This is a genomic window from Leifsonia stereocauli, from assembly GCF_038432415.1.
Taxonomy (GTDB): domain Bacteria; phylum Actinomycetota; class Actinomycetes; order Actinomycetales; family Microbacteriaceae; genus Orlajensenia; species Orlajensenia stereocauli.
Map to the genome: position 1 here is coordinate 227,629 of NZ_JBCAUN010000003.1, position 227,581 is coordinate 455,209.

A 227,581-nucleotide genomic window follows, 5' to 3' on the forward strand; every position below is an offset into this window, starting at 1 on the left:
CACCTGCCCACGCGGGCTCGGCGCCTGCCGGATGCCGTGTGGCGGGCGATCGACACCGCCGACGTGGTGATCCACGCCGGTGACTGGGTCGACGTCGCCACCCTCGATGCCATCGAGGGGCGGGCGGCACGGTTCATCGGCGTCTACGGCAACAACGACGGGGCAGAGCTGCGGATGCGCCTGCCCGAGGTCGCACGCGCCGAGATCGACGGGCTCAGCTTCGGCGTCGTGCACGAGACCGGTGCGGCCACCGGCCGGGAGGCTCGGATGGATGCCACGTACGGCGGCGGGGACGCGGGCGGTGTCGGCGGCGCCGGGCCCGACGCGCTCGACGTTCTCGTCTTCGGGCACAGCCACATCCCGTGGGACTCGACGACGCCCGGCGGCGTCAGGCTGTTGAATCCGGGGTCCCCGACCGATCGCCGTCGTCAGCCCGTGTGCACGATGATGACGGCCGTGGCCGATGCCGGCACGCTGCGCGCCGTGGAGCTGGTGCCGGTCGCGCGCTGAGCGGCTCGCCCGGTGGATCAGCGCACGCTCGCTACAGCGGCGCCTGCACACCCACGAAGGTGATGGTGCGGCGAATGCTGAAGCCCAGCTTCTCGTAGAGCCGCACGGCACCGAGGTTGTCGCCGGCGACGTGCAGGATCGGCACCTCGCCGCGGGCGACGATGCCGGCGGCGACGGCCTCGACGAGGCGTCCGGCGTAGCCGCGACCTCGGTAGGCGTCGTCGGTGCAGACGGCGCTGATCTCGGTGAAGCCCGGCGGATGCATCCGCTCGCCGGCCATCGCCACGAGGGCGTCGCCGTCGCGGATGCCGAGGTAGCGTCCGAGCTCGCCCGTGCGGGGGCCGAAGGGACCCGGGCGCGTACGCGTCGCGAGGTCGAGCATGGCCGCGGAGTCGGCCGGGGTGAGCGTGACGATCTCGGGATCGACGGTGACGGATGCCGCACGCAGCCGTTCGGCCAGCTCGCGCCCGATCATCTGGAAGCCCTCGATGCGGAAGGTCTCGGTCCAGTCGGAGGGCATCGGGAGCGGCGTTCCCGCGACGGCGCCGGTGCCGGCCGGGCCGAGCAGTGTGGCGAGATCGGCGTAGGCGTCTGCTCCTGGCAGTGCCGAGCCGACGAACGGCGAGATCTCGCGGTCGAACGCGACGGCGCTGCCCGAGCGGATCGCGAGATGGGCCTGATGCCCCGTGAGGGCCGCGAACACGGGGTGATCGAGCACCGCTTCGTCGGGCGCTGTCGTGGTGGTCTCGGATGCGGCAGACATAGGTCGAGAGTCTATCGACGCTGCCGCCGCGCAGCGTCGCCAGGTGGGGAGAGGAGCGCCCCGAGGGCATGCTCTCCGACCCTCCGCACGGGCGGAGGAGGAGTGCATGCCCGTCGGGGCATGTGGCCGGTCATCAGAACTGGCCGCGGGAGAGCAGCACCAGCAACTGGGTGTCGCGGGTGCTGTCCACGCGCAGGGCGTCAGCCTCGCGTCGAGCCTGAACGCCGTCGTGGGACAGCTGCAGGCTCTGGGCATTCCGTGTGCTCGAGCGCGAGCTCCAGCGAACGAGGGCCAGGCCCGCACGTCGTGCGAGGCGATCGAGGCCGGTCGTCGAGTACTGCTGCGCCCGCGATTGCGTATCTCGAGCGGTGAGGAGTTGCGTGTTCATGGTGTTCCTTCGTGTGGTGATGGTGATGGTGATGGGTGTTTCAGGGGCAGCGTGCGTCGCCGGCGGCATCCGTCGTTCGGGAAAACGGCAGCACGGCGCGTCGGCGATGGGGTCGCTGATGGAGAGGACGCAGGCGCGGACGCGCACTGCGGAGGGCGGGCGGTCGCCTGTCGGATCCGACATCGACCGGAGTCGATCAGCGGGAGGACGGGGCGGCCGTCGGCGATGGCTCAGCCATCGGTGCCACCTGAGGGGTAGCGGGGCGCGACGCTCGGAAGCGTCGTACGGCCAGGGGTCAGCCGGCGATCCGAGGGAAGGAGGCCGCAGAGGTGAACGGCGTGATCGGAGCGATCGGCGTCATCTGAGTTGTAAAGAACATGGGGTCTTCTCCTTCCTGTCGGGGGCTGGGCCTGCCGGGATCGAGCAGCACCAAGAGATGAACCTAGCGGGGTTCCGCGACGGGCCGCAATAGGGGCGTGCCCGGAGTCCGCGATCGTTACCTGGCGGTTATCTGTCGTTCAGGTCGATGCACCGCGAGGGCGACTTCGTCGCTTCCTTCGCCGAGCGAAGGGCGTCAGCGCGCGTGGATCGCCCGCACGACGGCCTGCACCGGATCATGGTCGGATGCAGCAGCACCGTCGAACCGCACCACGTTGATGCCCGTGCGCTCGACCTCGACGTTCGTTCCCACGAGGATCAGGTCGATGCGCTTGCCGCCGGCCTTGAGCGGCAGGTAGTTCGAGAACGTTCCCCACTGCGGCGTGAGCCTGTGCTCGGCCGCGTGCCAGCTGTCGCGTAGCACGCCGTCCTCGGTCAGGTGCCTGTAGACGGCGGAGTTCACGTCGGCGTTGACGTCGCCGGTGACGACGACGACGGCATCTGGATTCGCCGCCTGAGCCTCGGCCACGAGCTTCACGATCATCTGCGCCGAGCGCCAGCGCGCCCTGGGGGACTTGTGGTCGAAGTGGGTCGTGAAGGCGATCACGCGTCCGCCGGTGGCGAGGTCGTCGAACTCCGCCGAGACGACGACCCGCGGCACGCTGTTGCCCCAGCTGCGCGACCCGGGCTTGTCGGGGGTGTCGGAGAGCGCGAGCTGGTTCGTGGCGGTGAGGCGCAGCCGGCGCCGGTCGAAGAAGATGATGCTGCGCTCGCCGCGTCCGTTGGCGTTGCGGCCGCGGCCGACGCCGCCGAAGTCCGGCCCGAGGCTCTCGGCGACGAACGCCGCCTGGTCCGCCAGCGCCTCCTGCACGCCGAGGATGGTCGGCTGCTCGGACTCGAGAATGCGCCGCAGCAGCGGCTTGCGAGTGGCCCAGCGGTCGGGGTGCGTGCGCATGACGTGCGCGATGCGGCGGCGGATGTTGTAGGTCATGACGTGCAGGTCAGGTGCGGAGACGGGGCCGATCATCGGGGCTGTCGAGGCTGCATCCGTCATTCGTTCAGCGTAGGTGCACCGAGTGTCGGCACCGGGAGCGTGTCGCGGCTCGGCGCCCCGCTACCGTGGGCGAGGATGACGCGAGCGGCGTCGCGTGACCCGCTCACCGGGTGGGAGGCTCGTATGGGTTCTGCACTGGTTCTCGGCGGCGGAGGAGTCACCGGCATCGCGTGGGAGACCGGACTGCTGTTCGGCCTCGAGCAGGCCGGCGTGCGGTTGCGCACGGCCGACCGGCTGATCGGCACCTCGGCCGGATCGACGGTGGCCGCGCAACTCGCTAGCGGAACCGCGCTGGAGAGCCTGTTCGAGGCGCAGCGACGCGGCACTGTCGGTGAGCGCGCGGCGAAGCTCTCGGCGGCGAACATCCTGCGACTGGTGGGCGGTCTCGCCTTCGCCCGAGATCGCCCGAAGGCCATCCGCAGCCTCGGCCAGGCGACCCTGGAGCGCACTGACCCCGCCGATGCCCAGGCGCGCCGCGCCATCATCGCCGAACGGGTTCCCGTTCACGAGTGGCCCGATCGCGACCTGCGCATCGCCGCGAACGACGTGCTGACGGGCGAACTGCGCGTCTTCACCGCCGCAGACGGCGTGCCTTTGATCGACGCCGTGGGAGCCAGCTGCGCGGTGCCGCTGGTCTGGCCGCCCGTCGAGATCGACGGCAGGTACTACATCGACGGCGGGCTGCCGTACTCGGCCAACGTGCAGTTGGCTGCGGGATGCGACAGCGTCGTCGTGATCGCACCCCTCACGAGCGGCATCGGTGCGGGCACCTCGGTGCGGGCCCAGCTGAAGGCGCTCGGCTCCGGTGTGCAGAGCCTGGTGCTCCCGCCCGACCGCGAGGCGAAGCGCGCCCTGGGTCGCAACTCCCTCGATCCCGCGGCTCGCGAGGCCTCGGCCGTCGCCGGTCACCTGCAGGCCGAGAGGGTCGCTGCCGAGGCCGCGGCGTTCTGGGGGACGGCGTAGAGCGTGCAGTGGCGCAGCGCCCTCTGGGCTGTCAGGCCGTCGGGCGTCGGCCGAGCTCGGCCTCGATGCGTGCGATCAGGTCATCGAGACTCTCGGCCGGATCGACGGCCACCGCGAAGCCAGGCTCATCGGCCCCGAGCGACTCGAGCGTCGCCAGCTGCGAGTCGAGCAGCGATGACGGCATGAACTCGTGCGACCGCACACGCACCCGACGCTCGAGCTCTGCCCGGGGCACGTCGAGTTCGACGAAGAGGGCGTCAGGGGCCGCGACCAGCAGCCGTTCCCGATAACTCCGCCGCAGGGCGGAGCATGCGATGACGGTGCCGGGAGCGGCGATGGCGGCGGCTCCGACGGCATCGAGCCACGGCCAGCGGTCGTCGTCGTCGAGCGGATGCCCCTGCGCCATCTTGGCGACATTGGTCTGGGGGTGCAGGTCGTCGGCGTCGACGAACGGCCGCCCCAGGCGCACGGCCAGCGCCGAGCCGACGGCGGACTTGCCCGCCCCGGAGACGCCCATCACGATGACTGTGGTCTCGGCGGGCATCGGTCCTCCTGGGGATGAGATCTCAGATGCCGACGCTACAGGGCGAGCGGAGCGCTGACCGGTCGGCACGCCTCACCAGGCGCTGAGCCTCTCCGGAGTGAACACGATCACCGAGCTGAACTGCGCCATGATCGGCTCGATGTCCATGCCGTAATCCCCCATCGCCTCGGCGTACTTGGCGCTGTAGGCATCGCGGATGCGGGGAAGCCAGCCTGCGGCATCCGTTTCGGAGACCTCAGCGCTGCCACTGAGGATGACGACGTCGGAGCCGAAGGGTCCGGTCTCGAGATGCAGTTGCACGGGGGAGCCGCGCCGGATCGCGTGCACCTTGGCCGTGGTCGGCTCGCTCATGACCAGCACGGTTCCCTCGTGCCAGAGGAACCAGACCGGAACGCTGCGGGGAGCGCCGTCGGAGCGCACAGTCGTGATCCACGCGATGATCTCGGAGTCGAGTTTCTGGAGCGCCTTCACGTGCGCCGGATTCGCCTGGTCGAAGAGGGCGGGTGCAGCGGCTCCGGTGCTGCTGGTCTCAGTGCTGCTGGTCTCAGTGCTGCTGGTCTCAGGGCTCATGCCTCGACGCTACGCCCGACGTGCGACATGGCAGACGTCTAGCGTTGAGTCATGAACCAGGACCAGGTGCGGAACCTCTCGGCGGCCTTCGGCACGATCACCGAGCACTGGCAGCCACGGCGTCTGACCAGCGTGAACGACTACGACGTGAAGATCGCGAAGGTCGCGGGCGAGTTCGTCTGGCACGCCCACCCCGACACCGACGAGCTGTTCCTCGTGCATGCCGGCGAGCTGACGATCCAGCTGCGCGATGGCGACGTGCGGCTCGGCCCCGGCGACATCTACGTCGTGCCGCGCGGTGTCGAGCACTGCCCGTTCGCCGCCGACGAGGCATCCATCGTCATGGTCGAGCTGCAGGGAACCGTGAACACCGGCGATGTCGGCGGGGAGCGCACGGCACCCCTGCAGGAGCTCTGAGCCGAGGACTGACAGCCGACGCCTGACGCCCCCTGCCTCGCGCGGCCCGGCGTCTCTGCATTGTTGCATGATGCAACCTGTGGGCGTACTGTTGCACTAAGCAACAGAAGGCGAGGCGCCCCCATGGCACGTCAACGCGACGAACACGCAGCCAGCGTGCTACGCGCCCTCATCCGGATCTCCCGTCGCGGCGTCGCGGACGCCCGGACTGCCGGCATCCGGCTCTCCCTCACCGACCAGTCGATCGTCGCGTTCATCGTCGACAACCCGGGCAGCCGCTCGACCGACATCGCGAGCGAGTTCCTGTTGAACCGCTCCACGGTCTCGCGCCAGCTGACCAACCTCGTGAAGCTCGGTGTCGTTCGCGAAGCGACGGATGCCGCGGGGCGCGGCCGCCCGCTCGAGCTCACCGAAGCCGGCTGGGACGCCTACCGCGAGAGCCTCGGCATCCTGCAGAACGTCGTCGACGCGCAGCTGGACGACTGGACCGACGACGAGGTGGCCGCCTTCGCCGAGTCGCTCGCGCGGTTCAACGCTGCGCGGCCCGCGGATGCCGCATCCGCCTCACAGACTCCACAAGAGAACTCAGAGAAGTAAGCAGCAAGAAGGAAGTCATGTCAGAACCAACCAAGATCACAGTGCTCGGAACCGGCGTGCTCGGGTCGCAGATCGCGTACCAGACCGCGTTCTCCGGATTCGAGGTGGTCGCGTACGACATCAGCAACGACGTGCTCGAGCAGGCCCAGGTGCGATTCGCCGGCCTCGCCGAGACGTACAAGCGAGAGGTCGCCGGAGCAGCGGACGGCACGGCCGATGCCGCGCTCGGTCGCATCCGTCTCTCGGCTGATCTCGCCGATGCCGTGACGGATGCCGACCTCGTGATCGAGGCGATCCCCGAGAACCTCGCCCTCAAGCGCGACACCTACACGAAGCTCGCCGCCCTCGCCCCGGAGCACACGATCTTCGCGACGAACTCATCGACGCTCCTGCCCAGCGACCTGTCGGGCTTCACCGGACGCCCCGATCGCTTCCTGGCGCTGCACTTCGCGAACCACGTGTGGGTGCAGAACACCGCCGAGATCATGGGAACTCCGGCGACCGACCCCGCCGTGTTCCAGACCGTCGTCGACTTCGCCTCGGCCATCGGCATGGTGCCGATCGAGATCAGGAAGGAGAAGGCGGGCTACCTGCTGAACTCCCTGCTCGTTCCGTTCCTCGACGCTGCCGGAGAGCTCGTGGTGGGCGGCTACGCCGACCCCGAGACGATCGACAAGACCTGGCGCATCGGAACCGGCGCCCCCCTCGGCCCGTTCCAGATCTACGACATCGTGGGACTCACGACGGCCTACAACATCTCCTCGCACGGCGGTGAGAAGCAGCAGGCCTTCGCCGCGTACCTCAAGGAGAACTACATCGACCAGGGCAAGCTCGGCACGTCGACGGGCGAGGGGTTCTACTCGTACAGGTAGGTGCCGCTCAGCGGAGGTGCTCGCTGAACCACTCCACGGCGAGGGCGTCGTAGCTCGCGGCAGCATCGGTCTGCGGAGCCGGCTCGAGGCCGGGCTCCTCGGCCAGCGCGTGCGCGACGCCCTCCATGAGCTGCAGGTCGGCTCCGGTGGCGACGGCGAACAGGCGCGCGGGACCTACGAAGGCGGGCTCGTCGTCGAGGCCGACGATGACGCGAACAGCGGCATCCGTCGCCGTGATCTCCTCGGCGCGGGCGACGAAGTCCATGTCGGCGGCGACGCGCCTGGACTCCGGATGCCACGAGTAGGCGTCGCCGCCCAGGAAGTCGGCCATCGCGTCGATGTTGGGAGCGAGCTGCAGCATGGGGCTCACGAAGACCGCTGCCAAGGCGCCCGAGCTGCCGCCGGCGAGCAAGCCGGCGGCGACGGCCGAGCCCGCCGATCCGCCGAGGAGGCCGAGGGCGGCATCGGGTGCCACGTCGAACCGCTCGCTCAATTCGGCGAACGCAGCGGGGAACTCGGCGATCGCGCCCTCGAGGATCGGCGCGAACAACTGCATCACCGCGTCTTCCCCGGCGCGACGCATGATCTCCTCGAAGCCGCCCTCGGGCATGCGCTCACCGCTGAGGGGGAGGCCCAGGTAGAGGACAGTGGCGTCGAGGCCGGTGAGAGGGATGGCCGCCGCGAAGGCTGCCGGGGTGCGCGGCGGATCGAGCAGGTGCCAGGCGACGATCACGGGGGCGGATGCCGATTCCGCCGGTCGGGCGACGAACGGGACTCCGGCTGAGGTCGTGCCGGCTGCGAGTGCTGACTCGGTCATGACTTCACGCTAGCCCGAGGGTCCGACACTCACGGCGGCGATTTCCTGCACCGCGGCACCTCGATGCGCGCGAAGCCTCCGCTCCAGTCAGCAACACTGCGCGCCGCATCCGTTTCACTGGTCTGAGCCCAGCTGTACTCCCGGAGACGGCGGCTGAACGGAAAGATGTACCCATGAACGCAGCACGCGGAACGACACCAGCAGCCGGAACCCAGACCACCCGCATGCATGAGGTCTCCAAAGAGACCAGCGACATCGTCGACGTCGTTCTCGAGTACTCGCGGCGGCGCATCCTGAGCTCGGACACCCCGCTCGACAAGCCGCTGAGCGCCGCTGAACTCGAGCGACTCGCCGGTCGCTCGATCGACGAGAAAGGTATCGGAGCCACCCGCGCGCTGGCGCTGTTCGAGCACGTGCTCGCTCCGGCCTGCATCACCACGGATCACCCGCAGTACCTCTCCTTCATCCCGTCGGCTCCGACGAAGGCCGCGATCTCGTTCGACCTCGTCGTGTCGGCGAGTGCCCTCTACGGCGGATCCTGGCTCGAGGGGGCAGGCGCCGTCTTCGCCGAGAACGAGGCCCTCGGCTGGCTCGCCCGCGAGTTCGGCCTGCCCCCGACCTCGGGCGGTGTCTTCGTTCAGGGCGGAACCCTCGGCAACCTGTCGGCCCTCGTCGCCGCCCGCGAGCGCGCCCGCCTGCGCGTGACGGAGCGCCGCGAGGAGCAGCCGCGCCGCTGGGTGATCGTGTGCAGCGCCGAGGCGCACTCGTCGATCGCCTCGGCCGCCCGCGTGATGGACGTCGAGGTCGTGCCGGTCGCGCCGCGCTCCGACGGCATGCTCACGGGCGAGGCCGTGCGGGGTGCTCTCGTCGAGCACGGGGCATCCGTCCTCGCCGTCGTGGCCACGGGTGGATCGACGAACTTCGGCGTCGTCGACGACATCGCCTCGATCGCGGCCCTGAAGGACGAGTTCGAGTTCTGGCTGCACGTCGACGGCGCCTACGGCCTCGCGGCCATGCTGTCGCCGCTCGCCCGACACCGCTTCGCCGGGGTCGAGCGCGCCGACTCGGTGATCGTCGACCCGCACAAGTGGCTGTTCGCCCCGTTCGACGCCTGCGCGCTCATCTATCGCGACCCGGAGTCGGGCAGGCGCGCGCACACGCAGCACGCCGAGTACCTCGACACCCTCACCGAGACCAGCGACTGGAGCCCGTCAGACTACGCCGCCCACCTCACCCGCCGCGCGCGCGGACTCCCACTGTGGTTCTCGCTCGCGACATACGGCGGACAGGCCTACCGCGATGCCGTGACGCACTCCATCCAGCTGGCGCTCGACATCGCCGCCGAGATCGAGAGGCGCCCGGGGCTGTCGCTGGTGCGCGACCCGCAGCTCTCGGTCGTGGTCTTCGAGCGCGACGGATGGGCCAAGGCCGACTACGACGCCTGGTCGGCGCGCCTGCTCGAGTCGCAGCACGCCTTCGTGACGCCGTCGTCGCACGCGGGTCGCCCGAACGCGCGCTTCGCGATCATCAACCCGCTGACGACGTTCGAGCAGCTGGTGGGCATCCTCGACACGATGTGACCTCTAGTCGGCCGGCGATCCGACCCGGAGGAGACGGAACTCCTCGCGGTGCAGCAGCCGGAGGATCGCCGCGCGTGGGCCGCCGAACGCCTGCAGGCCGGCATCCGTCGCATAGGGCTCGATCGCGACGATGCTGTACTCGCGCCCTCCGGCGACGATGACGCAGGAGCCGGCGGCCATGATGTTGCGGTACCAGTTGACGCCGTCACCGTAGGTGAGTTCGGCGACGAAGCCTGCGGGCACGCGCGCGAGGATGAGCGGGGTCTCGAAGGTGCGCCCACTCGAACGACCGACGTGGCGCACGAGTGAGAACGGACCGTGACCCCAGCGGGCGAGGCGCAGGGTGAGCCTGTTGAGGGTGTTCTTCAGCACCCAGAGGAATCCGCGCTTCACCCGCCCCGTCGCCATGGAGCCAGCCTCGCATTCCGCCGGCGTGTACGTCGAGAGGGCGTCGGGCGTCGGGCGTCGGTGGGTGAGTTTGCAGGATGAGACCGAGTCTGAGTGCTGTGGAGCACCCATGGTGGCTGTGGTCCTGCATACGTGAAGCGCGGCAGTGCGGCGGCGGGGAGATGGCGCGGCGCAGGAGCGTGTCAGGTGGCAGCGCGATCGGCGGCCGGAGTCAGCCGAACATCAGCGCGAGCGTCGGCATCAGCTGCGTCACGGCGACGGCACTGACGGCGACCACGGCACCGCCCACCCAGATCGCGCGCACGTCGCGGGCGGTGCGCACCTCCTGTTGCAGCGAGGAGAACTGCTCGAGGTTCGCTTCGGCGAGGGCCTCGGCCGCGTTCGAGTGCCAGGTCGACGGATGCTCCGCAGCAGTGACGACCGGCGTCGTCGCGAGCGCCGGCGTGCGCCGCCGTCGTCGGAGCCATCGAACGAGCTGGGTGTCCGCGAGGACCATGACGTCGCTCGGCTGCTGCTTGACGGTGATGGACTTGGCGCCGACGACGGCGATGACCGGGCGCACCACGATGTCGGTTCCGGCGGCGGCACTCAGCAGGCGGGTGGCGCGCTCAGCCTCGTGGCGGGAGTTGCGCAGGTAGTCCGTCGGCTGACCGTTCACGAGCAGCTTGCGGGCGCCCACCCACACGCGGGCGTCGTCGTGATGCTTGGTGTTGATCGTGTAGACGCCTGACGGGCCGATGACGACGTGGTCGATGTCGCTCTCCCCGTGGCCGACGGGCACGGAGTGCAGCACGGTCCAGTCGGGTCCGAGCTGCTTCAGGCGTGCCGCCACCGCCAGCTCGCCGAGGGCTCCGAGGTACCAGCTGCGCGACTCATCCGAGAGCGGGCTGCGCCCCAACATCCGGGCCATCCGGCCGCGATCGGGGACCTGGGACTGCTCGGCCAGGCACCGGGTGATGACGGATGCGCCCGCAGCCCGGGTGCGGAGGGAGGCCGCTGCGTTACGTGCAGGACCGACCTCGGGGGAGAGAGCCGTCATCGGAGCCTTTCAGAGGGTCAGGCACTCGACGTTACGGATGCGAGCGGGCTCGCGAGAAGTCCCCGTTCGCGGGCGGCTGGGCCGACTCCTAGAAGACGATGCTGAGGTGCGGGGTGCGCTCGGCGGCGAAGAGGCGGTCGGCCAGCGCCAGCGTCTCGGGGCTGTCGGCCGCGATCAGGCCGGCTGCCGCGAGCACCGTGGGGCGGATGCCGCCCAGGAAGACGGCGCCGAGCTGGTTGACCGTGAGGGTGAGCGTGGCCGGGTCGGCGGCCGCGGCGTCGGTGCCGGCATCTCGAGCGGCATCCGGAACCGACGGCGCTCGCGTCACCGAGGCAGTCCCGTCAGCCGCGACGTCGAGCCTGAAGCGTCCGGAGGCGAAGCCCAGCGCATCGCTGACCTCGAGGTCGAGGCGACCGGCGGCTCCGTAGCGGCGACTCTCGAGGGTCGCGATGGGATCGAGCACCCGCACCCAGAGGAAGTCCTCGACCTCGCTCCAGCGCACGGCTCGGCGATCGGCGAGCAGGAGCGGCAGAGGCTCGTCGATCGACCTGTGCCGGGCACGGATGCTGGTCACGAGGTCGTGCTCGACCAGGAACTTCCAGAGGCCGGCGTAGGCGTCGTCGGTCGCGGCCGTAAAGTGCTCGACCTCGAGGCGCACGATGTCGGGCTCGTGCTCGATCAGTCGGAACGCGACGACGCCCTGCGGGGTGCCTTCGGCGTCGTCGTAGCGCGCGGTGCGGATCGACCGTCCGCGATCGCTGTCCGGTGCGATGAGGCCGAAATGCTGGTCGAAGCGGCCGCCCCATCGGTCGATCTCGCCGGGAGTGCGGCTCACCGCCCTGGCCGAGATCTCCTCGACGATGGATCGAGCCGATGCCGCCTGGACGAAGTGCACCCGACCGGTCGGAGTCGGCCCGACCCACGCCACACGGCGGCGGTCGACCTCGAGGGTCGCGACGGAGGTGGCCGGTGCATATCCGTAGCGGCTGTAGATCGTGGCCTCGCTCGCCGTGAGGATGGCGAGAGGCACACCGGCGGCGGCCGCAGTGCGCAGCTCACCCTCCATGAGTGCGCGGGCGATGCCGCGGCGGCGATGGGTGGCGGCGACGGTCACCGAGCTCACGGCCCAGGCGGGCACGATGGCGGGGCCGGGAACGGTGAGCTCGGCGACCCAGGTGCTGACCGTCGCGACGGGCACGGCGGCATCCGGGATCGTGTCGTCCCAGACGCCGGTTGTACGGCGGTAGGCCAGGTTGGCGAAGTTCGCGTCGATGGTCGCTTCGCTCAGTCGGCTCTCGTGGAAGCCGCGCGAATCGGCCTGGTCCCAGGCGGCGAAGGCCGCTCGATCCGTGGTGTCGACCAGGCCGTAGCGCAGGCCGGAAGCGGCGAGGGCGGCTGTGGACTCGGAGTCGACGGGAAGGAGGCGGGCGTCGGCTGTCATGATTCGAGCCTAGGGCGCTTTCGGCCGCCGTCTCGGTCGGGCGCTTCGGCCGTGGACTGCGTCCGGGCCTCACCGAGCGGAGAGGACCACGATGCGTCACCCGCCCGCGGATAGACTCGCCCCGTGAACGCGCCCGGAACCACCGCAGAGTCAGCACCAGTGGCACCACCAGCACCCCGCTTCGCCCTGGACATCGATGCCGTCGCGCGCCCGGCGCGATCCGAGGCGCTGCTCGAGGCCCTGCGCACCAGGGTCGTCATCGCCGACGGGGCGATGGGCACCCAGCTGCAGGAGTTCGACCCGACGCTCGACGACTACCAGCAGCTCGAGGGCTGCAACGAGATCCTCAACGTGAGCCGGCCCGACATGATCGCGGCCATCCACGACGCCTACCTCGCGACCGGCATCGATGCCGTCGAGACGAACACCTTCGGCGCCAACTGGTCGAACCTCTCCGACTACGGCATCGACGACCGCATCCGGGAGCTCGCCCGCGAGGGCGCCCGTATCGCGCGCGAGAGGGTGGAGGCTGCCGAGGGAGACGACGGACGCCTGCGCTGGGTGCTCGGCTCCATGGGTCCGGGCACCAAGCTGCCCAGCCTCGGCCACACCACCTACGACCACCTCAAGCAGACCTTCGCACTTCAGGCGCACGGCCTCATCGACGGAGGGGCGGATGCCTTCCTCATCGAGACCTCGCAGGACCTGCTGCAGACGAAGTCGGCGGTGAACGGCTGCAAGCAGGCCATCGTCGAGAGCGGCATCCGTCTGCCCATCTTCGTCGAGGTCACTGTCGAGACCACGGGAACCATGCTCATGGGCAGCGAGATCGGCGCAGCGCTCACAGCGCTCGAGCCGCTCGGCGTCGACGCCATCGGCCTCAACTGCGCCACCGGCCCCGCCGAGATGAGCGAGCACCTGCGTCACCTGTCGAAGCATTCGACGGTGCCCGTCGTGTGCATGCCGAACGCCGGCCTGCCGGTGCTCGGAACCCACGGCGCCAGCTATCCGCTGACGCCTGCGGAGCTCGCGACAGCGCACGAGCAGTTCGTGCGCGAGTTCGGGCTGTCTCTGATCGGCGGATGCTGCGGCACGACGCCGGCGCACATGCGCGCCGTGGTCGAGCGGCTGCACGGCACGAGTACTGGCGCCGGTGGCACCGGCGCGACCGCCGTGGTGCCGGCGACGCGCGTCATCGAGGAGGAGGCCGGCGTGGCCAGCCTCTACCAGCACGTCTCCTTCGACCAGGACGCCTCCTACCTCGCGATCGGCGAGCGCACCAACGCCAACGGATCGAAGGCCTTCCGCGAGGCGATGCTCGACGAGCGCTGGGACGACTGCGTGGAGATCGCGCGCAACCAGATCCGTGTCGGAGCGCACCTGCTCGACGTCTGCGTCGACTACGTGGGGCGCGACGGCGTCGCCGACATCCGCGAGGTGGTCTCGCGCCTCGCGAGCGCCTCGACGCTGCCCCTCGTCGTCGACTCCACCGAGCCGCCCGTACTGCAGGCCGGCATGGAGCTCATCGGCGGGCGCCCGACGGTGAACTCGGTGAACTTCGAGGACGGCGACGGCCCCGCCTCGCGCTTCGGCCGCATCATGCCGCTGGTCGCAGAGCACGGCGCAGCCGTCGTGGCTCTGACCATCGACGAGGAGGGCCAGGCCCGCACCGCCGATGACAAGGTGCGGATCGCCTCCCGTCTCGTCGACACCCTCACGGGCGAGTGGGGGATGCGGGTGGAGGACATCATCGTCGATGCGCTCACCTTCCCCATCGCCACGGGCCAGGAGGAGACCCGCCGCGACGGCATCGAGACCATCGAAGCGATCCGGCGCATCACGGCCAAGTATCCCGGCATCCACACCACCCTCGGCGTCTCGAACGTGTCGTTCGGCCTCAATCCAGCCGCGCGCTCGGTGCTCAATTCGGTGTTCCTGCACGAGGCCGTCGAGGCCGGACTCAGCTCGGGCATCATCGACGCCGCCAAGATCGTGCCGCTCGCATCGGTGCCCGATGACCGCCGCAAGGTCGCCCTCGACCTCGTGTGGGACCGCCGGGAGTACGACGCCGACGGCACCCTGATCTACGACCCGCTCGAGAAGATGCTCGACCTCTTCGCGGGCGTCGACACCGCTGCCCTCCGTGACCAGCGCGCCCACGAGCTCGCCGCGCTGCCCGTGGGGGAGCGCCTCGAACGCCGCATCATCGACGGCGACGCGAAGGGCCTCGAGGGCGACCTCGACCTGGCGCGCGCCGACGGCATGAGCGCGCTCGGCATCGTCAACGACCACCTGCTCGAGGGCATGAAGGTGGTGGGCGAGAGGTTCGGATCCGGCGAGATGCAGCTCCCCTTCGTGCTGCAGTCGGCCGAGGTGATGAAGGCCGCCGTCGCCCTGCTCGAACCCCACATGGAGAAGACGACGGATGCCGGCAAGGGCCGCATCGTGCTCGGAACCGTGCGCGGCGACGTGCACGACATCGGCAAGAATCTCGTCGACATCATCCTCACCAACAACGGCTACGAGGTGATCAACCTCGGCATCAAGCAGCCGATCGCCGACATCATCAAGGCGGCGGAGGAGCACGACGCCGACGTGATCGGCATGAGCGGGCTGCTCGTGAAGTCGACGGTGGTGATGAAGGAGAACCTGCTCGAGCTCAACTCCCGCGGGCTCGCCGGGCGCTGGCCGGTGCTGCTCGGCGGCGCCGCCCTCACCCGCGCGTACGTCGAGGACGACCTCGCGGGCCTGTTCGACGGCACGGTCCGCTACGCCCGCGACGCCTTCGAGGGGCTGGCGCTCATGGAGCCGCTCGTGGCCATCGCGCGCGGGGCGGATCCGGCATCCGTCGGCCTGCCCGCGCTGAAGAAGCGCATCCATCGCGAGGGGAGCCTCCTCACCCTCACCGAGCCCGAGAACATGCCGACCCGGTCTGACGTGTCGACGGACGCCGCCGTGCCTGTTCCGCCGTTCTGGGGCACGCGCATCGTGCGCGGCATCGCGCTCGCCGACTACTCCGCGTTCCTCGACGAACGCGCCACCTTCATGGGCCAGTGGGGCCTGAAGCCCGGACGCGGCGATGGCGCCGCCGGCTACGAGGAGCTCGTGCAGACCGAGGGACGCCCGCGGCTGCGTTACTGGCTCGATCGCATCCTGGCGGAGGGCATGCTCGACGCATCCGTCGCCTATGGCTACTTCCCTGTCGTGAGCGAGGGCGACGACATCGTCGTGCTCAACCACGGCGACGATCCGACGGGCGTGCTCGGGGCGCCCGGGCTGCTGGCGCCTGACGGCGGGTCGATCCCCACTCCCTCTCCAGACATCGCTGGCGCGCTGCCCGGAGCCTCTGGGCGCGTGGGCCCAGGCTCTCTCGGCTCCGACCGCCTGCGCTTCCACTTCCCGCGGCAGCGTCGCGACAGGCACCTGTGCCTGGCCGACTTCGTGAAGCCGCGCTCGTCGGGGCTCGTCGACGTGATGCCCGTGCAGCTCGTCACTGCCGGCGCGCACATCGACCAGGTGACGGCCAAGCTCTTCGCCGAGAACAAGTACCGCGACTACATGGAGCTGAACGGCCTCGTGATGCAGCTCACCGAGTCACTGGCGGAGTTCTGGCACGGCCGCATCCGCTCCGAGCTGGGATTCTCCGCCGAGGACCCGACCGATGTCGCCGGCCTGTTCAAGCTCGAGTACCGCGGCGCGCGCTTCTCGCTCGGTTACCCGGCCTGCCCCGACATGGAGGACCGCCGCAAGGTGGTCGAGCTGCTCAAGCCCGAGCGGATGGGAGTGGAGCTGTCGGAGGAACTGCAGCTGCATCCGGAGCAGTCGACCGACGCGTTCGTGTTCCACCACCCCGAGGCGAAGTACTTCTCCGTGTAGTGCCGATGCTGCGGCTGGGCCCGACCTTCGCCCGGCGCAGCGCCGCGAGGATGGCCGGGCCCGCCACCACGATGCCGACGACGCTCGTGACGGCGCGCAGGGTGTCCCAGGTGAGGGTCGACGTCACCAGGGAGTAGAGCAGGAACGAGCTCGCGTTCTGGGCGACGGATGCTCCGGGCACGTACGCGATATCCGAGGCGGTTCCCACGGCGAAGGGCCAGAACCACAGGTTCATGATCAGGCCGAAGGCGTAGGACGCGAGAGCTCCGTAGACGGCGAGGGCTGTGATCTCGAGCGCGCGGCCGTGGTGCGGCATCCGGAATCGGGGAAGGAGTCCGGCGCCGGCACCCACCCAGCCGCAGGCGAACATCTGGAACGGCGTCCACGGGCCGAAGCCGCCCCACATCGTGGATGACAGCGCGATGGTGAGGATGCCGAGCAGGAAGCCGAAGCGGGCGCCGAAGACCCGGCCGGCGAGGATGAGCAGCACGAAGAGGGCCTCGACGCCGCCGACTCCGGTGCTCGCGATGCGCACGGCGGCGCCGATGGCGGTGAGAGTGCCGAGCAGCGCGAGGGTCTTGGCTGAGCGCACGGCGCCGTCGAGGGAGAGTGCGACGGCCACGATCACGAACGGCAGCAGGGCGATGGCGGCGAAGGGCGCTGCGGCCTGGGCCTGGGCTGGGAGTGCTGGCACGAGCAACGGCCAGGCGAACGCTGCGGCGGCGAGGAGCGATCCGGCTACGAGGATGAAGGGCTGCCAGCGGGTGGTGCGCGCTGTATGTCCGCTCGTGCTGGATGCGCTTCGGTCGCGGCTCCGCCGGACCTCAGCGAGCGGGGGATCGTCGTTCGCTGAGGCGCGGACGGAGTCCACGGTCGAAGCGTCGTTGGGTTGCGCCGTGCTGGATGCGCTTCGGTCGCGGCCCTGCGGGACCTCAGCGAGCTGGAGATCGTCGTTCGCTGAGGCCCGGACGGAGTCCGCGGTCGAAGCGTCCCCCAACCGCCCCGCGCGCATCTCGAGCGCACGATCGGCGACCTCGGCCGCGAACGCCCTGTCGTGGCTGGCGATGACGACGGAGCATCCGCTCGCCGCAGCAGTCCGCAGAGCCCGGGCCACCTGCGCCCTCGCGAGCCCATCGAGCCCGCGCGTCGGCTCGTCGACGAGCAGCACCCGCGGGGCCGCGGCCAGCTGGATCGCGATGGCGAGCAATCGGCGCTCCCCGGTGGACAGGTCGCGCGGGTGCCGCAGGGACAGGTCGCCCGGCGCCGAGCCCAGCAGCGCCTCGAACGACCGCTGCGTCGTGCCGCGCTCCACGTCGGCCGAGCGGTCGGCGCGGCGGCATTCCTCGGCGACCGTGGTCGAGAACAGCAGGTCGTCCGAGGCGTCGGGTACGAGTGCGACCGACATCCGGCGGAGTCGTGCGGGGAGCCCGACCACGTCGGCCCCGTCGATGACGACGGTCCCGGGTGTCGCGGGCAGGGCCAGCGTCCCGAGCAGCGACGACTTGCCCGCGCCGTTCGGACCGGTGATCGCCACGATCTCGCCGGCCGCGAGCGAGAACGATGCGTCGATCACCGCGGGGAGCGCGGCGTGACTGACGGAGACAGCAGTGATGCGCGCGATCGTGGCGCCGGCGGCAGTCGCCGTCAGAGGTGCGGCCGCAGCCGCACCCGTCGGCGTCGGCGTCGACGCTGCTGTTTCTGCGCCGCGCTGCTGCGATTTCGATGGCGCGGCGGAGGAACTGGCGCGCCGCAGCTCGCCGTCCTCGATCGACAGCACCTCATCGGCCACGTGCGCCAGCTCGCCCACGCGGTGCTCCGCCACGACGACGCAGACGCCGGCCTCGTGCGCGAGCGCCCCGAGAAGCTCCGCGATGCGCTCTCGGGCATCGCTGTCGAGATCGGCGAGAGGCTCGTCGACGAGGAGCAGCGTGGGCTGCTGGATGACGGCGGCGGCTATGGACACGAGGGTCGCCTCACCGGCCGAGAGTGCCCGGATGTCACGCCCGACGAGGTCGGCGATGCCGAGGCGCTCCGCCACCTCGCGCACCCGCGCCGCCACGATGACGGGCGCGACGCCGCGCACGTCGAGCGCGAAGCCGATCTCGTCGGCGACGCTCTCGCTGGCGAACCCGAGCCGCGGCTGCTGCAGCACGACCCCGACGAAGCGGGCCGTGTCTCGTGGCGGAACCGCGAGCCTGTCGACTCCGCCGATCTCGATGAGCCCGTTCACCTCGCCGCCGTCGACATGGCTGAGAAGGCCGCTGCACGCGTTCAGCAGCGACGACTTCCCCGAGCCCGTCGCCCCGGCGATGACTGTGAGCGTCCCGGTGGAGAGAGACAGGTCGCTGGCGTGCAGCATCCGTCGCCCGTCGAATCGGATGGAGAGGTCGCGCAGGACCACGGGGCGATCGCAGCCGCCGTCCACCGGACTCGTCGCCGCGAAGCCGCGCACCTCCATGGTCGCTGCCACGGCGACGGCGCGTTCGATGGTGCGCTCGAAGATGGGCACCAGCAGCGACGCCAGGCCTCGCTCGGCACGCAGGCGGCGGGCGCGGCGCACCGAGGTGACGGCATCCGTCAGCCCCGGATATGTCGCCCACGCGATCACCAGGGCGCGGGCGATGCTGCGGAAGGGACCGCGCCGTGCTCCCCGGGCGAAGAGGCGCGAGACGTCGACGAAGGCGTTGAGCACGCCGAAGGCCAGGATGACGGCGGCGATCGGGAGGGCGCTCTCGATGGCGACCTGGATGCCGCCGGTCGTGATGGGGCCGAAGAGGGCGACGTGGGCGAACGGCGGCGGCAGGCGCAATGCCGGCAGGTCGACGAGCACGAGGCCCGAACCGCCGAGTCCGTTGAAGAGCGCACGATATGCCAGGCGCAGCGCGATGAAGCCGACGGCGAGGAACGCCGCGGCCTTCAGCGGGGCCGAACGGAAGCGGAGCATCAGGGCCTCACTCTCGCACGCCCGGCGGGCAGGTGTCAGGCGGCCGGCGCGGCGGGCTCGTCGTTCAGGGTGAAGAGCAGTTCCACGGAGTCGCCCGGGGCGAGCTGCAGCGTGCCGAGGCCCTCCTGGGCGTAGGCCCATTCGCCGTCGGCCGGCTTCACCCAGAGCGACCAGTACGCGAAGGCGGCGGGCATGCTGGCGCACTTCTCGAAGTAGTCGGTGCCGTCGGGCGAGGTGATCGCCTCGTCCTCGGCCGGCACGCCGTTCACGCGGCAGACGACCTGGTCGGCGTACTCGTCGGTGCCCTCTGTCGCCACATCCGCCTGCTTCAGGGCCTCGGATGCCGCGATCGGGGCATCCGTCTCGATGCAGGCCGTGGTCGACGGGTCGGCCTCGGCCTCGAGGTTGCCGGCATCGACGATGACCGCGACGCCGGTGCAGTCGCCGATCGGTTCCGCGGCCGCCGTGGAGCTCGAGGCGCTCGACTCGGGGGCTGTTGAGACTGTGGAGGCCGAGCCGGCGCTGCTGCAGGCGCTGAGCGCGAGCAGGGCGAATCCGGCGACGGCGGCGAGCGTGGCACGAGTGGCGAGGCGGGTCGTCATGGTCTCAGCGTAGGGGGCCGGTGGGTGTGTGACGGCGGATTGCCGGTGGTCGACGACGAACGCCCCGTCCGATCCGAGGGGATCGAGCGGGGCGTTCGGTGTTCAGTCGGTCGGACCGTGTTCTCGCTACGCGTTCTGCTCGGCGTTGCGCTTCGGCAGCACCCATCCCGGACGCACGAAGTGGCAGGTGTATCCGTTGGGGTACCGCTCCAGGTAGTCCTGGTGCTCGGGCTCTGCCTCCCAGAACGGGCCGGCCGGTGTGACCTCGGTGACAACCTTGGCCGGCCACAGACCCGAGGCGTCGACGTCGGCGATGGTGTCCTCGGCGACGGCGGCCTGCTCATCGCTCAGCGGGAAGATCGCCGAACGGTAGCTGGTGCCGATGTCGTTGCCCTGGCGGTTGCGGGTGGTGGGGTCGTGGATCTGGAAGAAGAACTCCAGCTGGTCCCGGTACGAGGTGACGGTCGGGTCGAAGACGATCTCGATGGCCTCGGCGTGGGTGCCGTGATTGCGGTAGGTGGCGTTCGGAACGTCGCCGCCCGTGTAGCCGACGCGCGTGCTGATCACTCCGGGGCGACGGCGGATCAGGTCCTCCATGCCCCAGAAGCATCCGCCCGCGAGGACGGCGGTCTCGGTGGTGGCGGGTGTGGTGGTCATGAGTTCTCCTTCGTGGTGGATGCGGCCGGCTCGAACAGCGCCCGGAGTTCACCGTAGCCCTGCTCCTCGAGCTCGGCGAGCGGGATGAAGCGCAGCGACGCCGAGTTCATGCAGTAGCGCAGGCCTCCGGCATCCGCGGGCCCGTCATCGAAGACGTGACCGAGGTGGCTGTCGGCTCCGGATGAGCGCACCTCGACGCGCTTCATGAAGAGCGTGCGGTCGGTGTGCTCGGTGACGACGTCGGGGCTGATGGGCTTGGTGAAGCTGGGCCAGCCCGATCGCGAGTCGTACTTGTCGACCGAGGTGAACAGCGGCTGCCCCGAGACGACGTCGACGTAGAGGCCTGCCTCGTGGTTGTTCCAGTACTCGTTGCGGAAGGCGGGCTCCGTGCCCTCGTTCTGCGTGACCTTGTACTGGTTCGGGGTGAGGCGGGCGAGCGCCTCGGGAGTCTTGCGGTAGTCCTGTGACACGTGCTCCTCCTTCTGCTGGCGACGCTGGCTGCGGCGCCGGGGTGACACCTGTATTTCGGTGCCACCTAGGAGAACGGATGCCGCGGGCCCGCTGTTCCGCCGGGGCTGTGAGCGCGCTGTGAGTTGTGGGGGGGGGGGCTGGTGGCCGGAGATGTCTTGTCGACGCGGATGCTACGCTCAGGGCAAGCAAACCGTCCGGTCGGTCTGTAGCATGGGAGCGAACGGATGCCAGGCGGCAGCGTACTCGAAGGGGAGCACATGCAGAGGTTCGACGGCAGGGTGGCGCTGATCACCGGCGGCAGCAGGGGCATCGGCCTCGCCATTGCGAAGCGGCTGGTCGGCGAGGGCGCGCAGGTGGTCATCACCGGCCGCAAGCAGGAGTCGCTCGACGCGGCGCTCGCCGAGCTGGACGCGATCGACGGGGCCGCGGCCGAAGCAGCCACCGCCGTCGCCGGCAAGGCCGACGACCCCGAGCACCGCGCCGCTGTCTTCGCGCACATCGCCGAGCACCACGGCCGTCTCGACCACCTCGTGAACAACGCGGGGATCAACCCCGCCTACGGTCCCGCGCTCGAGATCGAGGCGTCGATCGTGCGCAAGATCCTCGAGGTGAACGTCGTCGCCGCCCTCGAATGGACCCGCGATGCAGTGGGCGCCGGCCTCACCACGTCGATCGTGAACCTGTCGTCGATCTCTGCATTGTCGGCCGCGCCGGGCATAGCGTTCTACGGCGTCTCGAAGGCGGCGCTGGTGAACCTGACGCTGCAGTTGGCGCATGAGTTGGCTCCAGGCATCCGCGTCAATGCCGTCGCTCCCGCCGTGATCAAGACGGCCTTCGCCCGCGCCCTCTACGAAGGTCGCGAGGAGGAGGTGGCCGCCGAATATCCGCTCAGGCGCCTCGGGGTGCCGGACGACGTGGCCGGACCCGTCGCATTCCTGCTGTCCGAGGACGCGGCGTGGATCACGGGCCAGACGATCGTGATCGACGGCGGCGGCAGCATCCGCCCCGTCGGATGACCGGCCGCAGCACACCGTCGCACGACCCGGAAGCAGCAAGGATGAAGGCATGAGAGAAACCAGTGTCGTCGACGACGTGACCAGGGCCGCCGTCGAGCTGTTCGCCGCCCAGGGCTATGCGAACACCAGCGTGCAGCAGATCGTGGAGGCCGCCGGCGTCACCAAGGGCGCGATGTACCACTACTTCCAGTCGAAGGACGACCTGCTCTTCGCCATCTACGAGCGGATGCTGTCGCTGCAGAAGTCGCACCTCGACGAGATCGTGGCGCGGGGCGGAGCGGTCGACGCCGTGCTGCGCGCCGTGTGCATCGACGTGATCGAGACCTCCATCGACTTCCTGCCCGAGGGCACGGTGTTCTTCCGCAGCCAGCACATGCTCTCGCAGCCGCGCCAACAGGAGGTCACCCGTCGGCGCCGCGACTACAACGACGAGTTCAGCGCTCTCATCGAGGCCGGCCAGCGCGAGGGCCTCTACCGCACCGACGTTCCGCGCCCCGTGCTCATCGCCCACTTCTTCAGCGACCTGCACTACCTCTCGCAGTGGTACTCGCCCGAGGGCCCCGAGGGCAAGACCCTGCTGGCCGAGCAGATCACCGACCTGTTCCTGACGAGCATCGCGGCGAAGTCGACAGACACTGCGGGGGCGACGGATGCCTGAGTCGACCTCCATGCGCGCCTGGCTGGTGACCCGCAACGGCGAACCGTCGGAAGTTCTCGAGCTGCACGACGTTCCGGTGCCGACGCCGGGCCCCGGCGAAGTGCTCGTGAGGGTGCGCGCCGTCGCGGTCAACTTCCCCGACGTGCTGCTCGCCCGCGGCGAGTACCAGGTGCGTCCCGAGCTCCCGTTCACGCCGGGCATCGAGCTGAGTGGCGAGATCGTCGCGATCGGCCCGGCGACGGATGCTGTACGCACCGGCAGCTCCGGCGCCCCTGGCGTTGGTGACAGGGTCGTCGCCACGAAGATCGGTGTGCTGGCTGAGTACGCCGTGCTCGCGGCCTCCGACGTCCATCCGACTCCGCACGGCCTCGACGACGTGCAGGCGGCCGGGCTCATGATCGCCTACCAGACGGCGTGGTTCGCGCTGCATCGTCGGGCGCAACTCCAGGCCGGTGAGACCGTGCTCGTGCACGCTGCGGCCGGTGGAGTCGGAAGCGCGGCCGTGCAGCTCGCCGTCGCGGCCGGCGCCAGGGTCATCGGCGTCGTCGGCAGCGCGGCCAAGGCCGACGTGGTGCGCGAGGCCGGTGCCGAGCTCGTGATCGTGCGCGGAGAGCAGGACTTCGCCGCCCTCGTCAACGAGGCGACCGAGGGCCGCGGGGCAGACGTCGTCTTCGATCCCGTGGGCGGCGAGAGCTTCGAGCGCTCGACCAAGTGCATAGCGTTCGAGGGCCGCATCGTGGTGATCGGCTTCGCCGGCGGAACCGTGCCGACCGTGCGGGCGAACCACGCCCTCGTGAAGAACTACGGCGTGCTCGGACTGCACTGGGGTCTCTATCCGACGAAGAACCCGTCTCTCGTGGCCGAGGCTCACGCCGAGCTGGTGCGTCTGGCGGATGCCGGAGCGATCTCGCCGCTGGTCGGGGGAGTGGTCGAGTTCGAGGACGCCCCGGTCGCCATCCAGGAGCTGGCCGGCGGTGCGACCGTCGGGCGGCTCGTTGTGAGGGTGGCCTGAGGCGCTTCGACCGCGGGCTTCGCCCGAGCCTCAGCGAACGATGACGAGCGAAGGGAACACCAGCACCATGACGGATCTCGAGGGGCGCGTCGCGCTCGTCACGGGCGGAGCGCGCGGCCTCGGTGAGGCCTACGTGCGTTCGCTGCATGCGGCCGGCGCCAGGGTCGTCATCGCCGACCTGCTCGAGGAGGAGGGCGCGGCGCTCGCCGCCGAGCTCGGCGAGCAGGCCGTGTTCCAGGCCCTGGATGTGACCGATGAAGCGGCGTGGGACCGTGTTGTGGCCGCATCCGTCGCCGCTTTCGGCTCGCTCGACGTGCTGGTGAACAACGCCGGCATCGCCAACGCCGCACCCATCGAGCACCTCACCCTGGCGAAGTGGGACGCCGTGATCGCGGTCAACCTCACCGGCGTGTTCCTGGGCTGCCGCGCCGTGGTGCCGCAGATGAAGGCGCAGGGCAGCGGCTCGATCATCAACATCTCCTCGGTCGAGGGCATGCGGGGCTCGCCGGGCCTGCACGGTTACACGGCGTCGAAGTTCGGGGTGCGCGGGCTCAGCCAGTCGCTCGCGGTCGAGCTCGGGGCATCCGGAATCCGGGTGAACTCGGTGCATCCCGGCCTGATCCTGACCGACATGACCACGCGCATCGACCCGGCCAGGATCGACATCCCGCTCGGGCGGCCGGGTGTTCCCGACGACGTCGCCGGCACGATCGTGTTCCTGGCGAGCGACGCGTCACGCTTCACCAGCGGCGCCGAGTTCGTGGTCGACGGGGGCATGATCGCGGGCATACCGCACCACTGAGAGAACTCCCACGGCGACGTGAAGACACCCCACCGGGCCTGAATCAGACCCACCGGCAGAAAGCAAGCCCTATGGCTCGAGGCCGGTGAGAGATTGTCTGAAGGCGGGGTCGATCTGATTGAGGTGAATCGAAGTGGATACGAGTGCGTGGATCTGGATCATCGTCGCAGTGGTCGTCGTCATCATCGTGGTGGTGGCCGTGCTTCTGATCACGGCGCCGAAGCGTCGTGAGGCGAAGCAGCAGGCCGGGCGCGACAAGGCGGCGGAACTTCGGGACGCAGCGGCCGAACGAGAGTTGGCGGCCCGTGAACGGCAGGCGACGTCTGCCCAGGCCGCGGCGGAGGCTCAACAGGCGCAGGCGGATGCAGCGAAGGCCGATGCGGCAGCGCGCCAGGCGCAGCTCGACGCCGAGCGGCTGAAGCGGCAGGCCGCCGAGCACCAGGAGGATGCCGAGGGCCTTCGTGTCGAGGCTGAGGACCATGCCAGGCGGGCCGACGAGGTGGATCCTGATGTGGACGGAACCAGCGACCGTGGCTCCGACAACGACGGTGGCGCACACGGCGCGGGCACGCGCGGAGTCTGACCGCGGGGCCAGCCTGAAGTCGGCGCACTGCAGCGCGCCCGACAGGTGGTGCGCGGCAGGGTGGTCTCGCCGACGCCCCGTCGCGAACGTCAGCAACGAGAAGATCCTGAAGGTGACGCTGGGCGGGTAGCCCCCCCCGCTCGCTGAGGGCCGAGCGAAGCGACCGCCCGAAGCGCATCGTGGAGCCGCTCGCCGGCGCGCTTCGACCGCGGACTTCGTCCGTGCCTCAGCGAACGAGAGGTCGGTGCAACATCCGCATACCGTCTGGTCGGTTTCTGTTGTAAGGTGTTGGCATCACGACACGAAGAGGTGCCGATGCACACACCAACGCCACGGCTGCGGATCAGCGGGCTCACTGTCGCCTTCGGCGGCCTGACCGCCCTCGATGACGTCTCCTTCGACGTCGCCCACGGAGAGACGCTCGCGCTCATCGGCCCGAACGGCGCGGGCAAGACCACTGTCTTCAACGCCGTGTGCGGGCTCGTGCGCCGTGCGAGTGGCAGCATCGACATCGACGGGCGCCCAGCTCCCGCGGCTCCCACGGCGCTCGTCGGCCGCGGTGTCTCCCGTACGCTGCAGGGCCTCGGCCTCTTCGACTCCATGACAGTGCTCGAGAACGTCCTCGTGCCGCTCGGACTCGGGAGCGCCGGCGGGAGGTCGCGGGGCGAGAAGGACGCGATCCTCGCCGCCACAGACCAACTCGCCGCCCTCGGCCTCGCCGCGGAAGCCGCCCGCCCCGTGGCGTCGCTGCCCTACCCCGAGCGCAAGCGCGTCGCCCTCGCCCGTGCGCTGGTGACGCATCCGCAGCTCCTCCTGCTCGACGAGCCGGCCGGCGGCCTCGGCTCCGAAGACATCGCCGACCTTGCCGGCATCGTGCGCGCCATCGCGGCCACGGGATGCTCGGTGCTCCTCGTCGAGCACCACATGGACTTCGTGATGAGCCTCGCCGATCGCATCGTGGTTCTCGACTTCGGTCGCGTGATCGCGAGCGGCACGCCCTCCGAGGTGCAGGCCGACCCCCGCGTCGAGGAGGCCTATCTGGGTGTGGAGCCTGCAGCATGACGGCGCTCCTCGAGATCGACGCCATCACGGCCGGCTACGGCGGGTCCCCCGTGCTGCACGAGGTGCGGCTCGCCATTCCGCAGGGCGCCATCGTCGCACTCCTCGGTGCCAACGGCGCAGGCAAGACCACCCTGCTGCGCACCATCTCGGGTCTGGTCCCACCGGCCTCGGGACGCATCGTGCTCGACGGTCGCGACCTCTCGAGCGTGAGCGTCGAGGATCGCTCCCGCAGCGGACTCGCCCAGGTGCCTGAGGGGCGCAGCGTCGTCGCCGAGCTCACCGTCGACGAGAACCTGCGACTCGGGGGACTCTGGCGCTTCGACCGCCGCCAGCTCACCGCGGCCGTCGACGAGATCTACGAGCTCTTCGAGCCGTTGTCGCGTCGGCGGGCGGCATCCGGCCACCAACTCTCGGGCGGCGAACGGCAGATGCTCGCCCTCGGACGAGCCATCATCGCGAGACCCCGGATGCTGCTGCTCGACGAGCCGTCGCTCGGACTCGCACCGCGCGTCGTCGCCCAGATCCTCGGCGTGCTGCGGAGGCTCCGCGACGACACCGGGCTCACCGTGCTGCTCGCCGAACAGAACGTGACCAGCGCCCTCGCCATCGCCGACTCCGGCGTCGTGCTCTCCCTGGGCAGCGTCGTGGCCGACCGACCGGCAGCCGACCTGCTCACCGACGACGCCCTGCGTCACGCCTACCTGGGGTTCTGACCATGGACAGACTGCTCTTCCTCCTCGCCACAGGCATCGCCCGCGGCGCGATCTTCGCGCTGTTCGCGCTCGCGCTCGTGCTCATCTGGCGGGCCGCGCGCATAGTCAACTTCTCTCAGGGGGCGATGGCCGTCGTCGCCACCTATGTCGCCTTCGCCGTGACAGCGTTCACGGGCTCGTACTGGGCGGGGCTCGCCAGCGCACTGGTGGCCGGCGCCCTGCTCGGCTACGTCGTCGAGCGCGGGATCATGCGCTTCGCCCCGCGCGACTCGCCACTGGCCGGAGTGATCATCGCGATCGGCGTCGTCATGGTGCTGCAGTCGGTGTTGGGCATCGCCTTCGGCCAGCAGTATCGACCGATGGCCGCCCCGTTCGACCAGAGCCCCATCCTGGTCGGCGGGGTTCCGGTGTTCTCGCCCTACGACGTGTTCGTGCTCGTCGTCGCCGTCGTCGTGATGGCGGTGCTCGCGCTGCTCTTCACCCGCACGTCGCTCGGCCTGCAGTTGCGAGCCTCGGCGTTCGCCCCGGAGGTCTCGCGGCTGCTCGGAGTGCGGGTCTCGCGCATGCTCACCATCGGTTGGATGCTCGCCGCCGCCGTCGGTGCCCTGGCCGCCCTGCTGCTCGTGCCGACGGAACTCGGCCTCAGCCCGCACTCGGCCGACATGCTCTTCGTCTACGCCTTCACCGTGGCCGTCGTCGGCGGTCTCGATTCACCCGTCGGTGCGTTGGTCGGCGGACTGATCGTCGGCATCGCCATCAGCCTGGTCACCGGCTACCTCGGTGCGACCGTCGCCCCGATCGCCGTGCTGGTGCTGCTCGTGGCCGTGCTGCTGGTACGACCGGGCGGCATCTTCTCGGCACGAGAGGCGCGTGTCGCATGAGCGCAGAGTCCGAGCTGTCCGGTAGTGCCGCTTCGGCCGCGGACTTCGTCCGGGCTTCAGCGAACGGAATGGGTGTCAGTACCCCGTCGCTCACGGCATCCGTCGCCCGCGCCCGCACCACGGGTCGGCGTCGCACCCGACTCCTCGGCACGGCCCTCGTGCTCACGGCGCTGGCCATCGGCGGCACCTTCCTGCTCGATCCGTACCGCAACTACCAGCTCGCCCTGGTGGCGGCCTACTTCTGCGCCACTGCCGGGCTCAGCCTGCTCATCGGTCTCACCGGACAGCTCTCGCTGGGGCACGCGGCACTCATGGCCGTCGGCGGCTACGGCTACGCCATCACGGCGAATGCGCTGACGGAGGCCGGGGTCGACGGCGTCGCCCGCTTCGCGCTGGCGATGCTGGCGGCCCTCGGGGCATCCGGCGTGGTCGGCCTGCTCCTCGGCCTCGCCGCCGCACGCCTGCGCGGACCGTATCTCGCCGGCGTGACCCTCGCCCTCGTGATCGCGCTGCCCGCCGTGACCGCCGTGTTCAGCGGAGTGCTCCGCGGCGACCAGGGGCTGCAGATCGCCTACGACGACGTGCCGCCCGCCCTCGCCGCGATCATCGCGGTCGAGCAGTGGCAGGCGTGGGTGGCCATCGGCGCCGCCGCCGTGGTCGTGACCGTGCTGAGCGGCATCCGTTCGGGTGTGCTCGGGCTCCGGATGCGAGCCGTTCGCGACGACGAGGTGGCCGCGCGCCTGAGCGGTGTGCGCGCCGGCCGGGTGAAGGTGTTCGCGTTCACGGTGAGCGCTGTCGCAGCCGGCGCCGGCGGAGCCGTGCTCTGCTTCGTGACGCAGTCCGTGAGCCCTGGCGCCTACACCCTCGCCTTCTCGCTGCTGCTCGTCGTGGCCGTCGTGATCGGCGGCCTCGGCAGCATGCTCGGCGCCTTGCTCGGCTCGATCGTGATCGTGCTCCTGCCCTGGCTCATCGGAACCATCACCGGAGCGATGGACCTGCCGGCCGACCTCACCCAGCGACTCTCCGGCAATCTGCCCGTGCTCGTGTTCGGCGCCCTGCTCATCGTCGTGACGCTGCTCTGGCCGGCCGGCATCCGCGGGGCCCTGCCGACCCGGCTGACGCTGCGCCGGCCCATCCGACCCTCGACTCCCTCCATCCCCCCAGCGCTTTCCACCCCGGCACCATCCACCACAGCAACAGAGCAGCCCACACAGGAATAGAGAGGTCACCCATGTCACACCGAAGCGCACCACACAGCCGCGCGATCGCCGTCGCCGCGGCATCCGCCATGCTCATCACACTCGCGGCGTGCAGCACGCCTGCGGCCCAGAGCCCGGATGCCCCGGCTCCCGGTGTCACCGACGACACCGTGACCATCGGCACCCACCAGCCGCTCACCGGGCCTGCCGCTGCGGGCTACTCGTCGATCTCGGCCGCAACGCAGGCCTACTTCGACTACGTGAACGACAACGGCGGCATCAACGGGCGCACCATCGAGTACCTCGTCAAGGACGACGGCTACAACCCGGCCACCACGCAGACCGTGGCGCGTGAGCTCGTGCAGGACGACGACGTCTTCGCCATCCTCAACGGCCTCGGAACGCCGACGCACACCTCGGTGCTCGACTACCTCAACCAGAAGAAGGTGCCGGACCTGTTCGTGGCTTCGGGCTCCACGAGCTGGAACCAGCCCGAGAAGTACCCGTACACCTTCGCGTTCAACGCCGACTACGTGACCGAGGGCGAGGCGCTGGCGCAGTACGCGACCGACGAGTTCGCCGGCAAGAAGGTGTGCCTGCTCGGCCAGGACGACGACTTCGGCGACGAGTTCATCACCGGCGCCGAGAACGTCCTGGGGGCAGACGGGCTCACCAGCGTGCAGCGCTACTCCGTGTCGAACCAGGACGTCGTGGCGCAGGTCAGTGCCATGAAGGCCGCCGGATGCGAGATCAACATGCTCGCGACGGTCAACGGGTTCACGGCCCTGGCCATCGGAACCGCAGCCAAGCTCGGCTGGTTCACCCAGTGGTTCTCCTCGTCATCGGGCGCCGACTACCCGACGCTGGTCGGCTTCCTCGGTGAGGACGTCGGTCCGAAGCTGCTGCAGGGCTTCGTGAGCTCGAACTATTTGCCGGCGCGGCAGGGCAACGACTGGAGCGAGCTGTTCGAGAAGATCAACACCGAGTTCAACGACGGTGCCCCTTTCGACGGCAACACGATGTTCGGCATGTCCGTCGGGTATCTGTTCGCCGAGGCGCTGGCCGCGGCCGGCGAGAACCCGACGCGGGAGAGCCTGCTCGAGGCCGTCAGCTCCGGCGACCTGGTCGGCAACGGCATCCTCCCCCTCTCGTTCGGCGATGACAGCCACGCGGCCTACCGCGGCGTCGGCATCACGACCGTCGACCAGGGCGTGCAGGACTACATCGGAACGACCTACGTGAGCGACGGCGAGGGTTCGGTCTCGGTCTCGGATGCCGAGCCCGTGGCGGTGGAGAACGAGGGAGTGCCCGTCGCCGCTGAGTAGACTCACGCACCGGATGCCGCGGACCGACCGGGTCCGCGGCATTCGCGTGAATGGCGCCCTGCCCGTCGGTGTGCGCTTCGGGCGGCCGCTGCGCTCGGCCCTCAGCGAGCGTACTTGATGAGCCGCTCGCTGAGGCCCGGACGGGGTCCGCGGTCGAAGCGCCTTCGCGCCTCAGCGCCTCAGCGCACCGGCGCGTCGACGGTCGCGAATCTCGCCGCGAGCTCCCGCTTCAGCACCTTGCCGCTACCGCCCACGGGCAGAGCGTCGACGAGGTGCACCACGCGCGGGTACTTGTAGGCCGCGATGCGCTCCTTCGTGAACGCCACGATCTCCTCGGCGTCGACCTCGTGTCCGTCGAGGGGGACCACGGCGACGTGCACCTCCTGGCCGTGTGTGGCGTCCGGGAGTCCGAAGACCGCCGCCTGCGCCACCGACGGATGCCGCACGATCACGGCCTCCACCTCGGTCGGGTACACGTTGTAGCCGTTCCGCACGATCATGTCCTTCTTGCGGTCGACGATTGTCACGATGCCCTCGGAGTAGGTTCCGAGGTCTCCGGTGCGGAACCATCCGTCGACCACGGCCTCGGCCGAGGCATCCGGCCGCCCGAGATAGCCCTTGAACAGGTTGTGGCCGCGCACCACGATCTCGCCGAGTTCGCCGTCGGGCGAGAACTCGATGCGGCCCTCCACCTCGGCCTCGGCGATGGCCACATCGATGCCCCAGTACGGCCGCCCCACCGTGCCGGGCCTGATCGGCTCGAACACTGTGTTGAACGACACCGTCGGGGAGGTCTCGGTGAGGCCGTAGCCCTCGTGCACCTGCGCGCCGTACTCCGCGGCGAAGGCCTCGAGCACGGCAACAGGCAGCGCAGCCCCTCCCGAGACGGCGTAGCGCAGCGGAGGCCGCACCTCAGTTCGACGGGCGGCCTCGATCATGCCCACGAACATCGTCGGCACGGCCGTGAACACCGTGGCCCGATGCGCCACGAGCAACTCGAGTGCCTGGTCGGCGTCGAACTTCGGCAGCAGGATGACGGACGCCCCGCGCCGGAACGCCACATTCATCACGGCGGTCTGCCCGAAGGTGTGGAACAGCGGCAGGCCACCGAAGATCACGTCGTCCGGCGTCATGTCGAAGGCGTCGATGAGCGCGCAATGCACCTGCTCGACGATGGCGAGGTGCGAGCCCACGGCGCCCTTGGGTGTTCCCGTCGTACCGCTCGTGTAGAGGATGGTCGCGGCATCCGTCGGCCGAACAGACACGTGACGCACGATCGGGGCGGCGACGGATGCCTCCGCCTCGAGGCGCGGCAGCTCCGTCCCGTCGGTGCCCGGCGTCCCCGCCGGCGCCAGCACGGTGACGAGCGGGACCCCGGTCTCGAGCGCTGCGGGCACGGCCGCGGCGAGAAGCGGCGCTGCGGCCACGAGCAGGTCGGCGCCGCTGTCTCGCAGCACGTAGCCGATCTCCTCGGCCTTGAACAGCAGGTGCACGGGCACCACGACGGCTCCGAGGGAGAGCACCGCGTAGTAGACGCGGGCGAAGTCGGGCACGTTCGGCACCAGCATGGCCACACGATCGCCGCGTCCGATGCCGCGGGCCTGCAGGGCGCCGGCGTAGGCGCGGGTCTGGTCCCAGAGCTCGCCATAGCTGATGGTGTGCCCCAGGAAGTGCACGGCCGGGCGTTCGGGGGTGCGGCGGGCCGACTCGGCCAGAATGCTCGCCACCGAGAGGGTGCCGAAGCCGTCACCGTCGATCGCGGGGTCAGGGGTGTGGGTCATGGGCGTGCGTCTCCTTGACGTGAGAGTGGTCTCGATACGCCTGCTCGCTGCGCTCAGTGCGACGCTCGACCAGCGGTATCTGGGGCGGCGCTAGCGCCGGAACTCGGCCTTGCCGAGCGCCGACAGGTGCACCTCGTCGGGTCCGTCGGCGAGGCGCAGCACGCGCGATCCGGCGAACATCTCCGCCAGCGGCGTGTCGTCGCTCACCCCGGCGCCGCCGAACACCTGGATGGCCCGATCGAGGATCTGCTGCACGGCCCGAGGCACGGCGATCTTGATGGCCTGGATCTCGGTCATGGCCTCGCGGTTGCCCACGGTGTCCATGAGCCAGGCGGTCTTCAGCACGAGCAGGCGCAGTGCCTCGATCTGGATGCGCGACTCCGCCACCCACTCGCGTACGACGCCCTGCTCGGTGAGTGGCCGCCCGAAAGCCACGCGTGTCGCGGCGCGCTCGCGCACGAGGGCGAGTGCGTGCTCGGCCATCCCGATGGCTCGCATGCAGTGGTGGATGCGTCCGGGCCCGAGCCGCGCCTGCGCGATGGCGAAGCCGTCCCCCTCGCCGCCGATGAGGTTCGTCGCCGGCACGCGCACGTCGGTGAAGGCGATCTCGGCGTGCCCGCCGTGGTCGCGGTCGTCGTAGCCGAACACCGTGAGCGGGCGCACGATCTCGACGCCGGGGGTGTCGCGTGGCACGAGGATCATCGACTGCTGGCGGTGACGCTGCGCCTCGGCATCCGTCTTCCCCATCACGATGAAGATGGCCGCCTCGGGGTTCATGGCGCCGGTCGACCACCACTTGCGGCCGGTGATCACGTAGTCGTCGCCATCGCGACGGATGCTGGTGGTGATGTTGGTGGCATCGCTCGACGCGACATCGGGCTCGGTCATGCAGAACGCGGAACGGATGCGCGCCTCGAGCAGCGGCTCGAGCCAGCGCTCCTTCTGCTCGGGGGTGCCGAAGTCGTTCAGCACCTCCATGTTGCCGGTGTCGGGGGCTGCGCAGTTGAACGCGGCCGGCGCCAGGCGCAGGCTCCATCCGGTGAGCTCGGCGAGCGGCGCGTACTGAAGGTTGGTGAGCCCGGCACCGCGCTCGCCGGGGAGGAACAGGTTCCACAGTCCGGCGTCCCGGGCCTTCTGCTGCAGCTCCCGCACGACCGGGCGCGGGCTCCAGGCGTCGGGCTCGGCCGCGAGTTGCTCGGTGAGCGCGGCCTCGGCCGGCAGCACGTGCTCGTCGATGAACGAGCGCACCCTGTCGATGAGCTCGAGCGTGCTGGCGTCGTGGCTGAAGTCCATCAGTTCCTCCTGAGGGCGATGCGGGCGAGGCCGTCGGTGGCCAGGGGTTCGACCATGGCGCCGATGTGCGCGAAACCGGCGCCGACGGTCTCACCCTGCTGGTAGCGGTAGTGGATGCCCTCGGCGATCACGGCGAGCTTGTAGGCCGCGAAGCCGCGATACCAGCCGAGGTCGGGGACAGATCGGCCGACGCGGGCGGCGTAGGCGTCGACCAGTTCGTCGAAGTCGGGGTAGCCGGCTGTCAGGTCGACGGCGCTGTCGAAGAGGCGCCCGCCGGTGAGCTCGTCGATGTTCCAGTACATGCCGAAGACGCCGAGGTCGACGAGGGGGTCGCCGAGAGTCGACATCTCCCAGTCGAGGATGGCCGCGATGTGCGGCGCATCGCCGTCGCCCGCGACGATGGCGTTGTCGAGTCTGTAGTCACCGTGCACGAGGCCGGAACGCGGGTTGTCCGGCATCCGCTCGCCCAAGGCGTCCTGCAGCTGGTCGAGGGCTGGGGTGTCGCGCGACCGCGAGGAGTCGAGCTGTCGCCGCCAGGTGCGCAGCTGCCGCTCGAGGTAGCCGGCTCCCTTGCCGAAGTCGTCGAGGCCCACGGATGCCGGATCGATCGAGTGCAGCTCGGCGAGGACCTCGGCCAGCTCGATGCCGATCCTGTGGAGTCCAGCCGACGTGAAGGCCGCATTCTGCGCGGGGCGCGCGAGCACGCTGCCCTCGACGAGCTCCATGACGAAGAAGGGGGTGCCGGTGACCCTGTCGGCGGCGGTGTCATCGACGATGGCGACTGTCGGCGGCACCGGAACGGCGCTGCCGCTCAGCGCGGAGATGACCCTGTGCTCGCGGGCCATGTCGTGGGCCGTCGCGAGCACGTGGCCGAGCGGCGGGCGGCGCAGCACGAGCGGGATGCCGGCGCCGTCGATGCGATAGGTGAGGTTGCTCTTGCCGCCCGTGATGAGCTGGGCGGTGAGGGATCCGGCTGCGAGCTGCGGATGCGCTTCGCTCAGCCACACCTCGAGACCTGCGACGTCGAGGCCCGGGACGGCGCCGACCGGGGTGTCCGCGGGCGTCGCGGGGGAGTCGGTCATCCTCGACCACCTTTCATGCGCATCGGCGCGCTCTCGAAACTAGCATACCGCGTGGTCGGTATGTTGCGTGCCGTGCGCTGAGGGCCGGACGGAGGCCGCGGTCGAAGCGCTCTCAGCGCCCGGATCGTCGGACGGCGCTTCGGGCGGTCGCTGCGCTCGGCCCTCAGCGAGCGGCGGTGACCAGCTGCTCCTCCACCGCCGCGCGGATCGCGGCGGGGATCGGCGTCGGCCGCCGTGTGTCCGCATCCACGAACACGTGCACGAAGCGTCCGGTCGCGATCGGCTCGTCCTCGCCGGCCCGGAGGATGCCGAGTGCCCAGGTGATGCTCGACGTGCCCAGGCGCTCGATCCCGATGCCCACCTCGAGTGGCTCGGGGAACGATGCAGACGCCGCGAAGTCGCACGACGACGATGCGCACAGGGCGATGGCCGACCCCTGAGGATCGAGGCCTCCGTTCGCCATCATCCAGGTGTTGATGGCCGTGTCCATGGCCTCGTAATAGACCGTGTTGTTGACGTGACCGTACTGGTCGTTGTCGTTCCAGCGGGTGCCGAAAGGCGAGCGCACGCTGTAGGTGGGAGCGGACGTGGAGTGCGGCATCCGTCAGCCCACCCGCAGGAGGAAGCGGAAGGCCACCCGTGCCCGTGCCGTGCTCGGGCTGTCGCCGCCGATGAGGTCGGCATAGGTGAACGACTCCGAAGTGCGCACGAGGAGGTAGGCGAGCGTGGCCGGGTCGATGGCGCCGCCGAGGGGCTGGTCGCCGAGCTCGTGCCGCACGATCCATTCGGCCGTCGCCACATAGCGACGCTGGATCTCGCTCTCCTTGGTCGTCAGCAGACGGAGGGCCCGCGCCGGCTCGCGCTGCAGGAACTGCCGGAAGTAGGGCGCCTTGATCAGGTCGTCGACGAAGTGGGTGAGCAGGGTCGCGACCCGCTCGGCACCCTGCTGTCCCTCGGCCGCCTGCTCGGCCAGCACGAGCGTCGGGATCGCGAGCGACCAGAGCACTTCGGACAGGAGCGCGTCGCGATTGCCCACCCAGCGGAAGAGCGAGGTGCGGTCGACGCCGAGCGCCGTGGCGAGAGCGGTCATGTCGATGCGCTTGCCGCTGATGAAGGTCTCCCTGGCGAGGGCGAAAGCGCGTTGAGCGTCGGCGTGTCCGGCGCCTTCGGTCGTGTGGAGGCGCTCCGACAGCCAGGACGGCGCCACGGCGAGGCCGACCGTGGCGATGCTCACCGCGGTGGTCGGGGGTGCTGTCGTCGTCGGCATGTGCGGAACTCTACCCCGCACTCAGGGCTTCGGGGTCGGCATCCGGGACTCACATGCAACATTCTGCAAAATGATGCATACTACGGTTGTTCACCGATGAACGGATGCCGCGAGACGGCACGACGAATGGAGATGCGATGACGCTCACCACCGGGCACACCGACGCCGCGCAGGCCGGCTCCGGCCGCACGGACCTGCAGCAGTTCGAGGAAGCCGACGTGCTCGATGTCGACTTCTACTCGTTCCAGCAGCAGCTCACCTCGGAGGAGCAGCGTTCCGTCGCCGCCATCCGCGCGTTCCTCGACCGGGAGGTGCGTCCCTACGCCGACGACCTCTGGGAGAAGGCGCAGAGCCCGCGTCACCTCATTCCCGGCTTCGCCGAGCTCGGGCTGTTCGGGGCCTCGTGGCCCGAGACCCGCCAGTTCGAGAACAGCGCCGTCTACCGCGCCTGGGTCGCCCTCGAGATCTCGCGGGCCGATCCGTCGACGGCGACCTTCGTCGGCGTGCACAGCGGCTTGGCCATGAACGCCATCGGCGTCGGAGGCTCCGCTGAACAGCGCGAGGAGTGGATGGGACCGATGGCCCGCGGCGAGGTCATCGGCGCGTTCGGTCTCACCGAACCCGGCCACGGCTCCGACACGGCGAAGGGCCTCGAGACCACGGCCACGCGCCGCACAGTCGACGACGGCGCCGGCGGCAGCCGCGACGAATGGGTGCTCAACGGCTCGAAGCGCTGGATCGGCAACGCCGTCTTCGCCGACATCGTCGTGATCTGGGCGCGCGACACCGCCGACGACCAGGTCAAGGGCTTCATCGTGCGGCAGCCCGCCGTGGGCTTCACCGCCACGAAGATCGAACGCAAGCAGTCGCTGCGCGGCGTGGAGAACGCCGACATCGTGCTCGACGACGTCGTGGTGCCCGAGTCCGACCGCCTGGCGAACATCAACTCCTTCCGCGACGTCGCGATCATCCTGCGCCTCACCCGGGCCGAGGTCGCCTGGCAGGCGATCGGGGTGGCCGTCGGAGCCTACGAGGCGGCCCTCGCCTACGCGAAGGAGCGCCACCAGTTCGGCAAGCCAATCGCCTCGTTCCAACTCGTGCAGGAGAAGCTCGCCAACTCGCTCTCGAACATCACCGCGAGCATCGCTCTCTGCATGAGGGTCTCCGAGATGCAGGACCTCGGCATCCAGAAGGACCACCACTCGGCCATGGCCAAGGCCTTCGCGACGGCGCGCATGCGCGAGGTCGTCGGCTGGTGCCGCGAGATCATGGGCGGCAACGGCATCCAGCTCGACCACGGCGTCGCCCGCTACTTCGCCGACGCCGAGGCCGTGTACACCTTCGAGGGAACCTACGACATGAACACCCTCATCGTCGGTCGCTCGATCACCGGAATCGCGGCCTTCGTATGAGCGAGGCCTACATCGTCGCCACGGCGCGCTCGCCCATCGGCCGTGCACGCAAGGGATCGCTGGCGAGCCTCCGGCCCGACGACCTGACCGTCCAGATGGTTCGGGCCGCCCTCGCTTCGGTTCCCGCCCTCGATCCCGGTCGCATCGACGACCTGATGCTCGGATGCGGCATGCCCGGCGGCGAGCAGGGCATGAACATGGCGCGCATCGTGGCCGTGCTGCTCGGCCTCGACGAGGTGCCCGGCACCACGGTGAACCGCTACTGCTCGTCGAGCCTGCAGACCACGCGCATGGCCTTCCACGCCATCAAGGCCGGCGAGGGCGACATCTTCGTCTCTGCGGGCGTCGAGTCGGTCAGCCACGCGATGCGCGGCTCGAGCGACCACATCCCGGGCGAGAAGCTCACCAACGAGCTGTTCGACGACGCCCTGGCACGAACGGAGGCCCGGGCTGTGTCAGGGGCTCCGGATGCCGCCGCCGAGGCCGCCGCGGGCCTGCGCCCGTGGCACGACCCCCGCGCCGACGGGCTTCTGCCCGATGCGTACATCGCCATGGGCCAGACCGCCGAGAACGTGGCCGAGCTGCGCGGCGTCACCCGCGAGGAGCAGGACGCGTTCGCCGCCCGCAGCCAGCAGCGTGCCGAGGCCGCTCTGGCGTCGGGATTCTGGGCCCGCGACATCACGCCGGTCACCCTCGCCGACGGCACTGTCGTGGCGACGGATGACGGTCCTCGACCCGGCGTCACCCTCGAGGCGCTCGCCGGGCTCGACCCCGTCTTCCGCCCTGACGGAACTGTGACGGCAGGCAACTGCTGCCCTCTCAACGACGGAGCCGCCGCCGTGGTCATCGTGAGCGACCGCGTGGTCGACGAGCTCGGACTCACCCCGCTCGCCCGCATCGTCTCGACAGGAGTCAGCGGACTCTCGCCCGAGATCATGGGACTCGGGCCGGTGGAGTCGTCGCGACGCGCTCTGGCGCGTGCGGGCCTGGGCATCGACGACATCGATCTGGTCGAGATCAACGAGGCCTTCGCAGCGCAGGTCATCCCGTCGGCGCGCGAGCTCGGCATCGATCCCGAGAGGCTCAACGTGCACGGCGGGGCGATCGCGGTGGGGCATCCGTTCGGCATGACCGGAGCCCGGATCACCTCGACGCTCATCAACGGCCTCGCCGCCACGGGAGGCCGCTACGGCCTCGAGACCATGTGCGTCGGCGGTGGCCAGGGCATGGCGCTGGTGCTGGAACGCCTCTAGAGGCCGCTCGCCGGCCCGCTCGGTCCTCAACGGCTCGCTGAGGGCCGAGCGAAGCGACCGCCCGAAGCGCACCGAGAACGATCGCTCGCTTGGTGCGCTTCGCCCGCGGACTGCGTCCGGGGCTCAGCGAGCAGTCATTCCGGCACCAGCAGCGTCACCCACTGGGCCACGAGCGCCGGGCGCTCCGAACCCTCGATCTCGATCGTCAGGTCCTGCACCACGCGCACGCCCGACCCCGTCACCTCGGCGGACGCGATGGTGCCGACGGCGCGCACCCGCGACCCGGCCTGCACCGGCTGCAGGAAGCGCACCTTCTCGAACCCGTAGTTGACGCCCATCGCCACGCCGTCGACCTCGAGCAGGGGCGAGGCGAGCGCCGTGAGCAGCGAGAGGGTGAGGAAACCGTGCGCGATCGGTGCGCCGAACGGTCCGGCTGCGGCGCGCTCGACGTCGACGTGGATCCACTGGTGGTCGTCCGTCGCATCCGCGAACGCTTCGATGCGACGCTGGTCGATCGTGAACCAGTCGCCCGGTCCGAGGGCCGAGCCGATCGCATCCGTCAGCGCCGCGGGGGAGTCGATGTGGATGCTCATGCCTTCGGCCCTCCGGCCACGTAGAGCACCTGGCCCGACACGAAGCTCGCCGCCTCGGAGCAGAAGAACGACACGGCCGCGGCCACATCCTCGGGCTGGCCGGGGCGCCCCACGGGGATCTCCTTCGCGGCTCCGGCGAGGAAGTCATCGAACGGGACGCCCATCCTGTCGGCCGTCGCCTTCGTCATGTCGGTCTGGATGAAGCCCGGCGCCACGGCGTTCGCCGTCACGCCGTAGCGGCCCAGCTCGATCGCGAGCGTCTTCGTGAAGCCCTGCATGCCGGCCTTCGCCGCTGCGTAGTTCGCCTGCCCGCGGTTGCCGAGCGCCGAGGTGCTCGACAGGTTCACGATGCGACCCCACCCCTCCTTGACCTGGAAGGCCTGCACGGCCCGGCTCATCAGGAACGCACCGCGCAGGTGCACGCCGAGCACGGCGTCCCAGTCGTCATCGGTCATCTTGAACAGCAGGTTGTCGCGCAGGATCCCCGCGTTGTTCACGAGCACTGTCGGTGCCCCGAGTTCTTCGGCGACGGATGCCACTGCCGATGCCACGGCCTCGGAGTCGGCCACGTTCGCCCCGACCGCGATGGCGCGACCGCCGGCGGCCTCGATGGCGGCGACGGTGTCGGCGCAGGATGCGGCATCGAGGTCGAGCACGGCGACGGCGAAACCGTCGGCGGCGAGCTGGACGGCTGTTGCGGCTCCGATGCCGCGGGCGGCTCCGGTGACGATGGCGGTGCGGGTCATGCGTTGTCCTTTCGTGGGCGGTTCAGGGGAAGGTGATGAGCTGGCGCAGCTCCCCGCCGGCGGCGAGGCGATCCATGGCGGCGTCGAGCTCGTCGAGGCGAACGTGCGACGACACCAGGCGCTCGAGCGGCAGCTTGCCGCTGCGCCACAGGTCGACGTAGCGCGGAATGTCCCGGCTCGGAACGGCCGACCCGAGGTAACTCCCGATGACCGTCCTGGCCTGCGCGGTCAGAAGGAGGGGTGAGACGCTGGCCCTGGCATCCGGAGCCGGCAGCCCCACCGTCACCGTCGTGCCTCCGGGGGCCGTCAGCGCGAAGGCCGTCTCGAAGGCGCGCGCAGAGCCGGCGGCCTCGATCACGAGCGGGGCCGTGAGGCCGGCCTCGGTCGCCTCCGCTGGGCCATGGGCGGCGGATGCCCCGAACTCGCGTGCGAGCTCGAGCTTGGCAGGAACAGCGTCGACGCCGATCACCTCGAGTCCGAGGGCGACGGCCACGAGCAGGGCGGCCATGCCGACGCCGCCGAGGCCCACGACGATCACGCGCGACCCGGGCGCCGGGTTGCCGGCGTTGGTGACGGCGCCGCCCCCTGTGAGCACCGCGCAGCCGAGCAGCGCGGCGATCTCGGCCGGAACGTCGGCATCGACGGCCACCACCGAGGTGCGGCTGACGACGGCGTGGCTGGCGAAGCCCGAGACGCCGAGGTGGTGGTTCACGGGCTCCCGGTCGGAACCCGTTCCCCCTCGATGCAACCGGATGCCGCCTCCCACGAGGGTGCCCTCGTTGTTCGCGGCGCTCCCGACGCGGCAGGGCAGCCGTCCGTCGGTCGCGCACTCGGGGCAGTCGCCGCAGCGCGGTAGGAAGGTCATGACCACTCGGGTGCCGAGAGGCAGGTCGTCGACGTCGTCGCCGAGCTGTTCGACGATGCCTGCCGCCTCGTGCCCGAGCAGCATGGGGGTCGGGCGCACCCGGTTCCCGTCGACGACGCTGAGGTCGGAGTGGCAGACGCCGGCCGCCTCGATGCGCACGAGGATCTCGCCGGGGCCGGGAGGGTCGAGCTCGAGTGGCCCGACCGTGAACGGATGCGAGCTCGCGAAGGGCGGCTCCGCGCCCGACTGCTCGAGTACTGCTCCGATGATGCGCATCCGACCTCCTCGTCGTGTGGGCGCTGCCGTCGATGCTGCCCTGCGGCGCCGTGTGTCCATGATGCCGCGTGACAAGCATACCGACTGCGCGGTATGCTCCGAAACGGATCTCCACCACGACCGTGAGGAACCTCGATGACGAGCAGCTCTCCCACCACGACGCCGGCCGGCGTCGCACCCGCCGCGCCTCCTGTCTCCGCCCAGGCTTCCGCTACCGCGCAGGCTCCGATCGCGGGCGTGGTCGATGAACGCTTCGCCGGGCTCCGCGACGAGTTCGAGAGCAGGCTCGCCACCGGCGAGGAGCTCGGCGCCTCTCTCGCGGTGGTGCTCGACGGTGAGCTCGTCGTCGACCTCTGGGGAGGATGGGCAGACCCCGATCGAGCTGTGCCGTGGGCGTCCGACACCATCACGAACGTCTGGTCGATCTCGAAGACGGTCACGGCGCTCGCCGTGCTGATGCTCGTCGACCGCGGGCTGATCGATCCCGACGAACCCGTCGCGACCTACTGGCCGGAGTTCGCTGCGGCAGGCAAGGAGGGCGTGCTCGTTCGCCACGTGCTGATGCACACGTCGGGAGTGCCGGCGTGGGAGCAGCCGATCGCCGGAGCCGACATCCTCGACGTCGAGGCGTCGGCCGCGCGCCTCGCAGCCCAGGCTCCGTGGTGGCCCGCTGGAGCGGCATCCGGCTACCACCTGCTGAACTACGGCCACCTGCTCGGTGAGCTGGTGCGTCGAGTCACGGGGAGCAGCCTCGGCGACTTCGTCGCGAGTGAGATCGCGGGCCCGCTGGGCGCCGACTCCACCTCGGCCTCCCCGCGAGCGAGGACCACAGGGTGAGCAACGTCGTGCCGCCGCCGGGTACCATCGACATCACCCGGCTCCCGCCCGACTCGATCCCGTTCCGAACCCTCACCGGTCCTCCGCTCGAGGCATCGTTCACGTGGACGCGCCAGTGGCGTGCCGCCGGCCTCGGCGGAGCCGGCGGGCACGGCAATGCGCGTTCGGTCGCCCGCATCCAGAGCGTCGTGGCGCAGGGCGGGGAGATCGATGGCATCCGCCTGCTCTCCTCGGAGACCATCGACCGCATCTTCGCCGAGCACACCGACAACGTCGACATGGTGCTCGAGCTGCCGCTGCGCTTCGGCCTCGGCTACGCCCTGTCGAATCCGGTGAGCACACCGAACATCCCCGAGGGACGCGTGGCTTTCTGGGGCGGATGGGGCGGCTCGCTCGTGATCGCAGACACCCAGCGCCGCCTGACCTTCGCCTACGTGATGAACAGGATGTCGCCGGGGATCATCGGCTCGCCGCGCTCCGATGCGTACACGGCGGCCGTGTACAGGGCGCTGAAGTAGCGGCCGCGCGTCGCCGTGAGGTGGAGTGCTCGGCGCGCACGATTCAGGCCGGTTCGTGCGACACGCCGCCTGTCAGCGGGCGACACGCGGGCGAGCCCGAATCCGGCCTTCGTTGTGCGGGGCCATGGCGGGCGGATGCCGCTCAGGCCGCGCAGGCGCCGGATGACACAGTGTCGCTCAACGACGGTGCCGCGGCGGCCACGGGCTGCAGCTCGCTGATCGCCAGCGCGTAGCCGACGTCGTCGATGGCGGCCGACTTCGCGAACACCACGCCGATCACGGCGCCATCGGGACTGAGCAGCGGACCGCCGGAGTTGCCCTGGTTGATGTCGGCCGAGAGGGCGTAGACCTCGCGCGGGCCTGCGGCATCCGCCTTCGGAATCGCGGAGAGTTCGGCGATCGTGGCGGGCAGCGACACGAACGGTCCGCCGAAGGGGTAACCCTGCACTGCAGCGGCCGAGCCCACGGCGGGAACGTCGCCGAGCGGCAGGGGCGACGCGTCGAGGCCGTCGACCTCGAGCACGGCCAGGTCTGTGGCGTCGTCGAAGTAGACGACGCTCGCGGCACGCGGCTGCTCGCCCGGCGCCTCGACGACGGGCTCGTCGACTCCGGCCACGACGTGGGCGTTGGTGACCACACGGTCGTCGCTCACGACGAAGCCGCTGCCGGTGAGACTCTGGCCGCACTGGTAGGCGTTGCCCGAGACGCGCACGACCGAGGCTCCCGCAGCAGTGAGTGCGGGGGAGGCCGTGTCGAGGTCGGCGATCGGAGGCACCGATGCCGGCGGCGCGATCGTGTCGATGACCCACGGCAGGGCGTCGTTCACTGTCGAGGCGCGCACGCCGGCGAGGAACGACTTCGCCGGAGCAGGGGTGAGCCTGTCGATCGAGCTGAGGGTGGCGCTTCCGGCGATGGCCTGGGTCACGGGCGGGATGCCGAAGCCGCTGATGCCGCCGGCCACGGTCGTGAGCACGAGGGCCACGACGACGGTGCTGGTGACGAGCCCGGCCGCGCGATCGATGGGGGCGAGCTTGATGACCCGCACGCCGCGGCTGAGCAGACGGCCGATCATGCTGCCGATGGCCTCGCCCACGACGAGCAGCAGGATGCCGCCACCCAGCACGATCGCGATGCGCCAGCCGGGTGATGTCGTCCACGTGGTGAACACGGGCAGGAGCAGGTAGGCCGCGATGCCGCCGACGACGAGGCCGATGGCGGTGAACACGCTGCGGAGGAACCCGCTGCGCCAGCCTGAGACGGCGGCCGCGATCAGCAGAACGATCACGACGATGTCGAGAACGACGGATGCGGGCACAATTGCTCCTGGAGACGGTCACCGAGGCCGGGTGGCCATCCGCTCTACTCTGCGGCATCCTCCTCCCGTGGGGCTGGGAGGACGCTGCGAGCGTGCCGCTTCGCTCCCGTGTCTACGCCGCAGGCATCCCGATGTTGAACATCCACTTGGTGCCGAAGCGATCGGTGAGCTGGCCGAAGGCGTCACCCCACGGCGCCACCTCGAGCGGCAGCGTGATCGTCGCGCCCTCCGAGAGCGCCGCCCAGTAGCCGCGCAGCTCGGCCTCGTCCTGCCCGCTCAGCGAGACCGTCACGTTGTCGCCGATCGTCAGCTCCATGGCGTTCGGAGTGTCCGCGGCCATCAGGGTCATGCCGCCGGACTCGAGCTGGCCGTGCATGATCTTGTGCAGCTCTGCCGGGTCCTCGCTCGCGTGGAACTCCTCATAGGTGCTCAGCGTGAGTTCCCCGCCGAAGACGGAGTGGTAGAACTCCAGCGCTTCGCGGGCAGTGTCTCGAAAGCTCAGATACGGGTTGAGAGTCGTCATGACGGAACCTCCCTGGTTCATCCTCATCGATGCCCACCATCATCCCGCCCTCCGTTCGGCAGCGCGAGAGGAATCTGGCCGGAGTCAGCGCCGCGTCCGGCCCCGGGCCCACCACCGTCCCGGGTGCATCCGGCCCGAGGTTCGTGCGAGCATGGTCTGATGGCCATCGACAGCTTTCCCCGCGTGGAAGAGCTCACTATCGCGCGCTTCGTCGGCCCGCTCGCGCTCAGTCGTGGCCGCAACTACGCGCGTGCAGGCAGCGTCGACGACCTCAGCTGGGACGCCCCGCAGCACCGCCTGACGGCATCCGTTCAGGGCAGCGGCCCGGTGCCCTATCGATGCTCGGTCTCCCTCGACATCGGCTCGGCCGGTCGCACCACGATCCTCGGGAGCACCTGCAGCTGCCCTGTCGGCTTCACCTGCAAGCACGCGGCGGCCGCCCTGTTCGCCGCGAACGAGGCGGCGGCCGCAGCGGCGAAGGTCGCCGTCGAGTCCCAGCGCAGCGCGGTCGGCTCCGTCGACGACGGCTGGCGCGGCGACATCGCGGCCCTCACGGCGCAGACCCGCGCCGCGTCGGGCCCCGGGTCGGCGTCGGGATGGACGGATGCCACCCGCCGTGCCCCGAGCGAGAACCCGCTCGCCCTCCAGTTCGAGCTGCGCCAGCGGGTCGCCCGGCGGCGCGACAGCTGGCAGTCGCCGCGTGACGCCACGGCCGGTGATGCAGCGACGGTCGAGCGCCTCGCCGTGCGACCCGTCACGATGGGTGCCCGTGGCGGCTGGATCAAGGGCGCACTGACCTGGCAGAACGTCGGCTTCCAGGGCGGGGCCGGTGGCTTCGACTCGCTCAAGGCGCGTTGGTTCGCCCAGTTCTCCGTGCTCAAGGGCCCGGTGCACGGCGGCTACCTCAACTTCGGTTCCGACTGGATCTCGGTCGACGACTTCGAGAGCAGCCTGCTCTGGGCACTGCTGACAGATGCCGACAGGCTGGGCATCCCGCTCGTCGGATCGGGCCCCACCCCCACCATCCGCGTGGCCGGCTCGGCGTCCATCGGCCTCGATGCGCGCATCGGGTCGGATGAATCCGGAGCGAGCGGGGCTGCGGATGCCGCAGCCGACGAAGCCCTCACCCTCACCCCCTCCGTGCTCATCGACGGCGTGCCGCATCCGACGGACCAGGTGCGATTGATCGGCACCCACGGCGTCTACCACTACGACTTCGAGCACGGCGTGATCACGCTCGCCAGGCTCGGCTCGCCGGTCACGCCGGAGCAGCGCGCCGTCGTCGAGCGCCAGCACCCTGTGCGGGTGCCGCAGCCGGAGGTGGCCGAGTTCCTCGCGTCGCACTACAGCGCCCTCGCCCGTACCCTGCGCGTCGTGAGCAGCGATGCCACCTTCACGCCGCCGCCGCAGAAGCCGGCCACCCTCGTGCTCACGGCCCGCTTCGAGGCCGGGCACGTGTTGCGGTTGCTCTGGGAGTGGGCGCTCTCCGACGGGCGGCGCGCCCCGCTGTCGGCTCCCGACTCCGAGTTCCACGATGCCATGGCCGAGCGCGCCGTCGTCGGCGTCGTCGAGGACCTCCTGCACGACGACATCGCCGGATCCCTCGCTCTGGGCAACCCCGTCTCGAGCGCAGCCGTCGCCACGGCCGCCCAGGGTGGGCTGAGCCTGCGCGCCTCCGTCGTACTGCGTGCTCTGGATGCGGCCGAGTTCAGCGCGCGCATCCTTCCCGAGCTCGAGCGGGTCCAGAACCTGCACATCGACATCGTCGGCCAGCAGCCCGACTATCGCGAGGTGGTCGAGGCGCCGGTGCTCACGGTCAGCGCCGTCGAGACCGAGGAGAACGACTGGTTCGACCTCGGTGTCGTCGTCACGGTCGAGGGGCGCACGGTGCCGTTCGGTCCGCTGTTCACCGCGCTCTCGAACGGACGCAAGAAGCTCCTCCTCGTCGACAACAGCTATCTCTCGCTGGATCAGCCCGTGTTCGAGCCGCTGCGCGAGCTCATCGAGGAGGCCGGCACCCTTCCCGAGTGGGAGGCCGGCATCCGCATCAGCCGCTACCAGACCGACCTCTGGGACGAGTTCGAGGAACTCGCCGACGTCAGCGAGGCTGCAGCGGCCTGGAAGGCCACGGTCGAAGGCCTCCGCGACCTCGGCGCGATCGAGCCACTGGACGCCCCGGCCGGGCTCGCGATCGAGCTGCGCCACTATCAGCTCGAGGGCTTCCGATGGCTGGCCTTCCTCCACCGGCACAGGCTCGGCGGCATCCTCGCCGATGACATGGGACTCGGCAAGACGGCGCAGACCCTCGCCCTCATCGCCCATGTCGTCGAGTCGGATACGACGACGGATGCCGCTCCCTTCCTCGTCGTCGCGCCCACCTCCGTGCTCTCGAACTGGGCGACGGAGGCCGCGCGCTTCACGCCGGGCCTCAAGGTCGTCACCATCGACGCCACCCAGGGCAAGACGGGCAGGCGTCTGGCGGATGCCGCAGCCGGGGCCGACATCGTGTTGACGACATATGCCATCCTGCGCATAGACGCCGAGGTCTTCGCCGACCTCGGCTGGAGCGGCCTCGTCCTCGACGAGGCGCAGTTCGCCAAGAACCACACCTCCAAGGTGCACCAGGCCGCTCGCGGCATCAGAGCCCCATTCCGGCTTGCCGTCACCGGAACGCCGATGGAGAACAACCTCATGGAGCTCTGGGCACTGTTCCAGATCGTGGCTCCTGGCCTGTTCCCGTCTGCGCGGCAGTTCACCGAGAAGTACCGGCGCCCCATCGAGGGCGATCACAACACCGAGCGGCTCGCGAAGCTGCGTCGCCGCATCCGTCCCTTGATGCTCCGTCGCAGCAAGGAGCTCGTCGCCCCCGAGCTGCCGCCGAAGCAGGAGCAGGTGCTCTCGATCGAGCTCGACCCGCGGCACAGGCGCATCTACGACACTCACCTGCAGCGCGAGCGGCAGAAGCTGCTCGGACTCATCGAGGACCTCGACCGCAACCGGTTCATCGTGTTCCGCTCGCTCACCCTGCTGCGCATGCTCAGCCTCGATGCCGCGCTCATCGACGAGGAGAAGTACGCGGGGGTGCCGTCGGCCAAGCTCGACGCGCTCTTCGAGCAGCTCGACGATGTGGTGGCCGAGGGTCATCAGGCGCTGGTGTTCAGTCAGTTCACCTCGTTCCTGCAGCGCGCTGCCGCCCGCCTCGACGAACTCGGCGTTCCCTACGCCTACCTCGACGGCAGCACACGCTCACGCGGCCAGGTCATCGAGCGCTTCCGCGGCGGCGAGGCCCAGGTTTTCCTCATCAGCCTCAAGGCCGGCGGATTCGGACTCAACCTCACCGAGGCCGACTACGTGTTCCTGCTCGACCCGTGGTGGAACCCGGCCAGCGAGGCGCAGGCCGTCGATCGCGCGCACCGCATCGGCCAGGACAAGACGGTGATGGTCTACCGGATGGTCGCCTCGGGAACCATCGAGGAGAAGGTCATGGCGCTCAAGGCCAAGAAGGCCGAGCTCGTGAACTCCGTCATGGACGACGAAGCCCTGTTCAGCGAGTCGCTGACAGCCGACGACATCCGGGGACTGCTCGAGGCCTGACGCCGTGCTCCCGCTCGCCGAGGCCCGACCCCGGACCGGCCTGTGCTCACGCCTGAACCTCGAATCGGGCCTGTTCTCATGCAGCCCGATCGAGTCAGGGGCTAACTGCCGGCTCCCGGCGTCGTCGACGCGGCCCGAGCGGCTCGTGCCGCGTCGCGCGCCTCGTCGGCAGCCTGAGCCTCGGCCACGGTGGGCGCCGTTCCGCCCAGGTGCTGCGGCTGCCACCACTGGCCGGCTCCGCTCACGGGGTAGGTGGTCTGCAACTCGTCCACCATGCCCTGCATGGTAGTGCGCAGGTGCTCCGTCGCCACACGCGGGTCGTCGTCGGCATGCGCCGTGATGGGCGCGCCGAAGGCGAACGACACGGGAACTCCGAAGCGCTCGAAGAACTTGACCTTGCGGCGCTTGGTCATGAGGCGGTGGCCACCCCAGACGGCGACGGGGATGATCGGAACGCCCGCCTCGGCGGCGAGGCGCACAGCACCGGTCTTGAAGTCGCGCACCAGGAAGGACGCGCTGACGCCGGCCTCGGGGAACACGCCGAGGAGCTCGCCGTTGCGGAGGGCGGTGACGGCATTCGCGTAGGCGGCGGCACCGGCCTGCATGTCGACGCTGATGTGACGCATGCCGCGCATGAGCCAGCCGACGACGGGCTTCTGGAAGACGCTCTTCTTGGCCATGAAGCGCACGCGACGACGCGTGCTCAGCCAGGCGACCCACTCGGTGAGGGCGAAGTCGAGGTAGCCGAAGTGGGTGATGGCGAGCACTGCGCCGCCTTCACGCGGCAGGTTCTCGATGCCGCTGACCTGGCGTTTGAGGCCCCAGAAGCCGAAGAGACCTCGACCGGCGGCCACGGCCGCGCTGTAGATGGGCTCGCTGGGGCGCTTCTTCATGGCACCCAGCGTAGAGCTTCCGGCCGGGCGGCGTCGGGGAACCGTGACCCCCTTGACAGGCACGCATTCCGGGCTCGCCGGGGAAGCTCGTTCCGTGATGCAGGCTCCGGATGCCGCAAGCTCATGCCTGGGCGCGCATGTACTCCGCCACGGCCGGCGCGAGCGATGCCCCGATCACGTCGGCCGGGCGCTTGTTGCCCGCGACGGCGAAGTCGTGCGTTCCCCCCTCCACCCACTCGATCGAGGCGTTCGCGCCGATGCGCTCGACGACGGATTCCAGCAGGTCGATTCCGATGAACGGGTCGCGGGTGCCCTCCACGAACAGCATCGGCAGGGTGAGGCCGTAGAGGTGCGCGTCGCGGACCTTCTCCGGCCGTCCGGGCGGATGCAGCGGGTAGCCGAGGTAGACGAGTCCGGCTGGCTCCATGCCGTCGGCCACGGCCATCGAGGCCATCCGTCCGCCGAAGGACTTGCCCGATGCCCAGACGGGCTCGTCGGGAGCGTCGGCGTCGGCCGCCCGCTGCTGGGCGAACGCCAACGCAGCCCGCCAGGCGGCGATGGCCGCAGGAGCACGGTCGGGGAAGCTGCGGCCGGCCTCGCGGTAGGCGAAGTTGAAACGCAGCGTGGCGATGCCCGCGGCGTTGACCGCGTCGGTGAAACCGACGAGGAACGGATGCTCGAAGCCCGACCCGGCGCCGTGCGCGACGACGATCGTGGACCAGGCGTCGACGGGTCGCGTGTAGGCGCCGGAGACCGTCGTGCCGTCGATGTCGATCGTGATGGACTCGCTCGGGGTGGCCATGCGTTCCATCATGCCCGTGAGCGGCCCGCGACGGCATCCGGAGACGGAGAGAGCGGGCGGCACCGGGTCGACCGGTGCCGCCCGCTCTCGGACGAAAGAGGGGTGAACCTACTTCTGCAGAACGACCTGGATGTCGGCGTTCAGGGTGATCTCGTCGCCGAGGGTGAGGCCGCCGGCCTCGACCGCCGCGTTCCACGAGACACCGAAGTCGTTGCGGTTGAACTTGGCGGTCGCCGAGGCCCCGGCCTTGGTCTGGCCGTAGCCGTCGGTGGTCACGCCACCGAACTCGCCCTTGAGGGTGACAGGCTTGGTGACGCCGCGCAGGGTCAGGTCGCCGGTCACGGTGAAGTCGTCGCCGTCGATCGCGATGTCCTTGGCCGCGTACGTGGCGGTGGGGAACTCGTCGACCTTGAAGAAGTCGCTGGTGCGCAGGTGCTCGTCGCGCTGGGCCTGGTTCGTGTTGACCGAGGCCACCTCGATGGTCGCGTCGATCGTCGTGTCAGCGGGGTTCTCCCCGGTCACGATGGTCGCGTCGAAGTTCTCGAATGAGCCGCGCACCTTGCTGATGGCGAGGTGGCGCACCGAGAACGAGAGCTCCGAGTGGGCGGGGTCGAGCTTCCAGGTGCCGGCGATGTACTGGGGGTGAGTGGTCGTGGTGTCCATGCGGGGGTATAAGTCCATGCATCTGCATGTTATTCCCGTTCCGGGGAAATAGTTTTCGGCGCGTGGATGGGCCGGAGCTCTCTCGCTCTCGGATGCTGCCGACCGCGCGACCGCTACTCGTCGTCGGGCTTCACCGCGTCGAGTTCGGCAGGGTCGGCTTCGGGAGCGTCCTCCTCGGGGTTGAAGTGGGAACCGTCACCCACGCCCACGCCGATTCCGCCCGGGTGGTTGGGGATCGTGCCGTCCCCACCCAGTCCGTCGGGCTTCACGTCGCCATCGGGGTTGTTCTTCGCCGCGTCGTCCATGTGCACCTCGCATTGTGTAGGGATTCCAGCATGCGCGGGCCGCGGCATCCGTTTCATGGCCTTGACTTCACAGGAAGCTGCGTCGACTGTCCGACGGCAGGGCGTCATCCCTGTCCTGATCCGGTGGGAACGGGAACAAATGCCGCCGGGGGCGCCTTGGCTCTCATCATGACGACAATCGGAATCATCGGAGCAGGACACATCGGCAGCCAGGTCGCCCGCGCGGCCATCACGGCGGGCTACGACGTGGTCATCAGCAATTCGCGCGGACCGGAGACCCTCGGCGCTCTCATCGCCGAGTTGGGGCCGAAGGCGAAGGCCGCAACGGCGACGGATGCCGCGGCCGCGGCCGACATCGCCGTTGTGACGGTGCCGCTCAAGGCCCTGGGTGCGGTACCCGTCGAGCCGCTCGCCGGCAAGATCGTGATCGACACCAATAACTACTACTTCGAGCGCGACGGGCACATCCCCTCGCTCGACGACGGCGTCGACACAGTCTCGGGTCTGCTGCAGGCCCACCTTCCCGAGAGCCGCGTGGCCAAGGGCTTCAACCACATCGGCTGGGCCGACATCACCACGGACGGCGCCCCTGCCGGCACCGACGGCCGCCGCGCCCTCGCCACGGCGAGCGACTTCGACGACGCCGCCGCGTTCGTCACGAAGCTCTACGACGAGATCGGCTTCGACACCGTGAACGTCGGGCCGCTCTCCGAGAGTTGGCGTGTCGAGCGCGACCAGCCGGCCTACGTGATCCCGCAGACCCGCGAGGAGCTCGTCGCGAACCTGGCCAAGGCCGAGCGCGCGACGGCTTCAGCCGCGTAGCACCTGCCGCTCGCTGAGTGCCGAGCGGAGGGACCGGCCGAAGCGCACCGCACTGTGCGCTTCGAGCGCGGACTCCGTCCGGCCCTCAGCGAGCGAACGGGGACTCAGGGACAGCCCTGCTTCCCGCCCGCATTCGTTGCCGCGCCGCCGCAGCCGGAGGAAGATCGATCGCATCCCCCAGAGTGCCCTCCTACCCGAAGGTCAGGTCCCTCGATGCGCTACGCACTGGAGCGCGAGAAGAGCGATGTCGCCGTCACCGCCCTCCGCGACAACATCAGATCCCTCAGAACCCTGAGCGCCGGCATCCTCTACTCGCCGCCCTCGATTCCCGGCCCGCGAGCGGCAACGGCCCGGATGACGGTGGCTCCACCGATCGTGGCTCCCCCCGCAGTCGCCGCACCCGCGGCGCCCGTGCCGCCGTCCGCAGCCCCCGCGGCATCCGCTCCGCTGCGGCCGGATCCGGTCGCGCCGGTCCAGCCGGGCACGGCGGCCGCAGCCGCGAAGATCGCCGAGCACACCGCAGCCATCAGCCGCATGCACGCAGAGCGCACCCGGCTCTACCTGCGGCATGTCGGCCGTCTCACCTGGAACATCGTCGTGGCGATCGCCGCCCTCCTGCTGCTGGCGGCACTCGTCGTCGGCGCCCTGGGCGTCACCCCGGCCGACAATCGTGTGCTCCCGGCGGCGCTCGCGATGATCGCTGTACTCCTGCTGCTCTCGGTCATCGCCCTGCTCACGCGGAACAACGGCGGGCTCATCACGATGCTCATCGGCAAGGACGGCCGGTTCTCCACGTCGGCATTCCAGGCCTGGGTGTGGACCGTGGTCCTGGCGTGGGGCTTCGTCTTCGTGGTGTGGAGCGCCGTGCTCACGGGTCGCTGGGTCGATCCCGTGCAGGATCTCGCTAGCCTGCCGTTGAGTGCCGACTACCTGCTGCTGCTCGGCGGCCCTTTCGCCGCCCTCATCTCGGCGCAGCAGATCGGCTCGGCCAAGGTCGCATCGGGCGACCTGCAGAAGGTCATGGCCTCGGCCCCTCAGGTGAAGGACCTGGTCTCCAACGACGCCGGCACCACCGACCTCATCGACACCCAGTACCTCGTCTTCAACACCGTGGCGGTCGTGGTCTTCGGCGTGCTGCTGTTCGCCGACCCGTCTCACCTTCCCGACCTCCCGCAGGCGATCGTCATCCTGACCACGGCATCGGCCGTCGGGTTCGTGAGCAAGAAGGCCGTCGCCAAGAACGCTCCCGCCATCCTCACGATCGTGCCCGACTCGGGTTCCGGCGTCCCGACGGTCGGCCGCAAGGTGCGCATCCGCGGCACGAACTTCATTCCGGCCGGCGCTGACACCGAGGAGAAGCGGGCGAGCGTGTGGATCAAGTTCGGCACTGTCGTGGTGTCCGCCATCGAGACTGGAGGGGTGCGCCCGGCGCTCGAGGCCACCGAGGTGATCGTCGAGATCCCGGTGCTGCCCGATGACGGCCTCGACATCCGCATCGTCGACGTCGTCGTCATCACGGCAGCCGGCGCCGAGACAGCGTCGTACCCCCTGCAGATCCAGACGCCGTGCGCCGAGGCCACCCTCGAGGTCGGCGCCGACGGGCGATTCGACATCGGCGTCGAATCCGAGGTGCCCGAGGGGACGAGCGTGAGGGTGGAGGTCGCGTCGTTCGTCGAATACGTGTCGATCGAGGCCGATCACCACGCTCGAGCGACGGTTCCCGCCGGCATCACCGGCCCTCAGCCCGTGCGCCTCTCGTTCGCCGGCGCGAGCACCAAGAAGCTCGTCAACCTGTAGCCCCTGCCGCTCGCACCGGGCTCCTAGAGGTCGAGCACCTCGAGGTCGACCGTGACGTCGTCGTCGGGCTCGATGCCCTCGGCCGTGCGCACGGCCTTCTTGACCGGCAGCACATAGGTGCCGTCCGACGGGAAGATCGACGTCGACCAGTCGGAGCCGCCGACCCGCACCCGCACCTTCACGGCTCCGAAGCCCCGCACCATGCGGGGCACCTCGGCGATGTCGGCGCCCATCTCCTCGGGAAGGCTCACGAAATACCAGTTGGCCTGCGCCTCCCACTCCCAGAGCGGCGCGGTGAAGGAGAATCGCATGCCTCGACGCTACAGGCGCCCGCCGACCTCGACGGGGTTCGGCGTCCGTCCGCGCGAGAGCAGCCGCTCGATGGCGATCAGCGGGATCGGCGCCCACGTCGGCCTGTTGCGGGTCTCGTAGACGGCCTCGTAGACGGCCTTGTCGAGCTCGAAGGCGTCGAGCAACTGGCGGTGCTCACGCAGGTCGTTTCCGGATGCCGCGATGTAGCCGTCGACGAAGGCGCGACGCGCATCGTGCGACCAGGCCTTGAGGGCCGAGACTCGGCGCTCGGGATGATCGGCCTTGGTCGAGCCGGCCACGTAGTCGAAGGAGCGCAGCATGCCGGCGATGTCACGGATCACGAGATCGGGTTGGTCGCGTTCGTTCATCGGACGCATGGGCTCGCCCTCGAAGTCGAGCAGAACCCAGCCGCGACCGGGGACCTGCAGCACCTGTCCCAGGTGGAAATCCCCGTGGATGCGCTGCATCGACGGCCACGGCACAGCCTGCGCGGCCTCGAAGACGGCCTCGATCTCGGCCCGGTGAGCCGCGATCTCCGGCACCTCGGCGAGGGCGATCGCCAGGCGCTGGTACCAGCTCATGGTCACGGCCACCATGTCGCCGGGGCTCGCCGGCCGCGTGGGGAACAGGTGGGAGAGCGAGCTGTGCACGACGGCCGTGGCGACGCCGAGGTCGTGCGCCTGGAGGCTGAAGTCGTCTCCGGATGCCGCTGCGTCGAGCGCGACGCGCCAGGCGTCCTGCACCCCCGGGAGGAACTCTTGCGCGAAGGCGAGGTGGCCGCTGGCTCGTCCGGATGAGCGACCGACGTCGTCCCATTCGCCGGTGATGTTGCCGATGCTGCGAGGGACATGCGGCGATCCGGACTCGGCGAGAGCCGTCTGCAGCGTGACGTCCGGGTTCTCGCCGTGGTGCAGCTGGCGGAACACCTTGCAGATCACGCTGGCCCGATCGCCGTTCCCCTCGTAGATGATCGAGGTGTTCGACTGCTCGCCGCTCAGCACCGTCGCCGTCATCGACGCGTCGTCGAGGCGCGGGTTGTCGGCCCGCGCTGCGGGAAGCGAGCTGTGCCCGACAGCGTCCACGGCATCCGGGACCGCCGTCTGCTCGCCGACGATCATGCGCAGGAGGGCCCGGGCGTAGACCGGATCGTGAGGACCGTCGTAGACGTATTCGCCGGAATCGATGCGCCCGATGAGCCTGTGGCCGCCCCCGGGCAGTAGTGACTGGCGCAGCGTGACCGGTACCTGGTAGAGGGTCGCCGGACGTGCGGCGTCATCCATGAGGAGGAGCGTGCGCACGCGCACGCCCTCGGTATCGCTCGGCAGATCCCACGCGCCCAGACGGCGCAACTGCGGCACGCGGCCCTTGCCGCCGTACCAGCGTTGCCGCGTCATCCAGTCCGTGAGACACGCCATCGTGCTGTCCATACTGCGACGCTAGGGCCGCCGGCTCCCGCTGTCGAGGGGTTGCGGAGGAGGATGGGCACATGACCTACGCGAACATCGGCACCCTCGGTGCCCGTCCCGGCCGCCGCGACGAACTCGTCGCCCTGCTCACCAGGCCCAGCGACGAGCTGCGCGAGATCGGATGCCTCCTCTACGAGGTGGGAGTGAACGACGATGAACCCGACACCGTGTTCGTCGCCGAGCTCTGGGAGTCCGAGGAGGCCCACCGGGCGTCACTCGGTCTCGCGTCGGTTCGAGCGGCCATCGACGAGGCCAGGCCGCTGCTCTCAGGTGTGATGGGTGGTATGGACTTCTCCGTGATCGGGTCTCCTCTGCGCTGAGACGGGATACAGCAACCGCGCGGGATAGGGCGCTCGGTGCTGTGATGATAGGACGACCGTGCCGCATGGCACCGCACCGTCCCCGTCGTAGCAGGAGACCTCAGATGCAGCGCAAGGCCAACGCCCACCTCCGCCTCCAGATCCTCGACCCGGCCCACCTCGCGTTCATCGTGGCCGCCGCCGAGGGCAACGAACGCTCCGAGACCCTGGAGCTGAAGCTCGACGGGGCCCCCGTCGAAGCCCGCGAGGTGATCAGCGGCCACGGAACCCGCATCCACGCCCTCGAGGCCGGACCCGGCGAGCTCACCCTCGACTACGCGGTCACGGTGACAGGACAGGCCGAGCCGCTCGCCGTCACCGAGCGCTCGTTGCTCACCTACCTGCGTCCCAGCCGGTACTGCGAGTCCGACTCGCTCGGTCCCACCGCCGTTGCCCAGTTCGGCGGCCTCACCGGCGTCGAGGCCCTCGACGCCGTCAGCTCCTGGGTGGGCAGTCACCTCGCCTATGTGCCCGGCTCGAGCCTGCCCACAGACGGTGCCGAGCGCACGCTGCTCGCCCGCCAGGGTGTCTGCCGCGACTACGCGCACCTGGTGATCGCATTCCTGCGCGCGCTCGACATCCCGGCGCGACTCGTGGCCGTCTATGCGCCCGGCCTCGACCCGATGGACTTCCACGCCGTCGCTGAGGCCTACGTCGACGGCGCCTGGCACGTGGTCGACGCCACGGCGCTGGCCCCGCGCCAGTCGCTCGTGCGCATCGCCACAGGGCGCGACGCCGCAGACACGGCGTTCCTCAGCACCTACCGCGGCGCCGTCACCCTCGAGGAGATCTGGGTGAGCGCCGTCGTCGACGAGCTGCCCGCCGATGACGTGCGCCAGTTGGTGCAGCTGCGCTGAGCTTCCCGCTCGCTGAGGCCCGGACGAAGTCCGCGGTCGAAGCGCGTGGTATCCATGGAGGTGCCGCTGGCACCTCGCGGCAGCGAACAGGAGCATCATGACCTCGTCCCAGTCCATCCGCACCGCCGTCATCGGCTTCGGCACCTCGGGGCGGGTGTTCCACGCCCCGTTCCTCGCCGCGAACGATGAGTTCTCGCTCGATGTCATCGTCACCTCCAACGCCGAGCGGCGCGCCGAGGCCGAGCGCCTCCACCCCGACGCGACCATCGTCGACAGCCCCGACGACGTGATCGTCCGCGCAGCCGACCTCGATCTCGTGGTCATCGGCTCGCCGCCCGAGACGCACGCTCCGCTCGCCGAGGCCGCGCTCGCCGCAGGGCTCTCGGTCGTCGTCGACAAGCCGTTCGCCGTCACGGCGGCCGAAGGACGCGCGCTCATCGCCGCGGCTGCGGCATCCGTCGGCACCCTCACCGTCTTCCAGAACCGCCGCTGGGACGGCGACTTCCTCACGCTGCGCCGCCTCATCGATGTGGGCGAGCTCGGCGAGGTGCGCCGCTTCGAGTCGCGGTTCGAGTGGTGGAAGCCGGCACCGCCTGCCACCTGGAAGTCGAGCACCTCGGCGGCATCCGGCGGCGGAATCCTCTACGACCTGGGCACGCACCTCATCGATCAGGCGCTGACGCTGTTCGGCCCCGTCGTCGACGTCTACGCCGAGGTGCGCACCCTCCGTGATGGCGCCGGAGCCGACGACGACGCCTTCGTCGCCCTCACCCACGCCTCCGGCACCATCTCGCACCTCTGGATGAACTCGCTCGCTGCCCAGTTCGGTCCCCGCTTCCACGTGCTCGGCTCCGATGCCGGCTACACGACGTGGGGCCTCGACCCGCAGGAGGCCGCGCTCAAGGGCGGGGGTTCGCCGACGGATGCCGGTTTCGGCGAGAAGCCCGAGAGTGGCTGGGGCGAGCTCGGCCTCGAGGGCTCGACCCGCCGCGAGCCCACCGACCGCGGCGACTACGCGGGCTTCTACCGCGCCCTGGCCGACACCCTCCTCCGCGATGCCCCGGTTCCCGTCGACCCTGCCGACTCCGTGCGGGTGCTGGAGATCATCGAGGCCATCCACGCAAGGGGGGACGCCCGGCGGTGAACTCGTGACACCCTGAGATGACGCCGGTGGGACCACCGGCGTCATCACGCCAGCCGTGGTCACAGCAGGGGGAGCGCATGCACGAATCGGACTCGACATCGGGCGAACGGATGCCGCAGCCGAGGCGCCTGCCGCGCTCCACCTACAGGCTGCAGATCACGCCCGGGTTCACCCTCGACGATGCTGCATCCGTCGTCGACTACGTGCGTGCCCTCGGCGCCGACTGGATCTATCTCTCGCCTCTGCTCGCGGCGGAGGACGGCTCGGACCACGGCTACGACGTCACCGACCACGCACTCGTCGACCCGGCTCGCGGTGGCGGTGCCGCTCTCGACCGCCTCGTTGCCGCTGCCCGGGAGCAGGGGCTCGGCGTGCTCATCGACATCGTGCCCAACCACGTGGGGGTCGCCACCCCGTCGGCGAACGCATGGTGGTGGGACGTGCTGACCCACGGACGGGAATCGCGCTACGCCGAGGCCTTCGACGTCGACTGGGACGCGGGCGACGGGAAGCTGGTGCTGCCGGTGCTCGGCAGCGACGACGACGCCGAGTTCGCGGCGATGACCATCGACACGGATGCTGCGGAGCTGGCGTACTACGACCACCGGTTCCCGCTCGCGCCGGGCAGCCTCGACGAGCTGTCGGGCGACGACGATCTCCAGGGCGAGGCCGACGCCACCGGCCGCATCCGCTCGGTCCTCGAACGCCAGCACTACACCCTCGTCGACTGGCGCCGAGCCGACGCCGAGCTGAACTACCGCCGCTTCTTCGCCGTCAACACCCTCGCCGGCATCAGGGTCGAGGTTCCGTGGGTGTTCGAGCAGTCGCACGAGGAGATCGGCCGCTGGGTGCGCGACGGCCTCGCCGACGGCCTGCGCGTCGACCACCCCGACGGCCTCGCCGACCCCGGTCGCTACCTCGCCGACCTCGCCCGCCTCACCGACGGCGCCCCCGTCTGGATCGAGAAGATCCTCGAGGGCGACGAGGCCATGCCGCCCGAGTGGGCGACTGTCGGCACCACGGGCTACGACGCCCTCGCCGAGGTCGACAGGCTGTTCGTCGACCCGAACGGACGCGAGGCGCTCGAGCAGGCGGCCGCGGCACTCGAGCCTGGATCCGCCCCCGCTGAGCCCGCGTGGCTCGATCTCATCCACGGCACCAAGCGCGGCATCGCCGACGGCATCCTGCACGCCGAGGTGCTGCGGCTCGCCCGGCTGCTGCCGGAGCTCGAGAACGCAGGGTTGGACCTCGACGCCCGAACGGATGCGCTCGGCGAACTGCTCGCCTGCTTCCCGGTGTACCGCTCCTACCTGCCCTTCGGAGCCGAGCACCTCGAGGAGTCCCGGGCCGAGGCGCACCGCCGCCGGCCCGATCTCGCCGCGGCCGTCGACGCGGTGGCGGGCGTGCTGGCCGACCCGCGGCATCCGGCGGCTCTCCGCTTCCAGCAGACCTCGGGCATGGTCATGGCGAAGGGCGTCGAGGACACGGCGTTCTATCGCTACACCCGCCTGACCTCGCTCACCGAGGTGGGCGCCGACCCCAGCGAGTTCGCCGTCGATCCGGTCGACTTCCACGACCGCCAGGCCGCGCGTCAGGCCGGCTATCCGCTCTCGCTCACCACGCTCTCGACCCACGACACCAAGCGCGGGGAGGACGTGCGCGCCCGCATCTCGGTGCTGTCGGAGTGGACCGACGGCTGGACCACGACCCTCGCCGCCCTGCACGAGAAGCTGCCGCTCGGCGACGTCGCGTTGGAGAACCTGATCTGGCAGGCCGTCGTCGGCGCCTGGCCCGCGTCGCGCGAGCGTCTGCAGGCCTATGCCGAGAAGGCTGCGCGCGAGGCCGGGACGTCGACGACCTGGACGGACCCGGATGCCGCCTTCGAGGCGCGGATGCATGACGCCGTCGATGCGGTCTTCGACGACTCCGAGATCGCAGCCATCGTTCAGCGCGCCGTCGACGCCGTGACCGGAGCCGGCTTCACCAACGGGCTCGCAGCCAAGCTGGTGCAGCTGACGGCCCCCGGCGTTCCCGACGTCTACCAGGGCAGCGAGCTGTGGGAGCTCTCGCTCGTCGACCCCGACAACCGTCGACCCGTCGATGTGGGCGTGCGCCGCGAACTGCTCGGGCGCCTCGACGACGGTTGGCAGCCTGCGGTCGACGAATCCGGCGCCGCCAAGCTGCTCGTGACCTCGCGGGCCCTGCGCCTGCGCCGCGACCACCCCGAGCTGTTCACCCGTTACCTCGGCGTGCCCGCCTACGGTCCAGCCGCCTCGCACGTCGTCGCCTTCGACCGTGGGGGCGCCATCACCGTCGCCACCCGACTCTCGCTGGGGCTCGAGGCCGCGGGCGGTTGGAGCGATACCGTCATCAGGCTTCCGGATGCCGCTCTGGTCGACGTGATCTCCGGGCGGGAGTGGAGCGGTGAGGTGTTCGTCGCCGAGCTGCTGGCCGACCACCCCGTCGCCCTGCTCGCGCCCCTGTCGGCGCAGTCCTCCCAGGGGGCGCAGCCGTCCCGCGCCGATGGGCACGCCCGATGAGGTTGGGGGTCTGGGCGCCCGATGCCCGAGAGGTGGTGCTGCGCCTGGACGGTGTCGACCTGCCGCTGACCCGCGACGGCGACGGCTGGTGGCGGCATCCGTTCGATGTCGCAGCAGGCCTCGACTACGGATTCGTCGTCGACGGCGATGGACCACTGGCGGATCCGCGCTCGCTGTGGCAGCCGCACGGCGTGCACGGGCTGTCGCGCACCTTCGACCTGGCCGAGCTGACCACCGGCGCTGGGGCGGAGACGAGTGCGGACGCCGCGACCGCCGCTAGCGGCTCCTGGCGCGGCATCCCTCTCGATGGCTCCGTCATCTACGAGCTGCACCTCGGCACCTTCACGCCAGAGGGCACGCTCGACGCAGCGGCCCGGCACTTCGACCATCTGCGCTCCATCGGCGTCGACTTCATCGAGCTGTTGCCGGTCAACGCCTTCAACGGCGAGCACGGCTGGGGCTACGACGGCGTGCTCTGGTTCGCGGTCCACGAGCCCTACGGCGGACCGGCGGCCTATCGCCGCTTCGTCGACGCGGCCCATGCAGCCGGCCTCGGCGTCATCCAGGACGTGGTCTACAACCACCTCGGCCCGAGCGGCAACGTGCTGCCGCGGTTCGGCCCCTACGTCCACGAGCAGGACGGCCCGTGGGGCAGCGCGCTGAATCTCGATGGAACCGATGCCGCCGAGGTGCGCCGCTACATCCTCGACAACACTCGGCTCTGGCTGCGCGACTACGGCGTCGACGGCCTGCGCCTCGACGCCGTGCACGCGTTGCACGACACAGGTCCGACGCACATCCTCGCCGAGATGGCCGAGACGACGGATGCCCTCGCCGCCGAACTCGGGCGTCCGCTGCACCTCATCGCGGAGTCGGACCTCAACGACCCCGTCATGATCGAGCCGCGACCCGACGGCCACGGCCTCACGGCGCAGTGGAGCGACGACTTCCACCACGCCCTGCACGTGGCGCTCACGGGCGAGGTCACCGGCTACTACGCGGACTTCGACGGCCTCGCCGTGCTGCAGAAGGTGCTGACCGGGGGTTTCTTCCACGACGGCACCTACTCGTCATTCCGCGAGCGTGATCACGGGCATCCGCTCGACTTCAATCGCACACCGCCGTGGCGACTCGTCGTGAGCGACCAGAACCACGACCAGATCGGCAACAGGGCGATCGGCGACAGGCTCGGGGACACCCTCGACGACGGCCAGCTGGCCATCGCCGCTGCGCTCACCCTGCTCGGTCCTTTCACGCCGATGCTGTTCATGGGGGAGGAGTGGGCGGCCTCGACGCCGTGGCAGTACTTCACCTCGCACCCGGAGCCGGAACTCGCCGCCGCCGTCGCGAACGGACGCATCTCGGAGTTCGCGCGCATGGGCTGGGACCGCGATGTCGTGCCGGACCCTCAGCATCCCGAGACCCGGGAGCGCTCGGTGCTCGACTGGAGCGAGCTCGAGCACGGACGTCATGAGCGGATGCTCGCGTTCTATCGGGAGCTCGCCGTTCTGCGGCGCTCGGAGCCGGCGCTGCGGAGCACCGACCTGCCGCAGGTGGTTGTGGCCGACGGGGGAGCATCCGTGCTCACCATGCGACGAGGAGACGTGATCGTCGCGGCGAACTTCGCCGACACGGTCGCTCCGCTCGAGGTGCCGGCGGGCACTGTGCTCCTCGCCTCTCCCGCGACCGCAGCCGGAGCCGCACCCGCCGCCGGAGCTGCCGCGCCGTCGACCCTCGACGCGCACTCCCTCGTGGTCGTGAGGCTCACACCGGAGCTGTGACGCTCTCGCGCAACAGCCGCGCCAGCCCGGGGAGGCCGCCGGCGTGCATCGCTGCGCGCTGGCGATGGGCTCCTGTGCCGTCGTGCAGGAGGCGGGCGATACCGGCAGTGACGAACTCTCGGTCACCCTCGGCTTCGAGCTGATCCGCGATGTACGCCTGCAGCACGTCGAGTGCGGTGCGGGCCTCGGTCATCGAGCCGGAGATCGGGTCGAGCTGACGGCCGCGCAGGCCATCGCGGGCCGATTGCCAGAGCGCGTTGTCGAGCAGTTCCGGAGCGACGTTCGGCGTGGCATCCGCGGCCTCGGCGATGGCCGTCGTCACGAGACCGCGCACCAAGGCGACCAACAGCAGCGTGTCGTCTGTCGTGAGCTGGGCGTCGCACACGCGCACCTCGAGGGTGGGCACGTGCTCCGAGAGTCGCACGTTCCACATCACCATGCCGGTGTCGAAGGTACCGCCGACGCCCACCACGTTGCGCAGCCGACGCTCGTAATCGGCCGCATCGACGAAGACCGGGGGGCAGCCCGACACGGCCCACCGACGCACGACGATGCCGCGCCAGCTCTCGAAGCCCGTGTCGACGCCCCGCCAGAACGGCGAGTTGCCGCACATGGCCTGGAGCAGCGGCATCCACAGCCGTACCCGGTTGAGTGCGCGCACCCCGGCATCCCGGTCGGCGATGCCCACGTGCATGTGCAGTCCGTTGATCTGGTGGTCGGCGATGATCTGGCGGTAGTCGCTCACAACGCGCTCGTAGCGGTCGTCCTCGGTGATGGTCGGGTAGACGGGGGCCTGGAACGGCATCCCGACGCTCGCCGCGATCACGTCGAGGTTGCCCGCCCTCTCGGCCACCTCCCGTCGGAAACGATCGAGGGCTGCCGATGCCTCGGTCAGAGTGGTGAACACGGCCGAGGTGTGCTCCACCTGCGAGGCGAGGTACTCGTGATTGACGATCGGCGACCACTCGGCTTCCGCCGCCATCGACTCGTGAACGTGGGTGCCCACGTCCACGGGCCGGAGGGTCTCCGGATCGAGGAACATGAACTCCTCTTCCACGCCGAATGTCGTCATCGACCACTCCCCTCGAGCCTGCGGCACCACAGTGGACCGTGGCGGAATCATGGCACATGCACCCCCTCGACGGCTGAGGATTGGGTCACATTTCACCAACGCGCCTCTTCGCCCGCGATCCCGGCGGCCGGCGGCATCCGGGATCTGCTCAGAAATCGTTCCTAGGGTCGAGGAGACCCCGACGAAGGAGAACGTTCGATGCAGTGCCCGAATGACCAGTCCGTGCTCGTGATGAGCGAGCGCAGTGGCGTCGAGATCGACTACTGCCCCACCTGCCGCGGCGTGTGGCTCGATCGCGGCGAGCTCGACAAGATCCTCGAGCGCGCAGGCGCCGAGCTTCGGGCGGCCCAGGACTACAGGTCGCCCGCGGCGGCTCCGGCAGCCGCGCAGTCGCAGCCGGGATGGGGCGAGCAGCAGCCGGCGCAGGCCTACGGGCAGCAGGGCTACGACGAGCGCGGCCACGACGACCGCCGCTACGACGACCGCGGACCCCAGCAGTCAGGCGACCAGGGCTACTACCGCAAGAAGAAGCGGGAGAGCTGGCTCAGCGAGCTCTTCGACTGATCACACTCCCGCTCGCTGAGGGCCGACCGCCCGACGCGCCCTCAGCGCGCCGCCAGGGCCTCGACAACCGCAGCCGCCACGGCCGCGCTCGACTGCGGGTTCTGGCCGCTGATCAGGTTGCCGTCGACCACGACGTGGCTCGACCAGTCGGCGCCGGTCTCGACGATGGCTCCGGCCTCGCGCAGACGCGTCTCGACGAACCACGGCGTCTTCTCGCCGGTTCCTCCGGTGAGCTCCTCGTGATCGGTGAACACCGTGAGGCGACGCCCGTCGAAGGCGAAGGCCCCGTCGGCGCCCACGGCTGAGAGCAGAGCAGCGGGGCCGTGACAGAACGGAGCGATGATCGTTCCGGCGGCGTTCGCCTCGGTGAGCAGGCGCCCCGTCGTCGCGTCGAAGGCCAGGTCCGTCATCGGACCGTGACCGCCGGGCAGCACGACGGCGTCGAATGCCGACACGTCGATCGTGTCGAGGGGCACGGATGCCGCCAGCGCGGGTGCGATCTCGTCGAGGTAGCCGCGCAGCTCGGCCGCCTTCCCGGCTCCGCCGGCACCGGCATCCGAGAGGCTTCCCGCGTCGACCGTGGGGGTGACCCCGCCCGGCGTCGCGATGGTGATGCTGTGGCCGGCGGCACGCAGCTCTCGGTGCGCGACGACGAGCTCCTCGGCCCAGAAGCCCGTGGGGTGCTCGGCACCGTCGCTGAGGGTGAGGCTCGTGGCCCCGGTGACGATCATGAGGATGTCGCTCATGGAGGTGTCCTTTCGTTGTGCCGGATGCGGCTGGAGGTGGGTGCGGTGCGGGTGGTCGGCGCTGAGGCTCAGGCGACAGCGGGCGTCGGTCGGGTCGGCGTCGCGGGAGAGGCGCGCACCTCATCCATTCTGCGCGTCGCTCGCCGGGCATCGACGGCCGCGAAGGCCATCACGACCACGGCGGCTGCGGTGATGACGGCGCCGACCCAGAGAGGTGAGGTGTAGCCGAGTCCTGCCGTGATGGCCAGACCGCCCACGAACGCGCCGAGAGCGTTGCCCAGATTGAAGGCTGCGATGTTCGCGCTCGAGGCCAGGGTCGGTGCCCCGTCTGCGTAGCCCATGATGCGGGTCTGCAGTCCGGGAACCGTGCCGAATCCGAAGCCGCCCATGAGGAAGAGCAGCGCGATCGTCGCGACGGGGCTCCAGGCCAGCAGAGCGAACAGCACGAGGACGACGGTGAGGGCGATGAGGAAGCCGAGCAGGGTCCCGTCGATCGACCTGTCGGCGAGGCGCCCGCCGAGCCAGTTGCCCACGAAGAGGCCGCCGCCGAACAATACGAGCAGCCAGGGAACGGCGCTCGCTGCGAACCCGCTCACCTCGGTGAGTGTGTAGGCGATGTAGGTGAAGGCGCCGAACATGCCGCCGAAGCCGAGCACTGTGACGGTGAGCGAGAGCCACACCTGGCCCGAACGGAACGCTCCGAGCTCGGTGCGAAGGCTGGGCACGGGGCTGACGGATGCGGTGCCGGCGGCATCCGTCACCCCGGGCGTCGCCGGCACCAGCCGCCAGATGCCCACGAGGGCGACGACGCCGATGGCGGCGATCACCCAGAAGGTGGACCGCCAGCCGAACTGCTGGCCGAGGAAGGTGCCGAACGGAACGCCGAGCACATTCGCGGCGGTGAGGCCGGTGAACATGATCGCGACGGCGCCGGCCTTGCGATTCGCAGGCACGAGGCTCGCAGCCACCACCGCGCCGATGCCGAAGAAGGCGCCGTGGCAGAGGGCGGCGACGACCCGGCCGCTCATCATGACGCCGTACGTGGGCGCGAGTGCCGAGAGTGCGTTGCCCGCGATGAAGAGCACGAGCAGTGCCATGAGCACGGGCTTGCGGGGGAGTCTGATGGTCGCGGCGGTGATGCCGAGGGCGCCGACGACGACCGCGAGCGCATAGCCCGAGATCAGCCAGCCGGCTGCGGCCTCGGTGACGTCGAAGCTCGCGGCGACCTCAGGGAGGAGGCCCATGATGACGAACTCGGTGAGTCCGATGCCGAACCCGCCGATGGCGAGGGCGATCAAACCTGCGGGCATGCTGATTTCTCCAGTGCTGGGGTGGGGTTTCGGGATGATGCGCGTACGCTGGTAGTTGCAGACGCGTTGTATAAATAGTTGCACATGCAAATACAACGCGCAAGCAACTACTTTTCGTGAAGCCGTTCCGACGGCTCAGCGAACGCCACGAGAGGATCGAGGACCGCCATGGGCATCGCCGACGATGCAGTCGAGGTGCGAGCGCAGGGCTGGCGCACGCTGGCCGCTCTGCACGGGCTCATCGAGGCCGAGCTGGAACGCGCACTGGCGGCATCCGTGGGTCTCTCCGTCGTGGAGTACACGGTGCTCGACGCCCTGAGCCGCCAGGACGGTTGGCACATGCGGATGCAGCAGCTCGCCCGAGCGGCCGCCTTGAGCGCGAGCGCCACCACCCGACTCGTGACGCGTCTCGAGGAGCGCGCGCTGCTCACCCGCATCCTCTGCGCCGACGACAGGCGCGGCATCTACACCGAGCTCACCGCCGCAGGGCGGGCGCTCTACGAGCGGGCGCGGCCCATCCACGACGAGGCGCTCGAGCGCGTGCTCTCGGATGCCGCCGAGCAGCCGGAGCTCGCGCCGATGGTCGACGCGCTGCACGCGGTGGCGCCTGCCCCCGCCCGCTGAGGCCCGGGCGAAGCCCGCGGTGGAAGCGCTCCGGTCGCGCGCTGCGCGCGGACGTCAGCGAACGAATGGTGTGTCAGACGTGATCCCGCCACGAGTGCCTCGGCTCGAAGCCCAGCACCCGCCGCGCCTTCGCGATCGAGAGCAGGGTGTCGTGCACGCCGAGCTCGCCGTGCACCGGAACCTCGGGGAACACCTCGGCCACCAGCTCCGAGTTCGGCCGGCTCATCACGGTGTCTGCCGCCGCGATGATGAAGCGGTCGAACCCCGGCGCGGCCGTCGTCAGCGCGCGCTCGATGGCCTGGGCGCCGTCGCGGCCGTCGATGTAGCCCCACAGGTTCCACTTGCGTGCGTTCGCATCCGAGTCGAATGACGGGAACGCGGCATAGTCCTCCGGGTCTATGACGTTCGAGAAGCGCAGCGCCGTGATCGACAGCTCGGGGTCCCAGCGCACCAGCTCGATCGCCAGCTGCTCCTCGAGGTGCTTGACCAGCGAGTAGACGCTCTCCGGTCGCGCCGGATACTCCTCGTCCACGGGGATATAAGGCGGCGGCACGTCGAACGGCAGGCCGAGCACGGTCTCGCTCGACGCGTAGACGATGCGCCGGATGCCGAGCCGCTTCGCCGCCCAGAACACATTGAAGGTTCCGAGCATGTTGTTGTGGAAGGTGCTCACGTCGCTCACGAGCCCGGGCGCCGGCACGGCGGCGAGGTGCACGAGGGCGTCGACATTGCCGCGATCCTCGTGGCCGTCCGGCTCCTCGGCGAGGCCCGCGATCGCATCGATCACGGCACCGAAGTCGCTCAGGTCGACCCTCAGGAAGCCCGGCCCGCGCTCGCCGTTCTGGTCGAGATTGACCACCTCGTGACCGGATGCCGCGAGCTCGCGCACCACGGTCCGTCCCAGCTTGCCCGATCCACCAGTCACCACTATGCGCATGAGTCCATCCTGCCGCGCACCAGCGTTCTTCGCCGAGGTCTTGACAGCGACACCCAATCGATCTATCTTTTAATCAATCAAGTGGTTGATCAAGCAGAAGGTTGATAATGATCGTGGATCCGAAATCGGAGGAACGGCTCGACCGGGCATTCATGGCCCTGGCCGACCCCATCCGTCGCCGGATCATCGCTCGCCTCAGTCGAGGCTCGGCCACGGTCAACGAACTCGCGGAGCCCTTCGAGATCTCCAAGCAGGCGGTCTCGAAGCACATCCAGGTGCTGGAGCAGGCGGGGCTGGTCACGCGAACGCGTGATGCGCAGCGCCGGCCCGTGCACCTGAACGCCGTCGAGCTCGAACGCATGACCAGCTGGATCGACCGGTACAGGCTCATCCACGAGCAGCAGTTCCGCAGTCTCGACGCGGTGCTCGGAGCGATGGGCGCATCGGATGCCGCAGCGAAGGCATCCGTCGACACCATCAAGGAGAAGGAACTATGAGCACCACCACCAATGCCCTCACCGTCACCGCGCCTGAGGGCGTGCAGTACGTCGACTTCGTGCGCGAGTTCGACTACCCGGTCGAGGCCGTCTTCAACGCCCACCGGGATCCCGCCCTCGTTGCGCAGTGGCTCGGCCCGCGCGATCTCGAGATGGAGATCGAGGAGTACGACTTCCGCACCGGAGGCCGCTACCGCTACGTCCATGGCCGCGGCGACGAGAAGTACGGCTTCAACGGCGTCTTCCACGTCGTGCGCGAGAACGAGTTCGCCGTGCAGACCTTCGAGTTCGAGGGCTACCCCGACGTCGTCGCGCTCGACTCGATGCGCTTCATCGACCTCGGCAACGGGCGCACGCGCCTCGAGGGCCACTCGGTCTACCCCACCCAGGAGGCGCGCGACGGCATGGTCGCCTCCGGAATGGAGCACGGAATGCGCGAGGGCTACGAGCGACTCGAAGAACTGCTCGGCTGATCGGCCCTCCGGCATCCGCACCGCGAAACCCAAGGAGAACATCATGGACTGGACCCTCGAAGTCGTCATCGTGCCCGTCAAGGACATAGCGCGATCGATCGAGTTCTACCGAGACAAGGTCGGCTTCGACCTCGATCACGACACCGACATGGGTGAGGCCCGCATAGTGCAGTTCACGCCGCGAGGCTCCGGCTGCTCGATCGTGATCGGCACCCTGCCGTCGCAGAACCAGATGGAGCCGGGCTCGCTCAAGGGCCTGCAGTTGGTCGTGTCGGATGCCGCGACCGCGCGCGAGGAACTCCTCGGCCGCGGCGTCGATGCCAGCGAGCTGACGGTCTTCGACGAGCGCGACGGCGGCACGTTCTTCGGCTTCAGCGACCCTGATGGCAACAGCTGGGCCGTGCAGGAGCTGCGGGTGCGTGCCGAGAAGCCGCTCATCCCGGTGGAGTACCGAGGACGCTTCGCCGAGGACTCCGGCGAGTAGACAGGCGACTCTCGCGTTGGGACCGTGGATGGAGTCCGCGGTCCCAGCGCGTCTCTTCCGCCCGCCACCTCCGTGCCACAGGATGGAAGGGTGACCGACTCTCCGCAGATCCTCCGCTATGCCGCCTTCACCACCGATCCCCGGGGCGGCAACCCCGCCGGGGTCGTGCTCGACGCCGGCGGGATGTCCGACGCCGAGATGCAGCGCATCGCCGCCGAGATCGACTACGCCGAGACCGCGTTCGTGACGGGCGCGGAGAACGGCATCCGGGTGATCCGCTACTTCAGCCCGATCGCCGAGGTGCCGTTCTGCGGTCACGCCACCATCGCGACGGCTGTCGCGATCGCCGAGCGCGACGGTGTCGGCGAGATCCGATTCCGCACCCCGGTCGGTGAGATCCCGATCGTGACGGATGCCGAAGCTGGTGATGCCGGAGCTGCGGATGGCGCCGCGGCCGCGCCGGTCGGCATCAGCGCCGCCTTCACCAGTGTCGAGCCGGCCGTCGAGCCGCTCGACGATGCAGCGCTCAGCCAGATCCTCTCCATGACCTCCCTGAGCGAGACACAGCTCGACCAGCGCTACCCGCCGCGCGTCGCCTTCGCCGGCAACAGGCATCCGATCGTCGTCGTCGCCGATGCCGACGTCTTCGACTCGTTCACCTTCTCGCCCGTGGTCGCCCGTTCCCTCATGGACGTCGAGGGCTGGGCAGGCACCATCACGATGCTTCGATCGATCGGCGCCACCGAGTTCGAGGCGCGCAACATCTTCCCGGTGGGGCGCATCACCGAGGATCCCGCGACGGGATCCGCGGCCGCCTCCCTCGGCGGTTACCTGCGCGATCTCGGCCTCGTCGAGCCCCCGGCGCGCGTGATCGTCCATCAGGGGCGCCACGTCGGCCGCCCGAGCGTGCTCACCGTCGACATCCCGGCGACGGGCGGCATCACCGTGAGTGGGAGCGCTGTCCCCATCCCCGCGTGAGCCGGTGGCGTCCATCGACGATGAGTGCCGGGAATCCCGACGGATTCCAAACCGATCAGGCGTCGGCGCCGTATCCCTTGGGTTCTGCGTTGAGAGAAGACCGCGCAGCGCCTGAACGTCATCTGTGGTCGACCCGACGACCTCTTGTGCGGATGACAGGGAGGGCCCCGTGAGCGCGGGGCCCTTCCGCAGTCCCCCCCAGTGACACCCCGACGCGGCAGGATGGACTCACACCGCGTCGAAGGGGGAACGGATGCCGTTCATCACCGAGGACGGCGAGCCACTCGCCTCCATCGAGCTCGGCCAGGTGCCGCCGGACGGCTACCTGTTCCAGTTGCGTCGCGGCATCGGCTACAGGGAGCCAGGCACCGACACCGTCGTCTGGGCGCCGGCCCACGTGCCCGACCCCCATCCCACCCGGCAGAACAGCACCGACCTCGCCTCGGTGCCGCACTTCCTCTGGAGCTTCATCGCCTCCTATGGCCGCCAGTCGGCTCCGGCCGTCGTGCACGACCACCGCTCCGAGGTGGCCGCCCTCATCGGCGACGGCGGCGATCCGCATGCCGCCCTCGAGCAGCGCCGCGAGGACGACCGCGTCTTCCTGGTCGGCCTCCGCGAGCAGCAGGTGCCGCTGCTGCGTGCCTGGCTCATGTGGGGCTGGGTGTCTGCGGAGCGCTACCTGCGGCACGCCCTCCCGCTCGGGTTGCTGCTCCTCGTGCAGGTGCTGCTCTCACTCGTGGCCATCGCGACGGGCATCGTGCTGGCGATCACGACGGATCCGATCTGGCTCCTGCTGCTCCTGGTTCCCCTCGCCGCGTCGTTCCTCTGGGGTCGCGACTGGCTCATGATGGTGGTGCTCTCCTACGGGAGCGCCATCATCGCTCCCCTCCTCCTCGTGCAACTGCTCGCGCTGCTCCCGTTCCGCCTGCTCGAGTTCGTCGTCGAACTCATCAGCGGGGGACAGCCCACGCAGGTGTTCCGTCCGACGATCCGACCGCCCGGTCACTGACCGACAGTCGGCCGAGTGCTGTCCACTCGCAGCCCGCGCACGGTGGTCCGCTGCATCCGAAAGCCGCGGGTAGATTGTCTGCATGGCTGAGAACACCCCCGAGCCGCGCCTGCCCGGCCGCGCTGGACGCAAGCACATGAGCGCACTGGTCGCCTGGCCGCTCGGCCTCGTCATCGGCGGAGTGCTCGGCGTGGCCATCGGCTACTCGCTCGACAGCGTCGTGGCCGGAGCCCTCATCGGCATCGGCATCGGCATCGCATTCGGCGTGATCTTCTCGCCGACGTCGACCGAGGGCAAGCGTCCGCGCAAGGCGCCGAGGTCCGCGAAGTAGCGAGGGCTGCACCCGGACTCAGGCCAGCGCCAGCATCCCGGCGGCCGTGAGCGCCAGGGCCAGCCCGACCCACTGCACGGGGGCGATGCGCTCTCGCAGCACGATCGCGGCCAGCAGGATCGTGCCCGCGGGGTAGAGGGCCGTCAGCACGCTCATCACGCTGAGGTCGCCGACACGGATGCCGAGCAGCAGCAGCGTGTTCGCGACGGCGTCGATCACGCCGCACGCCACGGCCAGCATGATGCCGGCGCGCAGCATGCCTCGACCCTCAAATGCCGCCGCGGATGCGGGTGCCGGCGGTGCGTCGAGGCCGTCGGCATCGGTTCCCATGCCGGTCAGGCTCGCGGCCTCGTGGCGAGAATGACGGCGGCGGCGCCGTCCGATGAGGAAGAGGATGCCGACGACGCCGAACATGATCGCCGCATTGACCGCGCGGTTCAGCACGAGGGGCACGAGTCCGCTGTCGTCGGGGCTGAGGTCGATGAGCACCAGGAAGGCACCGATGGCGGCGCCGGATCCGACCGCCATCAGGATGCCCTTGAGCGACGGCCGCACTGCGCCCTTCTCGGGCACGAAGCCCACCATCACCACGGCGATGAGGGCGAGCCCGATCGCCCAGTAACCGAGGGCGGCGAGGGTCTCGCCGCCGGCGAGGGCGACGGTCAGCGGCACGATCGCCGAGACCACCGCGGTCAGGGGAGACAGAATGCTCATCGGCCCGATCGCGAGGCAGGCGTACAGCAGCGAGATGGCGATGGCGCCGGTGATGCCGGAGAGGGCACCCCAGAGAACGGCATCCGACGACCAGACACCGCCGAGGAACGGCAACAGGATCACCAGCAGCACGAGTCCGGTGAGTGCCGCGATGGCCGTGGTCAGCAGGGCGCTCATGCGCTTGGCTGCGAGGCCACCGAGGAAGTCGGCCGAGCCGAAGATGAGGGCGCCGGACACCCCGAGGATCACGGTCAACATAGGCGACCAGCCTAGGGCGCGGCACGGGTCACCGCGTGCTCACGGCGTCTGCGCCGCATCCGCGCGCGCCGATACGGCGACCAACTTAAGAGCAGATGACATTTCCCTCACGACTCTTGGCAGTGTCACGGGCAGCCCATAGTCTGCGGATGACCCCTGAACGAGTGCGCCCCGATTCGGGGTACATCCGGGAGGGGTCGCCAGTTTCTCGGCACTGCGGCCGACCCGCGCCCCCGAGAGCAGCCCTGTGCACCACATCCGTTTCATCCGAAGGGAAGTCCGTGTCCACGATCGAGCGCTCCAGCGCAGAGGCAGCAGCGAAGACGCCGCCTGAAGTCCAGCCCGTCCGACCACAACGCCGCCGACTCTCGGCGCTCGCCGCCGTCACCGTCGCCACCCTCGGGTTCGCCTCCTTCGGTGCGACCCCGGCCTTCGCAGCCACGGTCGACACCACCATCGCAGCCGTTCAGGGCACCGGGGCGGCCAGCCCGTTCGCCGATGACGGCAACAGTTACGTCGTGCAGGGCGTCGTCACAGCAGACGAGCGCACCGGCGGCTACAACGGCATCTACATCCAGACCTCCGGCAGCGGCGGCTCCATCCCCGGAGCCTCCGAGGGACTGTTCGTCTACCTCGGCAACCAGAAGCCCACCCTCGCCATCGGCGACCTGGTGCAGGCCACGGGAACCGTGCGCGAGTTCAACGGACTCACCCAGCTCACGGCATCCGTCGCCGGAGCCGTCACCGTCGTGACGCCGGCAGTCGGCGTCCCCGCAGCCACCCCGCTGCCCGACACCCTGCTCGGCGCCGACCGCGAGAACCTCGAGGGCATGCTGGTCGAGCCCACGGGCACCTACAAGGTCGCCTCGAGCCACCAGCTCTACAACTTCGGCACCCTCTGGCTCTCCGCCGGTGACGCCCCACTCGTGGCGGCCACCGAGCAGAAGCAGTCGGGTCCGGATGCCGCAGCCATCGCCGCGGCCAACAAGGCCAACCGTCTCCTGCTCGACGACGGCTACAGCATCCAGGTGTCCAACGCCGCCCACATCGGCGGGCAGCCGTACTACACGACCGACACCGTCGTGCGGAACGGCGACGTCGTCGACTTCCCGGCCCAGCCCTACGTGCTGAGCTACGGCTTCGACGACTGGCGCCTGCAGCCCGCGGTTCCGATCACGGACGCGAGCCCGGCCGAGGCCAAGCCCACGTTCGAGGCCACGAACCCGCGCCCCGAGGCTCCGCCCGCCGTCGGCGGCGACGTGCGTCTCGCGTCGTTCAACGTCTTCAACTACTTCACGACCCTCACGAGCGAGAACTCGAGTGCACGCGGCGCGGCCACGGCAGAGCAGTTCGCCATCCAGCAGTCGAAGATCGTCGCGGCCATCAACGGCCTCGACGCCGACATCGTCTCGCTCGAGGAGATCGAGAACTCGATCAAGCTCGGCGACCCGAAGGACGAGGCGCTCGGCAACCTGGTCGACGCGCTCAACGAGGCGGCGGGCAGCGAGGTCTGGAGCTTCGTTCCCACGCCGGACGCCCTCACGGCGGACGTCACCGACTTCATCACGACGGCGATCATCTACAAGGCCGCTGCGGTCACCCCCGAGGGTGCCAGCCAGACCGTGCCGATCGATGAGAGCGTCTGGGGCAACGCGCGCGAGCCGATCGCTCAGACGTTCAGCTTCGACGGCAAGACGATCACCGTCGTCGCCAACCACCTGAAGTCCAAGTCGGCTCCCTCCGGCTCGACCGGAGAGCCGGCCGACGGCCAGGGCTGGTTCAACGAAGACCGCGTCAAGCAGGCGCAGGCCACCCTCGCCTTCACCGACACCCTGGAGCAGAGCTCGGGCAGCGGCGACGTCTTCCTCATCGGCGACTTCAACGCCTATGCGCAGGAGGACCCGATCGACGTCTTCACCGACGCCGGCTGGACCGACCTGGTTCCGACGGATGCCGCAGGCCAGTACACCTACTCCTTCAACGGCGAGCTCGGCAGCCTCGACCACGTTCTCGCCAGTCCGTCGGTCGCCTCGACCGTCACCGGCGTCGGAGTGTGGAACATCAACTCGCCCGAGTGGAGTGACCGCGGCTACGCGTTCGCAGCCACCGAGGCCGGAACGCCCTGGCGCTCGAGCGACCATGACCCGATCGTCGTCGGCGTCTCGAGCGAGGTCGCCCCGGTCTCGATCGACCTCGTGACAGTCAACGACTTCCACGGTCGCATCGAGAACGAGGGCACCGGATCGGCGGCCGCCGGCATCGCGGCACTGTCGACGGCCGTGAAGCAGGTGCGGGCCGAGAACCCGAACACCGTCTTCGCGGCTGCCGGTGACATGGTGGGCGCCTCGACGTTCACCTCGTTCATCCAGCAGGACAACCCCACGATCGACGCGCTGAACGCGGCCGGTCTCGACGTGAGCGCTGTGGGCAACCACGAGTTCGACAAGGGCTTCGCCGACCTCACCGACCGCATCATCCCCCGGGCGAAGTGGGAGTACCTCGGAGCGAACATCTTCACGAAGGGCACGGACGAGCACGCGCTCCCCGCGTACTACACCGAGGAGTTCGACGGCGTGACCATCGGCTTCGTCGGCGCCGTGACGAACGAGCTGTCCTCGCTCGTGAGCCCGGCCGGCATCGCCCAGATCGACGTGCGCGACGTGACGGAATCGGTCAACGCCGTCGCCGACGAACTGCGCGACGGCGACCCCGCGAACGGTGAGGCCGACGTCGTCGTGCTGCTCGTTCACGAGGGTGCCGCCACGACCGCCGTCGCATCCGCCACCGACCCGACCTCGGCGTTCGGAAAGATCGTGACGGGCGTCGACTCCGACGTCGACGCGATCGTGTCCGGTCACACCCACCTCGCCTACAACCACGTGATCGACGGCCGACCCGTCATCTCCTCGGGCCAGTACGGCGAGAAGTTCAGCATCATGGACATCGAGGTGAACCCCCAGACCAAGGAACTGCTGTCGATGGTGAACAACACCTATGACCTCAAGACCAAGACCGTCTCGGGAACCACCACGACGTACACGCCGAACTACACGGATGACCCCGAGGTCTCTCCGATAGTCAAGGATGCCGTGGACAAGGCCGCCGTCCTCGGTGCCGTGAAGCTCGGCGACATCACCGCCGACTTCAACCGGGCCAAGCAGTCGGCCGGTGCTGAGAACCGCGGTGGAGAGTCGACCCTCGGCAACTTCGTCGCCGATGTGCAGCTGTGGAGCGCCCAGCGCGACGCGGCCGACATCCAGGTCGCCCTCATGAACCCGGGTGGTCTGCGCGCCGACATGAAGTACGCGTCGAGCGGGCCGGCCGACCCCGACGGCAACCTCACCTACAAGGAGGCCGCGGTCGTCCAGCCGTTCGCCAACACCCTGGTGACGCTCACCCTCACGGGTGAGCAGCTCAAAGAGGTGCTCGAGCAGCAGTGGCAGCCTGCCACGGCAGCGCGACCGTTCCTCAAACTCGGTGTGTCGCAGAGCCTCACCTACACCGAGGACCCCACGGCCGCCGTCGGATCGCACATCACCAACGTGCTGCTGAACGGCGAACCCGTCGCGGCCGGCGACAGCATCCGTGTCGTCGTCAACTCCTTCCTGGCCTCGGGAGGAGACAACTTCTTCACCCTGGCGCAGGGAACGCAGAAGGCCGACTCCGGCAAGGTCGACCTCGAGTCGATGGTCGACTACATGGCCGCGAACTCGCCCGTCTCGCCCGACCTCGCCCAGCGCGCCGTCGGTGTGAAGCTCACGGCTCCCGCCAGTGGTGCCGCATATGCGGTGGGGGAGTCGGTCACGGCCGACCTCTCGTCGCTTGCGTTCAGCGCCGGTGAGCCTGCAGCATCGACGGTCGAGCTCTCGATCGGCGGAACCGTGGTCGGATCCTCGGCCATCGATCCGACGATCGTCGACACGACTGATGAGGTGGGTCGCGCCTCCGTGACCTTCGCCATTCCGGCTGGCCTCTCCGGAGCGCAGCAGCTCACGATCGCGGTGCCCTCGACGGGAACCTCGATCGCCGTGCCGATCACCATCACGGCACCCGTGCCTGCGGTGAAGAGCTCGACGTTCGCCTACGCCAACACCATCCTCGGCAGCCACAACTCGGCGCTGAAGTACACGGTGGTGGTGTCTGCTCCGAAGGGCACCGTCGTCACCGGCGATGTGAAGGTCTACGACGGCAAGAAGCTGCTCACGACCATCACGCTCACCGCGGCGGACAAGGGCAGGAAGACGATCACCCTGCCGAAGCTGAAGGCCGGCCTGCACGTGCTGAAGTCGGTCTACGGCGGCTCCGACACCGTGAAGGGCTCCACGAGCAACGCCTTCCCGGTGCTGCTCTGGTAGCGGATACCCGCTGAACGGATGCGGCCTCTCACCCTCGCGGTGAGGGGCCGCTTTCGAGTTCGATCGGCTGACTCCAGACCCACTCTGGGGGTAGGCGCCGGGTGGGCAATCCTCGGCCGCGCGGCTAACCTGAGGCAGCTTCCGTTCACCCGGCGGAGGCACCCTGTCGCGTGATGCCGGTGCTGCACCGTGACGCCCGAAGGAGTTCCCGTGCCAACGTCGCGCCCCACCCCCGGACTCCGACGGCGCCCCAGCCGCACGCTCGCGGCAGCCGCCATCCTCATCGGCGCACTGGTCGCCTCGACGATTCCGGCCGGCGTGGCCGTCGCCTCGACCGACATCGTCGCCGTGCCCGATGCTGCGCTCGCCGCGTGCATCAACGACGCCCTGGGCGCGGAAGCTGACGCGCCGGTCGAGCGAGCGGACCTCGCCGCGCTCACGGGTCTGGCCTGCGAATCCCGCGGCATCGCCTCGCTCACCGGTCTGCAGGCAGCGACCGGCCTCATCGCGCTCGCCTTGTCGGACAACGCCGTCACCGACCTGACGCCGCTCGCGGACCTGGCTGACCTGCGCTATCTGCACCTCGACTTCAACCAGGTCGCGGATGCCGCCCCGTTGGCCGGACTGCAGGGCGTCCGGCAGATCGACCTCAGCGTCAACCGGGTCAGCGACGCCCATGCCTTCGCAGGTCTCACCGCCCTGATCGACCTGCGGCTCGACTCGAACGCCTTGAGTGATGCGTCGCCGCTGGCCGGACTGTCCGGCACGACGATCTCCCTCGCCGACCAGCGCGTCGTGGCAGCGGATGCGAACGCCTATCACCCCGCGCTTCTGCCGAGCATCATCGGGCTCGACGGGCAGCCAGTGGCTGTCGACGTGGATCCGGCGTCGGCCGTCGCGGGAACCCTCGATGCCGAGAACGTCATCTGGGGCGCTCCAGGACTCGGAACACTCGTCTGGGCCGCTGAGGGCGGTGCGCCGTTCTCGGGGACGGTCGAGCAGACGGTGCAGGATGCACTCGGCCCGGTGACGCCGCCGGTGATCACCGGCACGCCGAAGTTCGGCTACACCCTCTCGATCTCAGCCGTTCCGACGGAACCCGGTACCACGGCGTCATACCAATGGGCGCGCGACGGCGTCGACGTCGCCGGAAGGGTGGGCCCGGACTACGAGGTGGGCCTCTCCGACATCGACGCGATGATCACCGTGACAGTGACGCTGTCGAGATCGAGCCTCGCCTCGGTGTCGGCCACGAGTGGAGAGGTGGGGCCGGTCGAGTCGGAGAACATGCTCAGCCAGACACCGCAGATCGTGGGCTCAGCCAAGGTTGGGAACACGCTCACTGCCACACACGCGCAGTGGACGCCCGCGAGCGCCGTCATCACCTATCGCTGGTACCGCGGGAGCATCGCGATCCCCGGCGCCACCGGTTCCAGCTACGCCGTCACCAACGACGATGCCGGTGAGAGGCTCAAGGTCGTCGCGACCGGTGTGCTCCCCGGATACACGACGCTCGAGAGGGAGAGCCCGTCGACCGAATTCATCGGCGGAGGTGTCTTCGTGGCTCCGACGCCCACCGTCGCAGGGTCACCGACGCCGGGGTCGACACTCGCAGCGAACCCCGGCACGTGGCTGCCGGGAGGCGCGTCCTTCTCCTACCAGTGGCTGCGGAACGGCGTGAGCATTCCCGGAGCGACCGGGCCGACATACGTACCGGTCGCGGCCGACGTGGGCACGGCGGTCGTCGTGCGCGTCTCGGGTTCCAAGTCCTACCTCGCCACCCTTCAGAAGCTGAGCGCGCCGGTCTCCATCAGGCTCGCCCTCGCTGCAACCCCGATCCCGGTCATCAAGGGCACGAGGAGTGTGGGTCAGACCTTGACGGCGGTTCCCGGGGTCTGGAGCCCGGCCCCGGTCGCCCTCGGCTACCAGTGGCGCCGCAATGGTGTCGCGATCGCTGCGGCCACCGCATCCACGTACCGGCTGGTGACCGCGGATGCCGGAACCAGCGTGACGGTCGTGGTGACCGGCGCGAGGACCGGCTACCTCGCTGTGGCGCGCACCAGTGCCGTCGCCGTGATCGAGAGGCAGCTCGTCGGCGCGACGCCGACTGTCGTGGGCGTCAAGCGGGTCGGCCAGACGCTCACGGGCTCCACCGGCGCCTGGGCTCCGTCGCCGATCGCTCTGAGCTACCAGTGGAAGCGCAACGGCACAGCCATCGCGGGCGCCACGAGCACGAGCTACAAGCTCGTGACGGCTGACGCCGGAACGGCCGTCACCTTCGTCGTCACCGGCCGGAAGTCCGGCTACACATCATTGGTGAAGTCGAGCGCATCCGCGACGATCGAGAGAGTCCTCTCATCGGCTCCGGTGCCGACGCTCACCGGTGTGGCGAGAGTCGGCTCGACACTCACCGTGAGGGCGGGAACCTGGTCGCCCGCACCGGTGACCCTCGGCTACCAGTGGAAGCGCGCCGGCGTCCCCATCGCCGGGGCGACGAAGCCCGGCTACGTCCTCGCGGCCGCCGACCTCGGGAAGGTCGTCACCGTCACGGTCACAGGCCGGAAGGCGGGCTACACCACTGTCGCGAAGACCAGCGCCGCGAAGACGATCGCCAGCGGCGCCTTCGTCGCAGCTCCGACGCCCGCGGTCAGCGGTGCGGCGACGGCAGGGAGCATCCTCAGGGCGAGTCCCGGAACCTGGAGTCCGGCGGCCAGTCTGAAGTACCAGTGGCTCCGCAACGGGTCCGCGATCGCAGGGGCGACGATGTCGACGTACAGGGTGCTGGGCAACGACGTCGATCGGTCGATCAGTGTGAGGGTCACGGGGAGCAGGACGGCCTACGCGACAGTTGCGAAGACATCCGGTGCCGTGAAGGTCGCCCCCACCGCCTACGCCAACTGCACCGCCCTCAACGCGGTGTATCCCTACGGCGTCGCGAAGACAGGCGTCAGGTTCGATGTCGTGTCCGGCAGGAACACGGCGATCAGCCCGTCGACGTTCCTCTCCACAAGCCTGTACAGCCTGAACACGAAGTCGGATCGAGACAAGGACGGGATCGCCTGCGAGAGGCACTAGTCCCGGCGGGCCTCCGAGTCGCCACCGCACGCATTCGGCGGACCTGCGTCCTTCGCTCCTCCTAGAATTGTCTTCATGAGCCAGCGGGGTGCCCGGACTGCGCGCGGACTGACCGCCGCTGCTGTCGCCACCCTGCTCGCCGGACTCTCGCACTCGATCGGCGGAGGCGCCGGCGCCCAGGTTCCGTTCGGCGTCGGCACTGTCGTCGCCTTCGCCTTCGCCGCCATGGTGTGCGTGGCCTTGGCCGGCCGCACCCTCTCGCTCGCGCGGCTGGCGGCATCCGTGATCCTCAGCCAGCTCGCGTTCCACGGCCTGTTCGCCGTGAGCGGCAGCTCGCTTCGGGTCACCACGAACCCGGCCGCGCACCACGACACCGCCGCACACCTGATGCAGCAGCTCGGCGCTGGAGGAATCGCGGCAGGTCAGATGGGCGGCCACTCCGCCCACGACGGCACGGCCATGATCCTGGCGCACATCCTCGCGGCCGTCGTCACCATCGCCGCCCTGCACCGTGGCGAGCGTGCTGCACGTGCCGTCGTCAGTGCAGCCGCCCGCCTGGTCTCCGTGCTGGTCGCCGGTGCTCCGCGCCTGGTTCCGGTCATCGAGATCCGACTGCGGGCCCGCGCCGTCGTCCTCCTCCCGCACGACCTCCTGGTCGTGCTCTCGTCGATGCGGCATCGAGGGCCGCCCCGTTCGATCACGCTCGCCTTCGCGTAGCGCTGCTCTTTCGAACCATTCCCCCCTCGGCACCGAACAACTCTCCAGACGCCACCGTGCGTCCATGGTGCCCATCGACACAAGGACGACCAACGATCATGAAGACCACCACCCGCACGGCCGCTCTCGCAGCCTCGGCTCTCGGCGCCGGCCTCCTCTTCGCCCTCGCTTCCCCTCTCGCCGCCAGCGCCCACGTCGGCGTCACGCCTGACAGCACGGCCGCAGGCTCCTACACCGTGCTCACCTTCGCCGTGCCGCACGGCTGCGACGGATCTGCGACCACGTCGATCGCCATCGACATCCCCGAGTCCATCCCCTCTGTCACCCCGACCGTCAACCAGGGCTGGACCGTCGAGAAGGGCACCATCACCCTCGACCCGCCTGTGACCGACGCCCACGGCAACGAGCTCACCGAGCGGGTCGGTCAGGTCGTCTACACGGCCAAGACCCCCCTGGCCGACGGCTACCGCGACACCTTCGCCCTCTCGCTGCAGCTCCCCGAGGATGCCGCCGGCGACACCTTGGAGTTCCCCGTCACGCAGACCTGCGAGGTCGGTTCGACCCTGTGGAACGAGAAGACCGTCGACGGCGAGGCCGAGCCGGAGCATCCGGCACCCGCCATCACGGTCACCGAGGCCACGGGCGACGGGCACGGTCACACCGACTCGGATGACGCCGCCGCGACGAGTGACGACCACGACGAGGCCTCGTCGACGACGGATGCCGCGGAGGTCGACGTGCTCGCCCGGGTGCTCGGCGTTCTCGGGCTCGTCGTCGGAGCCGTCGGCGTCGTCATCGCCGTCGTGTCCCGTCGCCGCACTCCGGCAGGGAAGTAGTGCCCATGTCCTCCGGACTCCGTCGCCGGCTCGGCCTCGTCGGTGCGGGGGTCGCGGTTCTCGCGGCCTCCGTGCTCGGCGTGGCCGGGCCGGCCTCGGCGCACAACTACCCCGTCAGCTCCACTCCGGCCGAGAACAGCACCGTCACCGAGCAGCCGGGCACGGTCTCGCTCACGACCAACGACAACCTGCTCTCCTTCGGCAACGGCTCAGCGATCGAGGTGTCGGGTCCGGCCTCCGACCCGCGGTTCTACGGCGACGGATGCTCCCGGATCGTCGACGCCACCATCGAGACCGACGCGCAGCTCGGGCAACCGGGCACATACACGGTGACCTGGCAGGTCGTCTCGACCGACGGGCATCCGGTGTCGGGGGAGTACGAATTCGAGTGGGCCCCGGCCGACGGCACCGAGCTGGCCGGGGGCAGCGCCACCGCGCCGACCTGCGCGACCGCCGAGGCCGAGGCTCCGGCAGCAGCGGGCGACGGTGAAGACGATTCGACGACGGATGCCGCAGCCACCTCGTCCTCCTCGCTCGCCGACCTCCTCTGGATCGCCGGCGCCCTCGCAGTAGTCGTGCTCGCCGTCGTCGTCACGCTCCTGGTGCTCCGCCGCCGCAACCCCGACGCCCCGTCGGACGCGGAGGCCTACGAGTCGACGGCCCCGAAGGAACCCCGCTGATCGAGTAGTGCCCGACGAAGTCGGACCCACTCGCTCGCTGAGGGCCGAGCGGAGCGACCGCCCGAAGCGCATCCTGAGCGCTTCGGCCGCGGACTCCGTCCGGGCCTCAGCGAGCGGCCACCCATCCCCATCCCGACCCGTGTCAGCCGCCACCGTCAGCCCCGCCGCATAGAATCGCCGGGTGAGTTGGAACGCCGAACGGAACCAGATCCCCGACCCCGACGAGGGCTTCGACGGGTTCCCGTTCGACGACGCTCCGCCTCCCCTCGACGACTGGGCGCCGCCTGAAGACGGCTGGCTTCCCCCGACCGAAGCCGAGCTCGCCCAGACCGCGTCGTTCGCCCGCCCCACGGCATCCGGCAGCACCACGACCCTCGTCGCCCGCGCCGCCCCACCCCGTTTCGCGACGGCCGCCGAGGCCCTGCACACGGTGTTCGGCTACGAGTCGTTCCGTGGCGAACAGGGCGAGATCATCGGCCAGGTCGCGGCCGGCGGCGACGCCATCGTGCTCATGCCGACGGGTGGCGGCAAGAGCCTCTGCTACCAGATCCCCGCGCTGCTGCGCGAGGGCACCGGCATCGTCATCTCGCCGCTCATCGCCCTGATGCATGACCAGGTCGACGCCCTCCTCGCCGTCGGCGTCCGGGCCGCCTACCTCAACTCCACGCAGGATGCGGGGGAGCGCGCCCGCGTCGAGCGCGCCTACGTCGAGGGCGAGCTCGACCTGCTCTACATCGCTCCCGAGCGCCTCAACAGCGAGGCGTCGAAGCGCTTCCTCGAGCGTGGAACCATCGCACTGTTCGCCATCGACGAGGCGCATTGCGTGTCGCAGTGGGGCCACGACTTCCGGCCCGACTACCTCTCGCTCGGCGACCTCGCCGAGCGTTGGCCCGATGTGCCGCGCATCGCGCTGACCGCAACGGCCACCGAGGCCACGCACCGCGAGATCGCCGACCGCCTGCACCTCGAGAGCGCTCGACACTTCGTCTCCAGCTTCGATCGACCCAACATCCAGTACCGCATCGTGTCGAAGAACGAGCCGCGCAAGCAGCTGCTCGACTTCATCCGCACCGAGCACCCGAACGACGCAGGCATCGTCTACGCCCTCTCGCGGGCGACGACGGAGAAGACGGCGGAGTTCCTCCGTGCCAACGGACTGAACGCCCTCGCCTACCACGCCGGTCTCGATGCCGGCCTGCGCATGCGCACCCAGTCGCGCTTCCTCCGAGAGGACGGCGTGATCGTCGTCGCCACCATCGCCTTCGGCATGGGCATCGACAAGCCCGACGTGCGCTTCGTCGCCCACATCGACCTGCCCAAGTCCGTTGAGGGGTACTACCAGGAGACGGGTCGTGCCGGCCGCGACGGGGAACCGTCGACGGCCTGGCTCGCCTACGGATTGCAGGACGTCGTGCAGCAGCGCCGCATGATCGACCAGTCGCCGGGTGACATCGCGCACAGGCGCCGCCAGTCTGCGCACCTCGACGCCATGCTCGCCCTGTGCGAGACCGTCGAGTGCCGACGCGTCAACCTGCTCAGCTACTTCGGTCAGCCGAGCACCGCCTGCGGCAACTGCGACACCTGCCTCAACCCGCCCGTCTCGTGGGACGGCACGGTGCCCGCCCAGAAGATGCTCTCGACCATCGTTCGGCTGAAGCGCGAGCGCAACCAGTCCTTCGGCGCCGGGCAGATCGTCGACATCCTCCGCGGCAAGACCACGCCGCGCACCGAGCAGTGGGGTCACGAGCGTCTCGCCACCTGGGGCATCGGAGCCGACCTCAGCGACCAGCAGTGGCGCGGAGTGGCCCGCCAGCTCCTCGCGCAAGGCCTGCTGGCCGCCGTCGGCGAGTACGGAACACTGTCGCTGACGGATGCCTCGACCGAAGTGCTCTCCGGAGCCCGCACCGTCGCACTGCGCAACGAGCCCGAGCGTTCCACCAGTCGGTCATCCGGTCGCTCGGCGAAGTCGTCGGCGGCACTCGCCGATCTCAGTCAGGCCGACATCGAACTGTTCGAGGCGCTGCGCGCCTGGCGTGCTGCTCAGGCCAAGGAGCAGGGCGTTCCCGCCTACATCGTGTTCGGTGACGCCACGCTCCGTGCCGTCGCGCAGGCCCGGCCGCAGTCGATCGGCGACCTCGACGGCATCTCCGGCATCGGCGAGAAGAAGCTCGAGGCCTACGGCGACGGTCTCGTCGCCGTCGTGACCACTCACGCCGGCTGAGGCCGTTCGAGGTCGAGGCGCCTCAGCATGTGATGATGTAGCCGCGACGATGACCGAGGAATCCGGTGTCGGAATCCTCGCAAGGTCGGAACGGCACTGATCTGCCGTTCACCTCGATCCGATCTGCGGTCCTCAGCTGGCATCTGCGGAATGGCAACCGCTCGAGAACGTCAGCCGTCGCGCAGTACGCCGACTGAGGCCGATCGACACCGTCGGGCGCCTCGGTCTGGGATCCAGCCGACGTCGACGACGTGCTTCCGACCAAGCCGAGCAATGCTGCCGCGAAGGGAATCGCGAGCAGCGAGTTGGGTGTGAACATTTCGGGCCCCTCTTCCGGCGATCTTGTCGTTGATCGCTTGAGCCAACGGTAGGAATCCCGACAGCCTGTGCACATGACCCGGACCAACCATCTTGAGGCGGCTGACGAATAGTCAATCCGGACCATCGACCGCGCGTCCGCGTCGGGCTATCGTGGGCGCCATGCGGGAATGGTCCGCGCCATCACCTCCTCCACGATGGTCGACATCCGATCAGCCACCTTTCGTCGCCAGACGTGAGGAGTTCGCGGCGCTCGAGACGGCGTGGGCGGATGCCGTGGCCGGCGCCGGGCGCGCCGTGTTCATCAGCGGTGAACCTGGAGCCGGCAAGTCGCGGCTCGTCGGCGAGGTGTGCACGCACCTGCATGCCGACGGTGCTGCCGTGCTCTTCGGCTCTTGCATTCAGGAGCTGGGCGCTCCTCTGGACCCGTTCGACGAGCCCATCCGCGAACTGCTCCCGGTCTTCCGCGGTGGCGACTCGCCTCTGGCGGATTCGGTGACGCTGTTGGACGGAGTCATCGGCCGGTCGACTGACGGAGGGACCGCTCCCCTCATAGGCCAGGATCGTCTGTACGACGCAGTCATCGACGTCGTACAGGCCGCCGCCGAGATGCATCCGCTCGTGCTCGTGCTCGATGACCTTCACTGGGCGGATCCCACGGCCATCGGGCTGCTCACGCGACTCGTCGAGCGCAGTGCGGCTGCACCGATACTGATTCTCGGCACGCTGCGAGATGTTCCTCCCGATCGCTCCGATCCGTTGACGGATGCGCTGGCGCGCCTGCGCCACCTCGACGGTGTCGCACGGCTCGAGCTCGAACCGTTCACCACCGATGAGATCGTCGACTACGTAGGTCGTCGAAACGGTTTGTCTGGGCCGCACGCGCGGGCATCGGCCGAGGTGATCAGACAGTTGACCGGCGGCAACGCATTCCTGGTACGCGAGACCTGGCGCCGAGTCGTCGAAGCCGAACATCAAGGTGGCATGCGCGTCATCACCATGCCCGACACCACCCGCGAGATCCTCCGGCCACGCTTCGCCACCCTCGAGCCGCGACATCTGGCCGTGCTCGAGGTTGCGGCCGTTCTCGGCCTGGAGTTCGACCTCGCGGAGATCCTCGCAATCAGCGAGGTGCCCGAGGAGGTCACGCTCGCCGCCATCGACGCCGCCGCGATGGTCGGGCTACTCGAGGTTCCACGCGCCCCGGAAGAGCCCCACCGGTTCCCTCACACGATCGCACGCCAGGCCGTCGTCGATCAGGTTTCCGGGGCGAGGCTGCTCGGCCTTCATGCCCGCATCGCCCAGACGCTCGAGGCGGACTTTCCGACGGCGCAGCTGCTCGTGCAACGGCTGGCCCACCACTTCGCGGCTGCTCGAGCACTCGGGTTCGGCGATCGCGCCGTCACCTACCTCACGAAGTCTGCCGAGATCGCGAGCCGCCTCATCGCCCACGAGGATGCGGCCCGCCTCTTCGAGCGGGCCGCCGAGATTGCAGGAGACCCCGATGAGCGTGATCTACTCACTCTGCGAGCGGCGCGCAGCTGGGTGGCGACGGCGGACTTCGCCCGCGCGCGAGAGCTGTGCGAGCTGGTGATCGAGCGCGGGGGCGCTCGCATCAGCTTGGAGGCTGCCATCGGGCACGAGGACGCGTCGTGGCGGCCAGGTCTCCAGGGACATCGGTCGGTGGAGCTGCTGAGATCGGCGCTCGAGAGTGTTCCGAATGATGAAGGCGACCCGCTCTACGTCTTGGGATTGAGCTCGCTCGCCCGTGCTATGGCCTTCACCGGATCGACCGATGACGCCGAAAGGCTGGGTGATCGGGCGATCAACCTCGCGCGACGCCTCGACGACCAGAAATTGTTAGCCCTCACCCTGCGCACGAGTCTGGCGCCGAACAGGCCTCGTGCCGCCGCGGACCGCCTGGCTCGGTCGGCCGAGCTCGTCGCCCGGGCGCGTCCTCTGCACGACGACCTCTACATCGGCTCACTGTATCTGCGCAGCGGCGCATGTTACGTGGCCGGCGACAGGATCGGAATGGACGAGGCGGAGCGCGGTCTCATCGAGGAGTCGCGCCAGTTGGGCGCCTACTGGAGGTACTGGGTCGAGTCCGCTCGGTTGGGTCGGGTCTTCATCGAAGGCCGTCTCGGTGACGCCGAGGTGTCATGCCGACGCATCCGCGACGCCGAGGCGGTCTTCAAGTCGGACTCGACGTCGGGAGCGAACGCCCTGCAGAGCTATATGGTGCGGCGGGAGAGCGGGCGCCTGGATTCAATCAGGCATCTCGTGACTGGCGAGGAATCGCCCACCTCGCGCTGGGCGCCTGGGCTGCTCGCCCTGTATACAGAGCTCGAGATGGCGGAGCCCGCCCGTCGCGTACTGGGATGGCTGCTCGATCACGACGATGCTCTCGCACACGCCAGCAGCAACTGGCCAGCGCGCCTCGTCTTCATGGTCGAAGCGGCGCTCTGGCTTCGCGATGCCGACATCGCCACAGCCCTGCGGCCCTGGATGGAGGAGTACTCCAGGCTGAACCTGATGTCAGGCTACTTCGTCGCGGTGTTCGGCGCCGCAGACCGATACCTCGGCGAGATCGACTCCCTGTGCGCCACTGATGGAGCCCTCGAGCTCCTCGAGGCAGCCCTGGTGCTCGATGAGAACACCGGTGCCGACCTTCACGTGGCCCAGACTCTCGCGGCCATGGCGGTCCACCTCCGTGGTCAGCCGTCGGCATCCCGCCGCGCCGAGCAGCTGGCCGATCGCGCTCGCGGGCTCGCCGAGCCGGCAGGCATGGAACGGGTGCTCCGATCCCTGAACCGCGAGTTCTCCCCGGATGCCGGCATCCCCTCGGGCGGCATGTCACCACGCGAGCTGGAGGTGATCCGGCTGATCGCCGAGGGTCGGAGCAACCGTGAGATCGCCGGCCACCTGGTCATCAGCGAGCACACCGCAGCCAATCACGTGCGCAGCATCCTCACGAAGATCGGCGCGACGAACAGGACGCAGGCGGCCATGTACGCCCACGACAGGGGCCTACTGCGACAGGAGGGGCAGTGAACATCTCAATTCAAGGGAACGAGATCACCGCTCGGCATGATCCGGCCGTCCACCTCCGTGACGACGTCAGCCGGCACGCCGGCCCGCTCGGCGGCGGTCAGGATCGCCTCGATGGATGGGGCCTCGTAGAGGCAGTAGCTCCGCCGCCTGTCGACGGACAGGAACGAATACAGCCAGCGCACATCCTCCTCATCATTGATGAGGTTGATGTCGGGCGCGGCCTCTACTGGAACCGCCACGTCTTCGACATAGTTGCGTTCGATGATGAAGTACGGCATCGCCGCCCCCTGACATGTAGTCCTACGAGGGTACTCCCGCGGATCCCAGACCGCGCCGGGGACACCGAAATGAGGAGGGAATGATGGACGAATCGACTGCGACCACAACGGCACCGATCGAACTGGACGCGACGTTCCAAGGGCTGCAGTTCCGGCCGGGCGACGATGGATATGACGAGGAACGTGCGCTCTACAACGGAATGATCGACAAGCGACCCGCGCTGATCGCGCGGTGCTCTGGCGTCGCCGACGTGGTCGACGCGGTCTCCCACGCGCGAGATCATGAGCTCCCGCTCGCGGTCAGGTGCGGCGGCCACAGCGTCGCCGGAAACGGCAGCTGTGAGGGTGGCATCCTGATCGACCTTTCCGGCATGAAAGGGGTGCATGTCGACCCGGAAGCCCGACGTGCGCGAGCGAACGCCGGCGTGCTGTGGGGCGAGTTCGATCGGGAGACCCAACTCTTCGGTCTCGCGACCCCGGGCGGCAGGATGACGACAACCGGTGTCGGCGGCTTCACGCTCGGCGGAGGCTATGGCTGGCTCTCGGCGAAGCATGGCCTCGCGTGCGACAACCTCATCTCGGCCCAGGTCGTCGTGGCGGACGGTCGTGTCGTCACGGCGAGCAGCGAGGAGAACGCCGACCTGCTCTGGGGTCTCCGCGGCGGTGGCGGCAACTTCGGCGTGGTCACGTCGTACGAGTTTCAGCTGCATGAGCTCGGCCCGATCGTGATGGCGGGTCTGGTGATGCATCCGATCGAGAACGCCCGCGCTGTCGTGCGCGCCTGGAGGGATTGGGCGGAGGGGACGCCAGAAGAGGTGGGCACCGTCGCCGCCATCCTGGTTGCGCCCCGTGAGCCGTTCATACCACCGGAGTTCCAAGGTCAGGTCGTTCTCGCGATCTTGGCCATGTATGCGGGCCTACTGGAGGAGGGCGAAGAGATACTGCGTCCACTCAAGGAGCGGATTGGAGCGCCGGTCGTCGACCTGATCGGTCCCATGCCATACACGGCATTCCAGACCATCGTCGATCCGTTCTCCCCGAAGGGCTGGCTCAATTACCACCGCGGCGAGCAGCTTTCCGCGCTGCCGGATGAAGCCGTCGATGCCCTCGTGGAGTACGGAGAGCGCATCACAAGCCCGATGAGCCAGTCCGTCATCCTTCGCCACGGGGGAGCCATCAGCCGCATCCCGGAGGACGCCACGGCAGCCAGTCACCGCGATGCGCCCTACATGTGGCATCCGATCGCCGCGTGGACCGACGCAGCCGACACAGGTCACTGGATCCGCTGGGTGGATGATGCCTCTGCCGCGATGGCGCCGTTCACCACCGGAGGTCTCTACCTGAATTTCGAGTCGGACCAGCGGGACGCCCACGTGAGGGCTGGTTTCAGCCCGGAGAAGTATGCCCGACTCGTGGCGCTCAAAAACAAGTACGACCCGGGCAACCTGTTCCACATCAACCAGAACATCGTCCCGACGGCACCGTCGGCGGCGTCCGTTGCCTGAGTGGGTCGCGCGAAATTCGCAGCCGGATCGACCCTCCTCAGCGACCTCTCACGCCTCCGGCAGCATCTTCCGCCAGAACACCGCTGACTCCTCATAGCCGAGCGCAGCATAGAAGTCGCCCGCCCGCCGGCTGGCGAGCGCCAGGTACGGCGCCCCCACGACATCGCGCGCCCACGTCTCGGCCGAGGCCATCAGCGCCGATCCGACGCCCGAGCGCCTCATCGTGACCTTCACCTCCTCGACCCAGGCCACGGGCCCGTTCGCCAGGAATGTGCGATGTGCATCCGCGAGCAGGTACCCCACCAGTCGCCCCTCGGCCTCCGCAACGATCAACAGCGCATCCGGATCCTCGAGCAGCAGAGGGAACGTCCTCCGGTAGGCGTCCTCCTGCGGCCGGAACGTCGTCGCGAAGTCCCGCGCCATCGGCCACACGGCGTCGGCATCGGCGATGGTCGCGGCTCGAATCGTGAACTCTGGCGATTCCATCCCCACAAACTACTGCGCTCCTCCAGTCGACTTGTCAGTTGTGGCGGTCCCGGATGCCTCAGAGGCCACCACAACTGACAAATCGATCGGTCCACCTGTCTCTCAGAGCGAGTACTGTATGTGATACAGTACTCGACGTGATGAAGACAACTGATGCCGCATCGAGGCCGGTAGGTGAGCCCGGACCCTCCTCTGGCGCCTTCGCCGCCGACCTCCTGCGCGGCCACACCGACACGATCGTGCTCGGTCTCCTGCGTCGCAGCGACAGCTACGGATTCGAGATCTTCAAGGCGATCCGCGACGCGACCGGCGGGGAGCACGAGATCAAGGAGGCGACCCTGTACGCCACCTACCGCCGGCTCGAGAAGGACGGCCTGGTCGAGTCCTACTGGGGCGACGAGACCCAGGGTGGTCGCCGCAAGTACTACCGCATCACCGACGCCGGCCGGGCGATCTTCCGCGGCAACGTCGCGGCCTGGGTCGCCACCCGCCGCGTCATCGACTCGCTTCTCGACGTGAAGGACACGAAGAATGACTGACAGCACGCCTCGCCGCTCGGGCGGCGACCTCCACAGACTGCTCGACGAGGCCTTCGCCGGCGTCGACATGACTCCAGACGCCCAGGACCTCAAAGAGGAGGTGCGCGCCAACCTCATCGCCCGCGTCGCCGACCTCGAGGCGTCCGGAAGCAGCACCACGGATGCCGCCCGCCAGGCGATCGACGAACTCGGAGACGTGCGGGAGCTCGCCGCCGACGCTGTCGGCGCACCCAGTGCACCGGGAACATCGCCGGCGGCATCCGCCACAGGAGCGCCGGCCTCCCCGCCGGACCCGGCCACACCTGCCGGCGGACGAGGTGTCTCGCCCTGGAACCAGAACGCCGCCTACCTCTCTGCCCGGGTACGCCCGAAGCCGGCGTTCGTCGTGCGCATCGTCTCGGCATCCCTCGTCGCTCTCGCGGCGTTGACCGTCGCCGGTCTTGCGGCCGCTGGCGTGCTCGTGCTGCCGCTGGGCGTCACGATCCTGATGATCGGCATCGGAGCAGCCGCCGTCGGATGGATCGTCGGCGACTCGCTGGTGCAGGAGACGACCACGAATCACCCCATGCCCCAGCGTCGAGGCGTCGGTTACGCGATCGCCACCTTCCTCACTGTCGCCGGCCTGGGCTTCGGTGCCCTCATGGCTCTCGGTGCCGTCCAGCTCTGGGGCATCGCCATCGCGGCCGTCGGCCTGGTCGCCGGCATCGTGCTGTTCTCCTTCCTCGGCGCGACGCAGACCAATCGCCACAAGGCCTGGCTGCGTCAGGCGCAGCGCGAGATGAGCGTGGGCAACCGCTTCGAGGAGGAGCCGGAGTCCGCAGCCCGCTTCGGCATCTACACGGCCGTCATCTGGATCGTCGCCTTCGCCGCCTTCATCGTGCTCAGCCTCACGGTCGGCTGGCTGTGGTCGTGGCTCGCCCTCCTCGGCGGCTTCGTCGTCATGATGCTCGTGCTCGCCCAGATGCTGTTCGGTTCCCGGAAGGGCTGACGGTGTCGGTGCTGGAGCGGCCCATGGCCTGACACAGGAACGGCGGTCCGGATGCTGGAACATCCGAACCGCCTCGCAACAGAGTCGAACGGCGTAAGCCGACATGAACAGCTCAGTGCGCGCTGCCAGAATACCGGCGCGCCCTGAACCGACTCGAGAACCCACATCGAGAACGAAGGAGCGCAGCATGGCTGCAGCAACACCTGGGTCGGCACTGGAAGCCGTCGACCTCGTGAAGACCTATTCCCAGGGGCGCGGCAAGCCCGCCCTCCGAGCCCTCGACGGGCTCACCTTCCGAGCGGAGGCCGGCACTGTATTCGGCCTCCTCGGCCCGAACGGCGCAGGCAAGTCGACGACGGTCAAGATCCTCTCGACGCTCTCGCACCCCGACTCCGGTGACGCCTTCGTCGCCGGCATCGACGTGCGGCGGCATCCGGAGCAGGTGCGACGGGCCATCGGCTTCGTAGCCCAGAAGCAGGTGTCCGACCCCATGGACACCGGCATCGAGAACCTGGTGCTCGCCGGACAGCTGCAGGGCATGAGCACGAAGGCGGCGCGCACCCGCGCCGACGAACTGCTCGACCGCTTCACCCTCACGACTGCAGCCAGGCGGCAGGTGAAGACCTACTCCGGCGGCATGGCCCGCAAGCTCGACGTGGCCATCGGTCTCATGCACAGTCCCGAGGTGCTGTTCCTCGACGAGCCCACCACGGGTCTCGACCCCGAGGCACGCGCCGAGATGTGGGCCGAGATCGAACGGATGTCGCGCAGCGAGCGCATGACGGTGTTGCTCACGACCCACTACCTCGAGGAGGCCGACCGCCTGGCCGATCGCCTCGCCATCGTCGATCACGGCCGTATCGTGACCGAGGGCACGCCGGAGCAGCTGAAGAGCGGGCTCCGCGGAGACGCCGTCGTGATCGAGCTGCGCGACCCCGATGCGCTGACGAACGCGCTCGCCGCCATCGCCCGCGTCCCCGAACTGCGCGAGGTGACGGTCGAGGCCGGTCGCATCGTGCGGGCCCGTGCCGACGAGGGCGGGGCAGCCCTCCCGCTCGCACTCGCAGCGCTCGATGCCGAGGGCCTTCGGGTCGCATCGGCCACCGTCGCCAGGCCCAGCCTCGACGACGTCTACCTCGCCCACACCGGGCACTCCTTCGCCGCCGCCCAGGACAGCTTCGCGCGTCGAGCGACGGATGCCGCGACCAACCTCGAGAGGGCAGCATCATGAGCACCCTGACCGCCCCCGCGCAGCCGACCCGGCCCGCCAGCTACGCCCGCCCTGCCGGTGCCGGCTTCTTCGCCCACACCGGCTACCTGACGCTCCGCCACCTGCGCGCGGCGGTGCGCATCCCCGCCTTCGTCGTCATGAACGTCGTGCAGCCGCTCATCTGGCTTCTCCTGTTCGGACAGCTCTTCAAGTCCGTCGTCGAGATCCCGGGCTTCGCTGGAGGCTCGAGCTACCTGGAGTTCCTCACGCCCGGCATCGTCATGATGATGGCGCTGTTCGGCAGCGCCTGGGCGGGTACCAGCTACATCGAGGACATGGACCGCGGCGTGATGGACCGCCTGCTCACCTCGCCGACCAACCGCGGTGCCCTCATGACGGCCACGCTCGTCTACCAGGCGATCCTCACCGTGGTGCAGACGCTCATCGTGCTGGGCGTCGCCTGGTTGTGCGGTGCGCGCTTCGATGGCGGGCTCGGTGGCGTCCTGATCATGATGCTGGCAGCCATGCTGCTCACGGCGTCGTTCTCGGCGCTGTCGAATGCGGCGGCACTGCTCGCCCGCAACCAGACCGTGCTCATCGGCCTCTCGCAGCTCATCACCATCCCGCTGATGTTCCTGAGCTCCGCCCTGATGGACACCAGCCTGTCAGCGGACTGGGTCGCGGATGCCGCAGCCTGGAATCCGTTCGAATGGGCCGTCGTCGCCGGCCGCGAGGCGCTGCAGGCGAACCCGGACTGGGCGAGCGTGTGGAGCAACCTCGGCATGCTGGCCGCGTTCACAGTGGTGCTCACCTGGATCGCCACCCGGGCCTTCCGGGCGTACCAGCGGAGCGCGTAGCTCGATCCTTGCGGTAGGCCATGGATATGCTCTGACCATGGCCTACCGCAGACCCCCAGTGGTGACCGTCGCCGGTGCCCTCACCTGGCTCGCCGGCGTCATCGACATCCTCATCGGCATCGTGCTGCTCGCCCAGTCCGGGGTCAGTGTCGTGGTGCTCGAGTTCGGGGGAGCGGCCCAGCTGTTCACGTCGGCCATCGTCGCCCTGCTCTTCGGCGCGATCCTGTTCTTCGCCGGCGGCGGTCTGCTGAGCGCCAAGAACACTGCGCGCATCGTCGCGACGGGTGCCCACGGGATCTCGATCCTCGCCGCACTGGTGCCAGCCCTGCTGCTCCCATCGGCGTTCTTCGGGTCGTGGCTCGGCATCGTCGCGTCGGTCATCGTGATCGTCCTGCTCTTCACCGGGCCGGCGAACGCCTACTTCCGTGAGGAGCACTGACGCCACTAGCCTGAAAGTCACCACGACATGAGGAGCCCCATGAGCTTGACGGTCAGCCGCCCAGGAGGAGTCACCTTCATAGCCGTTCTGGCGTGGATCCAGGGAGTCTTCGACATCATCGTCGGCATCCTCCTGCTGTTCAACCAGGGCGACGCGGCCATCATCCTCGATTTCGGGGGCAGCGCGGCGCTCGTCACGTCTGCCGTCGTCTACATCCTCGTGGGCATCATCATCATCGTCATCGCCCGGGGGCTCCTGCGCGGCAGCAACGGGGCACGGGTGGTCGTCACGGCGTTCGAGGTCGTCACCCTCATCGGCGCGCTCTTCGTCACGATCGCCGCGCCCTCCCAGTTCATCGGCGCCCTGGTCACGGCGTTCATCGCCCTGGTCATCATCCTGCTTCTCTGGACGGGCCGGGCCGCGGCGTTCTTCCGGGGCTGACCCCTCGGGAACCTCCCGCTCGGGGGTCGCCCCCTTGTGGTCTTTCTCCCAGCCCGGGAGCTGTCTTTGTCGGATGCCGCCAACACGGTGCGCCAGCATCCGTTCGCCGTTTGTGGCCCAGCCACGCAGGGTTTCGCCTGCTCCGATCGCGCTCGTACCGTGGGGACACACCCCTACTGCGAGATGTGAGGACCACGATGGTTGACACTGCCGTTCGCCCGACCGACCACGAGAACGTCGACGAGATCATCCGTCCGACTGTCGACACGGATCCCATCACGGTGCCCGGCCAGCCGGGTGCACCGCGCATCGACGTCGAGAAGCTCGGCAGGCAGCTGCTCGGCACGTGGGCCGACGTGCGCCTCGCGTCGCGTGAGCTCACTGCTCGCCCCGAGATGCAGCGCATCGACGGTCAGTCGATGGAGGAGCACCGCGAGAGGGTCATGGGGCAGCTGAAGCTGCTCGTCGAGCATGGCGGCGTGCACCGGGCGTTTCCGAGTGCGGTCGGAGGCATGGACGACCACGGCGGCAACATCGCCGGCTTCGAGGAGCTGGTCACGGCCGACCCGAGCCTGCAGATCAAGTCGGGAGTGCAGTGGGGACTGTTCTCGGCCGCGATCCTCCACCTCGGCACGGAGTACCACCACCTCACCTTCCTGCCCGACACCATGACGTTGAAGGTGCCGGGCGCCTTCGCCATGACCGAGACCGGCCACGGATCCGACGTCGCCTCCATCGGAACCACGGCGACCTACGACGAGAAGAAGCAGCAGTTCGTCATCAACACCCCGTTCCGCGGGGCGTGGAAGGATTACCTCGGCAACGCCGCGAAGCACGGCACCGCAGCCGTCGTCTTCGCCCAGCTCATCACGAAGGGCGTCAACCACGGCGTGCACGCGTTCTACGTGCCCATCCGGAACTCCAAGGGCGGTTTCCTGAAGGGCATCGGCGGCGAGGATGACGGCCTCAAGGGCGGCCTGAACGGCATCGACAACGGACGCCTGCATTTCGCCAACGTGCGAGTGCCGCGCACCAACCTGCTCAACCGCTACGGCGACGTCGCGGAGGACGGCACCTACACGAGCACCATCGCCAGCCCTGGCCGCCGTTTCTTCACCATGCTCGGCACCCTCGTGCAGGGCCGCGTCTCGCTCGACGGCGCCGCAACCCAGGCCTCGGCGATGGCCCTGAAGATCGCCGTCACCTACGCCACCCAGCGCCGCCAGTTCAACGCTGCCAGCGATACCGACGAGGAGGTGCTGCTCGACTACCAGCGCCACCAGCGTCGCCTCATCCCGCGCATCGCCACGACATACGCGCAGACCTTCGCGCACGACGAGTTCCTGGTGAAGTTCGACTCGGTCTTCTCCGGCAAGGCCGACACCGACGACGACCGTCAGGACCTCGAGACCCTCGCCGCGGCTCTCAAGCCGCTGTCGACCTGGGCAGCCCTCGACACCATCCAGGAGGCCCGAGAGGCCTGTGGCGGCTCGGGCTTCCTCGCCGAGAACCGCTTCGTCGGGCTACGCGCCGACCTCGACGTCTACGTCACCTTCGAGGGCGACAACAACGTGCTGCTGCAGCTCGTCGCCAAGCGCCTGCTCACCGACTACTCGAGGAAGTTCGCTTCAGCGGATGCCGGAGCCCTCGCACGGTACGTCGTCGAGCAGGGCGTCGACAGGGCCTATCACGGCACCGGGCTCCGCCGTCTGGCCCAGACCGTCGTCGACTTCGGATCGACAGCACGCTCGGTGTCCGAGCTCCGCAACCCCGTGACCCAGCGCGAGCTGCTCACAGACCGCGTCGAGACGATGATCGCCGGGATCGGCGGACGCCTTCGCGACAGCCGCAAGCTCAGCAAGCAGGCTGCAGCCGACCTGTTCAACTCGCAGCAGAACGAGCTCATCGAGGCGGCACGCGCCCACGGCGAGCTGCTTCAGTGGGAGGCGTTCACGCGTGCTCTCGAGAAGACGACGGATGCAGGCACCAAGGAGGTTCTCACCTGGCTGCGCGACCTCTTCGGCCTCGGCCTGGTCGAGAAGCACCTGGCGTGGTACCTCATCAACGGGCGTCTCTCGGCCAAGCGCGCCCAGGCCGTCACCGCCTACGTCGACCGCCTCATCTCGCGGCTGCGCCCGCACGCCCTCGACCTCGTCGACGCCTTCGGCTACAAGCCGGAGCACCTGCGCGCGTCGATCGCGAGCGGTGCAGAACAGGTGCGCCAGGACGAGGCCCGCGCCTACTACGCAGACCTGCGTGCCTCGGGCAACGCCCCGATCGACGAGAAGGCCCTCAAGGCCAAGAAGCGCTAGGGCCCCAGCGACCGGGAAGCGAGCCCTACTTCACCGGCGGCTTGATGAACGAACCGAACGCCAGCCCCACGGCGGCACCCGCTGCGAGCCAGAGCCAGAACCCGCTGATCAGGCTGATCACGAGACCCACGATCAGCCCGACAATCACGCCGATAATCACCTGGGAGCGTCGCGAAGCGCGCTCGGGCTCGGGGGCTGGTCGTTGTGCGGGTCTCTGGGCCATGGATCCAGCGTAGCCAGCGAACGCGGTGCCGGGCGCCGACCTCAGCCCAGCAGTCCGAGTGCCTTCACGGCCTCGCGTTCCTCGATGAGCTCGGCCACCGAGGCGTCGATCCGCTCGCGCGCGAAGGCACCCAGCTCGAGGCCCTGCACGATGCGCCACTGCCCGTCGATCGACTGCACCGGGAAGGACGACACGAGGCCGTCCGGCACGCCATAGGAACCGTCGGACGGCAGGGCTGCCGAGGTCCACCCGTGCGTCGTCCCGCTGACCCAGTCGCGAACGTGATCGATGGTGGCGCTGGCGGCCGAGGCGACGGATGACGAACCGCGCACCTCGATGATCTCGGCTCCGCGCCTGGCCACCCGCGGGATGAACACGTCGCGGATCCACTCGCGAGCGGCATCCGCCCCCAGCTGCTCCTCGAGCAGCTCGACGACCGGACGCCCTCCTGCCGTCGCGTGGGCGATGTCGGGGAACTGCGTCGCCGAGTGGTTGCCCCAGATGCTCACGTCGCGCAGCTGGGAGACCGGCGCGTGGAGCGCCTCGGAGAGCTGCCCCAGCGCCCTGTTGTGATCGAGCCTCGTGAGAGCGGTGAAGCGCTCGCGGGGTACGTCGGGCGCGTGGGCGCTCGCGATGAAGGCGTTGGTGTTCGCCGGGTTGCCGACCACGACGATGCGGATGTCGTCAGCGGCCCCGGCGTTGATCGCAGCACCCTGCGGGGCGAAGATGGCGCCGTTCGCCGCGAGCAGGTCGCCGCGCTCCATGCCGGGGCCGCGGGGCCGCGAGCCCACGAGGAGCCCGACATTGGCGCCGTCGAAAGCGCCGGCCGCGTCATCCGTCACGTCGACGGACTGGAGCAGGGGGAATGCGGAGTCCTGCAGCTCGAGCGCGGCGCCCTCGGCGGAGCGCAGCCCCTGCGGAATCTCGAGCAGCCGCAGCCGAACCGCGGTGTCTGGGCCGAGCAGTTGGCCCGATGCTATGCGGAACAGCAGGGCGTAGCCGATCTGTCCGCCGGCGCCGGTGATGGTCACTGTCGCGAGTGAGTTCGCCATGCTCCGACCCTACGCGCGCCCGCCGTCTTCGCCTATCGTTGCCTGATGCGCGACTTCTACCCCGAGATCGAACCGTACGACTCCGGCATGCTCGACGTCGGCGACGGCCAGCAGATGTACTGGGAGACCTCGGGCAACCCGGAGGGCAAGCCCGTTGTGTTCCTGCACGGCGGCCCAGGCGGCGGCACCAGCCCGACCCACCGCAGGCTGTTCGACCCCGAGAGGTACCGCATCGTGCTGCTCGACCAGCGCGGCTGCGGCAGGAGCACCCCGCACGCGAGTGCGCCGGAGGCCGACCTCGGCACCAACACCACCTGGCACCTCGTCGCCGACATCGAGAGGCTGCGCGAGCACCTCGGCATCGACCGCTGGCAGGTGCTCGGTGGATCGTGGGGCAGCTCCCTCGCCCTCGCCTACGCCGAGACGCATCCGGAGCGCGTGACGGAGATCATCCTGCGGGGCATCTTCACCCTCCGTCGCATCGAGCTCGACTGGTTCTACGAGGGCGGGGCTGCCGCTCTGTTCCCCGACCTGTGGGAGGGATTCATCGCTCCTGTGCCGGAGGCCGAGCGAAGCCACCTCATCGCCGCCTACAGCCGGCTGCTCAACGACCCGGACCCGGCGGTGCACCGCCCGGCGGCCATCGCCTGGTCGCGCTGGGAGTCCTCCACCATCACGCTCCTCCCTCAGGAGGAGACCATCGCTCGGTTCACCGAACCCGACTACGCGGTCGCATTCGCACGCATCGAGAACCACTACTTCAGAAACGGCGGCTGGTGGGAGGAGGGGCAGCTCATCCGCGACTCCGTGAAGCTGCACGACATCCCCGCCGTCATCGTTCAAGGGCGCTACGACATCTGCACCCCGCCGATGACGGCGTGGGACCTGCACAAGGCGTGGCCGCAGGCCGACTTCAGGATGATCCCGGATGCCGGTCACGCGTTCGACGAACCCGGCATCCGCGATGCCCTGATCGAGGCGACGGACCGCTTCGCCAGCTGAACTGACCGGTTCGTGCGTGTAAACGTCAGGTGACGTTTCCTCGCCTGCCCCTCGGATCGCCTTAGCCTGCAGGGATGAGCGCGAATGAGGACACCCGAACAGGGGCGATGCCGGCTGCATCCGTCGTCCTCGCACCCGTCGTGCGCGAGCGCTGGATCGACACGGCCAAGGGCATCGCCATCGTGCTCGTCGTGCTGTACCACGCGACGATGTACCTCGGTCTCGCCGGCGTCGACGTGCCCGGTGCACGCGCGAACCCGATGCTCGAGACGTTCCGGATGCCCCTGTTCTTCTTCATGTCGGGAGTGCTCGGGGCGCGGGCGGTCGCCCTCGGCTACAGGGCGTTGTTCCACCGGCGCCTGGCCCTGCTCGCGTACCTCTATGCCCTATGGGTCGCGCTCCAGCAGGTCTTCCTGGCCCTGCTTCCTCCCACCTCGCTCGAGTCGGAGCCGAGCCCCCTGTGGAGCTTCGTCACCCTCGCCGTCATCCCGAATGAGAACCTCTGGTTCCTGTATGCGCTGCCCCTGTTCTTCACGATCGCCTGGCTCATGCGCTCGTGGCCGGCCCTCGTGCCGCTGGCTCTCGCCGCCGTGGTGTCGGTGCTGTTCAGCTCGGGCATCCTCGAGACAGACACGGCGTGGGACAAGATGGGCCGCTACCTGTTCTTCTTCCTGCTCGCGCTGCGCATCGGCGGCACCGTGCGCCGCCTGGCGCCGAGCATCCGCTGGTGGCATGCCGCGGCGCTCGCCGTCGCCTACCTCGGTCTCACCGGTGTCACCTTCGCCACCGGCATCCGGGGCGTTCCGCTCGTGCTCTTCTGCCTGAGCCTCCTCGCTGTGGCCGTCGGCATCGCTCTGGCCGTCATCATGAGCCGGATGCCGTTCTTCGACGTCGTACGCCACCTCGGCACCCGCACTCTGCCGATCTACGTCGTGCACGCCTTCCCGCTTCTCGCCGTCGGCGCACTGCTCGTCGCGACGGGCATCAGCATCCCGACCCCAGTCGCCGTCGTCCTGCCCGTCGTGCTCTGTGCCCTGGCCATAGCGATCGCCCTCGGTGTCCACAGGCTGCTGCGCGACGTTCCCGGCGTGTTCACGCTGCCCGTTCGCCGAACCCACCGCCCGGAGTAGATCGTCCGGTCGCCCTGCCTGCCTGAAACCGGCCGTCGTTGTCAACCGGTCGGCGCGAAGCGGCGTGGGCCGCTACGTTTGCGGCATGACGTTCGACGACAACGCCAAGATCGGCGGCGGCAAGGTATCCAAGCGCGGCCGCAACGTGGGCATCGGTGTGGGTGGAGGCATCGGCGTGGTCGCCATCGTCCTCATCGGTCAGCTCCTCGGGGTCGACCTCTCCGGCCTCGTGGGAGCCGGCGGTGGCGGCGGGCCCGTCGACTCGTCCAGCGACGAGGTCATCACCAACTGCGAGACCGGGGCCGATGCCAATGCGGGTATCGAGTGCCGACTCGAGGGCGCTGCCGAGTCGCTCGACGCCTACTGGGCAGAGGAGGCGCCGGCGCTGGGCGTGACGTATGCCACGACGAACGTCAAGCTGTTCTCCGAGGGTGTCCAGACCGGATGCGGCAACGCCACGAGCGCCGTCGGACCGTTCTACTGCCCGCCCGACCAGCTCATCTATCTCGACACGACCTTCTACGACGAGCTTCGCAGCCGGTTCGGCGCATCGGGCGGACCGCTCTCGGAGATGTACGTGATCGCCCACGAGTGGGGTCACCACATCCAGAACCTGACGGGTGCGATCACGGCGTCGCAGGACGGCACCACGGGGGCGGCATCCGGCAGTGTTCGGGTCGAACTGCAGGCCGACTGCTACGCCGGAGCGTGGGCTGCAGCGGCGTCAGAGCAACCAACGGCCGCGTCCGACGTGCCGCTGCTCGAGCCGGTCACGCCAGCCCAGATCGCGGATGCACTGAACGCAGCAGCCTCCATCGGCGACGACCGCATCCAACAGCAGTCCGGGGGAGATGTGAACCCCGAGGCGTGGACGCACGGCTCGAGCGAGCAGCGCCAGAAGTGGTTCCAGGCCGGCTACGACGGCGGAGCTGCGGCCTGCGACACCTTCACCGTCAGCGACTCGAAGCTCTGACTCCGACTGAGCTCTCATGGTCGATTCACACGGATCGCGGAGGAGCGGTGCGTAGCGTCGAGGTGTGGACACGATCCCCGATGACAAGCCCAGGCTGACCGCTCTCACACGGCCGCTCCTCACCCCTCGAACCAGCGAGCTGTTCCAGCAGCTCGATCTCGACACCCTCGCCGAGATGAAGGCGCTGCGTGACGAGTTCGGTCGGTTCCTGCAGCGCTACAAGTTCGGCATGGACGAGATCGTCACGAAGCTCTCGATCCTGCGCGAGGAGTTCAGCGAGCACGAGGGTCACAACCCGATCGAGCACATCTCCTGCCGGCTCAAGTCGACCGACGGTGTTCTCGAGAAGCTCGACCGCAAGGGCATCGAGCCCTCGTTCGACGCCATCCGCTCCTCCATCACAGACATCGCGGGCGTGCGCGTCACCTGTAGCTTCGTCTCCGACGTCTACCGCATCGTCGACATGATCACGGCGCAACAGGATGTTCGCGTGCTGAGCATCAAGGACTACATCGCCCATCCGAAGCCCAACGGATACCGCAGCCTGCACGTCATCCTCGAGGTGCCGGTCTTCCTCTCCGACGGCCCCGTTCCCGTCACGGTCGAGGTGCAGTTCCGCACGATCGCCATGGACTTCTGGGCGAGCCTCGAGCACAAGACCTATTACAAGTACGACAAGCAGGTCCCGCAGCACCTCGTCGACGGCCTGACCGAGGCTGCCGAGACCGCCGCCAGGCTCGACGAGACGATGGAGCGCCTGCACCGGGAGGTGCACGGCCACCCGGCCCCGCGAATCACCCAGGTCCTCGAGGCCTGACGTCACCGACGGAATCGTCCATTCTCGCCAGATGTGCGTGGTGCGACGGGCGACAGGTCGGCGCGACGCTGCCGGGGCCGGCCCGGAAAAGCCCGGTGGGCACCTTGTCGGCGAGGGCATCGGTGCCTATCCTGAGGGAATCGCCCGAACGCCGGGCGGCCCTTGCCCGAGAGGCCCACCCGTGACCCGGCTGCACGCTGCTGACGCGACCCGCCGGTAGGGGAGCGCATGTCCGATCCGCTCGCCCCCACCGCCAAGCCGCGCATGATCTGGATGGACTCGCTGCGCGGCGGCGCCATCCTGCTCGTGATCCTCTGGCATTCCTCGGGCATCCTGGTGCGCTTCGGCTACGGACACGCCCCCGACTGGCTCATCGGCTTCAACGAGTTCTTCGCACCGTACCGGATGCCGACCCTCATGTTCCTCTCGGGCATGCTTCTCCCCGCCTCCCTCCGGAAGCCGCTCCCCACGTACTTCTCAGGCAAATTGCGCCTCATCGCCTGGCCGTTCGTGGTGTGGACGGTGCTGTGGATCCTGCTTTTCCCGTCGCCGAACACTCTGCTCTCGTTCAACCTGTGGACGACGTCGTACCTCTGGTACCTGCTCTACATCCTGGTGTTCTACGCGATCGCCCCGCTGGTCCGCTGGGTCCCGGGATGGATCCTCGTGCTGCTCCCGTGGGTCGCGACCGGCTTCACCGATGACATGAACCGCCGTCGATTCTTCTTCCTGATGGGATTCTTCTTCCTCGGAAAACTCGTCGCCGAGAACCGGGCCGTGCTCGACCGGGTCCTGGCCAGTCGTTGGATCTGGGCCTCGGTGCCGATCGCCGTCGGCTTCGGGGTGGCCTCCGCGGTCTACGGGCCCTGGCGCTACTACGGCCTGCTCGCGATCTTCTCGGTCGTCGGAGTGCTGTGCGGGGTGAAGATCGCCCAGCTCACCACGACGCGGCGAGGAACGGCGGCCATCCGCTTCGTCGGACGCAACTCGCTGATCTACTACGTCACGCACTTCCCCGTCATCACAGCGATCGTCATGCTGGGATCGACGCTCGGCGTGCCCAACGGCGCGATGATCGTCGTCGGTGGCATCGGCGCCCTCCTCGTCGGCACGCTCGCGGTCTGGCTCTCCAAACACAGCTGGCTGCGGTTGCTGTTCGCCTTCCCCGAGCTGCGGTTCCGGCGAAGTACGCAGACCAAGACGATCACCGCTGATCCGCCTCCGACCCTCAGCACGCCATGATCTCCGCCGAGGTCCTCCCGTGAGCGACTCGACCGCGAGTGCGCCGGCGACTGCCACGGCATCCGGCAGGCTGGCCTGGATCGACACGGCGAAGGGCATCGCGATCACCCTCGTCGTCCTGTTCCACAGCACCCTCTACCTCGGGCTCGCCGGGGCGGTCGGCCCCCTGACGGTCCTCAATCCGCTGCTCGACACCTTCCGGATGCCGCTGTTCTTCTTCATGTCGGGGGTGCTCGGTGCTCGAGCCGTCGCACTGCCCTACCGCGGGCTGTTCCAGCGTCGGCTCGTCCTGCTGCTCTGGCTCTACGTCGTCTGGGTGATCGCCCAGCAGCTGTACATGCAGGCCATGCCCCCCATCTCCCCCGGGGCAGCGCCCGACTCGTGGTGGCACCTCATCGACTTCCTCGTGATTCCGAACCCGAATCTCTGGTTCATCTACGCCCTGCCGATCTTCTTCACGGTGGCCTGGCTCACACGGCGGCTGCCGCCGGTCATCCCGCTGGCCGTGGCTGCGCTCGTCGCCGTGGGCTTCGGGACGGGGTTCCTGCACACCGGAACGGCGTGGGACAAGATGGGCCGGTACTTCGTGTTCTTCCTGCTCGCGCTTCTGATCGGGGACTGGGTGCGCTCGGTCGCGCCGAGGGCGACCTGGTGGCACGCACTCGCAGTAACGGCGGTCTACGCAGTGACGGTGGCCGCAGCGGTCAAGTTCCAGCTCCTGCACGTGCCGTTCGTGCTTCTCGGCCTCGGCATCCTCGCGGTCGTCGTCGGCATCGCCGTGTCCGTCGTTCTGGCGCGCTGGCGAGGCTTCGGCATCCTGGCCAGACTCGGGTCCCGGACGCTGCCGATCTACCTGGTGCACACCTTTCCGATGATCGCGGTCGCCGCGGTCATCGTCGCGACCGGCGTGGTGATCCCGTCCGTCGTCGCAGCCGTCGTGCCGATCCTGCTGTGCGCGGCATCGATCGCGATCGCTCTCGCGGTGTACACCCCGCTGCGTGACGTGCCCGGCATCTTCACCGTCCCGGTCGCCTCCTGGGCGACTTCGTCGACCACGCCCGCGCGGCGACAGCCGGACGCCGTGCGCTGACGACGGTCGTCGCTAGTCCGCAGCGATCGCGGACTGCCGGCCCTGATCGAGCAGGTCGAGCGCGCGGCGCAACGCCGTGCTCGACGTGTGCACCGTGTACGGGAAGTACACCACCTCGACGCCGACGTCGCCGAACTCCCGCTCGAGGCGGCTGCCCTTCTCTGTACCGCGCCAGTCATCCCCCTTGAAGAACACGGTGAAGCCGACGTCCTTCCATGTGTCGAGCTTGTCGGGGACCACCTCGGCGTGCACTTCATCCACGTAGGAGATGTGGCGCACGATCTCGAGTCGTTCCGCCAGCGGGACGATGGGGGCCGCGCCCTTGGTCAGCTCGAGCATCTCGTCCGAGACGACACCGGCGATCAGGTAGTCGCAAGCGCTCTTGGCATGCTTGAGCAGGTTCAGGTGCCCGACATGGAAGAGATCGAAGGCTCCGGCGGCATAGCCGATTCGGGCGGGGGCAGGCGGCCGTGCAGGGGCGTCCATTGATACCTCGGGTTCTCTCTGGGCGGGAGCGGACTGCTCGCGACGATCGGGTGTGAGAGTTGCTCACGATGCTAGCGTCGACAGCGGTGTAAGGCTAGAGTCGCGCTCAGCCGGTCGGCACAGCAGGAGAGGATCACGCCCGTGGTGACATCCCCACCGCACGACCTCCGCGCCGGGACCTTCGTCGGCGTCGTGTTCGAGTCGGAGTTCGCACTGCAACGCCTGCAGGCCCGTTCCATGGCTCGTCACCTTCCGGCCGACGAGGTCGAGCGGGTGATCGTCATCGACAATTCGGCAACGGGCATGACGGATGCCGAGCGGTCCCGGCTCACCGCCGAGTACGGCGTGCACGCTCCGGTCGTGAGTGTCCTGCGGCCTGCGGACATCACCGCCCTGCCGAGCGCGAGCGGATGGCGCGCCCAGCAGGTGCTGAAGCTCGCAGTCGCGGCGTCGATCCCCGGGCGGCGTTACGTCGTGCTCGACGCGAAGAACCACTTCGTGCGCAGCCCAGCGGCCGACTTCTTCGTGGCGGCCGACGGTCGGCCCCGGGGGCGAGCTCACAGCTATCGCGACCACCCGTTGCGCCACGACCTCGAGCGTGTCCTCGCATACTGCGGCCTCGACGCGGATGCGCACCTCGACCGGTTCACCGCGACGATCACGCCTGTCGTGCTCGACGCCGACGCAGTGACCGGCATGATCGCCGGGATCGAGGAGCGCTCGGGGCGAACCTTCGCTCGTGAATTCGTGGGACGGGAGCTCACCGAGTTCTTCCTCTACTCGAGCTGGCTGCTCTCGCACGGGACGACCCTCGACGAAGCCTTCTCCCTGGACCAGCCATCGAGTCCGAACATCTGGCCGAGCACGGCGCAGTCCGGCCCGGTTCAGGCGGCCATCGAGGCTGCCGACGAGGCCACGGCTCCACTGTTCAGCATCCACCGCACGGCTCTGGCGAATCTGGATCCGGAGCCCACCGCCCTTCTCTGCTCGTTCTGGGTACGCAGCGGCCTCTTCGAGGATCTGGCGGAGGCGGAGGCCTTCGTCACCGGCTTCCGGGCAGACTTCGAGCGGGCCCGGCACGGCCGGAGGCTGCGAGAGCTCCCGCCCAGAGTGCTCGCCGTCGCGCGTCGCACGGCGCGGTCCGTGGCCCGGCGACTGCCCGGCCGTACAGGACCTGCGGTCTGACGCTGAAGGTCAGGCCGAGCGGCCGCGCCGTGCAGCGGGCACGAGCCGCATTATCGCGATGATCCCCGCCACGTCCCGGCGTACGGGAGGGATGATCAACGCGATGATCGCGTACACGGCCAGCGTCACGCCGATGGCGATGGCGGCTTCCGCCACGACTCCGAGCGCGGTGCTCGCCACGGCGGCCAACCACCCGGCCCCCGCAGCGACCGTGGCGACGGCCAGCATCCGCAGCGCTCCGAGGACGAGCCGGCGCGCGGGGATCGTCGTGCGGGTCGAGAGCCAGATGATCGAGATCGGCCAGGCGATGGCCGGGCCCGCCGCGTACCCGATCGCCACGCCGATGATGCCCCAGTAGGAGCCGATCAGGATGCAGGCGATCTTCACAACGCTGGTGACCATGGAGTAGCGCAAGAGATCCGACGTGAGTGCGCGTGACAGATAGACCCAGTATCCGACGTAGGCGAGGGTCTGGAAGGCGCCGGCAGCTGCCAGGATCCGCAGGATGGGGACAACCTCCTGCCACTGCGGGCCGAGCAGGATGGCGACCAGCGGATCCGCTGCCGCGACGACGACGCCGAGGCCGGCCACGAGGGTGTAGCCGAGTGCCTGCTGGCCGCGCACGAGGAACTCGTCGTAGCGCGCCGGATCGTTCTGCAGGCGCGACAGCACGGGGAGGGCGACCGTCGTCGTCGGTGCACGCAGCTGGCCGAGCGGCTGCATGAGCAGCTGGAAGCCACGGCTGTAGATGCCGAGCTGAGCGGCCCCGAAGCGCACGCCCACGATCACGCTGTCGATGTTGTTGGTGATGTAGCCCACGAGCTGAGTGCCGACGAGATGCCAACCGAAGCGCAGCAGCCCGCGGACGTCGGCCGAGCGATCAGGGAGGCGCGGCAGCCAGCGTGCGCTGCCGACGAGCACGACCAGTGCGACCAGGCCCTGGGTGAGCTGCTGAGCCGCGAGTGCCCAGTATCCCCATCCGAGCAGCGCGGTGCTGATGGCGACTCCGAGTCCGATCGCCGCCCCGCCGACGTCGCTGAGGGCCAGCACCGCGAACTTCAGCTGCCGGTTGCGGTCCGCGCGATACTGCGCGGCCAGACCGTTCAGCACGAATGTGAGCGAGAGCACCTGCGTCAGTGCCACGACATCCGGTTCTCGATAGAGCAGGCCGACGAGCGGTGCCGCGAGCAGGGCGATGCCGGCCAGTACCACCCCGAGCCCGGTGTTGATCCAGAACAGGTTGTCCCGCTGTCCGCGGGACAGCAGCGGCACCTGCACGGCGGCCGACGAGAGCCCGAAGTCACGGAAGATCTCGGCCACTCCGACGACGGCGAGCACCATCGCGACCAGGCCGTAGTCCTGCGGACTCAGGAGGCGTGCGAGAGTGACGACCGAGACGACTTGGATGAGGATCCGGATGCCCTGCCCGCCCACCGTCACGGCTGCGCCGCGGGCGGCCCGGGCCCCGAGTCCGGACGAGCCGTCTCCGGGAGGAGCGCCGGATTCGCTCACGCGCCGCCGCCGTCTCGCGCGGTCGTGACGGCCCCGAGGCTCTCGAGAGCCACGACGGCCGGAACCAACAGCGTCTGCGCACGCTCCCGCACGTCGGCGGCATCGTGCAGGAGGGTGGGCGACGCGGCAGCGGCCAGCACGCCGGCGACGGCGGAATCCGGCCTGTCCAGGCCCACGGTGTGGGCCCATCCGAGGTCGGCGAGCAGAGGAGCGAACTTGCGCGAGTACGCCAACGCGATTGCGGGGGTGCCGACGGACAGCGCGTTGAGGCAGGCGTGCATGCGTGACCCGATGACGAGCTGCGCGGATGCGACGACACGTCGCACGTCGTCGAGATCTGCGGGGACGACGACCTCGGCATCCGGGGCGATCGTCTCCGAGAACTCACGGACGGCCGGTACGTCGTTGTCGGCTGATGAAGAGTCCAGCACGTGTGCGAGGAGGGTGACCCGGCGGTCGTCGGCCCGCAGCGCGGCGTACAGCTCGGTCACGATCGCGCGGTACGAGGCGGAGTCGACGTGGGGGTTCTCTCGCCAGAGCAGACCGGAGATGTTCAGCACGACGTCGCGGGTGCGCTCGATCTCGGGCACCGGCAGTGCGAACACGACATCCGTCGTCACGACGTCTACATGCTCGCCCAGAGACCGCGCGTATTCCGCACTCGCGGAATCACGCGCCATCACGAGGGAGGCCTGGCGGAGGCTGCGTACTCCGAGCCGACGCCCGAGCAGAGTGGTGAATGGGCCGATCGTCTGAGGTCCGAGGACGACGGGAACCCCGGCCGCCGCGGCCGTGTGCAGAACAGCCGACATCATGCCGTGACGGCGCCAGCCGTAGATGTCGGCAAAGCTGTCGCCCGAGCGGGTGTCGATCACCAGGTCGAAGGAGCGCAGCCAGCGCATCATCCCCTTCTCCCCGGTCACTCGCTCACGTAGCAACGATCGGAATCGGCCGACCGGCAGCTCGGAGAGCGGGCGGCCCGAGTTCTGGAAGGTGAACTGGGCATCGGGCCAGACTCGTCGCACCAGCGCCGCGTTTCCCTCGGCGAGAACCCGCACGCCGAGATTCGGTGAGAGGTCGTCGGCCCAGAGCACGAGGACTCTCATCGCGGCGCAGGGGTCCGTCGAGGAACTCCGAGCGCGCTCGCGGTTCGGCCCCACCGTGTCAGCATTCCCAGAGACTAGCCGCTCGGCTGCAGGATCCCACCTGCTCGCAGCGTCATGTGCCCCGTTAAGGGGGCGTGCCGAGGTGCGGGGGTCTGGCCGTAGTGTTGACACACGATGCGCCCGAGCACGATGGAAGCAGAAGCTCCTCGCACGACGACTACCCGAGACGGCCGCCTTCCCGAGCTCCAGGCCCTCCGCACCGTCGCCGTGCTGCTGGTGGTGCTCTACCATCTGTGGCCCGCATACCTGCAGGGGGGATATGTCGGCGTCGACGTGTTCCTGGTCATCTCCGGCTACCTGATCAGTTCCCACATCATGCGTGGCGTCGTCGAGCGCGGCAGCTTCTCCCTCACCGACTTCTACGTGCGCCGGATTCGCCGCCTCCTGCCTGCGGCCCTCGTCGTGCTCATGGTGGTGGGCATCACCACGCTGATATGGATGCCGCAGACCACGTGGAACGACACGGGTCAACAGATCGTCGCGAGCGCCTTCTACGTCGAGAACTGGGCGCTGGTGGCCAACTCGGTCGACTACCTGGGAGCCGCGGCATCCGATTCGAGCGTCCAGCATTACTGGTCACTCTCCGTGGAGGAGCAGTTCTACCTGGTCTGGCCGCTCCTGCTGCTGCTGAGCTGGGCCCTGCTGCGGCGAGCGAACCGATCGGCCACCCGGCGCTCGCTCGGGCTGGTCGTCGGCATCGTCGGTGCGGCGTCTCTGCTGTTCTCCATCCTGTCCACGGATGCAGATCAGGCCAGTGCGTACTTCAACACCTTCGGCCGCATCTGGGAGTTCGCGGCAGGCGCGCTCCTGGCGGTCTTCCTGCCTCTCGTGCGGCTGCGGCCGTGGCAGGGAATCCTGTCGACGTGGGTCGGCCTCGCCGCCATACTCTTCACCGCCGTCGTGTACACCTCCACGACCCCGTTCCCCGGTTGGACAGCGCTCCTGCCGGTGTTCGGTGCGGCGGCGGTCATCGCCGGCGGTTCGCCGCCCGGACGCTTCTCCCTCGCGCCCGCGATGCGCTGGCGGCCGGTGCAGGTGGTCGGCGACATCTCCTATTCCGTTTACCTGTGGCACTGGCCTCTCATCGTCATCGTGCCGGTCGTCCTCCAACAACCCCTGGGTGGCCCGCTCAAGGTCGCGATTCTGATCGCATCGCTTGGCGTCGGATGGCTCTCCAAGAGATTCCTCGAGGACCCGCTGCGCGCGGGTCCCCTCCCCTGGCGACGGGCGGCCGGGGAGCCGCGGCGGCGCACCATCTTCATCGGTGCCCTCTGCGGGATGCTGATCGTCTCATCCGTCGGCGGCGTCGCCTGGGCATCGAGTTCTGCGCGCATCGCCAGCGCGGAATCCGCCATGAAGTCCCTCGGCGATCCGCTGACGATCGAGTGCTTCGGCGCTTCTGCGCTCGCCGACTCCGGTGCCTGCCCATCATCGAGTGATACGTCCGGCGACGAGATCTACCCTGATCCGCTCATCGCGCGGCGACCCACCTCAGCCGGATGCCAGCAGGCGAATGGGTCCGATGCCGTGCGCAGTTGCGACTTCGGCTCGTCGTCGTCCGCCGCGCCGCGGGTCGCGCTCGCCGGCGACTCGCACGCTTCGCAGTGGCTCGCGCCGCTCAGCGTCATCGCGGACGACGAGGGCTGGCATCTCGAGACCTTCCTGCGCGCCGGCTGTTTCCTGCAGGTGCTGCCGGCCGGTGCCAACGGCAGCGAACGCCGATGCTCCGACTGGAATGCGAAGGCCCTGCGGGAGATCGTCGCCGGACATTTCGACGTCGTGTTCGTCTCCGCGCGCAGCACCTTGGTGGGGGGAGGGGCGAAACCGGTCGAGCAGCAGAAGGCGGAGGCCGCACGAATGCGCGCGGCCTGGGCGCCCGTCATCGCAGGGGGTGCGCGCGTCGTGGTCCTACGGGACATCGCACAGCCATCGAACGGCGGCATCTACGACGCTCCGACCTGCGTCCTCGAGAACGAGCACAGTGACGCCGCGGCGGTCTGCAGCGTCGCCCGTGAACGCGCGATCGTGCCGGACCCGCAGGTCCTGGCGGCGCAGAACGAGGGCTCTGTCGATGTCATCGACATGAACGACTTCCTGTGCACGGCCGATCGCTGCTCGACGATCGTCGGCGACGTCCTCGTCTACGGCGACGGCAATCACCTGACCGCGCTGTACGCCACCACGCTGGCTCCATACCTCGCCGAGAAGGTGGCGGCAACCGGTTCGCTCTGAGTCCGAGCGTTTCGTCGGTGCTCCATGAGAGCTCTCTCACGCCGATGTGACAGGCCGATGCGCGCAGGCTATCGTGGCCTGACCACCCCCGAACGGGTGGCCTTATCGCCCCGAACTGGTGGCGTCCCACCCCGAAGTGGTGGGTTTCCCGATCAAGCCCCTACCCCCCATGCTCGTCCGTAGGAGAGATCGATGCTGAAGAAGACCCTGTACCGCCGCCGTATGACCGGCCTCGTCGTCGCGCTCGCGACGGTACTCAGTGCATCCACCCTTGCCGGGTGGACCTCCGCTGCAGAAGCAGCACCCCAGCCATCCGGCTACCAGGCTGTCGCGCCCGAGCGCGTCCTCGCCCCGGTGACCATCCCCGCACAGGGCAAAGTCGTCGGCCGTTTCACCGAAGCGCCGACCGGTGCCACTGCAGCCTGGGTCGTGCTCACCGCCGCCCGGGCAGCAGCGGCATCCGCCGTGTCGGTCTGCCCCGGAACCACGGCGACGGCGGACTGCCGCAGCCGCCCCGTTCTGACCGCGATGTCCGGCGTCGCCACCTCGAGTCCGGTGCTCGTGCCGATCGACCCGACCACGAAGGCATTCACGATCAATGCGACGCGCAGCGTCCTGGTCGCAGCCGACGTGGAGGGGTACGTCGTTCCACGCGGCTCGGCCACCGCCTCTGGCGGCTACTCGGAGGTCGCGAAGCCGGTGAACGGTTCGTCCTTCGCGATCGGTGCGCGCGAACTCTCCACCGTCACCATCCCGAACGTTCCGGCCGACGCCACCGCGGTCGCCGTCAACATCCACTCGTCCGGCTTCACCGGACCGAGCTACGTCGCTGCCTGCCCGGCTGGTCAGCCGCGGGCGGACTGTGCCGCTACCTCGACCTTCAACCCGAACGCCGTCGGCGCTCGCGACACCTTCGCGATCGTCAAGCTCGGAGGAGCCTCGGGCAAGCAGATCCAGCTCTACAACAACGCCGGGACCGGATCCCTCCGCGTCGACGCACGCGGATTCATCCGCGCATCGGCCACAGACACGGCCTTCGCGCCGGTCGCAGCCGCGGCACCGGCATCCATCGTGCTGAAGCCCGGCGCCAGCTCGGCCTTCCGCCTCGCGGGTCTGTCGTCGACGGCCACCCAGGCCGTCGTCCGCGTGACCGGCGTCGGCGCGTGGCGTGACACCCGTGTCACCACCTGCCTGGACCGCACCACTCCGGCGAATTGCGCCCCCAGCGTCGTGCTCCTCGCTGGCAAGGGCCAGGCGTCGACCAACACCGTCGTCGTCCCTGTCGTAGCCGGCAAGCCCGTGCTGACGCTCACGAACAGTGCGGCCAGCGTACGACTGTCCGTCGCCGTCGTCGGCGAGATCGGTCCCGGCGGTTCGGCTCCGACCACCGCTCCGAAGCCGCCGACAACGCCGAAGCCGACCGCCACGCCGCAGCCGACTGCCACGCCGCAGCCGACCGCGACGCCGACCCCGACCCCGACCCCGACTCCCACGGCTACGCCGAAGCCGACGGTTCCCAAGCCGACGACGGGTGCGCCGAACGCGACCAACACCGGCGTCCCCGCTGGAACGAAGCTCACGATCCACGATGGCGACCTCTATGTGAAGACGGCGGGAACTGTCGTCAGCGGGTTGGACGTGCGCGGAAGCATCATCGTTCAGGCTGCCGACGTGACGATCAAGAACACGGTCGTCCACGGTCGGGTGCGTGACGTCCCCGTCGCGCTCATCAACAACCTCGGGCACTACCCGCGCCTCGTCATCACCGACACGGAGGTGGCATCGCTGGGACAGCGCGCCAACGGAATCATGGGCTCGAACTTCACCGCGACTCGGGTGAACATCCACCATGTCGAGGACACGGTTCACCTGACCGCCGGTGACGTCACGATCAGCAAGTCCTGGATGCATGACAACCAGCACTTCGAGAAGGACCCGCTGCGCAACAACACCCCGACGCACGACGACTCGATCCAGATCCAGGGTGGATCGAACATCACCATCACGGGCAACACGATCACCGGTTCGCACAATGCGGCTGTGCAGATCACTCAGGACCGCACGAAGGTGTCGAACATCGTGTTCTCGAACAACTTCGCCGACGGTGGAGCGTGCACGATCAACGTCGCCCAGGGCTCACTTGGCCCGATCACCGGGATGCGCGTGCTCGACAACACGTTCGGGCGTTCGACCAAGTTGTACGACTGCGCGATCATCGCACCCAAGACGTCCGTCCTCGACGTGCAGCGGAACTACTACTCGAACGACGGCGCCCTGGTCAAGGTCAAAAACGGCTGATGGCGGCCGGATGACCGGCCCGGTCATGTATAACTGATCCCACGGTCGGCTCGACCGAGGAGCTCGACCAGTGACTGCGGCCCCTCCGGGGGCCGCAGTCGGCGAAAGGATCGCGATGACTACAGGTGACGACGGTTCGGTGCGTACACGCTCACGAGCTGTGTGGATCGGAGTCGCGCTCATCGCCGTCGTCGCGGTGGTGATCGCCCTGATCGTCTTCCTCCCCCGCGCCACCGCACCGGTTGCGTCTCCGACAGGTTCTGCCACGAACGGCACGGCTTCTGCCACGGACGGCTCGGCGAGCTCGGACCCATCCTCCTCGCCGGTCGCCACCGGCACCATCCCGACGGAGAGCGCAGTGCCCATCGGCTCGGTGGCTCCTGTCGCGCCGGGCGTCACCGCGGCAGTGGCCGGTTTCGAGGCTGTCGAGTCCGAGGCGAAGATGCCCGGCGAGGTCGCCGGGCCCTCGATCCGATTCACGATCACCATCACCAATTCGACCGACGCCCCTGTCTCCCTCGCCTCCGCCCTCGTGAACGTCTACTACGGCCCGAGCCAGACGCCGTCGCAGGACATGTCGAATCCCGGAGTGAAGGAGTTGCCGGCCGAGATTCCCGCTGGAGCGTCAGTCGACGGCGTGCTGGTCTTCGACGTGCCGGAAGCGGATCGGGAGCTTCTCCTGATCACCCTCGATTACCAGCCCGGGGAACCCGTGGTCGCATTCCAGGGTGCATTCCCGGCCTGAGATTTTCGTACCCATTCGGGGGGTATGGGCGTTGAGGATATTTCACTAAGCTCGCGCCTAAGTCGGTGTCTACCCGAAAGACGCCTACAACCCGAACTGAGGCCTGCCCATGCGCTTTTCCGCATCCTCGCGCATCCTGTCTTTCGCCACTGCGATCGCTCTCTCCGCCGGACTGGTCCTGGTGGCCGCTCAACCGGCGACCGCGGACACAGCTCCGCCGGATCCGACGACACCCGAGACCGTGTCGGCTGATGCCCTCCCCACCCCGCAGATCGACGGTGTCGTCTGGAATCAGCAGGTGGCAGGCAACACAGTCTTCGTGGGTGGCGATTTCCAGAATGCCCGACCCGCAGGGTCCGCTGCCGGTGTGAACACGGTGACCCGCACGCACCTGATGTCGTACAACATCACGAACGGCGTGATGACGAACTGGGCGCCGAACGCAAACGGCCGCATCCGCGGTATGACCCTCTCGCCCGACAAGTCGACGCTCTACGTCGTGGGCAACTTCACCTCGATCGCCGGAGCCACGCGTTACCGCGTCGCAGCGTTCAACACCTCGACGGGTGCCCTGCTTCCGTTCGCTCCTGTGCTGAACGGGCGCGCAGCGGCCGTCGCGGTGGCGAACAGCACCGTCTACGTCGTCGGGTCATTCACCACAGCCAACGGGCAGGCGCGCACTGGAGCCGTCGCCTACTCCACCGGCGGGACGCTGAAGACCCAGTGGAATCCCGTCATCGCCAACGGCGGCCCGCTGAGCGTGGTCATCAAGAGCGATGGTTCGAAGGTCATCCTCGGCGGCGACTTCCAATCGGTGAACGGTCAGTCCAACCCCGGATACGGCCTGGCATCACTCGACGGCGCCACTGCAGCCATGCTGCCCTTCAACGTCAACACGCGGGTGCGCAATGCCGACACCGATTCGATGATCTTCAACCTGGCCGCTGACGAGGACGGGGTCTACGGCGTCGGAGCCCACTACGGCCTCGGCACTCTCGAGGGGACGTTCTTCGCCAGCTGGGACACAGGAGACATCAAGTGGATCGAGGACTGCCACGGTGACTCGTACAGCGTCTTCCCGATGGGCGACGTCGTCTACACGGCCTCCCACGCCCACTACTGCGGGAACATCGGCGGTTTCCCGCAGACCGAGCCGACCTGGACGATGCACCGCGCGCTCGCCTTCTCCAAGGCGGTCGGCGGCACCATCACCAACGACCCCTACGGCTACACCAACTGGGCCGGGACCCCCCGTCCGAACCTGCTGGACTGGTTCCCCGACATCAACACCGGCTCCTTCACGGGCACCGGCCAGGGTGCCTGGAACGTGAACGGCAACAGCGACTACATCCTCTACGGAGGAGAGTTCACCATCGTCAACAGCGTGAGAACGCAGGGTCTGGTGCGCTTCGCGAAGCGCAGCCTCGCGACCAACAAGGAGGGTCCGCGCCTCTCGGGCACGAACTTCGTGCCGAACGTGGTCTCCTTCGCCGCAGGCACCGCTCGTGTGAGCTGGTTGGCCAACTACGACCGTGACAACGCGGCCCTCAAGTACGAGGTGATCCGCAACAACGCCACGGCGACCCCTGTCTTCACCAAGACGGTGAGTTCCAACTTCTACACGAGACCCACGACGAACTTCGTGGACACCGGGCTCACACCAGGGCAGACGTACAACTATCGGATCAGGGTGACCGATCCGACAGGGAACACCTTCCTGGGTGCGAACGTGCCGGTGACCATCGCGGCCAGTGGAACGATCAGCCCGTACGCGCAGGCGGTCCTCGATGACTCGCCGACCGACTACTGGCGCCTCGGAGAATCCAGCGGCTCCACCGTCTACGACTGGGCGGGAATGTCGGACGCGGTGGCAGGCGCCGGAGTCGGACGAGGAGCGACGGGCGCCATCAACGGCGACTCGAACACCGCATCCACCTTCAACGGAACCGGCAGCGGATTCGCAGCAAGCCAGGATCCGATCGTCGGACCGAACAACGTCTCGATCGAGGCGTGGTTCAAGACGACGAGCACGGCGGGCGGCAAGATCGTCGGCTTCGGCGACAGGACCACCGGCACCTCGAACAACTACGACCGCCACATCTACATGGATGGTTCGGGTCGGGTCAAGTTCGGCGTGTGGGTCGGCTCCTCCGCAGTCCTGCAGAGCGCTCCTGGCCTGAACAACGGCCAATGGCACCAGGTCGTCGCGAACCTCGGCCCGACAGGCATGCAGCTCTTCATCGACGGTGTCCGGGTCGGACAGCGCACTGATGTGACGGCAGGCCAGAACTACTCGGGTTACTGGCGGATCGGCGGTGACACGTCGTGGGAGGGTGCCAACTTCTTCAACGGCTCCATCGACGACGTCGCCATCTACCCGCAGGCGCAGAGCATCCAGCAGGTCAATGAGCACTACACCGCCTCCGGGCGCACGAGTGCCCTGCCCACGGCTCCGGCCGACAGCTACGGCGCTCGCGTGTACAGCGACAACCCGGACTTCTACTGGAGGCTGAACGACGCGGTGGGGGCAGGAACCGCCGCCGACTCCGGCATCTTCCAGAACCCGGGCAGCTACCAGGGCGGCGTCACCAAGCAGGCCGCCGGCGCCATCGCTGGAACCACGAACAAGGCAGCATCGTTCAACGGTTCCAACGGCGTGGTCGTGAGCACCGTGCCGGTCAGCAACCCGACCGTCTACTCGCTCGAGGCCTGGTTCAAGACCACGACCACCTCGGGCGGGAAGCTCATCGGATTCGGTGACGCCGCGAGCGGAACGTCGAGCAGCTACGACCGACACGTGTACCTGCAGGATGACGGCAAGATCGTCTTCGGTACCTACACCGGCCAGCTGAACACGATCACGACCAACGGCGCCTTCAATGACGGCGTCTGGCACCACGTGGTGGCGACTCAGGCCGGCGACGGCATGAAGCTCTACGTGGACGGCGCCTTGAACGGCACCAACCCGCAGACGGCCGCCCAGGCCTACGACGGCTACTGGCGAGTCGGCGGCGACATCACATGGGGATCGTCGAGTTCGTTCCTCAACGCGACGATCGATGATGCCGCCGTGTACAGCGCGGAGCTCGACTCCGACACCATCGCAGCCCACTACGCACTCGGCACCGGAACAACGCCCAACGTCACGCCGACGGCGAGCTTCACCGCCACCCCCGGCGTGAAGACGGTGTCGGTCGACGGTTCGGCGTCGTCGGACCCCGATGGCAGCATCGTCGGCTACGCGTGGAACTTCGGAGACGGCGGGACGGCGACCGGAGCAACGGCCGCCCACCCGTACGCCACGGGTGGCGACTACGTCGTGACCCTGACGGTGACCGACAACCGCGGTGGCACGGCGACGACCTCGTCGACGGTCACAGTGTCGAGTCCGCCGCCGAACGTCCTGCCCACGGCTGCATTCTCGACGGTGATCACCAACCTCGCCGTCGCGGCTGACGGGTCGGGCTCGACAGACTCCGACGGGACCGTCGTCGGCTACGCGTGGAACTTCGGAGTGCCGGGCGCGACCGCGAGCGGCCCCACGGCGAGCTACACCTACGCCGCTGCCGGGACGTACACCGTGAGCCTGACCGTCACCGACGATGAGGGAGGCACGAACACGAAGACCACATCCGTCACGGTGGCTCCGGCTCCGCCGCCCAACGTGGCTCCGACGGCGTCGTTCACGTCATCGGCCGCCTTCCTCAAGCTGTCGGTCGACGCCTCGGCATCCTCGGACTCCGACGGGACCATCGCCGGCTACGCCTGGAACTTCGGTGATGGCGGAACGGGATCGGGAGAGCTCACGGACCACACCTACGGTTCGGCCGGCACCTACACGGTCACGCTGACCGTGACGGATGACGACGGAGCGGCGACGGTGACCACGGCCAGCGTCAGCGTGACGGCGCCTCCGCCCAACGTGCTGCCGACGGCCTCCTTCACGTCGAACGTGTCCAACCTCTCGGTGACGGTCAACGGGTCTGGTTCGTCGGATCCCGATGGCACCATCGCCTCTTACGGGTGGAACTACGGCGACGGCGGAACGGCGACGGGTCCCACTCCGGCGGCCCACGTCTACGCCGCATCCGGGACGTACACCGTGACCCTCACCGTCACCGACAACAGGGGAGGCACCGGTGTCACGACGTCCACGATCACCGTCGCGGCGCCTCCGGGCCCGACGATCTACGCCACCGACCTGTTCGGCCGGACGGCGTCCAGTTCGTGGGGCACGGCTGACGTCGGCGGTCCGTGGTCGCTCACCGGCGGCGCGGCAGCCTTCTCGGTCGCCGGCGGTGCTGGAAAGATGACGCCAGCCCTCGGCTACACGACGACGGGATACCTGCGCAACGTGTCGTCGACCGACACCGACGTGAAGGTGGCGGTGTCGCTCGACAAGCCGGCAACCGGGACCGGAGTCTACGCCTCGGTCTTCGGTCGGGTCGTCGGCACCACCACCTACGGAGCGAAGCTGCGGTTCTACCCCAGCGGCACCGTGACCCTCTCCGCCACGAACGGCCCGACGCTCTCGGTTCCGGGGGTCGTGTACGCGGCCGGCGACCAGCTCAACGTGCGGGTCCAGGTGTTCGGCACCTCGCCGACCACCATCCGCGCGAAGGTGTGGAAGATGGGTGACTCCGAGCCTGCTGCCTGGCAGACCTCGGTCACCGACTCGACGGCGGCCCTTCAGGCAGCGGGAGGCGTGGGACTGCAGTACTTCACGCCGACCGCCGTCACGAACGCTCCCGTCACCGCCAGCTTCGACAACCTCTGGGCCGGCGCCACGCAGTAGCGACACCACGACGACGGAGGCAGTGCCGAGGGAGTGACCTCGGCACTGCCTCCGTCGTCGTGGTGTCGGTTCTGTCGGTGGCGGTCGGTCCTTCACGGGCTCAGTGGGAGTGGAGCCCTGAGCGCTCCGTGCCGATGCGGCCGTCCTACGTCGGGATCGGCGCGCGGCGGACGCGGCCGGATGGCTCCGGCGCTGTCGTGCGAGGGAGTGCGACGACCGGCGTGAGCGCCAGGCCCAGGGCGAGCACGAGAGTGTCGTAAGACCCGCCCAGCGGGCTGAACAACAGGTTCCAGAGGGTGGAGATGCTCAGGACGAGCGTGAGCCCTGTCGCGGTGCGGGAGGCCACCGACATGCCGAGGCCACGCAGGATCAACACGAGGATGGCGGCGACGAGCACGAGGCCCGCGATGCCGAAAGCAGACCACACGTCACCCGTGATCGAGTGCAGTTCGATGCCGCTCCCGAAGAGATATCCCTCCACGTAGCCGTTGTTCGGTTGGTAGCCGATGGCCGCCATGCCCGACTTGGCCACGATGATGTCGGCCAATGCCGGCGTCACTCCGGTGCCGTACCCGGTCGGTCGATACTGGAAGAGGGCGACGGATGCCGCGAGCTCCGGCCGTCCGCCGAGGATCAACGATCCCGACTGATCGATCTGTGCGATGGAGCGTTCCTGAGCCTGCTCACCGAGATATCCGTCGACGATCAGAGTGGTGGCGAGGTTGTAGGTGACCGCGGCGATGCCACCGAACAGGACGACCGTGAGCAACGCCGACCGCGCGCGCCGCGTGGACGACGGCACCATCTGCCACAGCACGAGAAACGCGGCGATCATCAGGGTGGCGAACCTGTAGCGCGAGTCGGTGAGGATCGACGCGACGCTCAGGGCCAGCAGGGCCACCGCGTCGAGGACCCGACGGCCGTCCCTGCTCACCAGGGCGAGGATGATGATCGAGATGGGGAAGCCGAGGCCGAACTTCCACGGGTTCTCGAGGTCGTAGCTCTGTTTCGCGACCGACCCGATCACCATTCCGAGCCCATAGAGCGCCCCGATGGCCCACACCGGAAGATGCCCGCGTGCCCAGAGGATCACGCCGACCGTGGCCACCAGTCCGACCAGGTCGACGGCAGAGGCGAAGCCGCCCGTGCGGTCCACGACGTGGTCCGACGAGGCGACCTCCCCGAGCCAGAGCCCGGCCACCGCAGCGACCACGCCGAGAAGTACGAGCAGACGGGCACCAGTGAACTGTTTGAGAACCGGGATCCAGAGAGGAACGAGCAGCAACGCGACGATGCTCCCGTAGGCGATGCCAGCGCCGGCCACGAGCCTGCTGCCGATCAGGACGATCGCGACGACCGCGATCGCCTGTGCCAGTCGGTTGACCGGCGTGGTCACGGGCGGAGTCACCCCAGCTCGGGCTCGACGGGGACGCCCGGCCGTCCGGAGGTCGACCTCCGGATGCGGAACGTGCGCTGGGTGCCTGTGAGGGCGTCCGATTCGCGCGCGTGCCCAGAGGGCTCGGGAACAACGTCGTCGTCCGCGGGGATCCGCCCGTCGGAATCCGTCGGCTCGCCTGACTCGGCATCGGCCGGTCGGTCCTCGGGCTCCGCTCTTCCAAGCGCCTCGCCCTCGTCGGCCTCGTCGACCTCGTCCGCTGGGGGCAACGACTCCGCGTTCTCATCGATGTCGTCGACGGAGCCGCCGATCGCACCGACGCTGGCCGGGTCCACGCCCGCAGGGTCGTCGGTATCGGGCAGCGTGCCGGGCATCTCGGGCTCGTCAGCGGCTTCCTGAGGCTCGGCAGCATCCGACGCCGGCGCACCAGCGGATCGTCGCAGCCACGACGGTCTGCGCTTGCCATCGGATGTTGCGGCCGCGTCATGCTGCGGGTCGTGCGAGTAGTAGGTCTCGTCTCCACGATCCTCGACCCTGTTGAGGACGACACCGAGGACGTGCGCGTTGACGCCCGAGAGGTTCGCGATGGCCCGAGAGAGCTGTCCGCGCCGAGTCACCTTGAACCGGGCGACGACGATCGTTCCGTCGACGAGTCGAGTGAGGGGCAGCGCATCCATCACCGGCGCCACCGGAGGGGTGTCGATGACGATGAAGTCGTACTGCTCCTGCAGGTCCGCCAGCAGGTTCGCCATCGTCTGAGAGGCGAGGAGCTGCCCGGGGTTCGGCGGGGTGATTCCGGAGGGGAGCACGTCAGGGGAGCCCTTCCGGCCCGGAAGGATGGCGTCGGCGGTTTCGATCTCACCGCGGAGCACGGTCGTGAGCCCGCTGGCGCCCTCGACGCCCAGATACTCTGCGACGGATGGCCGGCGCAGGTCGGCATCGATGAGCAGGACTCGATCGACCCGTTCAGCGGCCGCGTAGGCGAGGTTGATGGCGGTGAAGCTCTTGCCCTCGCCCGGGAGGGCACTGGTCACCACGACTGAGGACACCTTGTTGTCGACGTCAGCGAACTCTATGTTCGTGAAGATCCGGCGGTAGGCCTCCGCGCGTGGCCCGTGCGGGCTGGCGCGGAGCACGACGATGTCGGTCTGACGCCGGCGTCCGCGGGGCACCGTCCCCATGAGCTGAAGGTTGCCGACGCGCAGGAGGTCGGCCGTGCCGTGGATGCGGGTGTCGAGGAGTTCCCGCCCGAAGGCGTAGACGAGGCCGAGGAGGGCGCCGATGGCGAGGCCGGTGATCGCGAGCAGACGGGTGTTCGGTCCGGACGGCACCGTCGGGACGTGAGCCGGGGCGACCACCTGGAGGCTGATCGACGGCTTGCCCGCCGCATCCTGGGGCGAGAGGTCCTCGGCGACCGTGGCCAGGGACGATGCCACGGCATCCGCCACCTCCGCCGCTTGATCGGCACTGTAGCTGGACACCGTGATCTCGATGATCACGGTGTTGAGCGGGGTGTTCGCCGAGATGGTACGTCCGAGTTGCCTCGCGTCGAGATTGAGGTCGAGATCCTCGATCACCGGGTCGAGCACTGCTGGCATGGTCGCCAGGGCGGCGTAGGACTGCACGATGTTCTGCGTGTAGAGGGAGCCCTGCACCAGTTCGCTGGTGTTGTCTCCCTGCAGCGTCGACACGAAGACGCTGCTCGTCGACGTGTAGGTGGTCGGGAGGGTCTGCGCATAGCCGTAGCCAGCAGCTCCCCCGAGCACGGCGAGAGCCACGATGGCGAGCCAGCGCTTCCGAAGCACGCCGAGATACTCTTGCGGTTCCACGCGTTCCGACTCCTCACCGATCTGGTTCCAGAATACTGGGGATTCCTCGGATAAACCGGCTGTTGCGAAGCCGTGATGAGCCCCATCCGGGGGCATCAGAGGAACCCACGCGCCGATATGCTCGTCGGACGGTGACCGCCGACACAGGTTCGCACGCTCCCGACGTGAGGAGATCGACGCATGGCCGAAGCACCCGATCGCGCCATCGTCGTCGCCGTGCTGACCTATCGCCGACCCGACGACCTCGCCGCCCTCCTGCCCCTGCTGAAGGTCGAGGCGGCATCCGTCGACGTCGAAGTCGACGTTCTGGTGGTCGACAACGACCCCGACGCGAGCGCCAGGGATCTCGTCACTGGTCACGCAGGGCAGGGCGTGCGTTATGTACATGAACCCAGGCCCGGGATCGCTGCCGGGCGCAACCGCGCGATCGATTCCGCGCAGGCCGCCGCCGCACTGGTCTTCATTGACGATGACGAACGACCTCGGACGGGCTGGCTCGCTGAGCTGCTGGCGACCTGGGCGCGGTTCGGCTCCGACGGCGTGGTCGGGCGTGTCATCTCGGAGTTCAGCGAGGAACCGGACGAGTGGATCGTCGGCGGTGGCTTCTTCCACCGGCCACGTTTCGCCACGGGAACACGGATGCCGGTCGCGGCCACCAACAACCTGCTGCTCGACCTCGCCTTCGTGCGTCGCAGCGGCATCAGGTTCGATGAGGCCTTCGGCCTGAGCGGGGGATCGGACACCCTCTTCACGCGGAGCCTCACCGCGGCCGGCGGCCGGCTCGTCTGGTGCGATGAGGCGGTCGTCACCGACGTCGTGCCGTCGCACCGCGTCTCCCGCGACTGGGTGCTCCAACGCTATTTCCGGAACGGGAACTCCTGGGCGCGCAGTTCCGTGGCGCTCAGCCGGGGCCGAGCCGGCCGCTTCGCGACCCGGGTCCGCCTCATGGCAGCCGGCAGTGTTCGCGTGGCAGGCGGGACGGGCAAGTGGGCGGTGAGTCGGGTCACGCGTTCGCGTGCACGGAACGCGGCCGCCCTGCGCACGGTCCATCGCGGAATGGGAATGATCTCCGGCGCCTGGGGCCACGTGTACTACGAGTACAAGCGGCCGCCCGCCTGAGCGGCGGCACGCCGCGGCCGGATGCGGATAGCCGCGAGCTCCACAGCACGTGCGTAGGCGGCCTCGTGCGCCGAGCCGGACGCATCCCAGGATCGCGCCGTGAGGTCGGGTGAGCCGTCCGATCCCTGCCGACGCACAGACGCGAGCGCCTGCACGATCGCCGTTCCGTCGAAGGCGCCGCTGAAGCGCTGCACCCATGGCTCGCCGACTTCATCAGCGAGGGCGGCGGTGACGGAGTTGTCTGGCACCAGGACCGGCCTGTGGAGGGAGAGCCCGAGGAGAGCCGCCCCGGAATTGTGCATCTCCCGGTAGGGGAGGGTGATGAGCTCCGACTCGCCGATCTCGGTGGCGAGCGTCGAGTCGTCGGCGTAGCCGAAGGACAGGGTGATTCGTGGGTCTCCGTGCCCGGCCCGCTCGATGATCTCGCGGAGCTCCGCGGTCTGCGGATCGCCCACGATGTGGAGGCTGAGCGCGTCGTCGGCGACCGACGTGAACGCGCGTACGAGGGCGTCGACGTCCTTGTACGGACGGATGAGGCCGAAGAACAGCAGTCGTCCCGGAATCGATGCCGGCACGTCGTGCAGGGCGAACCACTCGCGGTAGTCCGGGTGCGGGATCGTCACCACGGGGGCGCCTGTCGGTGGCACGGTGTTCGAGTTCAGGCGGATCCAGAGATCCGTCCGGCGGTCGCAGATGCTCAGCGCCCACTGCACCAGTCGACTCTGGGCCTCATGGGGCTTCACGTTGTGAAGGGTGCGCACGATGCCGATCCGGGACACGCGGGTACGGAGAAGGAGGAGCAGGAAGAGGACGACCCCGACGACTGTTCTGATTCGCCCTCTTCTCACGAACATGACCTCGACCAGGTGAATATGCAGGACATCGAATCGACCCGTCAGTGCATACCGCCAGGAGAATGCGTGCTGCTCCACTCCAGGGGTGGAGGAGAAGAGTCGTGTGATGTAGGGATTCGACGTGGCGCCCGGGGTGCCGAACGACTGCAGCACGCGCAGGCGGCTCGGCCCGGTGGGTGCGACTGGGACCTCGTTCATCGCACCACTGTGGCACGTCCGGCCCGGGCACGTTCGCGGATGCGGTGAACCGAGTCGGTCCAGTTGTGCCTGATCGCGACGTCCGGTTCCTCGGTCCAGGGCGTGCCGGGACGCGCGGGTGACAGCGCATCCCGGATCAGCGCTGCCTGCCGCGCAGTGTCGGCGGGGTCGACGAATCGCGTTCTCGTGGGAAGGGTCTCTCGGAACACGGGGAGGTCGCTGACGACCACTGGGGCACCGAAGTGCGACGCCTCGACCGGCGGCATCCCGAATCCCTCGCCGAGGGAGAGGAAGAGGAAGAGTGCGCAGTTGCGGTACAACCAGCGCAGCCGGGCCTCGGACACGAACCCCGTGAAGACGACGGAGCCGTCGGCGATCGCGCGATCGATGTCTGGCGCGCGCCCCTCATCCCTGCCGTCGGCGGCACCGACCACGACCAGAGGCGTGCGCGGGCTGATCGAGCCGGAGCTGATCGCTGCGCGCACGGTCTGCCGGAGATTCTTCCGTACGTTGAGCCTGCCCACTGTCAACAGGAACCGCCCACTCGTGAGGGTGTCGTCGGGGTCCTCCTCAGTACCGGACACCAGCTCGGTGCTGAGACCCAGGCCCACGGCCACAACCTCACGAGCACTGGAGTGCTGTCGGATGCGATGGGCCTCAGTCTCGCTCGAGGTGAACACGACATCGGCGCGCGCGGCCCACCGCCGCATGAACGAGAAGTAGGCGCGTTCGGGTGCCGTGAACCACTCGGGGTTGGTCGCGAACAGCACATCGTGCAGGTAGATGGCGCTGGCGCCGCTGCGGCGACGTCCGGCGTAGTTGTGAGTGAGCAGGAGCTCGGCCGATTCCGACTCGGCGACTGCCCGCGCCGCCCTCGACGCGGCCAGCGCCTGGGGCCACAGAGCGGTCGTCCGGACGGTGGCGCTGCCCGCGAGTCGTCCGAGATCGGCCGGATGCCTCGCCCGGGTGACCAGGATCAGCTCGTCATCGGGGAAGTTCTCATGCCATGCGAAGACGATCTCGCGCAGCACGTGCCTCAGCGATGGCGGACCCGCCGTCCACCAGTAGGCATCGAACACCACTTTCATCGGCTGACCGCTCTCGGCTGACGGAGGACGGATGCCGTGCGCGTCGTCCGGAGCGCATGCACGGTGCCCGCCACCGACCCGCGGATGGCCGCACCGAGCAGCAACGGGTGGCGGGCCAGGGTGCGTCGGCTGCCGCGGGTGGCGACCTCCCAGGTGTAGGCCGGGGTGCGGCGCACCCAGTGCAGGATGTCGGACCGGTCCAAGTGCTTGGAAGCGAAGAGCAACCGGTTCCGGCAGTTGTAGTACATGTAGGTGCTCGACTTGCCTTCAGCCGTCTGGGTTCCGCCGATGGAGTGCCGCGCCGCCAGGTCGGTGCGCACCCGTAGCCTTCCGCCCACCGCGGTCGCCCGCCAGGACAGGTCGACATCCTCCCAGTACAGGAAGTAGTCGTCGTCGAATCCGTCGATCCTCGTCCACAGCTCATCGTGGATCATCAGGCAGGCTCCGGTGATCCACCCGCCGGGAAGAGAACTGTCGGTACCCGCTCGAGTGCTCGTCGTCCCGTCCTGCACGCTCACAGTTCCGCCGGCGAACCAGTCGCGGCCGTCGGAATCGATGATGCGCGGGCAGACCACGGCGAGCGGGTCCCTCTGGGAATCGATCAGCAGGGCCGAGATGACCGCCGGCTCGACACGGGCGTCGGGGTTCAGCAGAAGGAACACCTCGCATCCGAGGTCCTGCGCTCGCCGGACCCCGGCGTTCATGGCGGCTCCGAACCCGAGATTGGTCGGGTTCGCGACGAGGTGCCAGCCGAGGCGAGCGCACAGGTCTCGAATCGCCGCCAGCTCAGCGTGCGAGGTGAAGTTGTCGACGACGACGACCTCGGTTGCGACCGGTCGTGGGTCGTGACCGGCGAGGTTCTCGGCGATCAGCTGCGACGATCCGTAGTTGACGACGATCACGGCGAGAGCCGCATCGCCAGCGGGCGTCACGGTCGACCGCCGGTGCTCCCGAGCTGCGTCATGTCGCGGAACCACTTGACGAGGGCCAGGCAGAGGTAGCCCAGGTTCGCGACGAAGAGGAGGACGTAGAGCGGGAAGAAGATCGAAGGCAGTCCCAGGAGCAGGAACGACAGGCACAGCACGCCGTAGTCCGTGGGGATGCCCAGCGCAGCTCGCAGGGGGGTGCTGGCCTTCTGGGATTCGGGAGCGATGACCCGTTGCGGATGTGCGGCCTTGAGCTGATCGTTGAGGATCATCGCGAGGAACGAGACCGAGGCCACGATTGCGAATCCGATGGGCACCAGAAGCCAGGCGGGTGAAGGCAGGGTGAAGTTCAGGAAGGCCGTGATGAGTACCGCGAGGTGAAGGCTGGAGTTCTTCGCGGCGTCGAGCACGTGATCGAGCCATTCGCCCGCGGGTGTGCCGCCGCCGCGGAGCCGGGCGAGCTGCCCGTCGGAGGAGTCGAGTGCATAGCCGATGAGGAGGAGGGCCGCGACGAGGATACCGATCCAGGGGACGGCCGGCGCCGCTGCGATGACGACGATGGCGCCGAAGGTGAAGCCTGCACTGATGATGCTGACGACGTTGGGGGTCAGTCCGGCGAGGTACGCGATGGCGGCCAGCCGGCGGCCTGCCGGCCGATTCACGTACACGGAGTAGGCGGGCGCGCCTCTGGCGCGCTTCTTCTGGGCTCCGGCCAGCCGCTGCACGATGTCCGCATAGCGCTCTGTCGGAGGACGCGTGGCGGCATCGCCGGTCATCGGCGCCTCGATTCACTCATGGCCGTGCCGGTCGGCACGAACCGCGGCTCGGCAGCGAGGGACCGTTCCGAGTTGGCCGCCCGGGGGTGGGATTCCCCGCTCGTCGAGTAGCCGCGGATGAGCCGCTCGGCGAGGGCCTCGTAGCCCAGGGCGACGGTGTCCCAGCGGTACACGGACTCGGCTCGCTTCTGAACGGCATCCGCGTCGGCGTCGACGAGGTCCGGCCGCGACTCGGCGATCCCGATCAGCCTGGCGACGTCGGCCGGGCTGCCGAAGAGCTGGGCACTCGGACCGGCGACATCGCGGTTGAACTCGACGTCCCAGGCGATGATGGCCGTGCGCGCGCCCATGGCCCGGAGGAGGGAGGGGTTGGTGCCGCCTACGGAGTGACCATGCAGGTAGGTCATGGCGTGGGCGTACAGCTGGTCGAGCAGCTCCTGGTCGTAGACGCCGCCGAGGAATCGGATGCGGGGATCCGCGCCGGCCGCCTCGCGGATGCGCTGCGTGTGCAGCGCCGCGTACGGCGCGCTGCCGACCACGATGAGCGGCTTGGTGGCCGCGCTCTGCCTGTAGCCCTCGACGATGACGTCGACGTGGTTCTCGGGCTCGAAGCGGGCGACGACGAGGTGGAATCCGCCGGCCTCGAGTCCGAGCTCCGCCAGCCGGTCGGTGGGCGTATCGGTGAGGATCTTGGCGCCGTACGTGAGCAGCTCCGTCGGGACCGCGAACTCGTCTCGGTAGTACCGGCTGATGCCGTCGGCATCCGCGATGAGGGCGTCAGCCCACCGCACGGACATCGACTCGGCCCAGCGGTAGTAGCGTCGGCCGTTCGCACCCCACTTGTCCCGCTTCCACTCCAGACCGTCGACGTGCACGGCGACGGGAATGCCGCGCGCACGGAGAGCGGGCAGGAACGGAGCATTGGCGGCGTTGAAGACGAAGGCCGCGTCGGGACGTCGGTGGGTCACCGCGTGAGCCACCGAGAATCCGGTGTGGGAGAGGGTCTCGGCGGTCTTGAGGTGGAGGGCCGGGAGGTGTACGAGGTCCATGCCGAGGTGGCTCGAGCGGGGGCGCTCGTCACTCCTCCTGCAGTACACGGTGACCTCGTGGCCGTTCTCGACCATGCGGCGGCCGATCTCCTCGACCGCCGTCTCGAATCCGCCGTAGGCGGCCGGCACTCCCCGGGTACCGATCATCGCGATGCGCATCAGTAGGCCCCGACAGGCTTGAGGATGGTCTTGAAGGTGCGCCAGATGATCATGATGTCTCCGGTGAGCGACCAGTTCTCCACGTAGTAGAGGTCCAGGCGCACGCTCTCCTCCCAGCTGAGGTCCGAACGCCCGCTGATCTGCCACAGCCCGGTGATGCCGGGCTTGATGAACAGGCGACGGTGGACGTCCTTCTCGTAGGAGTCGACCTCGGATCGAAGTGGAGGACGCGGGCCGACGATGCTCATGTCACCGTTCAGCACATTCCAGATCTGGGGGAGCTCGTCGAGGGAGTACTTGCGGAGGAGACGCCCGACCCTGGTGACCCGCGGATCGTTTCGCAGCTTGAAGAGCACGCCGTTGGCCTCGTTCTGGTCGAGAAGGCCGGCGAGGTCGTCCTCGGCGGTCGCGACCATGGAACGGAACTTGACCATCTGGAAGGTGCGCCCGTTGCGGCCGCAGCGCTCCTGGCGGAAGAGCACTGGGCCATGACTGTCGAAGTGCACGAACAATCCGATGACGACGAGGGCCGGGGCGAGCACGAGGAGAGCCGCCACGGCGAACACGACGTCGAAGGTGCGCTTCAGCACGTGCTTCCAGCCCTCGAAGGTCGGGATCTCGACGTGGATGAGGGGGAGGCCCTCCACCGGACGGAAGTGGATGCGCGGGCCGGCGACATCCGTCAACCGGCTGGAGAGCACGAGCTCGGTGGCGGTTCCCTCGAGGCTCCAGCCGAGGGTGCGGATGTAGTCGCTCTCGCCTGCCCGGGGGCCGGCGACGATCACGGTGTCGGCGCGCCACTCGGCAGCAGCCTGAGCGACGCCGTTGACATCGGAGATGACGGGGATGTGTCGATCGCCGGCCACGAGGTCAGCGATGTTGTCTCCGTCGAGTGCTGCTCCGACCACGACGAACGTGGCGCCTGACTTCTGCTCGACCTGCTGGGCGACGTACTCGGCGTCGGCACGATCGCCCACGATGATGGCCCGCGCGAGGTAGTGGCCGAAGCGGCGCTGGCGCAGCAGCCACTTGCGGCACAGCCAGCGCATCGCGACCACGCCACCCAGGCCCAGCGGCAGGGCCACGAGGAAGTAGATGCGGGCGAAGTCGACCGTGAAGACGATGCATCCGATCGCGAAGAGGCCGAAAGCGAGTGCCGTGGCGTTCGTGACCCGCTTGTACTCGAGTGCGCCGACGCCGACGGTGTGCGAGCCCCGCGTGTGGAAGGCGGCCAGCGATGCCAGCCAGATCGCCGCGAGCGCGATCGGGCCGACGCTGTACGACAGGAGGTTCCCCACCGGCGCTCCGGTGGTCACCAGTCCGGTGATCAGGGCCGTTCCGATGGCGAGAACGACGATCACCGTGTCGGAGGTGCGCAGCAGGTCGCGGTAGCGACGTGCCCAGACCAGTCCGGACAGGTGGGTGTCGACGTGCTGGTGAACAGCTGACGTCGGCGTCGCGTCGACGAGTCGGAGGGCACGCGGCGGCTGGGCCGCCGCAGCGGGTCTGGCTCGACTCTCGCTCATTCAGACACCGCGTTCCGGAGGCCGGACGGCGCGTAGGGGGCGCGTGTTCGAAGGGATGGAATGGCAGCTTCAGGTAGGCAGAAGCCAGCGCATAGATATGACATGGCGGTTCGTTCCCTGCATTTCGGGTTTACAGGTACTGCATCGGGTTTGTGCAAGCTGAACTGTGCTCAGCTATGCATGGTTCGACACTATCGATCCGGGGGGTTGGAGGATGACCCCAGAGTGGGGGTAAGTTCCGGTTCTGGTCAGGTGAATGATGTTGACAGAACGATCGGGCGGATGCCGGGAACAGGGAAGCCCCCGATCCGCATGGACCAGGGGCTGTGGTGGCTCCGACGGGCGTCGATCCCGTGACCTCACGATTTTCAGTCGTGCGCTCTACCAACTGAGCTACAGAGCCTAGGCATTCTCGATGCCGCTTAAAGGAGAAGCCCTCTCTTTCGAAAGGGCTTGTCGCCTTTGCGACCCTGACGGGACTTGAACCCGCGACCTCCGCCGTGACAGGGCGGCACGCTAACCAACTGCGCTACAGGGCCTCGATGTGAAACCATTCTATATTCAATTGAGAGATCCGATTTCTCGGTGACCCCAACGGGATTCGAACCCGTGTTAACGCCGTGAAAGGGCGCCGTCCTAGGCCTCTAAACGATGGGGCCGGATGAGCCACCAAGCGATGACCACCGACGCATAAGCATACGTTGTGGCGCGCGACGTGACAAATCGAGCAGGGAAACAGGTCGATCGCCCCGGAAACATGCGGCTGCATCCGATTCTGCGACTGGCGCAGGATGAGCCGGATTTGGATCTGGCGACAGGTTAGATTCCTCGCGGCGGTTCCCGCCGGAGCGTCCTGCTGCCTATCGGCCGTGCGTTTCGCCGCTGTTGTTAAAGTTGAAGAAGTGACCAGAGTGATCGCGATCTCCCTACAGCGCGATCGAATGGGGATTCATGGAACACCGCGTGCGGAAGTACGGGCTTCGCCGGCATCGACCGGAGACGAGCCCTCGGTCGCCGCGCCCGCGCGGCGGTGCTCGGCTGGCGGCCGTCGTCGTTGCCATCGCCCTCGGCTTGACGGGCGGTCTCGCATCGCCGGCTTCGGCTGACGAGTACCCCACCTGGGACGACCTGCAGAAGGCGAAGTCGAACACTGCCGCCGCCGCAGACAAGGTTGCCCAGATCACCGACCTGATCGAGCAGATCAAAGTGCAGGTCGCGCAGACGCAGGCCGAAGCCGAGAAGCGTGGCGAGGAGCTGCAGGTCGCTCAGGACGCCTACGACCAGGCAGTTCGCAAGGCCGAGGATATCCAGGCTCAGGCTGACGCAAGCCAGAAGACGGCCGACGACGCGACTGCCCAAGCCGGCCAGCTCGCGGCGCAGCTCTACCGCACCGGTGGCACGGACCTCACGGCCAACCTCATGCTCGATCAGGACGGCGCGAAGTCCGACGCCCTGCTCTCGCAGCTTGGGAGCATGAGCAAACTCGTCGAGCGCAGCTCCGAGATCTACGAGACAGCACACATCGCGGCCAACACCGCCGCGTCGCTGGGCGAGCAGGCCAAGATCGCGCAGGGTGAGCGCGAGAAGCTGCGCATCGCGGCCGAGAGTGCACTGGCCGCAGCAGTGGAGGCGCAGCAGGCCGCTGAGGCGGCTCTGGCCGAGTCGGTGGCCAAGAGCGCTGAGCTCGCGGCCCAGCTCGCCTTCCTCAAGGACACGCAGGCCAAGGTCGCGACCGAGTATCAGAAGGGTGTCGAGGAACGAGCGCGCCTCGAGCGCGAGCGTCTTGCACGCGAGGCCGCAGCTCGAGCCCAGGCAGCCGCCGAGGCTGCCGCCGCTGCTGCAGCCTCGGGCGGTGGTGGTGGCTACAGCGGGGGCGGCGGAAGCGTCGCCGGCGGCAGCGTCGGCAGCAGTGGCTGGGCGATCCCGGCATCCGGACGCATCACCGACGGCTACGGTGCGCGACCCGTGCTCTGCGGAAGCGGCGGATGCAGCGGATCCTTCCATTACGGCGCCGACATCGGTGCGGGGTGCGGTTCGCCCATCTACGCTGCAGCCTCGGGAACCGTGGTCTACACCGGATACCTCGGCACCTACGGCAACTACGTCAAGATCGACCACGGCAACGGCGTCGCCACCGGCTACGCCCACATCGGCTACGGCGGAACTTACGTGGGCGTCGGCCAGCAGGTGTCGGCGGGGCAGAACATCGCCTCCGTGGGCACGACCGGTGCATCGACGGGTTGCCACCTGCACTACGAGGTGTACAACTGGGGCACCCGAGTGAATCCGTTCCCCTGGATGGCCGACCGAGGAGTTCCACTTGGCTGACAAGGACCGCACCCGGCGATCACGCGTCTCCCCGTTCTCGCTGTTCGCCGTCCTCACGGCCGGAGCAGTCACGGCATCCGTCGGCATCGTCGCACCAGCACTTGCCGACCCCGGGTACCCGTCGTGGGACGAGATCCAGGCGGCGAAGAAGAACGAGGCCACGAAGAAGGCCGAGATCACCCGCGTCACCGACCTGCTCGCCGGGCTCTCCGCAGCAGCCGAGGAGGCGTCGAAACAGTCGCAGATCGCCGCTGAGGCCTACCGGAACGCCCTCGAGGCGTTGACGGCAGCCCAGGAGCGCGAGAAGGACCTTCGGTCGCAGGCGGATGCCGCAGCCGAGACGGCGAAGACATCGAAGATGCGCGCCGGGCTGATCGCGGCTCACCTCGCACGCTCGGGCGGGAAGGACCTCTCGGTCGACCTGTTCCTCAACGGCGAGAAGGCCGAGGACCTGCTGCACCGACTGGGATCGGCGTCGAAGCTGAGTGAGCAGTCGCAGGAGATCTACGCCGAGGCGATGCAGGACGCCAACACGGCGACGGCACTGGCCGCCGAGGCCGATTCCGCGGCAGCCGAGCGGAAGAAGCTCGCCGCAGACGCCGAGACGAAGCTCGCGAGCGCTCAGGTGGCGGCGAAGGCCGCCGAAGACGCCTATGCCGAGCAGGTCAAGTACTCCGACGAGCTCTACAGCCAGCTGGCCACGCTGAAGGACACGACGGCCGCGCTCGAGAAGGACCGCATCGAGGGGATCGCCGCAGCCGAGGCGGCAGCCGTCGCCGAGCGGGCCGCCGCTGAGAAGGCGGCTGCAGAGAAGGCGGCCGCCGACAAGGCCGCGGCCGACAAGGCCGCCCAGGACGCGGCCAACGGTGGTGGCGGTGGTGGCGGCGGCGGCGGAGGCGGTGGTAGTGGTGGTGCCCCGGCACCCGCGCCTGCACCTGCACCTGCACCAGCTCCTGCCCCAGCCCCGGCACCGGCTCCGAACGGCAACCGCGTGGAGACCGCCATCGGCTTCGCTTCAGCGCAGCTCGGCAAGCCGTACGCCTCTCCCGGCGACAGCTGGAACACCTGGGACTGCTCCGGGCTCACCAAGGCCGCCTACGCGGCCGCAGGCTCCTACATCGGCACGCACTCGGCCACGAACCAGTACTGGACCATGGCCGGGCAGGGGCGGCTCGTGCCGTACTCCCAGCGCCAGCGCGGCGACCTCATCTTCTGGGGCAGCGGCGGCGACTACTACCACGTGGCCATCTACCTCGGCGGCGATCGCATCCTCGAGGCGGCCGACTGGGGCAAGCCCGTGCGCGAGTGGTACATCTGGGGCGGCTACGACGTGGCGGGCATGGTCGGTCGTCCCGGCTAGTCCGACCCCGGGTGGGTGGTACGCAGAAGGGGCGAGCCGCAGCCCGCCCCTTCGATGAAACCGTGATCGAGAGTGCTAGTGCTTCTCGTGTCCGGGGAACGCCTCGATCGACTTCTGGATGATCGCCTCGGCCTCGGCAGCCGTGCCCCACGACTCGACCTTGACCCACTTGCCGGGCTCCAGGTCCTTGTAGTGCTCGAAGAAGTGCTTGAGCTCGTTCTTGGTCTGCTCGGGCACGTCGTCGATGTCCTGGATGTGCGCCCAGCGGGGGTCCTTGGCCGGCACCACGATGACCTTGGCGTCTCCGCCGGCCTCATCGCTCATGTCGAGGTAGCCGACGGGGCGAACCGAGACGCCGACGCCCGGGTAGACCGGGTACTCGAGGAGCAGGAGCGCGTCGAGGGGGTCGCCGTCATCGGCCAGGGTGTTCTCGAAGAATCCGTAGTCGGTCGGGTACGCGAAGCTCGTGAAGAGCACGCGGTCGAGGTAGACACGACCTGTCTCGTGGTCGACCTCGTACTTGTTGCGGCTCCCCTTGGGGATTTCGACGACGACGTCGTATGCGGCCATGTTCTGTTCTCCTTGAGTGTCGGGAAAGTCGGCTTAAGGTTACTGGATGGAGTCCGAGCGCCGTCCCCGGCTGACCCCCGCCATCGCCGACGTGCGCCGTGCGGTACGCAGCTGCATCGATGGACTCGCCCCGTCTACGACGGATGCACTGCTCCTCGTCGCGCTGAGCGGGGGCGCCGATTCCCTCGCCCTCGCCGCGGCGACAGCCTTCGAGGCGCCGCGATCGGCGATGCGCGCCGGCGCCGTCATCGTCGACCACGGACTGCAGGCCGACTCGGCCGTCGTGGCAGAGCGAGCCGCGGCCCAGGCCCGGGTGCTCGGCCTCGACCCGGTGCTGGTGCGCCGGGTGGACGTCTCGGCCGGGACGGATGCCGGAGGCCCCGAGGCCGCGGCCCGTGACGCCCGCTACGAGGCCCTGAACGCCGCCGTCGCCCAGACCGGCGCTCTCGCCGTGCTGGTCGGCCACACCCTCGACGACCAGGCCGAGACCGTGCTGCTCGGGCTCGCTCGAGGGTCGGGGGGCGCGAGTCTGCAGGGCATGGCCGAGGCATCCGGGATCCTGCGACGCCCGCTCCTCGGCATCCGTCGATCGACCACTCGCCAGTTCTGCGCCGACGCCGGACTCGATGTCTGGGACGACCCGCACAACGACAGCCACCTCTATGCTCGGGTGCGGGTGCGCTCCAGCGTGCTGCCCGTGCTCGAGACGGAGCTCGGTCCCGGAATCGCCGAGGCCCTCGCCCGCACGGCAGAGCAGTTGCGCGAGGACTCCGAGGCGCTCGACTCCATGGTCGAAGAGACCATCGAGGAGATCTGCGAGCCGGCAGAGGCCGGAATCGCGGTGTCGATCGGCGCCCTGGCGGCGAACCCGGCCGCCCTGCGGCAGCGCATCATCCGTCGCGTGGTGGACAGCGAGTTCGGCGTGAGCCTGAGCCGAGTGCAGACGCTGGCCGTCGCCAGACTGGTCACGGACTGGCACGGCCAGAAACCGCTCGATCTACCGGGCATTAGAGTGAAACGCGACGCCGGACTGATCGTGTTCACCGCAGCGTCGACTCCACTCTGATCACACCCGGATCACCCCGATCACACCCCGATCGACCCAAGCGGAACGGAAACCCAGGCCATGGAAGCCCACGACATCGACGGCCAGCTCACCGAGATGCTGCTGAGCGAAGAAGACATCCACGCGAAGCTCGCCGAACTCGCCCGGGTGATCGAGATCGACTACGCAGACAAGAACGTGCTCCTGGTCGGCGTGCTGAAGGGCGCCGTCATGGTCATGGCCGACCTGGTCCGTGAGCTGCGCATCCACGCCAACATGGACTGGATGGCCGTCTCGTCCTACGGCAGCGGCACCCAGTCGAGTGGGGTCGTGCGCATCCTGAAGGACCTCGACACCGACGTCACCGGCCGTCACGTGCTCATCGTCGAGGACATCATCGACTCCGGCCTCACGCTGAGCTGGCTGCAGTCCAACCTGGTCACCCGCGGGGCGGCGTCGGTCGAGATCTGCGCCCTGCTGCGCAAGCCGGATGCCGCCAAGGTCGCCGTCGACGTCAAGTACCTCGGCTTCGACATCCCGAACCAGTTCGTCGTGGGCTACGGCCTCGACTACGCCGAGAAGTACCGCAACCTGCGCGGCGTCGGCATCCTCGCTCCGCACGTCTACAGCTGAGGTCGGGTCGCGCCCAGCCTGCTGCCATGACGCACGAGTTTCGGTGCGTTCGTAGCCTTCGCGATGAGCGGGAGCTATATTGACGCAATGCGACTCCCGATCAGGCCGCTTTCCGGGCGTTGGCCCGCTCCGCTGCAGAAGGCTTTCACCCGATTCTTCTGGCGCGACCCCAGCGTCATCCTCGATCCGGATGTCTCCGCTGAGGACTTCCGCCGGGCGATGTCGGCGATCCATGTCGGCGAGACCATCAAGATCACCGAGGGGGACAGGCACCCGGCTGCCGACGCTCTCATCATCGACAACGTCGACCTGACGGATGCCGTCATCGTCGACATCGGCGCATCGGATGGGTCGACCTCCGTCGACCTGATCGGCAAGCTCCCGACGTTCGGCCAGTACATCATCGCCGACCTGTACTTCCATCTCACCGCACGCCGGTCGGATGGTCGCACCTTCCTGTTCGACCAGGCGGGGGAGTGCATCCTCGTCGTGGGGCCCCGCGCCGTCGCGTGGCCGAGCCTCTCCGGATCGGTCCGGCGGCTGTATTCGCGCCGGATCGCCCGCTCGCTCCGCCCCGACGTGCCGGTGGAGCAGGTGCTGCTGCTGAACCCCGATGCCCGAGCCCTGATGGCCTCAGATCCCCGGGTCACGTTCCGCCAGCATGACGTCTTCACACGCTGGGGCGAGCCGAGGCCGACCCTCATCAAGGTGGCCAACCTGCTGCGTCAGCTGTACTTCTCGGATGACATGCTGCGCGTCGGGGTCGCCTCGGTGCTCGACAGTCTCGACGAGGGCGGCTACTTCCTCATCGTCGACAACTCGCGCATCAAGGACATGCCACCGAGAGCAGGGTTGTATCGGCGGACCGGGGATCGCTTCGCCGTCGTCGAGGAGACTCCCAACAGGCCGGAGATCGGCGACCTCATCGAAAGCGTGAGACTCCCGTCGGCGGTGGCGCGGTCTGAGTGACGATCGTCGCACCCCGGCGCTGCGGCAAGCCGTGAGCGAACATGGAGCACGTGCACAGCGCACGGGCGATACCCTCAGAGCACCATGAACGTGAAGAAGCTCCTGCGCGGACCATTCCTGTACATCATTCTGGCCATCATCGCCGTCTGGATCGGGTCCAGCCTGATCACGATGTCGGGCTTCCGCGAGGTGTCGACCCAGCAGGGACTCGAGTTCCTGAACGACGGCAAGGTCGCCAGCGCGAAGATCGTCGACGGCGAGCAGCGCGTCGACCTCACTCTCACCAGCGCCGACCCGAAGTACGGCGAGCAGGTGCAGTTCTACTACGTCGCCCCGCGCGGTGAAGAGGTCGTCGATGCCGTGAACGCGGCCAAGCCCAAGGACGGCTTCACCGACGAGGTTCCGCAGCCGAACTGGTTCCTCTCCGCGCTCGGTTTCCTTCTCCCGCTGCTGCTCATCGGTGTCTTCTTCTGGATCATGCTGTCCGGCATGCAGGGTGGCGGCAACAAGGTCATGCAGTTCGGCAAGTCGAAGGCGAAGCTCGTCACGAAGGAGAGCCCGCAGGTCACCTTCGACGACGTCGCCGGCAGTGACGAGGCCCTCGAGGAGCTGCAGGAGATCAAGGACTTCCTCAAGGAGCCCGCGAAGTTCCAAGCCGTCGGAGCCCGCATCCCCAAGGGCGTGCTGCTCTATGGCCCTCCCGGAACCGGCAAGACCCTCCTCGCCCGCGCCGTCGCCGGCGAGGCCGGAGTCCCCTTCTACTCGATCTCCGGTTCCGACTTCGTCGAGATGTTCGTCGGCGTCGGCGCCAGCCGCGTGCGCGACCTGTTCGAGCAGGCCCGTCAGAACGCGCCGGCCATCATCTTCGTCGACGAGATCGACGCCGTCGGTCGCCACCGTGGCGCCGGCATGGGCGGCGGTCACGATGAGCGCGAGCAGACTCTCAACCAGCTCCTGGTCGAGATGGACGGCTTCGACCCGAAGACGAACGTCATCCTGATCGCAGCGACGAACCGTCCCGACATCCTCGACCCCGCGCTGCTGCGTCCGGGCCGCTTCGACCGCCAGATCGGCGTCGACGCCCCCGACCTGCAGGGCCGCAAGAAGATCCTCGAAGTGCACGGCAAGGGCAAGCCGCTCGCCAAGGGCGTCGACCTCGAGATCGTCGCCCGCAAGACCCCGGGCTTCACGGGCGCCGACCTCGCCAACGTGCTGAACGAGGCCGCTCTGCTCACGGCGCGCTCCAACGCCCAGCTCATCGACAACCGTGCGCTCGACGAGGCGATCGACCGCGTCATCGCCGGTCCGCAGCGTCGGACGCGCCTGATGAAGGACAAGGAGAAGCTCATCACGGCGTACCACGAGGGCGGCCACGCCCTCGCCGCCGCGGCGATGAACTACACCGACCCCGTGTCGAAGATCACGATCCTCCCGCGAGGTCGCGCCCTCGGCTACACGATGGTGCTCCCGCTCGAGGACAAGTACTCGATCACCCGCAACGAGCTCCTCGACCAGCTCGCCTACGCCATGGGCGGCCGCGTCGCCGAGGAGATCGTCTTCCACGACCCGACCACCGGCGCCTCGAACGACATCGAGAAGGCGACGGCGACGGCACGCAAGATGGTCACCGAGTTCGGCATGAGCGCCGACGTCGGAGCCGTCAAGCTCGGCCAGTCGCAGGGAGAGGTCTTCCTCGGCCGCGACATGGGCCACCAGCGCGACTACTCCGAGCGCATCGCCGAGCGCGTCGACGCCGAGGTGCGCGCGCTCATCGAGAAGGCGCACGACGAGGCGTGGCAGGTCATCAACGAGAACCGCGACATCCTCGATCACCTCGCCAAGGAGCTTCTCGAGAAGGAGACCCTGGACCACAACGAGATCGCCGAGATCTTCAAGGACATCAAGAAGCTCCCCGAGCGTCCGTTGTGGCTCTCGAGCGAATCGCGTCCGTTGTCCGAGCGTCCTCCGATCGACTTCCCCACGCCTGCACCGATCGACGAGACGGTGACGGATGGCGGAGTCGGGTCCGACACCGAGGCTCCGGCCGCACCGGCCCCGGCGCGCACCCGCGCCGTGAAGCCGCGTCCGGCGACGGCGTAGACCGGGGGCGCGCGTGACGGGCGTCGATCGGCCACGCATCGAAGCGGCTGTGACCGAGCTGCTGCTCGCGATCGGCGAGGATCCCTCTCGGCCCGGGCTCGTGAAGACCCCGAAGCGCGTCGCGGATTCCTACGCGGAGTTCTTCGGCGGGCTCGAGGTCGACCCGGTGTCGCACCTGCTCGACGCCGTCCCGTTGGGCTCCAGCGACGACGGCCTGCCGCAGACCAGCGACGCCGTCATCGTGCGGGGCATCGACTTCAGGTCGATCTGCGAGCACCATCTGCTTCCGTTCGTCGGCATCGTGCACGTCGCCTACCTCCCCGGTGAGCGCGTGGTCGGGCTGGGCAAGCTGGCCGACGTCGTCGAGACCCTCTCCACCCGTCCCCAGCTGCAGGAACGCCTGACCGAGGAGATCGCCGACGCGCTCGAGACCGGGCTCGCAGCACGCGGGGTCCTCGTGGTGATGGATGCCGTTCACAGGTGCGTCGTCGCGCGCGGCTCGCGCCAGGCCGGCAGTTCGACCGTCACAGTGGCCAGCAGAGGCGAGCTGACGGATGCCGTCGCCCGCGCCGAGCTCATGGCGCTCATCGGCGAATCCCCCCGTGGCTGAGATGGCGGCATCCGTCGACACCGTCATCCTCGGTGTGCTCAACGTCACCCCTGATTCCTTCAGCGACGGCGGCCGCTGGATCGACACCGACGCCGCCATCGCCCATGCCCAGGCGCTGGTCGCCGAGGGCGCCGACCTGATCGACGTGGGCGGGGAGTCCACCCGCCCCGGTGCCGAGCGCGTCGACCCCGTGGCAGAGCAGGGTCGAGTGATCCCCGTGATCGCCGCCCTGAGCGCGGCGGGCATCGCCGTGAGCGTCGACACCATGAACGCGTCGACGGCGGTCGAGGCTGTCACCGCAGGCGCCGCAATCGTCAACGACGTCTCGGGTGGTCTCGCCGACCCCGACATGGCGGCAGCCGTCGCAGGCCTCGACGTGCACTACGTGGCGATGCACTGGCGCGGGCACTCCAAGCACATGAACGACCTCGCCCGCTACGGCGATGTCGTGACCGACGTGCGGTCGGAGCTGGCCGACCGTGTCGACGCCCTTCTGGCCGCCGGCATCAGATCCGACCGCATCATCCTCGACCCCGGGCTCGGGTTCGCCAAGCGTGCCGAGCACGACTGGGAGCTGCTCGGCAACCTCGGCGAGCTCGCCGGTCTGGGGCATCCGCTTCTCATCGGGGCGTCGCGCAAGCGGTTCCTCGGGCGGCTGCTGCCCGCCGACGCGCCGGTGTCCGACCGGGATCTCCCGACGGCCGTGGTGAGCGCCCTGAGCGCTCGCGCCGGGGTGTGGGGCGTGCGCGTGCACGACGTTCTCGGCACGCGCCGCGCCCTCGACGTCGTGCGCGCATGGCAAGGTGGAGAGCGTGGATAAGACGCTCGACAGCATCAGCATCACCGGACTGCGCATCGACGCGCATCACGGGGTGTTCGAACACGAGCGCCGCGACGGCCAGGAGTTCGTGATCGACGCCACCGTGTGGCTCGATTTCGCCAGGGCCGCGGCCGATGACGAGCTGGCCCAGACCATCCACTACGGAGAACTCGCCATCGAGATCGCCGACGCCGTGCGCCGCGATCCTGTCGACCTCATCGAGACCCTCGCCGAGCGCATCGCGGCCACGGTGCTGGCGCATCCCGCAGCCCACGAGGTGCGCGTCACGGTGCACAAGCCCCATGCCCCCATCCCCGAGCGATTCGACGACGTGTCCGTCAGCATCACCCGGGGTCGCGCGTGAACGCCGGCCCGCGCGGGGGCGTCGCATCGGCTGAGACCCACTCCGTCCTCGCCCTCGGCAGCAATCTCGGCAACCGCGCCGAGCAGATCGCCACGGCCATCGCCGAGATCGCCGACACCGACGGCATCCGTCTCACCGCTGCATCGAAGCTCGTCGAGTCGACGGCCGTGAAGCCCGCCGGCACCGACGATCAGGCGCCCCGGTATCTCAACGCCGTCGTCAGCATCGCCACGACGCTCGACGCCGACGCGCTGCTCCACGCGATCAACGCGATCGAGGCCGACCACGGTCGCACCCGCGACGAACGCTGGGGCGACCGCACCCTCGACATCGACGTCATCACCTTCGGCGACGTCAGCTCAGACGACGCGCGACTGACTCTGCCGCATCCGCGTGCCGCCGAGCGCGCCTTCGTGCTGGCCCCCTGGCTCGAGATCGAACCGGACGCCGTTCTGCCGGGTCGTGGTCGCATCGACGCCCTCCTCGCGGCCCTGCCGCCCGCCGACGCCGTCGCCGTCTGGCCGGCCGACTCCGGATGGACGACGCGATGACCCGCACCTATCCGACGACGCTCATAGCCCTCGCCCTCGTCGGCCTCGTGGTCGGCTATCTGGTCGAGCTCGGCACGGCCGCGACAGGGCGTGCCGTGTTCGTGCCGCCCGTCTCCCTGCCGATCGCGCTCGTGGCGATCGCCGCCGTCGTGATCGGCTTCGCCGTCCCCATCCGCCGTGCCGTCACTGGCAGGTCGAGGGAGCGCATCAACCCGTTCCGCGCGATGAGGGTGGCTGCCCTCGCGAAAGCGTCGTCCCTCGCCGGAGCCCTCCTCCTCGGCGGTGGCATCGGGGTGCTGGTCTACCTGCTCACCCGCACGGCCATTCCCGGCCTCGGCTCGATCTGGATGGCCGTCGCCTCGGCCGTCGCCGCCGCGATCCTGCTCGCAGCAGGTCTCATCGCCGAGTACTTCTGCACGATCCCGCCGAGCGGCGACGACCCAGACGACGAAGTAGGAGCCCATGCCTGAGACCGATCATGACGACGATGTCGCTATGACGAGCGCCAGCGCGGAGATCAGCGCCGGGCCCGGCGTTCCCGTCCCTGCCGAGTCGGGTGTCGAGACCGGTGACGGCGCATCCGGTTCGGCGGCACCCGCAGCGTCGACCGATCAGCGCATCGACCTGCCCGGAATCGCCTGGAAGCGCGTCTCGCCGAAGTACCTCGTCGCCGGCCTCGTCCAGCTCGGCATCGCGGCCGTGATCGTCTGCGGCCTCATCGCCGTCGCCTGGCTCGCGTGGGACTGGACGTGGGCCGGCTGGGCACTGCCGTTCGTGGTCGCGTTCTTCCTCATCAGCATCGTCGTGGAGCCGCGCCGGGTGCGGTCGATCGGCTATGCCCTGCGCACGGACGACCTCGTGTTCCGGCGGGGCATCATGTTCCAGCGCTTCGTGGCGGTTCCCTACGGCCGGATGCAGCTCGTCGACATCACACGCGGACCGGTGTCGCGCGCTCTCGGCCTCGCCGACCTGCGCTTCGTGACCGCCGCGGCGTCGACGGCCGTCGCCATCCCCGGGCTCCCCGAGGCCGATGCCGAGGAGTTGCGCGATCAGCTCGTGACCCTGGCCGAGAGCCGCCGGGCCGGGCTGTGAACCTGACCGACGGCGAGTGGCACCGCCTGCATCCGGCGTCGCCGGTGCTGCGCGGGGGTATCGCCTTCATCGCCATCGCCGGTTTCGTGATCGCCAACCTGCGCGAGCGACTCGTCGAGATCTTCTTCCACGTGCCGAGCTACGGCGACGACCCTCTCGACGACATCTACGAGCGCGGACTGGTGGGCTGGGCGCTGCTCGCAGTGCTGGGAGTGCTCATCGTGATCATCGCCGTGTTCTACCTGTCGTGGCGCATGCACAGCTTCCGCGTGACGGACGACCTCGTCGAGGTGCGCAGCGGCCTGCTCTTCCGCACGCATCGGCGCGCCCGCCTCGACAGGGTGCAGGGCGTGACCATCACGCGATCGCTGCTTCCGCGCCTCTTCGGAGCGGCCAAGCTCGATGTGGCCGTAGCGGGCAACGACGGCAACGTACAGCTCGCGTATCTCGGATCGGCGGCAGCGGATGCGCTGCGTCGCGAGATCCTGCAGCTCGCGTCGGGGTTGCGAGCGAGCCGGGGCACCCCAGCGCTGCCCGCCGCCGATGCCGATGCCCCCGCCGATGCTGAGGCCGCCGCCAGCGCCGCCGCCAGTGCCACTGCCACCGCGACTGGCGCACCGGCATCCGTCGCCACGCGCATCATCAACCAGCGCGTGAACGAGTTCCTCGCGCCGGAACTCGACGCCGATGTCGCTACACCCGAGTCCGTCGTCCGCATCCCCGTCGTACGACTGATCGGATCGGTGCTGCTCAGCGGCTACTCGGTCTTCCTCCTGGCCGCGGGCGTCGCGCTCATCGTGGGTGTCGCGAACGATGCCGTCTGGCCGGTCTTCGCCGTGCTGCCCATCCTCATCGGCAGCGTGAGCTACTACTGGAACCGGGTCACTCGGATGCTGCGCTACAGCATCGCAGGCACGCCCGACGGTGTGCGCGTCGGCTACGGCCTGCTCTCGACCAACAACGAGACGCTGCCTCCAGGCCGCATCCACGCCATCGGCGTGAGCCAGCCGCTGCTATGGCGGCCGTTCGGCTGGTGGCGCATCCAGGTCAACACCGCGAGCCGGGCGCGCAGCGACGGCCAGAACCGCGACCACACCACGGTCATGCCCGTCGGAAGAGCCGACGACGTCTCGCGGGTGCTCGGCCTCATGCTGCCGGCCTTCGTCGGCGACGACGCTGCCCTCGTGATCCGCGCCGGGCTCGTCTCCCGGGGCGACGACGACTACTCGGGAGCCCCTCGTCGGGCTGCCTGGCTGCGGCCGTTCTCCTGGCGGCGCACGGGCTACAGGGCGGCATCCGGAGTACTGCTTCTGCGGCATGGCCTCGTCTCTCGACACCTCGCCATCGTGCCGTACGCCAGGGTGCAGAGCGTGTCGCTCTCGCAGGGCCCGCTGCAGCGATCCCTTCGGCTGGCGGCAGTGCAGGTGCAGACGGTGTCGGGGCCTGTCGTGGCCTCTCTCGACGTCGCCGATGCGGCCACGGCCGTCCGCCTGTTCGGCGAGGCCGGAGACGACGCCGTCACCTTCGCCGCCTCGGACACGAGTCATCACTGGAGCACGTCATGAGCCCGTCCGCCGCAGCATCGCCATCGTCCAGGGCCGGTCGGCTCGGCGTCGGCATCATCGGGGCCGGTCGGGTCGGGCCCGTGCTCGGGGCGGCCCTCGCCGGCGCCGGTCACGCCCTCGTCGGAATCTCAGCCGTCTCCGAGGCGAGTCTCGAGCGAGCGGATGCGATGCTCCCGGGAGTTCCCGTCCTGACTGTGCCCGAGGTGGTCGAGCGCAGTGAGCTCGTCATCCTCGCGGTTCCGGCAGCCGAGCTGCCGGCCCTCGTCTCCGGCCTCGCGGCCACGGGCGCCTGGCAGCCCGGACAGCTCGTTCTCCACACGGCGGCGCAGTATGGAACCGACGTGCTCGCCCCGGCGCTGCAGCGCGGAGCCATCCCGCTCGCCGTGCATCCGGCGATGACCTTCACGGGCACCAGCCTCGACATCTCGCGGCTCACCGAGGCGTGGTTCGCCGTCACGGCGCCGGCTCCGGTGCTGCCGATCGGGCAGGCTCTCGTGGTGGAGATGGGCGGTGAGCCTCACATCGTGGCCGAAGCCGACCGCGCGGCCTACGCCGAGGCCGTCGAGACGGCGGTGTCATTCTCGAGTGCGATCGTCGATCAGGCCGCTCGACTGCTGCGCGGCATCGGCATCGAGAACGCCGGTACCTTCATCGCCCCGCTCGTGCGTTCGTCGGTCGAGGCGGCTCTGGCCCGCAGCGGCGCGAGTACCATCGACGTGGCCGATCTGTTGGCCGACACCGGAGGCGGGTTCGACAACCCTCCCGCATCCGAGGAGTGAGATGAACCGCCCGTCCCCGACAACCTCGACGCTCGCAGCCGACCCGACAGTCACGGTTCTCTCGACCGTCGCCTCGGTGCGCGAGAGCGTGCGCGCAGCCCGGGCATCCGGTGACCGCATCGTGCTCGTCCCGACCATGGGCGCCCTGCACGCCGGGCATCTTGCCCTCGTCGACAGGGCGCGCGAGCTCGGTGAGACCGTGATCGTGTCGATCTTCGTGAACCCGCTGCAGTTCGGTGCCGGCGAGGACCTCGACCGCTACCCGCGCACCCTCGACGCCGACCTCGAGGCACTCGACGCTCACGGTGCATCCTTCGTGTTCGCGCCGCCAGTCGACGAGATGTATCCCACCGGTGCCGTCGAGACCCGCGTGAGCGCCGGGCATGTCGGCTCCCTCTACGAGGGTGCAGCGCGGCCGGGCCACTTCGACGGGATGCTCACCGTCGTCGCCAAGCTGCTCGGCATCACGCAACCCGACGTCGCCGTGTTCGGCCGCAAGGACGCGCAGCAGGCATTCCTCGTTCAGCAGATGGTCGCCGACCTCAACCTGGCGACGACGATCGAGGTCGTCGCCACAGTGCGCGAACTCGACGGGCTGGCGCTGTCGAGCCGCAATCGCTTCCTCTCCGACGAGGAGCGTCTCGCGGCGATCACCCTCTCCGAGGCACTGCGCACGGCGGAGAACACGGCCTTCGAGGGCGTCGCCGAGGTGCTCGCTGAGGCTGCGGGAGCGTTCGGCGATCACGACGCCGTTAAACTGGACTATCTCGTCGTCGTCGATCCGGCGACCTTCCTTCCGGTCGACGACGATTTCCGCGGCACGGCAACGGTCCTCGTGGCCGCACTCGTCGGGGGGACCCGACTCATCGACAACACCACCATCACCCTGAACTGACGCGGGCCACCAGGCTCGCACCCACGGAGACATTCATGGCCGACGACCAGACGACCACCGACGAGCCGACAGCCGAGGAGATCTCGGAACAGAAGGCCGTACGCCTGGCCAAGCGCGAGCGCCTCATCGCAGAGGCGACGGATGCCGCAGGCGGGGCCTATCCGGTGAGCGTCCCGGTGACCGACACCATCCCCGCCGTGCGTGCACGCCACGAGGGCCTCGAGCCCGACGTCGCCACCGGCGACATCGTGGGCGTCGCCGGCCGCGTCGTGCACCTGCGCAACACCGGCAAGCTCTGCTTCGCGGCGCTGCAGTCCGGCGACGGATCGCGCATCCAGGCCATGGTCTCGCTCGGCGAGGTGGGCGAGGAGAGCCTGGTGGCGTGGAAGGAGCTCGTCGACCTCGGCGACCACCTCTTCGTCTCGGGCGAGGTCATCACCAGCCGTCGCGGCGAGCTGTCGATCATGGTGCGCGACTGGACCGTCGCGGCCAAGGCGATCCTGCCGCTGCCGAACCTGCACAACGAGCTCTCCGAGGAGAACCGCGTGCGCAGCCGGTACCTCGACCTCATCTCGCGCGATCAGGCCCGCGCCAACGTCATCAACCGGGCCAAGACCGTGGCGAGCCTGCGCCGAACGTTCGACGACCTCGACTTCATCGAGGTCGAGACGCCGATGCTGCAGGTCATGCACGGAGGAGCATCCGCTCGCCCCTTCGTCACCCACTCGAACGCGTTCGACACCGAGCTGTTCCTGCGCATCGCCCCCGAGCTCTACCTGAAGCGCGCCGTCGTCGGCGGCATCGACCGGGTGTTCGAGATCAACCGCAACTTCCGCAACGAGGGTGCAGATTCCACGCACTCGCCCGAGTTCGCCATGCTCGAGGCCTACCAGGCCTACGGCGACTACAACTCGATCGCAGACCTCACGCAGAAGCTGATCCAGGATGCCGCAGTGGCCGTGTCGGGGTCGCACGTGGTGACCTGGGCTGACGGCACCGAGTACGACCTCGGCGGCGAGTGGGACCGCATCTCCATGTACGGCAGCCTCTCCGAGGCGGTCGGCCGTGAGATCACGCCGGAGACACCGATCGAGGAGCTGCGCGCCATCGCCGCGTCCGAGGGTGTCGAGGTGGAGCATCCGCTGCACGGCAAGTACGTCGAGGAACTGTGGGAGCACTTCGTCAAGGGTGACCTCGTGCGCCCGACCTTCGTGATGGACTTCCCCGTCGACACCTCCCCCCTCGTGCGTGCACACCGCTCGCGCACCGGCGTCGTCGAGAAGTGGGACCTGTACATCCGCGGCTTCGAGCTGGCCACCGGCTACTCCGAGCTCGTCGACCCCGTCGTGCAGCGCGAGCGCTTCATCGAGCAGGCGAAGCTCGCCGCCGGCGGCGATCCCGAGGCGATGCGCCTCGACGAGGAGTTCCTCCGCGCTCTTGAATTCGGCATGCCTCCGACCGGGGGCATGGGCATGGGCATCGATCGTCTGCTCATGGCACTGTCCGGGCTCGGCATCCGCGAGACGATCCTGTTCCCCCTGGTGAAGTGATGAACGACTATCTCCCGAAGAGCGAGCTCGAACCCGACGACGGCGGCAAGAAGCCCGTCTCCAACACGCGCCTCGGCATCTGGCTCGCTGTCGGAGGCTTCGCCGTCTACATGATCGTCACGGGCATCATCGGCATCGTCTCGAACTAGCCGGGTCTCCGGCTTTCTCGCCGTCGCGCCCGCGCGGTGGGGGAGCGGCATCCGGGGCCGTAGAATGACAGGGCTATGGACAACTTCTGGGTCAACGCGCTCTGGTCGCTCACGCCGACGGTACTCGTCGGCGGTATCTTCTGGTTCATCATGCGTGCCCTCCTGCGTGCGGACCGCACCGAGCGCAAGGTCTACAGCGAGATCGAGGCCGAAGAGCGCGCCAAGCTCGGACTCGACGCGCCACACCGCGACAAGCCCGCGGTCTGAGCGCAGATGTCGTCGACGGACCTGTCGCTTCTCGTCATCGCGCTTCTCCTCATCATCGACTGGTCCATCCGCATCGCGGCGATCATCATCATCCCGCGGAATCGTCGCCCGACTGCTGCGACGGCCTGGCTGCTCGCCGTCTTCTTCATCCCGTACATCGGCGTGCTGCTGTTCCTGCTGATCGGCAATCCGAAGCTCCCGCGCAAGCGACGCGCGAAGCAGAAGGAGATGGACGCCTTCATCCGCGCGAACACTGATGTTCCCGAGGGGCGTCAGGCCAACGAGCAGTGGCCGGCCTGGTTCGGCTCCATCGTCGAGCTGAACTCCAACCTGAGCGCCATGCCCATGGTCGACGGCAATTCCGCACGCCTGATCGCCAGCTATCAGGGCTCGATCGACGCCATGACCGCCGAGATCGCGACGGCGCGCAAGTACGTGCACGTCGAGTTCTACATCCTCTCCTGCGACCAGACGACCGCCGGATTCTTCGACGCCCTCGAGGCCGCAGTCGAGCGGGGCGTGAAGGTGCGCGTGCTGCTCGATCACTGGGCCTCGTCGCACACACGGGACTACAAGGCGACGCTCAAGCGCCTCACCGCCATGGGCGCCGAGTGGTACCTGATGCTGCCGGTGCAGCCGCTCAAGGGCAACAACCAGCGGCTCGACCTGCGCAACCACCGCAAGATCCTGGTGGTCGACGGCCGCACGGCGTTCGTGGGGTCGCAGAACCTCATCGACCGCACCTACAACAAGAAGTCGAACATCAAGCGCGGCCTCAAGTGGCAGGAGCTCGTCGCCCGCGTCGACGGGCCCGTCGTCGACGCCCTCAACCTCATCTTCATCACCGACTGGTTCATCGAGTCCGACGTGCTGCTCGAGAAGGAGGCGGAGGTGCTCGAGTCCATCGACGATCCGCGCCTGCTCGAGTGCCAGGTGGTGCCGAGCGGCCCCGGATTCGCCGGCGAGAACAACCTCAGGCTCTTCCTGGCGCTGCTCTACAACGCGCAGGAGCGCATCGTCATCACGAGCCCGTACTTCGTGCCAGACGAGGCGATGCTCTACGCGATCACCACGGCGGTGCAGCGTGGCGTCGCCGTCGACCTGTTCGTGTCGGAGATCGGCGACCAGGCCCTGGTGTGGCACGCCCAGCGCTCGTACTACGAGGCGCTGCTGCGCAACGGCGTGCGCATCTACATGTACAAGGCTCCCTACATCCTGCACGCGAAGCACTTCACCGTCGACGAGGACGTCGCCGTGATCGGCTCGAGCAACATGGACATGCGCTCGTTCGGCCTCAACATGGAGGTCTCGCTGATGGTGCGCGGCAAGAGCTTCGTCCAGGAGATGCGCTCTGTCGAGGACGACTACCGTGCCGCCAGCAAGGAGCTCACGCTCGACGACTGGATGAAGCAGCCGCTGCGTTCGACGGTGCTCGACAACCTCGCACGGCTCACGAGCGCGCTTCAGTGATTCCGGTCGCCGAGGCCGGGACGAAAGTCCGCGGCCGAAGCGCTCGAGCTGGTCGCTACGACCGCGGCTTGAGTCTCACCGTCGGCATCTCGGGCGCAGGGAGCGCACGTCCGTCGTAATCGACGATGCCGAAGCGACCTCCGGGATCACCGTGGGTGATCGCGTCAGTCTGCCAGTCGCTCCGGAACTGCTCGATCTCGTCGTGCGTGCGTCCGATGAAGTTCCACCACATGATGAAGCGCTCGCCGAAGGGCTCTCCGCCGAGCAGCAGTGCACGGGCACCGGCCTCGCCGGCGGTCACCGTCACCGATTCTCGACCCGGGGTCAGGTAGGCGAGCTCGGTGCGCGCGACATCGACACCGTCGACGGTGAGGGGACCGACGTCGACGAGGAGGCCGTGCTCGAAGGCCGGGTCGAGTGGCAGCTCCGCGCGTCCGAACGGCGGGAGGTCGAGTTGGGCTCCGAGCAGGGGAGTGAACACCGAGGCGTCGGTGGAGACTCCGGCGATGGCGCCGACGAAGACCTGCAGTGCGGCATCCGCCACCGAGGCCATGACGGCTGTGTGCCTCTCGAAGAACGGCTCGCCGTGGCGGGCATCGTCGGGGAGCACGATCCAGAGCTGCACGCCGTGCAGCCGGGTGGCGTCGCCGAACGACACCTCGGAGTGCGAGATGCCCCGGCCGGCCGTCATCAGGTTGAGCTCGCCGGGGTGGATGCGCCCGAGTGTCCCGACGCTGTCGCGGTGCTCGATCTCGCCGCCGAAGAGCCAACTGGCGGTCTGGAGTCCGGTGTGCGGATGCGGCGGCACGACCATGCTGTCGGAGTCACCGGGCCCGTAGTGGTCCGCGAAGCACCAGGCGCCGATGGTGGGGCGGCCGCGCTGCGGGAGGGTGCGGTGCACCTTCATGGCCCGCGGCCCGCCGAGAGGCACCTCGCGTGCCTCGAGGATCTGCACGCCGGATGTGACGATGCCGATGGCTGCGGCGGACGACTCGTCGAGGATGAGCTCGTCCGGGTGCTTCTCCAGGTTGCTCATGGGGGCATCCTATTGCGCGCTCCTTACATGCGATCGGCCGCCGAGCGTAGGCTGGCTGCATGATCGGAGCCACGAGGATCACCCAGCTCGCCGCATCCGTCGCCATCGTGGTCACAGCAGGGCTCGCGCTCGCGGGCTGCAGTGGCGCCGGCGCACAGTCGGGCAACGCGGTCGAGAACTACGCGGGCGGCCCGAAGGGCGTCGAAGATCGCGGGGGAAGCGAGCTGCAGCCCTTCGCCTCGTGGCTCGACGAGGGCGACCAGATCGCGCTCACGCTCTACGGCAGCTCGGGATGCCCGCCCGTGGGTGACACGATGCGTGTCGCGTCATCGAACTCGCTCGTCGTCTCGGTCATCCCCATCCCTCACGATCAGGCGTGCACGGCCGACTACGCGCCCCACACCACGGTGTTCGCGACTCCCGACGACGTGACGACGTCGTCCGACGTGAGCATCAGGGTCGACGACCAGAGCATCACGCTCAAGGCGATGCGCTGAGCGGCGGCATCGTCACCGCCTGAGCACGAAGAGCTCGCCGATCTCGCAGTCGAGCGCCCGGCAGACGGCCTCGAGGGTCGAGAACCTGATGGCGCGGGCGCGATCGTTCTTCAGCACGCTGAGGTTCACGACGCTCACCCCGACGATCTCGCTCAGCCTCGTGAGGGTGATGCCGCGGGCGGCGAGCAGCTCGTCGAGCCGGCAGTGCACCGCTCCGGCCTCGAGGATCTCGGCCGGAGTCATCAGACCAGGCCCTCGGTGTCGCGCTGGAGGCGTTCGCCCACCCCGAACACCGTCGCCACCAGTGCGACGACGAAGGCGATGATCACGAGGTCGAATGGTGCGACGGAGATGATCACGTTGTCGAAGCTGCGGTCGCTGACGCGGGCGAAGGCGCCATTGGCGGCCATGTTGCCGAAGAACGGCACCAGGAAGTAGCCGGCGAGCCCGAGGAAGCCGGCCGTGGTGACCAGCACGCTGTTCGTGCGACTGAAGACCGTGCCGACGGCCATGTTGCGGATGAGCCAGATCAGGCAGATGACGACTCCGACGACGGATGCCGCCAGCACGAGCTGTTGGATCACGAGCGCCGCGAGGGACGCACCGGGCAATGAGGGTGCCGTGATGATGGCCCGGTCGAGCTCGACCGCCACCTCAGCGCCGTCCGGTCCGATCGGAGCCAGCGCCTGCGTGCCGGAGAACGCGGCCAGAACCGCGACGTCCTTGTTGGGCAGGACCTCGATGATCCGGGCGATCGCAGTCCAGAGCGCCCACCCGGCGATCGCCACGCCGGCGACGGCGAAGGCCCAGAGCCCGATGCGGTCCCCGCGGCTCGGCCTGTGCGTCTCGGTGATGCTCACGATCTGCTCCTAACGATTATCGATAACAACGATAAACGATACGTTAGGTGGATGGCTCGTGGATGTCAACGGTCGGGCACACAGCCATCCGTCAGGCTCCGTGCGCCGAGGGCGAACACCGCCATTTCGGCGCGGATCGCTGGCTACTCTCTTTCTATCGGCACCGCATCCGCGCGTGGCGCCGAGAGGAGTAGAGATGTTCGAGAGATTCACCGACCGAGCTCGTCGCGTCGTCGTCCTGGCCCAAGAAGAGGCCAAGATGCTCAACCACAACTACATCGGAACCGAGCACATCCTGCTCGGCCTGATCCACGAGGGTGAGGGCGTCGCTGCGAAGGCACTCGAGTCGCTCGGCATCTCGCTCGACGCCGTGCGCGAGCAGGTGCAGGACATCATCGGCCAGGGCCAGCAGCAGCCGACGGGGCACATCCCGTTCACGCCGCGCGCCAAGAAGGTTCTGGAGCTGAGCCTCCGCGAGGCCCTCCAGCTCGGCCACAACTACATCGGAACCGAACACATCCTGCTCGGCCTCATTCGCGAGGGCGAGGGCGTCGCCGCCCAGGTCCTCGTGAAGCTGGGCGCCGACCTCAACCGCGTGCGCCAGCAGGTCATCCAGCTGCTCTCGGGGTACCAGGGCAAGGAGCAGGTCCAGGTCGGAGCCAACGAGCAGCAGCAGGCGCAGGGTGGCTCGCAGATCCTCGACCAGTTCGGCCGCAACCTCACCCAGGCAGCCCGCGACGGCAAGCTCGACCCCGTGATCGGGCGCGAGAAGGAGATCGAGCGCGTGATGCAGATCCTGTCGCGTCGCTCCAAGAACAACCCCGTCCTCATCGGTGAGCCCGGCGTCGGCAAGACCGCCGTCGTCGAGGGACTCGCGCAGGCCATCGTCAAGGGCGATGTCCCCGAGACGCTCAAGGACAAGCAGCTCTACTCGCTCGACCTCGGTTCCCTCATCGCCGGCAGCCGCTACCGCGGCGACTTCGAGGAGCGCCTGAAGAAGGTCACCAAGGAGATCCGCACCCGGGGCGACATCATCGTCTTCATCGACGAGATCCACACCCTCGTCGGAGCAGGCGCGGCAGAGGGCGCGATCGACGCCGCCAGCATCCTGAAGCCTCTGCTCGCCCGTGGTGAGCTGCAGACCATCGGTGCGACCACCCTCGACGAGTACCGCAAGCACTTCGAGAAGGATGCCGCTCTCGAGCGTCGCTTCCAGCCCATCCAGGTGGCTGAGCCGTCGCTGCCCCACACGATCAACATCCTCAAGGGACTCCGCGACAAGTACGAGGCGTTCCACAAGGTCTCCATCACGGATGGCGCCATCGTCTCGGCCGCGAACCTCGCCGACCGCTACGTCAGCGACCGCTTCCTGCCCGACAAGGCCATCGACCTGATCGACGAGGCCGGCGCCCGCCTGCGACTCTCGATCCTCTCGAGCCCGCCGGAGCTGCGCGAGTTCGACGAGAAGATCGCCGTGGTGCGTGCTGCCAAGGAGACCGCCATCGAGGACCAGGACTTCGAGAAGGCCGCGTCGTTGCGCGACGAGGAGAAGAACCTCCTCGGCGAGCGTCTGCGTCTCGAGAAGCAGTGGAAGTCCGGCGACGTCAAGACGACCGCCGTGGTCGATGAGGGCCTGATCGCCGAGGTGCTCGCACAGGCCACCGGCATCCCCGTGTTCAAGCTCACCGAGGAGGAGTCGAGCCGACTCGTCTTCATGGAGAAGGCTCTGCACCAGCGCGTCATCGGTCAGGAGGAGGCCATCTCGGCCCTCGCCAAGACCATCCGTCGCACCCGTGCCGGACTCAAGGACCCGAAGCGTCCCTCGGGATCGTTCATCTTCGCCGGTCCCACGGGCGTTGGAAAGACCGAGCTCGCCAAGGCGCTCGCCGAGTTCCTGTTCGATGACGAGGCCGCCATGATCTCGCTCGACATGAGCGAGTACGGCGAGAAGCACACGGTCTCGCGCCTGTTCGGTGCTCCTCCCGGATTCGTCGGCTTCGAGGAGGGTGGCCAGCTCACCGAGAAGGTGCGCCGCAAGCCGTTCAGCGTCGTGCTCTTCGATGAGATCGAGAAGGCCCACCCCGACATCTTCAACTCGCTCCTCCAGATCCTGGAGGAGGGACGCCTGACGGATGGCCAGGGTCGCGTCGTCGACTTCAAGAACACCGTGATCATCATGACGACCAACCTCGGCACGAAGGACATCTCAGGCGGCCCGGTCGGATTCCTCCTCGAGGGCGACAGCGCCACTGATTACGACCGCATGCGCGGCAAGGTCAACGACGAGCTCAAGAAGCACTTCAAGCCCGAGTTCCTCAACCGCGTCGACGAGATCATCGTCTTCCCGCAGCTGAACAAGGCCGAGCTCCTGCAGATCGTCGACCTGTTCGTGAAGCGTCTGAGCGATCGGATGCTGGACCGCGACATGACCGTCGAGCTCACGGTGCCCGCCAAGGAGCGTCTCATCGAGGTGGGGTTCGACCCGGCCCTCGGTGCCAGGCCGCTGCGTCGAGCTGTGCAGCACGAGGTCGAGGACCGCCTGTCGGAGAAGATCCTGCACGGCGAGCTCGGCTCGGGCGACCACGTGCACGTCGACTTCATCGATGGCGAGTTCGTGTTCACCACCACACGTCGCGAGGTTCCGGCCGGAGTCGGCATCAACGCCGGCGCCACGCTCGGCACGGGCGGGGTCACCCCCGACCTGGCGATCACTGCGGACTAGAAGCATCATCAGCGAGGGGTCGGGCGTTCGGGTCGCCCGGCCCTTCCTCTCGTTGTGCGGTGCATTCCCATCTCGATTCCGCCGTGTGAAGGCATCCGGAAACCCGCGTCCGCGAGAACAGTGGGCAGTCCGGCGTGATGCCTTCACACGGGGGTGTGTTCGCCTTCATACGGCGGCCGCGCGGCGTCGTTAGGCTGGTGAGGTGACCGACCTCCACGTGCGCCGTGCCCGTACGAGCGACATCCCCCACATCGTCCGGCTCGTCGAGCCTCTCGTCCAGAGCGGCATCCTGCTGGGCAAGGAACGCGTCGTGCTCTACGAGTCGGTGCAGGAATTCCGCATCGCAGAGTCGGCCGACGGCGAGGTCGTCGGCTGCGGAGCGCTGCACGTCATGTGGGAGGACCTCGGTGAGGTGCGCACTCTCGCTGCCGCCCCCCAGTGGCTCCGTCGCGGCGTCGGTCACGCCCTGCTCGACGTGCTCGAGGCGGATGCCCGTGAACTCGGCCTCTCCAGGCTGTTCTGCCTCACCTTCGAGGTGCCGTTCTTCGAGCGCCACGGCTTCGAGGACATGGGAACCGAGACCGTCGATCCTGCCGTATACGCAGAGCTCGTGCGATCCCGCGACGACGGCGTGGCCGAGTTCCTCGACCTCGCTCGCGTGAAGCCCAACACCCTCGGCAACACGCGCATGCTCAAGCTGCTGCGCTGACGATGGGTGAACGGCATCCGTCGACGAGAACGGATGCGGCCGCCACGGGTTCCTGAGAGGCTGGCGGCGCGCCGCGGCGCCTCACCGTCGCGCGGGGTGCAGGTGCCTACCCTGTCGGTATGTCGACGCTCAAGCATCCAGTCGGCCCCCAGTCGAGCAAGGTGTACTGGCGCCGGCGTCTCACAGTCGGTCTCGGCCTGATCGCCGTCATCGTCGTCATCATCCTGATCGTGGTTCGCCCGGGCTCCAGCTCCGGGGAGCCGAACGAGCAGAAGACTCCCGGCCCGGCCTCCACGAGTTCCGAGAAGCCTGCCGCCGATGCGACGTCGATCCCGACGGATGCCGTCGATGCGAAGGGTGCTGCCTGCAAGGACGACGACGTCGCCGTGAAGGCGATCACCGACCTCGACGCCTATGCGGCCGAGCAGAAGCCGCAGCTCTCGCTCAGCATCACGAACACGGGCTCGAAGCCATGCGTCGTGAACGCTGGCAGCTCGCAGCAGGTGTTCACGATCACCAGCGGCGACGAGGTCTACTGGCTGTCGACCGACTGCCAGAAGGATGCCGTCGATGCGGACGTCACCCTCAAGCCGAACGTTCCGATCGGCTCGTCTGCGCCGCTCACCTGGGACCGCACGCGCTCCTCGGCCGACAGCTGCGATGGCGACCGCGAGGTCGTTCCGGCGGGTGGCGCGTCCTACAAGCTGACGGTGACCGTCGGCAACGTGACCAGCGAGCCCACGCAGTTCCTGCTCAACTGAGGTCCGCCGCTCGCGAAGGTCCGCGCGCAGCGCGCGGCCGAAGCGCAGGTGGCATTCACAGAAGCGCCGCGGACGATCGCTTCGCTCGGTCCTCGGCAAGCGGCGATGAGTCGGCGCGGTGACTACCCTTGAAGCATGCCCTCAGCGTCTCCGAAGAAGTCGAAGAAGTCCGCGAAATCCGCTGCTCCCGCTGCTACCACATTCCGGTCTCAGGCGCTCGCCGAGGCGCTGGAGCACCAGGACATGGCTGCCGTCGCGTTGGCGTTGCGCAACGGCAACACCGTGGTGCCGCTGCTGAAGCCGGGCCCGCGCGACAACCCGCTCGACGGCGGCGAGGTCTGGACCTATCGCTCGCCCGAGACCGGCGAAGTGGCTCTCCTGCTGTTCAGCGACGCGGCGAACAAGCCCGCGAACCTGCCGCCTGCCGTTGGCCTGCAGTCTCCGGTGTGGCTCCGGGCGTTCCTCGGGGCCAATGCCGAGCTGATCACCACGGTGTTCTTCGACATCGCCGGGCCGCATCCGATGCAGGCGACTCCGGCCGAGATCCTGCGCGTGCTCGACGTCGAGGCGTAGGCGCGGGGCTGGCGCAGGCATCATCGCCTCGCGGCGTCGCCCTAGAACGACCCGCTGAACTCGCGCTCCCATTCGTCGCGCTGCGCTGCCCGGCGCTCCGCGGCGCGAGCGTCGTTGACGTCGGATGCCGACGGGCCAGCGAGCCGCAGCCGCTCGAGGGCAGCATGAACGCTGCCCACCTCGGCGTCGAGCACGTGGGTGAAGCCGAGACGGCGTGCCTCTGAGGCGCGCTGTGCGGCGGCTGAGACCGGACGCACCTCGCCCGCCAGGCTGATCTCACCGAACGCGGTGAGATCGTGCGGAACCGGGCGCTCGCTCAGCGCCGACGCAATCGCGACGGCAATGGCCAGGTCGGCCCCCGGCTCGGTGAGGCGCACACCGCCGACGGTGGAGATGTAGACATCGTGCTCGCCGACGCCCTTGAGGCCGGCCCGGCGTTCGAGCACGGCGAGGATCATGGCCACCCGCGACGGGTCGACGCCGTTCATGACCCGGCGCGGCTGCGGGCCCGTGGCCTTCACGACGAGTGCCTGGACCTCGACGGGCAGGGCGCGCCGACCCTCGAGGGCGACGGTGACGCAGGTTCCGCTGACGTTGGTCGAGCCGCGGCTGAGGAACAGTCCGCTCGGATCCGGCACCTCGGCGATGCCGTCGCCGGTCATCTCGAAGCAGCCGACCTCGTCAGTGGGGCCGAAGCGGTTCTTGAGCGCCCGAACGAAGCGCAACGCGGTCTGGCGGTCGCCCTCGAAGTGGCAGACCACGTCGACGAGGTGCTCGAGCAGACGAGGCCCGGCGATCGAGCCGTCTTTCGTGACGTGGCCGACGAGCAGGATCGGCAGCTCGCGCTCTTTCGCCAGTCGCACGAGGGCCGCTGCGACCTCTCGCACCTGCCCGGGCTGGCCGGCGAGGCCGTCGGAGAGCGAGCTCGACACCGTCTGCACGGAGTCGACGATGAGCAGCTGCGGCTCGACGGAGTCCACTTGGCCGAGGATGGTGCCGAGGTCGGTCTCCGACGCGAGGTAGAGGTTCGGAACGAGGGCTCCGGTGCGTGCGGCGCGCAGCCGCACCTGGCTCACGGACTCCTCGGCGCTCACGTAGAGCACCCTCTTGCCGGTGGCCGCAGCTCGAGCGGCGACCTCGAGCAGCAGCGTCGACTTGCCGACGCCTGGTTCTCCGCTCAGCAGGATGGCCGCTCCTGGAACGACACCGCCGCCGAGAACACGATCGAACTCGCCGATCCCGCTCGGCCAGCGGGTGATCTCCATCTCGGCCGTGAATTCGGTGATGGGGCGAGCGGCACGGCCTGCGGAGACGGCGACGGGCTTCACGGCGCGGGCGTTGCCGCCGGCCTGCTCGGCGGCATCCGTCACGGTTCCCCACTGCTGGCACTCGCCGCAGCGGCCGGCCCATTTCGCCGTCGTCCAGCCGCATTCGACGCAGCGGTACGCGTTGGTGGATCGGGCCATGGGGCGAGCCTAATCGGGCCCGACGACACTGCCGGATGCCGCTCCGCGGGTCAACGCCATCCATGCGGCGAAGCGGTGTGTGGGGGAGCAGCATCCGCCACCGTGAACTCGCGATGAAGTCGAGGCGGATGCGAGGCGGCGCCGGAGGGTCGCCCGTCTCAGCGGGCTGGCAGGTACGGGTATTCGCTCGAGCGCCCCTGGAACTCGAGGATGGCGCCGTTGCGGATGCGCCCGGCCTCGATCTCGGTCGCGCGACGGATGGTGTCCGACTCAGCCCACGCGGATGGGCCCTCCATCACGGTGCGGAGGAACGGCATGAGCGCCTCGCTGATCTCCCACGTGGCCGAGTTCCAGAGGAACGACGGGCTGTGGTCGACGGCGTAGTAGTTCGTGGACTCGCCGACGGTGAACATCGGGTCGTCGAAGGTCGTGGGGCGCGCCCAGCTGAAGCCCATGCCGGCGTCGATCGACACGTCGACGATGAGGCTGCCCGGGCGGAACTCGCCGAGGTCCTCCTCGCGCAGGTAGGTGAGGGGAGCGTTCGGGTCCTGCAGGGTGCAGTTCACGACGATGTCGTGGGCCGCGAGGAACGGCGCGAGGGCGACGGGGCCGTCCTCGGTGTTCACGGTGCTCTGGAACGGCGACTCCGGGTCGTGCTCGAACTGGATGATGTCGACCGAGGGGATGGGCGAGCCGACGGCCGCCGTGTCGCGGTTGGTGAGCACGCGCACGTCGTGGATGCCGTGGGCGTTCAGCACTGTGACTGCACCGCGGGCCGTCGCGCCGAACCCGATGACCACGGCACTGAGCCGGCGGCCGTAGTCTCCGGTCGATCCGCAGAGCTGCAGCGCGTGCAGCACCGAGCAGTATCCGGCGATCTCGTTGTTCTTGTGGAACACGTGCAGGCCGAAGCCGCCGTCGCTCGTCCAGTGGTTCATGGCTTCCCAAGCGATCAGCGTGAGGCCCTTGTCGATGGCGAACTGCGTCATCTCGCGATCCTGCACGCAGTGCGGCCAGCCCCAGAGCGTCTGCCCGTCGCGCAACTCGGCGAGGTCCGACGCCAGGGGCTTGGGCAGAGCGATCACGTCGGCGGCGGCGATGATCTCCTCGCGTGAGGCGATCGATCCGACGAGGGGTGCGAGGCTCGCATCCGGAATACCGAAGCGCTCGCCATAGCCGGTCTCGAGCATCATGTTCGCGCGCAGGTCCTCGTCGATTCGCTCCAGGTGCGACGGGTGCAGCGGCAGGCGCTTCTCGTCGAGCTTGCGCGAAGTGGCCATCACGCCGAGGCGGAGAAGAGGAGGGGTGGTCATGTGCGAAGGCTACGCCACCCCGTGCCCTGCCGATTCAGGCTGCGGGTGAACGGATGCCGCCAGCCGTAGGCCCCGATTCGCGCAGAAGCCTCTGCTCAACTAAACTCCTTCTCGGTACCGTGTCCGAGCGGCCGAAGGTGCAACTCTCGAAAAGTTGTGTGGGTGAAAGTCCACCGTGGGTTCAAATCCCACCGGTACCGCCATGAAAAGGCCCTCGCTTGCGAGGGCCTTTTCGCATGGTGCGGACCATCTCCGGCAGAGCGGGTCCTATTTCGCGGGCGTCGCGGTGACGACCACGTTGTCCAGGTAGACCCGCCGGTCGTAGTCGAACTCGCCCCCACATGTGACGATCACCAGCCGTGGCGGCCCTCCCCTGTCGAATATCGTCGGCCAATCGACCTCCGGCTTGCGCACCATCCCTTCAGTCTGCACTTCGTACCGTCTTTCCGATCCGTCTTCGACGGTGACGATGACCTCGGTGCCTGCTGTTGCCTCTGGGAGCCGAGCGAGCGGGCCGATGTCGTAGTCGAGGGAGTCGACGTGGGCAGCTATCACAGTGGCGCCCCGGTCGTGGCCGGGCCAGGACCCGTACCGATACCAGGCGGCGTCTGCTGGGTTCGGGGGCAATGCCATGGCTCCGGTATCTGCTGTCCCCTCGGGCTGGACGCTCATGTCCACCCCGATCGTTGGGATCTGGATTCGGACCGGCGCCACTGCCACCGGGTACTGCTGGTCAAGATCGGCGCCGGAGAGGGGCACTACCACCGAAGCCGTGGGTTTCGGCGAGGACGGAGCGGGAGCGGGAGCGGGAGCGATAGTGGTCGCGGGGGGAGTCGGCATCGACTGAGACGAGGTGCGGGAGCTGCACCCGGTCAGAGCGGCGATGCAGAGGAGTGCCGCGACGAGAGACGATGCTCTCGTCGCGGCCTCCCTCTCGTCGTGCGTCAGCTTCGCGCCTTCGCGCGAGTCAGACCCGCGGCGACAACGGCGGCTGCAAGCAGAGCCAACGCGGACGCACCCACCCACAGGCCAGTCGAATCGAACGGCTTGTTGGTAGCGACCAGGCCGGCTGAACCAGCAGGGATACCGCCCGGGTTCGAGTGCAGGTCACCGATGGTCTGGACGGCGAGGTCCAGGTTGTCATCGTCGAGGCTTCCCCATGCGTAGACGATCGTGTTGACACCTTCCGCGACGTTGACGTCCGCCGGGCCGATCAGCGGGTCGGTTGTTCCGGCGGCAGCGACCGATGCGGAAATCACGCCAGCGGGAAGGTTCAGCACCTCCTCGTTGGGGTTCGTGAGCCCAGAGATCGCAGGGGTGCCTCCTGCCAGGACGTCCACGGCCGGAGCCGCGGCGACGTGGCGGACGGTGAGTCGGCCTTCACCCGCAGGGAGCGTCGCTACGTCGTTCGTGAACAAGGTGGCGGTCGGGGTCCCGTCCTCCCCCAGGTGAGCCACGGCGGTGTAGTTGCCGTTTGACTCGAGGGTCAGGTCGATCGGCCCGATCACCGGATCCGAGGCGTCAGCGGCGTCAGAAGCCGTGATGGCGACGGAGTATGTCCCGGCGGCCAGAGGCAGAGGGCCTGCCAATGTTCCCGGCGCGAAGTCGTCCAGCGTCAGCTCGTCGTTCACGTAGACGTCGACCGTGATGTCTGGAACGCCGTGCAGCACGGACAGTTGAGCGTCGCCCTCGGCGGCTTGGGCGGGAGCGGTTGCCCCCAAGATAGCGATAGCGCCGGCGGCGATGCCGGCTGTGATGATCTTTGTGCGCATAGTTACCTCCATGTAAGGCCCGAAGGCGGAGAAGTGCTGTCACCATTAGTTCCGTCTCTCAGCGCCATCCGGATGCATCTTCGCTCGCATCACCGCGCGACCTACCCGCACGACTACTCGCAGAGGGACGATAGACAGAGTCGCCTCGCAAGCAGAGCTCTCCCATGACGAGGTCGACTTCTGTTCGGCCACGGCCTGGAGGATGTTGCCAGTGGACACGACCTTGACCGTCACGAGGTCCACCGACGCCATCTTCTTCACCCTGCAGAGCTGAGGTGTCCATCCAGCCCGAACAACGCAACCGGCCTTCTTGCGGGTGGGCGGCGAGGGCCGTGGCGCCGGAGCCCTGAAACCCTTGACACACCACTTGTTTTTTGCAAGTGTTAGCCCGTCCCCAAACGGGTCCACGAAGAGGGAGTCCACCATGACCGCGATGTTCGTCAACCTGCCGGTGACCGACCTGGAGCGCGCGAAGACGTTCTACTCCGCGGTCGGCTTCACCCTCAATCCGGCCATGTCGGATCACAATGGTGCCTGCTTCGTGGTCGAAGACGGCCACAGCTACGTCATGATCCTGACCCGCGACTACTTCCAGACCTTCACCGATCTCCCGATCGGCGACCCCGCAGCGAATCCGTCGGTGTCCACAGCGATCTTCCTCGACAGCCGGGAGGATGTCGACGAGACACTCGCAGTCGGTATCGCCGCCGGGGGAGTGGAGCCGCACGACGCCACCGACTTCGGTTTCATGTACCAGCGCCAGCTCAACGACCCCGACGGCAACATCCTCGAGTTCGGATGGTTCGACCCGGCCGCCGCCCAGGGCGCCGAGGCCGCCGCGAACGCGTAGGTCCGAGGCCCATGGCTGCACGCGACTACGGCCAGTACGGCGGCGTCACTCGAGCCCTCGAGCTGATCGGCGAACGCTGGGCTCTGCTCATCGTTCGCGACCTGCTCGTCGGGCCGCGCCGCTACGGCGAACTCGCCGCCGGTCTCGCGCGCATCCCGAGCAACATCCTCGCGGCGAGGCTCAAGGAGCTGCAGGCTGCCGGCGTCATACGCCGAGCGCCTCGCTCGCGCATCGTCGTCTACGAGTTGACCCCGTATGGGCGCGGGCTCGAACCCGTCGTGCTCGCTCTCGGAGCGTGGGGCTACAAGGCGCTGGGTGATCCACGGGAAGAGCAGGTCATCACCCCCGACTCGATGACGATAGACCTCCGCACGGCCTTCCGTCCGCAGGTGGCCGCGAGCCTGCCGCCGACCTCATATGCGACCCGCTTCGGGTTCGCCGAGCTGCTCATCCGGGTCGACGGATCCGCACTCGACGTGTCGCGAGGTGACGGTCCGGCGGATCTCGCCTTCTCGGCGAGCCACGACATCCGTCGTCTCATCTCCGGTGAGCTGGCCCCGGATCGCGCCATCGCGACGGGAGTCGTCGAGGTGCTGCATGGACGTGGTGAACTCCTCGAGCGTTTCGCGAGCACGTTCCACCTGCCCGCCTGATCTCGGCATCCGAATTTCTGGCGTCTGAACGCGTTCGCGGACATAGAGTTGCTCTCATGTCGCAGATTCGGATCAAAGATGCCGCCAGCTTCCTCGGCGTCAGCGATGACACCGTGCGCCGCTGGATCGACAACGGGCTGCTTGAGAGCACGAAGGACGCCTCGGGCCGGAGCGTCGTCGATGGTCTGACACTCGCGCGCCTCGCACGCAGGAACGCCGTGCTGCCGGCCGATCCGTCGGAGATCGGTCGGTCGGCACGCAACCACCTCGTGGGTCTCGTGACCGAGATCACGATGGACAAGGTCATGGCCCAGGTCGAACTGCAGTGCGGTCCGCATCGCATCGTCTCGCTGATGAGCAGTGAGGCCGTGCGCGACCTCGGCCTCGAGTTGGGATCCGTCGCCATCGCCGTCGTGAAGGCCACCACGGTCATCATCGAGACCCCCGCGGGGAAGGCCCAAGAATGACCATCCGCATCCGCACGACCGACCGCAGCCGCATCCGCCCCCGCACGGCCGGCGTCCTGGCCCTCGCCGCAGTGGCCGCCGTCGCGCTTGCCGCCTGCTCGAGTGCAACCGCCGAAGCGCCCGCGGCAACCAGCTCACCGGCGGCAGCGGCATCCGCCCTCGATGGCTCGATCACGGTCTTCGCGGCGGCGTCGCTCAAGGCGACCTTCACCGAGCTGGCCGCCGAGTTCGAGAAGGCGAACCCCGACGTGACGGTCGCGCTGAACTTCGCCGGTTCCTCCGACCTCGTCACGCAGATCGCCGAGGGCGCGCCCGTCGATGTGTTCGCCTCGGCCGACGAGAAGAACATGGCGAAGCTCACCGACGACGGCCTGGTCGACGCCGGTGCACCCGTCGACTTCGCGACGAACGTGTTGCAGATCGCCGTGCCGCCGACGAACCCTGCCGGCATCGCCACCCTCGCCGACCTGGCGAAGCCCGAGGTGAAGACGGTCGTCTGCGCTCCTCAGGTGCCCTGCGGATCGGCGACGGTCACCGTCGAGCAGGCCGCCGGAGTCACGCTCGAACCGGTGAGCGAGGAGTCGTCGGTGACGGATGTGCTCGGCAAGGTCACCTCGGGTGAGGCCGACGCCGGGCTCGTCTACGTGACCGACGTGATCGCCGCCGGAGACGCCGTGCTGGGGATCCCCTTCCCCGAGTCGAGCGAGGCCGTCAACACGTATCCGATCGCCACGGTGAAGGCGTCGAAGGCCGCCGACGCCGCCCAGGCCTTCGTCGATTACGTCAGCGGCGACATCGGTCAGTACGTGCTCGAGTCCGCCGGCTTCGGGAAGCCCTAGCCCACCGGATGCCTCGACGTCGCAGCAGTTCCTACGCCGGCATTCCCGGCTGGGTCATGATCGTGGCCGTCATCGGGGCCGCGTTCGTGGTGCTGCCGTTGGCGGCCATGATCCTGCGCGTGAACTGGGCCGAGTTCGTTCCCCTGATCACCTCGGAGTCCTCTGTCGCCGCTCTGCTGCTGAGCCTGCGCACCTCGGTGATCGCGACGGCGCTCTGCATCGTGCTCGGCGTTCCGATGGCGGTCGTCCTCGCCCGCGCCGAGTTCTGGGGCCAGAAGGTGCTGCGCTCCCTCGTGCTGCTGCCCCTCGTGCTGCCGCCCGTGGTCGGCGGCATCGCCCTGCTCTACACCTTCGGCCGGCGGGGCCTCCTGGGCCAGACGTTCGAGATGCTCGGGGTCACGATCGCGTTCTCCACGACGGCCGTCGTGCTCGCCCAGACCTTCGTCGCCCTGCCCTTCCTGGTGCTGAGCCTCGAGGGCGCACTCCGCACTGTCGGCACGCGCTATGAAGCCGTCGGCGCCACTCTCGGTGCCCGCCCCACCACGGTGCTTCGCCGCATCACCATGCCCTTGGTGCTCCCGGCGCTCATCTCCGGTGCCGTGCTCTCCTTCGCCAGGGCGCTGGGGGAATTCGGCGCCACGCTCACCTTCGCGGGCAGCCTGCAGGGCGTGACTCGCACGCTCCCACTCGAGATCTACCTGCAGCGCGAGACTGATCCGGATGCGGCGGTCGCGTTGTCGCTCGTTCTGGTGATCGTCGCGGTGGTGGTCGTGGGCCTCGCCCATCAGGCCGGGGAATTCACCGGATTCCGACGCGGGGCGAGCTCGTGACCTTCACCTTCGAGGCGACCGTCGCCGAGCGCGGCTTCGACGTCGAGCTCACTCTCGCAGAGGGGGAGACGGTGGCCGTGCTCGGCCCGAACGGCGCAGGCAAGTCGACCCTGCTGAACCTCATCGCCGGCCTCATCAAGCCGGACTCCGGGCGGGCGATGCTCGATGAGAGGGTGCTGTTCGACGTGCCTGTCGACGCTCGAGGCACGAGGGCGGCGCGCAGCGGCATCCGGAGCCGATGGATGCCGCCGCACGCGCGCGGTGTCTCCCTGCTCGCACAGGACGCCCTGCTGTTCCCCCATCTCACCGTCCTCGACAACGTCGCCTTCGGCCCGCGCAGCGCCGGAGTCCACCGCGCCGAGGCGGATGCCCGCGCGCATGACTGGCTGCGCAGGGTCGACGCCGCCGAGCTGAGCGGGCGCAAGCCGGGCCAGCTGTCGGGCGGACAGGCCCAGCGCATCGCAGTCGCGCGAGCACTGGCATCCGACCCCGGACTCCTGCTGCTCGACGAGCCGCTGGCTGCTCTCGACGTCTCGGTCGCCCCCGCGATCCGCCGCATGCTGCGTGACGTGCTCGCCGACCGCACCGCCGTCATCGTCACCCACGACGTGCTCGACGCGTTCACCCTGGCGGACCGCGTCGTCGTTCTGGAAGCCGGCCGCATCGTCGACATCGGCCCCACCCGACAGGTGCTCGACAAGCCGTCGACGCAATTCGCCGCTGGGCTCGCCGCCCTCAACCTGCTCGCGGGAACGGCATCCGCCGGCGGCATTCGCACGGATGCCGGCAGCCACGTCGCGGTTACCGTCGGCCAGTCGCTTGTCGAGGGTTCCCGCGTCGGCATCGCGATCCGGCCCGCTCTCGTCTCCGTCAGCACCACCGATGCCCTCGACCCGGCCCTCAATATCCTGCCCGGCGTGGTCATCGACCTCGAGACGCGGGGCGACCTCATCCGCGTGCGGACGGACCAAATGGCCGCAGATGTGACACCGGGCGTCGTCGCCGATCTCGATCTGACTTCCGGCGCCCACGTCTGGCTGGCCTTCCGCCCGGGGGATGCCGTCGCCTACCCTCTGTGAGGCCTGGGGCCGCTGATGATGCGCGCGAAACTCTTCGCTTCGGAGCGCGCGCCTGCTGCCATACTCGATTCCATCATCCCGGCTGCGGCGACGAAGCCCGTGAGACGGGCCGACTTGAGGGAGATGGACGCATGCTCCACGTCAGTGCAACGGGATCATCGAACGGTGTGCCCTCCGTCGGCCATCGCGGCACCGGAGGGCTCCGGTGAGCGGCGAACTCGCGGCCGTCATCGGCGGCATCCTCGTCATCCTCGACTTCGCCATCCGCATCGCCGCCCTCATCATCGTGCCACGTGATCGCAAGCCGACGGCGGCCATGGCCTGGCTCCTCGCCATCTTCCTGATCCCCTTCGTGGGCATCCTCCTCTTCCTCGTCATCGGCAATTCGAAGCTGCCGAAGAAGCGCCGCGAGAAGCAGAAGGAGCTCGACCTCGCGATCGCCGAACGTGCGAAGACCATCGACCTCGTCGACGACCGGTCGACGTGGCCGGCCTGGTTCGCCTCGCTCGTACGGCAGAACCAGGAGCTCGGCGCCCTGCCCGCCGTCGGCGGCAATTCCGCCACCCTCATCGGCGACTACACCACCTCGATCGATGCGATGGCGGCCGAGATCGACACGGCCACGCGGTTCGTGCACGTGGAGTTCTTCATCGTCTCGTTCGACGCCACGACGAAGGGGTTCTTCGCCGCGATGGAACGAGCGGTCGAACGGGGTGTGACCGTGCGGCTTCTCGCGGACCATGTCGCATCGAAGAAGGCCGTGGCCAGCGCGGAGACCTTCGCGGAATTGGATCGCATCGGCGTGAAGTGGAGTTGGATGCTGCCGGTCCGACCCCTCAAGGGCGAGTACCAGCGGCCAGACCTCCGCAACCACCGCAAGCTCGTCGTCGTCGACGGTCTGGTGGGATTCATGGGCTCTCAGAACCTCATCGACCGGAGCTACAACACCCCCAAGAACCTGAAGCGCGGACTGCAGTGGCAGGAGCTGATGACCCGCATCACGGGTCCGATCGTGGCCGCGACGAACGCCGTGTTCATCTCCGACTGGTACCTGGAGACGAACGAGCTCCTCGGTGACGAAGCGAACGTGCGCGCCGTCGACATCCCTGTCGACACGTCGACGGATGCCGTGTTGTGCCAGGTGGTGCCGAGCGGGCCGGGCTACGAGGGCGAGAACAACCTCCGCCAGTTCCTCACCCTGGTCACGTCGGCGCAGAGGAAGGTCATCATCACGAGCCCGTACTTCGTCCCGGACGAGGCGATGATGTACGCCATCACCTCGGCCTGCGAGCGCGGCCTCGACGTGCAGTTGTTCGTCTCCGAGATCGGCGACCAGGGTTCGGTCTGGCACGCCCAGCGCTCCTACTACGGGCCGCTGCTGCGGGCCGGGGTGCAGATCTGGCTGTACCCGGCGCCCTACATCCTGCATTCCAAGCACTTGTCGATCGACGATGACGTCGCCGTCATCGGCTCGAGCAACATGGACATCCGCTCGTTCGCCCTCAACGCCGAGGTGACCCTCCTGGTGCGCGGCCTCCCGTTCGTCGACCAGATGCGCGCTGTCGAGCAGGGCTACCGCGACGCGGGGCGCCAGCTCACGCTCGAGGAATGGAACAAGGAGCCGGCATCCGCCACCTTCCTCGATGGCGTCGCCAGACTGACTTCCGCCCTGCAGTAGAACGGATGCCGCGGCCCTGACGCCGCGGCCCTCCGGGCAGAGGAGTCGGGCTGCTTACTTGCCGTTGCCCTTGTCCTCTTTCTTGGGCTTCTTGTCGTTCCCGTTGCCGGAGTTGCCGTTGCCGTTCCCGTTCCCGTTGCCGGAGTTGCCGGTCTCCGGTTCCGGTTCGGGCTCCGTCGGCTCCTCGACCACCGGGGCGACGGTCGCGGGTGGCTCAGGGGAATCGGTGGTCGGAACCGGGGAGGGAACGGATGTGGCAGCCGGCGTCTCCGCAGGCTCCTCCGGAGGACCACCGCCAGAGGTGGCAAAGACGGCTCCGGCGATGACTGCCCCGGCCAGCACGACGGCGCCCGCAGCCACAGCCAGTCTCCGACGTGGGCGAGCAGTCGCCGGTGCGGCCGGCGACGGCAACGGGGAGGGTGACGCGAGGCCGACGGTCGCCGCGGTGGCAGGCGGAAGCAATCGCGTCGGCGTGAGCATCGCAGCCGTCGCTTCAGTGACGGGAGAGCCGTCCTGCGCACCGATGGCGACCCACTCGTCGAGGGCTGATGCATCCTTGCGGGCCTTGATCGCGACGTCGACCGCCGTGGGACGAAGGCCCGGGTCTCGTGACGTCATCTGCGTCAGCAGGCTCGCCCACTCCACCGGGAGGTCATCGGGCATGGCCGGGTCGCGCGCTGCGCGCACGGTCATGGCCTCGACGGCGGTACCCGAGTACACACGGATTCCGGTCAGGCACTCGAGGAGGAGCAGGCCGAGCGCATAGATGTCGGACTCCGACCCGGGTTCGGCGCCGGCCGCCTGCTCGGGGCTGAGGTAGGCGGCGGTGCCGATGACCGTGCCTGCCGTCGTGACCCTGTCGGCACCGACGAGATGGGCGATGCCGAAGTCGGTGAGCCGTGCATGGTACTTCGGGGACGGAAGGCCTGTCGGTGCGAGCAGGATGTTGGCCGGCTTCAGATCGCGGTGCACGATGCCCTGGGCGTGCACGACAGCGAGGGCCTCGGCGATCTCCGCTGCCAGCAGAGCGGTGGCCGGCCCCGAGAGCGGTCCGGCATCGAGGACCTTGCGCAGGTCGGGCCCCTCGACCAGTTCCATGACGATGTAGCTGGGGTCCTCCGACTCGGCCGGCGCCAGTTGGGCGTCGTGGAGGGCGACGAGGTTCGGATGATTCACGCGAGCCAGCAGATCGACCTCGGCTCGTCGGCGGGCATCGTCGATGGCCGTCCCGGGAGCGAAGAACTTCACGGCGACGAAGCGACCCAGGTTCCTGTCGCGCGCGCGATAGACCGTGGCCATGCCACCGCGACCGACGACATCCGTCAGCTCGTAACGCCCAGCGAGGACCTGGCCGATGCGTTGATGGTCGCCGGTGCTCATTCCACCGACCCTAGGCGCAAGCTGTCGCCGATCCAACCCGCATCCGCTCCACAACCCGTGAGTTGGCTCACAGCAGTCACGATTCGCTAGAGAATCTAACGAGTATGCGTTTCAGTTGACGGGTGACGACTTCCGACGATCCAGGTCAGGCAGGCGTCGACGCGCAGGGCGATGGCCCGAACGTGCTCGAGGCGCTTCAGGTCTACCGTGCGGCAGAGGCCGCCATGCGTCGTCGCACCGGCGCCGCGATGGGGTTGGGGGAGAGCGACATCCTCGCCCTCCGTTTCGTGTTGGACAACCACGCCGCCGGTCGCGTGACGGCGCCGAAGGACATCACCGAGTACCTCGGCATCTCGAGCGCATCGACCAGTGTGCTGCTGACCCGACTGGAGCGAGGTGGGTTCGTCGAGCGTCGCCCGAGCACTGTCGACCGGCGATCCATCGAGGTCGTTCCAACGCCCGCGGCCGAAGGCGACACCGGTCCGATGCTGGCCGTCGCCAATGCCCAGATGGCAGATGCCACTCAGGAACTCACTCCCGAGGAGGCCGTCGTGGTGACGAGCTTCCTGGCCAGGATGCGGGAGACCGTCGACCGCATCGGCCACAGGCGCAAGGACTCGTCCTAAGCACGTTCCGCAGGTGTTTGTCAACGCATTGCTAGACAAATGAACTAGCGGTCATGATGATCATCACGACGGGGTCGGTACGACGCCGTCCTCCACCACCACTGAAATGGATCATCATGAACCTCCTCGTCATCATCATCGCGGTCATCGCTGTAGTCCTCCTGCTCACCGGCGGATTCGTGTCGTCCCTCAACTTCCTCCTCTGGGTGGGCATCGTCCTCCTGGTCATCGCTGCAGTGGTCTTCCTGCTGCGCTTCATCACCGGCAACCGTCGCGTCTGAGCGCACTGCGCTGAACTCCTGCACGATCACATTCGACAGTAAGGAACCTCTATGAGCCTCGGATCAGGCATCGTCCTCTTCATCATCGGCGCTATCCTCGCCTTCGCCCTCAACGTCCAGGTGGACTGGGTCGACCTCCACCTCATCGGATACATCCTGATGATCGCCGGCGTCGTCGGCATCATCCTCGGAATCGTGCTCATCACGCGCCGTCGCACCTCGGTCTCCACGACTCGCTCGGCCGTCGACCCGGCCAGCGGCGAGGCCGTCACCAAGCGGACCTCCGAGAGCGACCCGCTGGTCTGAGTTCGTCACCCAGCAGACAGAAGCCGATGTCCCCGCGCTGTGCGCGGGGACATCGGCTTCTGTTGTTCCTTCTCGCGCTGGGCTGGCGTCAGAACTTCGCGTAGCGAGCACGGAAGAACAGGTACACCGCGTAGGCGATGAGGCCGATGCCCACCGCGATCAGCAGGATCACGCCGAACGGCAGGGCGACGAGCGACTTGAGAGCGCCGTCGAGCCCGCTGGCCTTACTCGGGTCGTTGGTCAGCGCGGCCAGCCCGAACAGCACACCGACGATCGCGAGCGCGATGCCCTTGGCGATGTAGCCGACCTGTCCGACGATGATCGTGACTCGGCCGATCGTGCCTGGGGGCGTCACGATGTACTTGGTGAAACGCTTGGTGATCCCTCGGTACACGTACACCCCGCCGAGCACGAGCACCACGACTCCGATCAGGAGCACGAGGAAGACACCGCCGGGAGCGGCGAGCACCTGGGCGCTGAACTGCTTGCTCGACTCGGCGCTGCTCGAGCTGCCGCCCAGTGCGAAGGTGAGCGACGTGCCAGCCAGCGCGAGATAGACGATGCCCTTCGCAAGCTCCTTCACGACGTGAGCCGCACGCTTGGTGTCCTTGTCCGGCGGCGGCAGCACAGCGTTGACGAGCTGCCACAGTCCGAGGGCCGCGAAGCCCACCACGATCAACCAGAGCACGAAGACTCCACCCGGTGCGCTCGCGACCTGCTGCAGCGCCCCTGACTGGTCGGCCTCCCCGCCGCTTCCCACGGCCACGCCGATGGCGATCACGCCGATGATCAGGTGCAGGATGCCGTTCACGACGTAGCCCAGTCGAGCGAGCGCCTGGAGGGCCGAGTTGTCCTTCGCGGATCGGGCCGCGTTCTTCGCTGTCGAGGTCACGGGCTCAGCGTAGCCAGTGCGAGGCGGATGCCGCCGATTGCGGCACCCGCCTTGACAAAGCCGTCATCCGGTTACCTCAGCACCTTGTACTGGTACTCGACCTTGAATCGGTCGACGACGAGATCGGTGTACGTCCCGAGGCCCACGGCGAGGTCGAGCCTCGTGGGATTGCCGGTCAGCTTCAGCCAGCCGAGAGGCCTCGTCCCCACTCCCATGGCCCCGGAGCTGCTGGAGTACCCGCTGACGCCGTACGCCCAGACGGCGGACCCGCTGAGATAGCTCACCTGCGCCGACACGCGCACCGTCGGCACCGCATAGGTCGACGACGCCCTGACTGCGGCAGGAACGGCAACACCCCCGTCCGCGAAGAGCGAGAAGGTCCCGTCGAGGGTGTCGTCGTAGCCCGTGCACCACACGGCCTCGGCCGTGTTGTAGCTGCACACGCCGGCCTCCGACCAGTCGTAGGGCTGATAGCCCGTCAGGACGTTCTTGGCGCTCACCCACGAACTTGTCGAAGTGTTCACGAGCTTCTTCGCCGACACGATCACCGAGGTGCTCGCCGACTTGACCGGGCCCTGGGGGCCGCGCTCGGAGACCGTGATCAGGTAGGTGCCCGGCACGACCTTCTTGTTGTTCAAGCCGTCCCAGATGACCTTGATCGTCGAGGACCGCGAGATGTACCAGGTCTTCACAGCCTTGCCGTTCAGGCTCACCTTGATCGTCCCGGTGACGGCCGTTGCCGACGCCGGCGTCTGCTTCGCGTTGGTTCCGATCTCGACGGTGTCGCGGTAGCCGTCCATCGCCGGGAACACCGTCCCGATGGAGCGGACGACCGCAACCGAGGCGACCTGCGTGGCGTAGTAGTGGGCGACGATCGATGTGCCGGCCTTGGCCGGGCCAGCGGGTCCCTTCGCGGCGACCGACAGGCTTCCCGATCCGACGGGCATGCCCGCGACTGAGACCGTGACCCTCGCGGTGCCCATCGTCTTCGGGATGGCGGCCGAACGCTTGGTCGTGCCTGACACCGCGGTCACGGTCGCAGTGATCGGCAGCACGGTGCCGGTTTCGTCCTTGGCGTAGACCGCGGCGACGAAGCTGTCGTTGATACCGTCGGCGTACGGGTAGAAGGCCCTGGCCGATGGCGAGAAGGTGACCGATGTCGCGATGCCGGAACCGACCGTGATGGTCGGTCCTCCTGTGGAGATGACGGATGGTGCGCCGACGACCCGCGCGACCACGGAGTAAGTGCCGACGGTAACGGCCGATACGGGGATGGTGATGTCGGCGCCGAATCCGCCGGCCTCCTCGAGGAGCTCTAGAGGGTCGCTGACGATGGGCGTGACCGTCGACGTCGCGACATCGACGACGTCCATGACGACCGAGGTCGCCAGGTCGGACACGACGTGAACCACAGTGGCGTCCTTGAAGCCGTCGCCGCTCGGAAGTGTGAGTACGGCTGCCGGGGTGGTCGAGATCTGGAGTGTGGGGGTCGGCTCGGGCTCCGTGGTCGGTTCGGGTTCCGTGGTCGGTTCGGGTTCCGTCGTGGGTTCTGGTTCCGTGATGGAACCGGGTTCCGTGGTGCCGTCTACCGGCGGTTCCGGCGTGGGTGTGGGCGACGTCTCGTCTGTCGGTCCGGTGGTGACGGTCGGCTCCGATGTCGGCTGTTGCGTCTCAGTCGCAGTCGGTGCCGGCTCATCTCCATCGACGGCTGAGGCCGCTGGGGCGATCGAGCCGAGGACGAGTGCCCCGGCCACGAGGAGACTCGCTGGCGCGAGTACGTGGAAACGACGTCCTACCGACATTGATCCCCCTGGTTTTTTCCATCGCGTTCTTGGGAACTCCCTTGGAGGTTCCTGTGCTTGGCCTTCACGCTAGGGCGGCACGTGGAACGAGGAACCTCCCAGTCCGGGGGCAGGGATGCGGAGGGGGAGTGCGTAACGAAATGCGTAACGAATTGACCCGATCTCGAACTCGTACAGCCGCATACCATGTAAATGCGATAGATTGATTGAAGTTGTTGTGTTGCGCATTTCTTGTGACCCAAGTCGCGAGCGTGAAAGCGAACTGTGGACACTATGACTTTGAACCCCGAAAGGCGGGGTTCATTGAAGAAGAATGCGAGAAAGACTGTGGCAACTGGCACCGTCAAATGGTTCAACGCGGAAAAGGGCTTTGGTTTCATTGCTCCTGACGACGGCTCTGCCGACGTCTTCGCCCACTACTCGGCCATCGCGTCGAGCGGGTTCCGCTCCCTCGAGGAGAACCAGCGGGTTGAGTTCGAGACGGCACGTGGCCCCAAGGGTCTGCAGGCGGAGAACATCCGTCCCGTGTAATTACGAGACTTCATGAGAGAACCCCCTTCGGCCTTCGGGTCGGAGGGGGTTCTTCGTTGTCCGAGCGACGCGGCCCTCAGCGGGCTCCGCCCGCGGCATCCGTCAGCAGTGGAGGTCGACGAATGCCTTCAGCAACCGTCGTGGCACCGTGACGGATGTCTCTGCCAGGCGGGCTTGCACCACGTGCAACTCGTGCGCGTCGAAGTAGCCATGGTGCTGGTAGATGCCGGCACGCGCGGCGAGGTCGTCAGCCGTCACCTCCGGGTGGAACTGCACGGCGTACAGGTGGGTGCCGAGCCTGAAGGCCTGCACCGGACACGAGGGGGAGCCGGCCAACAGTACGGCACCCGTCGGGAGGGTGTTCACAGCCTCCTTGTGTGCCACGAGTGCGTCGAAGGTGGCCGGCAGTGCTCCGAGCAGCGGGTCGGCGATGCCCGCTGCGGTGAGGGTCACGGGCACGGCCGAGGTCGGTTCGCCGTACTCACGTCCGACGGATCCGCCGTAAGCCTGGGCGACCACGCCGATTCCATAGCAGGTGAAGAGCACGGGCAGGCCGTGGCCGACGGATGCCGCCGCGATGGTGCGCAGGTCGGATTCGGCGCGGCGCTGCGACGAGGTCTTGGCGGCATCCGTCACGCTGTACGGACTGCCGCCGACGATCACTCCGGCGACGCCGTCGAGGGCGTCGTCGAGCGGATCGTCGGCGAGGAGATGCTGCGAGAGGGCGGATGCCGGAAGGCCCGTGGCGGCCAGCATGGACTCGTACTCGTCGCGCGCGGCATCGAGCTCTGGCCTGATCGTGACCAGGAGGAATCGGGCTGTCATCGTGCTAGCTCCGACGCTTCTTCCCGCGGGAATTGCGCGCTGCGGCCACTCGGATCTCGGCTGCGGTGCGCTGCTTCCTCGCCGGTTGCGCGGCCTTCTTCTTCGCCTTCGCCGCCTTGGCCTTCGCCTCGGCGGCCTTCTTCGCTTCAGCCGCCTGTTCGGCACTGGATCCGCGCGAGCTGTTCGAGGTTCGCCCGCGCACGATGCCGATGAACTCCTCAACGTCGGCCGTCGTCTCAGCAGTCGGCCAGACGAGCGCGATCTGCGTGACGGGCGCATCCGTCACAGTGCGGGAGATGACGTCCTTGCGGGCGTAGAGCCTGGCGATGGAGTGCGGCACCACGACGATGCCGACACCGGCGGCGACGAGCTCCATCACCATGTCGCCGTCCATGGCGTCGATGTCATCGACGCGCTTCTCGTCGGCGATGTCGGCGAGGGTGAGCTCGTCGGCTGCCGCGATGGCGTGGTCCTTCGGTGCCACTGCGACCGCCACCTCGTCGTAGAGGCGGATGACGCTGAGCCCGGTGTCGTCATCGACGGGTAGACGAGCGATCGCCAGGTCTGCGCGCTGGTCGCGCAGCACGGCGGTCTGCTCGGCCGGCTCAGTGCGGAAGGCCTCCAGCGGGTCCCGGGAGCGCCGATCGTTCCAGGCCCGCAGCCACTTCGTGGGCGTGACTCCGGCGACGAAGGCCAGCTTCAGCATGCGAGCGCCTTCCGTTCCGTCGGTGACGGATGCCCCTCCGCCGGTCTCAGGCTATACGCTGGGCACTGTGAGTACTGCACCCGAGACCCCGCAAGACCAGCCGTCCGAGAACGCATCCGAGCCGGAGACTGAAGCGGCGACTCCGCAGTACGAGTTCCCCGAGCCCAAGCCGAAGCGCCCGAAGAAGACGCAGACGATGAAGCCCGAGACGGCGGCCAAGAAGCTCGGCATCCTGCTGGCGGCGGCCCCGCCCGAGTTCACCGACGTCGAGATCTCGCGCGAGCAGCTCGACGAGTGGGCGGCGAACCCGCCTGCCTGGCTCGAGGAGCTGCGCAAGAACGGACCGCACCCCCGCCCCGTCATGGCCGGGAAGCTCGGCGTCTCGACCTCGGGACTTGCCCGCGCCGGCATCACGGAGGCCCTCACCACGGCCGAGATCAGCGCTCTGCTGCAGCAGCCGCCCGCGTGGCTCGTCACCGAGCGCGCTACCCAGGCCGAGGTGCGTGCCGAGCAGGTGCGCGTGAAGGAGCGCGACGCAGAGCGCGCTGCCCGCCGCGCCGCTGACACCTCCCGCTGAGGGCTGACGGAGTCCGAGCGCCACAGCACCGGCATCGCCCGTCAGGCGTACTGCCCCCGGAGGAACCGCGTCAGGTCGCCGAGTTCGGCTTCGGACACCGAGTGCCCCAACCCCTCGTAGATCCGTTCGGTGAGCGTGGAATGCGTGGGCAGCCACGCCTGCGTGCGGTCGATCCGGTCGCGCGCGATCACGGTGTCGGCCGTGCCGCGACCCCAGAACACCGGCGGCGAAACCTCGGCCAGAGCGGCGTCGTTCTCGTTGGGCACGTCGGCGACGAAGCCCGCGAGAACTGCCGCGTAGGCGAAGGCTCCCGGGCGCGCGCGCATCAGCTCGAGGGTCATGGCGCCGCCCTGCGAGAAGCCGAGCAGGCCGACGGATGACGGCGCGACCTCGAGGTCGTCGATCCACGTGAGAAGCGCATCCGTCGCTGCGGTGATGTCGGCCGGAGTGGACGTGAAACCTGTCGGAGAGTCGTGGAGGGGAAACCAGGCGTTGCCCGGTCCCATCGCGATGGGAGCGCGCAGAGACGCGAGAACGGGCTCGAGCGGCAGATAGGGCGCCAGCCCGAACAGGTCGCCCTCGTGCGAGCCGTAGCCGTGGAGCAGCACGAGCAGTGGCCTGCCCGCGCGGTCGGCCGTGCTCGCCGACCAGAGCACCGCACGATCGTCGACCTGGAGCGGGCCTCGTTCGGCTGATTCTTCTGTCATCTCGGTGCCCGTCGTCAGGTCGACGCTGGGAGTGCATCGACGACGTCAATCCTTCCATTGCCGCGAGGTGTTCGGCCCCGTCGAAGACCCGCGTGCAGGCAGCGGTGCCAGAATGGCTGGCATGAGCGTGCGCACCCCCGACCCCAATCCCGGCTGGCTGACGGATGTGGAGCTTGCCGAGACGCGGCGTCGCCTCCCCCTTCTCTACGTCGAGGCCGTGCCCGTGCGCGTCGACGGGATGGGCCAGGTGACCGAGGTCGGAGCGCTGCTGCGGGCCAACTCCGTGGGCGAGATCACGCGCACTCTCGTGACGGGACGCGTCATGTACGGCGAGACCCTGCGGGACGCCCTCTTCAGGCACCTCGAGAAGGATCTCGGCCCGATGGCCTTCCCTCAGCTGCCCCTCAGCCCGGTGCCGTTCGCCGTCGCCGAGTACTTCCCGCTGCCGGGGATCTCGGCGTTCACGGACGAGCGGCAACACGCCGTCTCGCTGGCCTACGTCGTGCCGGTCACGGGTACCTGCGATCCCCGACAGGATGCGCTCGAGATCACCTGGATGACACCCGTCGAAGCGGCATCCGACGCCATCGTGTCAGAGATGGAGGGAGGGCGGGGCGTGCTGCTCCGCCAGGCGCTCGCCTCGGTCGGTGCCCTGCGCTGACTCCGCCTGACCGCGACGGAGTCGCCGCAGCCGGGTCTACGCCCTGGGCCCGGGTCGCAGGCTCTTCAGCACGCTGAACAATCCCAGCCCGGCGAACAACACGGCCACGGCGAGGTTGATGGCGTACGTCTGCCAGAGCACGGCGGTTGCCAGTGCCGCCAGGAATGTGGACCAGAACTCGGACGAGGTCGCGGCGACGAGTGGGTCCAGGCCCATCGTCGCGATGACGTCGGAGGCGATGGCGCTGACGAATCCCAGTGCCAGCGTCACCAGGATCACGCCGGTGATTGCCCAGAACGCGCCTGCCGTCACGCGGGCGCGCGAGCCCAGCCTGTAGAGCCCGACGGCGCCCCAGGAGATGCCGAAGGCGAGGACGGAGGTGATGAAGCCGTAGGTCCAGAGCAATACCCAGGCGGCGATTCCCACCGGGATGATCAGCAGCGACAGCAGCACGCCGCGCGCGACACGTCCGCGCTGTCTCCGTGGGGCGGCCGTCGGGGCGGCGATCGGGTCGGCGACAGCGGTCGCCGTCTCGTCAGCAGCGGCCCCAGCGGCCGGCGCCAGGCCGAAGAAGAGGGGCGAGGGAGCGTCCGATACGGCGGGCACCGGGGCTGGGAGAGGTGCGATCGCCTCGACGGGAGACGGGCTGTCGAGCACGGCGGTGGCCACAGCGGGTGCGAATGAGCTGACCCCCGGTGCCTCGGCCGAGGCGATAGGGGTTCCGGCTGTCGTGCCGACGGTCTCCGTGGGAGGCGCGCTGATCGGCGCGGCGGGAGCGTCCCACGGCGGCGGTGCCCAGGCGGAGGCCATCGGCTGCACAGACTCGACGACGGTGACTGCGACGACGGGTGCCGGCTCCTCACGGGCGGCATCCAGCGCGGCGAAGATCTCGGTGACGGTGGCCTCGCCACCGGCGGGCTCGTTCGCGAACTCGTCAGCATCGACCTCGGGTGGTGCAGCGGCGTCGTCGGTGAGCTCGGCGTCGAAGAAGTCGGTGTCGGTGACCTCGGCGTCGTCGACGTCGACGTCGGCACCGGGATCGGAATCGAAGGGCTCAGACGGTTCGGGGCGCGCGGTCTCGGCCGTCGCGACGAGAGGAACGGGTTCAGCGACCGGCGAAGCAGGTTCAGCGACCGGCGCGACGAGAGGAACGGGTTCAGCGACCGGCGAAGCAGGTTCAGCGACCGGCGCGACGAGAGGAACGGGTTCAGCGACCGGCGAAGCAGGCTCAGGGACCGGCGCAGGCGCGATTGATGCTGCACTCGGTGCGTCGACGGCGACGTCGGGATTCGCGTGCCGACCGCGGGGGCGCACAGCGGGGAGCAGGTCACTCACGTCGGACTCCTTCAGTCGGTCTCGCGTCGACTATGGCGCGGCGGCCGGGTCCGCCGCGGCCATGCTCCCATGAACTCAGGGGGAGGGGGGAGGTCACGACACGCGGAACGTCCCCGTTCGGGGGGTGCTTTGGGCGGTTCTGGTGCGTTCCTACGGCGCGACGGTCGCGAGGAAGAGCCGAATCATCCGATCGGCGTCCACCGCGAGAGCGACCTCGACGCCGACGGTCGACACCGCAGAGCCGTGCAGCATGTCCTCTCCTGCGGCCTCGCGCCGATCCACGATGGTCTGACCACGGGAGTGGCCGGCGAGCTCGACGCGCACCGGGCGGAACTGCGTGCTCACGGCATCCGGATCGACGATCGCACACACGGCGCCGGCATCGCCGATGAGTCCCGAGTAGTCGCCGGCGGCCTTCACGCGATTGCCGAGCAGCTCCCCGACGACACGGCCGCCGATGTCAGCGCGCGCAGCGAGGGCCCGGGCGGTTTCGAACGGCACGGAGACGTGATTGAACACGTCGAGGCCGTACATGTAGCAGGGCACTCCGGAGTCGAGCACGATGGCCGCCGCCTCGGGATCGTGCCAGACGTTGAACTCGGCCACTGCGGTGGCATTCCCCACACTCGCCGAGCCGCCCATGAAGACGATGCGCTCGATGTGCCGGACGACCTCGGGGTGGGTACGCAGGAGGAGCGCGAGGTTGGTCTGCGGCGCGAGCGCGACGAGCGTCATCGGCTCGGCGCTCTCGAGCAGCAGTCGGCGCATCAGGCTGACGGCACCCTCTGTCGTCGCCTGGCGGGTGGATGCCGCGAGCTCGACTCCGCCCAGGCCATCGGCGCCGTGCACCTGCGACGCGGAGCGCGCGGCCTCGATCAGCGGGCGCCGAGCGCCGGCCGCCACGGGAATGTCGGGCGCGCCCGCGGCGTCGAGGATCCGCAATGTGTTCGCGACCACCTGCTCGAGTCCGGCGTTGCCCGCGACACAGGTGATCCCGCGCACATCGATGTCGGGGTGGGCGACGGCGAACAGGATGGCGAGGGCGTCATCGACTCCGGTGTCGACGTCGAGGATGACGGCGGTGCTCATGCTCTAACGGACGAGCCGGATCTCGTGGATGATCTCGCCGAGGAACGGCTCGTCATGCGAAGCGCCGTCAGCGGTGAAGCCGTTGCGCTCGTAGAAGTGGATGGCACGCGTGTTCGCCTCCGGCACCCACAGGTAGGCGGGGCCCTCGGGGATGACTGCGTCGAAGAGCCGCTGCCCGATCCCGTGACCGTGCCGTGCGTCGAGGAGGTGGATGAAGAACAGCTCGCGCTCGCGCGGGGCGTCCTCATCGCGGGCCGGACCGGAGCCGGCGAAGCCGACGATCTCGTGATCGACGAGGGCGGCGACGTGCGTGTACGACTCGCCCTGGTTCATCCAATGGGTCCACAGCTCGGCCATTCGACGCGGTGACAGGTTCTCGAGCACGGCGGTGCTCACGAGGGTGTCGTAATCCTCGTGCCAGCAGGTCGCGTGAACTCGCCCCAGCATCTCGGCGTCGACGTCGCGGACGGGGCGAACAACTACTTCGGTGCTCATGGAATGAGACTAGAGCGGCCTCCGGCCAACGCGAAATCGGCTCGCGCGCTCGCCGAAGGCAGCGACGAAGTCGGCGCCGATGTGACGCAGAACGCGCGGCCCCTCCCGAAGGAGGAACCGCGCGTTCGTGAGTGAGAGGGACTAGCCCTGGGCGCGACGCGGGCCGCGGCCCTGCGAGTTCGACCGCACGACGCTGCCGACGGTCAGGCCGCCGGAGCGACCCGAACCGGTGCGTCCGCCGCCAGCGGCGCCCGAGCGACCCGAGCCGCCGGTTGCAGCGCCGGAGCGCGAGCGCCCCTGACCCTGCTCGGAGGAACGCGAACGGCCGGTGCCGGAGCCCTGCTCGGCCGGGCGACCGGAACGGTCGCGGCGCGGACGAGCCGCTGCATCCGTTCCGCCCGTGCGCTCATCGCGGTTGGCGCGCTTGCGCTGGGCGTTGGCGCCCTGCGAGCGGCCGCCGCCACCCTGCTGCTGGGCAGCGGCACGGGGAGCGGGCTTGACGTAGGCGGCGACGTCGCCGACGAGGGCGGAGACGGCTGCCGACTCGTGCGTGACCTGCTGCGGCTTGACCTGGATGGCGGCCTTCCGCATGAGCTGCTCGACGTCGCGCTTCTGTCCGGGGGTGATGACGGTGACGACGTCGCCCTCGCTGCCGGCGCGGGCGGTACGGCCCGAGCGGTGCAGGTATGCCTTGTGCTCCATGGGCGGGTCGACGTGCACGACCAGCTCCACGTTGTCGACGTGCACGCCGCGCGCTGCGACATCCGTCGCCACGAGGACCCGGGCCGAGCCCTCGGAGAACGCGGCGAGGTTGCGGTCGCGCTGCGGCTGCGACAGGTTGCCGTGCAGGTCGACCGAGGGGATGCCGGAGTCGGTGAGCTGCTTGGCCAGCTTCTTGGCGTGGTGCTTGGTGCGCATGAAGAGGATGCGGCGACCGGTGCCGCTGGCGAGGGTCTCCACCAGCCTCTTCTTGGCGTCGAGGTCGCTGACCTCGAAGACGTGGTGGGTCATCGCGGCGACGGGCGAGTTGGCCTCGTCGACGGAGTGCATGATCTCGTTGTGCAGGTAGCGCTTGACGAGCTTGTCCACGCCGTTGTCGAGAGTCGCGGAGAACAGCATGCGCTGTCCGCTCTGCGGCGTCTTGTCCATGATGCGGGTGACGACGGGCAGGAAGCCGAGGTCGGCCATGTGGTCGGCCTCGTCGAGCACGGTGATCTCGACGGCATCGAGGGTGATGAAGCCCTGCTTCATGAGGTCCTCGAGGCGGCCGGGGCAGGCCACGACGATGTCGACGCCGGCGTTCAGTGCGTCGACCTGGCGCTTCTGGTTGATGCCACCGTAGATCGTGGTGCTCTTCAGCCCGTACGCGTCGGCGAGGGGCTCGATGACCGCGGTGATCTGGGTGGCGAGCTCACGGGTCGGAGCGAGCACGAGGGCGAGCGGGCGCCCGGCACGGCGACGGCCGCCGGAGAGCTCTCCGCCGAGGCGGGCTACGAGCGGGAGCGAGAACGCGAGCGTCTTGCCCGAGCCGGTCTTTCCGCGGCCGAGCACGTCGCGGCCCTTCAGGGTGTCGGGAAGGGTGTCGACCTGGATGGGGAAGGCTGTCGCCTTCTCCTGCTTGGCGAGTACCGCGACGAGGGGTGCCGGGACGCCGAGCGAGGCGAACGTTGTGGTGTTGTCAGTCAAGGGGAGGTGCCTTTCAGGCTGCTCTGAACGCGAACGATCGCATCGAAAGCGACGGCGCTTCGTTCAGAAGTGTGGCGAAGGTGCCAGTGGGCACATCCGTTCGCCGTATGAATTGTCGATCGCTGGATGCAGCGGGGCGGAGAGGCCCGGCGCGCATCGCAAAGAAAGCGTTCTACGACGCAGGGAACGCAACAATACGTTCGCAAGTGTCTCCACTCTAGCGGATGCGCCCTGACCACGCGCTGGGAGCGCCGGAGCCCCCTCATTCGGCCGTGACCCGAACGCGGGTAGTGCGGCCCCGAGCGCGGCCGAAAGTGCCCGTGGGGCGGCAAAAAGAGGCGAGGATCTCTCAGTACTGCAGAAGTTTGTCAGCGACGCGCCGTAATTCAGCGTTCTCTCCGGCGCGTCGAAACGCATTTGTGGCGACGGGAGTTCGATCCATGGCACCATCTAACTGCGCTCATCACCCTCACGGGTGTAGCGGGGGCTCCCCTGTCCGTTCGGGTCGGACCAGGGTGAGCCCCATTTTTCTGCCCGCGAGCGGGCCGGGCTTCAGCGCGCGTAGAGCTCGCCGACTGGTATGGGTGTGGTGACGGTGTTGCCCGGCTGGGCGAGCGGGCATTCCCATGATGGGTCGTAGGCGCATGACGGGTTGTACGCGAAGTTGAAGTCGAGGACGAGGGTGTCGTCGTCAGCTCCCGGGCCGAGGTCGGCACCCTTGATGGTGTCGAGGAGATAGCGCCCGCCGCCGTAGGTTCCGCCCGGCTGGCCGGCGAGGCCGTCTCGCACGGGGAGGAACAGACCACCGCCATAGCCCGTGTGCCGCCAGACGTCGAGAGTGCCGACATAGGGCAGGCGCACTGTGCCGACCAGCGCGAAGGTGACGACGCCGTCGGTGCCGGTCTCGACCGAGAGTCGATGCGGCTCCTCCGTTCGGCGCACCTCCAACTCGAATCGCCAGTCGGGGTCGTAGGGCGCGACCGGGAGCCCGGTGAAGGCGGATCGGTCGTCGGGGAGCAAGGGGGACGACGGATGCCCGGCGAAGAGCTCGTCGCGACCTGAGCGCCAGAGCTCGTGCCCGGAGGCCGGGTCGTGCACGCTCAGCTGCCGCACGCCGGCATAGAGACCGAAGACGCGACGACGCCAGTCGGTCACCTGAAGAGCACCCAGAGTCGACCCCATGCCGCCACGCTAACCCTCGACGTGGCGAGAGTGTCGGATGTGTGCACCAGAATCGGAGTCGTGGCGATCAGATTCTGGCTCGGAGTGGTGCAGCGTGATCACGTGCTGCACGGTGTCGCGCAGGGCATCGCCCAGTTCAATCACGGCTCGAAGGCCGAGGTGTCGCGCCTCAGGGAGGCCGACGGCCTCATCTACTACTCACCGAGGGTGAGCTTCCCCGACGGTGATGTCCTGCGGGAGTTCACGGCCCTCGGCCGAGTCGCCGACGACTCCGTCTATCAGGCGACCGACGGCCACCAGATGACGACCGCAGCGGGAGACACGTTCCGGCCCTGGCGCCGACGCATCGACTACGACCGCGAGGCGCATGCCGTGTCTATCCGCCCGTTGATCGGAACGCTCGACTTCACCACGTCATCGCCGAACTGGGGATATCAGCTCCGGCGGGGCCTCATCGAGCTGAGCCGCCACGACTTCGACGTCATCAGGGCGCAGATGCGTGCGCCGTCCTACCGGTGACCGCTCAGTGGGCGATCTCGGCGTCCACACCGATGTCGTACGCCCAGGTCGGGGCGAGTTGCTTCAGCCGCAATCCCCGCCACTGCCAGAACAGCCACGTCGGATACCAGGCCACTGCTGACAGAGCGCCGGCGCTGAACTCGAGCCGATCCCTGTAGAGCGTCCCGCCCGAACCGGCCGGGTCGGGCGAGATCGCCATCCGGTGGTTCCAGTGCGTGATGCCTGCCATCACGCCGCTGCGCCCGCCTCCGCCGTCCTTCAGCATCCTCACGCCATCGGGCAGGCCGCCCGGGAAGCTGAGGTCGATGACCTCCTCGCCCACGGGAACCGCGCCGAGGGCCAGTGCGTCGACTCGATGGGGTCCGGCAGGCCACACGGTCGGGAAGCCGCCGTCCTCGAGGGAGTCGAAACCCAGCCAGGGCGCCGCGACCTCGCGCAGCACGGCCGGGCTGCGGATGGCGCGCCACGCTGCATCCGGATCGCAGTCCAGCACGAGCTTCAGCATGACCTTCATGGCCGCAAGCGTAGGCCGCCGTCATCTGACATGCGAGGGCTTGCGCAGTTGCCTACGATGGCGGAGTGACCGACGCCGCACCCCGCTCCCACGCCCAGTCCAAGTACCAGGTGCGGTTCGACTGGGGCCGCTCCGGCGCCGTTCGCATCGGGGCGGATGCCGACATCATCGTGTGGGTCGACGTGCTGGGCGGAGCCGACGACGGCGCCCCCACAGCCCTCTTCGCCGAGCTGCCGCAGGCCGAGTTCGTCGAGGGCGGGCTGACGGATGCCGCCGTCGTGGCCGCGCGCGTGCTCGAGCTGCAGGTTCAGCTCGGCCGTCGAGTCTTCATCGGCGTCGTCGCGGCAGGAGCGCCGCAGGACGGGAGCACGAGCGCCGGCGTCGCGGCATCCGACGCCCTCCGCTTCAGCGTCGAGGACCTGCTCGGGGCGGGGGCCGTGATCGACGCGCTCGCCGTAGTCGGGCTCGATTACTGCTCACCCGAGGCCGCAGCGGCCTGTGCGGCCTTCACGGGCCTGCGCGGAGCCGTCGCGCACCTCGCCACGGCCTCGGTCGGAGCTCAGGAACTCATCGCGGCGGGTGTCGCCAGCGCCGACATCAGGCGCATCGCCGCGCTCGGGTCTTCGGACGAACTGCGGATGCTGCGGACCTACCCGGCCTGAGCAGCCCGGAACTTGCGCACCTTGGCGCGGTTGCCGCAGCGCTGCATCGAGCACCAGCGGCGGGTTCCCGCTCGGGACGTGTCGACGTAGACGAGTGCGCAATCCTCGGCCGCGCACTCGCGGACCCGCCCGACGGCATCAGCGGAGAAGACTGCGACGGCATCGCGGGCGAGAGTGGCGAAGGCCTGGTTGGTGCTGGTGGTCTGCCGGCCGGCACGGCGTGATCCGCCCTCGAGCGCCGGAGGGATGTCCGGCGTCGCGGCGAACAGGTTGACCGCGTCGACGTCGCGCGGCTCGAACGCCTCGCGCCGGCTGGCCCGTACGGTGAGGCGGCCGATGGCGTCACGCAGCATCATGCCGTCGGTGAGGTGACGCGGATGCACGATTCCGTCGCTGTCGGGGAAGCGCGTGAGGAGCCACGTGGCCAGATCCTCGGGGGAGTGCAGCTGCTCCCACTCCGGATGCCCGAAGCCCAGGTCGCCGGTATAGGCGAAATCGAGCGACGGAGCGCCGGAGTCGAACCACCACGGCTTGCCTTCGCGGGTCGTGAACCACTGCCCCGTGGGAACGCTGGGTGAGGCGGGGGTCACGGATGTGGTCGATGGCACGAAACCACGGTAGTCGGTTACGGAGCGCGCTCATGACGCGTCTCCGACTGATGCGGCAGTGGACCGTCGGGGCCTCAGTGCACGGCGTCTACTCGGCCGCTGCCGCGGCCGCCCGCCGTCGAGCGGCAGCGCTGATGTCGCGGCGGGACCAGCTGATCACGTTGGCCTGGTTGAACCCGCGCGAGCACAGGCCGCACGACAGCTGGCGCGCAGGCTCCCGATAGCGGAAGTGCGAGTGACCGGCCGGGCAGACACCGACCCACGGCGCGAGCTCGTGCGCGATCTCGCCGTCGTGGGTGCGACGGCCTTCGTAGCCCAGGTCGCGAGCGATCGAGAGCCAGCGGGCGCCATGGGCGGCACGGGCTCCGGCGATGGCGTGGGCCACCTCGTGCAGCAGCACCTGGTGGATCTCATCGTCGTCGTAGCGTGCGGCCAGATAGCGGGAGACCGTGATGCGTTTCTCCGTGAAGTTGCAGAGGCCGGCCCGTTTCTTGGCGTTGTCGAAGCCGAATGACCACACTGTGGGGTCGAGGTGCAGCGCGATGAGCGCGTTCGCCCACACCTTCACCCGATCGAGTTCGGCCATGGGATGAGGATAAACCCGCTGACCGACACGATCGTCGCCGTCTCCACAGGTCAGGAGACCGGACCGAGGCCCACCTGCACCAGCCGATCGTCTCCTTCCCGGGCGTCGCCACGGCCATCGGTGTTGTTGGTGATGAACCAGAGCGTCCCGTCCGGACCGGGCACCACGTCGCGGATGCGCCCGTACGCGCCCTCGAACGCAGCCGCGGGCGCACGTCCGGAGTCCGGCCATACAGTCCACAGGCGCTCGCCGCGGAGGGAGGCCAGGAAGAGCGTGTCGCTCACGATGGCGAGACCGCTGGGGCTCGCATCCGACGTCGCCCACTGCTGCACGGGATCGACGAAGGCCGGGTCGCCGGCAGCCCCTTCGACGACGGGCCAGCCGTAGTTCGATCCCGGGGTGATCAGGTTGAGCTCGTCCCAGGTGTTCTGGCCGAACTCGCTGGCCCACATCCGCCCCCGTGAGTCCCAGGCGATGCCCTGCGGATTGCGGTGCCCGAGACTCCACACCAGGGTGCCGAACGGATTGCCGTCAGGCACGCCGCCCGTGGGAGTCATCCGCAGGATCTTGCCGTTCAGGGACCCCTGGTCCTGGGACCTGCCCCCGTCGCCGGCGTCTCCAGCCGTGGCATAGAGCATGCCGTCGGGGCCGAACGCGATGCGCCCGCCGTCGTGGTTGCCCGCCTTCGCGATGCCGCCGAGCACCGGCTCGGGTGCGCCGAGGCCGAGCGATCCCGCCGCGCCGGAGAGCGGCATCCGCACGATCCTGTTGTCGTCGGCAGCGGTGAAGTACGCATAGATCCAGACGGATGCGGCGTCCTCCAGTGCGGCCAGCCCGAGCAGTCCACCCTCGCCGTTCGGCACGACATCGGCCACCCGACCGACCACGCGGGTGCTGCCGTCGGAGAGCAGCTCGAGCACGTTCGCCGTGTCCCGCTCGCTGATCAGCGTCGCGCCGTTCTGCAGCCTGAGGATCGACCACGGGGCGTCGAGCCCCGTGGCGAGCTCCACGGGCTCGCCGGTCACCTGCACGGGTTGCAGCACAGGATCCGGTGTCGAGGTGCCAGTCGGTCGCGGCGGGGCCGACGATGCAGGGGGTGATGGGCTGGGCGCGCGCGACGGACCTCCGCCGGGACTGCACGCCGCGAGGGTGGCGGCCAGGACCACGGCCGTGCCGAGGGCGAGAGCCACCGCGGCACCGTGCGTCCGTGTCGTCATCGCTGCCTCCCACCTCCAGTCTGCGGGTCGCGCCTCCGCAGCGCGAGTGGCCAGAATGGAAGGCGTGAGCGACTCCATCGACCTCAACTGCGATCTCGGCGAGGGCGTCGGCGACGACGCCGCCCTGTTCGCGCTCATCACGAGCGCCAACATCGCCTGCGGTTTCCACGCCGGAGACGCCGAGACGATCGCCGAGAGCTGCCGCCTCGCCGTACTGAACGGCGTGGCCATCGGGGCGCATCCTTCGTACAACGACCGCGAGGGATTCGGACGGCGAGCGCTGGAGGTCGACGACTCCACGCTTCTCGTCGAGTGGTCTGTTCAGATCGACGCCGTCCGAGTCGCTGCAGCCGAGGAAGGTGGCGTGCTGGCCTATGTGAAGCCGCACGGCGCGCTCTACAACCGCCTGCAGGTCGACGACCACCTGGCGCGGCTGTTCTGCTCGATGATGGCTGACGCGAGCAGCAGCGACACGGATGTCGCCCTGCTCGGCATGCCGGACAGCGCTCTCGAGCGGGCGTCCACCCGTGAGGGCATCTGCTACTTCCCCGAGGCGTTCGCCGACCGCGCGTATCTCCCCGACGGCTCACTCGCGCCGCGCTCGCTTCCGGGAGCACTCGTCGCCGATGTCGACCTCGTCGCCGAACGCGCTGTGGCGATCGCCACGGGTCGCGGCATCCGCGCCCTCGACGGCAGCCGCATCGCGATCCGCGCCACATCGCTGTGCGTGCACGGCGACACTCCCGGAGCCCCGGCGCTCGCCGCAGCGGTGCGCGAGGCGCTCGCCGACGCGAGCGTCGACATCAGGTCGTTCGCATGAGCCCCGCGGATGGCGGGACCCGGGTCGCCCCGATCGCCCCGCGCTTCCTCCCCATGGGCGATCGCGCGCTCCTCGTCGAACTCGACTCGCTCGACGCCGTCCTCGTGCTGCACGCGGCGCTGCAGCACGGCCGACCGAGCGGTGTCCTCGACCTCGTTCCGGCGGCCCGCACTGTGCTCGTCACAGTCGATCTGGCGCGGCTGTCCCTCATCGAGGCGAGGCGCTGGGTCGGCCGGGCTGCGGCGGCCCCACCCGCCGACGTCACTGAGGAGCAGGCTGACCCTGTCGTCATCCCCGTGCGCTACGACGGCCCCGACCTCGCAGCCCTGGCCGCCGCCCTCGACCTGCACGCTGCCGAGCTCGTCGCGCGCCATCAGGCCGCCACCTGGCGCGTCGCGTTCAGCGGCTTCGCCCCGGGCTTCGGCTACCTCGTGAGCGCCGACTGGCCCTACGACGTGCCGCGGCTCGCCAGCCCCCGCACGCGCGTTCCGACCGGGGCGGTCGGTCTCGCCGGCGAGTTCGGCGGCATCTACCCGCGCAGCAGCCCCGGAGGCTGGCAGCTCATCGGGACCACCGGGAGAGTGCTCTGGAACTCCGCTGCCGCATCGCCGGCCCTCCTCGTCCCCGGCGGCACTGTGCGCTTCGAGGCCGTGCCGTGACGGCGACCATCACCGTCGTCGACGCCGGGCCGCTCAGCCTCGTGCAGGATCTCGGGCGGCCCGGCTTCGCCCACCTCGGCGTGGGGGCGTCGGGAGCACTCGATCGAGGTGCCCTCCGCCTCGCGAATCGGCTCGTCGGCAACCCCGAGGGCGCTCCCGGCATCGAGGTCACACTGGGGGGACTCAGGCTGCGCGTCGGCGAACCGATCTGGTTCGCCGTGACAGGTGCGTGGGGGCCGGTGCTGCTCGACGGGCGCCGCATCAGTCTCGACGAGGCCAGGCGGGCGGCATCCGGCAGCGTGATCGAGTTCGGCACGGCGGAGCACGGCCTGCGTTACTACCTCGCCGTGCGCGGTGGCCTCGGGACCGAGGTCGTGCTCGGCTCGTCCTCGACCGACACGCTCTCGGGCCTCGGGCCGGCTCCGCTCTCGGCGGGCGACGTGATCGGTGTCGGCGCTATGGAATCCGCCCCGATCCCCGCGCTCGACCCGCTCACCCTCTGGGCGCCCACCGACGGTGCCGTCGACATCCAGGCGCACACGGGTCCGCGGGCCGACGGCTTCGCCCCGGCGGCAGTCGCCGCGTTCTTCGAAGAGGAATGGTCGGTCTCGGTCGACTCGAATCGCATCGGTCTGCGCCTCACCGGTCCTGTGCTCGCTCGCCGAGGAGACGGCGAACTCCCGAGCGAGGGCATGCTCGCGGGCTCGGTACAGGTTGCGCCATCGGGTCAGCCGACGGTGCTGCTCGCCGATCATCCGGTGACTGGCGGCTACCCCGTGATCGCGGTGGTGACGGATGCGTCCCTCGACACCTTCGCCCAGCTGAGGCCCGGCCAGAAGGTGCGCTTCCGGCACGCCCGATCCGCCGGATGAAGGCACGCGCGGCGGCTCCTCCGCGCCCTTCAGGCCTCCGCGACCGGGAGGCCTTCACAACGCGGCTCCCGTGCCTTCACACGGAGGCAGTCGGGCGACGTCGGCGATCCATGAGCACGTAGAACGCCACGTAGGCGACGAGTGAGAACGCGATCCCGAACGAGAACACCCACGCTGCCGGATGCTCCCAGCCCAGGTCGTCGCGCCGGACCGCCAGCGCGATCACGATGAACACGAGGCTCACGATCTGCGCCTGGAACACCCACCGGAAGGCGCTCCACCTGCCGTCGGTCAGCATCCAGATGTTCACGGTGCCCGGAAGCGTGAGCACAGCGCCCACCACCCGAGCCGTGAGCGGCGTGACCTCCCACGCCCAGGCGCCGACCAGCAGATTCGGGAACAGGAACAGCACGGCGCCGGTGATGAAGGCCAGAATGCCCACGACCACGAGAAGCACGCGCACCGCCCCCGGGATCACGGCGTCGAGCTCGTCCGGCGTCTTCGGGTCTGTGCGACGGTTGAGCAGCCCGGCCACGAGCACGAGCACCGGGGTCGTGACGTAGAGCGTCACCCAGGTGACGAACGAGATGTGGCCGAAGTGGAACCTGTCCCAGTGCAGGAAGGTCGCGATGCTCAACAGGGTGGCGAACACGAAGACGGCCGGCAGGCCGTGACTGATGCGGTGCCACCTCCTCACCCGCAGCACCTGGGTGAAGAACCAGATGCCGCCGACATAGGCGCAACCCAGGAACATCGCTGTGATCTCGGGCTTGATGGTCCAGGCGAAGGTCTGCTCCGTGCTTCCGGGAAGGAGGTACAGCAACACGCTCGCCGCGACCAGGAACGGGATGATCGCGAGCGAGAGCCACCACGTGAACGGCAGGATGCTGTCGTCGTGAACGGATGCCGAGACCTCGGTCGACGCGTCGTCGGCTCGTCCACGGCGCTGGTCGCGCGTCACGTCGCAGCCTCCGGCGCGAGCGCGTAGGCGGTGGCAGACTCGGAGGTCATCCGTTCCCCCTCGGCGACAGCTGCTGTGAGGGTGTCCGCGGCATCCGACGATCGCAGCGGCGCGAGGTACGCCTCGTGGAAGCTGAACGTGGGGGCGTTGTAGAGGCCGCTGCGCTCCCGGAGGGATCTGGCCGCTCCGGCGAGCCGACCGGCGCGCTCGACGTCCCCGGCCGCGGCGGCGATGGCCACGAGTCCCTCGAGTCCGTACGCCACCCCCTCGTCGTGCCCGAGCCCGGCCGACACCGTCAGGCTCCGCTCGAAGCAGTGCCGGGCGTGGTCGATCGAGCCGAGTAGGAGGTGCGCCCATCCGAGGTGGTGCAGCGCGATCGCGATACCGAGGTCGTCACGCTCCGACTCGGCCAGGGCGAGGCTCTCCTCGAACCTGTTGAGGGCGGCGTGCTCCTTGCGCGCGAGCAGGGCGACCCGACCGAGTGTGACCAGCGCCATGGCCTCCCCCCACCGGAAATGGGCGTCGCGGAACTGTCCGAGGCTCGTCTCCAGGGCCTCGTCAGCCCTCACGGGGTCGGGTTCGTGGGCTGAGAGCAGGGCGAGAGCGAGCGAGATGAGCGCGAGCGCAGAGCCCGACGGGTCGCCGGACCGGCGGAACAGCTCGGCGCTCTCGGAGAGCCCGGGCACGACGACCTCATCGGGGTCCTGCCAGAACACGATCGCGCGGGTGTAGTACAGCGCGGTCGCCCGGGTCACGTCGGAGACGGCGGCATCCGCCCGGAGGACCTCGGCCATCAAGCCGCGCACCTCGCCGAGATGGCCGTCGACCCACCAGAAGATGTAGAGGTTCCAGGCGAAGCGGGCGGCGGCGTCGTACTGCCCGGCGTCGATGAGGTGCCGGATGGCGGCTCTCAGGTTGTCGTACTCGCGAGCGAGTCTGCGCACGCTCTCAGCCTGCAGCCGTCCGGTGAGTGCCGAGCTCATCTCCTCGCTCAGCGAGCGGTAGTACGTCGCGTGCGCACGCCGAGCCGCCTCGAGCGTTCCATCGGCCTCGAGCCGTTCCAGTGCGTACTCCTGCACAGTGGTGAGCAGGGAGAACATCGACACCTCATCTCGCTCGCGCTGTCGCACGAGGCTGCTGTCGACGAGAGCACCCAACAGGAGCAGCACGTCGGCGTCGCCACCCATCTCCGCATGGACGGCCTCGGCAGCGTCCAGGGAGAAGTCACCAGCGAACACGCCGAGCCGAGCCAGCAGGCCGTTCTCAGCCTCGCCCAGCAGCCTCGTGCTCCATTCGATCGTGCCGCGCAGAGTGCGCTGGCGCTCCGGCAGGTCGCGCACCCCCTCCACGAGCAACGGGAGCTGGCGGTCCAGGCGCTTCAGCATGGCCTTCGGGCCGAGCACCCGCGCCCGGGCGGCCGCCAGTTCGAGTGCCAAGGGGACGCCGTCGAGAGCTGTGCAGATTCCGGCGACCGCCGCCGCGTTGCCCGAGGTCAGCTCGAAGTCGGGCTTGACGGCACGCACCCGCGCGACGAAGAGGGCGACCGACGGCACGGCGAGGAGTCGAGGCAGGTCGTCCACGTCGTCGGCATCCGGAATCGCCAGCGGCGTCAGTTCGACGGCATGCTCGCCCGAGACCCGCAGCAGTGATCGGCTGGTGACGAGGAAGCTGAGCCCGGGGATCTCGGAGAGGAACGTCGACAGGAGCGGTGCCGCATCGAGCACCTGCTCGAAGTTGTCGAGCACGAGCAGGCTCGGCCGTCCTCCGAGGGCCATGGTCACCTTGTCGGCCAGTGGGGCGTCCCCGGTGTCGCGCACCCCCAGCGCCTGGGCCATCGCGGCGATCACGAGCGTCGGCTGGGTGGCCGATGCGAGGTCGACGAAAGCGACGTGGCCGTCGAACCGGTCCTCCAGCCGCTCGGCGGCGTCGATCGCGACCCGGCTCTTTCCGATGCCGCCCGGTCCGGTGATCGTCACCAGCCGCGCCCCTGCCGCGCCGATGAGGTCCACCAGCTCGTCGACCTCCCGTCGACGGCCGATCAGCTCCGTCAGCGGAGACGGAAGCCTGGTGAGTCGCGCGTCGGGAGGCGGCGGCGCGACCGCTGGAGCCGGGGCCCTGCTGGCGTCGAAGCGCTCGGCGAGCAGCGTCGCGAGGTCGCCCCTCAGGTACTCGCCGAGCTCGTCGGCGCTGCTGAACGACTTGTAGGAGGCCGTGTCATCGGAACGGATGCGGTCGAGCAGCGCTGTCAGGCGCGGCTCCCGGGCCGACGAGTGCCTGATGTAGATGAGCTTCGGCATCGCCGTCGGCGTCAGGTTGTACTCATCCTCGAGGCCCGAGACCTCCTCGTCCGGGGCGACCCAGCCGTAGCGCTCCCAGTAGAGGCCGACGAAGACGTCGCTCTGCTCGAGGTAGGCGCGGTAGAGGTCGCGGGGCGGATGCGGGCGCGCGCCGAGCTCGAACATGACCGGCGCCATCCGCAACTCCTCGATCGCCGAACGAGCCGCTCGACGCTCCGCCGACAGCTCCTGGAGGGTGGAACTCACGAAGACGCGCAGGCGCTGGTCGGGGGTACGGATGCGTCCCGCTCTGGGGGTCATGCAGCACAGTCTGTTCTCGGAGACGGCACCGCGTCCAGAGTCGATGGCGCGAGGGGTGCTGAGTACACTCCTCTGTGACAGCGGAACATCCTGATCGGCCATGCCTCGGGAGGGCGTCATGGATACGCAACGGAACGCACAACCCGAGCCCGTGATCCTGCTCGGCATCTCCGATGCCGCGGCACGCGCCGACGTCGTGCGGGAGGTCGAGCGCCGGTACGCGGGCGACTACAGGGTGGTGACGTCGGAGACGACGGATGCCGCTGCCGCTGCACTCCGCCGCATCGCCGCCGCCGGCCAGACCGTGGCACTCCTCCTCAGCGATGCGGTGTCCCCGGCCGCGCCCGGTGAACCCAGCCTGTTCGCCCTGGCCCGGTCGCTCTTCCCCGAGGTCCGGCGCTGCCTCCTCATCGAGTGGGGCAGCTGGGACGAACCCGCTGTCGCCGACGCCGTCTACCGCCTGATGTCGGCGCTCGAGATCCACTACTACGTCGTGCGTCCCCGGCGTTCGCCGGAGGAGGCCTTCCACCGGCGTATCACCGAGTTCCTGCTCGAGTGGCAGCGGGCCGAGGTGGTGGTCTCCACCGCGGCCTCCGTCACCGTCATCGGGGCGGCGGCGCAGCCGCGCACGCACCAGGTCGTCGCCCAGCTCGCCAGGTTCGGCATCAGTCACACGGTGGAGGAGCCGGATGCCTCATCGACGAGCCCGGCATCCGTCGTCGTGCGACTGGTCGACGGACGCAGCGTGGTCGACCCGACCGACACGGAGCTCGCCCGTACGTTCGCCTTCAGCACCGACGTGCCGTCGGAGGAGGTCGATGTGGCCGTCATCGGTGCGGGACCCGGTGGCCTCGCGGCCGCCGTCTATGCGGCATCCGAGGGCCTCAGCACGCTCGTCATCGAGCGCGGCCCCGTGGGCGGGCAGGCCGGATCGAGCTCCCTCATCCGCAACTACCTCGGCTTCGAGCGCGGCGTCTCGGGAGCCGACCTCGCCCAGCGCTCATACCAGCAGGCGTGGGTCTTCGGCGCCCGCTTCGCCCTGACCCGTGAGGCGGTGGGGCTCGAGATCGCCGACGAGGGATTCCGGGTCGCCATCGCTCCGGATGAGACCGCCCGCGCCCGCTCCGTCGTGCTTGCGACAGGGGTGACGTACCGGCGACTCGACGTCGGGTCGCTGTCGCCGTATGTCGGGACGGCCGTCTTCTACGGTGCCGCCGCCGTGGAGGCACGGGCGCAGGCAGGACGCATCGTGCACGTGGTGGGTGGCGGCAACTCCGCCGGACAGGCCGCGCTGCACCTCGGGCGGTATGCGGAGGCGGTCACCCTGATCATCCGGGGGCGCGCGCTCGCCGACAGCATGTCGGCGTACCTCGTGCAGCAGCTGGAAGAGGCCGGCGTGCGCATCCGCACGCAGGCGCGGGTCGTCGGAGGGGGCATCTCCGATGACCGCGCGGACAGGCTGGACCACATCGTGCTGCGCGACGTCACGACCGGGCGCGACGAGAGCGTGCGCAGCGATGCGCTGTTCATCACGATCGGCGCGAGCCCGCACACGGCCTGGCTTCCCGATGCCGTGCTGCGTGACCGGTGGGGCTTCGTCATCACGGGCGACGAGGTGCTGACCGAGGGCGGCCGGAGGGCATGGCCGCTCGAGCGACCTCCGCGACAGGGCGAATCGTCGGTGCCGGGGCTGTTCGCCGTCGGCGACGCACGCCGCGGCTCCGTGAAGCGCGTGGCATCGGCTGTCGGCGAGGGCTCGGTGGTGGTCTCGGCGGTGCACGCCGTGCTCGCCGAGCGCGCATCGGCACGCTGACCGCGCCCGGTGATGGATCGCGTCAGCGGCCGCCGGGCTTGGTGAGGAAGATGGAGCGCGCCGGGGGAGGCGAGGGGATGGCCGTGGCATCCGTCACGATCGGAGCCCCCGCGATGAAGTTCTCGAGCTCCCGCCCGGTCACCAGCTTGGCGTGGGCCGGGTCTGCGGCCATCAGTCGCGGCATCCGGTCGAACGGCAACTCGGCCGCCGAGGCGAACATCACGACGTTGCCGAACCGCTTGGCCTTGAGCATCTGGGTGTCTGTGGCGATGGCCACGTGCGGGAACACGCTCTGCAGCGTCGAGGCCTGGCCGCGGGCGAAGGCCAGGCCGGCGCCGTCGGCGACGTTCACGGCGACGATTCCGGATGCCGACAGCAGGGGAGCGATGAGACCGTAGAACTCGCGGCTGGTCACGTGGGCGGGGGTGCGAGCGCCCGAGAAGATGTCGACCACCACCAGGTCCACCGACCCGCGCAGCCCGCTCGGCAGCTTGGCCAGGACCTCGCGGGCATCGCCGTGACGGATGCGCAGCTGGGCGTTCCGCGGCAGCGGGAGGTTCTCCCTCACGAAGTCGACGAGGTCGCTCTCGAGCTCCACGGCCTGCTGACGCGAGCCGGGCCGCGTCGCCGCCACGTAGCGGGGGAGGGTGAGCGCGCCGCCGCCCAGGTGCACGGCGGTGATCGGCTGCCCCTCGGGGGCGACGAGGTCGATGGCGTGGCCGATGCGGCGCACGTACTCGAAGTGCAGGACCTCCGGGTGCTCCATGTCGACGCTCGACTGGGGTGTGCCGTCGACGACGAGGGTCCAGACGCCGGGCTCGTGGCGGTCCTCGTCGAGGCGGGCGTTGAAGCCGCTGGCCGAGAGGGTGCGCGTCGGGGCGGAACTGTCATCCCGATTGGCGCGCATCCCTCAACGGTAGCGTTCCTTCCGCTCGCTGAGGCCCGGCCTCCGGCTCGCTGGGGCCCGGCCTTCCGCTCGCTGAGCCCGGCCTTCCGCTCGCAGAGGCCCGGCCGGAGGCCGCGGCCGATGCGCTTGGACTGCTACCCCAGATCGACGGCGGCCGGATGCGGCCCGCGCTGCTGCAGCTCCGGAGCCCACTCGGCGATGCGATCGGCGTCAGCCCCCACGAGCACGATGTTGCCGATCTCCTCGCCGGCGAGGACCCTCGGCGGCGCCGTCGCCAGCGTGGCCTCCACCACGCGGCCGAGCTCGAGGCGCTGCGCGCGCGTCTGGATCTGCGAGCGGCCGTCGGCGACGTTCACGACGATCGCGCCGCCGAGCGCCAGCAGCGGGGCGACCTCGGCGAAGAAGCCGCGGAGCCCGACGTACTCCGGCGACTCCAGCGCTATGTAGATGTCGACGACGATCACGTCGAAGGCGATCTCGCCGTCCTCCTCGAGCCCGGCCAGCGCCTGCCTGGCGTCGGAGAACACGATCGCGATCCCGGATGCGTCCGCCAGCGGCATCCGCTCGAGGACGAAGTCGGTCTGCTCCCGATCGATCTCCACGACGACCTGCTCGGAGCCGGGTCGGGTGGCCGCGACGTAGCGGGCCAGGGTGAGCGCACCTCCGCCGAGATGGAGCGCCCGGATCGGGTGTCCGGGGTCGGCCACCAGATCGATGACGTGGCCGATGCGCCGGGTGTACTCGAAGAACAGCCGCGTCGGATCGGCGGGGTCGACATGCGACTGACGGATGCCGTCGACGCTCAGGATGAAGCTGCCGGGGACGAACGGATCCTCGTCGAGCCGCATCCGTTGGTCCATCCTCCGACCCTACTCGGGCGGAATCCTGCCGGATCGACGCCGGGAATACGCGGCGGACCTCGAGGTTATACCGGAAGAAGCAAAAGAGGTCAAGAAACCGCTGGACATATCGTGATCCAACGGTTATGCTTTTTCTTTGCGCTCCTAGACATCACTCTGCCTTCATATTGCGGTCGGCTTCTGCGTGATCGGGTACATATACCGGTCCCCACGCATCAGAGGGTCTACGAGTACTCCATCATTACCGATCGTAACGAGACCTGACGGGGTCCACGGAGGTTATTTCCTTGGCTGCTGCGCGCAACGCAACCACCAACTCACCCAAGAACGGTCGTAACGCTTCGCGTTTGTCGTTCGCCAAGATCACGGACACGCTGACTGTTCCCGATCTGCTCGCTTTGCAGACGGAGAGCTTCGACTGGCTGGTCGGCAACGACGCGTGGAAGTCACGCGTCGCGGAGGCTCAGGCAGCCGGCCGCAAGGATCTTCCCGAGAAGACCGGTCTGGAGGAGATCTTCGAGGAGATCTCTCCGATCGAGGACCTCGGCGAGACCATGCAGCTCAGCTTCTCGAACCCCGAGCTCGAGCCCGAGAAGTACACGATCGACGAGTGCAAGGAGAAGGGCAAGACCTACTCCGCACCTCTCTACGTGAACGCCGAGTTCATGAACCACCTCACCGGTGAGATCAAGACCCAGACGGTCTTCATGGGCGACTTCCCGCTCATGACGCCCAAGGGCACGTTCGTCATCAACGGCACTGAGCGTGTCGTCGTGTCGCAGCTCGTCCGCTCGCCGGGCGTGTACTTCGAGCGCACCCCCGAGAAGACCTCCGACAAGGACATCTACTCGGCTCGCGTCATCCCGAGCCGCGGTGCCTGGCTCGAGTTCGAGATCGACAAGCGCGACCAGGTCGGCGTTCGCATCGACCGCAAGCGCAAGCAGAGCGTCACCGTGTTCCTCAAGGCCCTCGGCCTGTCGAGCGAGGAGATCCTGGCCGAGTTCGCCGGCTTCCAGTCCATCGAGCTCACCCTCGAGAAGGACAACATCCTCACGAAGGAAGAAGCCCTCAAGGACATCTACCGCAAGCTCCGTCCGGGCGAGCAGGTCGCTGCCGAGGCTGCGCGTGCGCTCCTCGACAACTTCTACTTCAACCCGAAGCGCTACGACCTCGCGAAGGTCGGTCGTTACAAGATCAACAACAAGCTCGGCCTCGAGGCCCCGCTGACCGACTCGGTGCTGACCGTCCAGGACATCATCGCGACGATCAAGTACATCGTGGCCCTGCACGACGGCCAGACCACCTTCGCCGGCCACCGTGCCGGCAAGGCAGTCGACCTGCGTCTCGACACCGATGACATCGACAACTTCGGCAACCGTCGCATCCGCGCCGTGGGTGAGCTCATCCAGAACCAGGTGCGCACCGGTCTGTCCCGCATGGAGCGCGTCGTCCGCGAGCGCATGACCACGCAGGACATCGAGGCCATCACGCCGCAGACCCTGATCAACGTGCGCCCCGTCGTCGCCGCGATCAAGGAGTTCTTCGGAACCTCGCAGCTGTCGCAGTTCATGGACCAGAACAACCCGCTCGCGGGTCTGACCCACAAGCGTCGTCTCTCCGCGCTCGGCCCCGGTGGCCTCTCGCGCGACCGCGCCGGTGTCGAGGTCCGCGACGTCCACCCGTCGCACTACGGCCGCATGTGCCCGATCGAGACCCCGGAAGGCCCGAACATCGGCCTGATCGGATCGCTCGCATCGTTCGCGCGCATCAACTCGTTCGGTTTCATCGAGACCCCGTACCGTCGCGTCGTCGCCGGCCGGGTCACCGAGGACATCGACTACCTCACGGCGATGGAGGAGGACGACTTCATCGTCGCCCAGGCCAACGCTCCGCTGAAGGCAGACGGCCACTTCTCCGAGGACCGCGTCCTCGCCCGTAAGAAGGGCGGCGAGGTCGACCTGATCCCCGCCGACGAGATCGGCTACATGGACGTCTCCCCGCGCCAGATGGTGTCGGTCGCGACCTCCCTCATCCCGTTCCTCGAGCACGACGACGCCAACCGCGCCCTCATGGGTGCGAACATGCAGCGTCAGGCCGTCCCCCTGCTCCGCAGCGACAGCCCGCTCGTCGGAACCGGTATGGAGGGCTACGCAGCCATCGACGCCGGTGACGTGCTCACCTCCGACAAGTCCGGTGTGGTCGCCGAGGTCTCTGCAGACTTCGTCACCATCCAGCTCGACGAGGGTGGAACCCAGACCCACTACCTGCGCAAGTTCGACCGCTCCAACCAGGGCACGTCGTACAACCACCGCGTCGTCGTCAACGCCGGTGACCGCATCGAAGCCGGCGAGGTCATCGCCGACGGACCTGCGACCGACAACGGCGAGCTCGCCCTCGGAAAGAACCTCCTCGTGGCATTCATGCCGTGGGAGGGTCACAACTTCGAGGACGCGATCATCCTGAGCCAGAACCTGGTGAAGGACGACGTACTCTCCTCGATCCACATCGAGGAGTACGACGTCGACGCGCGCGACACGAAGCTCGGCAAGGAGGAGATCACCCGTGACCTCCCCAACGTCAGCCCCGACCTGCTCGCCGACCTCGACGAGCGTGGCATCATCCGCATCGGTGCCGAGGTCCGCCCCGGCGACATCCTCGTCGGCAAGGTCACGCCCAAGGGCGAGACCGAGCTCAGCGCCGAGGAGCGTCTGCTCCGCGCGATCTTCAACGAGAAGAGCCGCGAGGTGCGCGACACGTCGCTCAAGGTTCCCCACGGCGAGCAGGGCACCATCATCGGTGTCAAGGTGTTCGACTCGCAGGACGGCGACGACGAGCTCGGCTCGGGCGTCAACCAGCGCGTTGTCGTCTACATCGCCCAGAAGCGCAAGATCACCGAGGGTGACAAGCTCGCCGGTCGTCACGGCAACAAGGGCGTCATCTCGAAGATCCTGCCGGTCGAGGACATGCCGTTCCTCGCCGACGGAACTCCGGTCGACATCATCCTGAACCCGCTCGGCATCCCCGGTCGAATGAACTTCGGCCAGGTGCTCGAGACCCACCTCGGTTGGGTCGCGAAGCAGGGCTGGAAGGTCGAGGGCAACCCGGCGTGGGCCAAGAAGCTCCCCAAGGACGCCCACTCGGCGCCTGCAGGCACCAAGGTCGCCACCCCGGTGTTCGACGGTGCGTCGGAGGAGGAGATCGAGGGTCTGCTCGACTCGACCACGGTCACCCGTGACGGCGATCGCCTGATCGACCGCACCGGTAAGACGCGCCTGTTCGACGGCCGCTCCGGCGAGCCGTTCCCGCAGCCCGTCTCGGTCGGCTACATGTACATCCTGAAGCTGCACCACCTCGTCGACGACAAGATCCACGCACGTTCCACGGGTCCGTACTCGATGATCACCCAGCAGCCGCTCGGTGGTAAGGCGCAGTTCGGTGGACAGCGCTTCGGTGAGATGGAGGTCTGGGCGCTCGAGGCTTATGGAGCCGCGTACGCCTTGCAGGAGCTCCTCACCATCAAGTCCGATGACATCCTGGGCCGCGTGAAGGTCTACGAGGCCATCGTCAAGGGCGAGAACATCCAGGAACCCGGAATCCCCGAGTCCTTCAAGGTGCTCATCAAGGAGATGCAGTCTCTCTGCTTGAACGTCGAGGTCCTCTCGGCCGACGGCAGCGTGTTCAGCCTGCGCGACACGGACGACGAGGTCTTCCGTGCCGCAGAGGAGCTGGGCATCAACATCTCCACGCGCTTCGAGTCGTCGTCTGTCGACGAGATCTAAGCCACCTCACCAATTGAAGACTTCGGAAACTTTCCAAGGAGAGAAATTGCTCGACGCAGCCACTTTTGACGAGCTTCGTATTGGTCTGGCCACTGCTGACGACATCCGTCGTTGGTCGTACGGTGAGGTCAAGAAGCCCGAAACCATCAACTACCGCACCCTCAAGCCCGAGAAGGACGGCCTGTTCGGAGAGCAGATCTTCGGACCGAGCCGTGACTGGGAGTGCTCGTGCGGCAAGTACAAGCGTGTCCGGTTCAAGGGCATCGTGTGCGAGCGCTGCGGCGTGGAGGTCACCAAGTCCTCCGTCCGTCGTGAGCGCATGGGACACATCGAGCTCGCAGCTCCCGTGACCCACATCTGGTACTTCAAGGGCGTTCCCTCGCGCTTGGGCTACCTGCTCGACATGGCACCCAAGGACCTCGAGAAGGTCATCTACTTCGCCGCCTACATGGTGATCGACGTGGATGTCGACGGACGCCACCAGGACATGCCCGGTCTGGAGAACGAGCTCCGTCTCGAGATCAAGACCCTCGGCGACCAGCGCGACTCCCGCATCGCGGGCCGCCTCGCCAAGCTCGAAGAGGACCTCGCGGCCCTCGAGGCCGAGGGTGCCAAGTCCGACGCCAAGAAGCGCACGAAGGACGGCGCCGAGAAGGAGATGGCTCAGACCCGCAAGGCGGCTGACGAGCAGATCGCCCACCTCGAGCGCGTCTGGGAGGACTTCCGCACGCTCAAGGTCGGCGACCTCAAGCCCGAGGACAGCGTCTTCCACGAGCTGCAGGACCGCTTCGGCATGTACTTCGAGGCCTACATGGGCGCCGAGGCCATCAAGAAGCGCCTCCTCGCCTTCGACCTCGCGGCCGAGGCCGAGAGCCTGCACCTGCAGATCACCGAGGGCAAGGGTCAGAAGAAGATCCGCGCCATCAAGCGTCTGCGCGTCGTCAGCTCCTTCCTCGCCACCGGCAACTCGCCGGCAGCGATGGTGCTCGACGTGGTTCCGGTCATCCCGCCGGAGCTGCGCCCGATGGTGCAGCTCGACGGTGGCCGCTTCGCGACCTCCGACCTCAACGACCTCTACCGTCGTGTGATCAACCGCAACAACCGTCTGCGTCGTCTGCTCGACCTCGGTGCTCCCGAGATCATCGTGAACAACGAGAAGCGGATGCTGCAGGAGGCCGTCGACGCACTGTTCGACAACGGCCGCCGTGGTCGCCCCGTCACCGGTACCGGCAACCGCGCCCTCAAGTCCCTGAGCGACATGCTCAAGGGAAAGCAGGGTCGCTTCCGCCAGAACCTGCTCGGAAAGCGCGTCGACTACTCGGGTCGTTCGGTCATCATCGTCGGTCCGCAGCTGAAGCTGCACCAGTGCGGTCTGCCCAAGCAGATGGCTCTGGAGCTCTTCAAGCCGTTCGTCATCAAGCGCCTGATCGACCTGAGCCACGCTCAGAACATCAAGGCTGCAAAGCGCATGGTCGAGCGTTCGCGTCCGCAGGTCTGGGACGTGCTCGAGGAGATCATCCGTGAGCGTCCGGTTCTGCTGAACCGTGCACCCACGCTGCACCGTCTCGGCATCCAGGCCTTCGAGCCTCAGCTCGTCGAGGGCAAGGCCATCCAGCTGCACCCGCTCGTCTGCGCCGCGTTCAACGCGGACTTCGACGGCGACCAGATGGCTGTCCACCTGCCGCTGTCGGTCGAGGCCCAGGCCGAGGCCCGCATCCTCATGCTCGCGTCGAACAACATCCTGAAGCCGTCGGACGGCCGCCCGGTGACCCTGCCCACGCAGGACATGATCATCGGTCTGCACCACCTGACGACCATCAAGGAGGGCGTGACCGGTGAGGGCCGTGCGTTCAGCTCGGTCTCCGAGGCGATCCTCGCCTTCGACCAGCACTCGCTCGACCTGAACGCCAAGGTGCGCATCCGTCTGACCGATAAGTTCTTCGCCGAGGGCACCCAGCCCGAGGGCGTCGAGCTGGTCGACGGCAAGGCCGAGGGCACCGTCCTGGTGAACACTTCGCTGGGCCGCGCGCTGTTCAACGAGACCCTGCCCGCCGACTACCCGTACTTCGAGGACGTCGTCGACAAGGGCGCCATCTCGGCGATCGTCAACGACCTCGCTGAGCGGTACCCGAAGGTGCAGGTCGCTGCAGCTCTCGACAACATCAAGGACGCCGGCTTCCGCTGGGCGACTCGTTCCGGTGTCACCGTCGCTCTCAGCGACATCCTGACCCCGCCGAACAAGCCGCAGATCGTCGCCGGTTACGAGAAGCAGGCTGCCAAGGTCACGGCACAGTTCGAGAAGGGTCTCATCACCGACCTCGAGCGTCGCCAGGAGCTCATCCAGATCTGGACCAAGGCCACCGACGAGGTCGCTGTCGCCATGCGCGCCAACTTCCCCGAGGACAACACCATCAACCGCATGGTCACGTCCGGTGCTCGTGGTAACTGGCTGCAGGTGCGCAACATCGCCGGTATGCGAGGCCTCGTGAACAACCCGAAGGGTGAGATCATCCCTCGCCCGATCATCTCGAGCTACCGCGAAGGACTCTCGGTCGCCGAGTACTTCATCGCGACGCACGGTGCCCGCAAGGGTCTGGCCGACACGGCCCTCCGTACGGCCGACTCGGGATACCTCACGCGTCGACTCGTCGACGTCTCGCAGGATGTCATCATCCGCGAAGAGGACTGCGGCACGGGCAAGGGCCTCGATCTCGCGATCGTCACCCACGACGCCGACGGCAACGTCATTCTCGTCGACGGCAAGCCGACTCGCGACGACAACGTCGAGAACTCGGTCTACTCGCGCAACCTCGCAGCCGACGCGGTCAACGCCGCCGGTGAGGTCGTCGCGGCTGCCGGCTCCGATGTGGGAGACGTGCTCATCAACGAGCTCGTCGCCGCTGGGGTCGAGTCGATCAAGGTGCGCTCCGTGCTCACCTGCGAGTCCGCCGTCGGTGTCTGCGCGAAGTGCTACGGCCGTTCGCTCGCGACCGGCAAGCTCGTCGACATCGGTGAGGCCGCAGGCATCATCGCGGCCCAGTCGATCGGTGAGCCCGGAACGCAGCTCACGATGCGTACCTTCCACACCGGTGGATCCGCATCCGCAGCCGACATCACGCAGGGTCTTCCCCGCGTGCAGGAGCTCTTCGAGGCTCGTACCCCCAAGGGTGCTTCGCCCATCGTCGAGGCCGCCGGTCGCATCACGATCGAGGACACCGACCGTGCCCGCAAGGTGATCCTCACGCCCGACAACGGCGACGAGGCCATCGCGTACCCCGTGCTGAAGCGTTCCACGCTTCTCGTGGAGGACGGCCAGCACGTCGAACTCGGACAGCAGCTCATCGTCGGAACGCTCGACCCGAAGGAAGTCCTTCGCGTCAAGGGTGTCCGTGAGGTGCAGAAGCAGCTCGTCAACGGCGTGCAGGACGTCTACCGTTCGCAGGGCGTCCCGATCCACGACAAGCACATCGAGGTCATCGTTCGTCAGATGCTCCGCAAGGTGACTGTCGTCGATCACGGTGACACCGACCTGCTCCCCGGTGAGCTGGTCGACCGTTCGAAGTACAACGAGATCAACCGCGCGGCTCTGGCCGAGGGCAAGAAGACGGCTTCGGCTCGTCAGGAGGTCATGGGTATCACCAAGGCTTCGCTCGCGACCGAGTCGTGGCTGTCGGCCGCTTCGTTCCAGGAGACCACGCGTGTTCTCACGCAGGCCGCCATGGAAGGCAAGCGCGACCCGCTGGTCGGCCTCAAGGAGAACGTGATCATCGGAAAGCTGATCCCCGCCGGAACCGGACTTGCGAAGTACCGCAACGTCACGGTCGAGGCGACGGAGGAGGCCAAGGCCGAGCGTTACCCGAACCGGATCTTCGCGGATGACGCGTCGTTCACCGAGGGTGACCTGAGCTTCGTCGACTTCGACAGCTTCTCGTCCGACGACTTCACGCCCGGCAACTACAGCTAGGCACGAGTCTCACCAGGAAGGGCCCCGCATCCACTCCGATGCGGGGCCCTTCCTCGTTCATACGCCGATCGAGCAGCGCCCGTGAGAAGCGCTGACGCGTGTCGAGATCCGCTTCAGCGCCCGCGCAGCGGCAGCCACTCCAGCACCCGCTGGATCTGCTCGTCCCACCGAGCCCAGTCGTGCCCGCCGGGGCCCTCGCTGTAGCCGAGCGGCAGGCCGGCCGCACCCGCGGCATCACGGAACCGGCGGTTCTCCTCGATGAGATGGTCCTCGGTACCGCACCACACGAACAGCGATGGCACGGATGCCGCGTCGAGCGATGCCGCCAGGGCGAACAGGTCGTCACCCTTGGCCTGCGCCTCTGCGAGGCTGCCGTGGTTGGCCAGCCATTCGGCATCCTGCTCCCGGATGGCAATGTCGAGCGCGCCCGACAGGCTCGCCGCCGCTGCGATGGAGTGCGGCTTGTTCAGCGCCCACTTCAGGGCACCGTAGCCGCCCATCGAGAGCCCGGCCACGAAGGTGTCCTCCGGCTCGCCCGAGAGGGGGAAGAAGCGCTGCATCACGCGGGGCAGTTCGTCCGAGATGAATGTGAAGTAGTCGTGGCCGACGACCTGGTCGGTGTAGAAGCTGCGCCCGGCGTTCGGCATCACGACGGCGATGCCGTGCTCGGTGGCGTGCCGTTCGATGGCGCTCCAGCGCAGCCAGGCCGTCTCGTCGTCCGACCTCCCGTGCAGCAGGTAGAGCACGGGCATCCGCCCGCCCGCCAAGGTCGACTCCTGCGGGAGGATGACGTTCGCGTGGGTCGTCACGCCGAGCGCGTCGGAGAAGAAGCTGCACTGCATCAAGGCCATGGGCCCACTCTACGAGCGCGGGACAGCTCGACGCGAGGAACGCCTCAGCGTCCGCCGGCCACCGCGATATGGGGGCCGAACGGGCCGTCGAGCGCGACCGAGGGGAGGAGCGCGACTCCGTCGAGCGGATGCGCGGAGCCGGTCTGGATGTCGGCATCCGGCAGCACCTCGCGAACGGAAGTCGCGAAGGCGCCGGCGAGCTCGGGGGAGCGGAACACCCCGCCGATGCCGCGCACGCTCGCGGTCGGGTTGGCGCCCTCGCCGACTCGGCGGAGCGCCGTGAGGGCCGAGAGCGCCAGGTCACGACCGGCGGCCGTCATGATGTCGGCGGCCACGGCATCCGTCGCCGCCAGTTCGCCGACCACGGCGGCATAAGCGGCGATACGTCGCACCCGGCCGTCGTCGGACTGCAGGTCGATGTAGGCCTCCTCGAGCTCGGGGAACTCGCGCTGCACCACCTCGGTGAGGGCGGTCTCGGCGCCGCGACCGTCGTAGGCGCGCATCACGGCGTCGAGTGCGGCCCGCCCGATGGAGTAGCCGCTGCCTGCGTCGCCGATGAGGTATCCCCACCCGTCGACGCGTGCCACGGTGGAGGCTCCGACTCCGAGCGTGACGACGCCGGTTCCGGATGCCACTACGGCACCGCGTGACGCTCCGAGGGCCCCGAGGTAGGCGCCGATGGAGTCGTGCGTCAGGCGCACCTCGCGCACGCGGAACGGCTTCAGCGCGGAGAGCAGCTCTTCAGGACGGGTCTGGTCGGGGGTGAGTCCCGAGACGCCGAAGCTCACGACCTCGACATCGCTGCCCGTCTCCTCGGCCACGGCGACGACGATGCCGGCGAGCTGAGGGATGAGCGGGCGGTCTGTTCGGATGCCGGTGAACTCGAAGTCCTGCTGAGCGCCGTCAGCTCCGTCGAGGCGCACCTTGATGCCGGTCTGACCGGCGTCGATGGCTAGAGCGGACTGCGAGGCTGGCGCGGGAGAAGTCACCCGTCGATCGTAGTCGGCAGGCGACGGGCCGCTCCCTCTCCGCTAGTGCGCTCAGGCTGACGTCGCCCCGATCGTGGACAGCCGATCGGCCAGCCACGCCGCCTGCTTCACCCACTGGTGGCCCTGGCCGCCCTCGTGCTCGTTGAACGGGTACACCTCGATGGCGGCATCCGTCGCCCAATGATTGCGGGTGGCGAAGACCGTCGACGGCGGACAGGTCTGATCGTGCAGGGCGGTCGAGAACAGCGCCGGCGCCGACGCCCGCCGAGCGAAGCTGACCCCGTCGAAGTACGACAGCGTGCGGTAAGTCTGCTCGACGGCGTCGCGGTGCACCGAGAGGTACGTCACGATCTCCTGGTACGGGAAGGCATCCGTCAGCCCCACCGCGCGTTCGAAGTGCTGCAGGAACGGCACGTCGGGCAGCACGCCGACGAGGCCGTCGACGAGGCCGGCGACGGCGACGGCGATGCCGCCGCCTTGGCTAACTCCCGTGACGACGATGCGATCGGGGTCGATCTGCGGCAGCGTGCGTGCGGCGTCGACGAGCCGTACGGCATCGGTGTAGACGCGCCGGTAGTAGTAGTCGTCAGGGCTCTGGATGCCGCGGGTCATGAAACCGGGGGAGGACGGCCCGGTGCCGGCAGGGTCAGGGGTGTCACCGCCGGTTCCCCACCCGCTGCCCTGGCCGCGGGTGTCCATGATGAGATGCGCGTAGCCGGATGCCGCCCACTCGAGCTTCTCGTGCGGCAGGCCGCGCCCGCCGCCGTAGCCGAGATACTCGATGACAGCGGGCAGGGGCGCCGTGGTGCCGCTCGGCAGCAGCAACCACGCCCTGACGGGTTGGCCGGCGAATCCGGTGAAGGTCAGGTCGTACGCCTCCACCTGCGTGAGTGGGGAGGCCACCCGTTCGACCACAGGCTCGGACGGGAACGCCCGCGCCTCGTCGAGAGTGCGCTCCCAGAAGGCGTCGAAGTCCTCGGGTTCGGCCACCTCCGGCCGGTAGAGCTCGAGCTCGGAGAGGGAGAGGTCGAACCGGGCCATGCGTCATCCGTTCTCGTCGGTGGAAGTGAGACCTGTCGAGCGTATCGGCGTCGAGAGTGACACCCGCGTGCGGTGCTCTCGCCGGAGCGGAGGGGTACGCGCCGGGTCGGTGCAACGGCCGACAGAGTCGCGTGCCCCGATTGCGGGACTGGTGTGACTGGTGGGAACCCCGTTAGCTTGCCCTGTTACCTCAACAAATTCACCCGAGCTCCCCTTCTTGCCCCTACACAAACTGCGGCCGCTCGGGCCATAGCCGCAGCTTTGGTGTCCCCACCGGGAGGATCGGCGTGGCTGCGCTCTCAGAGATCCTCATCCTGCACGGGCACCTTCCCATCGAGCACCTCGACGAGATCATGGGAATGGACGAAAGCGACGAGGGTGCTGTCCGCGGCCTCGTCGATCGCGGCGTCATCAACGAGATGCAGCTCGCGAAGGCTCGTGCCGCCCAGGCCGGAGTCCCCTTCATAGAACTCGTCGACTATCCGGTGGAACGCGCAGCCGTCGTGCTCGTCTCCGCGGCAACCTGCCGGCGCTACGAGGTCCTCCCGATCGCGCTCGCCCCCGGCCGCATCGTGGTCGCCATGACCAACCCCGGGGACGTTTTCGCGATCGACGACGTGCGGGAGGCATCCGGCCTTCAGGTCGTCGCCGTTGTCGCTGAGCGCCAGGATCTCCTCACCGCCATCGCCCGCTACCACCGAGCCGACGACGAGCTCAGCGATCTCACGACCACGCTCGAGGAGGAGAACGCTTCCCAGGTCAGCGATGCCTTCAGCGTCTCGGATGCGCAGGACGATGACGCCCCTATCGTGCGTTTCGTGAACCTCCTCGTGAGCCAGGCCATCGAAGACAACGCGTCCGACATCCACATCGAGCCCGCCGAGAAGAGCGTGCGCGTGCGGTACCGCATCGACGGGGTGCTGCATGAGATGCAAGGCGCACCGAAAAGCATCCAGAACGGCGTGATCTCGCGACTGAAGATCATGAGCGATATCGATATCGCCGAGCGTCGGAAGCCCCAGGACGGCCGCATGTCGGTCAATTCCGGCGGCCGCAAGATCGACCTGCGCGTAGCGACCCTCCCCACGGTCTGGGGCGAGAAGGTCGTCATGCGCATCCTCGACAACACCAACACCAGCCTCGACCTGCGCGACCTCGGCCTCAGCGAGGCCAACGCCGCGGTCTACCGGGAGTCGTACTCCAAGCCGTACGGCATGATCCTCGTCACAGGTCCGACGGGTTCCGGAAAGTCGACCACCCTGTACTCGACCCTCAACGCAGTCGCGCGCACCGAGGTCAACGTCATCACGGTCGAAGACCCTGTCGAGTACCGGATGGCCGGCATCAACCAGGTGCAGGTGAATGCCAAGGCCGGACTCACTTTCGCCAGTGCACTCCGCAGCATCCTCCGCTCCGACCCCGACATCGTGCTGCTCGGCGAGATCCGCGACCACGAGACGGCACAGATAGCGATCGAGGCCTCGCTGACCGGACACCTCGTGCTCTCGACCCTGCACACCAATGACGCGCCGAGCGCGGTCACTCGTCTCACCGAGATGGACATCGAGCCGTTCCTCGTCGGGTCGGCCCTCGACTGCGTCGTCGCCCAGCGTCTCGCACGCCGGCTCTGCGAACGCTGCAAGCACCCCATCTACACCGACGCGCGCCAGCTCGCCGCGCTCCGCTTCGACGTGGACCCCAACGGGGATCCCGTCGGCACGTTCGCCCCCACCGGATGCTCGAGCTGCTCGAACACCGGCTACCGCGGACGCCTGGCTTTGCACGAGATCATGGCCGTCAACGAGGAGATCGAACGGATGGCCGTCGCCCGAGCCGCCTCCTCCGACATCGCCCGTGCCGCGCAGGCGAACGGGATGCGCACCCTGCGCCAGGATGGCTGGCTCAAGGTGCAGGCCGGCCTCACATCCGTCGAAGAGATCATGCGGGTCGTCGTCTGACGACCCGGGACAACAAGGAGAAGCAATGACCGACCCTTACGAAGAGCTCCCGGTGACTCCGTCGGGAATCTCGTTCGAAGACTGGGCTGCGCTCCTGACCGGCGGCACGCAGGAGGCGCCCCTACGACCTCCGATGCGGGCGGAGCCGGTGGTTCCGCGCGATCCCGAGCCGACGGCGGCCTCCGGCGACCCGACGAACGACGAGCTCGCAACACTCTTCGAGTTGCAGTGGCGGGCAAGCCTGCGTGAGGAAGTCGTCCGCGACCCGCAGCACGATAGCGGCGCCGAGAAGTACCCCTCTGAGCCAGTAGTGCCCCGAAAGGCGGACCAGATGACAGAGCAACTGAACGAGCCCTTCGCGGCACCCGCGCTGCCTGACTACGGGTCGATCGCCCCGCTCGAGCCGACCCCCTTCGTACCGGCGGCCACCACGTTGGATCCGATCGGCTCGCGGGCCGAAGCGCTGCGGCGGTCCTTCGAGGATGTCGTCGCCACTCCTGAGGACCGGGACTCCCCGCCTCCACCGCCGGCTGCCACCGCAGTGAACCGCGTCCGCGCCGAGCCGACCGCGACGGAGCTCCTGGAGGCGTGGTCACAGGCGGCGACTGAGCAGGGTGGGCCTGCACCGGAGACCGACCTGGTTCAGGACGAGGACCCTGCCGGGTTCGCCGTTCCGGTGCAGCCGATAGTTGTTGGCATCACCGCGGCCGGAGGACTCATCGACACCGACGCCACGAAGTCCAGCTCCGCGCCAGCGCCTGACCAGCTCGCCCCCGCGGCGGTGAGCGCTCCAGACATCTCGGGTTCGAAAGACGCAGAGGAAGAGGAGCGGATCTCCCCCCGCGACGGCGCGGACCCTGAGCTCATCGCGGCGCTGATCGAGGTCGTCATGCAGGGAGCCTCCGACCTGCACGTCACCGCGAATTCGGCCCCCACCATCCGTATACACGGAGGCCTCAGCCAGCTACCCGGCGAAGCCTGGTCCAGCGACAAGGTACGGCAGGCGCTTTTCACCCTCCTGTCGCCGGAGCAGAAGCAGCGCTTCCAGCGCGAACTCGAACTCGACTTCGCCTACACGGTCTCCCAGAACGCCCGATTCCGAGTCAATTTCTATCAGCAGCGGGAGAGCATCGGCGCCGCGTTCCGAATCATCCCGACGGAGATCAAGACCCTCGGTGAGCTCGGCGTTCCGGAGTCAGTCGGACGATTCGCCTCCCTCCCACGCGGCCTGGTCCTCGTCACCGGCCCAACGGGCTCGGGGAAGTCGACCACTCTGGCGGCGCTCATCGACCTCGTCAACTCATCGCGTGCCGATCACATCGTCACCGTCGAGGATCCGATCGAGTTCATGCACAACCACAAGAAGTCGCTGGTCAACCAGCGCGAAGTGGGCCACGACACGCACAGCTTCGCCTCTGCTCTCAAGCACGTCCTCCGCCAAGACCCCGACGTGATCCTGGTCGGCGAGCTCCGCGACCTCGAGACCATCTCGGTGGCCCTGACCGCCGCCGAAACGGGCCACCTCGTATTCGCGACCCTGCACACGCAGAGCGCAGCGCAGACCATCGACCGCATCATCGACGTCTACCCACCGCACCAACAGAATCAGGTGCGTGCACAGCTCGCGGCCACGCTTCAGGGCGTCGTGTGCCAGACCCTCGTGAAAAAGGCGAGCGGTCAGGGCCGTGTCGTCGCGACGGAGGTCCTGATCACGACGCCCGCCGTATCGAACCTCATCCGCGAGGGCCAGACGCACCAGGTTCCCACTGCGATGCAGGCCGGTGGATCCTTCGGGATGCACACCATCGACCAGCATCTCGCCGACCTCGTCAATCGCGGCGTCATCACGCAGCAAGCCGCCGTGGACAAGGCTCAGGACACAGAAGGCATGCTGTCGCTCGTGAACCGGGTCGAGACGCGGGCGAGCGTGATGTCCCAGACCGGTGTCGACTTCGACGATGCCTTCACGAACAGAGGCAGGCACTGATGAGCACCACCACCACCGCCGTCAAGACGTTCGACTACAAGGGGCGCAACGCCGAAGGCAAGATCGTCAAGGGGCGCCTCGACGCAGGTAGTTCCGGCAGCGCGATTTCGAGGATGCGCTCGATGGGCATCTCGCCAATCGAGGTCGAGGAGTCGGCCGGCGGTACGGGCCTGCAACGGGAGATCTCGATCCCGGGCATGAACAAGGGGGTCAAGCTCAAGGACCTCTCGATCATGAGCCGCCAGATGGCGACGATGATCTCCTCGGGCCTCTCCCTGCTACGCACCCTGACGATCCTGGGCGAACAGACCGAGAACCAGGCCCTCGGCAAGGCGATTGACGAGGTCCGGGCCGACATCGAGAGCGGGGGTTCCCTGTCGGTGGCGATGGCCAAACAGCCCCGCATTTTCCCGCCCCTCATGATCTACCTCATCCGTGCCGGCGAGACCGGCGGATTCCTGGATGGCTCCCTCGAGTCGGTCGCCAAGACCTTCGAGAAGGAGGTCAAGCTCCAGTCGACCATCAAGTCGGCCATGACCTACCCGGTGGTCGTGCTGTGCATCGCATTGCTCTCGGTTGTGGGGATGCTCATCTTCATCGTGCCGGTGTTCGAGAAGATGTTCGCGGACCTCGGCGGTGACCTGCCGATCCCGACGCAGATCCTCGTCGTGCTCTCCAAGAACATGATCTGGGCCGGTCCGCTGATCGCGATCGGCCTCGTCGTCTTCGGAGTCTGGTGGGCCCGCAACAAGAACACCGAGCGGGTGCGCCAGTTCGTCGATCCTTGGAAGCTCAAGCTGCCCGTCTTCGGCAACCTCAACCGCAAAGTGGCCATCGCTCGGTTCTCGCGGAACTTCTCCACCATGTTGGGAGCTGGCGTGCCGATCATGCAGGCGCTGAGCATCGTGGGTGAGACCTCAGGGAACACCGTCATCCAGAACGCCCTCCACAAGGTCGCCGACTCGGTGCGGATCGGCAAGTCCATTGCGGAACCACTGGCCAACGAACCGGTCTTCCCCGCAATGGTGGTCCAGATGGTGGCCGTTGGGGAGGACTCGGGATCGCTGGAGAGCATGCTGGGCAAGATCGCGGACTTCTACGACGACGAGGTCGAGGCCACCACAGAACAGCTCACCGCACTCATCGAGCCGTTGATGATCACGGTCATGGGCGCGGTGATCGGCGGCATGATCGTCGCCCTCTACATGCCGATCTTCTCGATCTTCAACGAGATCAAGTAGCCCGAGTCGCTTGGCGTATGCCCTGCCGGGTATGCGTCGTCGAGCTTCAGAAATCTGCACCGCATCACCCCAGCACTGGGGGCGAGTCGAGGCCCTTTTACCCCCGGGAGGGGGATTTTGGGTCCGAATATGCCGCCAATAGCATCAGGATCGGTCGACCTACCTCCGGCCAGACGTCACCCTACGGACAGAATGGAAAATCCATGAACAGCATGCTGAAAGCACTCGGCGACCGTCGCCAGGCAATGGAGAAGGAGGAAGGCCAGAAGGGCTTCACCCTCATCGAGCTCCTCGTCGTCGTCATCATCATCGGCATCCTCGCCGCCATCGCCATCCCCGTCTTCCTCTCGCAGCGCGAGGGTGCTTGGCAGGCTGCGGCGCAGTCGGACCTGAAGAACGCCACCATCGCCGCCGAGACCTTCGCAACGAAGAACAACGGCGCCTACGGCAGCCTCACCACCGCCGCCCTCGCAGCGAACGGTTACACGCAGACCGATGGTGTGACCGTCGCGGTCTCCGGTACCCCGACCGCCACCGGCTACGTCCTCACGTCGACCAACAGCAACCTGCCGACTGCTAGCGACACCTGGACCTACACGAGCACCACCGGCAAGATCACCGGCCCCAACTGATCCAACCGATCACCACGTGCGGGGCGTCGCCACGGCGGCGCCCCGCATCGGTTCCACCCGGTTCCACAAGCTCCACCCCCGCGGATCCCGACTCCCCTACAGAAGGACACCGTGAAAGCTCTACGTGAGCGTCTCGGCCTCGATGGAGACCGGGACGCAGGAATGACCCTCATCGAGGTCGTGGTCGCGCTCTTCATCTTCGCGATCATCTCCACCGGTGTGCTCTACTCGATGCTCTCCGTCGTCCACTCGACGCGAGACTCCCGTGCACGACACGTCGCGGCCAACCTCGCCGCCCAGGAGATCGACCTCGCCCGCGACGTCGCGGACCTGTTCACCCTGACCGGCGGCTCGCACGACGTTATCCTCAACGGCGACACCTTCACGGTGACGGTTGCCACCCAGTGGGTCTCCGACCCCAACACCGACCTCTTCTGCGGTGCAGGCGGCGGCTCGATCAAGTACAAGCGCGTCAACGTCACCGTCGAGTGGACGGGCATGATCGCCCCGGTCCGCGCCGACACGGTCATCGACCCGCGGAATCGCATCAACGACCCCCAGCTCGGAACGATCCTCGTCTCCGTCCTCGGATCGAGCGGATCGGGGATGTCCGGCATCTCCGTCACCGCCGTCCCGAGTGCCATCCCCGATGGCGCGACCGCACTCACGCAGACGCCGAGCGCCACCGATGCCCAGGGCTGCAGCTACATCCTCAAGGTGCGTCCGGGCAACTACGACGTCTCCATCTCGAAGAGCGGCTACATCTCGAACACGCAGGAGACCTCACCGCCGAAGCAGGTCAAGGTGACGGCGGGTGCGTCCATCTCCGCCGACTTCGCCTATGACAATCAGGGCGGCATCCGGGCCACCGTCGGTTCGAACGCGCCCGCCGGCGCGTACCTTCCCAACAATCTCGACACCACCTTCATCCCGCTGCAGAGCGCGACCTCCGTGTACTACGGCAAGTACACCGGATCGGCGACGAGCACGAACACCGCGAAGGTCAAGGACTACTCGGTCTATCCGAGTGACGGCGGTTACGAGGTGATGGCCGGGAAGTTCGTCGGAGCATCGACGGCTACGACGGGCTGCCTCTCGCCGGACCCGTCGGCGTGGGCCGACGGTCTCATCGGGGCGATCACGTACGGCGGCAACCGGGATCCCGGCGTCTCGACGCTCCCGGGCGCATCGGCGTCCTCCGCGCCGGTGTCCGTCCGGATGGGAGTCATCACCCTCTCGGGAAACTGGGCCAGCGGGAACAACTACCTCAAGGCGGTTTCGGCGACGGGCACCCCTGCCGACCCCGGATGTGCCACGCCGCTCAGGATGACCTACACCTTCGGACAGGTCCTGCCCTCCTCGGGAAGTATCACGATCGCCCTGCCCTACGGCTCCTGGCAGCTGTTCTCCGGGAGCAACACCAGCCAGACGTCGACGATCGCCTCTCCACGCATGGCCGTCACCCTCCCGAGCACCATCACGCCCGCGGGGAGCGTCGCGACGCTCGACCCGAGGGTGGTGCTCCCGTGATCCGCGTGCGCCGCCGGCTGGCCGGCCAGGTATCGGGGGATAAGGGGCTCGGCGTCGCCGAACTCGTGGTCGCCATAAGCCTCCTCGCGGTGCTGATGACCCTCGTCGTGAGCCTCGTCGTCAACGTGTCGCGCACCTTCACCCGCGAAGCCTCGGCCACAGACAGTGCAAATGTGGCAGCTCTCGGCATGCGGGAGGTCACCCGTGTCATCCGCGCCGGGACCGAGATCCCCGTACAGACCAGCGTGGTCAACGACCCCGTCTTCATCCTTGCCAAGCCCACGGAGGTCACGATGTACGCGTACCTCGACACGTCTGCGGCCTCACCGAAGCCGATCATGGTGAACTTCTCGGTCAATGCGACCACGGGCGACCTCCAGGAGACGCGCTGGGACGCGACTCCGGTCGGAACCCGATTCTGGAGCTTCGCGACGACATCCACCTGGCAGAAGCTCGTCGCGCGGAAGATCATCGCTCCCACGGGGACGGAGCAGACCCTCTTCAGCTACTACAAGAGCGACGGGACGGAGATGAACCTGGCGGCGGGCGCGAGCCTCACCGCCGCTCAGCTGCGCGACGTCGCCGCCGTGCAGGTCTCCCTCAAGGTGCAGGCCGACGTGACCGGGCGCGCCGCGCCGGTACTCCTCCAGAACACGGTTGGCATCCCCAACCTCGGCGTCTCGCGGGTGGCATCATGATCAGGTTGGCCCGGTTCATTCGTTCCCGCGTCGAGAAGGACGGCGACGAGGGCATCGCGCTCGTCATGGTCATCGGCATCGGCAGCGTGCTGGCTGTCCTCGTGGTGGCAGCGCTGGCCTACTCGCTCGGCGGCATCAAGGCTGCCCGCGACGACCAGGACTGGAACGGCGCGATGGCGGCGGCGTACGCAGGCATCGAGGAGTACCAGAGCAGGCTCTCCGAAGACCCGAGCTACATGAAGTACGGCAATCCCGCCGCGACATTCTCGGCGGGCAGCACGCTGACGCCCCCCACAGGCACGGCGACCAACCCCGCCTTCGGGATCGGGACGACGGGCACCTGGGCCGAGGTCGCTGGCAGCGACGACAGCGCCTATTTCCGCTACGAGCTCGACAGCCGGAACTACGCCTTCTACGGCACGTTGCGGCTGCGATCGACCGGCCGGGTGGGCCAGGAGACGCGGACCATCGTCGCGGACCTCAAGCAGGAGGGGTTCATCGACTTCCTGTACTTCACCGACTACGAGATCCAGGATCCCGAGGTCACCGGAGAGTCCGTGCCGACGTGCGTGAAGTACGCCTGGTCGGGGCGGACGGGCAGCAGCTGCGGCGAGCTGTCCTTCGTCAACGGTGACACCGTCAACGGCCCGATGCACTCCAACGACATCATCCGCGCCTGCGGGACGACGTTCCTCGGCCCGGCAACGACGGCGTGGAACCCGGCGACGGGCTCGAAGTACCGCGCCCAGGACTCCAACGGCAACTCGTGCTCCGGTACTACCTTCGCCCTCTCCGGTTACCCGGCCTACAGCCCCCTCGTCGGCATGCCGGCGACGAACGGGCAGCTCAAGACCGAGGTCCGCAAGGACCTCACGGCCACGACAGTGCCGCGGCCGGGCTGCCTCTACACCGGTCCGACGACCATCACCTTCGCCTCGAGCGGCAAGATGACAGTGCGCTCACCCTGGACCAGGGCGACCCAGGTCGTCGGCGACCCGGCGACGGGTGGGGACATGCTGGGTGCGTGCGGAACGGTCGCGGACCTCCGGTCAGGCGCAGGCGCGACGATCGACGTGCCTGCCAACAACGTCATCTACGTGCAGGGTGTGCCGGGGACCGTCGGCAACCCCAATTACTGGGCGGCGACGGCCCTCCCGACCGGGGTCACCTGCACGGGGCTGACCGGAAGCACGGGAAGCGGAAACGGCATCGGGTTCCCGACGACCAACGAGAAGGCCCCGGCCGACTCGACATCGGGGACAAAGGCCTACGGCTGCCGCAACGGCGACGTCTTCGTCAAGGGCGACGTCAACGGGCAGGTCACCGTGGCCGCCGAGAACTACGTCTACGTCACCGGCGACATCAAGTACGTCGACTCCCAGGACGACATGCTCGGGCTCGTCGGCAACGGCGCCGTCTACGTCTGGAACCCGATCAACTCGTCGAACGGCACCCTGTTGAGCAACAGCGGCCGCCGCATCGACGCCGCCATCCTCTCAGTCGCCCACTCCTTCCAGGTCCAGAACCCGGGTTACGGCGGCAGCCGCGGGGTGCTCAACGTCAACGGCGCGATCGCGCAGAAGTTCCGCGGACTCGTGATCGGCAACGGCAACGGCTACACGAAGAACTACGTCTACGATCCCCGATTCAAGTTCACAGCCCCTCCGAAGTTCCTCTCGCCGGTCACGACGACCTATGGCGTCAACGTGTGGGTGGAGACCGCTCCCGCGATGAAGGTCAACGGGAGCTACTGATGGTCGCAGTGGTCGGCGTGCTTTCCGGGGTCCTCGGCCTCATCCTGGGCTCGTTCCTCAACGTCGTGATTTACCGGGTGCCGGCAGGGATGTCCGTGGTGGCACCCCCGAGCGCCTGCCCGCGGTGTGCGACGCCGATCAAGCCGATCGACAACATCCCGGTCCTGTCGTGGCTCATGCTGAGAGGCCGCTGCCGGTCGTGCCGCACCGCCATCTCGCCTCGGTACCCCTCGGTCGAGCTCGGAACCGCGATCCTGTTCGCCGTCGTCGCGGTCGTCTTCTCGACCGGGATCGACGAGCTGTCGTCGAACACCGAGATCATCGCCTGGGCGATCGAGCTCGCCGCGTTCCTCTATCTGGCGGCGATCACGGTGGCCCTCGCGATGATCGACATCGACACGCACACGCTGCCCAACCCCATCGTGCTGCCGAGCTACGCGGTCACGATCGTCCTGCTCACTGCGGCCAGCCTCGTCGGCGGTGACGTGGATAGCCTCATCCGAGCGCTCGTCGGCGGTGCAGCACTGTTCGCGTTCTACTTCGTGCTGCTCCTCGTCTACCCCCGGGGAATGGGCTTCGGCGACGTCAAGCTCGCGGGCGTCCTCGGCTTGTACCTGGCCTGGATCGGCTGGGGCCCGCTCGTCGTCGGAGGGTTCGCAGCGTTCCTCCTCGGCGGGATCTTCGCGATCGGGCTCGTCCTCCTGCGCAAGGCCGACCGCAAGACGGCACTTCCCTTCGGACCCTGGATGCTCGCCGGCGCCTGGATCGGAATCCTCATCGGCGAACCACTCGCGAACTCGTACCTGACATTCGTCGGGCTGGCATAGGAGGTAGAAATGGCGAAGAACATCGTCGGCCTGGACATCGGATCGGCAGGATTGCGCGCCGTCGAACTCGCGGACGCCGCCAAGGCGAAGCCGACCGTGGTGAGGTACCACGAGATCGAGTTGCCCCCTGGGGCGATCAGTCGCGGTGAGGTCGTCGAGCCGCACACCGTGGCCGGCGCCATCAAGCGTCTCTGGTCAACCGGAGGATTCACCAGCAAGAACGTCGTGCTCGGCGTCGGGAACCACCGCGTACTCGCTCGTGATTTCAGCGTCCCCCGGATGTCGCCGCGGCGCATCCGGGAATCGCTGCCGTTCCACGTGCAGGACCTCATCCCGGTGCCGGTCTCGGAGGCACTGCTCGACTTCTACCCCAACTCGGAGAGCATCGGGGAAGGCGGCCAGCCCCATGTGAGCGGCCTGCTGATCGCCGCGGTCAAAGAGGCCGTTATGACCAACGTGCGCGCCGTGCAGCTGGCAGGCCTCAACCCGGTCGACGTCGACCTCATCCCGTTCGCCCTCAGCCGGGTTCTGCTGCGCGGTGACAACGCAAGTGGCACCACCGCGGTGATCGACATCGGGGCGCATACGACAACGGTCATCATCTCGTCGCACGGGGTGCCGCAGTTCGTGCGTATCATCCCGACCGGCAGCGACGACCTCACGAACACGCTCGGCACGAGGCTGGAGATCGATCCCACCCGTGCAGAGGAGGCGAAGCGCAGCATCGGACTCGCCACGGCCGGCTATCAGCCGGAGCACGAAGAGGCCGTGACCGTCATCTACGAGGTCACGAATGAGCTGCTCACGAGCATCAGGAACACACTCCTCTACTTCACGAACACGCGGCCGGCTCAGCCGGTTCGCCAGGTGATCCTCACCGGAGGCGGCTCAGCGCTCGAGGGCTTCACCGCAGCGCTGGGAGAGATCGTCCGGGTACCGGTGGTCCCGGCCCAGCCATTCTCGACGCTCTCACTCGCCCGCCGGCTGAAGCAGCAGGAACTCGAGGTCGCGGGCGGACGGGGCGCAGTGGCCGTCGGTCTCGCGTTGGGGAAGGCAGCATGAGCACCATCGCACAGGGCCGTGACGTCCTCGTCATCGGGGGTCTGCCCAGCGTCGACCTCATGCCACCGGAGGTGCGCGCCCAGAAGGCGGGCAAGATCCTCCGAGGGCGCCTCGGTTTGGGCGTCGCACTCGTCGCCGTCGTCACGGTGGCCGGCGTGGCCCTCGCAACGGTGGCCGCGATCAACGCCGAAATCAGCCATGCGGCCGCCCAGGCGACCACCGTCGGTCTGCTCGCGCAGCAGAACCAGTACGCGGCGGCACGTGCCGCCCAACAGGGCATCCAGACCGGCCACGAAGCGCAACGCGTGATCGGCGGGACCGAGGTCGACTGGCAGAGCTATCTGGCCTCGGCGACGGCCGCTCTTCCGGCCGGTACCGTCATGAGCGAGTTCTCGATCGATTCGGCTACTCCGATGGTGGCGTATCCTCAGTCGGCCGACCCGCTGCAGACCGCCCGGGTGGCCACGCTCCGCCTTGTCGGGACGAGTGCAGTGTTCGGTGCCGTCCCTGACATGCTCGACAACCTCGCGAAGATCCCCGGCGTCATAGACACCCAGTTCGGTCCTTCAACGCGGAATGACGACGGCACCTACAAGACGACGGTCGAGATGCATCTCGATGAGACGGCTTATGCCGGTCGGTTCGAACCGAAGGATGGTGAATGACATGCGCGGGCAGAATCAGATCTGGATCATCGGAGCGGTCCTCGTCTCCGTCATCATCGTCGCCGCAGGATGGTTCCTGGGTGTATCGCCGCAACTGGCGGCGGCGCGGACGGCCGAGACGGACCAACAGGCCGTCGAGGCTCAGAACGCGCAACTCGAGGCTGAACTCGTGACTCTCAAGGAGGACTTCTCTCACCTCGACGAACTCGAGGCACAGAAGGCGACGCTGCGCCAGGCGCTGCCGGCAGAGGTGTCGATGTCCACCTTCGGCCGGGAGATCGATGCCCTGGCCGCGGCGACAGGGGTCGGGATCAAGAACGTCGAATCCGAGGACGCCGTCCCGTACATCCCGCCTGTCGGTGCTGCCTCGGTCGCGCCTCAGCCGATCGCGGATGCAGAGGGCGATGCGTCCGCCAGTGGCGATGAGGCGAGCGGAGAGCCGACGGAAGAGCCTGCCGCGCCCGTTGCGGCACCGGTACCCACAGTCCCTGGGGGCACCGCCGTTGCTCCCATGCCCTACTCGAACGACCTCGTGACCGCGGCAGGATTATTGGCGGTACCGGTGACCATCGAGGTGACCGGAGGCCAGGACCAGCTGCTCGCTTTCCTCAAGGCGATCCAGTTCGGGTCTCGGCAGCTCTCGGTCTCGACTGCCGTCCGTGCCGAGACGCAGGCGAGCGACTTGACTCCGCCGGGGCTGAAGATCACGGGCTACATCTGGGTGCTCCCCGAGGCCGCGGTGCCAGTCGCAGCGGACCCGACTGCGACGGCAGGCTGATCCATCCGGCCCCGCACGCCTAACGCTCCACCGGGCGCCCCGTTGCTAGTGTGAGCAACGAACGGGCGCCCGCTGGGCGCGGGAGGAGTACGACAGATGAGCACGACGGAGCCGAACGGGGCCGCAGAGCCCACGAACGAGCCCACGCCGACCACGAGCCCGACGCAGGTTGCGGGTGCTCCCGTCGACGCGTCGACAGGAGCCACCACGGTCATCGACACTCCCGCCGAGCCCGTTGCCCCGTCGGCCGCGCCGGTTGCGGAGCCCGAGCCGCTCATCGAGCCGCCGGCACCTGAGCCCGCGGCCCCCTACGTCGCTTCGGCCGTCGACACGACCCCGGATGCCGCTCCCGTCGACGAGAAGCCCATCGACTACGACTACGCGGCCGAGCCCGAGCCCTACATCTCGCCCTCCACGATCGCGGCTCCTGCCGCAGCGGCCGGTGCCTCGGCCGCAACCGCCCAGCCCGTCGTCGACGAGACTCCCGCGGCGAGCTACCCCAACGACGCCTATCCGGCCCAGGCGACCCCCATCTATGTGCAGGCGCCGACGCCGCCCGTCGACAAGGGCAACCGCGGGTTCGGAATCCTGGTCGGCCTCATCGCGACAGCGGTGTTCGCCATCCTGTACTCGATCGTCGCGCTCATCACTGCAGGCGTCTTCACGGGCGACGGTGCGGCCGACGCGTTCCTGGACTTCGCGATCCGACCGGTCTTCTACGTTCCGATCATCGCCTTCTTCGCTGCCTTCGCCCTGCTGGCCGCCATCGTCAACCGGGCCGGGTGGTGGTCGTGGGTCGTCGGTGCGTTCTTCGGCGCCGTCCTCGTCTACTTCTCCTACATCGCGGCATCGCTGCTGACCGTCGGCGCCTGGAACCTCACCTACGACGAGGCCGTCGCCTTCCTCGCCAACCGTTGGTTCGACCCGCTCGCGATCGGTGCAGCCGTCATCGCCCGTGAGGTTCCGATCTGGTTCGGCGCCTGGATCGCGTCGCGCGGACGCAAGGTCACGGAGCGCAACGCCGCAGCACGCGTCGAGTACGAGCGAGTCCTCGCCGAGGGGCCGACCCTCAGCCGCTGACAGCTGCGCGGGCGCCTCGAGAACGAACTTCTCGCGGCTGCAGCCCATCGAAACCGCAGGAAGCGCGGGTGCCGATCCACCGGCACCCGCGCTTCCTTCGCTGTCGGGGGCATCCGGAGCACGCCACGGCCCGCGGATGCCGCTCACACCCCGCGTAGCCTGAGTGCATGTCCATCCCCGCATCCGAGCAGGCTCCGCGCCGCGTCGTGCTCACGCTCGCGGTGTTCGCGCTCGTGGCGTTCGTCGCCGCCGTCGTCTGCGCCTTCGGATTCGCCAGCCTCATCACCGACGTGAGTGTCATCGACGAGGCGGATGCCGGTCCTCTCGTCGGCCCCCTCATGGTCGCCGCTGCCGCCTTCGTGCTGTTCAGCGCCCTCATCGTGGTCGGCATCCGCGTCGATGCCACCTCGCGCTTCATCTCCCTCTGGGCCATCACCGCCACGGGCATAGCGACGACTGCCGCCTATCTCCTGGCCGGAGCCGTCGTCTACTCGGCGACGACGGGCGACCTCCTCGACGCGGTGCTGTTCCTCGGGCATCACATCCTGCGGCTGTTCACGCTCGTCGTCTTCCTGCTGGCCGTCATCACTGCAGTGCTCTACCTGCTCGTGCTGCTGCGCCAGCTGCATGGGGGCCTGCGACCACTGTGGCCGTGGGAGAAGCCGGGCAGGGGCTGACAGCACGCCGCCCAGCGAGTTCCGCCCGAATCCCCCGGAATCACGCGGCGGACGGTACGGTGAGAATCGTGGAAGGCTCGATCGAAGCCCGTGTGAGCCACGAAGTCGACAACTGGCTGCGGTGGCTGCCTAAATGGCGCCCCGGCACCCATCGGTCGCGAACGAGATTGTGCCGTCGGTGCTTCGGTTCGCCGATCATCGCCGCTGCCGGCCTCTCCACCGACGTGCCGCACGCCGTGCAGCACGCGCTCTCGATGCGCATGAAGCTCATCATCGACTCGGCGGTCGACGACTACACCGACCGCAACCTCCCGTTGCTGCGCCGCGAGATCCGACTCAGCGAGGAGCGCAAGGCGCACCGGCCGTATCGACCGGGGGAGGGGCTGCCTCCCGAGGCGACGGGCCTCGAACTCGATCCAGAGCCCGAACCAGGACAGCCGTACCTCTTCACGCTGGGCGAACTGGCCAGCGAAACAGCTGCCGAGCTGGCGCCGCCGCCGCCCGAGCCCCTGTCGGAGCCCGAGAAGGAGGCCATCCGCGCCGAGGTCAAGCTCGCCGACCAGTACGCCAAGCAGATCGGCCGCCGGGTGTGCGTCGAACTGGTTCAGCACCGCGACCGCATAGAGAAGGCCGTCGGCGACATCGTCGAGCCGCAGATCGCCCAGCTCCTCGCCGACCTCGACCGGGAACTCGACTCCCCGCTCTGGCCCGGGTTCTGAAAGGAATGCGGATGTCGGCATCCGTGTTACATCTCACGTGAACCCTGCCTGAACGCAGGCCGTGAGACACGCGCCCGCGTTTGACCGCCTGTGTGGCGGGCGATAGAGTAGGGCGGGTGTGCGCTCCTGTGCGCGCTTGCTTCGTGCCCCGGCTCCGGCCGGGATGTGAGCCGGCGACCGAGGGCCACAAGGAAGGGAGCCCTGAACGGGCTGCCCCCACGGCATACCCACCATACAAACGGCATCGCTCGTCTGCGATGCCGGTGGGTCGTGATGTGAAACAAATCATCAAGCTGTCACCGTGCAGCACAACAAGGAGAAATAGTGCCAACCATTCAGCAGTTGGTCCGTAAGGGGCGCACGCCGAAGGTCTCGAAGACCAAGGCTCCCGCTCTGAAGGCCAACCCCCAGCAGCGCGGCGTCTGCACGCGCGTCTACACGACGACGCCGAAGAAGCCGAACTCGGCCCTCCGCAAGGTCGCCCGTGTGAAGCTCTCCAACGGAACCGAGGTCACGGCCTACATTCCCGGCGAGGGTCACAACCTGCAGGAGCACTCGATGGTGCTCGTGCGCGGCGGTCGTGTGAAGGACCTCCCCGGTGTGCGCTACAAGATCGTTCGCGGCGCACTCGACACCCAGGCGGTCAAGAACCGTAAGCAAGCGCGTAGCCGCTACGGAGCGAAGATGGACAAGAAGTAATGCCTCGTAAAGGACCCGCGCCCAAGCGCCCCGTCGTCGCAGACCCCGTCTACGGCGCACCGATCGTCAGCCAGCTCGTCAACAAGATCCTCAAGGATGGCAAGAAGGCCATCGCCGAGCGCATCGTGTACGACGCTCTCGAGGGTGTCTCGGCCAAGAATGGCCAGGACGCCGTCGTCACCCTGAAGAAGGCACTCGACAACGTGCGCCCGACCCTCGAGGTCCGGTCGCGTCGCGTCGGTGGTTCCACCTACCAGGTTCCGGTCGAGGTCAAGCCTCACCGCGCGAACACCCTGGCGCTGCGCTGGCTCACCAGCTACGCCAAGGCTCGTCGCGAGAAGACCATGACCGAGCGCCTCACCAACGAGATCCTCGACGCGTCCAACGGCCTCGGTGCCGCTGTCAAGCGTCGTGAGGACACTCACAAGATGGCCGAGTCGAACAAGGCATTCGCCCACTACCGCTGGTAGTCGGCAGGCGGATGCCGCGACTCGCGTCGCGGCATCCGCCCCATCTTCACCCCAACAACTTTTCGGAGGACACCCCGTGGCACAAGACGTGCTCACCGACCTGAGCAAGGTCCGCAACATCGGCATCATGGCCCACATCGATGCCGGCAAGACGACGACAACTGAGCGCATCCTGTTCTACACGGGCGTCAACCACAAGATCGGCGAGACCCACGACGGCGCCTCGACGACCGACTGGATGGAGCAGGAGAAGGAGCGCGGCATCACGATCACGTCTGCCGCCGTGACCTGCTACTGGAACAAGAACCAGATCAACATCATCGACACCCCCGGCCACGTCGACTTCACCGTCGAGGTGGAGCGCTCGCTCCGCGTGCTCGACGGCGCCGTCGCCGTCTTCGACGGCAAGGAGGGCGTCGAGCCCCAGTCCGAGACCGTCTGGCGTCAGGCCGACAAGTACAACGTCCCGCGCATCTGCTTCGTCAACAAGATGGACAAGCTCGGCGCCGACTTCTATTTCACCGTCGAGACCATCGTGAAGCGCCTCGGCGCCAAGCCGCTGGTCCTGCAGCTCCCGATCGGCTCCGAGTCGAACTTCGAGGGCGTCGTCGACCTGATCGAGATGCGTGCACTCACCTGGCGCGGAGACGCCAAGGGTGACGTCCAGATGGGCGCCAAGTACGCCATCGAGGAGATCCCCGCCGACCTCGTCGAGAAGGCTGCGGAGTACCGCACCCTCCTCCTCGAGACCGTCGCCGAGACCAGCGACGACCTCATGGAGAAGTACTTCGGTGGCGACGAGCTGACCGTGGCCGAGATCAAGGCCGCGATCCGCAAGCTCACCGTCAACTCGGAGATCTACCCCGTCCTCTGCGGTTCCGCGTTCAAGAACCGCGGCGTGCAGCCGATGCTCGACGCCGTCATCGACTTCCTCCCCTCCCCGCTCGACGTCCCCGCCATCGAGGCGCACGACGCTCGCGACGAGGAGAAGGTCGTCATGCGTCACGCGGACTCCACCGAGCCGTTCACGGCTCTGGCGTTCAAGGTCGCTGTGCACCCGTTCTTCGGTCGCCTCACCTACGTGCGCGTCTACTCGGGTCGTCTCGACTCCGGTGCCCAGGTCATCAACTCGACCAAGGGCAAGAAGGAGCGCATCGGCAAGATCTTCCAGATGCACGCCAACAAGGAGATCCCCGTCGACTCGGTGACCGCCGGCAACATCTACGCCGTCATCGGCCTCAAGGACACGACCACGGGTGACACCCTGTGCGACCCCGACAACCAGGTCGTGCTCGAGTCGATGACCTTCCCGGAGCCCGTCATCGAGGTCGCCATCGAGCCGAAGACCAAGGCCGACCAGGAGAAGCTCGGTACCGCGATCCAGAAGCTCGCCGAAGAGGACCCGACCTTCCGCACCGAGCAGAACCAGGAGACCGGTCAGACGGTCATCAAGGGAATGGGCGAGCTGCACCTCGACATCCTGGTCGACCGCATGAAGCGCGAGTTCAACGTCGAGGCCAACGTGGGCAAGCCCCAGGTCGCGTACCGCGAGACGATCAAGAAGGCCGTCGAGCGTCACGACTTCACTCACAAGAAGCAGACGGGTGGATCGGGCCAGTTCGCCAAGATCCAGTTCGCGCTGGAGCCCCTCGAGGTCACGGCCGAGCAGACCTACCTGTTCGAGAACAAGACCACCGGTGGACGCGTTCCCCGTGAATACATTCCCTCGGTGGATGCCGGATTCCAGGACGCCATGCAGTACGGCATCCTGGCCGGATACCCGATGGTCGGCGTCAAGGCAAGCCTGCTTGACGGCGCTGCACACGACGTCGACTCCTCGGAGATGGCGTTCAAGATCGCCGGCTCGATGGGCTTCAAGGAAGCCGCTCGGAAGGCGAACCCGGTTCTGCTCGAGCCGCTGATGGCCGTCGAGGTGCGCACCCCTGAGGAATACATGGGTGACGTCATCGGTGACCTGAACTCGCGCCGCGGTCAGATCCAGTCCATGGAGGACGCCAGTGGTGTGAAGGTCATTCGCGCCAACGTCCCCCTGTCGGAGATGTTCGGATACATCGGCGACCTGCGCTCGAAGACCTCGGGCCGCGCCGTGTACTCGATGACGTTCGACAGCTACTCGGAGGTCCCGAAGGCAGTCGCCGACGAGATCGTCCAGAAGAACAAGGGCGAGTAACACCACCTGCGTTCACCGCGCTGGAGCACTGACAGCAATGTCGGCGCCGGGGGAGCCCAGCTCCCCCGGTTCACGCCCCGGTTGATGAAGTAACATGACAACACAAACCCCCGTAGAAACCGAGTGCAATCCAGCGCCCGGCGCTTCTACACGAGTCCTGAGGAGGACCCACAGTGGCTAAGGCCAAGTTCGAGCGGACCAAGCCGCACGTCAACATCGGAACGATCGGTCACGTCGACCACGGCAAGACCACGCTCACCGCCGCTATCTCGAAGGTGCTCGCGGACAAGTTCCCGTCTGCCACCAACGTGCAGCGCGACTTCGCGTCGATCGACTCCGCTCCCGAGGAGCGCCAGCGCGGCATCACGATCAACATCTCGCACGTCGAGTACGAGACGCCGAAGCGCCACTACGCGCACGTCGACGCTCCTGGTCACGCTGACTACATCAAGAACATGATCACCGGTGCTGCACAGATGGACGGCGCGATCCTCGTGGTCGCCGCCACCGACGGCCCGATGGCTCAGACGCGTGAGCACGTGCTGCTCGCCAAGCAGGTCGGCGTTCCCTACCTGCTCGTCGCGCTGAACAAGTCCGACATGGTCGACGACGAGGAGATCCTGGAGCTCGTCGAGCTCGAGGTTCGCGAGCTGCTCTCCAGCCAGGGCTTCGATGGCGACAACGCCCCCGTCGTCCAGGTCTCGGGCCTCAAGGCTCTCGAGGGTGACGAGAAGTGGGTCCAGTCGATCCTCACGCTCATGGACGCCGTCGACGAGTCCGTTCCGGACCCGATCCGCGACAAGGACAAGCCGTTCCTCATGCCCGTCGAGGACGTCTTCACGATCACCGGTCGTGGAACCGTCGTCACCGGCCGCGCCGAGCGCGGAACCCTCAAGATCAACTCCGAGGTCGAGATCGTCGGCATCCGCCCGACGCAGAAGACCACGGTCACTGGTATCGAGATGTTCCACAAGCAGCTCGACGAGGCATGGGCCGGCGAGAACTGTGGTCTGCTCCTCCGCGGCACCAAGCGCGAGGATGTCGAGCGCGGCCAGGTCGTCGTCAAGCCGGGTTCGGTCACGCCGCACACCGACTTCGAGGGCACCGCGTACATCCTGTCCAAGGATGAGGGTGGGCGTCACAACCCGTTCTACGCGAACTACCGTCCGCAGTTCTACTTCCGCACCACCGACGTCACCGGCGTCATCACGCTGCCCGAGGGCACCGAGATGGTCATGCCCGGCGACACCACCGACATGACGGTCGCGCTGATCCAGCCGATCGCCATGGAAGAGGGCCTCGGCTTCGCCATCCGTGAGGGTGGACGCACCGTGGGTGCCGGTACGGTCACCAGCATCATCAAGTAACACCGCTCATCGAGTAGCGCCGCGCAGCGCGACGCGCAGCGCGACGCGCATCGAGATGCACGGAAAAGGGTCGGGCCTTCGGGTCCGGCCCTTTTTCGCGGTTTCACGTCGAAGACGTTTGCGTGAGAGTCCTCCGCAACCCCTTGCGTTCGCATGGAGGCCGTGTTTGCGTGGGATCGTGCACAGTGAGAATGCGGTCAGGTCCGACCGAGCTCCGGCGCGCCCCGAGATCCAGGCGCTGCGTGCCCTCGCCGTCGGCGTCGTGGTGCTCTACCACTTCTGGCCGGCGCTGTCCCCGGCGGGTTATGTGGGCGTCGACGTCTTCTTCGTCGTCTCGGGGTTCCTGATCACGGGCATCCTGCTGCGGGATGCCGCCCAGACCGGTCGCATCCGCTTCGCCCGCTTCTACGGACGCCGCGTGCGCCGCATCCTGCCCTCAGCGCTGCTCGTGCTCGCAGTCACCTCGGTCATGACGGCCATCGTCGTTCCGCCGGCCGAGGCCGCGCGTTGGTTCCGCGAGATCCTGGCGAGCACGCTGTTCGTCGAGAACTGGGCGCAGTCCATCGAGTCGCAGCAGGCCGTGACGGCGGGCCTCCAGTCGACGCCGGTCCAGCACTACTGGTCGCTGTCGGTCGAGGAGCAGTTCTACCTCGTCTGGCCCCTCGTCATCCTCGCCGGAGTCTGGATCGCCTCACGCTTCGTTCGACCCCGGATGCAGGTCGTCGTCGGCCTGCTCGCCGCGGTGACGGCTCTCTCCTTCGTGACGTCCCTCGTCCTCGTCAGCATCGACAACAACCTGGCGTACTTCTCCACCCTCAGCCGGGCGTGGGAGTTCGGCATCGGCGGGCTGCTCGCCTGCGTTCCCGTCGTCGTGGGCCATGAGCGGCTGCGTGCGGCCACGTCCTGGCTCGGCCTCGCGCTGATCGTCGCATCCGTCTACATCGCAACCGATGTCGACGCCTTCCCGGGCCTGCTCGTGCTGATGCCCGTGCTCGGGGCGGCCGCCGTCATCTGGGCGGGCACTCCGGCCGTCTCGTGGTCAACCGGCCGCCTGGTGTCGTTCCCGCCGGTGCTCTGGGTCGGCGGCATCTCCTACGCGCTCTACCTCTGGCACTGGCCTGTGGTGCTGCTGACGCCGTACATCACGGGCCGGCCCAGTGAGGATCCGGTGATGCTGCTCCTGCTGGCCATCTCGCTGCTGCTGGCGTGGGGCACCACCAGGCTGCTCGAGGATCCCATCCGCTTCGGAGTCGCCGATCATCGCCTGCGCACGCGCACCATCATCGTGGGAGCTGCGGCGATGGGCGTCGCGCTCATCGGGACGTCGGCCGTGGCGGCGAACGCGCTCACCGAGCAGTCAGAGAACCTGGCCTGCAGCAGCGACTCCCCATGACCGTGTCCGCCCGTGCAGCGGCGGCTGACCGGGCGAGGCTCAGACCTCGGTGCCGTTGATCGTGGTCGACAGGTCGATGGCGCTGCCGACGCTCCTGGCGACGGTGCACGACTTCTCGATCGACCGCTCGATGAGGCTGATCAGCCGAGCCCGATCCTCGACACTCATCTCGTCGAGGCCGTCGATCACGATCTCCTCGTCGATCGCCTTGTACCGGTTCTCGTCCTCGTCGGAGGTGCCGTGAGCCCAGTACGTCGCCGTGAAGTCCTCGCCGAGTCGGCGGGCGATCACCGAGTCGGCACTCATGCCGGCGCATCCGGCCAGCGCCGCCTTCAGCAGCTCGCCCGGGGTGAAGGCGCCCTCGATGGCGACCGGACCTATCAGTACCGTCGAGCCCCGGTCATTGCGCCCCTCGAACGTGCGCTCGCCCACCCTCGTGGCCGAGACGCTGCCCGGTGCCACGCGCACTCCGGTCGGAATCCTGTCGTTCGTCATGCAACCGTCCCCACGTCATTCTGTCTGTACCGTTGAGCGTATGACGGATGCCGCGACCCAGCGACGCTTCGACGTCGCGTTCCTGCCGGCACTGCAGCTCCTCACCTTGTCGACCGGGGTCGTCGACGCCGTCAGCTACCTCGCCCTCGACAGGGTCTTCACCGGCAACATGACCGGGAACGTGCTCTTCATCGGATTCGCCCTGGCAGGCACCGGAACAACTCCCCTGCTCAACAACGTCGTCGCACTCGTCGGCTTCCTGATCGGGGCGCTCCTGTGCGCTCGCATCGTGCGCGGTCGAGTGCACGCCAGCCGCCTGCCGACGGCCAACCTCGTCGTCCTGCTCGGATCCGCCGCGTTGGCGTTGGTCCTCGGCATCGTCTGGCTCTCGGTGCACACGCTCGAGGGGGTGCTCCTGCTCG

At 68.5% G+C, this 227,581-nt stretch carries 207 protein-coding genes, 4 tRNA genes and 1 pseudogene (2 of these 212 running past the window's edge); 129 read left to right on the top strand and 83 right to left on the bottom strand.

Annotated features, from left to right (window positions below):
• Window positions 1-510: the 3' portion of a metallophosphoesterase family protein gene (locus AADV74_RS15150; RefSeq protein ID WP_342115594.1), read on the top strand. The gene continues 33 nt to the left of window position 1, outside the view; the window shows 510 of its 543 coding nt (coding positions 34-543); its start codon lies beyond the left edge, outside the window; it ends in the stop codon at window positions 508-510.
• Between the two features lie 31 nt (window positions 511-541).
• On the opposite strand, the gene AADV74_RS15155 is transcribed toward AADV74_RS15150, so the two are convergent.
• The 3 genes from AADV74_RS15155 to AADV74_RS15165 all read right to left on the bottom strand — a co-directional run bounded on the left by AADV74_RS15155 (window position 542) and on the right by AADV74_RS15165 (window position 3,093).
• Window positions 542-1,273 (bottom strand): GNAT family N-acetyltransferase, encoded by a 732-nt coding sequence (locus AADV74_RS15155; RefSeq protein ID WP_342115596.1) that lies wholly within the window; start codon window positions 1,271-1,273, stop codon window positions 542-544.
• 133 nt (window positions 1,274-1,406) lie between these two features.
• A complete protein-coding gene (locus tag AADV74_RS15160) occupies window positions 1,407-1,661 on the bottom strand; it encodes a hypothetical protein (protein ID WP_342115598.1) in 255 nt (84 codons plus the stop codon).
• A 574-nt stretch (window positions 1,662-2,235) separates the two neighbouring features.
• On the bottom strand, window positions 2,236-3,093 hold the full coding sequence (locus tag AADV74_RS15165; RefSeq protein ID WP_342115600.1) for an endonuclease/exonuclease/phosphatase family protein: 858 nt from the start codon (window positions 3,091-3,093) through the stop codon (window positions 2,236-2,238).
• A gap of 123 nt (window positions 3,094-3,216) precedes the next feature.
• On the opposite strand from AADV74_RS15165, the gene AADV74_RS15170 reads away from it, so the two are divergent.
• Complete coding sequence (locus AADV74_RS15170; RefSeq protein WP_342115602.1) at window positions 3,217-4,056, top strand: patatin-like phospholipase family protein; 840 nt, start codon at window positions 3,217-3,219, stop codon at window positions 4,054-4,056.
• 31 nt (window positions 4,057-4,087) lie between these two features.
• On the opposite strand, the gene AADV74_RS15175 is transcribed toward AADV74_RS15170, so the two are convergent.
• The gene (locus tag AADV74_RS15175) at window positions 4,088-4,600 is read right to left on the bottom strand and encodes a gluconokinase (RefSeq protein WP_342115604.1); all 513 of its coding nucleotides are present in this window, start codon (window positions 4,598-4,600) and stop codon (window positions 4,088-4,090) included.
• Between the two features lie 72 nt (window positions 4,601-4,672).
• Entirely contained in the window at window positions 4,673-5,170 is a 498-nt protein-coding gene (locus AADV74_RS15180; RefSeq protein WP_342115606.1) for a pyridoxamine 5'-phosphate oxidase family protein, read from the bottom strand.
• A gap of 51 nt (window positions 5,171-5,221) precedes the next feature.
• Between AADV74_RS15180 and AADV74_RS15185 the strand changes: the two genes are divergently transcribed.
• From AADV74_RS15185 to AADV74_RS15195, 3 genes are all read left to right on the top strand, one after another.
• Window positions 5,222-5,587, top strand: coding sequence for a cupin domain-containing protein (locus AADV74_RS15185; protein WP_342115608.1), 366 nt, complete (start codon window positions 5,222-5,224; stop codon window positions 5,585-5,587).
• 123 nt (window positions 5,588-5,710) lie between these two features.
• Entirely contained in the window at window positions 5,711-6,184 is a 474-nt protein-coding gene (locus tag AADV74_RS15190; RefSeq protein WP_342115610.1) for a MarR family winged helix-turn-helix transcriptional regulator, read from the top strand.
• 17 nt (window positions 6,185-6,201) lie between these two features.
• Window positions 6,202-7,056 (top strand): 3-hydroxyacyl-CoA dehydrogenase, encoded by an 855-nt coding sequence (locus AADV74_RS15195; protein WP_342115612.1) that lies wholly within the window; start codon window positions 6,202-6,204, stop codon window positions 7,054-7,056.
• Between the two features lie 7 nt (window positions 7,057-7,063).
• On the opposite strand, the gene AADV74_RS15200 is transcribed toward AADV74_RS15195, so the two are convergent.
• Complete coding sequence (locus tag AADV74_RS15200) at window positions 7,064-7,873, bottom strand: hypothetical protein (RefSeq protein ID WP_342115615.1); 810 nt, start codon at window positions 7,871-7,873, stop codon at window positions 7,064-7,066.
• 173 nt (window positions 7,874-8,046) lie between these two features.
• Here AADV74_RS15200 and AADV74_RS15205 point away from each other — a divergent pair, with 173 nt between their 5' ends.
• Window positions 8,047-9,453: a pyridoxal phosphate-dependent decarboxylase family protein gene (locus AADV74_RS15205; protein ID WP_342115616.1), complete on the top strand. Its 1,407-nt coding sequence runs from the start codon at window positions 8,047-8,049 to the stop codon at window positions 9,451-9,453.
• A 3-nt stretch (window positions 9,454-9,456) separates the two neighbouring features.
• Here AADV74_RS15205 and AADV74_RS15210 read toward each other — a convergent pair whose 3' ends face one another.
• From AADV74_RS15210 to AADV74_RS15220, 3 genes are all read right to left on the bottom strand, one after another.
• Window positions 9,457-9,861, bottom strand: coding sequence for a PNPOx family protein (locus tag AADV74_RS15210; RefSeq protein WP_342115618.1), 405 nt, complete (start codon window positions 9,859-9,861; stop codon window positions 9,457-9,459).
• A gap of 211 nt (window positions 9,862-10,072) precedes the next feature.
• Window positions 10,073-10,900: a nuclease-related domain-containing protein gene (locus AADV74_RS15215; protein ID WP_342115620.1), complete on the bottom strand. Its 828-nt coding sequence runs from the start codon at window positions 10,898-10,900 to the stop codon at window positions 10,073-10,075.
• Window positions 10,901-10,988: 88 nt separating this feature from the next.
• Window positions 10,989-12,341 (bottom strand): GNAT family N-acetyltransferase, encoded by a 1,353-nt coding sequence (locus AADV74_RS15220; RefSeq protein ID WP_342115623.1) that lies wholly within the window; start codon window positions 12,339-12,341, stop codon window positions 10,989-10,991.
• 159 nt (window positions 12,342-12,500) lie between these two features.
• Between AADV74_RS15220 and metH the strand changes: the two genes are divergently transcribed.
• Entirely contained in the window at window positions 12,501-16,217 is a 3,717-nt protein-coding gene (gene metH, locus AADV74_RS15225; RefSeq protein WP_342116385.1) for a methionine synthase, read from the top strand.
• Here metH and AADV74_RS15230 read toward each other — a convergent pair.
• The 4 genes from AADV74_RS15230 to msrB form a co-directional block, all read right to left on the bottom strand.
• Window positions 16,105-19,161 carry an ATP-binding cassette domain-containing protein gene (locus tag AADV74_RS15230; protein WP_342115625.1) on the bottom strand — a complete coding sequence of 1,019 codons (3,057 nt, stop codon included), beginning with the start codon at window positions 19,159-19,161 and terminating at the stop codon, window positions 16,105-16,107. The two genes, metH and AADV74_RS15230, sit on opposite strands and share 113 nt — an antisense overlap.
• A gap of 35 nt (window positions 19,162-19,196) precedes the next feature.
• A complete protein-coding gene (locus AADV74_RS15235; RefSeq protein ID WP_342115627.1) occupies window positions 19,197-19,763 on the bottom strand; it encodes a hypothetical protein in 567 nt (188 codons plus the stop codon).
• A gap of 126 nt (window positions 19,764-19,889) precedes the next feature.
• Window positions 19,890-20,420: a peptide-methionine (S)-S-oxide reductase MsrA gene (gene msrA / locus AADV74_RS15240; RefSeq protein WP_135119140.1), complete on the bottom strand. Its 531-nt coding sequence runs from the start codon at window positions 20,418-20,420 to the stop codon at window positions 19,890-19,892.
• Window positions 20,417-20,890: a peptide-methionine (R)-S-oxide reductase MsrB gene (gene msrB / locus AADV74_RS15245; RefSeq protein WP_342115630.1), complete on the bottom strand. Its 474-nt coding sequence runs from the start codon at window positions 20,888-20,890 to the stop codon at window positions 20,417-20,419. Before msrB ends, msrA begins: the two co-directional genes overlap by 4 nt.
• Before the next feature lie 258 nt (window positions 20,891-21,148).
• On the opposite strand from msrB, the gene AADV74_RS15250 reads away from it, so the two are divergent.
• The 10 genes from AADV74_RS15250 to AADV74_RS15295 all read left to right on the top strand — a co-directional run bounded on the left by AADV74_RS15250 (window position 21,149) and on the right by AADV74_RS15295 (window position 30,142).
• On the top strand, window positions 21,149-21,907 hold the full coding sequence (locus tag AADV74_RS15250) for an SDR family oxidoreductase (protein ID WP_342115632.1): 759 nt from the start codon (window positions 21,149-21,151) through the stop codon (window positions 21,905-21,907).
• Between the two features lie 49 nt (window positions 21,908-21,956).
• Complete coding sequence (locus tag AADV74_RS15255) at window positions 21,957-22,565, top strand: TetR/AcrR family transcriptional regulator (RefSeq protein ID WP_342115635.1); 609 nt, start codon at window positions 21,957-21,959, stop codon at window positions 22,563-22,565.
• Entirely contained in the window at window positions 22,558-23,577 is a 1,020-nt protein-coding gene (locus AADV74_RS15260) for an NADPH:quinone oxidoreductase family protein (protein ID WP_342115637.1), read from the top strand. Before AADV74_RS15255 ends, AADV74_RS15260 begins: the two co-directional genes overlap by 8 nt.
• A gap of 40 nt (window positions 23,578-23,617) precedes the next feature.
• Window positions 23,618-24,379 carry an SDR family NAD(P)-dependent oxidoreductase gene (locus AADV74_RS15265; RefSeq protein WP_342115640.1) on the top strand — a complete coding sequence of 254 codons (762 nt, stop codon included), beginning with the start codon at window positions 23,618-23,620 and terminating at the stop codon, window positions 24,377-24,379.
• Window positions 24,380-24,512: 133 nt separating this feature from the next.
• On the top strand, window positions 24,513-24,962 hold the full coding sequence (locus AADV74_RS15270; protein ID WP_342115643.1) for a hypothetical protein: 450 nt from the start codon (window positions 24,513-24,515) through the stop codon (window positions 24,960-24,962).
• 315 nt (window positions 24,963-25,277) lie between these two features.
• On the top strand, window positions 25,278-26,024 hold the full coding sequence (locus tag AADV74_RS15275) for an ABC transporter ATP-binding protein (RefSeq protein WP_342115645.1): 747 nt from the start codon (window positions 25,278-25,280) through the stop codon (window positions 26,022-26,024).
• A complete protein-coding gene (locus AADV74_RS15280) occupies window positions 26,021-26,737 on the top strand; it encodes an ABC transporter ATP-binding protein (protein ID WP_342115647.1) in 717 nt (238 codons plus the stop codon). Before AADV74_RS15275 ends, AADV74_RS15280 begins: the two co-directional genes overlap by 4 nt.
• Before the next feature lie 2 nt (window positions 26,738-26,739).
• Entirely contained in the window at window positions 26,740-27,618 is an 879-nt protein-coding gene (locus tag AADV74_RS15285) for a branched-chain amino acid ABC transporter permease (RefSeq protein WP_342115649.1), read from the top strand.
• Entirely contained in the window at window positions 27,615-28,838 is a 1,224-nt protein-coding gene (locus tag AADV74_RS15290; protein ID WP_342115651.1) for a branched-chain amino acid ABC transporter permease, read from the top strand. The genes AADV74_RS15285 and AADV74_RS15290 overlap by 4 nt, the downstream gene beginning before the upstream one ends.
• Window positions 28,839-28,849: 11 nt before the next feature.
• Entirely contained in the window at window positions 28,850-30,142 is a 1,293-nt protein-coding gene (locus AADV74_RS15295; protein ID WP_342115653.1) for an ABC transporter substrate-binding protein, read from the top strand.
• A gap of 179 nt (window positions 30,143-30,321) precedes the next feature.
• Here the strand turns inward: AADV74_RS15295 and AADV74_RS15300 are convergent, their stop codons facing one another.
• From AADV74_RS15300 to AADV74_RS15320, 5 genes are all read right to left on the bottom strand, one after another.
• Complete coding sequence (locus AADV74_RS15300) at window positions 30,322-31,923, bottom strand: long-chain-fatty-acid--CoA ligase (RefSeq protein WP_342115655.1); 1,602 nt, start codon at window positions 31,921-31,923, stop codon at window positions 30,322-30,324.
• A 90-nt stretch (window positions 31,924-32,013) separates the two neighbouring features.
• Window positions 32,014-33,216, bottom strand: a complete 1,203-nt coding sequence (locus tag AADV74_RS15305; RefSeq protein WP_342115656.1) for an acyl-CoA dehydrogenase family protein — start codon at window positions 33,214-33,216, stop codon at window positions 32,014-32,016.
• The gene (locus tag AADV74_RS15310) at window positions 33,216-34,298 is read right to left on the bottom strand and encodes a phosphotransferase family protein (RefSeq protein WP_342115657.1); all 1,083 of its coding nucleotides are present in this window, start codon (window positions 34,296-34,298) and stop codon (window positions 33,216-33,218) included. The genes AADV74_RS15305 and AADV74_RS15310 overlap by 1 nt, the downstream gene beginning before the upstream one ends.
• A gap of 163 nt (window positions 34,299-34,461) precedes the next feature.
• Window positions 34,462-34,899 (bottom strand): acyl-CoA thioesterase, encoded by a 438-nt coding sequence (locus tag AADV74_RS15315; RefSeq protein ID WP_342115659.1) that lies wholly within the window; start codon window positions 34,897-34,899, stop codon window positions 34,462-34,464.
• Between the two features lie 3 nt (window positions 34,900-34,902).
• Entirely contained in the window at window positions 34,903-35,565 is a 663-nt protein-coding gene (locus AADV74_RS15320) for a QsdR family transcriptional regulator (protein ID WP_342115661.1), read from the bottom strand.
• A gap of 137 nt (window positions 35,566-35,702) precedes the next feature.
• Here AADV74_RS15320 and AADV74_RS15325 point away from each other — a divergent pair, with 137 nt between their 5' ends.
• Both AADV74_RS15325 and AADV74_RS15330 read left to right on the top strand, forming a co-directional pair.
• Window positions 35,703-36,977 (top strand): acyl-CoA dehydrogenase family protein, encoded by a 1,275-nt coding sequence (locus tag AADV74_RS15325; protein WP_342115663.1) that lies wholly within the window; start codon window positions 35,703-35,705, stop codon window positions 36,975-36,977.
• Complete coding sequence (locus AADV74_RS15330) at window positions 36,974-38,230, top strand: acetyl-CoA C-acetyltransferase (RefSeq protein ID WP_342115664.1); 1,257 nt, start codon at window positions 36,974-36,976, stop codon at window positions 38,228-38,230. Before AADV74_RS15325 ends, AADV74_RS15330 begins: the two co-directional genes overlap by 4 nt.
• A gap of 134 nt (window positions 38,231-38,364) precedes the next feature.
• Here the strand turns inward: AADV74_RS15330 and AADV74_RS15335 are convergent, their stop codons facing one another.
• From AADV74_RS15335 to AADV74_RS15345, 3 genes are read right to left on the bottom strand one after another with little or no spacing between them, the layout of a single operon-like run.
• Window positions 38,365-38,823, bottom strand: a complete 459-nt coding sequence (locus AADV74_RS15335) for a MaoC family dehydratase (RefSeq protein ID WP_342115666.1) — start codon at window positions 38,821-38,823, stop codon at window positions 38,365-38,367.
• Complete coding sequence (locus tag AADV74_RS15340; protein ID WP_342115669.1) at window positions 38,820-39,569, bottom strand: SDR family oxidoreductase; 750 nt, start codon at window positions 39,567-39,569, stop codon at window positions 38,820-38,822. Before AADV74_RS15340 ends, AADV74_RS15335 begins: the two co-directional genes overlap by 4 nt.
• 22 nt (window positions 39,570-39,591) lie before the next feature.
• Window positions 39,592-40,710 (bottom strand): alcohol dehydrogenase catalytic domain-containing protein, encoded by a 1,119-nt coding sequence (locus AADV74_RS15345; protein WP_342115671.1) that lies wholly within the window; start codon window positions 40,708-40,710, stop codon window positions 39,592-39,594.
• A 135-nt stretch (window positions 40,711-40,845) separates the two neighbouring features.
• On the opposite strand from AADV74_RS15345, the pseudogene AADV74_RS15350 reads away from it, so the two are divergent.
• A pseudogene (locus AADV74_RS15350) lies at window positions 40,846-42,065 on the top strand (serine hydrolase domain-containing protein).
• Between the two features lie 142 nt (window positions 42,066-42,207).
• On the opposite strand, the gene AADV74_RS15355 reads toward AADV74_RS15350, so the two are convergent.
• Together AADV74_RS15355 and AADV74_RS15360 are read right to left on the bottom strand one after the other, a co-directional pair.
• On the bottom strand, window positions 42,208-43,380 hold the full coding sequence (locus AADV74_RS15355; protein ID WP_342115673.1) for a MarP family serine protease: 1,173 nt from the start codon (window positions 43,378-43,380) through the stop codon (window positions 42,208-42,210).
• A gap of 112 nt (window positions 43,381-43,492) precedes the next feature.
• Window positions 43,493-43,903 carry a VOC family protein gene (locus AADV74_RS15360; protein ID WP_342115676.1) on the bottom strand — a complete coding sequence of 137 codons (411 nt, stop codon included), beginning with the start codon at window positions 43,901-43,903 and terminating at the stop codon, window positions 43,493-43,495.
• Window positions 43,904-44,062: 159 nt separating this feature from the next.
• Between AADV74_RS15360 and AADV74_RS15365 the strand changes: the two genes are divergently transcribed.
• Window positions 44,063-47,497, top strand: a complete 3,435-nt coding sequence (locus AADV74_RS15365; protein WP_342115679.1) for a DEAD/DEAH box helicase — start codon at window positions 44,063-44,065, stop codon at window positions 47,495-47,497.
• A gap of 101 nt (window positions 47,498-47,598) precedes the next feature.
• Here the strand turns inward: AADV74_RS15365 and AADV74_RS15370 are convergent, their stop codons facing one another.
• The 4 genes from AADV74_RS15370 to AADV74_RS15385 all read right to left on the bottom strand — a co-directional run bounded on the left by AADV74_RS15370 (window position 47,599) and on the right by AADV74_RS15385 (window position 50,166).
• Window positions 47,599-48,390: a lysophospholipid acyltransferase family protein gene (locus AADV74_RS15370; protein ID WP_342115682.1), complete on the bottom strand. Its 792-nt coding sequence runs from the start codon at window positions 48,388-48,390 to the stop codon at window positions 47,599-47,601.
• Between the two features lie 121 nt (window positions 48,391-48,511).
• The gene (locus tag AADV74_RS15375) at window positions 48,512-49,192 is read right to left on the bottom strand and encodes an alpha/beta hydrolase family protein (protein ID WP_342115684.1); all 681 of its coding nucleotides are present in this window, start codon (window positions 49,190-49,192) and stop codon (window positions 48,512-48,514) included.
• 108 nt (window positions 49,193-49,300) lie between these two features.
• Entirely contained in the window at window positions 49,301-49,873 is a 573-nt protein-coding gene (locus AADV74_RS15380) for a YceI family protein (protein WP_342115686.1), read from the bottom strand.
• Between the two features lie 95 nt (window positions 49,874-49,968).
• Window positions 49,969-50,166: a hypothetical protein gene (locus AADV74_RS15385; RefSeq protein WP_342115688.1), complete on the bottom strand. Its 198-nt coding sequence runs from the start codon at window positions 50,164-50,166 to the stop codon at window positions 49,969-49,971.
• A 162-nt stretch (window positions 50,167-50,328) separates the two neighbouring features.
• Here AADV74_RS15385 and AADV74_RS15390 point away from each other — a divergent pair, with 162 nt between their 5' ends.
• Entirely contained in the window at window positions 50,329-50,982 is a 654-nt protein-coding gene (locus tag AADV74_RS15390; protein WP_342115690.1) for an NADPH-dependent F420 reductase, read from the top strand.
• 213 nt (window positions 50,983-51,195) lie between these two features.
• Window positions 51,196-52,779 (top strand): hypothetical protein, encoded by a 1,584-nt coding sequence (locus tag AADV74_RS15395; protein ID WP_342115692.1) that lies wholly within the window; start codon window positions 51,196-51,198, stop codon window positions 52,777-52,779.
• A gap of 23 nt (window positions 52,780-52,802) precedes the next feature.
• Here the strand turns inward: AADV74_RS15395 and AADV74_RS15400 are convergent, their stop codons facing one another.
• A complete protein-coding gene (locus AADV74_RS15400) occupies window positions 52,803-53,090 on the bottom strand; it encodes a DUF1905 domain-containing protein (RefSeq protein ID WP_342115694.1) in 288 nt (95 codons plus the stop codon).
• Between the two features lie 9 nt (window positions 53,091-53,099).
• The gene (locus AADV74_RS15405; RefSeq protein ID WP_342115696.1) at window positions 53,100-54,518 is read right to left on the bottom strand and encodes a maltokinase N-terminal cap-like domain-containing protein; all 1,419 of its coding nucleotides are present in this window, start codon (window positions 54,516-54,518) and stop codon (window positions 53,100-53,102) included.
• Window positions 54,519-54,577: 59 nt separating this feature from the next.
• On the opposite strand from AADV74_RS15405, the gene AADV74_RS15410 reads away from it, so the two are divergent.
• From AADV74_RS15410 to treZ, 5 genes are all read left to right on the top strand, one after another.
• Window positions 54,578-54,877 (top strand): putative quinol monooxygenase, encoded by a 300-nt coding sequence (locus AADV74_RS15410; RefSeq protein WP_342115698.1) that lies wholly within the window; start codon window positions 54,578-54,580, stop codon window positions 54,875-54,877.
• A 104-nt stretch (window positions 54,878-54,981) separates the two neighbouring features.
• The gene (locus tag AADV74_RS15415; protein WP_342115701.1) at window positions 54,982-55,773 is read left to right on the top strand and encodes a transglutaminase-like domain-containing protein; all 792 of its coding nucleotides are present in this window, start codon (window positions 54,982-54,984) and stop codon (window positions 55,771-55,773) included.
• Between the two features lie 97 nt (window positions 55,774-55,870).
• Complete coding sequence (locus AADV74_RS15420) at window positions 55,871-56,917, top strand: Gfo/Idh/MocA family protein (protein WP_342115703.1); 1,047 nt, start codon at window positions 55,871-55,873, stop codon at window positions 56,915-56,917.
• A gap of 77 nt (window positions 56,918-56,994) precedes the next feature.
• Window positions 56,995-59,457, top strand: coding sequence for a malto-oligosyltrehalose synthase (gene treY / locus AADV74_RS15425; protein ID WP_342115706.1), 2,463 nt, complete (start codon window positions 56,995-56,997; stop codon window positions 59,455-59,457).
• The gene (treZ, locus tag AADV74_RS15430) at window positions 59,454-61,238 is read left to right on the top strand and encodes a malto-oligosyltrehalose trehalohydrolase (RefSeq protein ID WP_342115709.1); all 1,785 of its coding nucleotides are present in this window, start codon (window positions 59,454-59,456) and stop codon (window positions 61,236-61,238) included. Before treY ends, treZ begins: the two co-directional genes overlap by 4 nt.
• Here the strand turns inward: treZ and AADV74_RS15435 are convergent.
• Window positions 61,222-62,310, bottom strand: a complete 1,089-nt coding sequence (locus AADV74_RS15435) for a carboxylate-amine ligase (protein ID WP_342115710.1) — start codon at window positions 62,308-62,310, stop codon at window positions 61,222-61,224. The two genes, treZ and AADV74_RS15435, sit on opposite strands and share 17 nt — an antisense overlap.
• Window positions 62,311-62,508: 198 nt before the next feature.
• Here AADV74_RS15435 and AADV74_RS15440 point away from each other — a divergent pair, with 198 nt between their 5' ends.
• The gene (locus tag AADV74_RS15440; RefSeq protein WP_342115712.1) at window positions 62,509-62,874 is read left to right on the top strand and encodes a TFIIB-type zinc ribbon-containing protein; all 366 of its coding nucleotides are present in this window, start codon (window positions 62,509-62,511) and stop codon (window positions 62,872-62,874) included.
• Between the two features lie 41 nt (window positions 62,875-62,915).
• Here the strand turns inward: AADV74_RS15440 and AADV74_RS15445 are convergent, their stop codons facing one another.
• Together AADV74_RS15445 and AADV74_RS15450 are read right to left on the bottom strand one after the other, a co-directional pair.
• Window positions 62,916-63,620 carry a type 1 glutamine amidotransferase domain-containing protein gene (locus AADV74_RS15445; RefSeq protein WP_342115714.1) on the bottom strand — a complete coding sequence of 235 codons (705 nt, stop codon included), beginning with the start codon at window positions 63,618-63,620 and terminating at the stop codon, window positions 62,916-62,918.
• Between the two features lie 68 nt (window positions 63,621-63,688).
• Window positions 63,689-64,930: an MFS transporter gene (locus tag AADV74_RS15450; RefSeq protein ID WP_342115717.1), complete on the bottom strand. Its 1,242-nt coding sequence runs from the start codon at window positions 64,928-64,930 to the stop codon at window positions 63,689-63,691.
• A gap of 168 nt (window positions 64,931-65,098) precedes the next feature.
• On the opposite strand from AADV74_RS15450, the gene AADV74_RS15455 reads away from it, so the two are divergent.
• On the top strand, window positions 65,099-65,554 hold the full coding sequence (locus AADV74_RS15455) for a MarR family winged helix-turn-helix transcriptional regulator (protein ID WP_342115720.1): 456 nt from the start codon (window positions 65,099-65,101) through the stop codon (window positions 65,552-65,554).
• 73 nt (window positions 65,555-65,627) lie between these two features.
• On the opposite strand, the gene AADV74_RS15460 is transcribed toward AADV74_RS15455, so the two are convergent.
• Window positions 65,628-66,491 (bottom strand): NAD-dependent epimerase/dehydratase family protein, encoded by an 864-nt coding sequence (locus AADV74_RS15460; RefSeq protein ID WP_342115722.1) that lies wholly within the window; start codon window positions 66,489-66,491, stop codon window positions 65,628-65,630.
• A 107-nt stretch (window positions 66,492-66,598) separates the two neighbouring features.
• Between AADV74_RS15460 and AADV74_RS15465 the strand changes: the two genes are divergently transcribed.
• The 6 genes from AADV74_RS15465 to AADV74_RS15490 all read left to right on the top strand — a co-directional run bounded on the left by AADV74_RS15465 (window position 66,599) and on the right by AADV74_RS15490 (window position 70,263).
• Entirely contained in the window at window positions 66,599-66,988 is a 390-nt protein-coding gene (locus tag AADV74_RS15465) for an ArsR/SmtB family transcription factor (protein ID WP_342115725.1), read from the top strand.
• Window positions 66,985-67,461, top strand: coding sequence for an SRPBCC family protein (locus AADV74_RS15470; RefSeq protein ID WP_342115728.1), 477 nt, complete (start codon window positions 66,985-66,987; stop codon window positions 67,459-67,461). Before AADV74_RS15465 ends, AADV74_RS15470 begins: the two co-directional genes overlap by 4 nt.
• A 43-nt stretch (window positions 67,462-67,504) precedes the next feature.
• Window positions 67,505-67,945, top strand: a complete 441-nt coding sequence (locus AADV74_RS15475; protein WP_342115730.1) for a VOC family protein — start codon at window positions 67,505-67,507, stop codon at window positions 67,943-67,945.
• A 90-nt stretch (window positions 67,946-68,035) separates the two neighbouring features.
• The gene (locus AADV74_RS15480) at window positions 68,036-68,923 is read left to right on the top strand and encodes a PhzF family phenazine biosynthesis protein (protein ID WP_342115733.1); all 888 of its coding nucleotides are present in this window, start codon (window positions 68,036-68,038) and stop codon (window positions 68,921-68,923) included.
• Window positions 68,924-69,176: 253 nt separating this feature from the next.
• The gene (locus AADV74_RS15485) at window positions 69,177-69,932 is read left to right on the top strand and encodes a DUF1353 domain-containing protein (protein WP_342115735.1); all 756 of its coding nucleotides are present in this window, start codon (window positions 69,177-69,179) and stop codon (window positions 69,930-69,932) included.
• An 82-nt stretch (window positions 69,933-70,014) separates the two neighbouring features.
• The gene (locus AADV74_RS15490; RefSeq protein ID WP_342115737.1) at window positions 70,015-70,263 is read left to right on the top strand and encodes a hypothetical protein; all 249 of its coding nucleotides are present in this window, start codon (window positions 70,015-70,017) and stop codon (window positions 70,261-70,263) included.
• Between the two features lie 18 nt (window positions 70,264-70,281).
• Here the strand turns inward: AADV74_RS15490 and AADV74_RS15495 are convergent, their stop codons facing one another.
• Window positions 70,282-71,235, bottom strand: coding sequence for an EamA family transporter (locus AADV74_RS15495; RefSeq protein ID WP_342115739.1), 954 nt, complete (start codon window positions 71,233-71,235; stop codon window positions 70,282-70,284).
• Between the two features lie 281 nt (window positions 71,236-71,516).
• Between AADV74_RS15495 and AADV74_RS15500 the strand changes: the two genes are divergently transcribed.
• The 7 genes from AADV74_RS15500 (at window position 71,517) to AADV74_RS15530 (ending at window position 86,491) form a co-directional block, all read left to right on the top strand.
• A complete protein-coding gene (locus AADV74_RS15500; RefSeq protein ID WP_342115741.1) occupies window positions 71,517-75,590 on the top strand; it encodes an ExeM/NucH family extracellular endonuclease in 4,074 nt (1,357 codons plus the stop codon).
• A gap of 210 nt (window positions 75,591-75,800) precedes the next feature.
• Complete coding sequence (locus AADV74_RS15505) at window positions 75,801-78,665, top strand: excalibur calcium-binding domain-containing protein (RefSeq protein ID WP_342115743.1); 2,865 nt, start codon at window positions 75,801-75,803, stop codon at window positions 78,663-78,665.
• A gap of 75 nt (window positions 78,666-78,740) precedes the next feature.
• The gene (locus AADV74_RS15510; RefSeq protein WP_342115746.1) at window positions 78,741-79,382 is read left to right on the top strand and encodes a hypothetical protein; all 642 of its coding nucleotides are present in this window, start codon (window positions 78,741-78,743) and stop codon (window positions 79,380-79,382) included.
• A gap of 98 nt (window positions 79,383-79,480) precedes the next feature.
• The gene (locus tag AADV74_RS15515; protein ID WP_342115748.1) at window positions 79,481-80,218 is read left to right on the top strand and encodes a YcnI family copper-binding membrane protein; all 738 of its coding nucleotides are present in this window, start codon (window positions 79,481-79,483) and stop codon (window positions 80,216-80,218) included.
• Window positions 80,219-80,223: 5 nt separating this feature from the next.
• Complete coding sequence (locus AADV74_RS15520) at window positions 80,224-80,898, top strand: copper resistance CopC family protein (RefSeq protein ID WP_342115750.1); 675 nt, start codon at window positions 80,224-80,226, stop codon at window positions 80,896-80,898.
• 181 nt (window positions 80,899-81,079) lie between these two features.
• On the top strand, window positions 81,080-83,119 hold the full coding sequence (gene recQ, locus AADV74_RS15525) for a DNA helicase RecQ (protein ID WP_342115753.1): 2,040 nt from the start codon (window positions 81,080-81,082) through the stop codon (window positions 83,117-83,119).
• A 480-nt stretch (window positions 83,120-83,599) separates the two neighbouring features.
• Window positions 83,600-86,491 (top strand): helix-turn-helix transcriptional regulator, encoded by a 2,892-nt coding sequence (locus AADV74_RS15530; protein ID WP_342115756.1) that lies wholly within the window; start codon window positions 83,600-83,602, stop codon window positions 86,489-86,491.
• 5 nt (window positions 86,492-86,496) lie between these two features.
• Here AADV74_RS15530 and AADV74_RS15535 read toward each other — a convergent pair whose 3' ends face one another.
• Window positions 86,497-86,769 carry a DUF4242 domain-containing protein gene (locus AADV74_RS15535; RefSeq protein WP_342115758.1) on the bottom strand — a complete coding sequence of 91 codons (273 nt, stop codon included), beginning with the start codon at window positions 86,767-86,769 and terminating at the stop codon, window positions 86,497-86,499.
• An 83-nt stretch (window positions 86,770-86,852) separates the two neighbouring features.
• Between AADV74_RS15535 and AADV74_RS15540 the strand changes: the two genes are divergently transcribed.
• Window positions 86,853-88,274, top strand: coding sequence for an FAD-binding oxidoreductase (locus AADV74_RS15540; RefSeq protein WP_342115760.1), 1,422 nt, complete (start codon window positions 86,853-86,855; stop codon window positions 88,272-88,274).
• Between the two features lie 48 nt (window positions 88,275-88,322).
• Here AADV74_RS15540 and AADV74_RS15545 read toward each other — a convergent pair whose 3' ends face one another.
• Entirely contained in the window at window positions 88,323-88,760 is a 438-nt protein-coding gene (locus AADV74_RS15545) for a GNAT family N-acetyltransferase (RefSeq protein WP_342115763.1), read from the bottom strand.
• A 140-nt stretch (window positions 88,761-88,900) separates the two neighbouring features.
• Between AADV74_RS15545 and AADV74_RS15550 the strand changes: the two genes are divergently transcribed.
• From AADV74_RS15550 to AADV74_RS15580, 7 genes are all read left to right on the top strand, one after another.
• Entirely contained in the window at window positions 88,901-89,299 is a 399-nt protein-coding gene (locus AADV74_RS15550; RefSeq protein ID WP_342116388.1) for a PadR family transcriptional regulator, read from the top strand.
• Entirely contained in the window at window positions 89,292-90,287 is a 996-nt protein-coding gene (locus tag AADV74_RS15555) for a permease prefix domain 1-containing protein (RefSeq protein WP_342115766.1), read from the top strand. The genes AADV74_RS15550 and AADV74_RS15555 overlap by 8 nt, the downstream gene beginning before the upstream one ends.
• Before the next feature lie 187 nt (window positions 90,288-90,474).
• Window positions 90,475-91,518, top strand: coding sequence for an ATP-binding cassette domain-containing protein (locus AADV74_RS15560; protein WP_342115768.1), 1,044 nt, complete (start codon window positions 90,475-90,477; stop codon window positions 91,516-91,518).
• Window positions 91,515-92,354 (top strand): ABC transporter permease, encoded by an 840-nt coding sequence (locus tag AADV74_RS15565; protein WP_342115770.1) that lies wholly within the window; start codon window positions 91,515-91,517, stop codon window positions 92,352-92,354. Before AADV74_RS15560 ends, AADV74_RS15565 begins: the two co-directional genes overlap by 4 nt.
• A gap of 37 nt (window positions 92,355-92,391) precedes the next feature.
• Window positions 92,392-92,793, top strand: a complete 402-nt coding sequence (locus AADV74_RS15570) for a DUF7144 family membrane protein (RefSeq protein WP_342115772.1) — start codon at window positions 92,392-92,394, stop codon at window positions 92,791-92,793.
• A gap of 39 nt (window positions 92,794-92,832) precedes the next feature.
• Window positions 92,833-93,234, top strand: coding sequence for a DUF7144 family membrane protein (locus AADV74_RS15575; protein ID WP_342115774.1), 402 nt, complete (start codon window positions 92,833-92,835; stop codon window positions 93,232-93,234).
• Window positions 93,235-93,431: 197 nt separating this feature from the next.
• Window positions 93,432-95,546 carry an acyl-CoA dehydrogenase family protein gene (locus tag AADV74_RS15580; RefSeq protein ID WP_342115776.1) on the top strand — a complete coding sequence of 705 codons (2,115 nt, stop codon included), beginning with the start codon at window positions 93,432-93,434 and terminating at the stop codon, window positions 95,544-95,546.
• Window positions 95,547-95,571: 25 nt separating this feature from the next.
• Here the strand turns inward: AADV74_RS15580 and AADV74_RS15585 are convergent, their stop codons facing one another.
• Both AADV74_RS15585 and AADV74_RS15590 read right to left on the bottom strand, forming a co-directional pair.
• Window positions 95,572-95,769 (bottom strand): hypothetical protein, encoded by a 198-nt coding sequence (locus AADV74_RS15585; protein WP_055821738.1) that lies wholly within the window; start codon window positions 95,767-95,769, stop codon window positions 95,572-95,574.
• Between the two features lie 41 nt (window positions 95,770-95,810).
• Window positions 95,811-96,821 (bottom strand): malate dehydrogenase, encoded by a 1,011-nt coding sequence (locus AADV74_RS15590; protein WP_342115781.1) that lies wholly within the window; start codon window positions 96,819-96,821, stop codon window positions 95,811-95,813.
• Window positions 96,822-96,866: 45 nt separating this feature from the next.
• On the opposite strand from AADV74_RS15590, the gene pip reads away from it, so the two are divergent.
• The 6 genes from pip (at window position 96,867) to AADV74_RS15620 (ending at window position 103,075) form a co-directional block, all read left to right on the top strand.
• Window positions 96,867-97,823 carry a prolyl aminopeptidase gene (pip, locus tag AADV74_RS15595; protein WP_342115783.1) on the top strand — a complete coding sequence of 319 codons (957 nt, stop codon included), beginning with the start codon at window positions 96,867-96,869 and terminating at the stop codon, window positions 97,821-97,823.
• A gap of 74 nt (window positions 97,824-97,897) precedes the next feature.
• Entirely contained in the window at window positions 97,898-98,953 is a 1,056-nt protein-coding gene (locus tag AADV74_RS15600; RefSeq protein ID WP_342115785.1) for an acyltransferase family protein, read from the top strand.
• Between the two features lie 85 nt (window positions 98,954-99,038).
• On the top strand, window positions 99,039-99,926 hold the full coding sequence (gene ypfJ, locus AADV74_RS15605; RefSeq protein ID WP_342115789.1) for a KPN_02809 family neutral zinc metallopeptidase: 888 nt from the start codon (window positions 99,039-99,041) through the stop codon (window positions 99,924-99,926).
• Window positions 99,927-100,101: 175 nt separating this feature from the next.
• On the top strand, window positions 100,102-100,743 hold the full coding sequence (locus AADV74_RS15610; RefSeq protein ID WP_342116391.1) for a GTP pyrophosphokinase: 642 nt from the start codon (window positions 100,102-100,104) through the stop codon (window positions 100,741-100,743).
• A 228-nt stretch (window positions 100,744-100,971) separates the two neighbouring features.
• Complete coding sequence (locus AADV74_RS15615; protein ID WP_342115791.1) at window positions 100,972-101,985, top strand: acyltransferase family protein; 1,014 nt, start codon at window positions 100,972-100,974, stop codon at window positions 101,983-101,985.
• Between the two features lie 19 nt (window positions 101,986-102,004).
• Window positions 102,005-103,075 (top strand): acyltransferase family protein, encoded by a 1,071-nt coding sequence (locus tag AADV74_RS15620; RefSeq protein WP_342115793.1) that lies wholly within the window; start codon window positions 102,005-102,007, stop codon window positions 103,073-103,075.
• A gap of 12 nt (window positions 103,076-103,087) precedes the next feature.
• Here AADV74_RS15620 and AADV74_RS15625 read toward each other — a convergent pair whose 3' ends face one another.
• On the bottom strand, window positions 103,088-103,561 hold the full coding sequence (locus AADV74_RS15625) for an FAD synthase family protein (RefSeq protein WP_342115796.1): 474 nt from the start codon (window positions 103,559-103,561) through the stop codon (window positions 103,088-103,090).
• 141 nt (window positions 103,562-103,702) lie between these two features.
• On the opposite strand from AADV74_RS15625, the gene AADV74_RS15630 reads away from it, so the two are divergent.
• On the top strand, window positions 103,703-104,746 hold the full coding sequence (locus AADV74_RS15630; protein WP_342115799.1) for a DUF6492 family protein: 1,044 nt from the start codon (window positions 103,703-103,705) through the stop codon (window positions 104,744-104,746).
• A 9-nt stretch (window positions 104,747-104,755) separates the two neighbouring features.
• On the opposite strand, the gene AADV74_RS15635 is transcribed toward AADV74_RS15630, so the two are convergent.
• Both AADV74_RS15635 and AADV74_RS15640 read right to left on the bottom strand, forming a co-directional pair.
• Window positions 104,756-106,258 carry a lipopolysaccharide biosynthesis protein gene (locus tag AADV74_RS15635; RefSeq protein WP_342115802.1) on the bottom strand — a complete coding sequence of 501 codons (1,503 nt, stop codon included), beginning with the start codon at window positions 106,256-106,258 and terminating at the stop codon, window positions 104,756-104,758.
• Complete coding sequence (locus AADV74_RS15640) at window positions 106,255-107,364, bottom strand: polysaccharide pyruvyl transferase family protein (RefSeq protein ID WP_342115804.1); 1,110 nt, start codon at window positions 107,362-107,364, stop codon at window positions 106,255-106,257. Before AADV74_RS15640 ends, AADV74_RS15635 begins: the two co-directional genes overlap by 4 nt.
• Before the next feature lie 174 nt (window positions 107,365-107,538).
• Here AADV74_RS15640 and AADV74_RS15645 point away from each other — a divergent pair, with 174 nt between their 5' ends.
• From AADV74_RS15645 to AADV74_RS15660, 4 genes are all read left to right on the top strand, one after another.
• Entirely contained in the window at window positions 107,539-109,656 is a 2,118-nt protein-coding gene (locus tag AADV74_RS15645) for an acyltransferase family protein (RefSeq protein ID WP_342115807.1), read from the top strand.
• Window positions 109,657-109,848: 192 nt separating this feature from the next.
• Window positions 109,849-111,954, top strand: a complete 2,106-nt coding sequence (locus tag AADV74_RS15650; protein WP_342115809.1) for a right-handed parallel beta-helix repeat-containing protein — start codon at window positions 109,849-109,851, stop codon at window positions 111,952-111,954.
• Window positions 111,955-112,069: 115 nt separating this feature from the next.
• On the top strand, window positions 112,070-112,699 hold the full coding sequence (locus AADV74_RS15655; protein WP_342115812.1) for a DUF4352 domain-containing protein: 630 nt from the start codon (window positions 112,070-112,072) through the stop codon (window positions 112,697-112,699).
• Window positions 112,700-112,808: 109 nt separating this feature from the next.
• Entirely contained in the window at window positions 112,809-117,494 is a 4,686-nt protein-coding gene (locus AADV74_RS15660) for a PKD domain-containing protein (RefSeq protein WP_342115814.1), read from the top strand.
• 145 nt (window positions 117,495-117,639) lie between these two features.
• On the opposite strand, the gene AADV74_RS15665 is transcribed toward AADV74_RS15660, so the two are convergent.
• A complete protein-coding gene (locus AADV74_RS15665; RefSeq protein WP_342115818.1) occupies window positions 117,640-118,890 on the bottom strand; it encodes an O-antigen ligase family protein in 1,251 nt (416 codons plus the stop codon).
• Window positions 118,891-118,898: 8 nt separating this feature from the next.
• The gene (locus AADV74_RS15670; protein WP_342115821.1) at window positions 118,899-120,719 is read right to left on the bottom strand and encodes a polysaccharide biosynthesis tyrosine autokinase; all 1,821 of its coding nucleotides are present in this window, start codon (window positions 120,717-120,719) and stop codon (window positions 118,899-118,901) included.
• A 180-nt stretch (window positions 120,720-120,899) separates the two neighbouring features.
• On the opposite strand from AADV74_RS15670, the gene AADV74_RS15675 reads away from it, so the two are divergent.
• Entirely contained in the window at window positions 120,900-121,838 is a 939-nt protein-coding gene (locus AADV74_RS15675; protein WP_342115824.1) for a glycosyltransferase family 2 protein, read from the top strand.
• Here the strand turns inward: AADV74_RS15675 and AADV74_RS15680 are convergent.
• The 9 genes from AADV74_RS15680 to AADV74_RS15720 all read right to left on the bottom strand — a co-directional run bounded on the left by AADV74_RS15680 (window position 121,811) and on the right by AADV74_RS15720 (window position 129,073).
• Window positions 121,811-122,890 (bottom strand): glycosyltransferase, encoded by a 1,080-nt coding sequence (locus AADV74_RS15680; protein ID WP_342115827.1) that lies wholly within the window; start codon window positions 122,888-122,890, stop codon window positions 121,811-121,813. The two genes, AADV74_RS15675 and AADV74_RS15680, sit on opposite strands and share 28 nt — an antisense overlap.
• Window positions 122,887-123,978, bottom strand: coding sequence for a glycosyltransferase (locus AADV74_RS15685; RefSeq protein ID WP_342115830.1), 1,092 nt, complete (start codon window positions 123,976-123,978; stop codon window positions 122,887-122,889). Before AADV74_RS15685 ends, AADV74_RS15680 begins: the two co-directional genes overlap by 4 nt.
• Window positions 123,975-124,910, bottom strand: coding sequence for a glycosyltransferase family 2 protein (locus tag AADV74_RS15690; protein ID WP_342115832.1), 936 nt, complete (start codon window positions 124,908-124,910; stop codon window positions 123,975-123,977). The genes AADV74_RS15685 and AADV74_RS15690 overlap by 4 nt, the downstream gene beginning before the upstream one ends.
• Entirely contained in the window at window positions 124,907-125,680 is a 774-nt protein-coding gene (locus tag AADV74_RS15695; RefSeq protein ID WP_342115833.1) for a CDP-alcohol phosphatidyltransferase family protein, read from the bottom strand. The genes AADV74_RS15690 and AADV74_RS15695 overlap by 4 nt, the downstream gene beginning before the upstream one ends.
• Window positions 125,677-126,888, bottom strand: coding sequence for a DUF1972 domain-containing protein (locus AADV74_RS15700; RefSeq protein ID WP_342115836.1), 1,212 nt, complete (start codon window positions 126,886-126,888; stop codon window positions 125,677-125,679). Before AADV74_RS15700 ends, AADV74_RS15695 begins: the two co-directional genes overlap by 4 nt.
• A complete protein-coding gene (locus AADV74_RS15705) occupies window positions 126,888-128,414 on the bottom strand; it encodes a sugar transferase (RefSeq protein WP_342115838.1) in 1,527 nt (508 codons plus the stop codon). Before AADV74_RS15705 ends, AADV74_RS15700 begins: the two co-directional genes overlap by 1 nt.
• A gap of 327 nt (window positions 128,415-128,741) precedes the next feature.
• Window positions 128,742-128,817 (bottom strand) — tRNA-Phe (locus tag AADV74_RS15710).
• A gap of 62 nt (window positions 128,818-128,879) precedes the next feature.
• Window positions 128,880-128,953, bottom strand: a tRNA-Asp gene (locus AADV74_RS15715).
• A gap of 47 nt (window positions 128,954-129,000) precedes the next feature.
• A tRNA-Glu gene (locus tag AADV74_RS15720) sits at window positions 129,001-129,073 on the bottom strand.
• A 292-nt stretch (window positions 129,074-129,365) separates the two neighbouring features.
• Here AADV74_RS15720 and AADV74_RS15725 point away from each other — a divergent pair.
• Both AADV74_RS15725 and AADV74_RS15730 read left to right on the top strand, forming a co-directional pair.
• A complete protein-coding gene (locus tag AADV74_RS15725) occupies window positions 129,366-130,742 on the top strand; it encodes a peptidoglycan DD-metalloendopeptidase family protein (RefSeq protein ID WP_342115840.1) in 1,377 nt (458 codons plus the stop codon).
• The gene (locus AADV74_RS15730; RefSeq protein WP_342115843.1) at window positions 130,735-132,102 is read left to right on the top strand and encodes a C40 family peptidase; all 1,368 of its coding nucleotides are present in this window, start codon (window positions 130,735-130,737) and stop codon (window positions 132,100-132,102) included. The genes AADV74_RS15725 and AADV74_RS15730 overlap by 8 nt, the downstream gene beginning before the upstream one ends.
• Window positions 132,103-132,177: 75 nt before the next feature.
• On the opposite strand, the gene AADV74_RS15735 is transcribed toward AADV74_RS15730, so the two are convergent.
• Complete coding sequence (locus AADV74_RS15735; RefSeq protein WP_342115847.1) at window positions 132,178-132,672, bottom strand: inorganic diphosphatase; 495 nt, start codon at window positions 132,670-132,672, stop codon at window positions 132,178-132,180.
• A gap of 46 nt (window positions 132,673-132,718) precedes the next feature.
• Between AADV74_RS15735 and tilS the strand changes: the two genes are divergently transcribed.
• The 17 genes from tilS to cls (AADV74_RS15820) all read left to right on the top strand — a co-directional run bounded on the left by tilS (window position 132,719) and on the right by cls (AADV74_RS15820) (window position 147,531).
• Window positions 132,719-133,738, top strand: a complete 1,020-nt coding sequence (gene tilS / locus AADV74_RS15740) for a tRNA lysidine(34) synthetase TilS (RefSeq protein WP_342115849.1) — start codon at window positions 132,719-132,721, stop codon at window positions 133,736-133,738.
• A gap of 60 nt (window positions 133,739-133,798) precedes the next feature.
• The gene (hpt, locus tag AADV74_RS15745; RefSeq protein ID WP_342115852.1) at window positions 133,799-134,350 is read left to right on the top strand and encodes a hypoxanthine phosphoribosyltransferase; all 552 of its coding nucleotides are present in this window, start codon (window positions 133,799-133,801) and stop codon (window positions 134,348-134,350) included.
• Window positions 134,351-134,437: 87 nt separating this feature from the next.
• Window positions 134,438-135,319, top strand: coding sequence for a hypothetical protein (locus tag AADV74_RS15750; RefSeq protein ID WP_342115854.1), 882 nt, complete (start codon window positions 134,438-134,440; stop codon window positions 135,317-135,319).
• A gap of 84 nt (window positions 135,320-135,403) precedes the next feature.
• Window positions 135,404-137,419, top strand: coding sequence for an ATP-dependent zinc metalloprotease FtsH (gene ftsH, locus AADV74_RS15755; RefSeq protein ID WP_342115856.1), 2,016 nt, complete (start codon window positions 135,404-135,406; stop codon window positions 137,417-137,419).
• Between the two features lie 13 nt (window positions 137,420-137,432).
• Window positions 137,433-138,029: a GTP cyclohydrolase I gene (gene folE, locus AADV74_RS15760; RefSeq protein WP_342115859.1), complete on the top strand. Its 597-nt coding sequence runs from the start codon at window positions 137,433-137,435 to the stop codon at window positions 138,027-138,029.
• Window position 138,030: 1 nt separating this feature from the next.
• On the top strand, window positions 138,031-138,849 hold the full coding sequence (folP, locus tag AADV74_RS15765; RefSeq protein WP_342116395.1) for a dihydropteroate synthase: 819 nt from the start codon (window positions 138,031-138,033) through the stop codon (window positions 138,847-138,849).
• Window positions 138,842-139,213 carry a dihydroneopterin aldolase gene (folB, locus tag AADV74_RS15770; protein WP_342115862.1) on the top strand — a complete coding sequence of 124 codons (372 nt, stop codon included), beginning with the start codon at window positions 138,842-138,844 and terminating at the stop codon, window positions 139,211-139,213. Before folP ends, folB begins: the two co-directional genes overlap by 8 nt.
• Window positions 139,210-139,764, top strand: coding sequence for a 2-amino-4-hydroxy-6-hydroxymethyldihydropteridine diphosphokinase (folK, locus tag AADV74_RS15775; protein WP_342115864.1), 555 nt, complete (start codon window positions 139,210-139,212; stop codon window positions 139,762-139,764). Before folB ends, folK begins: the two co-directional genes overlap by 4 nt.
• Complete coding sequence (locus AADV74_RS15780) at window positions 139,761-140,234, top strand: DUF3180 family protein (protein ID WP_342115867.1); 474 nt, start codon at window positions 139,761-139,763, stop codon at window positions 140,232-140,234. Before folK ends, AADV74_RS15780 begins: the two co-directional genes overlap by 4 nt.
• Before the next feature lie 25 nt (window positions 140,235-140,259).
• Window positions 140,260-140,856, top strand: coding sequence for a PH domain-containing protein (locus AADV74_RS15785; protein ID WP_342116399.1), 597 nt, complete (start codon window positions 140,260-140,262; stop codon window positions 140,854-140,856).
• Window positions 140,853-142,421 carry a PH domain-containing protein gene (locus tag AADV74_RS15790; RefSeq protein ID WP_342115869.1) on the top strand — a complete coding sequence of 523 codons (1,569 nt, stop codon included), beginning with the start codon at window positions 140,853-140,855 and terminating at the stop codon, window positions 142,419-142,421. Before AADV74_RS15785 ends, AADV74_RS15790 begins: the two co-directional genes overlap by 4 nt.
• Window positions 142,418-143,200 (top strand): Rossmann-like and DUF2520 domain-containing protein, encoded by a 783-nt coding sequence (locus AADV74_RS15795; protein ID WP_342115871.1) that lies wholly within the window; start codon window positions 142,418-142,420, stop codon window positions 143,198-143,200. The genes AADV74_RS15790 and AADV74_RS15795 overlap by 4 nt, the downstream gene beginning before the upstream one ends.
• Before the next feature lies 1 nt (window position 143,201).
• A complete protein-coding gene (panC, locus tag AADV74_RS15800) occupies window positions 143,202-144,095 on the top strand; it encodes a pantoate--beta-alanine ligase (RefSeq protein WP_342115874.1) in 894 nt (297 codons plus the stop codon).
• Between the two features lie 35 nt (window positions 144,096-144,130).
• Window positions 144,131-145,645 (top strand): lysine--tRNA ligase, encoded by a 1,515-nt coding sequence (gene lysS / locus AADV74_RS15805; RefSeq protein WP_342115876.1) that lies wholly within the window; start codon window positions 144,131-144,133, stop codon window positions 145,643-145,645.
• Window positions 145,645-145,794, top strand: coding sequence for a hypothetical protein (locus AADV74_RS15810; RefSeq protein WP_157497775.1), 150 nt, complete (start codon window positions 145,645-145,647; stop codon window positions 145,792-145,794). Before lysS ends, AADV74_RS15810 begins: the two co-directional genes overlap by 1 nt.
• Before the next feature lie 75 nt (window positions 145,795-145,869).
• Complete coding sequence (locus AADV74_RS15815; RefSeq protein ID WP_055821619.1) at window positions 145,870-146,061, top strand: hypothetical protein; 192 nt, start codon at window positions 145,870-145,872, stop codon at window positions 146,059-146,061.
• A 6-nt stretch (window positions 146,062-146,067) separates the two neighbouring features.
• A complete protein-coding gene (gene cls, locus AADV74_RS15820; protein WP_342115882.1) occupies window positions 146,068-147,531 on the top strand; it encodes a cardiolipin synthase in 1,464 nt (487 codons plus the stop codon).
• 55 nt (window positions 147,532-147,586) lie between these two features.
• Here the strand turns inward: cls (AADV74_RS15820) and AADV74_RS15825 are convergent, their stop codons facing one another.
• Window positions 147,587-148,567, bottom strand: a complete 981-nt coding sequence (locus AADV74_RS15825; RefSeq protein WP_342115885.1) for a pirin family protein — start codon at window positions 148,565-148,567, stop codon at window positions 147,587-147,589.
• 59 nt (window positions 148,568-148,626) lie between these two features.
• On the opposite strand from AADV74_RS15825, the gene AADV74_RS15830 reads away from it, so the two are divergent.
• The gene (locus AADV74_RS15830) at window positions 148,627-149,064 is read left to right on the top strand and encodes a hypothetical protein (protein ID WP_342115887.1); all 438 of its coding nucleotides are present in this window, start codon (window positions 148,627-148,629) and stop codon (window positions 149,062-149,064) included.
• Window positions 149,065-149,076: 12 nt separating this feature from the next.
• Here the strand turns inward: AADV74_RS15830 and AADV74_RS15835 are convergent, their stop codons facing one another.
• Both AADV74_RS15835 and AADV74_RS15840 read right to left on the bottom strand, forming a co-directional pair.
• Window positions 149,077-149,307: a helix-turn-helix domain-containing protein gene (locus AADV74_RS15835; protein ID WP_342115889.1), complete on the bottom strand. Its 231-nt coding sequence runs from the start codon at window positions 149,305-149,307 to the stop codon at window positions 149,077-149,079.
• On the bottom strand, window positions 149,307-149,924 hold the full coding sequence (locus tag AADV74_RS15840) for a hypothetical protein (protein WP_342115891.1): 618 nt from the start codon (window positions 149,922-149,924) through the stop codon (window positions 149,307-149,309). The genes AADV74_RS15835 and AADV74_RS15840 overlap by 1 nt, the downstream gene beginning before the upstream one ends.
• Before the next feature lie 196 nt (window positions 149,925-150,120).
• On the opposite strand from AADV74_RS15840, the gene AADV74_RS15845 reads away from it, so the two are divergent.
• From AADV74_RS15845 to AADV74_RS15860, 4 genes are all read left to right on the top strand, one after another.
• A complete protein-coding gene (locus tag AADV74_RS15845; RefSeq protein WP_342115893.1) occupies window positions 150,121-152,646 on the top strand; it encodes an ATP-dependent Clp protease ATP-binding subunit in 2,526 nt (841 codons plus the stop codon).
• Between the two features lie 202 nt (window positions 152,647-152,848).
• The gene (locus AADV74_RS15850; RefSeq protein WP_342115897.1) at window positions 152,849-153,355 is read left to right on the top strand and encodes an amino-acid N-acetyltransferase; all 507 of its coding nucleotides are present in this window, start codon (window positions 152,849-152,851) and stop codon (window positions 153,353-153,355) included.
• Window positions 153,356-153,474: 119 nt separating this feature from the next.
• Window positions 153,475-154,116 carry a hypothetical protein gene (locus AADV74_RS15855; protein WP_342115898.1) on the top strand — a complete coding sequence of 214 codons (642 nt, stop codon included), beginning with the start codon at window positions 153,475-153,477 and terminating at the stop codon, window positions 154,114-154,116.
• A 135-nt stretch (window positions 154,117-154,251) separates the two neighbouring features.
• Window positions 154,252-154,689 (top strand): dehydrogenase, encoded by a 438-nt coding sequence (locus AADV74_RS15860; RefSeq protein WP_342115900.1) that lies wholly within the window; start codon window positions 154,252-154,254, stop codon window positions 154,687-154,689.
• Between the two features lie 41 nt (window positions 154,690-154,730).
• Here AADV74_RS15860 and radA read toward each other — a convergent pair whose 3' ends face one another.
• Complete coding sequence (radA, locus tag AADV74_RS15865) at window positions 154,731-156,155, bottom strand: DNA repair protein RadA (protein WP_342115901.1); 1,425 nt, start codon at window positions 156,153-156,155, stop codon at window positions 154,731-154,733.
• A gap of 158 nt (window positions 156,156-156,313) precedes the next feature.
• Entirely contained in the window at window positions 156,314-157,468 is a 1,155-nt protein-coding gene (locus tag AADV74_RS15870; RefSeq protein WP_342115904.1) for a N(5)-(carboxyethyl)ornithine synthase, read from the bottom strand.
• Between the two features lie 113 nt (window positions 157,469-157,581).
• On the opposite strand from AADV74_RS15870, the gene AADV74_RS15875 reads away from it, so the two are divergent.
• Window positions 157,582-157,671 (top strand) — tRNA-Ser (locus AADV74_RS15875).
• 64 nt (window positions 157,672-157,735) lie between these two features.
• Here AADV74_RS15875 and AADV74_RS15880 read toward each other — a convergent pair.
• The gene (locus AADV74_RS15880; RefSeq protein ID WP_342115905.1) at window positions 157,736-158,308 is read right to left on the bottom strand and encodes a class F sortase; all 573 of its coding nucleotides are present in this window, start codon (window positions 158,306-158,308) and stop codon (window positions 157,736-157,738) included.
• Window positions 158,309-158,412: 104 nt separating this feature from the next.
• Window positions 158,413-159,240: a DUF4397 domain-containing protein gene (locus AADV74_RS15885; RefSeq protein WP_342115908.1), complete on the bottom strand. Its 828-nt coding sequence runs from the start codon at window positions 159,238-159,240 to the stop codon at window positions 158,413-158,415.
• A gap of 424 nt (window positions 159,241-159,664) precedes the next feature.
• Between AADV74_RS15885 and AADV74_RS15890 the strand changes: the two genes are divergently transcribed.
• The 7 genes from AADV74_RS15890 (at window position 159,665) to cls (AADV74_RS15920) (ending at window position 165,636) form a co-directional block, all read left to right on the top strand.
• Window positions 159,665-160,090: a VOC family protein gene (locus AADV74_RS15890; protein WP_342115910.1), complete on the top strand. Its 426-nt coding sequence runs from the start codon at window positions 159,665-159,667 to the stop codon at window positions 160,088-160,090.
• Window positions 160,091-160,101: 11 nt separating this feature from the next.
• Window positions 160,102-160,743 (top strand): winged helix-turn-helix transcriptional regulator, encoded by a 642-nt coding sequence (locus AADV74_RS15895; RefSeq protein ID WP_342115913.1) that lies wholly within the window; start codon window positions 160,102-160,104, stop codon window positions 160,741-160,743.
• 56 nt (window positions 160,744-160,799) lie between these two features.
• Window positions 160,800-161,210, top strand: coding sequence for a TOBE domain-containing protein (locus tag AADV74_RS15900; protein ID WP_342115916.1), 411 nt, complete (start codon window positions 160,800-160,802; stop codon window positions 161,208-161,210).
• Window positions 161,207-162,049 carry a molybdate ABC transporter substrate-binding protein gene (gene modA, locus AADV74_RS15905; RefSeq protein ID WP_342115920.1) on the top strand — a complete coding sequence of 281 codons (843 nt, stop codon included), beginning with the start codon at window positions 161,207-161,209 and terminating at the stop codon, window positions 162,047-162,049. The genes AADV74_RS15900 and modA overlap by 4 nt, the downstream gene beginning before the upstream one ends.
• Window positions 162,050-162,057: 8 nt before the next feature.
• Window positions 162,058-162,879: an ABC transporter permease gene (locus AADV74_RS15910; RefSeq protein WP_342115922.1), complete on the top strand. Its 822-nt coding sequence runs from the start codon at window positions 162,058-162,060 to the stop codon at window positions 162,877-162,879.
• Window positions 162,876-163,958, top strand: coding sequence for a sulfate/molybdate ABC transporter ATP-binding protein (locus tag AADV74_RS15915; protein ID WP_342115926.1), 1,083 nt, complete (start codon window positions 162,876-162,878; stop codon window positions 163,956-163,958). Before AADV74_RS15910 ends, AADV74_RS15915 begins: the two co-directional genes overlap by 4 nt.
• Before the next feature lie 205 nt (window positions 163,959-164,163).
• Entirely contained in the window at window positions 164,164-165,636 is a 1,473-nt protein-coding gene (cls, locus tag AADV74_RS15920) for a cardiolipin synthase (protein WP_342115929.1), read from the top strand.
• 54 nt (window positions 165,637-165,690) lie between these two features.
• On the opposite strand, the gene AADV74_RS15925 is transcribed toward cls (AADV74_RS15920), so the two are convergent.
• Window positions 165,691-167,016: a serine/threonine-protein kinase gene (locus AADV74_RS15925; RefSeq protein ID WP_342115932.1), complete on the bottom strand. Its 1,326-nt coding sequence runs from the start codon at window positions 167,014-167,016 to the stop codon at window positions 165,691-165,693.
• A gap of 122 nt (window positions 167,017-167,138) precedes the next feature.
• Here AADV74_RS15925 and AADV74_RS15930 point away from each other — a divergent pair, with 122 nt between their 5' ends.
• The 3 genes from AADV74_RS15930 (at window position 167,139) to AADV74_RS15940 (ending at window position 168,229) form a co-directional block, all read left to right on the top strand.
• On the top strand, window positions 167,139-167,642 hold the full coding sequence (locus AADV74_RS15930) for a MarR family winged helix-turn-helix transcriptional regulator (protein ID WP_342115934.1): 504 nt from the start codon (window positions 167,139-167,141) through the stop codon (window positions 167,640-167,642).
• A gap of 116 nt (window positions 167,643-167,758) precedes the next feature.
• Complete coding sequence (locus tag AADV74_RS15935) at window positions 167,759-167,923, top strand: hypothetical protein (RefSeq protein ID WP_342115937.1); 165 nt, start codon at window positions 167,759-167,761, stop codon at window positions 167,921-167,923.
• 51 nt (window positions 167,924-167,974) lie between these two features.
• Window positions 167,975-168,229 (top strand): DUF6458 family protein, encoded by a 255-nt coding sequence (locus tag AADV74_RS15940; protein WP_342115940.1) that lies wholly within the window; start codon window positions 167,975-167,977, stop codon window positions 168,227-168,229.
• 88 nt (window positions 168,230-168,317) lie between these two features.
• Here the strand turns inward: AADV74_RS15940 and AADV74_RS15945 are convergent, their stop codons facing one another.
• Window positions 168,318-169,121 (bottom strand): DUF1206 domain-containing protein, encoded by an 804-nt coding sequence (locus tag AADV74_RS15945; RefSeq protein WP_342115945.1) that lies wholly within the window; start codon window positions 169,119-169,121, stop codon window positions 168,318-168,320.
• A 71-nt stretch (window positions 169,122-169,192) separates the two neighbouring features.
• Window positions 169,193-170,875 (bottom strand): hypothetical protein, encoded by a 1,683-nt coding sequence (locus tag AADV74_RS15950; RefSeq protein ID WP_342115946.1) that lies wholly within the window; start codon window positions 170,873-170,875, stop codon window positions 169,193-169,195.
• A 375-nt stretch (window positions 170,876-171,250) separates the two neighbouring features.
• Between AADV74_RS15950 and AADV74_RS15955 the strand changes: the two genes are divergently transcribed.
• The gene (locus AADV74_RS15955) at window positions 171,251-171,454 is read left to right on the top strand and encodes a cold-shock protein (protein WP_055821513.1); all 204 of its coding nucleotides are present in this window, start codon (window positions 171,251-171,253) and stop codon (window positions 171,452-171,454) included.
• Window positions 171,455-171,556: 102 nt separating this feature from the next.
• Here the strand turns inward: AADV74_RS15955 and AADV74_RS15960 are convergent, their stop codons facing one another.
• Together AADV74_RS15960 and AADV74_RS15965 are read right to left on the bottom strand one after the other, a co-directional pair.
• Window positions 171,557-172,279 carry a glutamine amidotransferase gene (locus AADV74_RS15960; RefSeq protein WP_342115949.1) on the bottom strand — a complete coding sequence of 241 codons (723 nt, stop codon included), beginning with the start codon at window positions 172,277-172,279 and terminating at the stop codon, window positions 171,557-171,559.
• Between the two features lie 4 nt (window positions 172,280-172,283).
• Window positions 172,284-172,985, bottom strand: coding sequence for a LysR family transcriptional regulator substrate-binding protein (locus tag AADV74_RS15965; protein ID WP_342115951.1), 702 nt, complete (start codon window positions 172,983-172,985; stop codon window positions 172,284-172,286).
• A 196-nt stretch (window positions 172,986-173,181) separates the two neighbouring features.
• Between AADV74_RS15965 and AADV74_RS15970 the strand changes: the two genes are divergently transcribed.
• A complete protein-coding gene (locus AADV74_RS15970) occupies window positions 173,182-173,562 on the top strand; it encodes a DUF5997 family protein (protein WP_342116403.1) in 381 nt (126 codons plus the stop codon).
• Window positions 173,563-173,603: 41 nt separating this feature from the next.
• Here AADV74_RS15970 and AADV74_RS15975 read toward each other — a convergent pair whose 3' ends face one another.
• Complete coding sequence (locus AADV74_RS15975) at window positions 173,604-174,269, bottom strand: alpha/beta hydrolase (protein WP_342115954.1); 666 nt, start codon at window positions 174,267-174,269, stop codon at window positions 173,604-173,606.
• 121 nt (window positions 174,270-174,390) lie between these two features.
• Between AADV74_RS15975 and AADV74_RS15980 the strand changes: the two genes are divergently transcribed.
• A complete protein-coding gene (locus AADV74_RS15980) occupies window positions 174,391-174,930 on the top strand; it encodes an NUDIX hydrolase family protein (RefSeq protein ID WP_342115956.1) in 540 nt (179 codons plus the stop codon).
• A gap of 36 nt (window positions 174,931-174,966) precedes the next feature.
• Here AADV74_RS15980 and AADV74_RS15985 read toward each other — a convergent pair whose 3' ends face one another.
• The 5 genes from AADV74_RS15985 to AADV74_RS16005 all read right to left on the bottom strand — a co-directional run bounded on the left by AADV74_RS15985 (window position 174,967) and on the right by AADV74_RS16005 (window position 180,717).
• Entirely contained in the window at window positions 174,967-176,265 is a 1,299-nt protein-coding gene (locus tag AADV74_RS15985; RefSeq protein WP_342115959.1) for a hypothetical protein, read from the bottom strand.
• Between the two features lie 150 nt (window positions 176,266-176,415).
• Window positions 176,416-177,354 (bottom strand): nucleoside hydrolase, encoded by a 939-nt coding sequence (locus AADV74_RS15990; RefSeq protein WP_342115962.1) that lies wholly within the window; start codon window positions 177,352-177,354, stop codon window positions 176,416-176,418.
• 3 nt (window positions 177,355-177,357) lie between these two features.
• Window positions 177,358-177,849: a GNAT family N-acetyltransferase gene (locus AADV74_RS15995; protein WP_342115965.1), complete on the bottom strand. Its 492-nt coding sequence runs from the start codon at window positions 177,847-177,849 to the stop codon at window positions 177,358-177,360.
• Window positions 177,850-177,990: 141 nt separating this feature from the next.
• Window positions 177,991-179,535 (bottom strand): DEAD/DEAH box helicase, encoded by a 1,545-nt coding sequence (locus AADV74_RS16000; RefSeq protein ID WP_342115968.1) that lies wholly within the window; start codon window positions 179,533-179,535, stop codon window positions 177,991-177,993.
• Window positions 179,536-180,087: 552 nt separating this feature from the next.
• Window positions 180,088-180,717, bottom strand: a complete 630-nt coding sequence (locus AADV74_RS16005) for a DUF1684 domain-containing protein (protein WP_342115970.1) — start codon at window positions 180,715-180,717, stop codon at window positions 180,088-180,090.
• Window positions 180,718-180,777: 60 nt separating this feature from the next.
• Here AADV74_RS16005 and AADV74_RS16010 point away from each other — a divergent pair, with 60 nt between their 5' ends.
• Window positions 180,778-181,236, top strand: coding sequence for an EVE domain-containing protein (locus AADV74_RS16010; RefSeq protein ID WP_342115972.1), 459 nt, complete (start codon window positions 180,778-180,780; stop codon window positions 181,234-181,236).
• A 4-nt stretch (window positions 181,237-181,240) separates the two neighbouring features.
• Here AADV74_RS16010 and AADV74_RS16015 read toward each other — a convergent pair whose 3' ends face one another.
• Window positions 181,241-181,750, bottom strand: coding sequence for a hypothetical protein (locus AADV74_RS16015; protein ID WP_342115974.1), 510 nt, complete (start codon window positions 181,748-181,750; stop codon window positions 181,241-181,243).
• A 65-nt stretch (window positions 181,751-181,815) separates the two neighbouring features.
• On the opposite strand from AADV74_RS16015, the gene AADV74_RS16020 reads away from it, so the two are divergent.
• Window positions 181,816-182,412, top strand: a complete 597-nt coding sequence (locus tag AADV74_RS16020; protein WP_342115976.1) for a hypothetical protein — start codon at window positions 181,816-181,818, stop codon at window positions 182,410-182,412.
• Here AADV74_RS16020 and AADV74_RS16025 read toward each other — a convergent pair.
• From AADV74_RS16025 to AADV74_RS16035, 3 genes are all read right to left on the bottom strand, one after another.
• A complete protein-coding gene (locus AADV74_RS16025; protein WP_342115978.1) occupies window positions 182,400-183,020 on the bottom strand; it encodes a CGNR zinc finger domain-containing protein in 621 nt (206 codons plus the stop codon). The two genes, AADV74_RS16020 and AADV74_RS16025, sit on opposite strands and share 13 nt — an antisense overlap.
• Window positions 183,021-183,108: 88 nt before the next feature.
• Window positions 183,109-183,606, bottom strand: a complete 498-nt coding sequence (locus AADV74_RS16030; RefSeq protein WP_342115982.1) for a SprT-like domain-containing protein — start codon at window positions 183,604-183,606, stop codon at window positions 183,109-183,111.
• Between the two features lie 50 nt (window positions 183,607-183,656).
• Complete coding sequence (locus tag AADV74_RS16035) at window positions 183,657-184,823, bottom strand: PQQ-dependent sugar dehydrogenase (RefSeq protein ID WP_342115984.1); 1,167 nt, start codon at window positions 184,821-184,823, stop codon at window positions 183,657-183,659.
• Between the two features lie 55 nt (window positions 184,824-184,878).
• Here AADV74_RS16035 and AADV74_RS16040 point away from each other — a divergent pair, with 55 nt between their 5' ends.
• Genes AADV74_RS16040 through AADV74_RS16050 form a run of 3 tightly spaced genes read left to right on the top strand, consistent with a single transcriptional unit; the run spans window position 184,879 to window position 187,174 of the window.
• A complete protein-coding gene (locus AADV74_RS16040; protein WP_342116405.1) occupies window positions 184,879-185,643 on the top strand; it encodes a LamB/YcsF family protein in 765 nt (254 codons plus the stop codon).
• Window positions 185,640-186,302 carry a 5-oxoprolinase subunit B family protein gene (locus AADV74_RS16045; protein WP_342115987.1) on the top strand — a complete coding sequence of 221 codons (663 nt, stop codon included), beginning with the start codon at window positions 185,640-185,642 and terminating at the stop codon, window positions 186,300-186,302. The genes AADV74_RS16040 and AADV74_RS16045 overlap by 4 nt, the downstream gene beginning before the upstream one ends.
• Window positions 186,299-187,174: a 5-oxoprolinase subunit C family protein gene (locus AADV74_RS16050; RefSeq protein WP_342115989.1), complete on the top strand. Its 876-nt coding sequence runs from the start codon at window positions 186,299-186,301 to the stop codon at window positions 187,172-187,174. Before AADV74_RS16045 ends, AADV74_RS16050 begins: the two co-directional genes overlap by 4 nt.
• Window positions 187,175-187,250: 76 nt before the next feature.
• Here AADV74_RS16050 and AADV74_RS16055 read toward each other — a convergent pair whose 3' ends face one another.
• On the bottom strand, window positions 187,251-188,135 hold the full coding sequence (locus AADV74_RS16055) for a hypothetical protein (protein WP_342115991.1): 885 nt from the start codon (window positions 188,133-188,135) through the stop codon (window positions 187,251-187,253).
• The gene (locus AADV74_RS16060) at window positions 188,132-190,732 is read right to left on the bottom strand and encodes an ATP-binding protein (protein ID WP_342115994.1); all 2,601 of its coding nucleotides are present in this window, start codon (window positions 190,730-190,732) and stop codon (window positions 188,132-188,134) included. The genes AADV74_RS16055 and AADV74_RS16060 overlap by 4 nt, the downstream gene beginning before the upstream one ends.
• Before the next feature lie 118 nt (window positions 190,733-190,850).
• On the opposite strand from AADV74_RS16060, the gene AADV74_RS16065 reads away from it, so the two are divergent.
• A complete protein-coding gene (locus AADV74_RS16065; RefSeq protein ID WP_342115996.1) occupies window positions 190,851-192,545 on the top strand; it encodes an NAD(P)/FAD-dependent oxidoreductase in 1,695 nt (564 codons plus the stop codon).
• A gap of 22 nt (window positions 192,546-192,567) precedes the next feature.
• Here the strand turns inward: AADV74_RS16065 and AADV74_RS16070 are convergent, their stop codons facing one another.
• On the bottom strand, window positions 192,568-193,452 hold the full coding sequence (locus tag AADV74_RS16070) for a spermidine synthase (RefSeq protein WP_342115999.1): 885 nt from the start codon (window positions 193,450-193,452) through the stop codon (window positions 192,568-192,570).
• Between the two features lie 134 nt (window positions 193,453-193,586).
• Window positions 193,587-194,312, bottom strand: coding sequence for a spermidine synthase (locus AADV74_RS16075; protein ID WP_342116001.1), 726 nt, complete (start codon window positions 194,310-194,312; stop codon window positions 193,587-193,589).
• Window positions 194,313-194,599: 287 nt separating this feature from the next.
• Here AADV74_RS16075 and rpoB point away from each other — a divergent pair, with 287 nt between their 5' ends.
• Together rpoB and rpoC are read left to right on the top strand one after the other, a co-directional pair.
• Window positions 194,600-198,091 carry a DNA-directed RNA polymerase subunit beta gene (gene rpoB / locus AADV74_RS16080; protein ID WP_342116003.1) on the top strand — a complete coding sequence of 1,164 codons (3,492 nt, stop codon included), beginning with the start codon at window positions 194,600-194,602 and terminating at the stop codon, window positions 198,089-198,091.
• A 46-nt stretch (window positions 198,092-198,137) separates the two neighbouring features.
• A complete protein-coding gene (gene rpoC, locus AADV74_RS16085) occupies window positions 198,138-202,055 on the top strand; it encodes a DNA-directed RNA polymerase subunit beta' (RefSeq protein WP_342116006.1) in 3,918 nt (1,305 codons plus the stop codon).
• A 113-nt stretch (window positions 202,056-202,168) separates the two neighbouring features.
• Here the strand turns inward: rpoC and AADV74_RS16090 are convergent, their stop codons facing one another.
• The 3 genes from AADV74_RS16090 to AADV74_RS16100 are packed head-to-tail and all read right to left on the bottom strand — an operon-like array spanning window position 202,169 to window position 204,936.
• Window positions 202,169-202,906 carry an alpha/beta hydrolase gene (locus AADV74_RS16090; RefSeq protein ID WP_342116008.1) on the bottom strand — a complete coding sequence of 246 codons (738 nt, stop codon included), beginning with the start codon at window positions 202,904-202,906 and terminating at the stop codon, window positions 202,169-202,171.
• A 44-nt stretch (window positions 202,907-202,950) separates the two neighbouring features.
• Complete coding sequence (locus AADV74_RS16095) at window positions 202,951-203,895, bottom strand: N-acetylglucosamine kinase (RefSeq protein ID WP_342116012.1); 945 nt, start codon at window positions 203,893-203,895, stop codon at window positions 202,951-202,953.
• 51 nt (window positions 203,896-203,946) lie between these two features.
• Window positions 203,947-204,936 carry an acetylxylan esterase gene (locus AADV74_RS16100; protein WP_342116015.1) on the bottom strand — a complete coding sequence of 330 codons (990 nt, stop codon included), beginning with the start codon at window positions 204,934-204,936 and terminating at the stop codon, window positions 203,947-203,949.
• Window positions 204,937-205,223: 287 nt separating this feature from the next.
• Here AADV74_RS16100 and AADV74_RS16105 point away from each other — a divergent pair, with 287 nt between their 5' ends.
• The 19 genes from AADV74_RS16105 (at window position 205,224) to AADV74_RS16195 (ending at window position 226,664) form a co-directional block, all read left to right on the top strand.
• On the top strand, window positions 205,224-206,894 hold the full coding sequence (locus AADV74_RS16105) for a GspE/PulE family protein (protein WP_342116018.1): 1,671 nt from the start codon (window positions 205,224-205,226) through the stop codon (window positions 206,892-206,894).
• 331 nt (window positions 206,895-207,225) lie between these two features.
• A complete protein-coding gene (locus AADV74_RS16110) occupies window positions 207,226-208,881 on the top strand; it encodes a type IV pilus twitching motility protein PilT (RefSeq protein ID WP_342116021.1) in 1,656 nt (551 codons plus the stop codon).
• On the top strand, window positions 208,881-210,122 hold the full coding sequence (locus tag AADV74_RS16115) for a type II secretion system F family protein (protein WP_342116024.1): 1,242 nt from the start codon (window positions 208,881-208,883) through the stop codon (window positions 210,120-210,122). Before AADV74_RS16110 ends, AADV74_RS16115 begins: the two co-directional genes overlap by 1 nt.
• A 203-nt stretch (window positions 210,123-210,325) precedes the next feature.
• A complete protein-coding gene (locus AADV74_RS16120; protein ID WP_342116026.1) occupies window positions 210,326-210,754 on the top strand; it encodes a type IV pilin protein in 429 nt (142 codons plus the stop codon).
• Window positions 210,755-210,865: 111 nt separating this feature from the next.
• Window positions 210,866-212,284, top strand: coding sequence for a type IV pilus modification PilV family protein (locus AADV74_RS16125; protein ID WP_342116029.1), 1,419 nt, complete (start codon window positions 210,866-210,868; stop codon window positions 212,282-212,284).
• A complete protein-coding gene (locus tag AADV74_RS16130) occupies window positions 212,281-212,982 on the top strand; it encodes a hypothetical protein (RefSeq protein ID WP_342116031.1) in 702 nt (233 codons plus the stop codon). The genes AADV74_RS16125 and AADV74_RS16130 overlap by 4 nt, the downstream gene beginning before the upstream one ends.
• Before the next feature lie 5 nt (window positions 212,983-212,987).
• Complete coding sequence (locus AADV74_RS16135) at window positions 212,988-214,736, top strand: hypothetical protein (protein WP_342116034.1); 1,749 nt, start codon at window positions 212,988-212,990, stop codon at window positions 214,734-214,736.
• Window positions 214,736-215,563 (top strand): prepilin peptidase, encoded by an 828-nt coding sequence (locus AADV74_RS16140; RefSeq protein WP_342116037.1) that lies wholly within the window; start codon window positions 214,736-214,738, stop codon window positions 215,561-215,563. Before AADV74_RS16135 ends, AADV74_RS16140 begins: the two co-directional genes overlap by 1 nt.
• A 9-nt stretch (window positions 215,564-215,572) precedes the next feature.
• Complete coding sequence (gene pilM, locus AADV74_RS16145; protein ID WP_342116038.1) at window positions 215,573-216,625, top strand: type IV pilus assembly protein PilM; 1,053 nt, start codon at window positions 215,573-215,575, stop codon at window positions 216,623-216,625.
• On the top strand, window positions 216,622-217,290 hold the full coding sequence (locus tag AADV74_RS16150) for a hypothetical protein (protein WP_342116040.1): 669 nt from the start codon (window positions 216,622-216,624) through the stop codon (window positions 217,288-217,290). The genes pilM and AADV74_RS16150 overlap by 4 nt, the downstream gene beginning before the upstream one ends.
• A 1-nt stretch (window position 217,291) precedes the next feature.
• On the top strand, window positions 217,292-218,068 hold the full coding sequence (locus tag AADV74_RS16155) for a hypothetical protein (RefSeq protein ID WP_342116041.1): 777 nt from the start codon (window positions 217,292-217,294) through the stop codon (window positions 218,066-218,068).
• Between the two features lie 96 nt (window positions 218,069-218,164).
• Window positions 218,165-219,148: a hypothetical protein gene (locus tag AADV74_RS16160; RefSeq protein ID WP_342116044.1), complete on the top strand. Its 984-nt coding sequence runs from the start codon at window positions 218,165-218,167 to the stop codon at window positions 219,146-219,148.
• 167 nt (window positions 219,149-219,315) lie between these two features.
• Window positions 219,316-219,825, top strand: a complete 510-nt coding sequence (locus AADV74_RS16165) for a DUF6121 family protein (RefSeq protein ID WP_342116045.1) — start codon at window positions 219,316-219,318, stop codon at window positions 219,823-219,825.
• A 92-nt stretch (window positions 219,826-219,917) separates the two neighbouring features.
• Window positions 219,918-220,544 (top strand): spermidine/putrescine ABC transporter substrate-binding protein, encoded by a 627-nt coding sequence (locus AADV74_RS16170; protein WP_342116047.1) that lies wholly within the window; start codon window positions 219,918-219,920, stop codon window positions 220,542-220,544.
• A 324-nt stretch (window positions 220,545-220,868) separates the two neighbouring features.
• Complete coding sequence (gene rpsL / locus AADV74_RS16175; protein ID WP_055821401.1) at window positions 220,869-221,243, top strand: 30S ribosomal protein S12; 375 nt, start codon at window positions 220,869-220,871, stop codon at window positions 221,241-221,243.
• Window positions 221,243-221,713 (top strand): 30S ribosomal protein S7, encoded by a 471-nt coding sequence (rpsG, locus tag AADV74_RS16180; protein ID WP_055821398.1) that lies wholly within the window; start codon window positions 221,243-221,245, stop codon window positions 221,711-221,713. Before rpsL ends, rpsG begins: the two co-directional genes overlap by 1 nt.
• 76 nt (window positions 221,714-221,789) lie before the next feature.
• On the top strand, window positions 221,790-223,904 hold the full coding sequence (gene fusA / locus AADV74_RS16185; protein WP_342116056.1) for an elongation factor G: 2,115 nt from the start codon (window positions 221,790-221,792) through the stop codon (window positions 223,902-223,904).
• 173 nt (window positions 223,905-224,077) lie between these two features.
• Window positions 224,078-225,271 (top strand): elongation factor Tu, encoded by a 1,194-nt coding sequence (gene tuf / locus AADV74_RS16190; protein WP_056165721.1) that lies wholly within the window; start codon window positions 224,078-224,080, stop codon window positions 225,269-225,271.
• Between the two features lie 178 nt (window positions 225,272-225,449).
• On the top strand, window positions 225,450-226,664 hold the full coding sequence (locus AADV74_RS16195; protein ID WP_342116061.1) for an acyltransferase family protein: 1,215 nt from the start codon (window positions 225,450-225,452) through the stop codon (window positions 226,662-226,664).
• A gap of 39 nt (window positions 226,665-226,703) precedes the next feature.
• Here the strand turns inward: AADV74_RS16195 and AADV74_RS16200 are convergent, their stop codons facing one another.
• On the bottom strand, window positions 226,704-227,159 hold the full coding sequence (locus tag AADV74_RS16200; protein WP_342116064.1) for an OsmC family protein: 456 nt from the start codon (window positions 227,157-227,159) through the stop codon (window positions 226,704-226,706).
• 40 nt (window positions 227,160-227,199) lie between these two features.
• Between AADV74_RS16200 and AADV74_RS16205 the strand changes: the two genes are divergently transcribed.
• On the top strand, window positions 227,200-227,581 hold the 5' portion of the coding sequence (locus AADV74_RS16205; protein ID WP_342116066.1) for a YoaK family protein. 323 nt of this gene lie beyond the right edge of the window; 382 of the gene's 705 nt are visible here — the first part of the coding sequence; its start codon is at window positions 227,200-227,202; the stop codon falls past the right edge of the window.

What these genes read in the sequence shown, in the direction of transcription:
- AADV74_RS15475 (WP_342115730.1), top strand. Translation starts at nt 67,505, where the DNA reads ATGGACTGGACCCTCGAAGTCGTCATCGTGCCCGTCAAGGACATAGCG.
- radA (WP_342115901.1), bottom strand. Translation starts at nt 156,155, where the DNA reads ATGGCCCGATCCACCAACGCGTACCGCTGCGTCGAATGCGGCTGGACG.
- AADV74_RS15250 (WP_342115632.1), top strand. Translation starts at nt 21,149, where the DNA reads ATGCAGAGGTTCGACGGCAGGGTGGCGCTGATCACCGGCGGCAGCAGG.
- AADV74_RS15340 (WP_342115669.1), bottom strand. Translation starts at nt 39,569, where the DNA reads ATGACCCGCACCGCCATCGTCACCGGAGCCGCCCGCGGCATCGGAGCC.
- AADV74_RS15970 (WP_342116403.1), top strand. Translation starts at nt 173,182, where the DNA reads ATGAAGCCCGAGACGGCGGCCAAGAAGCTCGGCATCCTGCTGGCGGCG.
- treY (WP_342115706.1), top strand. Translation starts at nt 56,995, where the DNA reads ATGCACGAATCGGACTCGACATCGGGCGAACGGATGCCGCAGCCGAGG.
- pip (WP_342115783.1), top strand. Translation starts at nt 96,867, where the DNA reads ATGCGCGACTTCTACCCCGAGATCGAACCGTACGACTCCGGCATGCTC.
- AADV74_RS15345 (WP_342115671.1), bottom strand. Translation starts at nt 40,710, where the DNA reads ATGCGCATCATCGGAGCAGTACTCGAGCAGTCGGGCGCGGAGCCGCCC.
- AADV74_RS15390 (WP_342115690.1), top strand. Translation starts at nt 50,329, where the DNA reads ATGACGACAATCGGAATCATCGGAGCAGGACACATCGGCAGCCAGGTC.
- AADV74_RS15780 (WP_342115867.1), top strand. Translation starts at nt 139,761, where the DNA reads ATGACCCGCACCTATCCGACGACGCTCATAGCCCTCGCCCTCGTCGGC.
- AADV74_RS15330 (WP_342115664.1), top strand. Translation starts at nt 36,974, where the DNA reads ATGAGCGAGGCCTACATCGTCGCCACGGCGCGCTCGCCCATCGGCCGT.
- AADV74_RS15185 (WP_342115608.1), top strand. Translation starts at nt 5,222, where the DNA reads ATGAACCAGGACCAGGTGCGGAACCTCTCGGCGGCCTTCGGCACGATC.
- AADV74_RS15580 (WP_342115776.1), top strand. Translation starts at nt 93,432, where the DNA reads ATGGTTGACACTGCCGTTCGCCCGACCGACCACGAGAACGTCGACGAG.
- AADV74_RS15325 (WP_342115663.1), top strand. Translation starts at nt 35,703, where the DNA reads ATGACGCTCACCACCGGGCACACCGACGCCGCGCAGGCCGGCTCCGGC.
- AADV74_RS15725 (WP_342115840.1), top strand. Translation starts at nt 129,366, where the DNA reads ATGGAACACCGCGTGCGGAAGTACGGGCTTCGCCGGCATCGACCGGAG.
- AADV74_RS15465 (WP_342115725.1), top strand. Translation starts at nt 66,599, where the DNA reads ATGATCGTGGATCCGAAATCGGAGGAACGGCTCGACCGGGCATTCATG.
- AADV74_RS16015 (WP_342115974.1), bottom strand. Translation starts at nt 181,750, where the DNA reads ATGAAGGTCATGCTGAAGCTCGTGCTGGACTGCGATCCGGATGCAGCG.
- panC (WP_342115874.1), top strand. Translation starts at nt 143,202, where the DNA reads ATGAACCGCCCGTCCCCGACAACCTCGACGCTCGCAGCCGACCCGACA.
- folP (WP_342116395.1), top strand. Translation starts at nt 138,031, where the DNA reads ATGGCGGCATCCGTCGACACCGTCATCCTCGGTGTGCTCAACGTCACC.
- AADV74_RS15255 (WP_342115635.1), top strand. Translation starts at nt 21,957, where the DNA reads ATGAGAGAAACCAGTGTCGTCGACGACGTGACCAGGGCCGCCGTCGAG.
- AADV74_RS16090 (WP_342116008.1), bottom strand. Translation starts at nt 202,906, where the DNA reads ATGGCCTTGATGCAGTGCAGCTTCTTCTCCGACGCGCTCGGCGTGACG.
- AADV74_RS15980 (WP_342115956.1), top strand. Translation starts at nt 174,391, where the DNA reads ATGAGCGTGCGCACCCCCGACCCCAATCCCGGCTGGCTGACGGATGTG.
- AADV74_RS15750 (WP_342115854.1), top strand. Translation starts at nt 134,438, where the DNA reads ATGCGACTCCCGATCAGGCCGCTTTCCGGGCGTTGGCCCGCTCCGCTG.
- modA (WP_342115920.1), top strand. Translation starts at nt 161,207, where the DNA reads ATGACCATCCGCATCCGCACGACCGACCGCAGCCGCATCCGCCCCCGC.
- AADV74_RS15305 (WP_342115656.1), bottom strand. Translation starts at nt 33,216, where the DNA reads ATGGACTTCAGCCACGACGCCAGCACGCTCGAGCTCATCGACAGGGTG.
- AADV74_RS15360 (WP_342115676.1), bottom strand. Translation starts at nt 43,903, where the DNA reads ATGACGACTCTCAACCCGTATCTGAGCTTTCGAGACACTGCCCGCGAA.
- AADV74_RS15395 (WP_342115692.1), top strand. Translation starts at nt 51,196, where the DNA reads ATGCGCTACGCACTGGAGCGCGAGAAGAGCGATGTCGCCGTCACCGCC.
- AADV74_RS15575 (WP_342115774.1), top strand. Translation starts at nt 92,833, where the DNA reads ATGAGCTTGACGGTCAGCCGCCCAGGAGGAGTCACCTTCATAGCCGTT.
- AADV74_RS15735 (WP_342115847.1), bottom strand. Translation starts at nt 132,672, where the DNA reads ATGGCCGCATACGACGTCGTCGTCGAAATCCCCAAGGGGAGCCGCAAC.
- AADV74_RS16045 (WP_342115987.1), top strand. Translation starts at nt 185,640, where the DNA reads ATGAGCCCCGCGGATGGCGGGACCCGGGTCGCCCCGATCGCCCCGCGC.
- AADV74_RS15935 (WP_342115937.1), top strand. Translation starts at nt 167,759, where the DNA reads ATGAACCTCCTCGTCATCATCATCGCGGTCATCGCTGTAGTCCTCCTG.
- AADV74_RS15440 (WP_342115712.1), top strand. Translation starts at nt 62,509, where the DNA reads ATGCAGTGCCCGAATGACCAGTCCGTGCTCGTGATGAGCGAGCGCAGT.
- AADV74_RS15450 (WP_342115717.1), bottom strand. Translation starts at nt 64,930, where the DNA reads ATGCCCGCAGGTTTGATCGCCCTCGCCATCGGCGGGTTCGGCATCGGA.
- AADV74_RS16140 (WP_342116037.1), top strand. Translation starts at nt 214,736, where the DNA reads ATGGTCGCAGTGGTCGGCGTGCTTTCCGGGGTCCTCGGCCTCATCCTG.
- AADV74_RS15435 (WP_342115710.1), bottom strand. Translation starts at nt 62,310, where the DNA reads ATGACGACATTCGGCGTGGAAGAGGAGTTCATGTTCCTCGATCCGGAG.
- AADV74_RS15410 (WP_342115698.1), top strand. Translation starts at nt 54,578, where the DNA reads ATGACCTACGCGAACATCGGCACCCTCGGTGCCCGTCCCGGCCGCCGC.
- AADV74_RS15285 (WP_342115649.1), top strand. Translation starts at nt 26,740, where the DNA reads ATGGACAGACTGCTCTTCCTCCTCGCCACAGGCATCGCCCGCGGCGCG.
- AADV74_RS15545 (WP_342115763.1), bottom strand. Translation starts at nt 88,760, where the DNA reads ATGGAATCGCCAGAGTTCACGATTCGAGCCGCGACCATCGCCGATGCC.
- AADV74_RS16100 (WP_342116015.1), bottom strand. Translation starts at nt 204,936, where the DNA reads ATGGCCCGGTTCGACCTCTCCCTCTCCGAGCTCGAGCTCTACCGGCCG.
- AADV74_RS15825 (WP_342115885.1), bottom strand. Translation starts at nt 148,567, where the DNA reads ATGAGCAACCTGGAGAAGCACCCGGACGAGCTCATCCTCGACGAGTCG.
- AADV74_RS15910 (WP_342115922.1), top strand. Translation starts at nt 162,058, where the DNA reads ATGCCTCGACGTCGCAGCAGTTCCTACGCCGGCATTCCCGGCTGGGTC.
- AADV74_RS15190 (WP_342115610.1), top strand. Translation starts at nt 5,711, where the DNA reads ATGGCACGTCAACGCGACGAACACGCAGCCAGCGTGCTACGCGCCCTC.
- AADV74_RS16200 (WP_342116064.1), bottom strand. Translation starts at nt 227,159, where the DNA reads ATGACGAACGACAGGATTCCGACCGGAGTGCGCGTGGCACCGGGCAGC.
- AADV74_RS15490 (WP_342115737.1), top strand. Translation starts at nt 70,015, where the DNA reads ATGGCTGAGAACACCCCCGAGCCGCGCCTGCCCGGCCGCGCTGGACGC.
- AADV74_RS15680 (WP_342115827.1), bottom strand. Translation starts at nt 122,890, where the DNA reads ATGAACGAGGTCCCAGTCGCACCCACCGGGCCGAGCCGCCTGCGCGTG.
- rpsG (WP_055821398.1), top strand. Translation starts at nt 221,243, where the DNA reads ATGCCTCGTAAAGGACCCGCGCCCAAGCGCCCCGTCGTCGCAGACCCC.
- AADV74_RS16150 (WP_342116040.1), top strand. Translation starts at nt 216,622, where the DNA reads ATGAGCACCATCGCACAGGGCCGTGACGTCCTCGTCATCGGGGGTCTG.
- AADV74_RS15205 (WP_342115616.1), top strand. Translation starts at nt 8,047, where the DNA reads ATGAACGCAGCACGCGGAACGACACCAGCAGCCGGAACCCAGACCACC.
- AADV74_RS15380 (WP_342115686.1), bottom strand. Translation starts at nt 49,873, where the DNA reads ATGGACTTATACCCCCGCATGGACACCACGACCACTCACCCCCAGTAC.
- AADV74_RS16070 (WP_342115999.1), bottom strand. Translation starts at nt 193,452, where the DNA reads ATGCGCGCCAATCGGGATGACAGTTCCGCCCCGACGCGCACCCTCTCG.
- AADV74_RS15660 (WP_342115814.1), top strand. Translation starts at nt 112,809, where the DNA reads ATGCGCTTTTCCGCATCCTCGCGCATCCTGTCTTTCGCCACTGCGATC.
- AADV74_RS15960 (WP_342115949.1), bottom strand. Translation starts at nt 172,279, where the DNA reads ATGACAGCCCGATTCCTCCTGGTCACGATCAGGCCAGAGCTCGATGCC.
- AADV74_RS16060 (WP_342115994.1), bottom strand. Translation starts at nt 190,732, where the DNA reads ATGACCCCCAGAGCGGGACGCATCCGTACCCCCGACCAGCGCCTGCGC.
- msrA (WP_135119140.1), bottom strand. Translation starts at nt 20,420, where the DNA reads ATGACCACCACACCCGCCACCACCGAGACCGCCGTCCTCGCGGGCGGA.
- AADV74_RS15415 (WP_342115701.1), top strand. Translation starts at nt 54,982, where the DNA reads ATGCAGCGCAAGGCCAACGCCCACCTCCGCCTCCAGATCCTCGACCCG.
- AADV74_RS15195 (WP_342115612.1), top strand. Translation starts at nt 6,202, where the DNA reads ATGTCAGAACCAACCAAGATCACAGTGCTCGGAACCGGCGTGCTCGGG.
- AADV74_RS15640 (WP_342115804.1), bottom strand. Translation starts at nt 107,364, where the DNA reads ATGAGAGTCCTCGTGCTCTGGGCCGACGACCTCTCACCGAATCTCGGC.
- AADV74_RS16155 (WP_342116041.1), top strand. Translation starts at nt 217,292, where the DNA reads ATGCGCGGGCAGAATCAGATCTGGATCATCGGAGCGGTCCTCGTCTCC.
- cls (WP_342115882.1), top strand. Translation starts at nt 146,068, where the DNA reads ATGTCGTCGACGGACCTGTCGCTTCTCGTCATCGCGCTTCTCCTCATC.
- AADV74_RS15220 (WP_342115623.1), bottom strand. Translation starts at nt 12,341, where the DNA reads ATGACAGCCGACGCCCGCCTCCTTCCCGTCGACTCCGAGTCCACAGCC.
- AADV74_RS15420 (WP_342115703.1), top strand. Translation starts at nt 55,871, where the DNA reads ATGACCTCGTCCCAGTCCATCCGCACCGCCGTCATCGGCTTCGGCACC.
- AADV74_RS15700 (WP_342115836.1), bottom strand. Translation starts at nt 126,888, where the DNA reads ATGCGCATCGCGATGATCGGTACCCGGGGAGTGCCGGCCGCCTACGGC.
- AADV74_RS15485 (WP_342115735.1), top strand. Translation starts at nt 69,177, where the DNA reads ATGCCGTTCATCACCGAGGACGGCGAGCCACTCGCCTCCATCGAGCTC.
- AADV74_RS16040 (WP_342116405.1), top strand. Translation starts at nt 184,879, where the DNA reads ATGGAAGGCGTGAGCGACTCCATCGACCTCAACTGCGATCTCGGCGAG.
- AADV74_RS15495 (WP_342115739.1), bottom strand. Translation starts at nt 71,235, where the DNA reads ATGTTGACCGTGATCCTCGGGGTGTCCGGCGCCCTCATCTTCGGCTCG.
- AADV74_RS15180 (WP_342115606.1), bottom strand. Translation starts at nt 5,170, where the DNA reads ATGAGCCCTGAGACCAGCAGCACTGAGACCAGCAGCACTGAGACCAGC.
- AADV74_RS15530 (WP_342115756.1), top strand. Translation starts at nt 83,600, where the DNA reads ATGCGGGAATGGTCCGCGCCATCACCTCCTCCACGATGGTCGACATCC.
- AADV74_RS16035 (WP_342115984.1), bottom strand. Translation starts at nt 184,823, where the DNA reads ATGACGACACGGACGCACGGTGCCGCGGTGGCTCTCGCCCTCGGCACG.
- AADV74_RS16075 (WP_342116001.1), bottom strand. Translation starts at nt 194,312, where the DNA reads ATGGACCAACGGATGCGGCTCGACGAGGATCCGTTCGTCCCCGGCAGC.
- AADV74_RS15615 (WP_342115791.1), top strand. Translation starts at nt 100,972, where the DNA reads ATGTCCGATCCGCTCGCCCCCACCGCCAAGCCGCGCATGATCTGGATG.
- AADV74_RS15215 (WP_342115620.1), bottom strand. Translation starts at nt 10,900, where the DNA reads ATGACGGCTCTCTCCCCCGAGGTCGGTCCTGCACGTAACGCAGCGGCC.
- AADV74_RS15520 (WP_342115750.1), top strand. Translation starts at nt 80,224, where the DNA reads ATGTCCTCCGGACTCCGTCGCCGGCTCGGCCTCGTCGGTGCGGGGGTC.
- AADV74_RS15235 (WP_342115627.1), bottom strand. Translation starts at nt 19,763, where the DNA reads ATGACGACCCGCCTCGCCACTCGTGCCACGCTCGCCGCCGTCGCCGGA.
- AADV74_RS15300 (WP_342115655.1), bottom strand. Translation starts at nt 31,923, where the DNA reads ATGACCCACACCCCTGACCCCGCGATCGACGGTGACGGCTTCGGCACC.
- AADV74_RS15230 (WP_342115625.1), bottom strand. Translation starts at nt 19,161, where the DNA reads ATGCTCCGCTTCCGTTCGGCCCCGCTGAAGGCCGCGGCGTTCCTCGCC.
- AADV74_RS15685 (WP_342115830.1), bottom strand. Translation starts at nt 123,978, where the DNA reads ATGAAAGTGGTGTTCGATGCCTACTGGTGGACGGCGGGTCCGCCATCG.
- AADV74_RS16110 (WP_342116021.1), top strand. Translation starts at nt 207,226, where the DNA reads ATGACAGAGCAACTGAACGAGCCCTTCGCGGCACCCGCGCTGCCTGAC.
- AADV74_RS15880 (WP_342115905.1), bottom strand. Translation starts at nt 158,308, where the DNA reads ATGCCGACTCCCCCCGCGACCACTATCGCTCCCGCTCCCGCTCCCGCT.
- AADV74_RS15860 (WP_342115900.1), top strand. Translation starts at nt 154,252, where the DNA reads ATGCCCTCAGCGTCTCCGAAGAAGTCGAAGAAGTCCGCGAAATCCGCT.
- AADV74_RS15405 (WP_342115696.1), bottom strand. Translation starts at nt 54,518, where the DNA reads ATGGACAGCACGATGGCGTGTCTCACGGACTGGATGACGCGGCAACGC.
- AADV74_RS15375 (WP_342115684.1), bottom strand. Translation starts at nt 49,192, where the DNA reads ATGGCCACCCCGAGCGAGTCCATCACGATCGACATCGACGGCACGACG.
- AADV74_RS15835 (WP_342115889.1), bottom strand. Translation starts at nt 149,307, where the DNA reads ATGACTCCGGCCGAGATCCTCGAGGCCGGAGCGGTGCACTGCCGGCTC.
- AADV74_RS15975 (WP_342115954.1), bottom strand. Translation starts at nt 174,269, where the DNA reads ATGACAGAAGAATCAGCCGAACGAGGCCCGCTCCAGGTCGACGATCGT.
- AADV74_RS15160 (WP_342115598.1), bottom strand. Translation starts at nt 1,661, where the DNA reads ATGAACACGCAACTCCTCACCGCTCGAGATACGCAATCGCGGGCGCAG.
- AADV74_RS15645 (WP_342115807.1), top strand. Translation starts at nt 107,539, where the DNA reads ATGCGCCCGAGCACGATGGAAGCAGAAGCTCCTCGCACGACGACTACC.
- AADV74_RS15965 (WP_342115951.1), bottom strand. Translation starts at nt 172,985, where the DNA reads ATGCTGAAGCTGGCCTTCGTCGCCGGAGTCACGCCCACGAAGTGGCTG.
- AADV74_RS15655 (WP_342115812.1), top strand. Translation starts at nt 112,070, where the DNA reads ATGACTACAGGTGACGACGGTTCGGTGCGTACACGCTCACGAGCTGTG.
- AADV74_RS15995 (WP_342115965.1), bottom strand. Translation starts at nt 177,849, where the DNA reads ATGAGCACCGAAGTAGTTGTTCGCCCCGTCCGCGACGTCGACGCCGAG.
- treZ (WP_342115709.1), top strand. Translation starts at nt 59,454, where the DNA reads ATGAGGTTGGGGGTCTGGGCGCCCGATGCCCGAGAGGTGGTGCTGCGC.
- AADV74_RS15675 (WP_342115824.1), top strand. Translation starts at nt 120,900, where the DNA reads ATGGCCGAAGCACCCGATCGCGCCATCGTCGTCGCCGTGCTGACCTAT.
- AADV74_RS15165 (WP_342115600.1), bottom strand. Translation starts at nt 3,093, where the DNA reads ATGACGGATGCAGCCTCGACAGCCCCGATGATCGGCCCCGTCTCCGCA.
- AADV74_RS15940 (WP_342115940.1), top strand. Translation starts at nt 167,975, where the DNA reads ATGAGCCTCGGATCAGGCATCGTCCTCTTCATCATCGGCGCTATCCTC.
- AADV74_RS15535 (WP_342115758.1), bottom strand. Translation starts at nt 86,769, where the DNA reads ATGCCGTACTTCATCATCGAACGCAACTATGTCGAAGACGTGGCGGTT.
- AADV74_RS15625 (WP_342115796.1), bottom strand. Translation starts at nt 103,561, where the DNA reads ATGGACGCCCCTGCACGGCCGCCTGCCCCCGCCCGAATCGGCTATGCC.
- AADV74_RS15845 (WP_342115893.1), top strand. Translation starts at nt 150,121, where the DNA reads ATGTTCGAGAGATTCACCGACCGAGCTCGTCGCGTCGTCGTCCTGGCC.
- AADV74_RS15890 (WP_342115910.1), top strand. Translation starts at nt 159,665, where the DNA reads ATGACCGCGATGTTCGTCAACCTGCCGGTGACCGACCTGGAGCGCGCG.
- AADV74_RS15785 (WP_342116399.1), top strand. Translation starts at nt 140,260, where the DNA reads ATGACGAGCGCCAGCGCGGAGATCAGCGCCGGGCCCGGCGTTCCCGTC.
- AADV74_RS15895 (WP_342115913.1), top strand. Translation starts at nt 160,102, where the DNA reads ATGGCTGCACGCGACTACGGCCAGTACGGCGGCGTCACTCGAGCCCTC.
- AADV74_RS15830 (WP_342115887.1), top strand. Translation starts at nt 148,627, where the DNA reads ATGATCGGAGCCACGAGGATCACCCAGCTCGCCGCATCCGTCGCCATC.
- AADV74_RS15925 (WP_342115932.1), bottom strand. Translation starts at nt 167,016, where the DNA reads ATGAGCACCGGCGACCATCAACGCATCGGCCAGGTCCTCGCTGGGCGT.
- AADV74_RS15900 (WP_342115916.1), top strand. Translation starts at nt 160,800, where the DNA reads ATGTCGCAGATTCGGATCAAAGATGCCGCCAGCTTCCTCGGCGTCAGC.
- AADV74_RS15280 (WP_342115647.1), top strand. Translation starts at nt 26,021, where the DNA reads ATGACGGCGCTCCTCGAGATCGACGCCATCACGGCCGGCTACGGCGGG.
- AADV74_RS15365 (WP_342115679.1), top strand. Translation starts at nt 44,063, where the DNA reads ATGGCCATCGACAGCTTTCCCCGCGTGGAAGAGCTCACTATCGCGCGC.
- AADV74_RS15275 (WP_342115645.1), top strand. Translation starts at nt 25,278, where the DNA reads ATGCACACACCAACGCCACGGCTGCGGATCAGCGGGCTCACTGTCGCC.
- AADV74_RS15550 (WP_342116388.1), top strand. Translation starts at nt 88,901, where the DNA reads ATGAAGACAACTGATGCCGCATCGAGGCCGGTAGGTGAGCCCGGACCC.
- pilM (WP_342116038.1), top strand. Translation starts at nt 215,573, where the DNA reads ATGGCGAAGAACATCGTCGGCCTGGACATCGGATCGGCAGGATTGCGC.
- AADV74_RS15695 (WP_342115833.1), bottom strand. Translation starts at nt 125,680, where the DNA reads ATGACCGGCGATGCCGCCACGCGTCCTCCGACAGAGCGCTATGCGGAC.
- AADV74_RS16115 (WP_342116024.1), top strand. Translation starts at nt 208,881, where the DNA reads ATGAGCACCACCACCACCGCCGTCAAGACGTTCGACTACAAGGGGCGC.
- AADV74_RS15610 (WP_342116391.1), top strand. Translation starts at nt 100,102, where the DNA reads ATGAAGGCGCTGCGTGACGAGTTCGGTCGGTTCCTGCAGCGCTACAAG.
- AADV74_RS15290 (WP_342115651.1), top strand. Translation starts at nt 27,615, where the DNA reads ATGAGCGCAGAGTCCGAGCTGTCCGGTAGTGCCGCTTCGGCCGCGGAC.
- AADV74_RS15470 (WP_342115728.1), top strand. Translation starts at nt 66,985, where the DNA reads ATGAGCACCACCACCAATGCCCTCACCGTCACCGCGCCTGAGGGCGTG.
- AADV74_RS15510 (WP_342115746.1), top strand. Translation starts at nt 78,741, where the DNA reads ATGAGCCAGCGGGGTGCCCGGACTGCGCGCGGACTGACCGCCGCTGCT.
- AADV74_RS15600 (WP_342115785.1), top strand. Translation starts at nt 97,898, where the DNA reads ATGAGCGCGAATGAGGACACCCGAACAGGGGCGATGCCGGCTGCATCC.
- AADV74_RS15590 (WP_342115781.1), bottom strand. Translation starts at nt 96,821, where the DNA reads ATGGCGAACTCACTCGCGACAGTGACCATCACCGGCGCCGGCGGACAG.
- AADV74_RS15555 (WP_342115766.1), top strand. Translation starts at nt 89,292, where the DNA reads ATGACTGACAGCACGCCTCGCCGCTCGGGCGGCGACCTCCACAGACTG.
- AADV74_RS15570 (WP_342115772.1), top strand. Translation starts at nt 92,392, where the DNA reads ATGGCCTACCGCAGACCCCCAGTGGTGACCGTCGCCGGTGCCCTCACC.
- AADV74_RS15320 (WP_342115661.1), bottom strand. Translation starts at nt 35,565, where the DNA reads ATGCCGACGACGACAGCACCCCCGACCACCGCGGTGAGCATCGCCACG.
- hpt (WP_342115852.1), top strand. Translation starts at nt 133,799, where the DNA reads ATGGAAGCCCACGACATCGACGGCCAGCTCACCGAGATGCTGCTGAGC.
- AADV74_RS15540 (WP_342115760.1), top strand. Translation starts at nt 86,853, where the DNA reads ATGGACGAATCGACTGCGACCACAACGGCACCGATCGAACTGGACGCG.
- AADV74_RS15155 (WP_342115596.1), bottom strand. Translation starts at nt 1,273, where the DNA reads ATGTCTGCCGCATCCGAGACCACCACGACAGCGCCCGACGAAGCGGTG.
- AADV74_RS15315 (WP_342115659.1), bottom strand. Translation starts at nt 34,899, where the DNA reads ATGCCGCACTCCACGTCCGCTCCCACCTACAGCGTGCGCTCGCCTTTC.
- AADV74_RS16065 (WP_342115996.1), top strand. Translation starts at nt 190,851, where the DNA reads ATGGATACGCAACGGAACGCACAACCCGAGCCCGTGATCCTGCTCGGC.
- AADV74_RS15990 (WP_342115962.1), bottom strand. Translation starts at nt 177,354, where the DNA reads ATGAGCACCGCCGTCATCCTCGACGTCGACACCGGAGTCGATGACGCC.
- AADV74_RS15705 (WP_342115838.1), bottom strand. Translation starts at nt 128,414, where the DNA reads ATGAGCGAGAGTCGAGCCAGACCCGCTGCGGCGGCCCAGCCGCCGCGT.
- AADV74_RS15200 (WP_342115615.1), bottom strand. Translation starts at nt 7,873, where the DNA reads ATGACCGAGTCAGCACTCGCAGCCGGCACGACCTCAGCCGGAGTCCCG.
- AADV74_RS15310 (WP_342115657.1), bottom strand. Translation starts at nt 34,298, where the DNA reads ATGACCGACTCCCCCGCGACGCCCGCGGACACCCCGGTCGGCGCCGTC.
- AADV74_RS15210 (WP_342115618.1), bottom strand. Translation starts at nt 9,861, where the DNA reads ATGGCGACGGGGCGGGTGAAGCGCGGATTCCTCTGGGTGCTGAAGAAC.
- AADV74_RS15265 (WP_342115640.1), top strand. Translation starts at nt 23,618, where the DNA reads ATGACGAGCGAAGGGAACACCAGCACCATGACGGATCTCGAGGGGCGC.
- AADV74_RS15400 (WP_342115694.1), bottom strand. Translation starts at nt 53,090, where the DNA reads ATGCGATTCTCCTTCACCGCGCCGCTCTGGGAGTGGGAGGCGCAGGCC.
- AADV74_RS16005 (WP_342115970.1), bottom strand. Translation starts at nt 180,717, where the DNA reads ATGGGGTCGACTCTGGGTGCTCTTCAGGTGACCGACTGGCGTCGTCGC.
- AADV74_RS15260 (WP_342115637.1), top strand. Translation starts at nt 22,558, where the DNA reads ATGCCTGAGTCGACCTCCATGCGCGCCTGGCTGGTGACCCGCAACGGC.
- AADV74_RS15460 (WP_342115722.1), bottom strand. Translation starts at nt 66,491, where the DNA reads ATGCGCATAGTGGTGACTGGTGGATCGGGCAAGCTGGGACGGACCGTG.
- AADV74_RS15885 (WP_342115908.1), bottom strand. Translation starts at nt 159,240, where the DNA reads ATGCGCACAAAGATCATCACAGCCGGCATCGCCGCCGGCGCTATCGCT.
- AADV74_RS15585 (WP_055821738.1), bottom strand. Translation starts at nt 95,769, where the DNA reads ATGGCCCAGAGACCCGCACAACGACCAGCCCCCGAGCCCGAGCGCGCT.
- AADV74_RS15170 (WP_342115602.1), top strand. Translation starts at nt 3,217, where the DNA reads ATGGGTTCTGCACTGGTTCTCGGCGGCGGAGGAGTCACCGGCATCGCG.
- AADV74_RS15815 (WP_055821619.1), top strand. Translation starts at nt 145,870, where the DNA reads ATGGACAACTTCTGGGTCAACGCGCTCTGGTCGCTCACGCCGACGGTA.
- AADV74_RS16120 (WP_342116026.1), top strand. Translation starts at nt 210,326, where the DNA reads ATGAACAGCATGCTGAAAGCACTCGGCGACCGTCGCCAGGCAATGGAG.
- AADV74_RS15175 (WP_342115604.1), bottom strand. Translation starts at nt 4,600, where the DNA reads ATGCCCGCCGAGACCACAGTCATCGTGATGGGCGTCTCCGGGGCGGGC.
- AADV74_RS15445 (WP_342115714.1), bottom strand. Translation starts at nt 63,620, where the DNA reads ATGAGCGACATCCTCATGATCGTCACCGGGGCCACGAGCCTCACCCTC.
- AADV74_RS16030 (WP_342115982.1), bottom strand. Translation starts at nt 183,606, where the DNA reads ATGGCCGAACTCGATCGGGTGAAGGTGTGGGCGAACGCGCTCATCGCG.
- AADV74_RS15810 (WP_157497775.1), top strand. Translation starts at nt 145,645, where the DNA reads ATGAACGACTATCTCCCGAAGAGCGAGCTCGAACCCGACGACGGCGGC.
- AADV74_RS16165 (WP_342116045.1), top strand. Translation starts at nt 219,316, where the DNA reads ATGTCCATCCCCGCATCCGAGCAGGCTCCGCGCCGCGTCGTGCTCACG.
- ftsH (WP_342115856.1), top strand. Translation starts at nt 135,404, where the DNA reads ATGAACGTGAAGAAGCTCCTGCGCGGACCATTCCTGTACATCATTCTG.
- AADV74_RS15335 (WP_342115666.1), bottom strand. Translation starts at nt 38,823, where the DNA reads ATGAGCATCCACATCGACTCCCCCGCGGCGCTGACGGATGCGATCGGC.
- AADV74_RS15455 (WP_342115720.1), top strand. Translation starts at nt 65,099, where the DNA reads ATGGGCATCGCCGACGATGCAGTCGAGGTGCGAGCGCAGGGCTGGCGC.
- AADV74_RS15870 (WP_342115904.1), bottom strand. Translation starts at nt 157,468, where the DNA reads ATGACCACCCCTCCTCTTCTCCGCCTCGGCGTGATGGCCACTTCGCGC.
- AADV74_RS15295 (WP_342115653.1), top strand. Translation starts at nt 28,850, where the DNA reads ATGTCACACCGAAGCGCACCACACAGCCGCGCGATCGCCGTCGCCGCG.
- AADV74_RS16160 (WP_342116044.1), top strand. Translation starts at nt 218,165, where the DNA reads ATGAGCACGACGGAGCCGAACGGGGCCGCAGAGCCCACGAACGAGCCC.
- AADV74_RS15795 (WP_342115871.1), top strand. Translation starts at nt 142,418, where the DNA reads ATGAGCCCGTCCGCCGCAGCATCGCCATCGTCCAGGGCCGGTCGGCTC.
- AADV74_RS15565 (WP_342115770.1), top strand. Translation starts at nt 91,515, where the DNA reads ATGAGCACCCTGACCGCCCCCGCGCAGCCGACCCGGCCCGCCAGCTAC.
- tilS (WP_342115849.1), top strand. Translation starts at nt 132,719, where the DNA reads ATGGAGTCCGAGCGCCGTCCCCGGCTGACCCCCGCCATCGCCGACGTG.
- AADV74_RS15370 (WP_342115682.1), bottom strand. Translation starts at nt 48,390, where the DNA reads ATGAAGAAGCGCCCCAGCGAGCCCATCTACAGCGCGGCCGTGGCCGCC.
- AADV74_RS15855 (WP_342115898.1), top strand. Translation starts at nt 153,475, where the DNA reads ATGTCGACGCTCAAGCATCCAGTCGGCCCCCAGTCGAGCAAGGTGTAC.
- ypfJ (WP_342115789.1), top strand. Translation starts at nt 99,039, where the DNA reads ATGACGTTCGACGACAACGCCAAGATCGGCGGCGGCAAGGTATCCAAG.
- AADV74_RS15515 (WP_342115748.1), top strand. Translation starts at nt 79,481, where the DNA reads ATGAAGACCACCACCCGCACGGCCGCTCTCGCAGCCTCGGCTCTCGGC.
- AADV74_RS15650 (WP_342115809.1), top strand. Translation starts at nt 109,849, where the DNA reads ATGCTGAAGAAGACCCTGTACCGCCGCCGTATGACCGGCCTCGTCGTC.
- lysS (WP_342115876.1), top strand. Translation starts at nt 144,131, where the DNA reads ATGGCCGACGACCAGACGACCACCGACGAGCCGACAGCCGAGGAGATC.
- AADV74_RS15560 (WP_342115768.1), top strand. Translation starts at nt 90,475, where the DNA reads ATGGCTGCAGCAACACCTGGGTCGGCACTGGAAGCCGTCGACCTCGTG.